Below are 230,686 nucleotides of genomic sequence, written 5' to 3' on the forward strand. Positions count from 1 at the left end.
ATCTGAATTTAGGGATTAATGCAGGCCACGACCTTTCATTGGAGAACATTGCGTTTTTTAAACAAAACATCCCAAATCTTTTGGAGGTGAGCATTGGGCACGCACTTATTTGTGAGGCGCTTTATGATGGGTTGGAAAAGGTGATTTCAGAATATTTAAGAAAACTTAGCTGATGATTTTATACTCCCAAATACTCGGCTCCGGCAAACCCTTCGTAATCCTCCACGGTTTCCTTGGAATGAGCGATAATTGGAAAACACTGGGCACCCGGTGGTCTGAAGTTGGTTATGAAGTACATCTTTTAGATCTGCGCAACCACGGACGAAGCTTCCACAGCGACGATTTTTCTTATAAAATAATGGCTGAGGATTTAAAAAATTATTGCGAAGAACATGATTTAACAGAAATAATATTACTCGGCCATTCCATGGGCGGCAAGGTTGCAATGCAGTTTGCTGTAAACTACCCCCAAATGGTTTCAAAACTTATTGTTGCAGATATTGGCCCTAAAGCCTACCCAATGCATCATCAAGATATTTTGAAAGCACTTTCACAATTGGATTTTTCAAAAATAAAATCACGTGGGGAGGCAGAGGACGTTCTTTCGGAATATATAAAGGATAAAGGTACACGATTGTTTCTTTTGAAAAATCTTTACCGAAAAACTAAAACCGAATTAGGCCTTCGAATAAACTTGCCCGTTCTTTCAGAAAAAATTGAGGAAGTGGGCGTGGCGCTTCCAGATAACACTGTTTTTAAAGGTGATACGCTTTTTTTGGGGGGTGAAGAAAGTGGTTATATTGAACCGATGGACGAACTTTTGATCAAAAAACATTTCCCAAAAGCCAAGATTGGAACGATTTCAAAAGCGGGACATTGGCTGCACGCTGAAAATCCTGACGAATTTTATGATAATGTTATGAATTTTTTATAATATTGTAAGAATGTTTATTATGCGCGCATAATAAATTTTTAAAACCAATTCCTTACATATTTAACCCAAGAAATTAACTCTAAAGAAATAAACTATTATGAAGAAAGTATTAGTACTTGCCGTTTTTGCACTTGCGAGCGCGGTTACTTATGCGGGCGGTTACCGCGTAAGTTTACAGGGCAATAAAGCTCTGGCGATGGGCCACACGGGAGTTGCTGTGGTAAACAGTAGCGAATCGGTGTTCTTCAATCCAGCCGGATTGGTCTTTTTAGAAGATAAAATTAACATCTCTGCTGGTGTTCATGGTGTGTTTTCAAGCATTGCTTACCAAGATACGAGTTCAGGCGCAAACGCCCGTACGGACAGCCCAGTGGGCACGCCACTCTATTTATATGCTTCCTATAAAGCCACAGATTGGTTGGCTTTGGGCCTTGGTGTTTACACGCCCTACGGAAGTACAGTTGAGTATGAAGACGATTGGGCGGGTTCTCATCTAGTAAACAATATTGACCTAGCTGCAATCTATATTCAGCCAACCGTTTCATTTAAAATTAACGACAAACTGAGTTTTGGTGGCGGTCCTATCTATGTTACTGGTTCTGTAAACTTTAACAGAAATCTAAACCGTACGCTTACTGATCTTGAAGGAAATCGATCTAACGTAACAATTGATGCTTCAGGTGTAAGCAGTTGGGGTTGGGTTGCCAGTACAATGGTAAATCTTACTGAAAATCTTCATATAGGTGCAACCTATCGTTCTGAAATTATCCTTGATGCTGAGGACGGTACCGCGGAATTTGAAAATATTCCAAACTCTCCTTTAACACCCTTCGAAAATACATCAATAAAGGCCTCATTGCCCTTGCCTGCTGAAATGACCGTAGGTATGTCTTACGATTTCTGTGAAAAATGGGTTTTCGCTTTTGACTTCAACCGTACCTTTTGGGATGTTTACGAATCGTTGGATATAGATTTTGCCAACCCAGAAATTCCCGATTCAAAAAATGCGCGTAACTATAAAAATGCTTCTGTATATCGTTTCGGTATGCAGTATGAGGCTACTAAAATGTTTACTTTAAGAGCTGGTTATTATTTTGATGAATCTCCGGTTCGTGATGGTTATTTTGCACCAGAAACTCCGCGTAACGACAGTAACAATTTTACAGCTGGTCTTACCGTAAATCTAGGAGAGCGCTTGCAAATAGATGCCTCGTTCCTTTACTCACACTTTAAAGAAGTAGATGCTTCTTATAACTATTACTTCGAAAACGGTGTGTCAGTTCCATTCAGCGGAACCTATAAAACGAATGCCTTCGTTCCAGGATTGGGGCTTACTTATAAATTATAATCGAAAAAAATCTCAAAGATGAAAAATATATTAAAATATACATTCGTGATTTTGGCTGTTGGCTTCGTAAGCTGCGAACCAGAATTTGACACCCCTGTAACCGACGAAGGTTTTTATAGCAGCGGAACGGCAGACCTTTCAAAATATGTTTCCTTAGGTAACTCTTTAACTGCTGGTTATGCTGATGGCGCACTTTACATTACAGGCCAAGAAAACAGCTACCCAAATATTATGGCAGAGCAATTTGCTTTTGCGGGTGGTGGTGAATTCACACAACCTTTAATGAATGATAATATTGGCGGCTTATTGCTGAATGGAGCGCAAATTACTGAAAACAGATTTGTATTGGCAGTTGGCCCTAATGGAAATCCTGGTCCCATTCGCTTGGTTGGAACTCCAACAACCGATATTACAAACAGATTAAGTGGCCCTTTCAATAATATGGGTGTTCCCGGAGCAAAAAGTTTCCATCTAGTAGCTCCTGGCTATGGAAATGTAGCTGGAGTGCTAGCTGGTGCGGCAAACCCTTATTTTGCCCGTTTCGCAAGTAGTGAAACGGCAACTGTAATTGGTGACGCTGCGGCGCAAAGCCCAACTTTTTTCAGCCTTTGGATAGGAAACAACGATATCTTAAGCTATGCAACTTCAGGCGGACTGGGAGTTGATCAAGCAGGAAATTTTGATCCGTCAACTTACGGCGGAAATGATATTACAGATCCAAATGTATTTGCATCAGTCTACAGCCAGCAAGTAGAAGCATTAACTGCCAGTGGCGCAAAAGGTGTTTTAGTAAACATACCAGAAGTAACTTCAATTCCTTATTTTACTACTGTTCCAACAAAGGCGATTCCATTGGATGCCGCTACTGCCGGAGCATTGAACGCGCAATTTGCCGCTTACAACACTCAGGTGCTTCCTGGTTTGGTTGGAATAGGTTTTATAACTCCTGAGGAAGCTGCATTGCGTATGATTAATTTTTCCGCAGGACAGAATTTCCCCATTATGACAGATGATGACCTAACGGATTTAACGGCTATATTGCAAGGCCCTCCATTTAGTTTACCGGCTTCTTTGGCAACATTATTGGGCCAATTGAGACAAGTGAAATCTGATGATCTTATTGTTCTTCCGGCCTCATCTGTATTGGGAACAACTCCAGATCCAAGCAATCCACAAGGGGTGATTGGAGTTTCAATTCCATTAAGTGATCAGTTTGTTTTAGCAGTGTCTGAACAAGCTCGCGTAACTACTGCGAGTGCAGCCTACAATGCAACTATCCAAGCGCTTGCTGGTGCCAAAGGATTGGCTTTTGTTGATGCTAAGTCTGCTTTGGCGAGAGTTGCCAATGGCGGCATCGTTTACGATGGTGGCGTGCTTACCTCGCAATTTGTAACAGGTGGTGCATTTTCTTTGGACGGCGTTCACCCAACACCAAGAGGATACGCATACACAGCTAACCTTATAATTAAAGCAATAAACGATACCTATAACGCAACCATCCCGATGGTGCACATAGGTAACTATGCAACTATTACACTTGCAAATAATTAATATTTGGAAATTAAGTTTGGTAAAGACCGCTCTCAACATGAGGGCGGTTTTTTTATTATATTTACTCAAAGTTCATCAAACATCTCAAGTCTCACTTCTAAAATCTAATCTCTCTCAAAATGAAACTTATAATAAAATTACTTCTCACTGCACTGGCAGTCGTTATTTTAGCTAGAATTCTTCCTGGCGTAGCTGTTGAAGGATATGGTTCAGCAATTATTGTGGCAATTGTTATCGCCCTATTAAGACTTATAGTTAAACCTATTTTGGTACTATTGACCTTGCCAATAACAATCATAACGTTCGGTCTCTTCATACTTATCATCAATGCAATCATAATTTTACTGGCCGATTATTTCGTGGGGAGTTTTGCGGTTTCATCAATCTGGTGGGCGCTACTTTTCAGTCTATTGCTTTCGCTTTTTCAAGCTGTGTTGTTTTCGCTTTTGAAAGAAGACTAGAAAGTTGCTTAACAACAACTTGTAAATGTTTGTTGAGTTCTGCAAAAAACCGTACTTTTGCATCCCGAAATTCAGAAGAGAAAAAATGAACATTACAAAAAAAGACATCGATAAATTGAACGCTGTTCTTACAGTGGAAATTTCAAAAGAGGACTATTCAGCCAAGGTTGAAAAAGTGTTGAATAATTACAGAAAAACCGCCAATATTCCAGGTTTCAGAAAAGGCCATATCCCAATGGGAATGGTAAAAAAACAATACGGAAAAGCTGTTTTAGTTGAAGAAGTAAATAAAATTTTACAAGATGCACTTCAAAAATTTCTTACTGAAGAAAAACTTGATGTTCTTGGAAACCCACTTCCTAAGAATGAAGCTGAAATAAACTGGGATACCGATGATTATACCTTTGAATTTGAATTGGGCCTTGCACCAAAGTTTACCGTTGATTTGAAAGGTAAGGAAGTGGTTCAATATAAAATTGTTGCAGATGATGAAATGCTGAACAATCAAGTAAAAACCATCCGTAAACAATACGGAAAACTGATTTCAAAAAAAGAAGTTGAAAAAGGTGATGAAATCACTGGAACTTTTACTTCAACTGAAAAAGAAATCGAAAAGAAAACCACACTTTCTACTGAAGAAATTGCAGGTAAAAAGCAATTGGGAAGCCTGATTGGCGCAAAAGTTGGCGAAACAGTTACCTTGAAAACAAAAGGAATGTTCGCCGATGACCACGACAACCAAAAATATTTGGGCGTTGCGCATGACGAAGCACACGCTTTAGACATCGAGGTTACTTTCAAAGTAGAAGAAGTAAACAAACGCGAAATGGCGGAGCTTAACCAAGAATTGTTTGACAAATTGTTTGGTGAAGCTGTAGTTACTTCAGAAGAAGAATTGAAAGCTAAGATTAAAGAAGACGCCGAAGGACAATTTGCACAACAAAGCGATCAAAAATTATTAAACGACGTTGTTGAGTCATTAATTGATAATACAAAATTCGATCTTCCAAAAGAATTTTTGCAACGTTGGATCGCAATGACCGGCGAAAAAAGACTTTCTGAAGAAGATGCAAAAGCTGAATTTGAAAGAAGCGAAAAAGGACTTCGGTATCAATTGATTGAAGGAAAAATTCGTACAGAAAATAAGCTGCAAGTTACTTTTGAAGAATTGAAAGATCATTCAAAAAATATGATTAAAGCGCAAATGGCGCAGTTTGGACAAACGGATCCTTCTGATGAGGAACTGGAATCTATTGCTGCCCGCATACTTTCAAACAAGGAAGAAGTGGAGCGTTTAAGCGAGCAATTGAACACAGCCAAATTGCTTAATTTCTTTAAGGAAAACGCAAAATTGAAGACCAAAGAGATTACTTACGATAAATTCATTAAGGAAGCTTACGCATAATTCAGCGAAGAAATAGTTATCTTTAGGCGTTGAATTATTTTTAATTTAGCGCCTTTTAATTTCTATGAAAATAGGAACCTCGTGAGGCTTTAAAATTAATTTCGTAACTAAAAAAACGAACACACATTTATGAACTACAGTAACGAATTCAGAAAATTTGCTATAAAAGATCAAGGGATCAATAATATGTATTATGACCAAATCATAAGCAGTATGTATCCAACCAACTTGACGCCAAATATTATTGAAGAACGCCAGATGAACGTCGTTGCGATGGACGTCTTTTCGCGTTTGATGATGGACCGGATTATTTTCCTCGGTACAGGAATCAACGATCAAGTGGCGAATATTGTACAGGCACAACTTTTGTTCCTGGCAAGCACAGATGCTGCACGCGATATTCAGATTTATATTAATTCTCCAGGTGGAAGCGTGTATGCGGGACTGGGGATTTATGATACTATGCAATTTATAAAACCAGACGTTGCAACTATTTGTACGGGAATGGCAGCTTCAATGGCAGCAGTTCTGCTTTGTGCAGGTGAAAAAGGAAAGCGCAGCGGTTTAACGCACTCGCGCGTTATGATTCACCAACCTTTGGGCGGTGCGCAGGGGCAGGCGAGCGATATTGAAATAACTGCTCGTGAAATAATCACTTTAAAAGAAGAACTTTATAAAATTATCGCAAAGCATTCCGGCCAAACCTACGAAAAGGTTTACGAAGATAGCGATCGCGATTATTGGATGAAAGCCGACAGAGCCATGGAATACGGAATGATTGATGAAATATTAACGCGAAGCTAAATTTAGATTTTTTGAAAAAAGATGATATGTCGAAAGAAGATTTAGAATGTTCCTTTTGCGGCCGTAAAAAGTCGGAAACCAATTTGCTTATTGCAGGATTGGACGCCCACATTTGTGATCGTTGCATTGAGCAGGCCCACGGAATAGTAGTTGAGGAAGCTTTACATTCAGGAAATCCTGAACTTTCCAAAGATTTAATGCTGAAAAAGCCAAAACTCATTAAAGCATTTTTGGATGAATATGTAATTGGGCAGGAATTCACAAAAAAAGTAATGTCAGTTGCCGTTTACAATCACTACAAACGTTTGCTGCAACCAAAGACCGATGACGATATTGAAATACAGAAAAGTAACATAATAATCGTTGGTCAAACGGGAACCGGAAAAACTTTGATTGCAAAAACAATCGCAAGAATGTTGAATGTTCCTTTGGCAATTGTTGACGCTACGGTTTTAACCGAAGCGGGTTACGTGGGTGAAGACGTTGAAAGTATTTTAACGCGTTTACTTCAAGCTGCAGATTACAACCTCGAAAAAGCCGAAAATGGAATTGTTTTTATTGACGAAATAGATAAAATAGCTCGTAAAAGCGATAACCCATCAATTACCCGAGATGTTAGTGGAGAGGGCGTTCAGCAAGCTTTGTTGAAACTTTTGGAGGGAACAACAGTAAATGTTCCGCCAAAAGGAGGTAGAAAACATCCCGATCAAAAATTTATTGAAGTAAATACTGAAAATATTCTCTTTATTGCCGGTGGAGCTTTCGATGGCATTGAGCGCCATATTTCAAAAAGATTGAATATGCAGGCTGTTGGCTTTACTGCCTCAGTGAAGGAAAACCAAATGGAGAAAGACAATATTCTCCGTTATATTATTCCGAAAGATTTGAAGGATTTTGGTTTGATACCCGAAATTATCGGTCGTCTTCCGGTTTTAACTTATATGAATCCGTTGGATAAAGAAACGCTCCGTGCCATACTTACAGAGCCTAAAAACGCCATTATAAAGCAGTATAAGAAATTGTTTGAAATGGATGGGATTGAATTTGTGATTACTGAAGAAGCGCTGGATTTTATTGTGGAACAGGCTATTGATTATAAGCTTGGAGCCCGTGGCCTCCGCTCTTTATGCGAAGCTGTTTTAACAGATGCAATGTATGAAATGCCAGGAACCGATGAAAAATCTGTTCTTGTTACGAAGGAGTATGCCGAAGAAAAATTGAACAAATCAACCCTTAAAAAGTTGAAAGCGGTTTCATAAATTGAAAAACCTATAAAAACAAAAACCTCGGAAAGTTCCGAGGTTTTTTTATGGGTATAAATTCGTTTTAAGGAGTTGCGAGCAAAGATTTATTTTTACTGTGAAGAATCTTATTGTGCATTTGCTCTTTTTTGCTTCTCAAGTTATAACCGGCTAGCTCTCCATCTTTTTTAACGGGAGCTGTCGACGCACAAGACGAAAACAAAACGGTGAAAACTAAAAGGCAAATTATATATAAAAACTTTTTCATTTTTGAAGTATCGCTTATTTTGATACGGCAAAAGTACTGTGGAAGTCGAGCGCTCACAAAAGTTTTAGCTGAACTCCATCTAAAGTCGTTGAAATACATCTTTTGAAAAAAGCAGCCGATAAAGCGTTTATAATACCCGATTTACAACACATTAGGAAATGCGGAAATTGAAAAAAATAAAGTTAAATGGAACGATTCAGTTGTAAAAGTTCCTCCAAATAATCACGAGTATTTGAAAGCCGTGGAACTTTATGTTGTCCGCCAAGTTTGTTTTTTTCCTTTAACCAATCATAGAAAAGGCGTTCTCGGGCATTATGTATTTTCGGTGAATTAAGTGTAGTATTGTTAAAACGTTTAGCCTCATAATCGCTGTTCACTTCCTGTAAAGCAGAATCAAGAAGTTGGGTGAAAGAATTTAAATCTTCCGGGGGTTTTTTAAATTCAATAATCCATTCGTGGGCACCCTTTTCTCTTCCGTTCATAAAAATAGGAGCGGCCGTGTAATCCACAATTTCAGCATTGGTGAGTTGTGAAGCTTTCCGAAGCGCTACTTCCGCATTTTCAATAATTAATTCTTCTCCAAAAACGTTTATGTGGTGCTTGGTTCTTCCGGTAACCTTTATTCTGTAAGGATCTGTGGAAGTAAACCGAATTGTATCGCCAATTTTATAGCGCCAAAGCCCAGCATTTGTTGTAATAATAATGGCATAATTTTTTCCTTCCTCCACTTCGCTCAGCGGAATTACTTTTTCTTCAGAAGTATCGTAGCTGTCCATGGAAATAAATTCATAAAAAATTCCGTAGTCAAGCATTAATAGCAGTTCTTTATTTTCATTTTGGTCCTGAATGGCGAAGAAACCTTCCGAAGCATTGTAGATTTCATAATATCTGAAATCACTTTTCGGTAATAATTTGTCGTACTGATCAATATATGGATCAAAATTTACACCGCCGTGAAAATAGACTTCCACGTTTGGCCAAACTTCAAAAAGATTGCCCTTGCCAGTTGTCTCCATTACATTATTAAGTAAAACCAACATCCACGAAGGTACGCCAGCTAAACTTGTTACATTTTCTTTGATAGTTTCATTTACTATTGCCTGCATTTTGGTTTCCCAATCGCCCATCAGCGAAACTTCGTTACTGGGTGTACTGCTGAATTCTGCCCAAAATGGCATATTGTCAATCAAAATTGCTGAAAGATCCCCAAAAACGGTTCCGTTTTCCTCGTATAATTGTTTGCTTCCGCCAAGCCGCAAGCTTTTCCCCAAAAATAACTGCGCACTAGGGTTGTTGTTGAGGTACATACAGAGCAAATCTTTGCTTGCAGCATAGTGGCAGTTCTCCAAAGAATCATTGGTGACGGGTATAAATTTACTTTTGGCATTTGTGGTGCCACTGGATTTTGCGAACCATTTTATGGGTGTGGGCCAAAAAATATTACTTTCCCCTTTTCGGGCACGTTCAATTAGTGGCTCATTGTCCTCGTAAGTTGTAACGGGTACTCTTTCGGAAAATTCGCGGTAGGTTTTTATAGATGCAAAATCATAGGTCTTGCCGATTTCAGTATATTTCGCTTTTTGAAGTAAATTGAAAAGTAGTTCTTCCTGAACTTCAATTGGGTATTTCAAAAAAAGGTCTATTTGGTGAAACCGTTTTTTCAAAAACCAAGAAGCTATGGAATTTACAATGGGGATCGGCATATTTTTCTGCTATCTTTATGCGATAAAAATAACAATTTTATAATTACGATTTCCCCTTTTTTTGAAGCGATGTTCTTTAGTATTTCTTCGGAAAAGTTTTCGGCATAAATTTTTTTGAATAAAATGAATTACGAAGGAGTACTTAAAAAGATGCAAACTGAAAATGGTTCACCTATTCAGTATTACCTGGTTTTTGAAAACGATTTTTTGAACGTAAACCAATTGTTGGATAAAAAAGTAGCTATCAATTTTCTGCGTTATCAATGTTTAAACTGCGGACTTCAAAAGAAAATTTATCGTCAAGGGTTTTGTTACGATTGTTTTTTTAAAATTCCCCAAGCGGCAGATTGGGTTATAAGTCCCGAAAAGAGTAAAGCACATCTTGATATAGAAGAACGCGATTTGGAATTTGAAAAGCGCGTACAACTGGAGCCGCATGTGGTTTATTTGGCAAATAGCAGTAGCGTAAAAGTAGGAGTGACGCGCAAAAGCCAAATCCCCACACGTTGGATTGACCAAGGTGCGCACGAAGCTATTGAAATTGTTGAGGTTCCCAATCGCTACCTTGCCGGAATAACGGAGGTTGCGCTAAAAGATCACGTGAGCGATAAAACCAATTGGCGCACTATGCTAAAAAACGATATAAAAGATGAAAACTTGGTGGAGTGGCGCACCAAACTAAGGCAGTATATTCCAAAAGAGGCAGCTGAATATTATTTGGAGAACAATTCTGAAACCAATCTACAATTCCCAGTGCTGAAATATCCGGAAAAGCCAAAATCGCTCAATCTTGAAAAAACCCCTTTTTACGAAGGAGTTTTAAAAGGAATAAAAGCACAGTACCTTATTTTTGAAGATAACACAGTTTTCAACATACGCGGTAACGAAGGCTACGTAGTTTCAATTACAGTGAATTAATCTAATTACCGGATTTTATTTTTGTGGTATCCGTTTTCTTCTTTCCGCCTAATAATCCACCCAAAATGTCTTTTATAATTTTGGTGTTTTGTTGCTGTGTGGTTTGCTGCTTGGTAGAATCCGTTTTAATTGTACTAGAATCTTTTTTAGTGCCACCACTTAAAATATCTCCCAAAAGACCAGTACCTTGATTTATTAATTTATCTTTTTGTTTTGCTAAAAGTTGTTTGGTTAGTGTATTAATGGCGGTTTCAGCGTTCAGAGAAACTTGTGGATTCGTAAATGTACCTTTCAAACCAATAGGTAGTGCAACACTCATTGCAGCAGCATCTTGCGGACTCAGGTTTTGAAGCAGTTTTGTAACATCGCTGCCCAAATATTTGGCGGGAACATCCATTGTTACATTATAATCCATGGATTTGTCCAAGCCGTGCGTACCGGCAACGGAAACATTGATTCCCTTTACATCAAAATTGAAAGGTTTTACCTCTATTTTACCATTATTAAAAGTGAAATTAGTGCTCACATCACGGAGACTTAATTTATCTAGATTTAAGAATGAAACCTTATCTCCCAACGCGGAAAGCAGTGGCGCTTGTTGTGGATCAACTTCGGCAGTAATAATTTGTGCCAAAGCGGTGCCGGCAAGTGTGGAGAGTTTTGGAGAAAGATCGTTTGTAAGCTGCCCGTTCAATTCAAATTTAGTGTTTAAACTTCCGTGCAAGGCTTTCGCAATCGGCACCAAAAACTGAAACATTTCAAGTTTTTCAAAAGATTGGTCAATATCAATCTTGCTCAAGTCTAAGATCATTGCGAAGGTCGGCGTTTCGGTTTTTGTTGAAACATTGCCTGAAAGCGCAATATTTCCGCCAAAAATGTCTGAGGTAAAATTGCTGATTGTTATTGTTTCGTTCGCAATTGCGGCAGTTCCTTTGGCATTCTTCAATTCCAAATTATCGTAAATAACCTTGTTCGCGTTAAAATCTAAAGTAGCATCCAAAAAATCTGGAATTTTAACCGCCTTTGCAGAAGCCGTTTTTTGTGAAGTGTTTTCTTTTTCTTCAGAATTGTTTTCAGAAGAAGTAGTTTCCGAAGCCATAAAATCATTCACATTAAAAGTATTTGATTGCACGGTAAAGCGACCCTTTAAATCCTGTTTGCTAACCAAAAACGGAATGAGGTTTTGAATGTTTCCCGAAGCTTTAATGTCGGTTTGTCCGGTTGTTGCGTTTAGTTCCTTCAAAGTAAAAACGCCGGGCTGTAGCGCCAAACTAGCATTAGCAACTTTCAATTCATTTTTAAAACCTGCATCGTAATTAAAGTTCGTTAAACTCGCCGTTCCCCGTGCATCAATTTTATCGTAACGCTCTTTTTCTACAGACTCCATATCGAAATTTGCAATAATGTCAGCTTTGAAAATCCCAGTTAGTTTTTGTTCCATTTCAACAGGCAAGACCTTCTCAATATTAGCTAAATTAAGTGTTCCCTGCATTTCTAAGTTTACCAAAGCATTTTCGGTCATGTTCTTAATACTCCCATTCATTCTGAAAGGTTCACCATCAATTTTAAAAGTGAGTTTCGGAATGTTTAGGTAAGTGTCTTTCAGCAGTCCGGTTTCGTTTATTAATTGAGCATCGATAGTTATGTTCTCTACTTTTTTTGGTAAATCTGGATATTTAAATGAAGCGTTATCGCTGGCTATTTTTATATCCATCATCGGGATGTGGGTGCTGTCCACAATACCTTTCAGCATTCCATTTACGGTGAAACTGCCTGTGGTTTTCACATCGTTTATTTGCTTCACATAAGTTTCGGGAATTACGGCGAGGAAATTTTTAAAATCGGACGACGGCGTTTTAAAAGTAATATCGACTTCATTATTGGTTTCGTTCACTTGCACAAAGCCATTAAAAGTCAAGGGCAATTCATTGATTTTAGCTTCGTTTTCGAGGAAAGTATATTTTTGGTTTTTTAAATCTAGTTTAAAAATCGCATCGAGCGAAATCCGATTATTGGTCAAATATTCAATACTATCCATTTGGAAAGAAGCAAAAGCTTCGGTTTTTGTAACCAAATTGCTCATTTCCTGCGAAAGATCGCCATAGCCCTGATGCTGCACTTCGGTGAGCATCAAATAAGTTTTAGTCGCTTCGTCTGAATAATTAATGCGCGAATTTGTGACTTCATATTTTTTTAAATCAAAAGTAAAACCACCGTTTATTTGTTCTTCGGTCGTAGTAATGGGAGCGTCATTTTTTAAGGCTATATCATAATTGGTATTCCCGAGCGAATCTATTTTTATGTTTACAAAAGTTTCGTCAAGCTTTACAGCATCTACTTTTATAGCTTCGTTGCTTTTTTTGAAAAGCTGCATAATGCCCATATCCAGCGAGAGTGTCTTTCCAGTCGCGAGCGTATCACCCTCAAAAGGAGCTTTGTTGATCACACTGAAATTGTTCAATTGAAGCGAAGCATCTGGAAAGCTGCTAAAAAGACTCAAGTCAAGATCTTCCCAAGATACCGTGGCGTTTAGGTTTTCATTGATAGTGCGTTTTAGCATTTTTTCAAGACTTCCCTTGAAAATAAAAGGTGCCGCAATGAGCAACAAAATTAAAACTCCGAGAATGCTTCCAATTATTTTGAGCGCTTTCTTCATAAAAAATTTGAAAATTTATTTGTGATAATTCCTTTGAAAACAACTTCTTAAAAAACAGTTTTCAGCTAAAATTTATATCTGCTCACAAATTTACTTGGTAGTCTTTTTCTTTTCCTTAATTTCGTCTTAAATGTTAAAATTTGGATTCACCTCAGTCTTCGCATAACGTCTATCTTTCCCTTGGCAGCAATATGGGCAACCGTTTTGAGTTTCTTCAGAATGCGGTTAATTTATTGTTTGAAGAAGTGGGAAGTATTGTAAAAATTTCTTCGGTTTATGAAACTCCTGCTATGGGTTTTGAGGGCGAACCATTCTTTAATTGCGCTGTTTGGATGCAAACAGATTTGAAGCCTTCAAAAATCCTGAAAACAGTTTTGGAGATTGAAAAAACATTGGGTAGGAAGCGGAATACTTCAAAAACCTACAGCTCCAGACCCATCGATATAGACATTTTGTTTATTGACGATTTAGTAATAGAATCTGAAAAACTCACCGTTCCGCATCCTGAAATGGCGAATCGGAAATTTGTTTTGCAACCTTTGGCAGAACTCAACTCGCAGTTAATCCATCCAGTTTCTAAAAAAAATAGTATAAAAATTTTATCTGAAACCGAAGATGAAAGCGTGCTTCAAAAACAATCCAAATGGCTTAGCAACCCGATGAAGGATTATACTATTTCGAAATACAATTATATTGCTATTGAAGGAAACATTGGCGCGGGAAAAACAAGTTTATCTACTAAAATAGCAGCCGATTTTAATGCGAAGTTAATTTTAGAACGTTTCAAAGACAATCCTTTTTTGCCCAAATTTTATGAAGATGCAGCGCGGTATGCGTTCCCTTTGGAAATGTCTTTTCTTGCAGACCGCTATCAGCAGTTGGTGGATGATATTACACAGTTCGATCTTTTTAAGGAATCTGTAATTGCAGATTACGATGTAAATAAGTCACTGATTTTTGCAAGCATTACGTTGCCGGAAGAAGAGTTTTCGCTGTACAAAAAACTCTTCCAATTGATGCACAAAGAACTTCCCAAGCCGGATGTTTACATTTATTTATACCAAAACACCGATCGTCTTTTAGAGAATATAAAAAAGCGCGGACGTAAATATGAGCAAAGTATTCAGGCTGATTACTTGCAAAAATTGAACGCTGGTTATTTGGAATTCATCAAAAACCAACATTCCGAAAATATAAAAATCATCGATATTTCCGAAATGGATTTTCTGAAGAACCGAGCAGATTATTTGAAGATTTTGAAGGAAATAATTACTTGAAAAAAGTAGCAGTAGCCAGTTGCATTTAGCAGTCTTTATACTGCGCACTGAAAACTGCAACTGCCTACTAATTTTGATTACCTTTGCAAAAAATACTAAATGAGCACACAAGACAATTACGATAAAGGAAGAGGCCCCCACAAGCCCGGAAAAAATGCACGAAAGAAAACCGTGGCTCGTAAAAATGCTTCGCTAAAATCTGATTCTTTCAAGAAAACTGAAGATCAACCACAAGATCCAACAAAACCAAAGTTGAAGTTTGACAAAACCGGAAAGGAAATAGGACGTCGTGAAAAACCCGTAAAAGAAGTTAAAAAGAGCAATCCCGAAGACGGCATTCGCTTGAATAAATATATTGCAAACAGTGGTGTTTGTTCACGCCGTGAAGCAGATACCTACATTGCTACCGGCTTGGTTACGGTAAATGGAAAAATCATCAATGAAATGGGGCATAAAGTTCAATTGAATGATGACGTTCGTTTTGACGGTCGCCGACTAAACCCTGAGCCAAACACCTACGTTTTATTGAACAAACCCAAAGGTTTTGCAACCACAGACAGCAATGCCAAAGGGATGACAGTGATGGATTTGGTTGCCAACGCCACCACCGCTAAAATAAAACCTTTCGGCCGTTTGGGAAGAAACGCCACCGGACTGCTTCTTTTTACCAATGATGATGAGTTTGTGCAAAAATTCACCAAAAAAGGAATTGCACGATTATTTCATATTGAACTGGATAAAAACTTAAAAGCCGAACACCTTAAAAAAATAAAGGAAGGCGTCACCATAGAAGGCAAGGAAATAACCGTAGAAGAAATAAGTTACGTAGATAATTCACCAAAAAGTGAAATAGGACTAAAGATAAAGCACACCGGAAACAGTGTTATCAGAACTCTTTTTGATCACTTGGGTTATGACGTGGTTCGTGTAGATTGTGTAACTCTTGGCCCCTTGACAAAAAAGGATTTACCTCGTGGTCGCTGGCGAACCCTTACCGAAAAGGAACTGAGCATGTTCAGCATGATTTAAGGAAAAACGAAATTTATCCACGTTTCATTAATTATTGAAATTTTTTCGGCACATTTGTACTGTAAAATATTTAAAGGATATTATATTTAAAATGGTTGGTTTTTAAAAAACATCAGGAGCAAAGATTCTAAATGAACAACGCATTTTTACTTCCAGTCGCTGCATTGCAGCAAGTTGCAGGCAAAAGTTCCACTATAAACGCCTTGCCTATTCGCATGTAAACTTCAAGTTAATTTTTTGTTATACTTCCGGGTTTTTGGGAGATACGCAACAAGAATTTTTATTTTACACCATTCAACGAAAACAAAAGAATGAATACCAAATACATAGATTTAATAAACCAAACGTATTATTTTCCGCAGGAAGAATTCCGCTTAGGTGATAATGGACTTGAATTTCACGGCGTAGATTTAATGGAGTTGGTAGAGAAATATGGCGCTCCACTTAAGTTTACATATCTTCCGAAAATTTCAGAAAACATACATTTGGCAAAAAAGTGGTTTGCAGAGGCCATTGAAAAAAATAATTACAACGGTACATATAATTATTGCTACTGCACAAAAAGCTCGCACTTTAAGCACGTATTAAATGAAGCCTTAAAGAATGATATTCATATTGAAACCTCTTCGGCTTTTGATATTGATATAGTTGAAAGTCTAAAGAAAACAGGAAAAGTAACAGATAAAACGTATGTGATTTGCAACGGCTTCAAGCGTGAGCGCTATATTGATAACATAGCCCGTTTAATAAATAACGGTCATGAAAATTGCATTCCCATTATTGATAATTACGAAGAAATTGAGCTGCTTTCAGACAATATTGAAGGTCACTTCAATGTAGGAATTCGTATCGCTTCCGAAGAGGAACCAAAGTTTGAGTTCTATACATCGCGATTGGGTATTGGCTATAAAAACATCATTCCTTTTTACGAAGAGCAAATAAAAAATAACGAGAGAGTAGATCTCAAAATGCTACACTTCTTCATTAATACTGGTATCCGGGATACCGCCTATTACTGGAACGAATTGGTAAAGTGTTTAAAAGTGTATGTTCGCCTCAAAAAAATATGTCCTTCGCTTGATAGTTTGAATATTGGAGGCGGTTTCCCTATTAAAAATTCGTTGGCGTTTGAATATGATTATCAATACATGATCAACGAAATTTTAAATCAAATAAACATTACGTGTGCAGAGGCAGAAGTGCCCGTACCGAATATTTTTACAGAATTCGGAAGTTTCACGGTGGGCGAAAGCGGCGGTGCTATCTATGAAATCTTGTACCAAAAGCAACAGAACGATCGCGAAAAATGGAATATGATCAATTCCTCTTTCATCACAACCTTGCCAGACACTTGGGCCATCAGTAAACGTTTTATTATGCTTGCCGTAAACCGGTGGAATGAAGAATACGAAAGGGTTCTTTTGGGCGGTTTAACTTGTGATAGTGACGATTACTATAATAGTGAACAAAATATGGCAGCCATTTATCTTCCAAAGTTCCGTAAAGAAAAACCTTTGTATATTGGCTTCTTTAACACGGGAGCGTATCAAGAAACCATTGGTGGTTTTGGAGGCTTGCAGCACTGCTTGATTCCTTCGCCAAAACATATTTTGATTGACAGAGACAAAGACAATAATATAACAACCAAACTTTTTTCAGAACAACAAACAAGCGAGCAATTGCTAAACATTTTAGGTTATGAGCACTAAGACGTACGCCGGAATCCCGCAAAAATATGCGGCCCTTGAAACATCAAAAATTGTATTGATTCCAGTTCCGTATGACGGAACCAGCACCTGGCAAAAAGGTGCCGACAAAGGCCCCGAAGCATTTTTGAATGCTTCAGAAAACATGGAACTGTATGACATTGAAACCCGAACAGAGGTTTACAAGCAAGGGGTTTTCCTTGCAGATGCCATTACAGAAAATTCGTCACCCGAGGCAATGGTTTCAGAAGTACACAAAGCCACAAAAGATTATATTAAGCGAAACAAGTTTGTAACCATTTTTGGGGGTGAACACAGCATTTCTATAGGCACTATACGTGCCTTCAATGAATGTTTCGACAACCTAACCGTGCTTCACATAGATGCACACGCCGATTTGCGCAAAGATTTCCACGGAAGTGCCTGCAACCATGCCTGCGCTGTTTACGAAGCAAGCCAGACCACAAACCTTGTTCAAGTTGGAATCCGCAGTATGGATGTTGCTGAAACCCGCGTTATGGACGAGGAAAAAGTATTCTTTGCACATGATATGGCAAAAGACGAATACTGGATGGACAAAGTAATTGAGGCTTTGGGCGAAAACGTTTTTATCACTTTCGATCTTGATGCATTCGACCCTTCAATCCTTCCATCAACCGGAACCCCGGAACCAGGCGGACTTTTTTGGTATGAAACATTGGATTTCCTAAAACAAGTTTTTGATGAAAGAAACGTAGTAGGTTTTGACATTGTGGAATTATGTCCAAATGAAGAAGAAAGAGCTTCAGATTTTGTGGCGGCAAAACTTTACTACAAAATGTTGACCTATAAATTTGCAGGAACTGAAGAAGGTGACGAATACGATAACCATTTTAACGAAACCAAAAAAGGCGTTTCAAAATTTAATACTGAAGAAGATGAGTACTAGCAAGGGATCCATTTCCCAATTTATTGAAAAATATTATTTACACTTTAATGCCGCCGCCCTTGTGGATGCCGCAAAAGGTTACGAAGCTCAACTTGCAAAAGGTTCTAAAATGCTCGTGTCTCTTGCTGGTGCTATGAGTACTGCAGAATTGGGAAAGATTTTTGCTGAAATGATCCGTCAGGATAAAGTTCAGATTATCTCCTGTACAGGCGCAAACCTTGAGGAAGATATCATGAACCTCGTGGCACACAGCCATTATGAGCGCGTACCAAATTATCGCGATTTAACTCCGCAGGATGAGTGGGATTTGCTAGAAAGAGGAATGAACCGCGTAACCGATACATGTATTCCTGAGGAAGAAGCTTTCAGAAGAATCCAAAAACACATCGTAAAATTATGGAAAGATGCTGAAGCTAAAGGCGAACGCTATCTTCCGCATGAATATATGTACAAACTTCTTTTAAGTGGCGTAATGGAAGAACATTACGAAATAGATTTAAAAGACTCGTGGATGTATGCAGCCGCGGAAAAGAACCTACCAATAATTTGCCCAGGTTGGGAAGATAGTACTATGGGGAACATCTTCGCGAGCTACGTTTTAAAAGGCGAATTGAAAGCTTCTACAATGAAAAGCGGTATTGAGTACATGACTTTCTTAGCTGATTGGTACACGGAAAATTCCAAAAAAGGAATTGGTTTCTTTCAGATTGGTGGTGGAATAGCGGGAGATTTTCCAATTTGCGTAGTGCCGATGCTTTATCAAGATATGGAGCGACCTGAAACTCCATTTTGGAGTTACTTCTGTCAGATAAGTGATTCTACTACCAGTTTTGGAAGTTATTCGGGAGCCGTTCCAAATGAAAAGATTACTTGGGGCAAATTAGATATCGATACTCCAAAGTTCATTATTGAGAGTGATGCCACCATTGTAGCGCCTCTCATTTTTGCATATCTACTTGATATGTAAAAAATTGAGTTAAAATGTTTTTTAACCTAGACAAATGTCGTAAATTTGAAGACAAATGTATTTGTTATGAGTTACGATGAACAAAATATTACAATTAATGAAGTAAATGAGTCTCTAAGCCTTTATATAAAAAGTATTGATGATATGTCTGGAAAGCTTTCTTTCGCAGAATTTTTTCTAGACAAAATGCTCATCGTTCAAGCCATTAGAAAGGGACTTCCCTATAAAATTTTCAATCAAATAAAATCACTTACTCCGTTTAGCGACGCTGATTGGGCAGAATATTTGGATCTTTCTCTAAAAAGCTTGCAGCGGTATCGGGATGATAAGGATTTTTATTTCAAGCCTATCCATACTGAGAAAATATTTGAACTTGCCGAGGTTACTAATTTTGGAATGGAAGTTTTCGGTTCTTCCGAAAAATTCTATGGGTGGCTAAACGCCCATTCCTATGCACTAAATGGTTATAAACCTGGTGAACTATTAAAAGATTCTTACGGTAAGGAAATGGTAATGGCTGAACTTAACCGCATTGAACATGGTATTTTCGCCTAATGCGGGTATTTAGGCTGTCTCGAGAGAAGTATGAAAGGGATTTAAGCGGTAAAGGTGCAGCTCTTTACGGAAATCGTTGGAATTCCAAAGGTATTGAAATGCTATATACTGCTGAAAGCAGGGCACTTGCAATGGCCGAAGTAATCGTACATTTAAGCCTTGCTAGCTTGCCCGATGATTACAAAATGATTGAAATTGAAGTTCCAGACAGCATTGAAATCAAAATCCCAAAACGAAAGTATTTGGACAATAGCTGGAACACCTATCCTCCAAAATTGAATACTCAAACTATAGGAAATGCCTTCATTTATTCAAATAAATACTGTGTACTCAAAGTACCTTCTGCAGTAGTGAAAGGCGATTTCAATTATCTGTTGAACCCTAATCATCATGATTTTAAAAAGGTGAAAATTATTGAAATAGTCGATTTCCCGTTTGACAAAAGAATATTTAATCAGTAACTGAATATCAAAATTATATGGAACCACAAAAAATTGAAAATATAGAACTGAAGTTTTTGACTCTCAAAGACTACGAAGCGCTAAAATCGGCGACCATACAGTCTTATGGTGGTATGCCTAACAGCTATTGGAAGATAGATGAAATTGGAAATTTGATAGAAATCTTCCCTGAAGGACAAGTGGTTATTATGGCAGATGGCGAGATAGCCGGTTGCGCTCTCTCCATCATTGTTGATTTCGATGAATTAGGTGAAAAACACACATACAGAGATATTACAGACGATCCCACCTTCACAATTCACGACACTGAAGGTGATGTGCTTTACGGAATAGACGTATTTATCCGTCCAGACTTTCGAGGTCTCCGTTTGGGAAGAAGATTATACGATTATAGAAAAGAACTTTGTGAAAACTTAAATTTAAAAAGTATCGTCTTTGGCGGAAGAATGCCAAACTATCATTTACACTCCGATAAACTTTCTCCAAAACAATACATTGAAAAAGTAAAGCGCAAACAAATTGATGACCCAGTTTTAAACTTTCAAATTTCAAACGATTTTCACCCGGTGCGTGTTCTAAAAGGTTATCTGGAAGGAGACAAAGCTTCCGGGGAATTCGCGGTTTTGATGGAATGGGACAATATATATTACACCAAACCCGAGAAAAAACCAAAGCCTTCAGCAATAAAGAGTATTGTGCGCCTTGGCCTTATTCAATGGCAAATGCGAAGCTATTCGGGAATGGAAGAGTTGATGCACCAAGCCGAGTATTTTATAGATTGCGTTGCAGGTTACCGTTGCGATTTCGCCATGTTTCCAGAATTTTTCAACGCGCCGCTGATGGCAAAGTATAACCATTTGAGCGAGCCAGACGCTATTAGAGAATTAGCAAAGTACACCAAAGAAATTACCGAAAGACTATCCCAACTTTCAATTTCATACAATATCAATATCATAACAGGCAGCATGCCTGAAATGGTTCGTGGCAAACTTTACAACGTGGGCTATTTATGCCGTCGCGACGGAAGTGTTGAACGTTATGAAAAAATCCATGTTACTCCAGATGAAGAACGTGTTTGGGGAATGTCGAACGGAAATTCTCTAAAAACTTTTGATACCGATTGCGGAAAAATCGGTGTCTTGATATGTTACGATTCCGAGTTTCCCGAACTTTCGAGATTACTTTCGGATGAAGGAATGGACATTCTTTTTGTCCCATTCTTAACGGACACCCAAAACGGTTATTCCCGCGTAAGATTGTGCGCCCAAGCTAGAGCCATAGAAAACGAATGTTACGTAGCCATTGCAGGAAGTGTGGGCAATCTACCAAAAGTGCATAACATGGATATACAGTACGCCCAAAGCGCTGTCTTCACCCCGTGCGACTTCTCATTCCCCAACAATGGAATAAAAGCGGAAGCAACCACAAATACCGAGATGATTTTAGTGGCAGATGTAGATTTAGATTTACTACGCGAATTGCACACTTTTGGTGCGGTCAGAAATTTAAAGGATAGAAGAAAAGATTTTTATAGGTTGGAAAGGGTAAAAAAATAAAAGTTCATAAATAACGCTCCTTCCCCTTTTTCAGGGGAAGGTGGCCCCCAACTTTGGTCGGGGTCGGAAGGGGTAAATCTCCCAAACCGCAACCCCAATTACCACAAAATATTCCAAAGCCACCAACCAAAGCTTCTCATCAAAACCAACTTTTCCGTAGGCTGAATAACTCAACATGACCATAAAACTCCAAATAATCGGGAATTTATATTTTGTAAAAACGGATAGTAAAAGGGGAGTGGCAATATACCAAGGGTGAACAGTTGTTGAAAGTAAAAAGTAAAACGAAACAACAAAAAGCATAGCAATAACTAATTGCTGCGGAGTTTTATTTTTTCTGAAAAAAGCAATTCCCAAAACAAAAAGCAACACTAAAAACGGAAGAATTTTCCCAACGGTTTCAATTAAATTCCACCCCACAATCTGAAATCCAATCCAACGAATTACATAATAAACACTAGCATTAAACTCAAAATTCTGAAACCAAAGAGCGGTAGTTGCTGAAAAATTCTGAATAAATTCTGGAGAAAGAAAGGGTAAAAAAGTAAGTATTACAGTCGTTCCGATTATAAAATAGAATACCAATAATCTTTTCACAGAGATTCTAAAGATTTTTAGAACTTTTGGGGTCTTATTTTCAACTTCGAAATATTTCAAAAACAAAGGTAAAAACAAAAGCGGAATCAACTTCACCGAAACAGAAACCCCAATCAAAACCGCCGCCCAAAACCATTTTCCCTTAAATAGTAAATACAAAGCCCAAACAAAAAAGAAAAGCATCACGCCTTCAAAATGGAGGTTTCCGGTAAGTTCAATTATTATAAAAGGGCTTAAAAAATACCAAAAAATATTTTTGATTGGAAGATTTAATTTTTCCAATATTTTTTTTCCGAAGTAAAGTATTCCAACATCTGCAAAAATAATAAGCACTCGAAGAACTACCACGGAACCCAAAATACTTTTTCCTCCAAACAGTGTAGCAATAGCAAAAAATAATTGATTGATAGGCGGATAATTACTGAAATGGCTGGCATTAAGCCCCCCCATCCCATCGATTAATTGTTGGGATTGTTCAACTGTCACCTCGAGCCCTTCGACTCCGCTCAGGACAGGCTCCGTTGAAAAGTTGGGAGTAAATAAATATGGACTTACGCCCTGTAACAGCAATCTTCCATCCCACAAAAACCGATAAAAATCCTGCGAAAGATTTGGGACTGCAGCAATAAAAATAAATCGAAAAGCAATTCCGAATGCAGCTAAAAGCCAAAAGTTTAGCTTTAATTTTTCAATAAAAAGATAGGCCGTGAAAAAAAGTGCAGTGTAAAGAGATATGAGTTTTACAAAATCACTGCGCTCCAAATTATAAGCGAAACTTACATAAAAAGCGATGGAGGTTATCGCGAAGAGAAGCGGTATTTTATATAGCTTAATGAAATTCAAAAACCGTTTTATTTTAATCGTTAATAGAAATTCAAAAATCTAAAATCTAAAATCGGCAATCTAAAATCGTAAATCTCGTCAGTCTTGCCACTCAGCAATAAAAAGATTGGTATCACGGCCGCCACCATTATTTCTGTTACTTGAAAACGCCAACTTTTTACCGTCATTTGAAAAAACGGGGAAAGCATCAAAAGTTTCTCCATGTGTCACACGCTCCAGATTTTTACCATCAAGATCAATCAAATACAGATTGAATGGAAACCCTCTTTCTGCCTCAAAATTGCTGGAAAACAAAATCTTTTTTCCTGAAGGATGAAAGAAAGGCGCCCAATTTGCATTGCCCAAATGAGTAAGCTGTTTGAGTTCGCTGCCATCGTCATTGCAAATAAATAGCTCCATTTCGGTGGGCTGCACCAAACCTTGGGCGAGCAAATCTTTGTATTCTTTTATTTCTTCTTCGGTCTTTGGGCGGGAAGCTCGAAAAATCAATTTGCTTCCATCCGGTGAAAAGAACGCGCCACCGTCATAACCCAATTCGTTAGTGATTTGTTTTACATTTTTCCCATCAAGATCCATCGTGTAAAGCTCCAAATCGCCACTTCGCATAGAGGTGAAAACAATCTTATCTCCTTTTGGTGAAACGGTCGCTTCGGCATCGTAGCCAGGTTCTTTAGTAAGTTGAGCAGTAATATTGCCTTTCAAATCCGCTACAAAAATGTCGAAACTGTCATAAACGGGCCACACGTATTTTCCTTCCTTTTTCAGCGGAACTTCGGGACAATTTTCGTCTTTTAAATGTGTGCTTCCGTAAACAATATGTTCCCCGTCCGGCAGAAAATAGCTGCAGGTAGTTCGGCCTTGTCCGGTACTAATCATCGGCGGTTGTTTCTCTTGAAAATTTTCATCAGCGTTCATCAAGAACATTTGGTCGCAGTTTACGCCCCAGTTTTTATAGTTACTTTGGAAGATGAGTTTGCTATCGTCAAAACTCCAATAGGCTTCAGCGTTATCGCCCCCAAATGTAACTTGCCGAATATTTTTGAAGTGCTTTTCTTCGGGATAAATTAGGGTGTCATTTGTTTGTGGATCAAGAACGGCCATTCCCGTTTTTTCAATTTCGTTGTTTGATTCTTTTGATGTTTCTTTTACTCCATTTTTACAACTTGCGAAAAGAGATATAATAATGATTGCGTAAACTATTTTCATTTGTGTGTATTATGTATTTTTGAACAAAAGTAACAATATGCGTACAATTTTAGTGATATTTCTGGCAATGCTTATTTTTTCCTGCAAGGAAACAAAAGTGAAATCAGTAAGTATGAAAGAAGACGTCTCCGTTTTAGCTAACGATAGTCTTAACGGGAGAAAAACGGGTTCTGAAGGTGAAAAAAAGGCTGCTGAATATATTGCGACAAGGTTTGCAGATTTAGGATTGCAGCCGAAAGGAACCGACGGCTATTTTCAGAAATTTACTTTTAAGGCAAGCAAAAATCCGCATCAGGAAGCAGAATTTACTTCAGAAAAAAATGATCCTTCGACTGGGCTCAGGGTTGAAACAGGTGAAAACGTAGTTGCATATTTGGACAACAAGGCAGAAAACACTGTTGTGATTGGCGCGCATTACGACCATTTGGGAATGGGCGGCGAAGGTTCACTGTACCGCGAAGGCGAAGCAATCCACAACGGCGCTGATGATAATGCGAGCGGCGTGGCAATGATGCTTCATCTGGCAGATTCGCTCCGCTTCGACTCCGCTCAGCGACCGAAAAATAATAATTTCTTATTCATCGCTTTTTCTGGGGAAGAGGAAGGATTATTGGGTTCAAATTATTTTGTAAAAAATCCAACAATCGATACAAAAAAAGTAACCTATATGCTGAATATGGATATGGTGGGAAGGCTGAATTCTGGTAATACTTTGGCGGTTTACGGCTTGGGAACTTCGCCTATTTTGAAGCAAACAGTAAAGGCAAACGCCGGCGATTTAAACATTGTAGAAAACGAAAGCGGTGTTGGGCCCAGCGACCATACTTCCTTTTATTTGGCAGATATTCCAGTTCTGCACTTTTTCACCGGACAGCACGAGGATTATCACAAACCGAGTGATGACACCGAAAAGGTAAATTTTGCGGGAATGGAAATTGTTTCAAATTATATTTTCAGCATCATTAAAGATTTGGATTCGCAAAAGAAACTTCCTTTCAGAAAAACAAAAAACGAAAGCGAAGTGGTTCCAGATTTTAAAGTGACTTTAGGTGTTGTGCCCGATTATCTTTTCAGCGGAAAAGGAATGCGGATCGATGGGGTAAGTGAAGAAAAACCAGCCCAAAAAGCAGGACTTCAAAAAGGTGATGTTGTAGTGAAAATGGGCGAGTTTGAAGTGACCGATATGATGAGCTATATGAAAAGCCTTTCAAAATTTGAAAAGGGACAAACTGAAAGTGTTACTATTAATCGAGACGGCGAGCTGAAAGAGTTTGAGGTTACATTTTAATCAAAAAAAACCTCAAAAGTCTCAGAGACTTTTGAGGTTTAGTATAATTATACTGTGTACTGAATACTCAATACTGCAAAACTGAATTTACATCATTCCGGGCATTCCACCGCCCATACCGCCTGGCATTCCGCCACCGGCATTGTCTTCTTTGATGTCCACCAAAGCACATTCGGTAGTAAGAATCATTCCAGCAACCGAAGCAGCGTTTTCAAGCGCTATACGGGTTACTTTTTTAGGATCGATAATACCGGCTTTTAGCATATCAACATATTTTTCAGTCTTGGCGTCGTAACCGAAGTTTTTCTTTCCTTCCAAAACTTTATTGATTACTACAGAACCTTCACCACCACCATTTTCAACAATGGTGCGAAGTGGTGCTTCAATGGCGCGAGCCACAATTTGCACTCCGGTTGTTTCGTCTAAAGTTTCAGTTGTAAGTTTTTTCAAAACCTCGATAGCGCGAACCAAAGCTACACCACCACCTGCAACAATACCTTCTTCCACAGCCGCACGGGTTGCATTAAGTGCATCATCCACACGGTCTTTTTTCTCTTTCATTTCAACCTCTGAAGCTGCCCCTACGTAAAGAACGGCAACACCGCCAGCCAATTTAGCCAAACGCTCCTGCAATTTTTCTTTATCGTAATCGCTGGTTGTAGATTCTATTTGAGATTTTATTTGGTTCACACGGCCTTTAATGTCTTTTTTGTCCCCAGCACCATTTACAATTGTAGTATTGTCTTTGTCAATTGTAATAGTTTCCGCAGAACCCAACATATCAATAGTAGTATTTTCCAAAGTGAAGCCGCGCTCTTCAGCAATAACGGTTCCTCCAGTCAAAACTGCTATGTCTTCAAGCATTGCTTTTCTTCTATCACCAAAACCTGGAGCCTTTACAGCTGCAATTTTTAACGAACCGCGAAGTTTGTTTACTACCAAAGTAGCCAAAGCTTCTCCGTCAACGTCTTCTGCAATAATTAGAAGAGATTTTCCTTGTTGTGCCACTGGCTCAAGTATAGGAAGCAAATCTTTCATTGACGAAATTTTCTTATCATAAAGCAAAACCATTGGGTTTTCCAATTCAGTTTGCATTTTTTCGGTATCGGTTACGAAATAGGGAGAAAGGTAACCACGGTCAAACTGCATTCCTTCAACAACGTCAACGTAAGTTTCAGTTCCTTTTGCTTCTTCAACAGTGATAACACCTTCTTTTCCAACTTTTCCGAATGCTTTTGCGATCAAATCACCAATAACGTCGTCGTTATTTGCTGAAATGGAAGCAACCTGCTTTATCATTTCTGAAGAATTGCCAACTTTAGTGGATTGGCTTTCCAAATTTTTAACGATGGCTTCAACAGCCTTGTCAATACCGCGTTTCAAATCCATTGGATTTGCGCCAGCAGCAACGTTTCTTAGACCTTCTTTTACAATTGCTTGTGCAAGAACGGTAGCGGTTGTAGTTCCATCACCAGCAAGATCGTTGGTTTTTGAAGCTACTTCTTTCACCATTTGCGCGCCCATATTTTCAAGTGGATCTTGCAATTCAATTTCTTTTGCAACGGTAACGCCATCTTTTGTAACCTGTGGCGCGCCAAAGGATTTACTGATAATTACGTTACGCCCCTTTGGGCCCAATGTTACTTTTACTGCGTTTGCTAATGCGTCAACGCCGCGCTTTATAGCGTCGCGGGCATCTACGTCAAATTTTATATCTTTTGCCATTTTTTTAAAATGCTTTATGCTTTTGGCTTTATGCCTTAAGCTTTGGTTAAACTAATTTTTTGAATTTATTTATGAAATGTTAGATGATAGCTAAAATATCTTCTTCGCGCATAATAAGATAATCCTTACCGTCAAACTTTAGTTCGCTGCCCGAGTACTTTCCGTAAAGAACGGTGTCGCCAACCTTAACGGTCATTTTGTGGTCTTCTTTGCCTTTGCCTACGGCCATTACTTTCCCTTTTTGTGGTTTTTCTTTTGCAGAATCAGGAATGTATAAACCTGACGCAGTCTTAGTTTCTGCTTCTTGTGGTTCTACCAGAACGCGATCTGCAAGTGGTTGAATTTTTAATGCCATAGTAAAATTTTAATTTTATTATTCCAGTCCTTCGACTATCGCTCAGGATAAATTACGACGGGAATTTCTTGGTTAAACTTATGTTCTAATCTTGTGATTGCTAATTGGCAGAAATTGTGCCACTGCCTATAAACTGACATTTTATAAAACAAAAAATGCCAGCTTGTCATAAGCTGGCATTTTTAAAATATCTTAAAAACTAAATACTAATTTGTAGTATCTGTTGCAGCAGGTGCTGGAGTTTGTGTTGTTGGTACAGCAGGAATCGCGTTTTCATCAAAAGTTTTTGACTGAATAGTGTTGCTTCCCATTATAAAAATATTGGAACCTAAAATCAACACGAGCATAATGGTTGCAAGGGTCCAAGTACTTTTATCCAAAAAGTCACTGGTTTTCTGTACGCCACCAATTTGTGCGCCACCGCCACCGCCAAACGACGATGAAAGTCCGCCACCTTTTGGGTTTTGAACCATTATTACTATGACCAATAAAAAGGCCACTATCATTATCAAAATTAAAAATATTGTAAAAGTACTCATGATTGTTCTGAATTAATCAATTTATCTATCGCCCGAATTTGGTCTGCAAAGAAACCACTTTTTTCGGGATTTTTCAAAATTAAAATTTTATATGCTTGAATTGCTTTTTTATAGTTCTTTTGTTGCAAATAAACTTTTGCCAAAGTCTCCGTCATCAGTGAATCTGAAGGCTGTGTATAAGGCGTTGCCAGATTTTTTTGTTCTTCCTTTTTATTGCTGTTTGTCGTGTTTTCTGAAGGGATTATTTTAGGGCGTTCCTGTATAAACTTGTCAATTAGCTCAGATTTTCGCTCTTTTTCCTCCTGCGCCAAGGCTTCGGAGGACACATCCTCTTTTTCTGAAATTTCCTTGGAACGTTCAATGGGTTTTGCCTTTGTCAGTTTTAACCATTCCGAAAAGGAATGTGTGTCACTTTTTGTAAATTCCAAAGGTTTGTCCGGTTGCAATGCTTCTTCGGTTGCATTAATGCTGTCACTGGTTTGGTCGTCTTTCTTTTTAACCAAATTGCTTACAGATTCCACCTTTCTTTGGAAAAGCTCTGGGTTCAGAATATTTTCAGCCTTTTGCATTTCGGCTTTAATTTGCTTATCTATTTCGAAGCTTATCTGTTCTGAAATATTTTCGGAAACCACTTTAATTTCTTCTACCGAAGCATCGTGTTGCAGAATGGTTTGCGAAATTTCATTCTGAATAAATTTTTCCGAAGTAATGTATTCAAATAAAATGTCGCGATCTGTGGTGTGTGCGGCAGTTAGTTTCAAGGCGTCATTATAGAGAAAACTGTCCTGGTTTTTTAAGCCTTTAAGCTGTAACGCCCGAGCACTTTGAAAATAAGGATATTTCTTTATAATTAAATCCAACGCAGCCAAATCTTCAGAAGTTATTTTCTGTGGATTGGAGAGTAGATATGTAAAATTTGAAGTGTTCAAAATGCTACCAATTTGCAAGCGATTTGTTAAAAATATCCTGCGTTATACGTTCAAAAATAATATCAACTGCAGTATCAAGTTTTGAGCCTGTTAGTTGCGTTGTTCCCGGATAATCGTAATAAAAACTGAACGGTTGTTCAAAATCTTTTAGCGGATCTTTTGTATTATAAAACCTTACGCTTACTGCAATGGTTAATCTGTTTTGGGCTGCTGTGCTGTTTGAAGTTGCCGTGATTGGCGCAATATAATACTGTGTTATTTCACCTTCGTACACCAAATCGCCATTGCTGTTCACCAAGTCTAAACTGGTTTGGTTTAAAAGTAAATCCTGCAACTTCTGTGTAAAATCGCGTGCAATTCCTGGTTCTACAATAGGTGCGTTATTCTGAAAATAATTAACCTGTACCGTTTTAGTAGTGTTGTAATTTATATCTGCTCCAGTAAAAGAGTAAGGTCCACAACCACTTAAAGAAAAAGCTAAGATTAAAAAAAATAAAATTGAAACTATTTTTGACATTTGCTACTTTTTTTTAACTGAACACTGGCGTGCACGCGATAAATCGCGAGCCTACAAATCGTATTGTTTAATCTTTCTGTACAATGTTCTTTCAGAAATTCCCAATTCATCCGCGGCATCCTTTCGTTTACCCTGGTATTTTTCGAGCGATTTTTTAATGAGTTCCAACTCCTTTTGCTGAAGCGAAAGATTTTCTTCCTCTTCAATATCTTCTGCATATTCGTATTTATCCTTTCGTTGATCCGAGGTGTGTTCCGGAATATTTAAAACCTCTACATCGTTTTGCGTTCCGTTGTTTTCATCTTCTATAATCGAAGCCAGTTCCTCTTCGGCATCGTTATCATCGGCATAAATTTTATTGATAAGTGAAGATTGTTCTTCTTTAACCTTGGCGGCATTGCCAGTTTTCATCAATTCCAAAGTAAGCTTTTTAAGATCATTCACATCGCGTTTCATATCGAAAAGTACTTTGTAAAGTATTTCGCGTTCACTGCTGAAATCACTTTCAGATTTCTTCGTATTCACAACTGCAGGAAGATTGCTGCCCATATCTGGCAGATAATGTTTTAGAGTTTCATAGGTAATTTCGCGGCTCTGTTCCAAAACCGAAATCTGTTCAGCCACGTTTCGCAACTGCCGGATGTTTCCGCTCCAGCGATATTTTAAAAGTAAATCTGTGGCTCGATCGTTTAGACGAATGGTTGGCATTTTGTATTTCTGCGCAAAATCTGCTGCAAATTTTCTAAAAAGCAAATGAATATCCTCCTCGCGTTCGCGTAATGGCGGTAAGTTTATCTCTACCGTGCTCAATCTGTAATAAAGATCTTCGCGGAATTTTCCCTTTTCGATGGCTTCAACCATTTTTACGTTTGTTGCGGCTACAATGCGCACATCGGTTTTTAGCGCTGCGGAAGAACCTACTTTTAAAAATTCGCCATTTTCCAAAACTCTAAGTAAGCGTACTTGTGTAGGAAGTGGTAATTCGCCCACTTCGTCAAGAAAAATTGTTCCTCCATCGGCTACTTCAAAATAACCGCTTCTGGTTGCCGTAGCTCCCGTAAAAGATCCCTTTTCGTGACCGAAAAGTTCACTGTCAATTGTTCCTTCGGGAATGGCGCCGCAGTTAACGGCTATGTATTTTCCGTGCTTTCTGTGCGAGAGGGAATGTATTATTTTTGGAATACTTTCCTTTCCAACCCCACTCTCGCCCGTTACCAATACCGAAATATCTGTTGGTGCTACTTGTATTGCTTTTTCTACGGCTCGGTTTAATTTCTGGTCGTTGCCTATTATTCCGAATCGTTGTTTTGTTGCTTGTATGCTTTCCACCTTTTTTAGTTAAAAGTTAAAAGTTAAAAGTTAAAAGTTGATTCTGTGGATTCTTCTGATACGAATGTTGTTAATTGAACATTGAACATTGAACATTGAACATTGAACGCCACATTAATTATTTTCATTATATCCTACTGCTTCACCAATGAGCGTTGCCGTAGTACAATCTGTTATTTTCACGTTTACAAAGTCTCCTGCTTTATAATTTTCCTTCGGAAAAACCGCAACATTATTATGCTCCGTTCTTCCGCTCCATTCGTCTTTGTTTTTTTTGGATTCTTTTTCAATTAAAACGCTTACCACTTTTCCTAAAAATCCTGCTGTGCGTATGGCGCTGTGTTTTTGTTGATGGTCTACAATTTCAGTTAATCTTCGGCTTTTTGTTTCTTCTGAAACATCGTCTTTTAGCTTTCTGCCCGCCATAGTTCCGGGCCTTTCAGAATATTTGTACATATAGCCAAAACTATATTTTACATATTCCATAAGGCTCATGGTTTCTTGATGATCTTCCTCAGTTTCCGTAGGAAAACCAATAATCATATCCTGAGAAATGGAACAACCGGGAATGATCTCCCAAATCCTGTCAACTAACTTCATATATTCCTCTCGGGTGTGCTGACGGTTCATTTCATTTAAAATCCGTGTGCTTCCACTTTGAACCGGAAGATGAATATGATTGCAAATATTATCGTGTTTTGCCACAATGTGCAATACCTCTTCGTGCATATCTTGCGGATTGCTTGTTGAAAAACGAACTCGCATTTTTGGATGTGCTGTAGCAACCATATCAAGCAATTGTGCAAAATCGGTAGCCGTTGCTTGTTGCATTTCTGTAGCAGTTTTGAAATCTTTTTTCAGTCCGCCGCCGTACCATAAATAACTATCCACATTTTGGCCGAGCAAGGTTATTTCTTTGTAACCTTTTTCGGCTAAATCATTTACTTCCCCTAGAATACTCTGTGGGTCGCGGCTACGTTCGCGTCCGCGGGTAAAAGGAACCACGCAAAAGGTACACATATTGTCGCAACCGCGAGTGATGCTTACATAAGCTGTAATGCCATTTCCACCCAAACGCACGGGAGAAATATCGCCATAGGTTTCTTCTTTGGAAAGAATAACGTTCACGGCATCACGTCCTTCTTCAACTTCTTTCAGCAAATTTGGAATGTCTTTATAAGCATCTGGCCCAACCACCAAATCCACAATTTTTTCCTCTTCAAGAAATTTTTCCTTTAAACGCTCCGCCATACAGCCAAGCACGCCGACTTTCATTTTTGGATTGATTCGTTTTACAGCGTTGTATTTTTCAAGACGTTTGCGTACTGTTTGCTCGGCTTTATCACGGATGGAGCAAGTATTTACCAAAACTAAATCTGCCTCTTCCAGTAAATTTGTAGTGTTGTAACCTTGGTCTGCAAGAATAGAAGCCACAATCTCGCTGTCGCTAAAATTCATAGCGCAGCCGTAACTTTCAATATATAATTTTCGGGAATTGCTCTCACGTGCTTCCAAAGTGAGCGTATTTCCTTGCGTTTTTTCATCAATAATCTTTTCCATAAAAATCTTTGTTCATTGCAAATTCAAAGCTCTTTCATTGAACTTGCAAAGATACTATTAATTTGTTGCGCTGTCAAAGTGGCAGATTTGTTTTTGTAATTAATTTATTTCAAAATAAAAATCAACGCGAATACCTCAATAAAATGTACCAAAATTAGAATATTCGCTTTTAAAATGAACCTCACCTGAACATAAAATTATTCGTGTATTTGTGGCCAAATTTTACAAACACATTTTCGATTTTTACAACCTTAATCATTGGTATTAAAAATTTCATATACTTTTGCAAACATAATAATATAGGATATGGCAAAGAATTTAGTGATAGTTGAGTCCCCAGCAAAAGCAAAAACCATTGAAAAATTTCTTGGAAAAGATTTTAAGGTTTCCTCCAGTTTTGGACACATTGCAGATCTTCCGTCCAAAGAATTGGGCGTGGATGTAGCGGGAGATTTCACACCTAAATATATAGTGAGCAGCGATAAGAAAAAGCTGGTGGCAGAGCTGAAGGCACTTTCCAAAAAAGCTGAAATGGTTTGGCTGGCGAGTGATGAGGACCGAGAAGGAGAAGCAATAGCGTGGCATTTAGCAGAAGAATTGAAACTAGACAAAAGCAAAACCAAGCGTATTGTTTTTCACGAGATTACGAAATCTGCCATTCTGAAAGCTATTGAAAACCCGCGACAAATTGATTATAATCTAGTGAACGCGCAGCAAGCCCGTCGCGTTCTGGACCGTTTGGTGGGTTATGAACTTTCTCCGGTTCTTTGGAAAAAAGTGAAGGGCGGTCTTTCCGCAGGCCGTGTACAATCTGTTGCGGTGCGATTGATTGTGGAACGCGAGCGCGAAATAGAAGGTTTTACAGCAGTAGGATCCTATAGAATTGATGCAGAGTTCACGACTGTTGACGGTAGCAAATTTAAAGCGAAACTTCCAAAGAATTTTGAAACTGAAGAAGAAGCTCGCGAGTTTCTTCGAAAGAATTTGGGTGCTTCCTATAAAATTTCAGATTTAACTAAAAAGCCTGCTAGTAAATCGCCAGCAGCGCCTTTTACCACTTCAACAATACAACAGGAGGCAGCGCGAAAACTGTATTTTTCGGTTGGAAAAACAATGACAATCGCACAACGTCTTTACGAAGCTGGACTTATAACTTATATGCGTACAGATAGCGTTAACCTTAGCAACGATGCTAAAAATGCGGCGCAAAAAGAGATTAATCGTTCGTACGGAAAGGAATACAGCAAACCTCGCGATTACAAAGGAAAAAGTAAGGGCGCACAGGAAGCTCACGAGGCCATCCGCCCAACAGATATGAGTCAGCACACAATTACTGGCGATCATGACCAAGCGCGTTTGTATGATTTGATTTGGAAACGTACCCTAGCTTCACAAATGAGTGATGCACAATTGGAGCGCACCAACGTTAAGATAGATGTGCTTTCCAAAGAGAAAGTTTCAGAAAATTTCGCCGCAAATGGCGAAATGATAAAGTTTGACGGCTTCCTAAAAGTATATTTGGAAGGAACCGATTTTGAGGAAGAAGAACAAGACGGAATGTTGCCAAATATGAAAAATGGCGACTCTCTTGAAAACAATTATGTTACCGCAACCGAACGATTTACGCGTCCGCCGTACCGTTATACGGAAGCTTCACTTGTAAAACAATTGGAAGAGCTTGGCATTGGCCGACCTTCAACCTATGCACCAACCATTTCAACAATCATAAGTAGAAATTATGTTGAAAAGGGAACTGTGGAAGGTGTGGAGCGAAAATATCTTCAGTTAACACTTCAAAAAGAAAACATAAAAGATAAAACTTTGACTGAAACCGTTGGTTCGGACAAGGGGAAACTGGTTCCCACAGATATCGGGATGATTGTGAACGACTTTTTGGTTGAGCATTTTGAAAATATCCTTGACTATAATTTCACTGCAAAAGTAGAGCAGGATTTTGATGACATAGCTGAAGGCAAGGAGGAGTGGACAAAAATGATGAAAGACTTTTATGCCGAATTCCACCCCCGCGTAGAACATGTAGAAGAGAACGCCGACCGCGAAAGTGGCGAGCGCTTTCTTGGCGAAGACCCAGAAACGGGAAGAACCGTTTTGGTTCGTCTTGGTAAATACGGCCCAATAGCACAGATTGGCGCACCAGACGATGAGGAGAAAAAATTTGCCAGCCTTCGCCCAGACCAGCAGTTACATTTGGTTACATTTGAAGAAGTGATGGATCTTTTCAAGCTTCCAAAGACTTTAGGTGTTTTTGAAAAGGAAGAAGTTGAGGTAAATAACGGTCGTTTTGGTCCTTATGTTCGTTTCGGAAAAGTCTTTATTTCGCTTCCAAAGGGAATGGACCCGTTAGATGTGGATATGGCCTTCGCAAAAGAGCTTATTGAAGAAAAGAAAAAGGCCGATGCTCCTATATATATGTATGAGGATCTGCCAGTTCAAAAAGGGGTTGGGCGTTTTGGACCTTTCTTAAAATGGAACAATATGTTCATTAACGTGAACAAAAAATATGATTTTGACAATCTTTCAAATGTAGATATTGAACAGCTTATAGATGATAAAAAACAAAAGGAAATTGATAAGCTGATCAACGAATGGCCAGAGGAAAAAATACGTATTGAAAAAGCCCGTTGGGGACGTTTCAATCTTATAAAAGGGAAAACAAAAGTGGAACTTCCCAAAGGCACTGAGGCTGATAAAATAACTTTGGAAGAAGCGAAGGACTTACTGGAAAAGAAAAGTCCGAAGAAGAAAGCCGCTGCCAAAAAGAAAACTACAACTAAGAAAAAAGCTACAGCCAAGAAAAAATAATGATAGAATTTTTAGCTCCAGTTTCAAAAAAAGTAATGGCGCATCGGGAAATTCTGCCGCCCGGAACATTGGGAAAACAAATTGAGACCCACAGTAAAACTGCCGAATTGCCTAATTTAAAAGGGGTGAAGTTTGCAATTCTTGGAGTCAACGAGAATCGTGCAGATGTGAATTTTATAGGAGCAGAAATATCTTTTGACCCCTATCGAAAAGCACTGTACTCGCTTTATCCAGGCAACTGGAACTACAAAATTATTGACCTTGGCAATATTGAAAAAGGTGAAACGGCCGAGGATACACGCTTTGCAACAAAAGAAGTTATAGCCGCTCTTTTAAGAAAAAAAATTGTTCCGCTTATACTCGGTGGAAGCCAGGATTTGGCATATTCACAATACCGAGGTTATGATGGTATGGGAGAGATGGTGAATGTTGTAAACATTGATAATCGCTTCGATCTCGGAAATGCCGAGTTGCCAATTTCAAATAAATCTTATGTTGGGAAAATGGTTGTCGATCAGCCTTATAACCTTTTCAATTATAGTGTTTTGGGGTATCAATCTTTCTTCAACGCTCCCCAAGAAATCGCATTAATGGATAAGCTTTTTTTTGATGCCTATCGTCTAGGCGAAATTACTGCCGATATAACTTCGGTAGAACCAATTATGCGGGACGCAGATATGGTGACTTTGGATGTTACTGCAATAAAAAGCGCAGAATTAAGTTATAAAAACAACGACAGTCCCAACGGATTTGATGGCCGTGAAATTTGCGCCATTTCCCGATACGCCGGTATCAGCAATAAAGTGAAATCTTTTGGCGTTTACGAATTAAGCAACTCCATTGAAAGTAGGAGTGGTGCAATGCTTGTGGCACAAATACTTTGGTATTTTATAGAAGGCTATAATTTTAGGGCTGAAGATGATGACTTTAACAATGAAAATCTCTTCACTACTTATAAAGTACCTGTAGAAGAAGAAGTTTTGGAATTCAAAAAAAGCAATAAGACCGAAAGATGGTGGATTGTTTTGCCTTTTATTTCAACCGTAAATAATAAATTAAAAAGGCGTACGTTATTACCTTGCACTTATGGCGAATATTTGGGTGCATGCAATCAGGAAATTCCTGAACGGTGGCTAAAGGCCCGCCACAAAAATGAAGTATAATCAAACAACACGAGTAAAAACTGGGATCACTGGATTTTCAAAAATAAAATTGTTTTTTTGGATTTTTATAGATAGGTTTACGCCCTTGAATCTCGAAATTTAACCTAAATACCTATGAAGAAGTTTATTGCATTAACTGCGATCGTTGCCTTTTTGTTCAGTTGTAACTCTGGAGACCGAGGAGAACTGGTTGGGGCAAAAGGCAAGAAATGGTATCCTCAAAAACCTTACGGAATGACGCTTATCCCAGGTGGATCCTTCATCATGGGTAAAAGTGATGACGATTTTGTTGCCGTAAATGATGCGCCAACCAAAACCGTTACCGTGCGTTCGTTCTATATGGACGAAACCGAAATAACCAATGCCGAGTACCGTCAATTTGTTAACTGGGTGCGGGATTCTACAGTAAGATTGCGTCTTGCTATTATGGCCGATGAAGTTGGGGCAACTCCGGGTGACGGTGGTGTGGGCGAATTTGCATTTGTAGACCAAGAAAGCGAAGAAATGACTCCCTATCAACAGTATATGTATGATAATTACTTCGGTATGGGAGAAGACTACTACGCCGGAAGAAAGTTGAATGACAAGGTAGATTTAATTTGGGATACTTCTGAATATCCAGATGAATACTATTCTGAAGTTATGGATACTATGTATATTCCAACGGAAGAAGCATATAATGGGCAGCGCACCGTTGATGTTAATAAATTGAATTTTCAATATACTTATATGGATATAGAATCTGCGGCTAGGGACAAAACCAAGAGGCGTAAGGATTTTATTAAAAAAGAAGAATTAAACATCTATCCTGATACTACAGTTTGGATTAAAGATTTCAACTATTCATATAATGAGCCAATGCACAATGATTACTTTTGGCATGAAGCTTATGGAGACTATCCAGTCGTAGGAGTTACTTGGAAACAAGCCAAAGCATTTTGTGCTTGGAGAACCTTATACAAAAACTCCTACCAAAAATCAAAAAGCAAGAATTTTATAAACTCGTTCCGTCTTCCTGGAGAAGCAGAGTGGGAATACGCCGCACGTGGCGGTCTGGAATCCGCAACCTATCCTTGGGGTGGGCCATATGCTAAAAATGACCGTGGTTGTTTTATGGCCAACTTTAAGCCACTTCGTGGAGATTATGCTGCAGACCAAGCACTGTACACCGTAGAGGCTGATGCTTACGAACCGAACGATTTCAACCTTTACAATATGTCTGGAAACGTTTCGGAATGGGTAGCTTCGTCTTATGACCCTGCCTCTTACGATTATACTTCCACAATGAACCCTAATGTGAACGATCCAGACAATATGCGAAAAGTTGTTCGTGGCGGTTCTTGGAAAGATGTTGCTTATTTCTTGCAGGTAAGTACCCGTGATTATGAATATGCAGATTCAGCCAGAAGTTACATTGGCTTTAGAACTGTGCAGGATTACATGGGAACTGACGTTGTTTTAAATCAAAACTTTGGCGATGCTCGCTAATATTCCCCCTATTTTCTAAATTGAATTAACCTAAATTAAAACTCTCAACTAAAAAACTAAAGTATTATGGCACAATCAAGATCATCAAAAAAATTATTTAATATGGCTTATGGCCTTGGGGCTTCGATAGTAATTATTGGAGCGCTTTTTAAAATTCTTCACTGGGAATTAGGACCTCTTGATGGGAATATTCTATTGGCAGTAGGACTTATTACAGAGGCAATTATTTTTGCTATTTCTGCTTTTGAACCAGTAGATGACGATCTAGATTGGTCACTGGTTTATCCAGAGCTAGCTGGTGGTGCTGGAGGTATGAGAAAAGTAGCTGCAAAGGAAACAGAAGATGCACAAGGACTTTTGTCTAAAAAACTTGACGAAATGCTTAAGGATGCACGCATAGATTCTGAATTAATGGACAGCCTTACAACTAGCATCCGTTCTTTTGAAGGTGCTACAAAAAGTATGGCACCTACCGCAGATGCAATGAACTCTACTAAAAAATACAGTGAGGAAATGGCACTTGCTGCAGCACAAATGGATTCATTGAACAGTTTGTATAAAGTACAGATAGAATCTACAAGTCGTCAAGCTGAAGCCAATGAAAGGGTTGCCGAAAATGCGGAACAACTAAAACAACAAATGCAGCACTTGGCTACCAACCTTTCTTCATTGAACGGTGTTTATGGAGGTATGCTTTCTGCAATGACTAATAGAAACTAAGATAGGTTTTCACCTTAATTATTAATCTTTAAAAAAGAATTAAAATGGCAGGAGGAAAACTATCCCCAAGGCAGAAGATGATTAACCTAATGTATCTGGTTTTCATCGCGATGCTTGCACTGAACATGTCCAAAGAAGTATTGTCTGCTTTTGGACTTCTTAATCAAAAAATATCTGATGCTAATGTGGCCACTTCACAGCGAAACACTTCTTTTATGGAAGGATTGGCTGTTAAGGCCAATGACGAACCTTCGCAATATGCGGCAGTAAAAGCTAAAGCGGATGAAATTTCAAGGATCTCAGACGATTTTGATACATATATCTCGAATATAAAATCTGCTTCTATAGAAAATATTGAGGATCCTTCAGATTATGAAGTAATGGACAAGCCCGATCACTTTAACAATCTGTTTTTTACTGGTGGTAAATATAAAGAAGGAGGACAAGAATTTTTGAATAAAATGGATAAGTACAGAACCGAGATGATGGCTGTATTATCTGATACTGCTTTAGCTAAAGTTGCCGGTATTGAGGATATTAAAAAATCTATCGAATCTAATTTTTCTACCGCGGAAGTAACTAACCGTGACGGTAAAAATGTAGCTTGGTTAAACTATAACTATGAAGGATTTCCTTTAGTAGCTTCTTTAACAAAATTGACACAGATTCAAGCAGATATTAAAACAACAAAAAGCGAAGTATTGCAGAGAATGTTGGCTGGTCAACAAGCGGCGGCATTGTCTTTTAGTAATTATTCAACCTTACTGGAAACTTCAAAGTCTGCATATTATTCAGGTGAGAAATTTGACGGTTCAATTGTTTTAGGCCGTACCGATGAGAGTACAAAACCTAGTAAGGCTGAACTTACTTTGGATGGAAGAAAACTTGTAGAGGGTACGGATTACACATTTGAGGGGGGTAGAGTAAAAATGAATGTAAGTGCTGGGTCACCTGGCGACCACAAAATAGAGGGAACTTTGTTTTATGGCGAGGGTGGAGAATTAACTCCAGTAGAGGTAAACCGTTCGTTCGCTACAATCTCATTGCCTAATTCAGCAGTTATCGCTGCAGATAAAATGAACGTAGTATATCGTGGAGTTGATAACCCAATGACGGTTTCTATTCCTGGTATTCCTGATAATAAAGTGAACGCATCCGCTGCAGGTCTTTCAAAAATTTCCGGAAGCAAATACGTTATGCGTCCAGGAGCTGGTAGAACAGTTATTATCTCGGCTAATGGAACATTACCTGATGGCAAACCAGTAGGTTCAAAATCTGAATTCCGTATTAAAGATATTCCTGCACCAGTAGGTGCAATCCGTGGTGAAACTGGAATTGTTAGAATGGAACGTGGAGGTCTTGAAATTTCTTCAATTTCCGCAGTATTGCCAGATTTCGATTTTGATGTAAATCTTAACGTTACAGGCTTCAGTTTTAAAGTATCTGGACAGCCAACCGTTCGTGTTAATGGAACCAAGTTAGATGGTGCCGCCAAAGGTGCTTTAAGAAGAGCAGGAAGAGGTGAAACGGTCCAAATTTTTGATATTAATGCAAATGTTTCTGGAAGCGGTGTAATGCTTAAGAAGACATCTCCTGTAATTATTGAATTGACAAACTAATTTATAGTATAAAACCCCTATAGGTATGAATTTGAAAAATGTTGTTTTATGTGTTTTTGGTCTTGGAATGGCTACTAGTGCTTCGGCGCAAGTAAATATTCTAAATGCCAAAACCCCTGAGGATATAGGCAAAAAGACCGAAGCGCAAATTGCTTATGATAACGATAAGCCGTTGCCTTATGGCTATACGGACGAGCGCGATGTGCTGTGGTCTAAAACCACTTGGGAAATTATTGATCTTGATGAAAGAGTAAACTTCCCATTGTATTACCCTATAGACACAAATAACATAGGTTCAAATAGACGTTCTTTATACGATGTTTTGGTGAAAAACATCAAAAACGGAAAAATACAAGATGTTTATGCGGATTCTTATTTCACTGAAAAACGTACCTTACAGGATATCGAAGCGTCCCTAGTCTATAGTGATACTACAGATTTAGGTATCGAGCAATATAACGCTGAAGGAACTGTAGATCCACAATATGTACGTCGTTTTTCATTGGATGCAGGCGATATTGAGGAGTGGCACATTCGCGGCTATTGGTATCTTGACAAACGTCAAGGTGAGCTCAAATACCGATTATTAGGTATTTGCCCAGTAGCAAATGAAGCTCGTTCTAAAGCATTTCCAGAAGACGGTTTGGAGTCTAAGGTTCAATTATTTTGGGTGTGGTTTCCAGGAGCCCGTGAGGTTTTGCACGAGGCACAGGCATTTAATAGAAAGAATACCTCGCAGCCAATTTCATACGATCACTTGCTGAATTCAAGACGCTTTAACGCTGTAATCTATAAAGAAGATAACGTACAGGGCGATAGAGATGTAAAAGAATACATCAATGATAATGCGCTTATGCAGTTATTGGAATCTGAAAGAATCAAAGAACAAATACGTAATATCGAAATAGATTTGTGGAATTATTAATCCTTTAATACTCCATTATTTGAAGAAAGCCCTTCAAGTTCCATTTTGGAAACTGAAGGGTTTTTTAATTCCCACAAAATCAGATGTAAAAGGATTAAGAGTGAAATATTCTTGGGGACTTAAATTTTTAAAATGAAGAAAGCAGATTATATAGTAGTTGGCCTAGGCATTGCCGGCATTAGTATGTGCGAGCAACTTCAAAAACAAGACAGAAGCTTTGTGGTGGTAGATAACGGCACCGAAGGCGCTACCGCAAAATCTGGCGGGGTTTTTAATCCCACCGTTCTAAAACGCTTTACAGCCGCTTGGAATGCTTCCGCTTTTTTTCCTTTTGCAGTTCATTTCTACAAGCAGCTTTCGGAAAAACTAAAGGAAGATTTTTTCGTTGAAACTCCGGTTTTAAGAATTTTCAAAACTGCCGAAGAACAAAATAATTGGACGGTTGCGAGTGATAAAAAGGATTTGCAGCCATTTCTGTCTTCCGAATTTTTAAAGAATAAAAATCCAGCAATTAAAGCTCCATTGGGATTTGGAGCGGTTTTGGGAACTGCTCAAATTTCTGCCCAAAGACTGTTGGTCAGTTATAGGAGTCATTTAAAAAACTGTGACGCTTTACTTTCTGAAGATTTTAATTATGAATTGCTTCAACAGAATGAGGAAGGCGTGCGTTACGGAAATATTTCAGCAAAAAAAATCATTTTCGCCGAAGGTGCCAAAGCAATAGAAAATCCCTTTTTCCCAAAACATGCCATTATAGGCAATAAAGGAGAATATGTACTTATTAAAGCACCTAGTTTGAAATTGGACGCCCTTTTAAAAGGCTCCTTGTACGTCATTCCCGCAGGAAAGGATCAATATAGAGTGGGAGCAACCTATAGCCGCGACGATTACACTGTTACCACTACCGAAGCGGCGAAGGAAGAGATAATTTCAAAGTTGAAAACCTTTATAAATTGTCCTTTTAAAATAATTGGGCAAACCGCTGGAGTGCGACCAACAACCAAAGACCACAGGCCACTATTGGGTAGCTTGGAGGAAAATTCAAACTTGGTCTTTTTTAATGGTTTAGGATCTCGTGGGTTTTTAATGGCTCCCTTGCTTGCCGAAATACTTTTTGACGCCTTGGAAAATGAAAGACCACTTCCAAAAGAAATGCACATTCAAAGGATGTTATAATTTTCTTATTTTAAGACTTTGCTTTATTTTTATCGTAGTCCACAAAAAAGTTGATCCATATATTACGTGAAATTCTTACTATGAGTGGAAATAAAATGGCTAATGTTAAGATAATTGCTAGAAAAGAGTAATTTCTATCAAGCCCAATAAATAGAAATGAAATAATAAACGCCGCCACGGCTACTGCAACACCAACACCGTAACTTACATACATTGCCCCAAAAAAGAACGATGGTTCTATTTTGAACTTTTTCCCGCAATGGCTACAACGGTCGTACATTTTCATGAGTTGCGAAATTTTGTAAGGATTGTTTTCCAAATACATATCGCCCTCGTGACAAACAGGACAAGTGCTAGTAAAAACACTGTAGAGTTTAGAGCCTTTAAGTAATTGCATTATCGGTTTTTTTAGCACCGCAAAAATAAGCATCTTTGCAGAAATTTTGGCGGTAATTCATACTTCCTAATTTATAAATAACCAATGGTCAATATCCACAATCTTTCGGTTTCCTTTCAAGGTGACTATTTGTTCGAGAAAATAACCTTTCAACTAAAACCCGGAGATCGGGTTGGTTTGGTTGGTAAAAATGGAGCGGGCAAGTCAACTCTTCTGAAAATTATCGCGGGAGAGCAGGAGTACGATACTGGCCAGATAGCGACAGATAAGGAAATTTCAATCGGTTTCTTAAAACAGGATATAGATTTTCAAAAAGGAAGATCGGTCTTGGAAGAATCTTATGAAGCGTTCACCGAAATCAAAAAACTTGAAAAAAATCTCGAAGAAATAAACACCCAACTCGCCGAGCGCACAGACTACGAAAGCGATAGCTATCATCAATTAATGGTAGATTTAAACGATGTTCAGCATCAATATGAAATACACGGCGGGTACAATTACCAGGGCGAAACCGAACGTATTTTGCAAGGTTTGGGTTTCCAAAGAGAAGATTTTACGAAACTTACCGAAACCTTTTCCGGAGGTTGGCGAATGCGAATTGAGCTTGCAAAGCTATTGCTTCAAAATAATGACATTTTGCTGCTGGATGAGCCTACAAACCACTTGGACATTGAATCCATTCTTTGGTTGGAAGAATTTTTGAAAGGCTATACAGGCGCCGTTGTTATCGTTTCGCACGATAAAATGTTTTTGGATAACGTAACCAATCGCACGATTGAAATTTCCCTTGGGAAGATTTACGATTTCAACAAACCTTACACGCAGTATTTGGTACTTCGGAATGAATTGCGCGAACAGCAATTGGCTTCGCAAAAAAACCAACAAAAGCAGATAGAGCAGACTGAAAAGCTGATTGATAAATTCCGTGCAAAAGCTAGTAAAGCTACAATGGCGCAGTCATTAATTAAAAAGCTGGATAAAATTGATAGGATTGAGGTTGATGAGGATGACAACAGTGTGATGACGTTGCGTTTCCCTGTTTCAATCACGCCTGGAAAAGTAGTGATTGACGCGGAGAACATTTCAAAAAGTTACGGAGATAAAAAAGTTTTGACCGGAGTGGATTTAAGGGTCGATCGGGATACCAAGCTTGCGTTTGTGGGCCAAAACGGACAGGGAAAATCTACCTTGGCGAAAATCATTGTCGAGGAAATAGAGTACGGCGGCAAACTCACATTGGGCCACAATGTGCAAATTGGCTACTTTGCGCAAAACCAAGCTGATTATTTGGATGGCAGTAAAACCGTCCTCGACACAATGATTGATGCCGCAAATGAAAAAAACCGAAGCCGCGTGCGTGATATTTTGGGTTCTTTCCTTTTCCGTGGTGACGAAGTTGAAAAATACGTGCGCGTTCTAAGCGGTGGCGAAAGAAACCGTTTGGCGCTTGCAAAACTTCTGTTGCAACCCTTCAATGTTTTGGTGATGGATGAGCCTACAAACCACCTTGACATTAAGTCTAAAAACGTTTTGAAAGAAGCATTGAAAAGTTTTGAGGGAACCCTACTTTTGGTTTCCCACGACCGTGATTTTCTACAAGGTTTGACCAATAAAGTTTATGAATTCAAGGACCATCACATTAAAGAATATTTGGGTGATATTAATTATTTTCTTGAACAGCGAAATCTTCAAAATCTACGCGAAGCTGAAAAAAGAACGGTTGTTTCCGCAGTAAAGGAAAAAAGAAGCGCAGGCGAAGAATACGAAATTCAGAAAAAGCTAAAATCAGTAAAAAATAAGTTGAGCAATGTGGAATCGTCTATTGCTTCTTTGGAAAAAGAGATTGCAACTATCGACACAGAATTGCTAATCAATTACGAAGAAACCATAGCCAAACCTCACTTTTTCGACAAGTACCAAGAAAAGAAAAAGAAGCTAAAAAAGCTGATGGAAGAATGGGAGTTGCTTCAAGAAACGGTGGAATCCCTATCGTAAATTATCAGACTTTTGATATGCTTAAAAAAGAATTGGGTGAAAATATCCTTCAAAATAGCGCCAATTATTTTATTTTGAAAGCCTAAAGCCTAAGTTATGCACGAACATTTTTTTCAATGCCCGCACTGTTGGGAAGAAATATCAATGTTGCTGGATTCTTCTATACGGCAACAAAAATATATAGAAGACTGCGAGATTTGCTGTAACCCAATTGAACTTGACGTTTCCTTTCAAGATGGCGAACTTATTGGTTTTTCAGCGAACAATATTGGACAGTAAATTTAATTTTTATAAATTTATTGCGATAAACAAAGCAAAATCCCCTATGCTCTCCTCTTTCAGCCTTTCTGATAATATTATTGGATTTATAATTGACGGTCCATACAACGAAATTTCAATTGAAAAAATACAGACTCAAGTTTACGAAAAACTAGAGGTTTATGATAAAGTAAGCCTATATATTGAGGATACTGTTAATGCGGATATTTCGTTAAAAGCTGTTGTGAAAAGTTTTCCTTTTAAAATTAAAACAGCAAATCGTTTTGAAAGAGTTGCAGTAGTTACGGACCGAAAGTGGTTGCAACTATTAAGTACACTTGAAAAGCTTTTTTTTAATGCGGATCTTCGCGTTTTTACTACAGAGCAAAGGCTTCAAGCTATTCAATGGATAAGCCATTAATATTCTAAATCATTATTTTTGTTAGGGCAGCTTTTACGCTAATCCACAGAAAATTAAATATTGATTTGGTTTTATCTCTTGTTGCTTCGGCGGTTCCCTCTTTAAAGTTATCTTCTTTATTTTTGCTGTTTTTCGAAATAAAAATATTTGTGATAGCGGAAAGAAATTTATCTTCACCTTTTCCGTCTTTTCTTAGCAAAGTAACATCGAAGTTCGAGTAATTTATTTTCATATCTGTGGTAGCATTTTCGTTGTTTCCATCAATGGTGAAATAAGTTTTATTGGTTCGGCCTTCAAGTTTAACCTTCAAATTTGGTTCTGTGAAACTATTCATCTTGTCAGCAACGAGTGCTCCTACGTTTGCTTTGAAGAGAAAAGCGTCATTCTTGTTGTTAACGTCAAAGCTCCAGAACGCTGTAAATGGAGTATTATCCATAAAATCTGCCGTTATTTTTAAATTGGTTGTTTCGGGTTTCTCGTAAGTATTGCTCACATTTGAAATAGTTGCGTTAAGCTCAACAAAATTGATGGAACCGCCCATGTTTTCAGATTTTACACGCTCTTCATATTTTATCTTTCCATTAGTAATCTTTAAAGAATCCACCGTTAATTCAAAGGGTAAGTCACGAAGCATCCTGCCGTAAAGCGGTTTTATTTTAGGATCGTCCGCCACTAACTTATCACGGTAAACTTCAAGTATAGGAGCCACCAAAGAAACCATATCGCTCTTGGCGAAAAAGCGATTGCTTTCAAATCCAAAATCAATATTATCAATAGATAGGGATTGCAGTGTAAGGTCGTAATGGTCGCGCTCCTTTGTAATTAATCTTGAAAGTTCTTTTTTGGAATATTTTGTTTTTAGCGTAAGTTTCTCAAAGCGCGCATTTCGGTTTGCAATAGAAAAATCTCTTACCGTAAGATTTTCATAGGGTCCCACTTTCACAAAAACGGTATCGCTTTTTGCTTTATAAGTATCGTATTCAATTGGAATTTTCCGGATAATAGTGTTGTTGTCTATTCTTATTCCATCCAATTCTACTGAAAGTCCTTTGGTGTAAAGATTTGTAGAGTCTTTGCTTTTTTCATAAATGGCAAGCTTTGTATTGTTGATTTTTATACGGTCTATAACAATGGGTTTGTATATTGAAATAATCCCATTGCTAGGGGTATCTTTATTCTTTTCCACCCTGTCTTTGTAGTATGCTATTGTTGGGTTCTCCAGCGTAATGTTTTCGATATGTATTTCGTCATTGAATAAATAATCCCAGTAACTTATATCGGAAATTTTAAGTTTTTCAACATTTATGAAAGTGTGCTCTATATTATTATTTTTGTTTTTGATTATTAGGGAAGCGTTTGTAACCGATAATGAACCTCCGAAAGTTTCTACAGTAATATCTTCAAAAGCGCGGATCATATTATCAGGTAGCCGCTCTTGTATAAAGTTTTCAAGCTTGTTTTTCAGCACTATGTTTATCGAAATGGTTCCGATAATAAATAACGCGCCTATAGCAAGAATGGCATAAACCGAATTTTTGAAACCTTTTTCCATAACCTAAATATAAGTAAAGAATGGTTGAAAAAACAGGATGAAGTTTATTTTTGAAAAAATCAGTAAATATTTCTTTCAAACTCTAAAAACTTTGTATCTTTGCCGTCCATATCGCGGGATAGAGCAGTAGGTAGCTCGTCGGGCTCATAACCCGAAGGTCACTGGTTCGAGTCCAGTTCCCGCTACTAGAAAAAAAAGATAAGGCTTCACAGAAATGTGGAGCTTTTTTTATTTCACAAAATACAGAATAAGTAGGGGACTTTACCTTTCGCGTTCGGTTAGTTTGACCTGTTGCGACTCTAGTTTAGATTATGTCAATAGCCATATAGATTTTTTGATATTCTTGTTCAGCTTATTAAATTCTCACCGTTTTTAGGAATATATTCTTTCTTTTAATACTTACTATTAAGCCTCTTAAAGAAAAACAATAAGTTAAAAACAGAGTAAATACTATTATATTTCATAATTTCGTAGATAATGAAAAAAGTATTCCATAAAGCAATTTCTTTTTTAATGGCATTCGTAGTCCTATTTTCTACGATGTCATTTACTATAAGTTCGCATTATTGTGGAGACAGCTTGGTGGACAGTTCAATTTTTCTAAAAGCGAAAACCTGTGGAATGGAATCTGAATATCAATCCGACAACACATTAAAGAGTTCAGATTGTTCTATTACCAAAAAGAATTGCTGTAGCGAGGAAACCGAGTTTATAAAAGGGCAGGACGAGCTAAAAATAAATTTCGATAAAATTTCCTTTGACCAACAAACTTTTGTTGCTGTCTTTTTTCATACCTACATCAATCTATTTCCTTCTGTAAAAGAAGCTAGACCATCTTTAAAAGCAAATCCAGCACCACTTATAGTCAGGCAGCTCTACAAACTTGACGAGACTTATTTAATTTGATTTTTTTTTAGCGTAATTATTTTCATCTTTTTTTAAAAGGTTGAAAAGGCAGTTGTTATATGCTATATTTAAGGAACTAAAAATCTTTAATATAAAGCATCCAGCATCCAGCATCCAGCATCCAGCTTCTAACTTCAAACGTCTATAAAAAATGCTAAATAAAAGCATCAAATTTCTCATAGAAAACAAACTCGTCGCCGTTTTAATGCTCATCGTTTTTGTGGGTTTTGGAACTGTTTACGCACCTTTTAATTGGAACACGGGAATTTTGCCAAGTGACCCCGTAGCGGTCGATGCTATTCCGGATATTGGCGAAAACCAACAAATCGTATTTACGAAATGGGACGGTCGGTCACCACAGGATATTGAAGACCAAATTACTTATCCATTAACTACAAGCTTGTTGGGTATTCCTGGTGTGAAAACGATTCGTAGCTCTTCTATGTTCGGGTTTTCGAGTATCTATATCATTTTTGAAGAGGATATAGAGTTTTACTGGAGCCGAAGCCGCATCCTCGAAAAACTCAATTCCTTACCAAGTGGATTATTGCCCGAAGGCGTAAATCCTGCTTTAGGCCCAGATGCAACCGGTTTGGGACAAATATTCTGGTACACGCTTGAAGGTCGTGATAAAGATGGCAACGTTACGGGTGGTTGGGATTTACAAGAACTACGTAGCATTCAAGATTATTACGTGAAATATGCTTTGGCATCCGCAAGTGGCGTTTCGGAAGTGGCATCCATTGGTGGTTATGTAAAGGAATATCAAATTGATGTTAACCCTGAATTGATGCGGCAGTACAACATTAGCTTGGGCGCAGTGGTAAAAGCCGTAAAGGAAAGCAATAAAGACATTGGCGCACAGACGTTGGAAATCAACCAGGCAGAATATTTAGTGCGTGGCTTGGGCTATGTAAAATCTGTTGCGGATATTGAAAATGCTGTCGTAACATCTGAAAACTACACATCCATTACCATAAAAGACATCGCGAATGTTTCTTTAGGTCCTGCAGCTAGACGTGGCATTTTGGACAAAGAAGGAGCCGAAGTGGTTGGAGCTGTCGTGGTAGCAAGATATGGCGCGAATCCGATGGAGGTCATCAATAATGTGAAGGAAAAAATAAAGGAATTGAGCACAGGTTTGCCTTCCAAAATTTTGAGCGATGGTAGAACCTCACAGCTTACCATAGTTCCCTTTTACGACCGCACAGAACTCATTCAAGAAACCTTGGGTACGCTAAATGAGGCATTGACACTGGAAATACTGATTACCATTCTTGTAATTATTGTGATGGTATTCAACCTTAAAGCATCTATTCTTATATCGGGACTGTTACCCGTGGCAGTGTTGATGGTTTTTATCGCAATGAAGTTTTTTGGTGTTGATGCTAATATCGTTGCACTATCGGGAATTGCTATTGCAATTGGGACGATGGTGGACGTAGGAATTATCCTTTCGGAGAACATTATTCGGCATATTGATGAAGAAAATGAAAAGCTCGAAACTCGAAACTCGAAGCTGGAAGCTGGAAGCCAGAAGCTGGAGGTTCGAAGCCAGAAGCTGGAAGAGAGCGAATCCAGCCTCCAACTTCCAACTTCTAACTTCCAACGTCTTCCAATAAACAAAATCGTTTACAATGCCTCTGCCGAAGTTTCAGGAGCTATCGTTACGGCGGTGGCGACAACAATCATAAGTTTCATTCCGGTATTTACGATGATTGGTGCAGAAGGAAAACTTTTCCGTCCCCTGGCATTTACCAAAACATTCGCACTTACAGCATCCATTATTATAGCCTTGTTTTTGATTCCACCCTTTGCGGCGTTTTTGTTCAAAAGTAGAAATATAAGAAAAAGCACAAATTATGGGATTGGCGGTTTATTGTTGGTTGCTGGCTTTGTTGCTGTAATATTCGGGCATTGGATAGGTCTTATTTTGATCGGCTTTAGTTTTTTGGCCTTTGCGAAACTTCGTGGAAAGTGGTCTAAAGAACGCTCAAGCAAATACAGCATCTATCTTTCAGTGGCGGCTATTGTATTTCTGTTAGCGGAGTACTGGCGGCCATTGGGAGTTGATAAGAATGTTTTCTGGAATCTTATTTTCGTGAGCATTATCTGTTTTGGGCTGCTGGCAAGTTTTTCACTTTTCAAAAATTATTATTCCCGAATCCTTAAATGGGCGTTGGCAAACAGACTGTTATTTTTAACCATTCCCACAACACTTTTAATCCTTGGTTTTATCATTTATAAAAATACAGGGAAAGAATTTATGCCATCCCTCAATGAAGGCTCATTTTTGTTGATGCCCACTTCGATGCCCCACGCAGGCGTTGAAGAAAACAAACGTGTATTGCAACAATTGGATATGGCAGTGGCGAGCATTCCCGAAATTGAAACCGTAGTTGGAAAATCAGGAAGGACCGAATCCGCGCTCGACCCTGCCCCCTTATCGATGTATGAAAATATGATTCAGTATAAATCTGAATATATGTTGAATGATAAAGGCGAACGGCAACGCTATAAAGTAAACGATGACGGATTTTTTATTCGAAAAGACAGTAGTCTGGTGGCCAATCCTAATACAGATGTCAGTTCGAGCGCAGTCGAGAACTATCGAAAAAACGGCCAAAAAGTTTCAATTACCGTTAATGAATCACCTAATAAACTGATTGCCGATGATGATGGCGAGTTCTTCAGAAATTGGCGTCCGGAAATCAATTCCCCGGACGATATTTGGAATGAAATCATAAGAGTGACCAAACTTCCAGGCGTGACATCTGCCCCAAAATTGCAACCCATAGAAACCCGTTTGGTTATGTTGCAAACCGGAATGCGTGCGCCAATGGGTATAAAAGTTAAAGGGCAGGATTTAAAACAGATTGAAGCTTTTGGTCTCGAGCTTGAAAATATTTTGAAACAGGCCGAAGGCGTAAAACAGGAAGCCGTTTTCGCAGACCGCATCGTTGGAAAACCCTACCTTCTTATTGACATTAACAGGGAAAACCTGGCGCGTTACGGAGTTACCGTTGAAGAAGTTCAAAATGTACTTCAAGTTGCTGTAGGTGGAATGTCATTGACCCAGACCGTGGAAGGCAGGGAGCGTTACGGTGTTCGCATTCGTTACCCTAGGGAACTTCGTGCAGACCCTTCCGATTTGAAAAAGATTTACGTTCCTGTTGAAAAGGGCAGTCCTGTTCCGTTGAGCGAATTGGCAAGCATTCGTTACGAGCAAGGTCCGCAAGTCATCAAAAGCGAAGATACTTTTTTGGTAGGCTATGTTTTATTCGACAAATTAGATGGCTTTGCGGAAGTAAACGTGGTTGAAACCGCCCAAGCGCTTATTCAGCAAAAAATTGATAATGGCGAATTAACAGTTCCCAAAGGCATCAGCTATAAATTCACGGGAACTTATGAAAATCAATTACGTGCCGAAAAAACGCTATCGGTTATTGTTCCTTTAGCCTTGTTGGTTATCTTCTTGATTCTCTATTTCCAGTTCCGTTCGGTTTCCACAACCTTTATGGTTTTTACAGGAATTGCAGTGGCCTTTGCAGGTGGTTTCGTGATGATTTGGTTTTATGGACAAGATTGGTTTTTGAATTTCAGTTTCTTTGGCGAAAACCTGCGAGATCTTTTCAATATAAAAACCATCAATTTGAGTGTGGCAGTCTGGGTAGGTTTTATTGCCCTTTTCGGGATTGCAACGGACGATGGTGTGGTAATGGCCACCTATCTGAAACAAACATTCGATAAAAATGATCCTACAGATATACAAGAAATTCGAAAATCTACTTTGGAAGCTGCTTCAAAACGAATCCGTCCTTGTTTGATGACCACGGTCACAACCATTTTGGCGCTCTTACCAGTTTTGACTTCCACCGGAAAAGGAAGTGATATTATGATACCGATGTCCATTCCCATTTTCGGAGGAATGCTTTTGGACACAACCTCTTATTTTCTTGTACCAGTATTATATAGTTGGAAGAAGGAGCGCGCTGCGAAGAAAAAGATGAAGCTAGAAGCTGGAAACTAGAGGCTAGAGGTTAGAAGCTGGAAGCTAGAAATTAGATGCTGAATTTTGAAAAAGGAATATAAATTAAAACTCAATATTATGATTAAGACATTTACGGATTTAGATATTTATAATGATTCATATCAATTGGCAATGGAAGTTTTTTGGCTATCAAGAAAATTCCCAAAAGAGGAGGTTTATTCATTGACTTCACAAATGGTAAGGTCATCCCGGTCGGTAGCAGCGAATATTTCCGAAGGTTGGTCTAAAAGAAATTACGAGCAAATATTTAAACAGCAATTAATTACATCTTTAGGTTCAAATGGGGAAACGGAGACTTGGTTGGATTTTGCGAAGGATTGTAATTATTTGGATGAAAAAACGCATTTGGATTTAATCAATAAGAATTCTGAAATCGGCAAAAAGATTAATCGTTTGCATCAGACCTGGAAAACTTTTTAGTGATGCTGGAGGCTGGAAGCCAGAAGTTAGATACTGGAGGCTGGAAGTTAGATGCTAGATGCTAGAGGCTTGAAATTGGATAAAAAAAATATTATTATTATGACAACTCAAAGAATATTTAGAAGTTTATGTTATCTATTAAAGAATGTAGATTTTAATTTTATTACGGCTTTTCAGAGATATAGACTTGCTATTGATTTTTCGAAATACAAAACTACAGACTCTAACTTCATTGAAAGAGATAATCAATCCAGTTTCCAGCTTCTAGCATCTGGCTTCCAATTTACAAAATCTTCCAACTTCCAGCTTCCAGCTTCCAGCTTCAATTGTTCTAACTTCCAACTTCTAGCTTCTAGCCTCATCCTATTCCTAATATTCAGTATTTCAGCCCAATCTCAAAACTTACAAACCTACATAGACGAAGCCATTTCCAACAGTCCGGAAATTCAAAAATTTCAGTTGCGATATGATATTTCTTCTGAAAAGGTCAACGAAGCCAATTGGATTCCCAATACCGAAGTGAGCGCAGGGTATTTTGTGAGTGAACCTGAAACACGTGTGGGAGCGCAACGCGCCCGGTTTTCTGTAAAACAAATGTTGCCTTGGTTTGGCACTATCACTGCAAGGGAAAATTATGCATCTTCAATGGCTGATGCCGATTACGTGGAAGTTACGATTGCAAAACGCAAGCTTGCACTTTCAGTATCCCAATTCTACTATCAACTTTATGAAATAAGGGCAAAACAGCTTGTACTTGACCAAAACATTGAGCTGCTTCAAACTTATGAACGCCTTGCGCTCACTTCCGTGGAAGTGGGTAAGGCATCTGCGGTGGACGTATTGCGATTACAGATTAGACAAAATGAACTGCAACAGGAAAAAGAAGTGCTAACCCAACAGTCAAAGGGCATTCAGGCGGCTATGAACAGTTTATTGAACCGCAATTATGATAAGGATATTACGGTAGTTGACAGTTTAGATATGCCGATGGAAGATATGCAACTATCATTTGATTCACTTTCGCTAAATCCAGAATTGCTGAAATATGACAAGCTTTATGAATCTGTAACACAATCTGAATTGCTCAATCTGCGTGAAGCCCAGCCTATGTTTGGTTTCGGGTTGGATTACATTCCCGTTTCTGAACGAACGGATATGAATATGATAGATAACGGTAAAGACATTGTAATGCCGATGTTTTCAATCACAATTCCCATTTTCAATAATCGCTATAAATCCATTACAAAACAGAATGATTTACGCCAACAGGAGATCCAATCCCAAAAAGATGAACGGTTAAATATGTTGGAGTCAGATTTGGCCAGAACCATATCACAGCGTAACCAAGCACGGATAAAATTCAACACCCAACAGAAAAATCTTGAACAGGCCGAGCAAGCCGAAGAAATATTAATCAAAAATTATGAAACGGGGACTATTGATTTCAATGATGTGTTGGACATTCAGGAATTGCAATTGAAATTTCAACTTCAGCAAATCGAAGCCTTGAAAAATTATTATGTGCAGTCCGCTGTCATCAATTATTTAACCAACTCATAGGTTGATTTAAAAAAATTATCAAAAATGAAAAAGATAAAATACATATCACTGCTTATTATAATGGGATGCCAAACCATTTTTGGTCAAAACATTTATGAGCAGTCCCAGGAAGGAAACAATGAAAATCTACCAGTTCACGAATACACATTGACCATCAAGGAAGAAATGGTAAATAAAGCTGGAAAGGAAGTAAAAGGAATGACCGTAAACGGCACTATTCCAGGTCCGATCTTGGAATTTACGGAAGGAGAATATGCGGTTATTTATGTAAAAAATGAAATGAGCGTAGAAACATCTGTCCATTGGCACGGAATTTTGCTGCCCAATTTTCAGGATGGTGTTCCCTATTTAACCACGCCCCCCATTCGCCCCGGAGAAACCTTTAAATATGAATTTCCAATAAAACAGGCAGGCACCTATTGGTATCATTCACATACAATGTTGCAGGAACAAAGTGGTGTTTTTGGTTCTCTTGTTATAAACCCCAAAGAAAAAAACTTGGATTATGACAAAGATTTGGTGTTGATGCTTTCAGACTGGACAAATGAAAAACCAATGAATGTATTACGAAACCTGAAACGTGGCAACGAGTGGTACGGAATGAAAAAAGGAACGTCCACACCTTTAAACCAAGTAATTGCCCGTGGCGCATTTGATGCACAGCTCGACTTTTGGAGACAACGAATGGAAGGTGCTGACATAGCAGATATTTATTACCCAGCCTTTTTGGTAAATGGACAACAACAGCCAGAATATCGCAGTTTTAAAGCAGGAGAAAAAGTGAGGTTGCGAATCATAAATGGTTCGGCATCTACCCAATTCTGGATGACTTTTGGTGGAGAAATGCCCACATTGGTTTCTGCCGATGGACTCAATGTTGAACCTGTACAAAAGAACAAAACGTTTATTGCTGTTGCGGAAACCTATGATTTTATAGTTACTATTCCACAAAATGGTAAGATTGAGTTCAGGGCAATGGCACAGGACGGTTCTGGTACTGCCACTGCATTTATTGGAAACGGCAAAGTGCTTCCCGCGGAAGTAGTTGCCAAACCCGATAAAATAAAAATGATGCAGCAAATGGCAAAAATGAAGATGAAGATGGGTGCACACGCCTTAAAATTCCAACCAAAAAAAGATGAACGTTTTGAAATGAAAGAGGAATACGGAATGAATATGGGCGAAATGAAAATGAATCACGAAGAGAATAAAATGGATATGCCAAAAGATTCAACGATGAATGAAAAGATGGACCATTCAAAAATGGATCATTCAAAGATGAATATGGATATGCCCAAAGATTCAAAAATGAAGATGGATGATATGAAAATGGAACATTCTGAAATGAAAGGTATGCAGATGGACAGTATGGAAGGAATGGATATGTTTTCAGAATATAATTACGATTACTTGAAGTCGCCTGAAAAAACAACCTATGACAAAACTATTCCGGTTAAGGAAATCTTACTGAACCTCACTGGTAATATGAATCGCTATATCTGGAGTATGAACGGAGTGCCACTTTCGGAAACCGACCAGATTAAAATAAACCATAAAGAGGTCACGCGAATAACGTTGAACAATCTCACGATGATGCACCACCCAATGCACTTGCACGGACACTTTTTTAGGGTTATTAACAAGAACGGCGAATATTCGCCATTGAAACATACCGTTAATGTGCCACCGATGCAGGAAGTTACGATTGAATTTTATGGGAACGAGTATGGCGATTGGTTCTTTCATTGCCACGTTCTGTACCATATGATGAGCGGTATGGCAAGGGTTTTCAGTTATGACACACCGCGGGACGACCGTTTAAAAGGTTACCCCATAAGCGGTTTGATTACCGAAGCTGATAAATATTATACCTGGGCTATGGTAGATGTTGCATCGCATATGGCCGAGCTGAATTTTACAACTTCCAACATTCGTAATCAGTTCAATGTAATGGCAGAATACGGATGGAACAAAAACCTTGAAGCCGAAGTAACCTACGAACGCTATCTGCACGATTATTTGAGGGTCTTTGGTGGTGTTAACATTGAAAACGAACTGGAAGATAGTTTGGATGAGCTTTCAACCACGGCAATTGCAGGAGTTCGATTTTTAACACCATACCTCTTTAATCTTGATGTACGCATAGATAGCAAATTGCGGCCGCAAATCAGTTTAAGTCGCGAAATCTTGATTTTCCCACGAACAGCCATTTTCGGAAGTTATGAATATCAAGCAGATTTCGGATGGGTGAATGACCTTCCTGCGGGAGATAATTTCGCAAACGAAGTCACCTGGAATGCAGGTGTCGAATATTTTTTATCACGAAACTTTTCATTGATGGCAAGCTACGATAACCGTTTTGGTGCTGGTGGCGGACTATCAATAAGATTCTAATAAATAAACAATAAGTATTAATTTAAATTTAAATCAAAATGAAAAACATGAAAACAATAGTAAAAACTCTAATGGTTATTGCTTTAGTCGGTACAGTGGTTAGCTGTAAGTCGACCTTCAATGCTGCCAAAGCAATGGAAACTCAGGAAAATCGTAATGCGCTATATCAAGAAATTATTACGAGCCCAAGCCAATTCAGTGAATTTATAAACCTAGCACAACAAGATGAAGGGGCAAGAACGTTAATGATGCAGAACCATATGCAAATGATGGAATCTGGAAATATGAAAATGATGATGGAAAAAAATCCCGAAATGAAAGAAAAAATGCAATCCCATATGCAGATGATGATGGAAAAAAATCCGGAAATGATGCAAAATATGCAATCCAAAATGCAGATGATGATGGAAAAAAACCCTGAAATGATGCAAAAGATGCAATCAAAAATGCTCGATAAAATGATGGGGAGTGAAATGGGTCGTAAAATGCTAATGGATACAATCCACAACAACAAAATGATGAAAAATGAGATGAAAGAAAAAATGATGCAAATGATGGATGAAAATCCTGAAATGATGGAAGAAATGATGCAGAAAATAATGGAAAAAAACCCTGAAATGATGCAGAAAATGAAAATGAAAAGGAAAATTTAACGACGTTTCCAATGAAATAACTTCAATTTTGGAAAATGTAATTGAAAAATTATAAGGCTTTTTAAAAATGGATAAACAACAAATTATAATCACAAACTTAAATCAAAACAAAATGAAAAAAGTAAGAGTAACAACAGCAATTCTGGCAATGGCTTTTTTAAGCCTAACAGTAATGTCTTGTAGAGACACTAAAAAGGAAGAAGTGAACGACTCTATGAATTCCGAAATGCAGGAAGAGGGTCATCAGGATGATTCAATGATGGATAACGATAATTCAATGATGGACCACAATGATTCAATAATGGATCACGATAGTTCTATGATGAACCACTACAATATGGATAATAATAGGATGGGTTCCAATATGCAGAACGCTGATGCCAAACAAGTAGTAGCAGATTATATGACGCTTAAAGATGCCTTGGTAGCGACCAATAAAGAGGATGCTGCAAAAGCTGGGAAAAAATTGGTAAGCACTTTGAACGGTTTTAATGTTAGCAGCTATACATCAGAACAACAAAAAGAATTGAAGGACATTATCGCAGATGCAAAGGAACACGCAGAACATATTGGCAAAAGTGAAATGGACCACCAACGCGAACATTTCAAGACCTTGAGTAAAGATATTATGGATTTGGTTGCCATAACCGGCACGGAAACTACTTTATACCAACAGTTTTGCCCAATGTACGATGGTGGCAGTGCGTGGTTAAGTATGAACAAAGAAGTTAAAAACCCATATTACGGCAGTAAAATGCTGAACTGCGGAAAAGTGCAAAAGGAGATAAATTAGAGGCTGAAATCTGGAAGCTGGAAGCTAGATGCTGGATGCTGGATGCTTGAAGTTGGATAACCTGCAAGGCGCGTCGTGCTGAGCCTGCCGAAGTATGTTGCCGAGGCACGAGGCAACCTTGTAGGTTTAGACTAATTATTAATAAATGAATAGGATTCTGAAAATATTGTTGTTGGTTTTATTGGTAGCATTCATCGCTATCCAATTCTTTCCAACGCAAAGGAATGAAAGCGATATTGTAGCAAGAACCGATTTTTTGATAGTAAACAAATCACCAAAAGACATTAGTACAATATTGCGAGAATCCTGCTATGATTGCCACAGTAATAACACAGACTATCCTTGGTACAACAAAATCCAACCTGTCGCTTGGTTTTTGGAAGACCATGTTAAACATGGTAAAGGTGAATTGAATTTTAATACTTGGGATGAGCTATCGGATAGAAGGAAAAAGAGCAAATTAAAATCAATAACCAATCAAGTGAAAGATGATGAAATGCCATTATACTCTTACACATTGATTCATAGGGATGCAATTTTAAGTGATTCAGATAAGAATACGATAGAAAATTACATGAATAGTTTAATGGATATTTTAGAATAATCAACAGTAAATAAAATACATATGGAAACTTATGACACCCTTTCAGAAGCCATCAACAGTTTGCAAAAACGTGGTTATACCTATGATTTTAATTTGAAGCACGAGCATATTGAATGTAATGCATTAAAATTAAAACTACATCCAGAAGATTTTCAAGTCGATGAGGTTTATCGGTTTGAAGGCATGAGCAGTACCGACGACAATAGCGTTCTTTACGCCATACATTCAAAAAAAGGAGTAAAAGGTGCTTTGGTTGACGCCTATGGCGTTTATGCTGAAAATATTTCAGAAGCGATGCGAAAAAAATTAAAATAACATGACACAAATTCTTCACATCAAGAACATGGTTTGCGACCGTTGCAAGTCGACTGTATTAAGCGAACTCAAAAAATTGGGTTATACGATTGATTCGCTCGAATTAGGTCAGGTAGTTCTAAATGAAAATATACCTAACGATAATTCTATAATGGAAGAAATCCTTAAAAAACACGGCTTTGAAATCATAAAAGTAGAAACGGAAGTATTGATTGAAGATATAAAGATTGCACTTATCAAGAAAATTGAAAATCACGACAATGAAAATATTTCTTCTTTTTTGGCTAAAACCTTCAATAAATCCTATTCGGCTTTGAGCAAGCTGTTCAGTAAAACCGAAGGGATGACCCTTGAAAAATATGAAATCAACTTAAAGATTGAGAAGGTAAAAGAACTGATACAGTTTGGACAATTGAATTTTTCAGAAATAGCATACAGTTTAGATTACAATAGCAGTGGCCATTTGGCGAAACAGTTCAAAAATGTAACGGGAATGTCTATGACAGAATTTAAAAATCTGCAAAAATGGGACAGAAAATCCATAGACCGAATTGTGTAAGGAATATCCTAGGTTGTACTAATAAAGCTGGGTTGGGAAAACTAACTTTGTGTTATAATCATTTAAAAACTAAAATTAATGACACACACGTATAATGTAAAAGGAATGAGTTGCGGAGGCTGTAAAGCATCTGTGGAAAAGTTCTTGGGTAACGTGGAAAATGTTACCAATGTTTCTGTAAACCTTGAAAAAGCGGAAGCCGAAGTTACAATGAGCAGCCACGTTGCTACAGAAACCTTAAAAAGAGCCTTGCCGGAAAAATTTATCCTATCGGAAAAGGTACAGGAGAAATCAAAAAGTCAACAGTAAAACATAATCAAGGCAACAAAACAGCATATTAGTAACCTTAAAATTAAACAGTATGAAAACATTAGTAATTTTTTTATCAATAGTAGGCTTGATGGCATTTAATAGTTGCAAGCAAGAACCAAACGTTCAAGCAATGCTTGAAAATACAGAAACAAGAAATGAGATTATGCAAACAATTACCAATAATCCCGATTTTATGACCGAATTTATGGAGCATATGCAAAACAATAATAATGCAATGCAAATGATGCAGGGTAACAAAAAAATGATGGGCTCCATGATGCAAGGAGAAGGAATGCAAATGATGATGACGGATAGTACAATGATGCACTCAATGATGAATGGAATGATGAACGATGGCAAAACCATGGAAACAATGATGAAAATGATGCACGAAAAAGGTATGATGACCGAAGATTGTATGCAATCCTGTATGCAAATGATGGATGGAATAGAAGTGGAAGTGAAGAACGGGAGCGATTCAAAAATGATGGAGGGGAATAAAGATCACCATTAAAATTATGAAACTAAACATCAAAAAGTTAGGATTTGCCATAGGCATTACTGGAGCATTGCTTTATTTGGGATGTATTGTGATAATGCTTACAGTTGGACACGAAGGTTCGGTAAAATTCTTCAACAGTTTATTGCACGGACTCGATGTTTCAACCATAATGAGAATGGATATCCCACTTTGGGAAGCTGGTTTGGGTATTATTCAAACGTTCATTCTGGGTTGGTTGGTAGGTGCTTGCATCGCATCACTGTATAATTGGCAAATTAAAAAATAATTAAAATGAAGAATATATTAGTACCCACAGACTTTTCAGATAATTGCAACAAAGCAGCAAAGTTGGCTATTGAATTGGCAGCACTTTTTAATTCAGAGATCCATTTTTTGCATCAACTCAATACACCTGTAAATTGGGTAAAACTCGATAAAACGGAGGAACATAATTATCCTAAAACCGTTGCAGAAATAGGCGTTGCCAAAAGCAAATTGAGGGCTTTGGACATAGAGGCGGAACACAAAGGATTGAAATCCAGAACTTTTTTGGAATTTGTGTCAGATGATGAAGCAATTACTGCACATTCCCAAAATTTTCATCACGATTTTATTATTACGGGAAGCAAAGGCGTACGAAAGGGATTTTTAGATCAATTGTTGGGAAGCAATGCCCAAAAAATCATTCGGAATGCACGAGTGCCTATTTTGGTAGTAAAGGAAGATACAGTAACATTTCCATTCAAAAATATCGTGTTCGTGTCCGATTTTAAGGAAGACATTTCTACTGCTTTCGAAGGGATTGTGAATATAGCTGAAAAATGCAATGCAAAAATCCATTTGCTGAACATCAACACAGCATCAGATTTTAATAGTGTTGAAAATGGGTTGCAATCAATCAAGGATTTTTCAAAGCACTTCCCAAAACTGGAAAACTATGAAATGCACGTTTATAACGAACCTAACGTACTAAGTGGCATTGAAAAATTTGAAGATTCCAATGATGCGGATTTAATAGTAATGTACACCCACAGCAGAAAGGGACTGTCAAGTATATTTTCAAAAAGTATTGCTGAAAATGTAACAAACCATTCAAAAAAACCTGTGATGACCGTTCACCTTTAAAATGGAAAAAACAGTCAATATCATAAAGTATTCTGGCGAAGTTGAAGCCTTCGATATAGAAAAGTTAAAACACTCTTTGAGACAATCAAAAGCGAGTGAGAAACTTGTTGCTGAAATCGCCCAAGAAATCCAAACACGGTTGACTGAAGGGATGACAACCAAGCATATTTACGAAATGGCTTATAAGATATTGAAGCGCAAATCAAAATCAGGCTCTGCCCGATACAAACTTAAAAAAGCTATTATGGAGTTGGGTCCTACTGGCTTTCCTTTTGAAAAATTCATCGGAAAAATACTTGAATATGAAGGTTTCAAAACGGAAGTAGGTGTTGTAATGCAAGGCCATTGCGTAACCCACGAGGTAGATGTATCGGCTTTGAAAGCGAATGACCATTATTTAGTGGAGTGTAAATTCCATATTGACCAAGGTAGTATTTGCAATGTGAGAATTCCGCTTTACATACAGTCACGGTATAAGGATTTGGAAACACAATGGTTAAAACAAAAGGATCATTCCGGCAAATTTCATAAAGGTTGGATATATACAAACACAAGGTTTTCATCCGATGCTATAAAGTTCGGCGAATGTGCAGGACTTGGATTGGTAAGTTGGGATTATCCCGAACAAAACAGCCTTAAAAATAAAATTGACTCGTCAAGATTATACCCACTTACAGCCTTATCATCATTGAGCAAAAAAGGAAAAATAAAGATTTTAAATAAAGGCATTGTGTTATGCAGGGAAATATGTGATACCCCAACCTTATTGGATGATTTAGGTATTACGGCATCTAAAAAGAAAAGCATTTTAGAAGAAGCGAATGAATTATGTAACCATTAAAATAAAATGAAGAATAGCGAAACCGCACAAACCAATTGGTATGTCATAACGGGTGGCCCGAGTACTGGTAAAACTACCACTATTAATATGCTGAACGATCGAGGCTTTAAAACCACCATAGAACACGCAAGGCATTACATAGACACAATGCGTGTTGAGGGACAAACCGTTGAGGAATTGCGAAGTAATAAGCGGGAATTCCAACTTGGTGTGCTAAAAATGCAAATTGAACAGGAAGCATCCCTAAATTCAGACGACGTTGTATTTCTGGACAGGGCAATCCCAGATGCATTGGCATATTATCGATTTTTAGGTTTGGAAGTTGACGAAATTTTAAAAAAGGCAATGAGCAATGTGAATTACAAAAAGATTTTCATTTTGGACAAATTGCCTTTGGTTAATGATTATGCTCGACTGGAAAGCAAAAATGACCAAAAACAAATACATAATTTTATTACCGAAGTTTATGAATCCTTATCTTTTCCAGTAATTCACGTGCCAGTATTACCACCATTGGAACGTGTGGATTTTATATTGAAAAGTATTAAAGACAATTAAAATGGAAAATTACGACACTCTTTCAACAACTATGGAGCAATTGCAAAAGCAAGGCTACACCTATGATTTTAATTTATGTTCAGGGCATATAGAATGTAATGCACTAAAACTAAAAATACACCCAGAAGATTTCGAAGTTGATGAGATCCATCGTTTCGAAGGAATGAGCAGCACAGACGATAATAGTGTGCTGTATGCCATTCATTCTAAAAAAGGGATTAAAGGTTTGTTGGTAGATGCCTATGGCGTATATGCCGAAAATATTTCGGAAGCAATGAGAAAAAAATTAAGATAATTATGAAACACACCTATCACATACACGGAATGACCTGCAACGGATGCAGAAGCCACGTAGAAAAAACACTTTCTGAAGTAGAAGGTGTTACAAATGCAGCTGTCGATTTGGAAAAAGAGGAAGCTACTATCGAAATGGACAAACATATTCCTCTCGAAAAATTTCAAGAAGCTTTAAAAAATGATGGCGATCGCTATAGTATTCATAATCTTGGCGAACATACTCATTCTTCTGAAAAGACAGAAACAAAATCAAATTCTTCCAACCTCCAACCTCCAACTTCCAGCCTTGGTACAGGCACTTTCTATTGCCCAATGCACTGCGAAGGCGACAAAACCTACGACAAACCAGGCGATTGCCCAGTTTGTGGAATGGATTTGGTAGAAGAGCAAAACCTATCGGCAACCACTTCAGAACAATGGACTTGCCCAATGCATCCAGAAATTGTAGAGGACGAACCTGGAGCTTGCCCTATTTGCGGAATGGATTTGGTGCCTATGGAACCCGACCAGTCTGCAGAGGAGAAAACATATAAAAAACTATTGAAGAAATTCTGGATAGCGGTTGCATTTACCGTTCCGATTTTTCTGATAGCAATGAGCGAAATGATTCCTAATAATCCGTTATATAGTGTTTTGGAACAAAAAGGATGGAACTGGATTCAGTTTGGTTTATCGATTCCCGTGGTGTTTTATGCCACGTGGATGTTCTTTGAACGTGCCTATCGCAGTATAAAAACGTGGAATCTTAATATGTTCACATTAATAGGAATCGGAGCTGGCGTCGCTTGGCTGTTCGGTGTTTTTGGGATGTTGTTTCCAGATTTCTTTCCCGTACAGTTTAAAACCGAATCTGGCGCAGTCCACGTTTATTTTGAAGCGGCAACCGTAATTCTCACTTTGGTATTAATGGGACAAGTTTTGGAAGCGCGCGCCCATAGTAAAACCAATTCAGCAGTAAAAGAATTACTAAAACTCGCACCGAATAAAGCCGTGCGAGTTGTTGATGGCAACGAAGAAGAAGTTAGTATTGACAAAATTCAAAAAGGAGATATTCTGCGGGTAAAACCAGGCGATAAAATTCCTGTGGATGGCGTTATTACCGAAGGACATACCACGGTTGATGAATCGATGATTTCAGGAGAACCTATTCCGGTTGATAAAATTGAAGATGACAAAGTAAGTAGCGGAACCATCAACGGCAATCAATCTTTTTTAATGAAAGCCGAAAAAGTAGGTAGCGATACGCTACTTTCCCAAATAATAAAAATGGTAAACGATGCCAGCCGCAGTCGTGCACCTATTCAGAAATTAGCAGATACGGTTTCAGGTTATTTCGTTCCAGTTGTGGTAATAATATCTTTGATCACATTTGCCGTTTGGGCAATTTGGGGCCCAGAACCTGCGTATGTATTTGCGTTGGTCAATGCCATTGCGGTTTTAATTATTGCCTGTCCGTGTGCTTTGGGATTGGCAACACCAATGTCCATAATGGTTGGCGTTGGAAAAGGAGCCCAAAATGGCGTCCTTATCAAAAATGCTGAAGCCCTTGAGAAATTGGATAAAGTAGATACACTCATCATAGATAAAACAGGAACCATTACTGAAGGGAAACCAACGGTTGAAAAAATAGGCGTTTTCGGTGCAAATTTTTCTGAGAGCGAAATACTGAAATTCATCGCATCCCTAAACAGTTCCAGCGAACATCCGCTTGCAGAAGCCACTGTAAAATATGGCAAAGAACAGAAAACCCAAATCTCAAAAACCGAAAACTTCAGCGCAGTAACCGGTAAAGGGGTAGAAGGTACAGTTGATGGTAAAAAACTCGATTTAGGAAATGCCAAAATGATGGAATATGCAAAAGCTACTATTTCTTCAGAAATGGAAACCGAAGCACGATCCTTTCAAAAACAAGGCAAAACAGTTTCCTATTTATCAATAGATAGCGAAGTTTCAGGCTACGTCGTTATCGGAGATAAAATAAAAGAAACAAGTGCCAAAGCCATTAAAGAACTTCAAGATAAAGGAATTGCCGTAATTATGCTTACGGGCGATAATCACGACACCGCTCAAGCCGTAGCCAGCGAACTGAACCTTGCCGACTTTAAAGCGGGAATGTTACCGGAAGACAAACTGAAGGAAGTAACAAAATTACAGCAACAAGGCAAAGTGGTAGCAATGGCTGGCGATGGCATTAACGATGCACCAGCACTTGCCAAGAGTGATGTAGGTATCGCAATGGGAACAGGAACCGATGTCGCTATTGAGAGTGCAATGATCACCTTAGTAAAAGGCGATTTACACGGAATTGTAAAAGCAAAAAACTTGAGTCACGCCGTAATGAGAAATATCAAGCAAAATCTATTTTTTGCATTGATCTACAATACACTTGGCATTCCAATCGCTGCAGGGGTTTTATTTCCATTTTTCGGAATACTCTTATCGCCTATGATTGCAGCATTGGCAATGAGTTTTAGCTCTGTATCGGTAATTGCAAACGCATTGAGATTAAAATCAAAAGCAATCAACTAATAACTAACAAAAATCAAGAAAAAATGGAAGACAGGGACAAAATGAATCACGATTCAAAAAAGACAAACCAGTACACAAAATTTGTTGGAATGCTCGCAGCTTCCTTCGTGGCAATGTACATCACAATGTATCTAAACACCTATGCTTGGGATCACGTATATTTCAGCTTGACCCGTTTTTATATGAGTTGTTTGGGAATTTCTGCAATGGCGATTATTATGTATGTAGCGATGCGCGGTATGTATAAAAATAAAAAGAAAAATATCGCGATAGTTTTAGGAAGCATCGCTCTCTTTGTAAGTGCATTAGGCTTAGTGCGCGCACAAGCACCCATAGTTGGCGATGTGTTGTGGATGAAAGCAATGATTCCGCACCATTCGATTGCGATTTTAACCAGCGAAAGAGCAGCTATTTCCGATCCGGAAGTAAAACAATTGGCAGAGGATATCATTGAAGCACAAAGAAAGGAAATCGGCGAAATGAAAGCGATGATAAAACGATTGGAAGCTGAATAACGAGTGTCAAACAAACCTAACAGGCATTACGAGGCACGAAGTAATCTAACCTGTTAGGTTTAAAAACAGTATAAATATGAAAAAATACATCATTTACATCGCAATACTAATTGTAGGTCTCGTCTTGGGCTATGTGTTCTTTGGGACTTCCTCGGAAGGTTCATCAAACAACAAAAACGTTTCGGATATGTCCGATAACGCTGAAGTAGATAACCAAATGTGGACCTGCTCCATGCACCCACAGATTATGCAACCCGAACCCGGTGACTGCCCAATCTGTGGAATGGACTTAATTCCTGCGGAAACTGGTGCAGACGGACTTGCAATGAACGAAATAAAAATGAGCGACAACGCAATGGCATTGGCAAACATCCAAACTACCATTGTTGGAAATGTTTCAGGAAATGATGAGAATAAAATGTCGCTTTCGGGCAAAATAATGGCGAATGAAGAAGCCAATGCGGTACAGGCCAGTTATTTTGAAGGCCGAATCGAAAAACTGAATGTCAATTTTACGGGCGAAGAAGTTCGCAAAGGACAATTATTGGCCACTATTTATGCGCCCACGCTCGTCGCTGCGCAACAAGAATTGTTAACGGCAGCTTCTATGAAAGCATCGCAACCAGCGCTTTATAATGCAGTTCGCAACAAATTAAAACTTTGGAAACTTTCGGAAAGCCAAATCAATCAGATTGAAACATCGGGGAAAGTGCGGGAAAACTTCCCCATTTACGCAACGGTTTCAGGTACGGTTTCCCAAAAAATGGCAGAGGAAGGCGATTACGTAAAACAAGGGCAACCTATTGTTAAAGTAAGTGATCTCGGTACGGTTTGGGCAATGTTTGATGCTTATGAAAACCAAATCTCACAATTAAAGGAAGGACAAAAAATTACGGTAACTACAAACGCATACGCCAATAAAGAATTTGAAGCAACAGTATCTTTTATTGACCCAACATTAAACACCAAATCCAGAACGGTTTCAGTTCGGGCTACCTTAAATAATGAAGAAGATATATTGAAACCTGGAATGTTCGTTACGGCAAAAGTACAGATGTCCAAAGACAATGCAATCCAAACGCAAATCACTGTACCCGCAACCGCAGTCCTTTGGACAGGAAGCAGGTCTTTAGTATATGTAAAAACAAATCCCAACGAACCCGTTTTTGAAATGCGCGAAGTAACCTTGGGTACTAAAAATGGCGATGTTTACACCATTGTAGAAGGTCTAAATAATGGAGAAGAAGTAGTAACCAATGGTACGTTTACGGTGGATGCCGCAGCACAGTTACAAGGCAAAAAAAGTATGATGAATACCAAAGGAGGCAAAACAACGACGGGTCACGAAGGACATTCAGGAATGGAAAGCACAACCAATACAGAAACCACAGACCACATAGCGCAGACCAAAAGATTAAAAGTTTCCTCAAAATTCCAAACACAACTTAATGCTGTTTTTGACGATTATATTGCCATAGAAAATGCCTTGGTAAAAGATAATCCTGAATCTGCAAAGAAAGGCGCAAGTCAGTTGCTTAATACTATTTCAGCGGTGGATATGAAACTCTTAAAAGAAAATACTGCACATAATCATTGGATGCAGTTGGAAAAAGAATTGAAATCATCCGCTTCGTCAATATCCCAAACTACAGATATTAAAAAGCAACGGGAACATTTTATTCACTTATCAGCACATTTAATTAATGCCGTAAAAACCTTTGGCATCAACCAAAAAGTGTACGTGGATTTTTGCCCAATGGCAAATAACAATGTAGGTGCATATTGGTTAAGTGGTGAAAAGGAAATCCGAAATCCGTATTTTGGAAATGAAATGCTGGATTGTGGAAGTGTTATTGAGGAAGTAAACTAAACTTCTATTTACCTGGAAATTTTTCAGAATTCCTATTTCACAGCCACTTTAAATGAGGTTTTTTCAAATTTTTCAGAATATGCAACTACTGTTTGTGCGTCGGTATAAAGTTGAATTATACGTTCTCCACGCCGACTTCAAATTTTACTCATTAACATCATTTTCACATTGCATTTAGTACATTAGCCGTTTATTTTAAAATTTAAAACTAATGAAATATTTCACTAGCAGTCTACTTATAACGCTGCTTCTCTCCACATTTTCTTTTACGCTAATTGCACAGGAAGAAAAACCGGACAATCAAAATCTTTTCGATAACTTTTCGTACAGACAAGGCAACGTTTATAGAACTGCCTCTGGAAAACCGGGGCCAGAATATTGGCAGAATTCCGCAGATTATAACTTGGAAGCCACTTTGGACGATAAAAGTCACACTATTTCGGGAAATGTGACCATTCACTACACGAACAACAGCCCCGAGACCTTAGATTTTATTTGGATCTATTTGGAGCAGGACCGTTTCACCGAAAATTCCCGTGGAACTTTAACAACACCAGTTCAAGGAAATCGTTACAGCGGCGATGTGGAAGGTGGTTTTGAATTGAATAATGTTTCAGCAAAGACAAAAACAGGAACTTCTTCAAAATACCTTATTACAGATACACGTATGCAGCTTTGGCTGGATAAACCTTTGGCTGCAAAAGGTGGCGAAGTTGATATAAAAATGAATTTCAAATTTAAAGTTCCAGTAGAAGGAATGGACCGCATGGGCCGTTTGGAAGTAAAGGATGGAACCATCTACACCATTGCACAATGGTACCCGCGTGTTGCCGTTTTTGACGATGTTGTAGGCTGGAATACAGATCCATATTTGGGCGCTGGCGAATTTTATTGCGAGTACGGAGATTATGATGTAAAAATCACGGCTCCAGCAAATCAAACAGTAATCTGTTCCGGCGTTTTGCAAAACCCAAAAGAAGTGCTCACAAAAATGCAACAACAGCGTTGGGCGCAAGCTGAAAAAAGCGATAAAACCGTTTACATTATAACGCCAGAAGAAGTTGGAAAACCAATTGCAAATTCTAAAACTAGCGGAATGCTTACTTGGCATTTTAAAATGGAAAACACTCGCGATGTGGCTTGGGCTTCTTCTAAAGCATTTATTTGGGATGCCGCCCGTATGAATCTTGGCGAAGGAAAAACGGGATTGGCCCAATCGGTCTATCCAAAAGAAAGTGATGGTGAAAATGCTTGGGCACGATCTACCGAATTTACAAAAGCTTCTGTAGAGTTTTATTCAAAAACATATTTTACTTATCCGTATCATAATGCAATTAACGTTGCTGCCAGCGTTGGTGGAATGGAATATCCCGGTGTTAGTTTTTGTCATTATCAAAGCAGAGATGCTGACCTTTGGGATGTTACCGACCACGAATTTGGCCATAACTGGTTCCCGATGATAGTGGGAAGTAACGAGCGTCGCTATCCGTGGATGGACGAAGGTTTCAATACTTTTATAAATCATTACAGTACCACGGCTTTCAACAATGGTGAATTTCCTACTAGTACTGATAATCCGAGGAGTTTAGTACGTTACTTAACCCTTGAAAACCGTGAAGGCATTGATACATACCCAGATATGGCCAATGCTATGAATTTGGCGTACACCGCATATTACAAACCAGCAGTTGGACTTTATCTGCTTCGCGAGTACATTCTTGGGGCCGATCGTTTTGATAACGCTTTTAAGAGTTACATTCACACGTGGGCGTACAAACATCCGCAGCCCAATGACTTTTTCAACCATATGGAAAACGTGGCGGGCGAAGATCTTTCCTGGTTTTGGAAAGGTTGGTTTTATGGAAATGGCAATATTGACTTGGGAATTTCTGATGTAAAACCTTATAAAGGCAATTATTTAATTACCGTTGAAAATGATGGGCAAATCCCGATGCCGGTTCAGCTTCAAATTATTTATTCTGACAATACAACCGAAAACATTAGCCTTCCGGTTGAAATTTGGCAGCGCGGTAATAGCTGGGAACATCTTTTAAAAACCACCAAGCAAGTGCAACGCGTGGTTTTGGACCCCAACAAAATGTTGCCGGATGTCAATCTTTTGAACGATACGTGGAATAAGTAATATTTCCGAAATAATAAAAATGCTTCCAAAACTTTAAACTTTGGAAGCATTTTTCTTGAAATTATTGTCAACTTAACAGCCACCTAATTGTACAATTGGATATTTGCTAACATCTATAGTAACATCGTTCGTGCTCTTTTTCACAAGTTCAATTGCTTCTTCGGACGTGTATTTATCCGGACCAATATAGAATATCGCTCCTCTTTTTGCCAATTCCTTTACGTATTCTAACTTATTTGCATTAGGCGCTGATGGTGCCTCGGCTGCCATATACAAATTTCCGTTAGCTGCTGAAGATGCTTTTGTAGTTTCAGAAATTGGTGTTTCAGATAAGGTAACAGTTCCATTTCCATTTTCAGTTTTGGTTATGTAAATTCTTAGTTTGTCATTTTTCTTGAGTAAATCGTTTGCTTTTTCTGGAGCAATTACCATATCGTTATAATAATAAACAGCTTTATCTAGGGGTTTATTTTGATCAATATTCGTTTTTACGGGCGAAGATGATTTTGGTGGAGTTGGAGGTATTGGCGGCGGCGGAATATCGCTTTTCTCACCTTTCATAACTTTTGGAGCTGGGGGTGGTGGTGGAATATTTTTCGGAAATGGCTCAGCATTTACTTTTTGATCATCGGTCATTTTATTGTAGATAATTTCCAATCGTTCCAAATCATTCTTTTTGATGATTCGCTTTTCAATATTAACAATGTTGTATTTTTTTGCCAGTTTGTTGTATTCGTCTATTTCGGCATTTGTAGCTTTTTGTTGGACAATCTTTGATTGAACTTCCTTTTTCGTAAGTTCTCTTTCAACAACTTCTTTCGTGCTAAATCCATAAATTAACAGTGATAGCAATGGTAATAATAAAAGACTTCGAAACCAAATGGCTCTTTTTGAGGTGTGTGTTTTCATAACTGTAAAACGTTTTTTGATGGATGAATAATTGAGTGAATGTGCCAACGTAGGCGTAATAACATTTGATGAGAATGCAAGTAATATTTTTTGATAATCTGAAGTTTCGGCACCTGCGTTCAGAACGGCGCGATCTGCCAAAAATTCGTGATTCAATTTTATGCTTCTTTTTAAAAAATAAAACAGTGGGTTGAACCAAAAAACAATCTGTAAAACTTCAACTAAAACAATGTCCAAACTGTGTTTTTGACGCGCATGCGTTTCTTCATGAAGCATTACTTCCGCAGGAATTTCATGGTTTTCATATTGCTTTTTATTCAGGAATATATAGCTGAAAAAAGTATGCGGGATGACGTTTTCATTTAAGAGGATATTGATAAAACTACTGTTTCGGTATTTAGGATTCTCCCTAATTTTTTGAATTAAACTGAAAAGATTCTTGAAAAATTTCAAGCTGAAAAACAAAACACCCAAACCGTAAACCGTCCATAAAACAAACGGCCAGTAATTTACTGATGCTTTGGTTTCAATAAAAATCTGCTGTTGTGCGGCTGCGGTATAAGTTGCAATAAATGGCGAAGCTTCGGCATACGTTTTAAAAGTTATCAGCGGAATTAAAAAGGACGCCAATAAACTTCCAAATAAATAAAAACGCTTAAAATTATGAATGGAAGTATTTTCCAAAAACAGTTTGTAAAAAGCGAAGAATAGGGCGAGACAAGCGGCGGATTTTAAAATGTATAGTTCCATAATCAATTAATCAATCGTTAATATTATTTTTTTAATGGTTTGATTGAACATCCAAAAATGTTTAGTTTTAAAATCATCATTATTTTTATGGATGTTTCTTTTTAATTTCTGAATCGATTAACATTTTGAGATCTTCCAACTCTTTTTTGGAAAGATTGGTTTCTTCAGTAAAAAAAGACGCAAACTGCGAAGGGCTGTTGTTGAAAAAGTTTTTGATCAATCCATTAACATGTTTCGAAAAATAATCTTTCTTTTTTACCAAAGGGAAGTACTCGCGTGAACGCCCAAGTTGAATATAATCCACAAATTTTTTATCCTGCATTCGTTTTAAAAGCGTGGCAATGGTTGTTATTGCAGGCTTTGGGTCTGGGTATGCATCTATTAAATCTTTCATTAATGCACGTTCTTGTTTCCACAAAATCTGCATCAATTGTTCTTCGGAATTAGACAAAGCCATTATTGGAGTTTTAATTATTGCTCTACAAACGTAGAATAAATATTTTAATTCTACAAGTATAGAGGGTGAAAATTTCAAAAAGATTAAATCCGAAATTCCAAATGACCCTTTTAATTGAATCGGTTACCTTTGCATCCTCAATCTCCAAAGCCTTGGCGACGGAGTAAAAAATTTAAAAAATGAATTCAGAAAAAGAACTACAAGAACGTAGCGGTAATAAATGTGAACTTTGCAGTTCGGAGGAAAACCTAAGTATTTTTGAAGTGCCCAATTCCCCAACAGATGTGGCAGAAACAAGCATTTGGGTTTGTAAAATATGTAAAGAACAAATTGAAGACCCGGAAAAAGTAGACACTAATCATTGGCGCTGCTTGAACGACAGTATGTGGAGCACAGTGCCCGCAGTGCAGGTTATGGCTTGGCGTATGCTTAACAGATTAAAAGCCGAAGGCTGGCCGCAGGATCTGCTAGATATGATGTATCTGGAAGATGAAACAAAAGAATGGGCAAAAGCTGGTGTTGCAGAAGAAAAAGGCGATGTTGTTATTCACCGAGACAGCAACGGCGTTATTTTGGAAGCAGGCGATTCCGTAGTTCTTATAAAAGATTTAAAAGTGAAAGGGAGCAGTATGGTTGCAAAACAGGGAACAGCCGTGCGCAGAATTTCTCTAGATCACGAAAACGAAAAATATATTGAAGGTAAAGTTGACGGCCAGCAGATTGTTATTATTACTGACTTTGTGAAGAAAATATAATGTCAGTTCGAGCGCAGTCGAGAATTAAAGTCTCGTGTCTGCGCTCGATACGACATTTACTTGCTCATCTCCGTAAAAAAGTGATAAAACTGCGGAATGGTTTCAATTCCTTTTAAATAATTCCAAACGCCAAAATGCTCGTTGGGCGAGTGGATGGCATCACTATCCAAACCGAAGCCCATTAAAATAGTTTTACTTTTCAATTCTTTTTCAAACAAAGAAACAATTGGGATACTTCCGCCACTTCGTTGTGGAATCGGCGTTTTTCCAAAAGTTGCTTCATACGCTTTTTCAGCGGCTTTGTAACCCAAACTGTCAATTGGGGTAACGTAAGCTTGCCCGCCGTGATGCGGTTTTACTTTAACCCGAACGCCTTTTGGAGCAATGCTTTCAAAATGGTTTTTAAAAAGTTCCGTAATCTTTTTCCAATCCTGATTTGGAACCAAACGCATACTTATTTTTGCAGATGCTTTGCTGGCAATCACAGTTTTTGCGCCTTCGCCAATGTAACCACCCCAAATTCCATTTACGTCCAAGGTTGGACGAATGGAATTGCGCTCATTGGTTGAATATCCTTTTTCGCCGTAAACTGAATTAATACCTATTGATTCCTCATAATTTTCAAGGTTGAAAGGTGCCTCGGCCATTTTCATACGTTCTTCATTTGAAAGATTTTCAACGTCATCATAAAATCCAGGAATGGTTATATGATTGTTTTCATCATGAAGTGAAGCTATCATTTTTGTTAGAATATTTATGGGGTTTGCCACCGCCCCACCGTAAAGTCCGCTGTGTAGATCGCGGTTTGGACCAGTTACTTCCACTTCCACATAACTTAAGCCACGAAGACCCGTAGTTATTGACGGTACGTCTTTCGCAATCATTCCTGTATCGCTGATTAAAATAACATCGTTTGCAAGTTTCTCTCGGTTTTTGGATACAAACCATTCCAGACTGCTGCTTCCTACCTCTTCTTCGCCCTCAATCATAAACTTGACGTTGCAGGGCAGTTGGTCGGTTTCGGTCATATATTCCAAAGCCTTCACGTGCATATACATTTGGCCTTTATCATCACAGCTACCTCGGGCAAAAATAGCGCCTTCGGGATGCAGCTTTGTTTTTTTTATAACTGGCTCAAATGGCGGACTCTCCCATAAATCCAACGGATCTGGCGGTTGTACGTCGTAATGGCCATAAACCAGAATAGTTGGTAGTTTTTTGTCGATTAATTTTTCGCCATAAACAATTGGGTAGCCAGGCGTTTCGCAGATTTCCACTGTATCGCAACCTGCTTTTTTAAGTTGTTTTTTTACGGCTTCTGCAGTTTTCAGTACGTCTTTTTTATAAGTTGAATCGGCGCTGATGGAAGGTATTTTCAGCAACTCCACCAATTCGTCCACAAAGCGTTCTTTGTTTTTTTCAATGTAAGGTTTTGCACTTTTCATTTTATGATTTTTGAATTACTGCTAAAGTACAAAACCTGTTGAAAACAATAGGGCTTGGAGCCTATTTGCTGATGCGCTTTAACGCACTTTTAGCAAACAGGAATATTTCTATAAAATTTTAGTTTGTAAATTGTAATACTTGTTTATATTTGCACCCTCTTACGCACTTTGTGCTACAGATGGCAAGCTCCTATAGATTTTAGGTAACTTGTGAAATTGAAATTATGCAGGCGTGGTGGAATTGGTAGACACGCTAGACTTAGGATCTAGTGCCGTGAGGTGTGAGAGTTCGAGTCTCTCCGCCTGTACAAAGTAAAAAGCTTCAGTGAAAACTGGAGCTTTTTTTGTTTTACAAAAGTGAGTCTCGGAGTTTACCCTGAGCGCAGCCGAAGGGCCTTTGCTTTTTATTTTTTATCCTTTCCATCCTTAATCAACTCCTCAACCTCCTCTTCATCATCCCCGTTCAGTTTAGGGTTTTTTGGGGTTTGGACCTTTTTTTTGTGATGAATTTCATAATACATCGCAAAATGGTCACTGCCAAAATTCTTGGAACGAATCATTTTTTTTACATATAAATCGGGTGTGTGGAAGAGATGGTCCAACGGAAACCGAAGAAAAAAGTAATTGGCACTATAAGTTGAAAAGAAGCCACGGCCTATACGCGGGTCGATCATTCCCGTCATTTTTTTGAAAAGTCTAGTAGTACGGCTCCACACCACATCATTCATATCTCCACAAACCACAGTGGGTTTATCTGATTCTCTTATATGTTTTCCTGTAATCATTAACTCTGCATCGCGCTCTTTTGAGGTTTCATTTTCCGTTGGGCTGGGCGGTGCAGGATGCAGACAGCAGAAAAAGATGGGAGAATATCCATCAATAAGGAAATCGAAAAAAATAGCAGGCTTATCATCTTCAATTTGATACTTAACTTCTACATTTTGTAATTCTCTTTTTGAATATAGATGCATTCCGTAAAAATTTTCCAAAGGAACTTTTACGGTAAAAGGATAATCTTTTTCAATCTCTGAAAGACAATCTTCCCAGTCTTTGTTAGATTCCATGGTGAGAACCAAATCTGGATCAAAACGTTTTATTTCATTTAAAAAATTTGGATAACACGAATTGGTCTGCAACACATTTCCCGCTAAAATTGAAACTTTGCCGTCACTGGTAGCGTGCGATCTTCTTCTGGGGAAAAGTGAGCTGTAGGGGGCAACTTTAAAGAGTTGATATATTATGGAAACAGCCAAACCTGAAAGTAATACCCAACTAAAAATAGTGTAGCTTTCTTCAAAATACAGAAACAATCCCAATAAAATAAACTGGATAAACAAGGACTGCAACCTTACAAAATCTGCAGTTCTGAAAAACCAATGCGGGTTTCGGGTCGCCGGAAGAAAGGGGCTGACAATAAAAAATATTATCAATATATATAAAATCATCTTTCAAAGTTACTTCTTTTAGAAAAATGTAAAACAACTAAAATAGCTTTTTTGCCTAACCTCATATTCCTACTTTTACGGCTTCAAAAAAAACAAACCATGAAAAAAATTATTTTTAGTACTTTATTTACTCTTTTAACTTGCGCTTTTGTCCTTGCGCAGGATTATACAACCCCAAACACGGGCGTAACTTGGACGCTGGACGACATTGCGGCGGCAAGCCCTACCACCGTCACAATTTCCGGAAGTAATTATACGCTTTTGGGAAATTTAACTATTGCAGCGAACGATGCGGTTATTATCGATTCAGACTTAACGCTTTTAATTGCGGCCGACAAACTGATAACCGTTTTCGGAGCATTTACGATAGATTCCAATTCAGTCACCATTACTGCCTTGGATGAAAACGCTCCTTATGAAGGATTTCGTTTCGAAGAATTTTCGGAAATAGATATTAATAATGCAACCATTCAATACGGCGGCGGACTTCGCGTTTTGACCGAAACTTTTTCGATTGATAATTGCACAATTATTAACAATGTTTCGGGAGCGACTACAAGTGCAGCAATCCAACTTTCGCGTGGAATGCCGCAAATAACAAACAATACAATTTCTTTTAACGATAATCCCGCTATTGGTTCTGCCGCAAATTCAGCGGTATCGGCTTTTATCTTCAACAATACAATTGAAGGTAATAATAAAGCCAACAGCAACCGCCCGCAAATTAATCTGGGTACTACCTTAGCAAACGAACCCTTACAAATTATCCAAAACACCATCATCGGCGATTCTGCCTTAGACCAAGCTGGAGGTATTGCCGTTGCCAATTTTGTGGGCGGCAATCTAAATGTGATTATTGCAACTAACACCATCCGCGGCAACCGTTACGGAATTACTATTCTTGGTATAAACGATTCGGTGGAAATAACAAATAACATTATTGAAGACAATAATATTCAAGGTGACCCAAACCTTGGCGGAAGCGGTATTAACCTAAACAGTTCAACGGTAAGTGCGGCTGTAGTTGTCTCTGGAAATGAAATACGCAGGAATCTTTGGGGAATAACCCTTCAAGGCTCGGCTTCCATAAATCTTGGGGACGATGCAACCAATCCTGGCAACAATATTTTTGCAGAAAACGAAAACGGTGGCGAAACTTATGCACTTTATAATAATACAGCGAACACCATTTCAGCCAAAAACAACTGTTGGATAGAAGGTCAGCAAAGTACAGAGCAGCAAGTGGAAGACGTTATTTTTCACAGTGTGGACGACCCAACTTTGGGTGAAGTTATTTTTAATCCTTTCCTTTGTGGCGTTTTGGGAATTGCTGATAATACGGTTGAAAACTTCAGTTTTTACCCAAATCCTGCAAAAAACGAAATCAATTTCAATAATATAGTTTCTTTCGAAAAAGTTGAAATCTTTGGAATTCAAGGCAATTTAATTATTGCTAAAAGTATTTCCGAAGGGCAGAACACTTTGCCGATAAATCTTCCCTCGGGATTGTATTTTGTGAATTTCAGCAATGATGCGCAAACTGTTACAAAGAAAATGATTGTTCAATAATAAATATGTCAGTCTGAGCGCAGTCGAAGACCATTTCTCAAACTGAATAATAAAGTTTTACTGCAATTGACCAAATAATTTATTCAATGCCTTGGCTTTTCGTCAAGGCATTTTTTATTGGTTTAAAGCCTGAATTCCTTTGTTAAAACCGTAATTTTGCACTTTCAAAATAATAAAAAACAAACACGTGAATATTCAGAATAAAGCAACATTGGAGTTGAGCCAGGAGGATATGAAAACCTATGGCTATGAAGTAGTTGATGCCATTGTTGAACACTTTGCAACACAGAACGAAAAGTTACCCGTGGTTTCGGGTTCTAGGGAAGAAATGGAGCTATTGTTTCTTGAAGATGCGCCAGAAAAACCAAGCGACCCGCGCGAAGTTTTAAACTTTGTTTTGGAAGAAGTGATGACTAAAAGCAACATTGTTTCGCACCCAAAATCATATTCATTCGTGCCGGGGCCCAGCAACTACATTAGTGCAATGGCAGATAGCTTAACGGCTGGCTTCAACATATTTTCTGGGGGTTGGCAAGCTTCTCCAGCTGCTGCCGAAATGGAAATAGTAACCATGAACTGGCTCTTAAAAATGTTCGGCTTTCCGCAGAAAAAAGGTGGTGGAATTTTTACAAGCGGTGGTTCTATGGCAAATTTAACGGCTTTGGTTACAGCGCGCTCAGTAAAATGTGGCGATGATTTTAGCAAAGCCATTATCTATCTTTCAGACCAAGCGCACTCTTCAAACATAAAAGCAATCCGCGTACTTGGTTTTAGAAAAGAGCAAATCCGAATTATTCCAACCGATGGCGAATTCAAATTTTCACTAAATAAATTAAAGAATGCCATTGCAAAAGACCGTTTGGAAGGTTTACAGCCTTTCTGCTTGATTGCAACTGCAGGAACTACAAACACAGGAACGGTTGATCCACTTTCAGACATAGCGAAAATCTGTAAAAAAGAAGACATTTGGTTCCATATTGACGGTGCTTACGGCGGTTTTGCAATTCTTGCCGATGATGGAAAACAACTTTTAAAAGGAATTGAAAAAGCTGATTCACTTACAATTGACCCGCACAAATGGTTTTTTCAGCCTTATGAAATAGGATGTCTTTTGATAAAAAACCACAAATGGCTGAAAGGAACTTTCACTGAGAAACCTGAATACCTCCGCGATATTGAAGGCAACACTTCTGAAATAAACTTTTACGATCACGGGATTGAATTAACGCGTCGTTTCCGAGCTTTGAAATTTTATATGTCAGTGAAAACATTTGGCATGGGTGAATTCAGAAAGGCAATTACCTATAACGTAAAATTAGCGGAAGCCACCGAAAGTTTTCTTCGGAAAAGTTCCAATTGGGAAATCATTTCGCCAGCTACTTTGGCGGTAATCAATTTTAGATACAACCCGATTGGCAACAAACTTTCAGAGAAAAAACTTGATGCGCTGAACCAACGCATATCTAAAAATGTAGTAGATTCTCAACAAGCGTTGTTGGTAACTACGGTGCTCAACAAACAAGTTGTATTGCGTATGTGCTTGATAAACCCGCGCACCACGCTTGACGATGTAAAAGAAACCATCGCGCTCTGCGAATCTTTTGCAGAAGAAAAAGTACCCGCTTGAAACAGGCCGATGTTATAATAATTGGCGGCGGCGCAGCGGGTTTTTTCACAGCAATTAATGCTGCGGAAATAAATCCCAATCATAAAATTATAATTCTCGAAAGGGGAAAAGAAGTGCTTACCAAAGTAAAAATTTCTGGCGGCGGACGCTGTAATGTGACTCACGCAGAATTTATTCCGAACCAATTAATCCAAAACTATCCCCGAGGCGAAAAAGAACTTTTAGGTCCATTCCATACCTTTATGACGGGCGATACCATTGATTGGTTTGAAAAAAGAGGAGTAGAACTGAAAATTGAAGAAGACGGCAGAATGTTTCCGGTTTCAAATTCTTCACAAACTATTATTGATTGTTTTCTTTCTGAAACGAAACGTTTTGGAATTGATGTTCTTCTGAATCAATCTGTAAAAACAATTCAAAAAGAGGTGGATCATTTCATAATAAATACAACCACGGATACTTTTTCCGCAGAAAAGATTGTAGTTGCCACAGGAAGTAACCCAAAGATTTGGCAATTACTTGAAGCTTTGGGACATACCGTTGTTCCTGCCGTTCCATCGCTTTTTACATTTAATATTAAAGATGGGCGGATTGTAGATTTGCCCGGATTGAGTACTGATGCATCCGTGAAAGTGCTGGATGGGAAGGGGAAAACGATTTTGGAAAGTAGCGGCCCGCTGTTAATTACCCATTGGGGACTGAGCGGACCAGCAATTCTGAAACTTTCGGCTTGGGGCGCGCGGGTGTTGGAGCCTTTAAAATATCATTTCAATATTGAAGTGAATTGGTTGAATAATCTTTCCGAAGAAGATGTCTTGGACGCTTTGAAGGAATTGAAGAATGAGCAGGGAAAGCAGACTATTTTTAAATACGCCCAGTTCAATTTGCCAAAACGCCTTTGGCAAAGTATTATTAAAGCTGCCGGAATTGACGAACGCCTAACTTGGGCAGAAGCTACCCGCGAAAATCTTCAGAATATTGCAAACCAACTGATTTCTTCAATTTTTGAAGTTACAGGAAAAAGTACTTTCAAAGAAGAATTCGTAACGGCCGGCGGTGTAGATTTAAAGGAAGTAAACTTCAAAACTTTCGAAAGTAAAATCTGTAAAAATCTCTACTTTGCTGGCGAAGTGCTAAATATAGATGCCATTACGGGCGGCTTCAATTTTCAAAATGCGTGGACTAGTGGCTTTATTGTTGCGAAAAATTTGTAGTTCCCCCTTTGGGGTTTAGGGGGCTATGTTATATATTTGATATATATAATCTATATACAATGGGAAAGACAAAAAAATTGATCGAGCTGGATGATAAGGCTATAGCTATTCTTGAAGAACAGGCAAAACTCCAAAAACGTTCCTTAAAAAATTATCTTGAATTTATGATTGAGGATAGGGCGCTAAACTTTAGGGAACCTTCGGAAGAATATAAGGCTATGATGGATGATATGCTGGAAAGACAAAAAAATGGCACCTTAGAAACTATTCCTTATTCGGAAATCCGAAAGAAATATGGATTTTGATTTAGAATTTTCTCGGGAGGCTGATATTGAATTTAATACGATTGATTGTTTTTTTGGTGCAATAGGTATAGGTGAGAGATTTCATAAAGATTTTCACTTGCAGATGATTCGGATACAATCTAATCCATTTCAGTTTCAAGTGCGTTATGCAAATATCAGGATTGTTCATTTAAAGCATTTCAAATACTCTATCCATTACAACATCGTTGATAATACAATAACTGTGCTTAGAATTTTAAGCCAACAACAATCCTATTAATATGAAAACCTATGTCGCCCTTCTCCGTGGCATTAACATTGGCGGACATAAAAAACTGAAAATGGCCGACCTTAAACTTCTTTTTGAAGTTTTGAGATTTGATAATGTGGTTACATATATACAGAGTGGAAATGTGTTTTTTTCTGCGAAGAAAGAAAAGGGTTTTTCTTAAAAATCTCAGAGGAAATAACGAAGAAGTTTGGTTGTGAAGTTCCAGTGCTTGTGAAAACGGCAGATGCGATTGCTAAAATTTTAGCGGTTTTTCCTTTTGAGCGAGCGAAGAAGGAAGAAAGTTATTGTATGCTGCTTGCCACACCGCCCAAAAGGGAATTTATAGAGGCGATTAGGCTACAAAAAAGGCTATAATCTTTTGCAAGTATAGCCTTTAACATATATTTTATCCAATTATTTAAGATTGGGTTTGTGTCACTTCATCATATTTTAATTCAACTTTTTTGTTCCTTTTACCGTATTCAACTATTACGGAATTATCTTTTAGTCCTATGATTTTCCCGTCCACGATTTTTCCATTCTTTGTGAAAACAACCGCATCCCCAATTGCCAATTCTGAGATTTGGGTTTATATTAATTGCTAAACAAGGTTTTTTTCTTTTCTGCAAACAAAAAGTGATGACATTTCATACCCTCGCTCGATGTGTGGTTATAATCCTTTAAAAACCATAAATCATGAAAAAAATTATTTTCTTTTCCGTGCTATCAATTTCCTTGTTTGCCCAAAATATTTGGGCGCAAGATTTTCAGAATAATTTTAGAAGCGTTGCTTCCCATGCATATGTGCAAAATTCATTTGGGGAATACGGAACTGTTCCACTTGCCGGACCTTATTATCCACCAGACAATGTAATCTCCACAAATACATTTACCATGCTTGGTGGCGATTTTAATGATGAAGATGTTTTGTACGTTATTGTATATATTGATCCCGATTATTTATTGGGAATTGTTGAATTAAATACAGGGACAGTAAATTATGCGGCAACGCTTTCTGGGGTAGTTGCTCCACAATTTTTATCTCAGCTATCCTACAATTTTACCAATGATACCTATTATGTGCTTAGTCATGACCCAAATAACAACACGGGCACGCAGTTTTATTCCCTAAATATCAATACGGGTGTTTTAACTCCTATAGGCTCGGGGACAGGCTTGGCTAATGGTGTGGCGATGGAAATTGATAACAACGGTATTGTTTACGCCGCAGATGCCAACACGGGCAATCTCTATACAATTGATATTAACACAGGTTTGGGGACAGTACTTGGCAATATGAGCCCTAATGGATTCTACCCTGTACAGAGTGGTTTATCAGTAGATCGTAGTACCAATGTAATGTATGCTTCTCTGCCTTATAGAAATGGTGTGATATGGAATCAATATTATACAGTAGATCTCGCCACTGGTACACTTACTCATCTGGGTCAAGGCTTATCGCGAAGAAATAACCTTTTTGCCATTGCAAGTGATAATTTGGGGATTAATGATACTTCTTTAAATAGGTTAAGTGTGTATCCAAATCCGGCATCTAGTGTTATACATATTTATAATCCCAATGGAATTGTTCTCAAAACCGCAAAATTATACGACGTTTTGGGAAGGGATACAGGAGCTACACTTGAAAATAGCGAAATGAATATTGAAAATCTTACCAAAGGAATGTACATGCTTCAGCTGGAAACTGAAAATGGTGCTACTACAAGAAAGATAGTGAAGGAATAGTTTTAAGTTTTTGAATGTGAGGGGAAAGAGCTTTCGGGATGTTGTGAAACCGGAGGCTTTTTTTATTGAAGAATATTTGCCCAACCAACCTGTTAATGCCCTGTTAAACAAATTATGTACCGCTTCAACACGGTATTTATTGCGTAATTTTAATTGTCATAAAATATTCAGCCATGCAACAAGACATCTACAGCCTCAAAAAGACCCTAAAAACCACAACAGAAGAACTTACATACTACAGCCTTCCAGAACTTGAAAAACAGGGGCACAGTATAAAAAAGATGCCTTTCTCAATTCGAATTCTTCTTGAAAACGCGCTTCGTAATTACGACGATTTTTCGGTGACAAAAGATCATTTGGAATCAATATTAAATTGGAAGCCTGAAAAAAGCGAAAAGGATGTGGCCTTCAAACCTGCGCGTGTTCTGATGCAAGATTTTACAGGTGTTCCGGCGGTTGTTGATATTGCATCTCTACGTTCGGAAATGGCGCGAAAGGGCGGTGATGCTTCAAAAATAAATCCATTGATTCCTGTGGATTTGGTGATAGACCATAGTGTTCAGGTAGATTATTTTGCGGCGCAATACGCCTATCAGCAAAATATGGAAGAAGAATACAAGCGCAATAAAGAGCGCTATACTTTTTTGAAATGGGCACAGAAATCCTTTGATAATTTCAGCGTGGTGCCCCCCGGAATGGGCATTTGCCATCAAGTGAATTTGGAATATTTTTCCAAAGGAGCTATTGCCCGAGACGGTATGGTTTTTCCCGATACGCTTGTGGGAACTGACAGCCACACCCCGATGGTAAACGGAATTGGCGTAGTAGCCTGGGGCGTCGGCGGAATAGAAGCCGAAGCCGCAATCCTCGGCCAGCCCATTTATTTTATCAGCCCCGAAGTAATTGGTTTAAAACTCACCGGAAAACTTCCGGTTGGAACAACGGCAACCGATTTGGTGCTTACTATTGCCAACTTGCTTCGTAAATACGGTGTGGTAGGGAAATTTGTGGAAGTCTTCGGTCCAGGAGTAGGCCACCTTTCCGTGCCGGATAGAGCGACCATTGGAAACATGTCGCCAGAATTTGGTTGTACCGTTACCTATTTCCCAATAGATGATAAAACGCTGGAATATATGCGAAGCAGCAACCGAAGCGAAGAACAAATTCAGTTGGTTGAAGATTATTGCAAGGCCAATATGCTATGGCGAAAAGATGAAGACGAAATAAATTATACTGATGTTTTGGAACTGGATGTTTCAACAATTGAACCAAGCGTTGCAGGACCAAAAAGACCGCAGGATAAAATAGTTTTAAAGGACTTTAGGGATAAATTTGTGGAACTGCTGGATAGTGGTTTTGACAGAAAATACATAAAACCTTCCGAGCGCGAAGAAGCCATAACCCGTTGGAGGGAGGAGGGCGGAAGCCAGCCTGTAGACCCTCCGAAAGAACCCAGCCCAGATGTTGAAATAGAGACAAAAACCAAGAACGGCCTAAAAACGGTTTGGATTTCCAATGGCAATCAAAAATATATGCTCTCTGATGGTTCCGTAGCCATTGCGGCCATTACTTCCTGTACAAATACCTCAAACCCATTTGTAATGATTGGCGCCGGTTTGGTTGCCAAAAAAGCACGCGAAAAAGGAATAGATGTGAAACCTTGGGTAAAAACATCGTTGGCGCCAGGATCCAAAGTAGTGACAGATTATCTTGAAAAAGCAGACCTTTTGAAAGATTTGGAAGCCTTAAAGTTCCACTTGGTTGGCTACGGCTGTACTTCCTGTATTGGGAATTCAGGACCGTTGCCTCCGCAAATTTCTAAAGCTGTTGAAGAGCAGCAACTTGTTGTAGCCTCGGTACTTTCGGGAAACCGGAATTTTGAAGCGCGAATCCATCCACAAGTAAAAATGAACTTTTTGATGTCGCCAATGCTGGTCGTTGCTTTCGCAATTGCAGGCCGGGTTGATATAGATTTGACCACGGAACCACTGACTTGCGATCACAACGGAAAAGCTATTTTTCTAAAAGATATTTGGCCTACTGATGATGAAATTCACGAAGTGATGAAGAAAGTGCTTTCCCCAAAAGATTTTGAAAAAAATTATGGTGAAATATTCGAAGGCAACGAAATATGGCGAAATCTGGATGTTCCGGATGATAAAATTTACAAATGGGATGATGATTCAACATATATTAAAGAAGTTCCATTTTTCCGAGATCTTTCCGATGAACCTAAAGATTTGAAGAATATTGAAGGCGCTCGAGCCCTTTTGGTTTTGGGCAATAGCATTACCACCGACCATATTTCCCCAGCGGGAGCGTTTTCCGAAGATTCCGCCGCAGGACAATATTTGATATCGAGAGGGGTGGAAAAGAAAAACTTCAATAGCTACGGTTCTCGCCGCGGAAATGATGAGGTTATGGTTCGAGGAACTTTTGCAAATGTTCGCATCAATAATCAGTTATCAGATAAAGAAGGCGGCTACACCACCCATCTTCCATCGGGCGAGGGAATGACGGTTTATGAAGCAGCCCAAAAATATATAAAAGATAAAACCCCACTCATAGTTTTGGCCGGAAAAGAATATGGAAGCGGCTCCTCCCGCGATTGGGCTGCCAAAGGCACCTTTCTTTTGGGCATAAAAGCCGTTTTGGCAGAAAGCTATGAACGCATCCACCGAAGCAATCTTATAATGATGGGCGTTTTGCCGTTGGAATATTTGGAAGGCGAAAGCGCAAAATCGCACGGTTTGAGCGGAAAGGAATATTTCAGCATTACAGGCATTGAAAAGGATTTAACCCCTTCAAAAAAAGTGACCGTAACTGCCAAAAACAGCGATGGTAAGGAAATTGAATTCAAGGCAATTGCAAGGCTGGATTCTCCAATTGAAGTTGCCTATTACCAAAATGAAGGGATTTTACAATATGTATTGCGACAGTTTTTGAAAAAATAAATTTCATTATTCATTATTCATTATTCATTATTTTGATCCTACTCGTCCGCCCAAAACTACTCCGAAAAAACTTCAACGGAATGACCCTTTGGCCTTTTGTAGTAGTAAAGCATCATTTGATGAAAGAGGACATGGTTTTCTTAAACCACGAAAAAATTCATCTTCGCCAGCAAGTAGAATTGTTGATTGTTTTTTTCTATTTGTGGTACGGACTTGAGTTTTTATATAGGTTCATTCAGTACAGGAATCGTTATAAAGCTTACAGAAACATTTCGTTTGAAAGGGAAGCATATCATCACGAAAGCGACCAGTTCTATTTAAAAAAGCGTAAACCCTACGGGTTTTTCAAATTTTTATAATTTTTCAACTATCAACTATCAACTATCAACTATCAACTATCAACTATCAACTATCAACTATCAACTATCAACTATCAACTATCAACTATCAACTATCAACTATCAACTATCAACTATCAACTATCAACTATCAACTAAATGAGCATTCTTTTTTCCCCCCTAAAAATAAAAAATACAACCTTCAAAAACCGAATGGTCGTTTCGCCAATGTGTATGTACAGCAGCGTTGACGGTTTCGCGAACGATTTTCATCTCGTCCATTTGGGAAGCCGTGCCGTTGGTGGTTCGGCATTGATAATCCAGGAAGCAACTGCCGTTTCGCCCGAAGGAAGAATTACTCACGCCGATATGGGCATTTGGAAAGATGAACATATTGAAAAGGCGAAACAGATTGTCAACTTTGTTCATTCACAAAATGCTTTGATTGGAATTCAATTGGCGCACGCCGGACGAAAAGCCAGCTACCAATTGCCAAAAGATGGAGCCAGAAAAATAGCTCCCGAGCAAGAGAATGGGTGGCAAACAGTTTCCGCTTCGGCTTTGCCATTTCGGGAAGGTGAACCAGCTCCCGTTGCATTGGATGCCGCTGGAATTGAAAAAGTAAAAAACGATTACGTTGCCGCCACCCATAGAGCCGAAAAAGCAGGCTATGATGTTGTTGAAATACACGCTGCCCACGGTTATCTGTTCCATCAGTTCTATTCGCCTTTGGCCAATGAACGCACGGATGAATACGGCGGCAGTTTTGAAAATAGAATCCGTTTTTTATTGGAAGTTACAGAAGTAGTCCGAAAAGAATGGCCCAATGAAAAACCACTTTTCGTTAGAATTTCAGCCACAGATTGGACCGAAGGCGGATGGACTATTGAAGATTCGGTAAAACTTTCAATTAAACTGAAAGAGTTGGGTGTGGATTTAATCGATACTTCTTCCGGCGGAAATGTTCCAAAAGCAACCATTCCCAGCGAGCCGGGCTATCAAGTTCCTTTTGCGGCACAGATTAAAAAAGAAGCAAATATTTTAACCGGAGCTGTTGGACAAATAACAACTGCCGAACAATCCGAAGAAATTTTAAAAGAAGGAAAAGCGGACTTGATTCTTTATGCCCGCGAAAGTCTGCGACAACCGTATTTCGCTTTACACGCCGCAAAAGAATTAAATGTAGATGTGGAATGGCCACTACAGTATGAAAGGGCCAAAATATGAGCAAAATGAATAAAGAAGAAAATTTAAAAAATATCCCTTTTTCTGTTTTGGATTTGGTTCCCGTAATTCAAGGAAGCACCCATAAAACCGCAATGGAAAATAGTCTTGCTTTGGCACAGCACGCTGAAGAACTCGGCTACAAACGCTTTTGGATTTCCGAACACCATAATGCCGAAAGCCTTGTAAGTAGCGCCACCCCGTTGCTTATCGGTTACATAGCCCAAGGCACAAAAACCATTCGTGTAGGTTCGGGAGGAGTAATGCTCCCAAACCACGCACCTTTGGTAGTTGCTGAACAATTTGGAACGCTTGCCACTCTTTATCCGAATAGAATAGATTTAGGGCTCGGTCGAGCGCCGGGAACGGATCAGCAAACTGCTCGTGCTTTACGGCGCGAACGTGCTGAAACCGTAAATGATTTTCCAGAAGATGTACAGGAACTTGAAAAATATTTTTCAAAAAATAACACTCACAGTCCCGTTAGAGCTATTCCCGGGGAAGGATTAGAAGTGCCTTTGTATCTTTTGGGCTCAAGTACTTATAGTGCGCAATTGGCAGGCGCGCTAGGTTTGCCTTATGCTTTCGCCAGCCACTTTGCACCAACCCACCTCCACGACGCCTTGAGTTTATACCATAGCAATTTTGAAGCTTCCAAACAACTCACAAAACCGTATTCCATGGCTTGCGTAAATGTAGTGGTTGCCAATACCGATGAAGAAGCTGAATGTTTGGCAACGAGCATGAAACTTTTTATGTTGAATATAATCCGAAATACTAGAAAACCTTTACAGCCACCGATAGAAAATATTCAAGAAATTTGGAGCGCTATGGAAGAAGCGCATATTTCGCAAATGATGCAATATTCCTTCGTTGGAAGCAAAGAAACGGTGCGTGAAAAACTAACTAATTTTGTAGCCGAAACACGAGTAAATGAAATTATTGCAGTAGCCCATATTTATGACCAAACAGCACGCTTACGCTCTTTTGAACTTCTTTCGCAATTAAATAAAGATATTTAAGAATTTGGAAATCAATATTGAAAAATCCAACAATCCAACAATCCAAAAATCCAACAATCCAATAATCTATATTACCTTCGCAAAAAAAAGAAAAATGCTAAAAGCCGTACTTTTTGATATGGATGGCGTCATTGTAGACACCGAACCGTTGCACAGGAAAGCCTATTTCAAAATGTTTGAGGAAGTAAATATTGACGTGAGTGAAGCACTTTATGATTCTTTCACGGGGCAGGCAACCTTGCCTATTTGCAGAACACTTTGTCAGCATTTCAGTATTTCCGAAACCCCTGAAAATCTTGTTTCAATAAAACGGAAACACTTTAAATATCTTTTTGAAAACGATAACGAACTAGCGCTTTTGGATGGCGTTCATGAACTTATAAAAGATTACCACGCCAATGGACTTACCCTGATCTTGGCGTCTTCGGCCTCTATGCCAAACATCAACCGGATTTTTGAACGCTTTGATCTCGACAAATATTTCAATGCGAAAATAAGCGGCGCCGATTTAAAAGCATCAAAACCTCATCCCGAAATTTTTATAAAAGCTGCCGAACTTGCCAATGAGCACGGAGATAATTGTATGGTAATTGAAGACTCTACAAACGGTATTGCCGCTGCAAAAGCTGCAAACATTTACTGCGTAGGTTTCAAAAGCCCCCATTCTGTTAATCAGAATTATAGTAAAGCAGATAGGGTAATTATGAGTTTTGATGAGATCTTGTTTTCCAAGCTGACAGATTCTTTTCCAATCTAAAGGGTCTCACCCCAATGCGCAAAAACATCCTCTTTACTATCAGTTAAAGCACTCTTTTTCATCGTATTAATTCTATGGTTCGCAAGCTGAAGAGGCTTTTCAAAATAAACCAAATTCCGTTCCCCATTCTTTTTAAGATGACTTCTAATAATAGCATGGGTGTGATAACTAGCTTGCTGCAATTTCATAAAAGGTTCGTAATCTTCAATAGTACAAATAGAATCGCTACGGTCAAAAAAGCCGAAACCTCTATATTGTCCATCAACAACTAGTGCAAAAGCAATTTCGCCTTCGGTTCGCCCTTTTCCCTGTATTGCAAAACTCAGATTATTCTCTTTTAAAGATTGAATTGCGGCTTGCACCTTTAGGTTGTATTCTTCAACAGTTTCGGTTTCTTCACAAATGCCTTCACAGTTTTTTATGCGGTAATGTGAGCATTTTTCAGAACTGCTCTGCAAAGCACAAAAGCGCGGACAAAGCTTAAATATTTCGCAAATTTCCTCTAGTTTCTCAGTAGCTTCAGTTCTATTGTAAAATGTGCTTACAGAATCGTGGAGCACTTTCGTTTTTCCCAAAGCCAGTTGAATTACCCCGCGCTGGTTTTCATAGCTTATAATCTGGTAGGTAGTGGCCGGCCATTTCTGCGCCCGATTGTATTTTGGGTAATGCTTTCTAATGTGTTCAGATTCTACCAACAGAGCCAGCAGTTCATTTCCTGTAAGTTCATAATCTATAAAGTGTGTTTCCTGACCAAGATGGTATTCCTTCGTTTTTTTATCGTAGAAATGAGAAAGCACACGCTTTTTTATATTCTTCGCCTTTCCCGCATAAATTACTTTATGTTTTTGGTTTTTGAAAAGATAGATCCCGGCTTCCTCCGGCAGTTCCTCTATCTGCTCTGCAGGTAAATGGGGTGGGAGGGTGGCCTGTTTGGAAAGTGGGTTTAAAAATGTATTGATTACACTCAAATCTTCATCAAGCGAAAGCAATCTTTGAAAAAGAATTACAGTAGCATCTACATCGCCCTCGGCGCGGTGCTGATTTAAGTGTGGAATATTTATGGAAGAGCATAGTCTTCCTAAGCTATACGACAGCAAGCCCGGAATCAATTTACGCGAAAGCCGGACGGTGCAAAGTTTTTTACGGTTGTAATGCTGCCCCAAAAGACGAAACTCGCCGCGGATTACGTTATAATCAAAGCTAACGTTATGCGCCACAAAAATGGTGTCTTTTGTAAAACTCTCTATTCTTTCAGCAACTTCAATAAACCGGGGAGCATCCGCGACCATTTCATTGTCAATCCCTGTAAGCGCAGTAATATGCTGTGGAATATCCCGCTCTGGATTTACAAGAGTGGTATATTTATCAACCACTTCGCCATTCTTCAACAGGGCAATACAAATTTCTGTAATGCGATTACCGGCAATGCCACCGCCGGTGGTTTCTACGTCAATAATTGCGAAAAGTTGTGAATGCATCTATGGTTTTTGCTGGGAATACAAATGTAGAAAAACATATTTAATTTCGTTGGAATATTTCCTGCTAAATGGAAATAATCCAAATATTTATGATGAAAATACAGCACTCAGAATTCCACTCATCGTTCTTTTTTAAATTTTATCGTAAGATTGCGATTACAATATCTATATTTTTTAAAATTTAAAACCTTAAAAAACAATTGTTTGATCGATTGATGATGAAGTTGAAAAAATTTATACGTACTACTACGTACAGAACTTTTAACATAATATTATATTTTAGCCGCTTTTTAACTTAAACCCCAAATCGATGAAAAAAATTCTACACACACTTGTTGTGTTGATTCTTGCAATGGTTGTTCTTCCTTTGCAAGCACAAACTTACACTTTTACAAATGCCGGAGCATCCGGCAGCAACGGCCCCACACAAGGACAGGTAAATGCAGCTTATACAGCCACAACCTTGGATGGTCAAGTTACTATAAATACGCAGGGTATTCAAGAATGGACGGTTCCCTCTAGTGGAGAGTATCGTATTCAAGTAATAGGATCAACAGGTGGAAACCAAAATGAAACTACAGTTTCAGTTGGACATCCTGCCGATATTAGCGGCGATTTCACTTTAACAGCAGGTGAAACTCTCAAAATTTTAGTAGGTCAACATGGCCATTTGGGAAGCACGCGTCCGGGTTGGGGCGGTGGAGGTGGTTCATATATCACTCAAGCAGACAATACCCCTTTGGCAGTAGCTGGAGGCTGTGGATCTGGCCATACTTCTCTTACAAATCAAGGTCTTACTGAACAAAATGCAAACACGGGTACTAGTGGAAAAAACGGATCAGCAGGTACAGGTACTTGGCCAGATGGCTTTGGAGCTACGGGAGGTCAAGGTGGAGATGGTGCAGGATTGTTAGGTAATGGAACTGTTGGTAATAATCAAGTTTCAACACCTCCTCCTGGAATAACTGTTCACACTGTTCCACAGGCTTTTATAAATAATGGAGCGGGCGATGAAGTTGGCGGCGGCTTTGGCGGCGGCGGCGGTGTTACAAATACGTATGGCGGCGGCGGCGGCGGTTATAGCGGCGGTCAAGGTGCTGTAAGTTTTCCTTTTTTTGGCGGCGGTGGAGCATCTTATAATAATGGTGTTAATCAGATAAATATTTTAAGTTCTAATGATGAATTTACTATGTCCCATGGACAAGTAATAATAACCTTATTAAATGCTCCTCCAGTAATTACCTGCCCTGGAGATATTACAGTTTCTAACGACCCAGGTATCTGTGGTGCAGTAGTAAATTATACAGTAACAGCAACTGATGCTGAAGATGGTGTATTAACCCCAACGCAAACAGCAGGTCTTCCTTCTGGCTCAGAATTTCCGGTGGGTACTACAACCAATACTTTTGAAGCTACCGACAGCGATGGCAATACAGTAACTTGTAGTTTTGATGTAACAGTAAATGATACAGAAGCACCGGTAATCACTTGCCCTGGTGATATTACACAGGATAATGACCCTGGTATTTGCGGCGCAGAGGTAACTTATACTATTCCTACTGCTACTGATAATTGTGGTTCAACGTCATCAAATATCTTATTTGTTTCAGACAACGGAGATGCAAGTGAAATTGAAACGGCTCTTACCTCTGAGGGATATACTGTTACTGCAGTGTACAATGATTTTTCAGGAGGAGATAATGCCACATTACAAGGGTCATTGTCATCGTATGAACTTATCTATTGGCACGCCTCAGGTGCAAATGGTTCTGGAGAAACACATAATTCATCAACTTTTACAAACTTAGATGCTTTCGTAGCTAATGGTGGAAATGTCTTTGTCACCGGATATGACGTAATTGTTAGTCCAGTAGATATTAACCTAATCACCTTTTTGGGAGGTACCTCATCAAATGACGTTGGTCCGTCGAATGGAACATTAATTGGTCCTAATAGCATTACAGCTGGATTTGCTGATACTACAGGAATGAGCTTAATTGCTCCAAACGGAGATCAAGATAACTTAAACGGATTGGCTCCCACAGTAACTGTTGTGCTCCCAGGGAGTGCCCCAGGTGGTGCTGAGTGGGGAATTAATGATGTGCCAGGTGGAGAGATTGCCTGGGTGTCATCTGGACAATTTGCAGGATCGCCTTTTCCAGCATGGACCACTTTAGGTTCTGGATACCACGAGGCGCTATTAAATTTTGCATTTAATTCCTCTTCACCAACCATTAATGTAGTTCAAACTGCCGGTTTGGCCTCGGGAGAAACATTCCCAATCGGCACTACGACCAATACCTTTGAAGCAACAGACGCAAGTGGAAACACAACCACCTGCAGTTTTGATGTTACAATAAATGATAACGAAGCTCCTGTTTTTGCAGATATTTATGGAGATGGAACTTTATCTAATCCTTTTACTTCCATACTTCCAGAGATAGTTGGAAGTGTACCAACTGGAACTTATTACTTTAGTTATAATGGTAATACTTTCCAAGGAGCATTGGACAACGATACTGATGGTGGTGGATGGTTAATGATCCTTAACTATGTGCATCAAGCAGGAGATAACTCAAACCTTCAGGTAAGAAATACAGATCTTCCGCTATTAGGCGCATCCATATTGGGAACTAGCGAAGCAGCTTCACCTTCTTGGGGTCACTTTGGAAATGCATTGGCTGCCGACATCGATTTTGCAGAAGTGCGTTTCTATGGACAAACCTCAAGAGATCCAAATAATATAATTGATTTCACTACAGACTATTCCGCAGTTTTGGACTATGTGAAAACTGGTAATGGTAGTTTTTCTGGAATAAATAATCCTTCAAACTATACGCTGGGAGCAAGTCATAATGCTTCAATTCCACAAAATGCTCCGGACTTCTTTTCAAATGAAGGAGATTTTGCTTTGACCAATTTTCCTTTTTGGAGAGCCGGACAGGCACACTGGGGAATTAGAGGTTTAGGAAATCGTTGGGAAGTCGATGATTTTGAAAATAATAATTTTAGTACCATTCATCGTGTTTGGGTAAAAGGTGATCTTTCTCCTTCTGCCAGTATTGAAAGTACTTCAATCACAGTACAGCTTGACGCATCAGGAAACGTAACCATATCGGCTGCCGATTTTGGATTAACGCCTACCGATAATTGTGGTGTTGTAACTCAAACATTAAGTATGACTGATTTCGACTGTTCAAATGTTGGAAGCAATACCATTCAATTAACGGGAACAGATGCAGTTGGAAATGAAACAATAATTGATGTTATCGTTAATGTTGAAGACAATGTTCCACCAGTAGCAAATTGCGCCGCACCGTTCACCATCCAACTGGATGCCAACGGAGATGCAAGCATCACGGTTGCTGATATTGAAAATGGCAGCACCGATGCCTGTGGTATTGCGAGCACCACGATAGATATTACCGACTTTACCTGTGCCGATGTAGGACCAAATACAGTGACTTTAACGGTAACAGATGTAAACGGAAACACTTCAACCTGTACCGCTGTGGTAACTGTTGAGGACAATGTGGCCCCAGTAGCCAATTGCGCCGTGCCATTCACGGTTCAACTTGATGCCAACGGAGATGCAAGCATTACGGTTGCTGATATTGAAAATGGCAGCACCGATGCCTGCGGAATAGCGAGCACCTCGATAGATATTGACACCTTTGACTGCAGCAATGTAGGCGCAAACACAGTGACACTAACGGTAACCGATGTAAACGGAAACACTTCAACCTGTACCACAACAGTAACGGTAGAGGACGGTATCGCTCCAACAGTAATATGCCCAGCGGACATTACCGCCAATACAGATGCGGGCAACTGTTTTGCAACGGTAAGTTTCTCTATGCCTATAGCATTGGATAATTGCGGTGTGGATACTGTGGTGCAGACAGCAGGACTTCCAAGCGGAAGCCAGTTCCCAGTAGGAGTGAATACTATTGAGTTCACCGCCACCGATGTAAACGGAAACACAAGCACTTGTAGCTTCACCATTACGGTAGTTGACAACGAGGCGCCATTGGCCGTATGCCAGAACATCACCATCCAGTTGGATGCCAATGGAAACGCAAGTATTGTTGCGGGCGATGTTGACGGCGGAAGCACAGACCAATGTGGTGTGGCAAGTATCGCGATTGATGTGAACACTTTCGATTGTTCCAATGTTGGCGACAACAATGTTGTATTGACGGTAACAGATGTAAATGGAAACACAAGCACCTGTACGGCAATCGTAACGGTAGAAGATATAACCGCACCTGTAGTTGCTTGCCAGGATATCACGGTAGAACTAGACCCAGTAACAGGAACAGTTACAATCGCGGGAACAGATATTGACAACGGCAGTACAGATGCCTGTGGCATCGCCAGCTATGATCTTGACATCGATACCTTCGACTGCTCTAACATCGGCGATAACATGGTAGTACTAACGGTAACCGATGTAAACGGAAATACCGAAACCTGTACAGCAATCGTAACGGTAGAGGACAATACAAGTCCAGTACTTGTTTGCCAGGACTTCACAATTGAAATTGGAGCGGACGGAACTGCTACCCTTGATCCAAGTGATGTGATAGCAAGTAACGATGATGCCTGTGGTATCTTTACGGTAGCAGTGGACATTACGGAGTTCAGTTGTGCGGATATCGGTACGCCGGTAACAGTACAGATTTTCAGCCAGGACAACAATGGGAACCTTGCTACCTGTACCGCAGTGGTAACGGTTGTTGACAATCTTGCACCAGTGGTTAGCTGTCCAGCAGATCAAACAGTTGATCCTGGAGCTGGCAACCTGTTTTATATTGTTCCGGACTATTTTGCAACGGGCCAAGCAACGGCAGTCGATAACTGTACCGATCCCGTAACAATTACAAGCCAAGACCCAGCAGTTGGAACAGCTCTGCCTGATGGCACCTATACAATTACCCTTACTGCCACGGACGAATATGGCAACACCGGTAGCTGTAGCTTTGAGTTAACGGTAGATACGATACTGGGAGCTGGTGATAACAACCAAAATCTTGGAAGCATCGCAATGTATCCTAACCCAGCAAAGGGTTATGTAAACATCGGCAACCCACAAAGCCTTGAGCTTGAGAGTGCAGATATTTACGACCTAACGGGAAGATTGGTACAATCATTCAATTTAAAGGGAATGGCAACTGCCAAGACCTTAAATGTAGATAACCTTGCTGCCGCTACCTATGTAGTGATTATCAAAGGCAAAAATGGTCAGATAACCAAACGCCTGTTAAAGGAATAGTTTTCTTTTTAAATAATTATAAAAACCCCTTGTGCTATTTGCACAAGGGGTTTTGTTTTTTTATAATTTCATAATTCCCCCTCAATACCTAACCTTATATACTAGAAAGCTATGGTTAAAGTATCGTGAAATTAGCTGCGTTTTTCATACTTTAATTCTAATTTTAAAAGAAAAAGTAAACAATGAGATCAATATGGAATGGCTCGATAAGTTTTGGCCTAGTATCAATCCCCATAAAAATGTACAGTGCTTCCGAAGATAGGAGGCTGGATTTGGATATGCTGGACGTGCACGACAATGCCCGCATTCGCTATAAACGCGTAAACGAAGACACTGGCAAAGAAGTGGAGTGGAAAGATATTGTAAAAGGTTTTAAGAAAGATGATGCTTACGTAATTCTTGAAAAAGAGGATTTTGAAATGGCGAATATGAAAAAGAGTAAAACCATCGACATTGAAGAGTTTGTGGAAGAAGCCGAAGTAAACGATCTACTCTTTAAGAGCCCGTATTTTTTGGAACCGCAAAAGGAAGGTGGAAAAAGTTATAATCTGCTGCGCGATGCCCTAAAAAAAACAGGCAAATTGGGCGTAGCAACTTTCGTGATGCGACAGAAAGAACAACTGAGCCTCATCGGTGTCTATAAAAATGCTTTGGTACTTCATGTTATTCGCTTTGCGGAAGAAATTCGCGACCCAGCCGATTTAAAATTGCCGTCCACCAAAGTTTCAAAAAAAGAGGTGGATATGGCTCTTTCTTTAATCGAGAACTATACTACCGGTTTTAAACTCGATAAATATAAAGACGTATACAACAAACAGTTGATGAAGATCATTAACAATAAAGTATCGGGCAAGAAAACGCGCTCGAAAAAAGTGGACACCACTCCAACGCAAGCAGACGATTTGATGGCAAAACTGAAAGCCAGCCTTGAGCGCAAAAAGAAATCTAAAGCTTCTTAACCGTGGCGCTAGACGAGTACATAAAAAAGCGCAAGTTCAATGAAACAACGGAGCCAAAGGGTGATCTGGATAAAAACGACGCACACCGTTTTGTAATCCAACGCCACCAAGCGCGAAGATTGCACTACGATCTACGGCTGGAAATGGAAGGGGTGCTCAAAAGTTGGGCAGTGCCAAAAGGACCATCAATGAACCCGCGAGATAAAAGACTGGCAATAATGACCGAAGACCATCCAGTAAAATATCTCACCTTCCACGGTAGCATTCCCAAAGGTAACTACGGCGCGGGCGTTATGGATATTTGGGACGATGGCATCTTTCGGATTATGGAAAGCGAGGAAGGTAATGATCCCCTAAAACAACTTAAAAAAGGCGATCTCAAAATTGAGTTCTTCGGAAAAAAAATAAAAGGCGCTTTCGCTTTGGTACATACCAAACGGGGAGAGAAACAAAACCAATGGCTGCTCATCAAAAAAAAAGACAATTATGCCACCGATCTGGAATACGATGCTGAGGTTTTTTTATCGGACACTCAAGGAACCAAACCCGGAAAGATAAAACCTCTCAACCCAACTGAATTAATAAAACCGATGCTCGCCAGCCCAGCGAAAAAGATATTCAGCGACCCAGACTGGGTGTTTGAACTTAAATGGGACGGCTATCGCGTTTTGGCAAACATAAACGATGGTGAAGTAGCCATATATTCACGTAACGGAATTTCATATAACAGTAAATTCGCATCCATAAAAAATGAATTGCAAGCCATTCCGTACGATTGTATTTTGGATGGGGAAGTGGTAATTGTAGACAAAAGCGGTACGCCAGATTTCCAAAAACTTCAAAAATACGATGCTGAAAAAACCAAGGGCCAACTTCGGTATTATGTTTTTGACCTACTTCACTTGAACGGCCACGATACAATTTCCCTTCCGCTTTTGGAACGAAAAAGCCTGCTTCCCGAAATTTTGGATGGTTTGGAAAACGTTCTTTTCTGCGATCATATTGAAGCTATGGGCCCTACGCTCTACAAACGGGCAGTTGAGGCGGGAATGGAAGGTGTAATTGCCAAAAAAGCCAATTCCCTCTACACACCCGGTTATCGAAGCGAAAATTGGTTAAAAATAAAACACAGTAATACGGAAGAAACCATAATCTGTGGCTACACAGATTCCCAAACGGGCGGTTCTATTTTTGGATCCCTAATTTTGGGAATGTACAAAGAAGAAAAACTCACCTACGTTGGTAATTGTGGGACAGGCTTTTCAGCTTCGGAACAAAAAGAGCTTTTGCAAAAACTGCAAACGCTGGAAACAGAAACGAATCCCTTTGGTAAAAAAATTTCGCTTAAAGGAAGAACGCCACATTGGGTAGCGCCAAAACTGATCTGTGAGATAAAATTTTCAGAATGGACTAAAAGCGGGCTTATGCGCCATCCCAGTTACAAGGGACTTCGAAATGATAAGAATTTGGAAGAAGTGGTGCCGCAGCAATCAAAAAAGACTAATGCAAAAGGTGCCAAAAATAGTTCATCACATTTGCAGGTGGGAGATATTTCTGTGCCATTATCAAATCTTGAAAAAGTATATTGGCCCGATGCAGGATATACTAAATACGATTTGATTGACTATTACCTCAATATTTCTGAAATAATTTTACCTTATCTAAAAGACCGTCCACAAAACCTACACCGTCATCCCAATGGCATCAATAAACCCTCTTTCTATCAAAAAGATAACGATACCCTGCCAGATTGGGTAGAAACTGTGCAAATTTATTCCAAATCCTCCAAAAAGGAAATTGAATATCTGCTCTGCCAAAATGAGGCCTCACTTTTATACATGGCAAATTTGGGATGCATAGAAATCAACCCGTGGAACTCTCCCATAAACCAACTTGAGAACCCGACATATACGGTAATAGACATAGATCCTTCAGATAAAAATAGTTTTAAGGAGGTAATAGAAGTGGCGTTGGCAGCAAAGGAAATCCTAGATTTGGCAAAGATAAAAGGCTATTGCAAAACCTCCGGCTCCAGCGGAATACATATTTACATTCCACTGGACGGAAAATACGGTTACGATGAGGCGCGTGATTTCACCAAATTGCTCTGCTATTACATTCGCGAAAAACTGCCAAAACTAACCAGTATGGAACGAGCAGTAAAGAACCGCAAAGACAAAATCTATTTGGATTATCTCCAAAATCGACGTGGCCAAACCCTCGCGGCTCCCTATTGCGCAAGACCAAAACCTGGTGCCCCCGTGTCCGCCCCCCTTTCGTGGAAAGAGGTGAGGCCGGGTTTACAAATTTTGGATTTCACTATAAAAAATATGCCAGAGAGAATCCAACAAACAGGCGATTGGTTTAAACCCGTTTTGGGTAAGGGAATTGATATGGAAGCCGCAATTGACGAGCTCTCCCGATAGAAACTGCAAAACAGCCGCAGTCTTTAAAATATGGGAAAACATAAAAAGCGCTATTACCCCCATTTCTCGTACCAGACTTCGTTGTTGATCTATCCTAACAGGTTCGCACTTCGTTTTTTGTAGGTCGTCATTTTCTAACTCACCACATTTTTTCCTCTGAGCTAATCTCTCTTCGCCCATCCCTTTTCGCCAAAAGTCATAAGAATTATCCTATATTTATGCCCTGATCCTACTTATGAAAAAAACAATTCTTATTGCCCTATTCTTTTGCCTTTTTATGGCTTCCCATTCACAAACTCCCGAGATAGAAAAACTCAACCAACAGATAGAAAACAATTTTCGCACAAACCCCGATTCTACAAAAATCTATTTGATTCGTTTGCTGCGTTATTCTTCAAAATTGCACGATACGGTAGTAGGCAAAACATATAGCAATATAGGCATACAGTATAACAAATTGGCAGTTCCAGATTCCGCGGAATTCTATATGAAAAAAGCGCTGGAATACACTGAAGAATACCCTTTGTCGCACGCCAGAATGTATATAAACCTTGCCATCAATTATCGAATCGGTTCGCGTTATGACGAATCATTGGAAGCAGCAGAAAATGCCATCATTTGGTATAAAAAGGCAGATAACAAAGAAGGTGTGGGCATAGCTTATGGCGAAATGGCTTCCAACTATAATTATATGATGGATAGCTCCAAAGCACTTAAATATCTCAAAAAAGCTATTGCTATTCTTACAGAAGTAGGCAATAAAAGAGATTTGTATATAGTGAAACAAAAATTGGCAAACCTATATTATAACAACGCGGACTACGCTTTTGCTAGAGATTTATACGAAGAAATTCTACCGGTATTTGCAAAAAATAAGGGCACCAATTATTATGTTACTCTTTTAAGTTATGCAGATTGTTTGATTAAACTGGAAGAAAATTATAAGGCCGCCGAGGAAGCATTAAAAGAAGTAGAAAGCGGTTTTCGGGCAATGAACCATAAAGAATATATGTGGATAGGCGTGGGCAATCTCGCGCAAGTTTATAGGGCTACCGGTAAAACACAAAAAGCACAAGAAGCATTTCAGAACGCCTATGAAGGATTATATCAGCTAGACTCCCCTCGCTTTATGGAGCTAAGCGTAAAATACTTAGACTTTTTAAACAGCCAAAAACAATACGCTAATGCCCTAAATGTAATAGACAGGGTAAAAGCCACGGCAAAATCGTCTAGGCTTAAAATGAATGCCGATAACGAAATAGCCTTCTTAAAACAGGCTGTTTCTACCTATAGCCAAGAAGGAATGGTAGAAAATTCTTTGCAATCTTTTGAGCGTATGGATTTCTTGAACGATTCACTCAACACCGTTATCAATCAAGAGAAGTCAATGGAACTTCAGGAAGCTTATCAAAACGATCTGCAGCGCGAGAAAAATCTTGTATTGACAAAAAACAACGAACTTTTGGTTGAAAATAACAGTACAAAAGATAAAATGCTAATGCTCAGCATAGCTAGTTTTATGCTTATACTTATTATTGGGTTTTTTCTTTTCAGGTCGAATAGAAACAAGCTAAATCTGCAACGTGAATTGGTAGCAAGTTTAGAAAACTCCCAAAAGGTTTTGAAAGAGAAGAACACTTTGGAAAGTGAACTGCATCTGGAACAGGAAAGAACTTTGGCCAATAAGGAAAAGGAACTGGTACAAGTATCTTTAGAGATGTCTGATGTACAAAACAGAATATTAGATCTTATAGAAAATCGTGAAAATCCCGAAAGCTCAGAATTATTTGTCACAAAATTGACGGAGCTTCTGGGTCAAAATAATTATTGGAAATACTTTAAGGGCAAATTTGTAGAAGTACATCCTATTTTCGCCTCACAGCTTTCCCAAATGTTTCCCACTCTTTCAGATAGTGAAGTGGCTTTTTGCTGCATGTTAAAACTTCAACTTTCCACCCAGGAAATCGCTTCCCTAATGGGTATAAGTCCGGACCAGGTAGAATCGAAGAAAACAAATCTCCGAAGAAAAATAGGAATGGAAGATAACATTTTAGCCTTTGAAAAACTAATAGACCACCTGGAGTAAAAATTCTAAATCCCAAATCCCAAATTCCAAAACCCGAATTCCAACCAACAACCATCAACCAACAACCATCAACCATTTTTAATTTTCTAATCGTAACTTTGTATATTAAGTGCCTAGAAACAATCGCGCGCATGAAAAAATCATATAAAACAATCGCCAACATAGGCTTCATCTCCAAAGGCATAATCTATTTGGTGATTGGCGTTCTGTCACTTTTGGCAGCTCTTAATATGGGAGGTGAGAGTTCTGGTACTAGCCAAGCGCTCAACTTTTTGGAAAAGCAGCCCTTTGGGCAGTTATTGTTGCTGCTCTTGGGTGCCGGCCTGTTGTGTTACTCCTTTTGGATGTTCTTTCAGAGCATTGCGGATCCGGAAAATATTGGTACGGACGGCAAGGCATTAATGCGCCGCTTCGGCCTCTTCATCACAGGTTTTGTGTACACCTTCATAGCCATACTTACATTTTACCATTTGTTTACGTTAATGGGTAGTGGAGATTCAGCTATTTCATATATAGATTTTCTTGGCCCCTCCTTAATCTCCATTCTCTTTATTATTATAGGCGTGATTTTAGGAATACAAGCCGCGGTTTTAATTGTCGGGGTCTTTAAGGGCGGTCTGCTAGATCAGTTTAATCTGGAAGGTGCAAAGTATTCACGGTATGTTAGGCGTCTAGGTATGTTTGGCTTTTATGCTCGTGCTTTTGTGGTGGCAATCATTGCCTATTTCTTTTTACGCGCAGGAATTTACAGTGGCAGTAACAACATAAAAGGCATACAAGAGGCCTTTGCCTTCTTAGACCAATCTACGTTCGGTAGAATCTTAATGGCCATTACCGCTATAGGTTTTGTATCTTACGGAACCTTTTATGTTTTTCTTTCACACTATCGCAGTTTCGAGAAAAAATAATTTCCCACCCAAAAATCCAAAAATCCAAAAATCCAACCATCCAAAAATCCAACCATCCAACCATCCAACCATCCAACCAACTAAAAATCCCGCACAAATGATAAAGAAAAAAATGAACCTTCGGGATATTAACAACCATTCAGAACAACATTCACAAGGTGATGGCCATTCACACGGCAATGAAAAGGCTAATTTTAAAGCATACCTCCCTGCCATCTTCAGTTTTATATTACTGATAGTTGGTATAGCGATGGATTACTTTGGTGTCGCATTTTTCAAAGACTGGGTTCGTATCCTTTGGTATTCGGTAGCATATCTTCCCGTAGGTTTTCCCGTGATTAAGGAAGGATGGAAAAGCATCAAAAAAGGCGATTTCTTTACGGAATTTCTATTGATGTCCATCGCCACAATCGGTGCGTTTGCTATAGGCGAATATCCCGAAGGTGTTGCAGTAATGCTATTCTATGCCGTAGGCGAATTATTCCAAAATGCAGCGGTAAATCGCGCCAAAAGCAATATAAAAGCTTTGCTCGATGTAAGGCCGAACGAAGCCTTAGTATATCGAAACAACGACTATATTTCAGTAAATCCAGAAACGGTTGCCATTGGCGAAAAAGTGCAAGTACGTGTGGGCGAAAAAATACCTTTGGACGGCATCCTGCTTTCTGAAAAAGGCTCCTTCAATACAGCAGCCTTAACAGGCGAAAGCAAACCCAGCACCATTGCAAAAGGCGAAAAAGTATTCGCAGGTAGTATCAATTTGGATGGCGTAATCGAAATTGAAACCACCAAAGAATTCAAGGATAGTTCCATCGCCCGTATTCTTGAAATGGTTCAAAACGCCACGGCACGGAAATCCAAGACTGAATTATTCATTCGGAAATTTGCAAGGGTTTACACCCCCATCGTGGTATTTCTCGCAATTGGACTTACCTTTTTACCTTACTTCTTTGTAGCAGATTATGTATTTCAGGATTGGTTGTACAGAGCCCTTATTTTCTTGGTTATTTCCTGCCCCTGTGCTTTAGTAATCTCAATCCCCTTGGGATATTTTGGTGGCTTGGGCGCGGCTTCAAAAAATGGTATTCTATTTAAGGGCGCCTCATTTTTAGATGAAATGACCAAAGTGACTACCGTAGTAATGGATAAAACCGGCACCGTGACCAAAGGTGTTTTCAAAATAAAGGAAATAAAATCCATTGGCACGGAGAAAGCCGAAATGCCTGTATCCAGCGAAGCCGAAATGCCTGTATTGAGCGAAGCCGAAATGCCTGTATTGAGCGAAGCCGAAATGATGAAATACCTAATGGCAATGGAAGCGCAAAGCACACATCCCATCGCCAAGGCCATTATGGAATATAAAGCCGATGGTGATAATTTTAAGGCATCCAATGTTTCTGAAATTGCCGGCAAAGGATTAAAAGGAACCGTAAATGGTAAAACCGTTTTGGTTGGAAACAAAGCGTTGCTCGCTTCAAATAACATAGAAGTTCCATTAGAAACGGACACTATTGTGGAATCCATCGTTATGATTGCCATTGAAAATAAATTCGCTGGCTACGTAATCATTGCAGATGAATTAAAGGACGATGCCCACGAAGCCATTAAACAAATTCGCGATGCAGGCATTACAAAAATAATAATGCTTTCTGGCGACAAAGATTCCATAACCCAACAAGTTGCAACAGAATTAGGTGTGGATTGGGCCAAAGGAGGTCTGCTTCCGGAAGATAAATTGGCCGAAGTTGAAAAACTGATGTCCGAAAATAACAATAAAGTGGCATTTATTGGCGACGGAATAAACGATGCCCCAGTCTTGGCAGCGAGCGATATTGGTATTGCAATGGGCGGTTTAGGTAGCGATGTAGCCATTGAAACGGCAGACGTTATCATCCAAACAGACCAACCCAGCAAGATTGCAAAAGCAATAAAAATAGGCCGTTCCACACGTCGCATCGTTTGGCAAAATATTGGCTTGGCCTTCGGGGTAAAAGCAGTGGTTTTAATCCTGGGCGCTGGCGGATTGGCCACTATGTGGGAAGCGGTATTTGCTGATGTGGGTGTTGCTTTATTGGCAATTTTGAATGCTGTGCGATTGCAGAAAATGGATTGGAAATGAGGGGGATAGGTGAGTAGGTGAATAATTGAATATGTGAGTATGCCAAACTTGCATCCCAAGTCAGTTTGAATGTTTTAATTTAGCGGAAAAGCTCAATATAAAATACGCTTTAGTAATCTTATGGAAGTGGTTAACTAATGATTACAATTTCCGAATCCTTCTATGGTTGTCAGGTTGAGCGCAGTTGAAAACCTCTTTGGTGCGTAGCTCACCTGTCACAATTCAAACCCTAAACAAACATCACATAAGCTTCGTTACTATTTTCTAGTACATAGCACCAAAATGCCATTAGTAAAATTCATAATATAAAACGGAATATAAATTACAGGGGATGGTGCTTTGCGCTTCATATCTTTTAGCAAAGAAGTGGCTCCCGACCTTTTCGGAGGGAGACGGAAGGTGGTGTTGATTGTGCTTTGGGGCAGGGCCAGGAGGTTTGTGCCAAAGGGGAACAACTTATCTGTTTGGTTCAGTTGTAAATTGTTTTCAGAAATGCGAAGCATTCACGAGTATCTTAATTTAAAATATAATCCCAGGAGTAATTGTATTTTATATCACTATTCATTTTAAAATAAAACATCAAAATTAAAGAACGAATCCCGCATCCTGCAACTTTGATAAATGACGTTGAATATTTTGAATGTGAAAATCGTTGAGCTTTGTGAAACCATATGCGAAATTAGACACGTATTCCAATTCTCTAGGGGAAAGAACCTTTGCTTTGGTGTCCCAAAGAACCATTTTTATGAGTAGATTAATATTAACAATCTCTATTGAGTTTTCTTTGGACTTCAATATCCCTTTGTCCAAAGAAATTTCATCAAAAAAATGAGGAGAATCCTTTAAAATTATATCCAATATCTTCATCGCGTCTTTTCGTTGATTATCAGATAGGATCTTTTTTAATTTAAGAGTGGATAAAATATTAATTGCTCTATCCTTTTGATGCTGTGTCATTTCTTCTATATCAGAACCTATCTTACTAATCTCACTCCATTTTTCTATCGGAATAGATTGAATTAATGCTTCTTCACTCGCAATAATCCTATCATCCACATCTCTTTCGGTAAGCTGTTTTCTTTTATTTAAATGAACGGGATTGATAAGTAGGGATTTTAAACTGGATAGGTCAATATTTAGTGAGTTATCTTTAATCTTGGACCAACATTCTTCTTTTTTTGCCCATTCTCCATATAGAGAACCTGGGGCATTTGATTTAATAAACTGTTCAACTTTGATCATAATCTCTTCAAGTTTAGATTTAAGAACTTCATCTAAACTCTGTTCTTTCCATATTTTGTATAAATCGAGTTTATAATCTAGCTTGTAGTTGAGCCAAGATAATGAATATGGAACTGTTATATACCGCATATCACCAATTGCATTTGGTTTCACTCCATAAACTTTTTCAGCTTGAGAGAATAGAATTGCTTTTGATATAGCATCTTCAAACCAAATATTGTCTGGTTTTTGACTGAAGTTATAATTTAGAAATTGGGCATAGTTTTTCTGACTTCCTCTTACTACAATATGTGGCCCAACCACAAGTTTTTTTGAATTATAGACTTCTTCATAAGTATTAATATACTTTGCCAATGACTCCTTGGTAAACACTTGACTTCGCGGATTCTGTTTGTCAAATTGTTTTTTCTTGGAGGTAGTTAATCCATGGCGTCCCCTTTCATTTCTATATTGACCTCTTGAGCGTTCGAAAAACCAGCGTGTTTGGAAAGATTGTCCTTCTATTGGGGGAGCCCATATAGTTCTTGAAAGTTTCTCAATTAAAACGTGATTTTCACGATTCGAGCTTAAATCAGAAGCTGACACTCTGTTTTGAGTATTAGCATACTCCGCGATTCGTCCCACTATCTCAGAGAAGTTTTCTCTGTCTTTAACAATCGTAAGTTTTACGGGAACAAAAACTTTCGAGATATCTACTTTGTCCTTTTTCCAAGTGTGATATATGGAAGCGGTTGTCTGCCCTCCATTTACTATTTGAAAATCTTTGACTTGTGCAATTGCTTTTCCTTGGTTGTTGTCCAAATTTGTAACAATCACTTCTTCGGCTGTTGCAGCGATACCATTGTTAAAAGCCATAAACATATGCTGGTCTTTAAGAATTGTATTCCTAATACCTTTGTTTATCTTTCCGGTAAATTGAAGAAAGGAACGAACATTTTGCTCTAAAAGTCGTGCTCCATATTGTTCATAAATATCTACTAAAGCAGGTCCAGGAATGATAGCTAACCAAGATTGATAATCTTTATTTTCCGTTTCGTTGGCAATACACGGAATTTTATATCCTAATTGCTCAAAATTGATTTCAATAGGGATTCTGGATTTGTCAGAGAGGTTGTACAAATAATTAATATCTATTATTCTATAGAAAATTTGATATCCCGCGACAGTATCTGACGTTTTTAAATCTGCTTTTACTTCTCCGTTTGTGATTAAAAAGATATTTACGCGAGTTAAAAATTCTTTTACTTCAGGAACGTTTGCTAGAGTTTGGGCTAAATCGAAAATTTCAGAACTCTCCTCAATCGAATTTATGTAGTCTTTATATATGGAATTCCGAAAGAAATTTTCGACTTTGGAGATAGCCCAATCTAAATCCGTCTTTTTTGTTGATTGAATCTTGGACTCAGAATGATACCATGTAACAAATAAATCCAACGTCTCGTAATTTTCATATAAAGAGTATCCATTTATTTTATGTTCTACTCCACGATTACTCAATTTTTCATCGAAACAAACACGAAAGTTCTCCGTTTCACCGGCATCTGACAGAAATGACAATACCAGTTCAGTGAAAATTTGTTCAGGGTTAGTACCTTCCTCTTCAGAAATTAAACTTGCTTTTACTTCTTCTTGAATGTTTGTATAAAATTTTTGCAGTTCTCTGTTTTCCATTATAAATCCTAATTTATTTCATTGAAAAGTGTGTACTTGTCTATTCTCCATTCTTCAGATTCAGATAAAACAATTGAGTATCTTACATCTCCAACCCCTGTAGGAATCTGACTTTCGGTTATTCTTGGGAAATTTCCAGAAACACGATAGATGTTTTCTTGCCTAATAGTGTAACCTCGTTCTTCATATAAAGAGTAATGAGTATCATAATATCCTGATTCAAGAAGTTTAAGCTTAAATAAATTCAAGGCTAATGTGTGGTCATTCAATAACTCCTTGACTTGTTTAATAATGTGGTTTAAGGACTCTCCATTCCCTTCCCGAACATCTAGAGATAGATGATATAGAAAAATACTATCAATTATAGAATCATCTAGTTGTCTTTCGCTGGTAATATGGATTTTTTGGTGGTTATTTCCGTGGGTGGTTTTTACTTCAACCGCCCAATTTGTATATTGGAAGTCTTGAATTGACTTTTCTGGACCAAGCCAAGACTTTAAACAATAGTTTTTATCTGTTGAATTATTCAAGAACTCACGCAGAAAATAGCCTTCTCCATAAAGCCCTCTTTGGGCTTCGTCTGATAACCCTTGCTTTCCGACTTTTTCAAACAAGGATTGCCATTTTGCCAATCGTTCAAGTAATTTTTCAACCAAGGTTTGTTCGGTAGTTACATCTGATACTCCGAATATCAAGTCTTCACATAAAGTTGAGAAAATATCTTTGTGTTGCTTATTAAGCAACAAAATGAGTAGAAATTTTTTTGATCTATCTCTTTCGTCAGGAAGTGTTTCAATCTTGATGTCTTTGAGTTTATTCCATTGGTTTTCGTCAAAAGAGAATGCATGACTTATTCTAAATGCAATACATCTTAATTTTTCTGGAGCTTTTAAACCAACAAAAATATCAGGCATTACTTCTGCAGAATACCGCTTATAAAGCAAACCAGAGTGATTGGAATTATCACTTTCTAAACCTATCCAAATATTTTCAATCTTCGTCATCTCCATAATCTTCAAAATCTTCTTCAACAACATCAAACCTATCGAGCAACTCTTCATTTACTGCATAAGATACTGGTGCGTTGTAATTACTTTTCGGGAAGCTTATTGCATATCCAACAAATGGATTAGTTCCCGTGGGAAGAGGATATTTTTCAAGACTCTCTTCGGGGTCAAGCAAATAGAATATCAATAATGGTTTTCTTGGGTCTCTTAATTCATTTCTTACTATTTGTCCGTTAGGATACATAGGTTCGCCTTCTTTTTTTCTGTGAAGATTCGTCAATTCCATTGCTCTTGACTTTTCAGCTTCAGTAAAATCGATAAATTCGTCCGAAGGACTTATAATATGTGATTTTCTTAAATAGTAAAGTTGTTCACTTGAATTCTTATCATCCTCAGTTCTTTTCCATTGACCAATTTGAACATTATTACGATTAATGTCAAACTGTGAATGATTTTTAGCATTTGGTTTTGACATTAAAGCAATTCTCCAATCAGTTAATTCTCCATTTTTCAATTGAGCATTAATGAATTGAATTAACTTTCTGGGTTCTGCTTTTTTAAGGTTCTCTACAGATTGAATTCCTTCAAAAAAATTAATGACCTGTTCCGCTGGGATGTCATACCAAACAAAAGCACTTGGCTTAGAAACGAAATTATCAGGTAAAACTGATATGAATTTTTTAATGTTACTAAGGTTATTATCTATAATCGAAATGTCTTTTTTAAACTCGTAAGATTCAACTAATCTTCCTGCCCAAGAAATCTGAACAGTAATTGCCGAACGCATTTTATTTGTTGCAGAAATTTGAAGAACTCCAGGATGTGTTCTAACTTTTAAAGCATATTGCTCTGGAGTCGAACCAGCAACATCCGTCATATAATCAAATTCTTCTCTTACTTCTTCAGATGCATGTGTAATATGGCAGAACCATTCATTCAGTTCTCTACTTGTGAAAAGACGACATAAATCAACATAACCACCTCGATAACCAAACCAACGACCCATTTGCATCAGAGTATCATACATTCTTGATGCTCGTAAATAATAACTTACGGAAAGACCTTCTAAGGTTAACCCTCTGGATAATTTATTTCCACCGACAGCAATTACGGAAAGCCCGTTTTTTCGATCAAAATAGTCTAATGCTTCCCCTGATCCACCGTGAATTGATTTCACTACAATTGGTGCAGCTGCATCGTTCAAATGCTTTAATACTTCAGACCATTGATGGACTTGTATTTGAGAATCTAGACTTTTAAGTTCCGATTCCAAAATCTGTTTTGAAACGGAAACATAAGATTTGTATCCATTTTCATCTTTTTCAAAAGTTCTCTTAAACTCATTTATAATTTCTGAATCATTTTGGTCAATCCCTCTTCTGTAATACAGAAATTGATTATCAACTAATTCGGAAATATGATCCTGCCAAAAAACGAATCTTGAAACGTGAATAAGCATAGAGTTATGAACTGTAGTTTGTCCTCTCAATCTTCTTATGGCACATGTAATTATAAAACAGCGAATTGCTGTTTTTAAGGATTCAGGAAGAGTAGAAGGTTTTTGGTCACTCATTTTATGTCTATCCGGTACAAAATCTCCATAATCATTAATTCTGTTGACAATAGGAAGTACGGTATTGGATTTTTCGTCTTCTTTAAGAGGGCTGAAACCAAAAACTTTTTCAGGACCAATGTAATTTGTAGGCGCTGGTATATTCTTAATAAAATTTCTCGGAAATAGATTTTTGTCATCCAAAGGAATAAAAATATTGGCGAATGGAGTTGCGGTATAACCGACATAAGCATTCTTTCCGAAGAGATTTAATATTTTGGTAATCCAACTATTTATAGTGCTTTGACGTTCAGGGTCATTTGAAATGTTGATTGAAGCATTATCAGCTTCATCATCTATAAGTAATAGTGATTTATTTCGAATTACCCGACCAAGATCATCATCCTCATTAGCTTGTGCTGCTAACCATTGATGAATTCTTCTAAGGACGTGAGGGTTTTTTTTAATAACTGCAACGATCGGTTCAGATGTATTAAAGTTTAGACCTAAAGCATTTGCAGCACCTTGTGTGAAATCTCCTTTATCAATGCTTGACGTTAGAGAATGAGCCACTATTGGAGAGCCAAAATAGGGATCGCCCACACCTATTTGAATACTTCGTTGATCAAAAGCTCTGGTGTGTTGAGTATCAAATCCTAAAAAACTTTCATCAATTCTTATTTGCGTTTGACTTCTAAGATTATTATGAATTCCTGCCAAAACTATAATTAGCCCAAACCCAGCATCAGCGGCCTTACAAATAAGACCAGTATAATTTGCGGTTTTACCTGATTGTACTTGACCAACTACCAAGCCCTTCTTATTGACGGTAGCCTTTAGTGTTGGGTCAAAAAAATTGTCAAGAATGCTATCTGTTATTCTGTCTAATTTATTTATAACATCAGGGGCGAAATTCTTTTCAATTTCCAAATACTCTCTATATCTCCCCCAGAAACCATTTTCAAAGTCAATATTTGCTCTTTTCTCATTTAACCAAGGATTATTTTCGTCTTCTTTTAGAATCGTTCCAAACTCATCTTGTCTAATGGTATAAAGTTCCTCAATCCTTCTAATTAACATTTCACGATTCTCATTTATGAAATACTTCATTTTCAGAACTTCATCCACTGCATCTTCAATTTCCTCTCGAGTATATGAGGAACTATCAGATAAAAGTTGTCTAATATTTTTTATAGGGTCTTTTTTACTCATTTATTAAAAATTCAATGTACTCTGGATAAAAATTATAAGGTTCTGTGTTCAGTATTCGCGCTTTTGCTTTTTCGATTGACAATCCACTAAAAACAAATCCATTAAAAAGCTTTTGCATCGTTTCTTTTATAGCATTGTGGTCAATCCCTTCAAAAGGTTGGCCGTGTGGTTTTTCGTTCTCACTTTCTTGAAGTGTGATTAAGGGAACAGGGATTGTTTCCTCAATGAACTGAATTACCTTTTCAATATCCTTTTTTAGTTCTCCTGATTTTGAAAGCAAATCATCTAGAAGAGGGTGCTTTCGATTAATTTTATAAAATCTTTTTCCGTGCCTTGTCCGTTCCTCCCAAAATGGAAAATATTCATCCGAAGCTAGTTTTCTTTTTAAAACTTTTCCTTTGTGACGATAGACTTCTACTGCTTGATTTCGTACTTCTTTAGCTAATGCTAAAATTTGTTCTCGGAAACGAGAGGGAGGACGAGCGATAGATTTTTTTATATCAATCTGCCAATCATCATCAAAATTATTGGGTAGGTCAATTTGTATTCTGCATAAATCATAATGAACTTCTCTTTTAAAAAGGCCTAGCCAATCACCGGCAACTAATAGTCGTCGGTTACGATAAACATAAAATCCTTGATGGGAAGTCCAACTATCTTTAGGTCCTTTTCCGTATGAATATTGCTCCGGAGAAAGTTTGGAGCGGTGTGGCAGAATAAATCCTTTAATTTTAATTCTACCTTCTTCCAATCGAGTTTCTGGTTTTGTTTGAAGTCCATCAACTCCGATCATAAATGGATCCCAAGGAGTAATTAATCTATCTCGAAAATAAATTTTTAATCCTTCATTCATATATCTGTGAAAGACCATTGATAGATGAGACTTGACTGAGTCCATAATTCCGAGAAATTTGCTTTTTGCAATTTCATCTTCTTCTCTAACGTCTTGTGTCAACCTATCGAGATCCCACCAAATTACACAAGTTCCAGCGTTGCTTAGATCAACTTTATCGATCCAAGCCTTTTCATTGGGTACGAAACGAATCAACTTCCAGGCCTTCTCTTGGTTTACGTAATCCAAATCCCAACTCCAAAAAACTGGTTTGTAGTCAACGGCTTTGGAAACTACAGTAAATTTTCTAGTTTGCGAGAATGATGCTGTTTTTAGTCCTAATCCGAATCTTCCTAAGTCATCCTCATTTCTAGTGTCCAATGGATTTTTACTACCAGGACGCATAGCTTGAATAAGTTGCTCATTATTCATTCCTGTCCCATCATCTAGAATAGACAAAGTAGTTTTACCTCCTTTCCAATCATAATCTACCCAAATGTTTTTTGCGCCAGCAGTAATTGAATTATCGACTATGTCAGCAATGGCAGTTTCAATAGAGTAGCCAATAGCTCGAAATGTTTCAATCATTGAGCTGGCTTCGGGTTCAGCGGAGGTGGATTGTATGTTGGTGTAATCAATCACGACAGTAATGAATCAATTATTTCATCTGTTTCAAAATCAGGCGAACCTTGTCTTGAATAATAATATGAAAATCGAGAAACAATGTCTTTAGTAAAACCTCCGTTAATTGATGCAACTCTTGTAAAACTACTTTCAAAATCTTTAGCACGAAATGAATGTAGCTTTTGAAAATTAATTAATCCCCCTTCAATGTCTTTGTACTTAGGCAGAAAGTGATATTTATTTGAGTATGCATTATGAACAATTTTTTGCAAATCTAGTTTTGCTTCTGCTATTTTTTCAACTTCTACTTTCCCTTTTTTTATGATGCTAATTTTTTCTCCCGCTATTGTTTTGTTTATAGGTTCAATTGAGACCAATAAAATATCTTTTGCTTTCGATTGTGCTAAATCACAAGATGGTGTCAGAACTATGTAATTTGAACTGTCTTCGTTGCTTTGGACTATGTCTCCAGTAAAAACTCGAGGTTTTATAACTGGCGTAATGTATATTTCAGAAGGATGATAATTTTCAAATTCAGAATCTTCAGTTATTTCTAAGTATTCTTGTAAATGTAACAATGTATATCTAAGTAAAGACTTCTGTTTTTCCTCTGGATTTCTTTTTAAATCATTAGTCCATAAGTCAAGGGAGTTTGATAAATGATTCCAAAATATATCATTTATGTAATTTTCAATTATTCCTTTTCGATTTAAAATTTCTGTTATTCCAGTATTATAGATAGCCACAAGCTCCTCAATAAAATCAAAATCAGCATCTCTATCTCTTACCTTAAAAAATGACGTTTCTTCGCTAAGAGATTCCTCAAGATTATGTGATGTGCCTGATATTACGAAAACAGGAAACCTTAAATTATCTTTAACTTCTCTAATAACCTCATTACCAGAACTATCAGTCCCTCCCGATTGTTTTAAATCTAAATCAATAATTGCCCCATCAAAAATATTATCAGAATTTTTAAGTATTGCCAAGGCTCGGTCTTTGTCAGAAATTATGGTTTCAATAATTTTTATTTTCTTATTACCTTTATTGTAAGAGTCAATATCCCTTGTGTAAATTTCTATTACATTGGTGTCATCTTCTACAATAAGTAATTTTAGCTCTTTCATATTTTACTTATTTCTATTTGAAAATATGCACCATCGGAATAACTTCTAGCAGATAGGTCGCCATTTAATCTGTCAATTGCCTCGCCAGCTATGGCAAGTCCCAAACCTGTTCCGTTTATTTTTTTAGAATATCCTGGTTCAAATATCGCACCTGACTCAATCTCCAAACTTGATAATCCTGGACCAGAGTCCTTAAAGTCGATTAAAACTGAATTGACATTTTCTTGTACTGTAATTTCTATTTCCCTTTTGCCAGATTTTGACAATTCAAGCCAATATATGCTGTTTTCAATTAAATTGGTTAAAGCAATATACAAATCCTCAGACCAACCAAATATTGTAATGCCTTTACTTCCAGTAATTGTGACTTTTATTCTTTCGTCTTCCAAGTGAGATTTGAAAACGGCAAAACTGTCTTCAATTATTTGAATTACATTAAAATCAGATTTCTTATCTCTTTTTTGCTTGGCTAATGGTGAAATTCTTTTAAATAATTCTGAGATGAATTTACTATTTACCTTAAAACCATTTATGCTTTTAGTTAGTTCATCGAGGTTTCCCTCATCTTTTGTTGCTCGATAAAACTTTAAATATCGTTCCATTACTCTAGTTTCAGAATTAAAAAATTGTAATGGCTTTCTGCCTTCGTGTAGAATAAAATTCACAATCTTACCTAGAGTTGCTTGTCCTTGGTAAATCGCAATTGTTTTTTCGATTTCTTCTTTTAATTCTGCCTTTTTCTCTTCCTCCTTGGTTAAAATTATATTAATTTCATCAATAGCTTTTTTGTCTATTTGAAGTTCCGATAGCTTTTTACCAATAGTTGATTTAACTTCTGCTAAACTAAATAATGAGTTAATCGTATCTTGAACCTTAGAAGACTTTCCACGACTTTTCTCGCTTTTGATTCTATATGCCAATCTTCTTGTTTCAAGTTCTAATAGAGCCTTTTGGACAAGTTCTTTTAAGCCAAAATAATGCTCATTTTCTTTAAGACCATCCCTCGCACTTTTTTCTTCTAATCCAGAATTCTCTTCGGATTGAATTGTTACAAAACCAACAATTTGATTGTTACTGATTTTTAATGTAAAGTTTTGTATTCTATCTTTATCTAAATCCAGCCAGTCAATCCCAGCATTTCCATATGGTCTAATTCGAAATGAATTTTTATAAACATTGACACCATATACTTCATCAAGCAATTTTTTAGCTTGTCTTTTCCCCATTAGATTTTTTGAAACAGGGTTGATTAAACCTTTATTTATTAAATTATCTATTGCTTCAGGTTCTCTATCAAAAACTCTAAAATCGATTTTTAGCACTCCACAGTATTTACTGTTTCCAGTTAACTCAAAATCTGTCGAAATTTTTTCTTGTTGTACAACTTCAGGATTAACATTGTTTTCAAATAAAAGATTTGCTTTTCCATTCTCTGATATAATTCCCGAAATACGATAATCATAGAATTGAACAATTGGATAAGTATCAATTTTTATGTTTTCATCAATATCTTTAAATGGTGAATTTTCAAAATATAAATTAATTTTAAATTCATCATCTGTAGACTCCTCAAAAGGTGAAATGAGTTTTCGCAATTCGTTTATTAACTGCTCTAATGTATCTTTGTTCCAATAGGATAATTTAGCATCAATTTTCTCAACAATTTCTTCATCTCCATTGTCGTATAACACCGTTTCAGTATACTTTTCATCCTTTGCTATTATAAGTAATTCTGTCCCAGATGATTCTTTGGTTTGCTTTTTTTCGACAAGTAACTCTATGTTTTCAAGCAATTCATCTGTCTTAAAAATTCTCCAATCAATAACTGCTTCTGATTTTTCACCTGTTTCATCAACGGTCGAAAGTGTCATTTCTTGCCCTAAAATTGATGCAGCAAAACGACCGATTCCTTTTCTTCCTTGTAAGACTCTTGAACCCTTTTTACTTATTTTTCTTTTCAGCTTATCATCAGTCGCAGGCACTAACCATTTATTTATTACCGTTTCGAAATCCATCCCGTGACCATTATCTTTAATGGAAATAAGCAAAGCATTTTCATTTTCGATCTTAGTATATTTAAATACTATGTCAACATTAGCTGCATCTGCGTCATAAGAATTTTTAACTAACTCAACTAGTGCAGCATAAGAATCACCAATTAGATCACTTCCAATTGTGTGAATTAATCTTGCTGCTGGTCTGATTCTGTATGTCAAATTATCACTCATAATATCTCCTTAATATTTTCAGCTATAACCTTAGCCATCAATGGTGGAACAGCATTTCCAATTTGTTTGAATGCCGCAGTTCTATTAGCACCTTCTCTTTCTCCTTCGAAATAATAATCGTCTGGAAAGGATTGTAATCGTGCGGCTTCTCGCACACTAATAGAACGATTTTGTTTAATATCTGGATGGATATAATAATGGCCATCTTTTGAAATGTGTGCAACAATTGTCTGTGAATAAGATAAGTCAGCAGCCACAACTTTGAATCGATCGATAAATGAAGTGCGATTATGATGAGTCTTTAGCCTCTCGGGTAAATCATTATAATTTAGGCGTTCTTGATTCTTTTGCCACTTTTTTACAGCAATTTCATAGATCTCTTTATCTTGAGTATTATTTGGTCTTGCAACGTGTTGTGTTAAAATATCAATGCCATTCCTTAAGGAATGAGTTTTAAGATAATCCGTAGTGGAAGTGTGATAATTTAAAAATTTATCCTTTCCTTCCCCAGCTTTAATAGATGGTAAATCTTTCAATAGATCCTCTACTTCAAAGTTATTTTCGATAACTATTTCTTCTAAATTGGGTATGTTCAACTGCTTATCTTTTTGCCAGCCGATTATAATTACTCTTTTTCTATTTTGAAGAACTCCAAAGTTTCGGGCTTCCAATGTGAATAATTTTATTTGATAGCCTTTCTCATTAAAGAGTTTTTCCATTTCAGCTAGATAGTGACCTTTCCGTGCGGATTTTAGACCTAGAACGTTTTCAAATACAAACATTTTTGGTTGATATTTTTCCAAATAGTTAGCATACTGAATAAATAGATAATTTCGGGAATCTCCTGCCATTCCTGTTTTAGACCGTGCCCTACCGACAAGCGAGTAGGCCTGACAGGGCGGACCTCCAATTATTAAGTCAACTTTTCTTTTCCCCAAGAGTTTATCTATCTGTGTGAAAATAGTTTTGTTGTGATCAGTGCCTATTGGAAGATTGATGACTGAATCTAAAAGGCTCGTTGGTGTTTGATCATAAAGATTCTCACGGGAAATTTCATCTTTAAGATATGAAAGATAGATTTCCTTTTTTTTTGAAAGGTTTAAATAATGATATGCAGTTCTAGTTTTTAAAGTGTTGCAAGCGGATTTTTCTATTTCCACATGTGCAACCGGTTCAAAACCAGCTTGGATAAAGCCTTCAGAAAGTCCCCCTGCTCCTGCAAATAAGTCAATGAAATTGTAAGACATGTTCAATTTTATGTTATGTCAAATCTATTAATTTTTTACTGAAAAGTCTTAAATAAGCTGTTCATTATATATCCGGGGCTCTTAATATGAATAATATAACAGATGATTGGTAAAGCTAATAATCATTTTTCGATTTAAATTGAGGGAAACCGTAATGTCATCAAATATTTTTTTCATTGCTAATAATCACATTTTTTAGGTGTCTCACAAAAAAAGTTTTAAAAAAGACAGTAAATAAATCAGCAATATCTTATTTTAATTTTAATCTCTCAATAAATCTCAAATTCTATACACAAACAAATCACGTGCACGGACAGGTCGCGACCTGTCCCTTCCTGATTCTCCTGCTCTCTTCTAAAATACCCCCAAAACCCGCATCCCCCCAGTATCCTTAATCTCCAACAACTCCCCATTCACATTCCTAAAAAACACAACCCCAACTACACTCACTACCGCCACTTCCTCAGGTATGGCAGTAGCCTCGGTTAATTTTAAGTTTAGGCTAATGGGTGCAATAGTCTTTTGTTTCAAAGCAATCGGCTCACTTTCCACAAAGACAGCTGGCGTTTTAAATTTAGGCTCCAAAGGCAAATATTTTTCGTGCTCTAGGCTATATTCATAATTACTCAAGGTAGCGGCACCCAATATAAATTTAAAGTGAGTGGCTTCCTTGGGCGCCGTTATTTGCTCCTTTCGGTTTAGGGTAGGCGAGGTCCAATACACCTCGTTCCGCTCGGGGTTCAAAGTGGGTTTTTCTTTTATTCCGCCAATGCTATACACCAATGGCCGCGCATTTATAAATTCAAACCCTTCCAGCATTCCTCCGTTTTTTCGCAGATCCAGTTTCCGTTGTCCGCGTAAACCTTCGCCTTTGCCAACTACCAAGCGCATCGCTCCGTTCAGCCTGCCAGAAAAGTAACGGTCGCTTATGCCTTCCTTCTGCTGCAAAAAAGCCAATCGCAATACTTTGGCAGCTTTGCTCGCTCCGCCCATCTCCATCATACCGTCACGCGTACCTTTACTTCTTGGATTTTTCAGTATTCGCTGCTTACTTACCGTAGCTTTCAGTTTTACAATAGTGCCCTTTTCATCCTGGCTAAAGCTCATCCCACCCATACTGCCGGTCAGTTTCAAAAGATCATTCTTTAGTCGTGCCATATCTAGCGTTTTTAATTATTGTCCAGAGTTGCAAATAAACAACGCAAGCCAATAATTGGTTAAACAAGAAATTTTAAAAGATAGCAAAAACACCTAAAGCGCTAATGCCTATCAACTGGGGAGAATAAAAGTAGCGTTTCAAGCAGGCAGAAGCCCACAGTATAAAACACTTTGAAAATCTAAACTAAATTAATTTTTACAACTAAGCAAATTCCAATTCCAAAACTCGTTTAAATGCACCCAGCCAAAATAAAGAACTAAGGGTGTTAACACTTAAATTTTAAAGAGAAATTACAAACCAAATTTTCCAAAACAAAAACAAATAAAAGCAGTTTTAGTAAACAAAACTGTAGTAGTACAAATCAAAGAATCGACCATTATAATTAAACCTTAAAGAAGCTTTCTTTAATACTTAAGGAATACAAAGTCCAGCTGAGGTCTAGATCAAGTCCAGCTAAACTCAAGAAATGGAGAAGGTTTAAATAGTCGTAAAGCTAAATGCTAAATCATATCAAAAAAGAGTAAACAAATCCCAAATCAACGAATCCCGAATTAACAAATCCCGAATTAACAAATCCCAAATCCCGAATTAACGAATCCCAAATCCCCGAATCAACAAATCCCAAATCAACAAATCCCGAATTAACAAATCCCAAATCTCGAATCAACGAATCCCAAATCCCAAATCAACGAATCCCAAATCCCGAATTAACGAATCCCAAATCCCAAATCCCCGAATCAACAAATCCCAAATCAACAAATCCCAAATCCCGAATTAACAAATCCCGAATTAACAAATCCCAAATCAACGAATCCCAAATCCCAAATTAACGAATCCCAAATCCCAAATCCCCAATTACTAATATACAATCAAAATGACCGAAAATCACAAATCAAAAAAAAATAAGTAAAGAAGTCAGCGCACAAAAGGCTTAAGGCAATAAATTTTAATCAACAACTAACAGATTTCCGCAACAAAAACCCACAAACCCACAAACCCACAAACTCACAAACTAACATATTCACGCACTAACATATTCACATACTCACATATTCACATACTCACAAACTCACGTAAAAAAAACAATACCTTTGCACCCACAAAATAATTCACAGAAAAGACAATGAAAAAGACATTCGACGTACTAATAGAAATCCCAAAAGGAAGCCGCAACAAATACGAATACGATTTTGAACTAAAGAAAATCCGCTTTGACCGTATGCTTTTCAGCAGTATGATGTATCCTGCCGATTATGGTTTTATTCCAGAAACCTTCGCACTGGACGGCGACCCATTGGATGTTTTGGTTTTAGGAGGCGAACCAACGTTCCCAATGTGCGTGATGCAAGTAAAGCCCATAGGCGTTTTCCACATGGCCGATGAAAAGGGCCCGGATGAAAAGGTAATCTGCGTCCCAGTTTCCGACCCTATTTGGAGCAGCCTGAACAACCTTTCTGATATAAACCCACATCTAGTGCGCGAAATAGAACACTTCTTCCAAGTTTACAAAGATCTTGAAAAGAAAAAAGTAGATGTAGGCGGTTGGGGAGATGCAAGTGAAGCAATAGATATTTATAATCTATGTGTAAAACGCTATAAAGACACGCCAGAAGTTCAAGGGCATTTCAGTATTTAAGAAAATTACTTTATTGAAAGAAAAATGACTAAATATTAAAGGGCATAAGATATATTACAATTCTCAATTCTCAATTCTCAATTCTCACGTCTCACGTCTCACGTCTTGATTCTTGATTCTTGATTCTTGATTCTTGATTCTTGATTCTTGATTCTTGATTCTTGAGTCATATATATTAAGTCTTATCCTCCTATGTCATTTTCTTGTTTCGTATCCCAACCTATTTCCCTATTTTTGCAATCGCAAATTTGAAAACCAACCTTAATTAAAAATTTATGGAATCAATGATGATTTATGCGCCTATAGCAATGGCGGTATTAGGCTTAATCTTTATGGCCGTTAAACGCTCTTGGGTAATGAAACAAAACCCGGGCGATGGTAAAATGAAAGAAATAAGCGACCACATTTATGAAGGTGCCTTAGCCTTCCTTAACGCTGAATACAGATTACTTGCTATTTTCGTAGTTATTGTAAGTATTGCCTTAGCAGTTGTTTCATACGTTGTTCCAACAACACATATATTAATAGTAGTTGCATTTATATTCGGTGCTATATTCTCAGCCCTTGCAGGTAATATGGGAATGAAAATAGCAACCAAAACAAACGTTCGTACCACACAAGCTGCCCGTACAAGTTTACCAAACGCGCTTAAAATATCTTTTGGCGGTGGTACCGTAATGGGTCTTGGTGTTGCAGGTCTTGCAGTATTAGGTCTAACAGCATTCTTTATCTTTTTCTTTCACTTCTTTATGGGCGGTGTTTGGACAAATACAATGGATATGACTATCGTTCTTGAAACATTAGCAGGTTTCTCTCTTGGAGCAGAGTCTATTGCATTGTTCGCAAGAGTAGGTGGTGGTATTTACACAAAAGCTGCCGATGTAGGTGCAGATTTAGTAGGTAAAGTTGAAGCTGGAATTCCAGAAGACGATCCACGTAACCCAGCTACAATCGCTGATAACGTTGGTGATAACGTAGGTGACGTTGCCGGTATGGGTGCCGATTTATTTGGTAGTTATGTAGCAACAGTGCTAGCAGCAATGGTTTTAGGAAACTATGTTATAAAAGATATGGGCGGCGCCATTACAGACGCTTTTGGCGGTATTGGTCCTATTTTATTGCCAATGGCAATTGCTGGTACAGGTATCATCATTTCAATTATTGGTACTATGCTAGTGAAGATAAAAAGTAACGATGCGAAAGAATCGCAAGTTATGGGTGCTTTGAATGTTGGTAACTGGGTTTCTATAGTTTTAGTGGCTGTTTCGTGTTTTGCTCTTGTAAAATGGATGCTTCCAGAAACTATGAATATGAGTTTCTTCGGCGAAGGGATTAAAGAAATTTCTTCAATGCGTGTGTTTTATGCTACATTGGTTGGTTTGGTTGTAGGTGCTGTAATTTCATCTGTAACCGAATACTACACTGGTTTGGGTAAAAAACCAATTCTTAAAATAGTACAACAATCATCAACTGGTGCTGGAACAAACATTATAGCAGGTTTGGCTACGGGAATGATTTCTACTTTCCCTTCAGTATTACTTTTTGCTGGTGCTATTTGGGCATCGTATGCTTTTGCTGGCTTTTATGGGGTTGCACTAGCAGCTTCTGCAATGATGGCAACAACTGCTATGCAACTTGCAATTGACGCTTTCGGTCCAATTTGCGATAACGCAGGTGGTATTGCCGAAATGAGCGAACAAGAACCAATTGTTCGTGAACGTACCGATATTCTTGACGCTGTTGGTAATACAACTGCTGCTACAGGAAAAGGTTTTGCGATTGCTTCTGCTGCGTTAACCTCTTTAGCACTTTTTGCTGCTTATGTAACTTTTACAGGAATTGATGGAATTAACATCTTTAAAGCTCCAGTTTTAGCGATGCTTTTTGTGGGAGGTATGATTCCGGTTGTGTTTTCTGCCTTGGCAATGAATGCGGTTGGTAAAGCTGCAATGCAAATGGTGAATGAAGTAAGAAGACAGTTCCGTGAAATTCCAGGAATTATGGAAGGAACCGGCAAACCAGAATACGCTAAATGTGTTGATATTTCTACCAAAGCAGCTTTAAGAGAAATGTTGTTGCCTGGTGTTTTAACCATTGGTTTTCCATTACTTATTGCTTTCGGTCCGATGCTTTTCGGAATGAACAATATGGCAATCGCCGAAATGCTTGGTGGTTATATGGCCGGTGTTACCGTAAGTGGTGTGCTTTGGGCTATTTTCCAAAACAACGCTGGTGGTGCTTGGGATAACGCTAAAAAATCTTTTGAAGCTGGAGTACTGATTGACGGTGAAATGACCTACAAAGGAAGTGATGCCCACAAAGCAGCCGTAACTGGCGATACCGTTGGTGATCCTTTCAAGGATACTTCAGGACCATCTATGAATATTTTGATTAAACTTACGTGTTTAATTGGACTTGTAATAGCGCCAATTCTTGGAGGCCACACTAATGAAACAATGGCTACTGAAACTTCTTCCCAAGAAGTTTACTTTATTGATGCCGAAGGAAATAAAACCATTTTGACCGAAAAGCAAGTTCAATATATTGAAACCGGAAGTACTATCTCAGAAGGTGAAGACCTAAAGGATAAAACTGAAACAATGGTTGAAATGTTAAAGAACGACAATAACGACCAAGTAACTGCAAATGTTACAATCTCAAAAACCGTGGATGGCGTTGAAACTACAGAAACCAAAACTTTCACCGGCACCGAAGAAGAAGTTCGTGCGCAACTAAAGGACGTTGACGGAATGAAAATCAAAATAAAGGATAAAGAATAAAGGGAAAATCTCAAATAACAAATTCCAAATCACAACCTGTCAAGTTTTAAAAACCTGACAGGTTTTTTAATGTCAATAACCCAATAACCCAATAACTCGTAACTGATAATTTAAAATTTTCCTATCTTAGCCTTGCTATGGATTACGAAGACTTAATAACACTCGCAATCGCCTTTGGTTTGGGAATGCTTGTGGGTCTCCAACGGCAGAAAAGCAAACACGAAATGGCGGGTGTGCGCACTTTTACCCTTATCTCAATTATGGGGGTTATTGCAGCTTTTTTGGCTCGGGACTACAACAACCCATTTATTCTTCCCTTGTTGGGAATATGTTTAACCGCCTTATTGGTAACCGCCAATATTATAAAACTTAAAAAACTAAACGACATTGATGTGGGCCAGACTACAGAAGTTGCCGCCCTGCTTATGTTTGCGGTCGGAGCTTACTTGGTTATGGGCGATCGCGTGGTCGCTGTTATTGTGGGAGGCTCCCTGGCCATTCTACTTTATTTGAAGGAACACCTTCACAATTTTATTGAAAACCTCAAGGAAAAGGATCTTGCAGCTATTATGACTTTTGCAGGTATATCTCTTGTAATCCTACCCCTGCTGCCTAATAAAACTTATGGCCCCCTGGATGTATTGAATCCGCAGAATATTTGGTTTATGGTAACCCTTATTGTCGGTATAAGTGTTGTTGGATATTTCATCTATAAATTTGTTGGCAAAAAAGTCGGTATTATTTCCAATGGAATTCTGGGCGGTCTCATTAGTAGTACAGCCACCACCGTAAGCTATGCCCGAAAAACAAAGGATACTGAATCTATAAGCAAAATGGCAGCATTTGTAATTACAGTGGCTTCGGCTGTTGCATTGGTTCGGGTCATGGTTGAAGTAGGAGTGGTTATTCCCGAAAAGCTGCCCAAACTGGTGTTGCCACTAATAACAGTTTTTGTTCTAATGGTCTTGATATGTATAGGGTTGTTCTATTTCACCAATAAAAATGGTGGGGATGAAAAAATGCCCGAGCCCAAAAATCCCGCACAATTTAAAAGTGCTTTGATTTTCGGGCTTTTGTACGGAGCTATTTTATTGGCAGTAGCCTTTACCAAACAGGAATTTGGAAATGACGCCCTTTACATAGTCGCCATCATCAGCGGACTAACCGATGTTGACGCAATAACACTTTCACTATCACAACTTATGAAAGGCGGTGGTTTAAACACTTCCACAGGCTGGCGGCTTATTCTTTTGGCCTCTCTGTCCAATCTACTTTTTAAGGGAATTATGGCGGCCGTTCTCGGGACGCGACAGTTGGCCAAGTGGATAGGAGTTTCCTTTGGAATCACAATCGTCTTTGGGTTGTTGCTAATGTGGCTTTGGCCCGAGGCTTGGCACTTATAATTGCGTATGTTCAAAAAAGACCCAATCCAGATCATCACTTTCCGAAGCTACGGAACACCAAACCATTTGTATGTAAAGGGCCGCGCTCTGGAAGATGAAAATATAGACCTTTCAAAAAAAGGGTTTTTCAATCTTCTTTGGAATACCTACAAACGCTTCAAAACCGATTTGGTAAAAAACGAACCGCTAGTTTTAAAACTTCCCGACGGAAGAAAAATTGAAACCAAAACCGACGAGCAGGGTTATTTTTTAATTGATGAAACCATCGAAAATATGCTGCCTTTAATTGATGAAAACGGCTGGTTGAAGTATGAAATTTCTTTTGCTGAAAAGTTTCCCAAAAGAATAATTCAGGAGAATAATATTTTTTTTGGTGAAGTAATGATTCCGTCCGAAACTGCTAAATTCGGTTTAATCAGTGACATTGACGATACCATTATGCACACAGGCCTTACTTCCCGATTTAAATGGCAAGTTGCGAAGAATACTGTTTTTAAACGCGCCGAAAAAAGAATTCCGCTGGAAGGTGCAGCAGATTTTTATGAAAAGTTGAAAAATGGAAAATCGGGCAATGACCACAATCCAATTTTCTACGTAAGCCACGGCCCGTGGAATCTTTACAGATATTTGGAAGTATTCCTCGAGAAAAACAATTTTCCGAAAGGCCCAATTCTTCTACGTGATTTCGTGAATCCTTTCGCCAAAAAATACAAACCCGAAAAACCGCAAAAACAAAAGGAGATTATCAATATTCTGGAAACCTATCCCGAGCTGCGTTTCATTTTAATTGGCGATAGCGGCGAACACGACCCAGATATTTATACCGAAATTGCCGAAGCACATCCTGAACGTATTCTCGCAATCTATTTGCGAAACGTAAACCACAAAAAGAGGATGCTACGTGTAAAAGGCCTTTTTGAAAATTATGAAACCGTGCCTGTATTATTAGTTGAAAATAGCAAAGCTGCAATTGAACACGCAAAGCAGATGAAATTTATTTAAGCTGAAAAATTTTCGTTTTCGAGAAAGAGTCGAGAATGCGTCATTTTTTTGCTACGACTAAAAAAAGTTGAAAAATGGGTGAAAACTAGAGTCTATAGATGCTTTTGTTTTCAAGTCGTGGTTCCAAAAGTCCTTTTTATTGCATCCGCTCAAAGTATTCATAAGTAGCAAGCTGCGACTGAACCTTCTTTTCTGAATTTCTCACATATTCGTTTTTCTGCTCTGCATCAATAATGCGGGCTTTTACGTTGTCTTCCAATTCTATGTTTATAAGGTCTAGAATAGTTCTTTTGTGATCTTCATCCAAAATAGGTGCAACCACTTCTATGCGGTGCGTTAAATTGCGTGTCATCCAGTCTGCAGAGCCAATATAAATTTGTGCGTCGCCGTCATTTCCAAAAATATACAACCGCCCGTGCTCCAGAAACCTGTCCACTATGCTAGTAACGTAAATATTTTCACTTTGCTCTTCAATCCCGGGAACTAGGGAACACATTCCTCTAATTAGCAATCGCACTTCTACTCCCGCATTGCTGGCTTTGTAAAGTTCCTTTATCATTCCTTCGTCCTGCAGGCTGTTCATTTTTAAAATAATCAAACCTTTTTTACCTTCATTCGCTAGTTCTATTTCCTTTTCTACTAAAGCGGTGAACCGCTCACGGGTAGAAAAAGGAGAAACTAACAGTTTTTTGGTTTTGGGCACAATCATATCGCGCTCCAAAACCATAAACACTTTCTTTAAATCTTTGGTGATTTTTTTATGGGCAGTCATCAGGCCGAAATCTGTATAAAGGGTCGCCGTATTTTCGTTGAAGTTTCCTGTGGCAATATATGCGTAGCGCTTGGGTTTGCCTTCAACTTCCCTTTCAATATAAAGTATTTTTGAGTGTACTTTAATGTCTGGATAACTGTAAATAACGCGTGCTCCATTTTTTCTGAAAATAGCACCCCATTTTAAATTGTTGTGTTCGTCAAAACGTGCTTTCACCTCAATAAAAATAGTTACATCTTTTCCGTTTTTTGCAGCTAGGGCAATGGCATCGTTTAGGGCAGATTCATCCGCGGCACGATAAATAGTCATCTTTATGGTGGTCACCAAAGGATCGTTTGCCGCCTCCTGCATCAATTTTATAACTGGTTCAAAACTTTGATAGGGGTAATGCAGCAGTTGGTCTTTTTTATTTATTACTTCAAAAATAGACTCGCAATTTGCCAGAATGGGGTGGGGAAGCGGTGGCAGTTTTTTATATGAAAGCTTTTTCTGCGTTGGGTTTGGAAACTGCATAAAATCCTTGAAATTATGGTAGCGTCCTCCCATAACCACATCAGTATGGTTTACATCCAGCGCCTTTTTCAGAATTTCGCGGAAGTGATCTGGCATTTCGGGGTCTATCAAAACCCGCGTAGCCTGTCCGGTGTCGCGTTTGGGAAGTGCTTCTTTTATTTTTTCCATCAAATTGCCGGAGAATTCGTCTTCAATATAAAGTTCCGCATCACGGGAAGTTTTTAGTGAATGGAATGCCGTTTCCCTTTTTTCCGAAAACTCCTTTTGCAGATTGAATTTCAGAATATCATCAATAAAAGTGATGTGGAATGATTTTTCACTTTCTGAAGGAAACACGAAGAACCGTGGTTCTGTTTCGGGTATTTCCACCATCAAAAATTCATCTTCCGCAGTCTGTGCCGCCAAATAGAGTCTTTCATTTTTTACAAAGACAGAATGATCTTCCGTACAGGGATTACAACTAATTTCGGTGATTTGTTTTAAGCTCTCTTCGTAGTATGTAGTGGCAATTTCCTTTTGTTCCTCCGAAAAATCTTCGTGGCGAATCAAGTGAATTCCCTCTGACGCCAACTGCGGAATTATTTCTTCATTAAAGATTTTTCCGAAATCATTTTGCTGAATATCAACCTGTTCTTTAATCTCTTTTAAAACCTTATTGGGTTTGGATATTAGTTTTTTCCGAAGCGGTTTTTCAATATTCTTTATTTGCCGAATGTCTGAAACACGAACACGGAAAAATTCATCAAGATTTGAGGAAAAGATTGCTAAAAACTTGATGCGCTCGTAAAGCGGATTTCTTTGGTCTGCCGCTTCCTGGAGCACGCGATGGTTAAAGCGCAACCAAGAAAGGTCGCGATGATAGAATTTTGTGTTGTAGAGTGATGCCATAAGCCCCTTTCATCCCCAAAGGGGAAATAAATAGTTAGCTCACAAATTAGTAGTAATTGTTTTAAAACGAAATGTTTTAATTAAATCTTATGATTAATCTGAATTCTGTAATTCCCCCTTTGGGGGTTAGGGGGCTAAAACAATCCATGAAGCTCTGCGTCTATCTTGTTGATTACCTGACCCAAATGCTCCGGATCGTCCACAAAATTTAGATTATCTACATCCAGAATTATAAGGTTGCCTTTGTCGTAACCGTGGACCCAAGCTTCGTAACGCTCGTTCAGACGGCTTAGGTATTCAATGCTTATAGAGTTTTCATAATCGCGGCCGCGTTTGTGAATTTGATTTACCAAATTCGGGATGCTACTTCGCAAATATATCAACAAATCCGGACCTTCGGTAACGCTTTCCATTAGCTCAAATAGCGAACGGTAGTTCTCAAAATCGCGGTTAGTCATTAGGCCCATGGCATGTAGATTTGGCGCAAAGATGTAGGCATCTTCGTAAATGGTCCTGTCTTGAATTACACTTTTTTCCTTTTCCCGAATTTCAAGGATCTGGCGGAAACGGCTGTTCAAAAAGTAAATCTGAAGGTTAAAGGACCAACGCTCCATTTGGTTGTAAAAATCGTCCAAATAAGGGTTGTCATCTACTTCTTCATAATGGGCTTGCCATTTGTAGTGTTTTGCCAATAAACGGGTAAGGGTGGTTTTTCCGGAACCTATATTTCCTGCAATTGCAACGTGCATAGTTATTCTTTAATTGGTGGGGTTAATTTAAAAGTGTGCAAAATTTCGCCGTCATAAATATACAGGAAATCATTGGTAAGCTGCAAATCTTTAATTGTTATTTCGGGGAATGACAGCTTCACGGTTTCGCGGGAAATGGCATCATTACGCTTCGCGAAATCGGGAATGTAGTATAGTGAATTTTCTTTCAAAGCGACCAAATTTTCATTCTGTTGAATGATTTTTTCATAGCCTTCCGAAGGTACTTCGTTCAAAATACTTCCGTAAATATTAAAAGCGCGAAGTTTCTTTTCTGTCAATGTGAAACAATAATTGAAATTACTTGCCTGTGAAAGCAGTTTCCCCGGGAAGGGTTGCGAAACCACAGTCTGCAATTTCGAACCGTAATTGTACATTTCTAATTGCTGGGTGTCCACATTAAAAAGCCACAAGCTATTGTTGCCCGCATTTGTAGCAGTGCTCACGTTCAAAAACAGTGGGAGGTTGTTAAAATTGATGCGCTCAATCTCGTTCAACTTGTTATCCAGCATCACAACAGTATTGGTGTCCTGAAAAAACGCAACCACTTTCAGCGGATTTATAATATCTACGGAAGTAATCCGCCCCAATTGCAGATCATTGAAAATAAAATTGCCGTCCGGACCCTGTTTATTGATTACCCTATTTTTTACGAAATAACTGTTTTTGTAATTGTCGAAACCTATAAACCTATCTGCAATAAGCGGAACCTTGCTCAAGGGAGCGAGACTTTGCGCAATGCTTAATTGGCAAATAAGCAATAAAAGAAGGAAGAGCTGTTTCATAGATTCCGCAAGTTACAAAATGAAGGTTTTATTTAAACGAAAAAGAATGTAACAGATTATAACTTGGTTCGTCTTAGTGATAACAACTATTTTTGTTCAAACAAGTTAAACTATTTTTAAACGTTTTGGTCAAAGTATCTTAACTTTGACTTTAACAATCAATAAATTCCTATGACAAGATATATCTTTATTTTTCTACTACTGTTTTCTTTCGGAATAAAAGCCCAAAACATTAGCGGCCAAGCCTATTATGAATCCAAAACCACCGTAGATCTCGACGCATTTGGAGGTGGTAATGGTGAAATGTCTGAAGAAATGAAAAAGGCAGTGGGCCAAATGATGAAAAGCGCACTGGAGAAAACCTATATTCTCACTTTCAATCAATACGAATCTATCTATAAAGAACAGGAAACGCTGGATGCAGGTCCAGTAAATCCCGGTTTTAAAATGATGATGAGCAGTTATACGCCGGGTGCCCAGTATAAAAACCTGAAAACTAACCAAATTGTTGAGGAAAATGAATTCTTCGGAAAACAATTTTTGGTGACAGACTCCATCCAAACCTTGGATTGGCAAACAACGAATGAGTCAAAACAAATTGGACAATACATCGCTTTTAAAGCTACTGCAATGAAAAAGGTTGATCCGAATGATTACAGCATGGCGCGTCCAAAAAAGAAAGAATCATCTGCCGCTAAAGCTAAAGATGACGAAGGAAAGGAAAATGCTGAAGTAAAAAAGGATTCCGTCCAACCGCAAGACCCAATGGATATGATTGAAATTCCAAAGGAAATTGAAGTTACAGCTTGGTTTACACCACAAATCCCAGTAAGCAACGGCCCGGGCGAATTTGCGGGACTTCCCGGACTTATTTTGGAGTTGAACGTTTACAGAACAACCCTTTTGTGCTCCAAAATAGTGATGAACCCAAAAGATGCCGAAAAAATTGAACCCCCCAAAAAAGGAAAGGAAGTAACGCGTGCCGAATACGTAAAAATAGTAAAGGAAAAAACAGACGAGCTGCGCGAGAATTTTAGAAATAGTGGTGGCAATGGCCGCCGCGGCGGCGGATTTGGCGGATAAATAATTTTTTCAAAATTCTATTATTCCTGCTTTTTTAATAATAAATTTTAAATAATAAATGTAAAAGTTAAAAGTATTGGTTAAAATTATCTTTGAATTTTACACTTTGAGTTTTTATCCATTTTTCACGTTTCACTTTATCCTTTTACATTTTGCGGTTCAATCCTGATCACTTTCATCTATTACCTCCTATATTTTGAAAATCCAAATAAAAATTATGTGCAAAATCCTTTGTTTAGTTCTCTTTTTTTTGGGATTTTCCCTTTCCGCACAAAGCATTAAGGTCAAGGGTACCATTAAAGACAGCATCGGCAATCCGCTGGAATTTGCAAATGTTATTGCCAGTATAAAAGCTACGGGTAAAACTGAATCTTACGGCATTACCAATTACCAAGGGCGCTATCAATTAGATCTTCCCAAGGGAAATAACTATATTTTAAGAGCTAGTTTTTTAGGTTATGAAACTAAGGAACAAACAGTAGATGTTCCCGCCGACGCCGAAAATATCGATTTGGATTTCATCTTAAATCCGCAAGAAAACCGATTGGATGATGTGGAAATTGTTTATGAAATGCCAGTTACGGTAAAAGGCGACACCATTGTTTATAACGCAGATAGCTTCACAAATGGCGATGAACGAAAACTGGGCGACGTGATGAAAAAACTTCCCGGAGTTGAAGTAAACGAAGATGGTGAAATACAGGTTGAAGGTAAAACCGTTACCAAAGTAATGGTTGAGGGAAAAGATTTCTTTGACGGCGATAGCAAACTTGCGACCAAAAACATTCCCGCAGATGCAGTGGACAAAGTGGAAGTGCTCCGCAACTACAACGAAGTGGATCAAATGCGTGGTCTTGGAAACGACCGCGATAACGTTGCGATAAACATCAAATTAAAAGAAGGAAAGAAGAATTTCTGGTTCGGGGAGGTTACAGCCGGAGCGGGATTGGCAGATGAATACGGTGAAGAAAATGGCCGCTATTTAGTGCATCCAAAACTTTTCTATTACAGCCCGAAATACAGCATAAATGTAATTACTGATTTCAACAATATTGGGGAAGTGCCGTTTACGTTTAGGGATTATTTCAACTTTACTGGTGGATTTAAAAATTTCAACAAAGGCGGTGGAACCAATTTTAGAATTAGCGATAGTGACCTCGGATTTGCGGTTTCACAGAACGATCGTGCAAAAAGTATTGACGCGAAATTTGTCGCCGGAAATTTCAGTTATGCGGTAAATGAAAAACTGGATATAAGCGGCTTTGGAATTTTGAGCGACAACAAAACGAACATTGTTAACAATAGCATTCGTCAATATATTTTGACTGGAATTACTGAAAACACAAATACCAGCAATGATCAGCGCAACCAATTGGCAATGCTGAAACTGAGCAGCACTTACAAGCCAAATACAAACTTTCAGCTGGATTATGATGCGCTGATCAAAACTTCGAAGCAAACCGAGGATGATGCCACAATTTCTATTGTTGGCGGAAACCAAAACGACATTTCCGAAGTGAAGGAGAACAAGCCATTTTCAATAAATCAAACGGCGAATGCTTATTTTACTTTAAACGATAAGAACATTTTCGCAGCAGAAGTGCAGCATTTGTATCAAAACGAAGATCCGTTTTACCAAGCGGTGCAGGATTCCATTCCGTTTCGTGGTGTTTTTACAGTTATAAATCCGCTGGATCCTTTCAATAGTGATTCGGATACATTTGATCCATTGGAACAATCTGACCGATACAGTGTCAATCAAAACAAAACCGTAAAAAGTAATAAGCTGGATGCAAAGGTTGATTATTATTATGTTTTGAACAATGTTAGTAATCTTAATTTTACGATTGGAACTACCTATAGTAACCAAAAATTCAACTCTAGTATTTTTCAGATTTTGGATAATGGTAACCGAAATGATTTCACTGAAAATGATTTCAACAACGACGTAACCTATACTTTTACGGATGCTTTTTTCGGACTTCATTATAAATTGAAAAGCGGGAAATTCATTTTCACTCCGGGCGTTACGCTCCACAATTACAATTTAAAAAACGAGCAATTGGGAACGACTGCAACTCAGAACGATTGGATGGTTTTGCCAGATATGAATGTGGTTTTGGAATTGAAGAAAAGCGAAAATTTGCGATTCAACTATGCTATCACTTCAGAGTACAGCGATGTAAACAATTATGCCCAAGCCTATGTTTTCAATAACTACAATCGTCTTTTCCGAGGAAATAGGGAGCTGGAAAACTCGCTTTCACACAGTTATAATTTAACGTATTTCAGTTTTAATCTTTTCAATTATACAAACATTGGCGGGAATTTAAGCTACACCCGCCGAATTGATGCCATTAAAGCAAATACTGAATTGGTAGGCATCAATCAAGTGAGTAGCCCTTTGAATTTTGATAGCAACTTCCCAGACGAAACATTTTCAGCAGTGGGGAGATTCAGCAAAACCATAAAAAAAGTTCAGTTTAAGCTGGATGCCGCTGTGTTTTTAACCAAAACAAACAATACTATAAATAATGAAATACAGGAAAGCCAAAGTCTTACGCAGAACTATAACGCCAGTGTACAAAGTAATTTCAAAAGCTTTCCAAATTTTGAAGTGGGCTACCGTTTTATCAGTAATGATTACGACAATGGTGGCTCGACCCAAACATTTTTTACAAATCGTCCGTATGCAAATGTGAATATTCGGTTTTTGAAAGATTTCAATTTCTTTGCGGAGTGGGATTATTATAAATACACTAACGACGCCAAAACTATTGAAAACAGTTATTCCTTTTTCAATGCAAATTTATATTATCAGCACGGCGAGAGTTCTTGGGAATTTTCAGTGCGTGCGACCAATATTTTGGATACCAAATCCATAAACAATGACAGTTTTAATGATCAATTCAATACTACTTCGCAGTATTTTGTGTTGCCACGTATTGTAATGTTCGTTATAAAATATGATTTGTAAACGTCATTGCAAGCGAAGAATCTTTACTTTTGACACATAATTACGTAGCCCTAAAAGTCTAATATCTCAAATCTAATAGCGCAGCGGTCTCATATCTACTTTATGCGAAACATCCTCCTAGGAATTGTAATTGCCTTTGTAATCGTTTTTGGTTTGCGTTATTGTGAAAACCAGAAGGATACCCGTGAAACTTTGGAAGCAAATACGGCCCTCATTCAAAAAGAACTTAAAAACGTGGGCAAACTAATTGTTACCGAAGGAAGTTATGCGCAGGTTTTCAGTTATAATGACAGCAAAGATTTAATGTACGGCCTGTTCGATGCCCGAAAAAAAGCATTGATTGTTGTAAATGCGAAAGCAACGATTGCGTATGATTTAAGCCAAGTGAATACCGAAGTTGATGAAGCCACCAAAACCGTAACTATCACAAATATTCCCGAACCCGAGCTTTCCATAAACCCAAATATTCAGTATTACGATGTTACCCAAGATTATTTGAATCAGTTCACGGCTTCAGATTACAACAAAATAAAACAACGCGTTGAAAAATCGCTTCGAAAAAAAATAGAGGCTTCGGAACTTCGCACGAATGCTGAAAACCGTTTGATTTCAGAACTTCAGAAAATTTATATTTTAACCAATTCTATGGGTTGGACTTTAAAGTATAATGGAAACCCAATTGAAAAAGAACAAGACTTTAAGAAGTTGAAATTATAACATATATTCCGTGGCGTATCCATTATCTACCAACCAAATATTTACATCTAGATCTCCAAGCATAATGTTTGCAAGATAACGGCCGTACTTTCCCTGTTTATCTTTATAAGAGCGAATTTGCACTTCTTTATCCAGTATCATTTCCCTTAAAATATCTCGGGCTATAATACCCTGCTCTTTTTCTTCTCCTCGAATTTCTGGAGTGTTTATGCCATAAAGACGAAGTTTCATTTCCTGAGTGTGAAGGAACCCTAGGTCTACTAGAGCCGTAACTGTATCGCCATCGTAAACGGCGATAATTTTTGCTTTGTAATGATACATAATTTCAGATTTTTTGGTTGGTTGTATAAAGCTACAAAAAACTGAAATTCAATCGATTGAATATTTTAAATATTTATTCCCCTCCCTTTGGGAGGGGTTAGGGGTGGGACTAAAGTTTCTGGCTCAAACTGAACCAACCACCACCATTCATCGCTTCTACACCGCTGCTTTTTAAAATGGTCGCGGCGCTTGCACTGCGCATTCCGCTAGCGCAACAGGTAATTACGGGTTTGTCCCATTTTTTTATTTCGCCCATTTTTGAAGATATCTTTTGAAGCGGAATGTTTTTGGAACCCGGAATTGCTCCACTTTCATATTCGCCTTTGCTGCGCACATCAACGATGATGGCACCGCGGCTTTTAAAATCCTCAATCTTCTTTGTTTTGTTTCCGAATAAAAAATCAAATAGTCCCATGTTTACTGCCCGAGAAGTCGGGCAACTTTTTAATTAATCTTTATTTTGGACACTGAGCGAAGCCGAAGTTTCAATAAGCCCCAACCCACCATCAATCAAATGTGCCACTTTTGGTTTTTGTTGCTTCAAATGTAAAAGATGTTTCAAGATTTCTTCGGAAAAATCTGATTCAGTTTGTGCAACCAATTCATAAATTTCCAACGGAAGCAACCAATCTGTTGAATGGTTTTCTTTTACAGTTTTAAAAATTACTTCTAATCTGTCCCCCTCCTTCGAAGGAGGGGTTAGGGGAGGATGTTCTTCCCGAATCTCCCGAACTTCTTTATAAAGTGAATTCAACTCTCTTTCTTTTTCCGAAAGCTGCACACGAATAGTCTCGCTTGAGGAAACGTGGTTCACCGAATCAAAAGAATTATAATCCGCTGCACCCGCAAATGCTGAAGCAATTTCCTTGCCCACGGCCATATCAAAATCGCCCATTTCTGGGGAAAACAATACTTCGTTTTTATATTTTACGGTGCATTCTGTAAATTGAATTAACATCAATTCTCCTCTTAAATTTCGCATTCCGGTTACGTTCAAACCTGCTACGGTTATTCCGCTTTCAAACTCAAAAGCAATAGGTTTTCCGTCATAAAAATTATACGCCTGCAAATCGCGCGGCCCCATATTTTCAATAGATAAATTAATGCCTTTCAATTTCCCCAAAGGCGAACGGAATCCTTTTCTATGCCGAAGTATTCCGTGGCCAATCACTTCTTTTTCGCGATAGCTAAGTGCGGTTTCTCCCTCAGTTTCAAAATAAACCACTTCATTGTCCTCGTTTTTGATCATTCGAGAAAAATGACCGCTTATTTGAAGTCCGGTACTAATTTCAATAGTGCCAAGTTGTTTTGATTTTATAAGTTTTTTCAATCCGCGCCATCCACCTTTTCGAACAGCCATTGTATTTGCAAATTCTTCCAAAACTTCCTGTAAATAAGCAAAATCTGGCGTTACATAAAGTTGCGGTTGTGGTTTTGTAATATCGAAATCTTGATAGGCCGCTTCAATGGAATAGGGAATTTTCTTCACTTCATCTTTCATACACCAAACGCTTTCGCCAATGGAAGAAAGCAGCCCTGCGCCATAAATCTTCGGATTTTCAACCGTGCCGACCATTCCGTATTCCACAGTCCACCAATGCAAATTTCGAATCAAAGAAATCTCGGAAGGTTTCACTTTTTTGTTTTGAAGTTCTTCAACGCGGTTCTCGGCTATTTCAATTTTTAGAAGATGGCTATTTAGCGCCATATTTTCATCTCCCCCCTCGGGGGAGGCCGGGTGGGGGCTTTCTTTCAAAATAGAAAGTTCACGAACGGCTTCATACATATCAATATCGTGCGCACTGGAAATAGCTTTTGCGCCCACTTCCCCGAAACGTCGCAAATACTCAGCATAATCCGGACTGGCGATAATAGGTGCGTGTCCGGCACCTTCATGAATAATATCTGGCGCAGGCGTGTATTCTATGTTTTCAAGTTGGCGGATATCGCTGGCAATCACGAGCACTTTATACGCTTGAAATTCCATAAAAGCGTTGGGCGGAATAAATCCGTCAACCGCAACTGCTGCCCAACCAATTTCCTTCAAAATACGGTTCATTCCGTACATGGATGGAATTTCGTCTATGGAAATACCGGTTTTTTTAAGACCTCCCAAATAACTTTCATGGGCAACCTTTGCCAGATAATCCACGTTTTTTCGCATTACATAACGCCAAACGGCTTGGTTTATGGGCGTATATTGCTCATAATTCTGTGGCTTTATGTACTGTTTTAAATGCGGTGGTAACCGGTCTAACAATTCGTTGGTTTCAATCTTGCTTTCCATAATTATCAAAAGTACTGAGTTTTGTTTTGAAAACGTACAGCTCCTTCCCCTTTTTCACTTGCATCCGACGAGGGAGGCACGACCGAGAGGAATGCACGGTGGCTTTTTTGCTTTTCCGCAAAAAAGTCGGAAGGGGTATTTCCTCTTTTTCACTTGCATCCGACGATGGAGGCACGACCTAGAGGAATGCAAAGTGGATTTAAAATCTTTTTAGATTTTAAAAGACGGAAGGGGTAATTGGGTCTTGTTTTGTAAATTGCATCAACAATGAAAGCAATTTCCAGAAAAGAAGAAATAATAACAACCGCAGCTCGCCTCTTTAACGAAAAAGGTTATAAAGCAGTTTCTATGCGCGACATCGCCACGGCAATGGATATTAAGGCTGCGAGTCTTTACAATCACATTAACGGAAAGCAGGAAATACTTTCGGAAATTATTTTAAAAGTTGCTGAGGAATTTACAAAGGGAATGACAAACGTGGTTGCTGAAAACAGTTCGGCGATTAAAAAAGTTGAAAAAGTAATCGAGCTTCACATAGATATAACGGTAAACCATTCCGATGCACTTGCCGCTTTGAATAACGATTGGATGCATTTGGAGGAAACAGATTTAAAGGCGTTTGTAAAAATGCGGGAAGATTACGAAGAAAATTTCCGAAGGATCATAAAACAAGGAATTGAAGCGGGTGAAATAAAACCATATCATCCCGAAGTAATACTGTTTTCAATACTTTCTACACTGCGAACCCTTTATTTGTGGTATCAAAAACGCGGAAAATTGGATGTGAATATTCTGAAAAAAGATATGGTTTCGGTATTGATAAAGGGTATTGTGTGAGGGGCAATTTATCACAAAGTTAATAATTTGCAATTCTAACTAACAAGCGTTAGTTTTGTTAACCTAATTCGACAAAAACACGTGGCGAAATTTCATAAAATAAAAGTAAAGAACGTTTACAAAGAGACCGACGATTGTTCGGTAATCACATTTGACGTTCCTGAAGAATTGGCCGAAGAATTCCACTTCCGCCAAGGTCAACACTTAACTTTGAAAGCTGATATAAATGGCGAAGATACCCGCCGTTCCTATAGTTTGTGTTCCAGTCCGGTAGATGATGAATGGAAGGTTGCCGTAAAAGTGATTCCCGGTGGTACTTTTTCAACCTTTGTAAATTCAGAATTAAAAACGGGAGACACGCTTGAAATCATGGAACCCAGTGGAATGTTTGGGGTTGAAATTGAACCAGACAAGGAAAAAAACTATCTGTTTTTTGCGGCCGGAAGCGGAATTACACCAGTACTTTCAATGATTAAAACACATTTGGCATTGGAGCCAAATGCAACTTGCAAGCTGTTTTATGTGAATAGAACGGCGAAATCCATTATCTTTAAAGAAGCTTTGGAACAGTTGCGCAACGAATATTTTGGAAGGCTGGAAATCTATTATTTTTTAACTAAAGAGCGCCGCGATATTGAACTTCTGAATGGTCGTTTTGATGATGAAAAGATGGAGGTTTTAACCAAAACCTTTATCGATATACCTGATACCAGCGAAGTGTTTTTGTGCGGTCCCGAGGAAATGGTGAGTTACGTGAGCAACTATTTAATTGAAGCTGGCTTGCCAAAAGAATTGATTCATTTTGAATTGTTCGTAACAGGATTAACCGAAGAAGATAAAAAACGCGCCGAACGTTTGGCGCAGCAAAATGTTGAAGGTGTTGAAATAACTATTGTGGATGGTGGAAAAGAGTTCCAGTTTACAATGACAAAAGATTTTGACAATATTCTCGATGCCGCCTTAGCCGCTGGTGCAGATTTGCCATTCGCCTGTAAAGGCGGCGTCTGCAGCACTTGCAAATGTCAAATTTTAGAAGGCAGTGTAGAAATGAAAGTAAATTACGCTTTGGAAGAAAAGGAAGTGGCACAAAACTTTGTGTTGAGTTGCCAAAGTGTTCCAACTTCCAAAAAAGTAAAAGTAGATTTTGATGTATGATGAATCTTCCTGTAAGGTTTCAAAAACCTTGTAGGTCTATATAAAATAATATTATGAGCGAAAAAGGAGCATTAAATAGAATAACAATCAACCCAAAGATTTGCCACGGCAAGCCTGTGGTAAGAAATTTGCGTTGGCCTGTAGAGGTTATTTTAGATATGTTGAGTTCGGGGATGAGTAAGGAAGAAATCGTCTCGGATCATTCCGAACTTGAATTAGAAGATATTCACGCTTGTTTGCAATATGCCAAACTATCTGTATCGGGAAAATCAATTCTTGAAGCGAGTTAGATGAAATTTTTATGTGATGTTCATATTTCTATAAAAATAGCAAAATCAATTGAAGATTCAGGCTATAAATGTGAACACATAAAGTAGAATACTAAGAAAGTGGAATACAACCGACGATGAAATAATACGTTATGTAGATAAAAATAATCTCATTTTAATAACCAAGGATCAGGATTTTAGAAATTCATTTTTATTGAATTCGAAACCGAAGAAATTGATAAAGATTGATTTGGGAAATATCTCAAACGAAAATCTTTTGAAGATTATGAAAGAGATTCTGCCAATGATTGATAGCGTAAATAGAGGAAATATTAAATTTATGATTGAAGTTTCTGAAAACACTTCATCTGTAATAATAAAAGAATAGGTTATGAGCGAAAAAGAAGTAAAGAATCTCGAAGAAGTTTTCGAAGCCCGCATTGCGCGCGACGAAAAAATAGAGCCGAAAGATTGGATGCCAGAGAAATACCGTCAAACACATATTCGGCAAATGAGCCAGCACGCCCATTCTGAAATTGTAGGGATGCTTCCCGAAGGAAACTGGATTACCCGAGCGCCTTCATTGCGAAGAAAAGCGGCATTGCTTGCAAAAGTTCAGGATGAAGCCGGGCACGGATTATATCTGTATTCTGCTTGTGAAACTTTGGGAATTTCCAGAGATGAACTTTACGAACAATTGCATTCCGGAAAGGCAAAATATTCCTCAATATTCAATTATCCAACAGTAACTTGGGCCGATATGGGGGCAGTGGGCTGGTTGGTTGATGGCGCTGCGATTATTAATCAAGTGCCGCTTTGTAACACTTCCTTTGGGCCTTATGCTAGAGCGATGGTTCGCGTTTGTAAAGAAGAAAGTTTTCACCAACGCCAAGGATTCGAAATTATGTTAACCCTTTGCCGTGGCAGCGAAGAGCAAAAAGCAATGGCGCAAGATGCGCTAAATCGTTGGTGGTGGCCAAGTTTGATGATGTTGGGACCAACCGATGCGGAATCAGTTCACACAGAGCAATCGATGAAATGGAAATTGAAGCGAAAAAGTAATGACGAATTACGTCAACAGTTTATAGATCAAACAGTGCCACAAGCAGACCTTTTGGGAATTACTGTTCCCGATCCAGATTTAAAATGGAACGAGGAAACCGGACATTACGATTTCGGCGAAATTGATTGGGACGAATTCTGGCAAGTTGTAAAAGGTCACGGTCCGTGCAACAAAGAGCGAATGAATGCCCGTGTAAATGCATGGAATAATGGCGAATGGGTCCGTGATGCCGCAATGGCTCACGCTGAAAAAAATGCAAACAAAAAAGTAGCTAAAGCAAGTTAAGTAAGTATTGAGTATTGAGAAATTAGTAATTAGAACTTTACGATTATGAATGTATTGAATGATTTAAAAGTTTGGAATAAAGCAATGGACATTGCGGTTGAAACGTATAAATTATCTTCAAAATTTCCAAAAGAAGAAAAATACGGATTGACAAGTCAAATACGGCGAAGTGCCGTTTCTGTTCCGTCAAATATCACAGAAGGTGCAGGGAGAATTACAAAAGGTGAATTTAAAAACTTTATTAGCATTGCAAATGGTTCAGCCTATGAGCTTTTTACTCAGTTAATACTTTCACACAAACTTAATTTAGTATCTGAAAATCTGGTAGAACCTATTCTTAAAGAAGTAATAGAAGTAAAAAAAATGAATTACGCATTAATTAAATCTTTAGAGAAATAATGAATAACTCAGTACAAAATACTAACTACTCAATACTTTGTTTATGAAAAAAAACTGGCCCCTTTGGGAAATATTTGTACGCAGTAAAAACGGATTAGAGCACCGTCACTTCGGAAGCCTTCACGCTGCTGATGCCGAAATGGCAATGGAAAATGCCCGCGATGTTTACACTCGCAGAAACGAAGGCGTGAGCATTTGGGTGGTGGAAAGCAAAAATATTACTGCTTCAAATCCTGCAGATAATGGTGAAATGTTTGAACCTGCCCAAGATAAAGTATATCGTCATCCCACTTTTTATGATTTGCCTGACGAGGTGAAACACATGTAAATGAAATCGAAACTGAAATCGAAATCGAAATCAAAAAAAATGATTTGATGAAAAATTATAATTTAGATAGTCGTTTTGAAGATTTTGCTGCTTCAGTTGTTATTCTTTTCAAAACACAACCGAACTCATTTGCCGCAGATTATTTAGCAAAGCAACTTATAAGATCAGCCTGTTCATCTGCACTAAACTTCGGCGAATTTGAAGGAGCCGGTTCTGACAAAGATCGAGCCAACAAACTTAGAATTTCATTGAAAGAATTACGTGAGTCACTTAGAAATTTAAACATTCAAATCAATGCAGGACTTATTGATATCAATGCAGTTACTTCAGTAAAAAATGAAAATGACGAACTTATTATAATCGTCGTTACACTTATTAAAAAATATAACTAATAAATTCGATTTCGATTTCAGTTTCGATTTCAAACTTTTAAAATGAGCAATCTATACAACTACATCCTAACAATCGCCGACAACTCCCTAATCCTAGCGCAGCGTTTGGGTGAACTTTGCGGTCACGGCCCCAGTTTGGAAACCGATATTGCGCTAACCAATATCTCTTTGGATTTGCTCGGTCAAACACGAAGTTATTATCAATATGCCGCCAAGTTAAAAGGTGAAGACAAGACCGAAGACGACATCGCTTTCCTAAGAATTGAAAGGGAATACAAGAATTGTTTGCTTGTTGAACAACCAAACACACATTTTGGATATACAATTGGGCGACAATTTTTATTTGATGTCTATCATTTAATGTTGATGGAAAAATTGCAAAACAGTCCGGATGAAACACTTTCAGCAATCGCAAAAAAAGGAATAAAGGAAGTAAGCTACCACAAACGATTTTCAAGCGATTGGGTAAAACGTTTGGGCGACGGAACTGAGGAAAGTAACCAAAAAATGCAAGAAGCAATAAATGATCTCTGGCGTTTTACGGATGAACTTTTCTTTATGACGGAAGCTGAAAAGGCTATGGCAAAAGAAGGAATAGGCATTGATGTTTCAACCTTCAAAGAAAAATATTACAAAGAAGTTTCTGAAGTTTTAAAAGAAGCCACGCTCACTGTTCCCGAAAATAAATATTTCACTAAAGGTGGAAAAGAAGGAGTTCACAGCGAACATATGGGCTATATTTTGGCCGATTTGCAATATATGCAGCGTACTTATCCCAATATGCAGTGGTAGGCAATGCTCAATGTTCAACTAACAATTTTCAATGTTCAATTAAAAAATGAATTATGGAAAAGAAATTTGATTTAGAAGATAGACTTATTGGCTTTGCAATCTTGTGCATTAAAATTTTTACTAAAGTGGAATATAATTATGCGATAGACCATTTGTCTAAACAGCTTATCCGTTCAGCAACAGGAGCTGCACTAAATTATGGAGAAGTGCAAGGAGCAGAATCTGCAAAGGATTTTACCCATAAAATGGGAATAGTTTTAAAAGAATTGAAAGAATCGAGAGTAAATCTTAAAATCTAAATTGGAGCAGAACTTATAAAGGAAATCGAAAAAGCTGAAAAATGCTTAAAAGAGTGCGAAGAATTGACTGCAATTTTCGCGAAAAGCATTCAAACCGCAAAAGCTAAGAAAAATTGAAAATTGAGTATTGCTAATTGAAAATTGAAAATTTAAATATCGATAGTTCTTTGGTCGAAACATTATCATCCGTTTCAGACCCGGAAATTCCCGTGCTTACTGTTTTGGATTTGGGCGTAATTCGCGAAGCAATTGAAAAAGATGGAATAATTTATATAAAATTAACGCCAACCTATTCAGGTTGCCCAGCAATGGACGTTATCGGCGACGATTTAAAAAAGGCTTTTTCAGAAATAGGGAAGCAAGCAAAAGTCGAATTGGTACTTTCGCCAGCGTGGAGCAGTGATTGGATTTCCGAAGAAGGTCTGCAAAAAATGGAAGAATACGGCATTGCGCGTCCGCTTTCAGAATCAAACGATATTGATGTTTTATTAAATAGTAAAAAACTCGTAAAATGTCCACAATGCCAAAGCACAAACACGCATTTGGTAAGTCAATTTGGTTCCACGGCCTGTAAAGCACTTTTTAAATGCGACGATTGCCTAGAACCTTTTGATTATTTTAAATGTCTTAAATAGACGTTAGATTTTAGATATGAGATATGAGAAAGCTTAAAATTAACTTTAAACTCCCAATGTTCCTTCCCCTTTTTCAGGGGAAGTTGGCCCCGACTTTTTCGTTGGGTACGGAAGGGGTAAAGCTAAATAAATACATATGACTATAACCACCCATATAGAAAACAAAATAGCAACCTTAACCTTGAACCGGCCCGAGGTTTTTAATAGTTTCAATCGCGAAATGGCATTGTTGCTTCAAAAAGAACTTGATGCCTGTGAAAAAAACCCTGAAGTTCGGGCAATAGTAATCACTGGCAGTGGAAAAGCTTTTTGCGCCGGACAGGATTTAAAAGAGGTTACTTCCCCAGATTTGAATCCGGGTTTTAAAAAAATCCTTGAAGAACATTACAATCCAATCATTTCTCGAATCCGAAGTATTGAAAAACCTGTAATTGGCGCCATTAATGGCGTAGCCGCCGGAGCGGGAGCAAATATTGCTTTAGCTTGTGATGTTGTAATTGCATCGGAAAACGCAAGTTTTATTCAAGCCTTCAGTAAAATAGGATTGATTCCTGACAGTGCTGGAACGTTCTTTTTGCCGCGACTTATTGGTTTTCAAAAAGCTTCGGCTTTGATGATGCTGGGCGATAAAGTTTCTGCCGAAGAAGCCGAAAAACTGGGAATGGTTTACAAAGTAGTTTCTTCAGAAAATTTTTCTGAAGAAGTAAATATCATTGCAAACACATTGGCAAATATGCCCACAAAGGCATTGGGTTTGACAAAACGATTATTGAATAATTCGATGAACAATTCTTTGGAAGAACAATTAAATTTGGAAAGCAAACTTCAAATAGAATCTGCCCAAAGCGAAGATTATGCAGAAGGTGTTGATGCATTTGTGAACAAAAGAAAACCGAATTTTAAAGGAAAGTAAAAAAACCGAAAAATGTAAAACCGAAAAATGTAAAATGTAAAAGTGTTTGTCAACAATACTTTTAACTTTTACATTTATCATTTAAAATTTATGATTAAAAACGTTGGAATTATAGGAAGCGGAACAATGGGTGCTGGTATTGCACAAGTGGCTGCCACGGCCGGTTGCTCTGTGAAATTATACGATACAAAAACGGAAGCTTTGGAAAAAGCCAAAGCTGATTTGGAAAAAATAATGGACCGTTTGGTTGAAAAGGGTAAAATCGATTCCGAAGAAAAAAAACGTATCCAAAACAATATAAAATACGTCAGTTCCCTAAAAGAATTGAAGGATTCTGATTTAACTATTGAAGCGATTGTTGAAAATTTGGAAGTAAAAAAGAACGTGTTTTCAACGTTGGAAAAGTTTGTGAGTGATGATTGTATTATTGCGTCAAATACTTCATCATTATCCATTGCGTCCATAGCTTCATCTCTTGAAAAACCTGAACGCTGCATCGGGATTCACTTTTTTAATCCCGCACCGTTGATGAAATTGGTTGAGGTTATTCCTGCAATCCAAACTTCCGAAGAGATTTTAAAGATTTCCGTTGAAACTATTAAAAACTGGGGGAAAACGGTTGCCGTGGCAAAAGACACTCCTGGATTTATAGTGAACAGAGTTGCCCGCCCATTTTACGGTGAAGCACTTCGTATTTATGAAGAAGGAATTGCTTCATTTGAAGAAATTGATTCAGCTATGAAGGAAATTGGAAATTTCAGAATGGGCCCGTTTGAGCTGATGGATTTTATTGGTAACGATGTAAATTACATAGTAACCGAAACCGTTTTTGAAGCATTCTATTACGATCCGCGTTATAAACCTTCTTTCACCCAAAAACGTTTTTCCGAAGCTGGCTATTTGGGAAGAAAAAGCGGAAAGGGGTATTATGATTATTCGGAAGAAGGAAAAATGTCAATTCGAGCGGTTCCACTGAGCGAAGCCGAAGTGCAGTCGAGAACGAATTCTGGAGAGAAAATTTCAGATGAAATTATTTTTGAAAGAATTCTCGTAATGCTCATCAATGAAGCCGCCGACGCCTTATTTTGGAACATTGCTTCCGCAGAAGATATAGACAATGCGATGACAAAAGGCGTAAATTATCCAAAAGGTTTATTGGCGTGGGCAAATGAAAAAGGAATTGATTGGTGCGTTAAAAAAATTGACGAGCTTTATAATGAATATCACGAAGATCGCTACCGTTGTTCACCGTTGTTGCGGAAAATGAAAAAAGAGGGCTTAAGGTTTGAGCTGTGAGCTCTGAGCTCTGAGCCGTGAGCTATGAGCTATGAGTATAGAGAAATAATAAATTCTTGAAAATATGTTTAAGAGTGAATATCAGTTTAGTTTTGAGAATCTATTGATATATCAAAAAGCAATGGTTTTCGGAGAAACTATTGATAAAATGGTTGAGTCTTTTCCGAAAAAAGAAATGTATCGATTGTCCACCCAATTCTGTCGCGCCGCAGATTCTATTGCAGCAAATATTTCAGAAGGTTCGGGCAGTACTGACCCTAATTTTAATAGATATTTAAAAATGGCCTGGGATTCCAGCCACGAATGTGTCACTTGGAATTCAAAAGCTTATTTTAGAAAATATATAACTCACGAAGAATTTGAAAAAAACAGAAAAGAACTAACCGAATTGGGCAAAATGATTTCAGCGCTGCGGCGTAAATTAGTAACAAAGTAAATTTATGGTTAAAGACTCAAAGCTCACGGCTCACGGCTCACGGCTCAAAGCTGAATTAATTCCCAAAAAAATGCTCAGCCAAGACGCTTTCAGCCAATGGCTCGGTATTGAAATTTTAGAGGTGAAAAAAGGAACTTGTAAGGTTGCAATGACTGTTCGGAAAGATATGTTGAACAGTATGCAAAAAGCCCACGGCGGCATCAGTTATAGTTTAGCCGATACCGCGTTCGGCTTTGCCGCAAACACGCATGGAAAATATGCTGTTTCCATTGAAACATCCATAAACCATATTGAAGCATTAAACGAAGGTGATTACTTAACGGCGGAATCCGTGATCGAAAAAGTAAATAACAAACTCGGTTTTAATATCGTTGAAGTAAAGCGTGGTGATGAATTGGTTGCGCTTTTTAAAGGCGTTGTTTACAGAACATCAAAAGATTGGGAAGAAGACTAACCTGCAAGGTGTTGTTTTCTTTTTGCGATAGCGGAAAAGAAAACCTCCTTGTAGGTTTGATGCTTGATTTTAAATTAAACTAACAACTATAAACAAATAAATTATGAAATGGCAAGGCAGAAGACAAAGCGGGAACGTGGATGACCGACGTGGAATGAGTAAAGGCAAGTTGGCAGCAGGTGGCGGTATAGTGGTTACATTGATTGTACTAGCTCTAAATTTTTTTGGTGGTGAAACCGGGCAACAACTCGCTCCTATTGTGGAGCAATTGGGAGGTAGCCAATCAACGCAACAAACGGAGCAAAGAGACCTTACTGCTCAGGAAAAAGAAATGGGAAATTTTATGGCTACCGTTTTGGCAGATACGGAAGATGTTTGGAGTCAAATTTTCAAAGACAACAACTTGGGCGACTATGAATATCCTAAGATGGTTTTGTTTACCGATGCCGTGAGCACAGCCTGCGGAAATGCAAGTTCTGCTTCCGGTCCATTTTATTGTCCAGCAGACCAAGACTTGTATATGGATTTGGCTTTTTTTGATGAATTGAAAACACGTTTTGGTGCGCAGGGAGGCGATTTTGCCATTGCTTATGTAACTGCACACGAAATAGGCCATCACGTGCAAACCTTGTTGGGTACTTCGCAAAAAGTGAGACAATTGCAACAGCAAAACAGAAACGAAGCTAATCAACTTTCGGTGGCAATGGAACTTCAAGCTGATTTTTATGCAGGGGTTTGGGCGCATTACAATAAAGAATATTTGGAAGAAGGCGATATTGAAGAGGCTATGAGTGCGGCAAACGCAGTGGGCGACGACGCCATTCAAAAAAAAACCCAAGGCAGCGTGAGGCCAGATAGCTTTACCCACGGAAGCTCTGAACAGCGTATGAAATGGTTTATGAAAGGCTATAAAACTGGCGATATAAAGCAGGGTGATACCTTTTCGGAAATTTTAAATTAAAAAATTTAAAACCGAAAAATGTAAAACTAAAAATGTAAAAGTCAGTTTGAGTAATACTTTTAACTTTTGCATTTAACATTTAAAATTTTGCCTTTAAAATCGAAAAATGTAAAACCGAAAAATGTAAAATGATAAAGTGAAAAGTTAAAATAAATATGATTTACAGGAGCGATTGGTGAAATTTTCAGCAATGGTAGTTAAGAATACATCATTAATAGAAAATAATTATGCTTCCCAACACTTAATCAAACAATTGATTAGGTCTTCCACGGCTGCAGCTTTAAATTATGGTGAAGCTCAATCTGGGGAATCTAGGAAAGATTTTATTCATAAGATGAAAATATGTCTAAAAGAACTAAGGGAATCCCAGGTTAATTTACAAATCATTTCGGAAGCTGAATTGGTAAGAGATGAGGAAAAATATAAAAATATTATAAAAGAATGTAATGAACTCGTTGCTATTTTTACAGCAAGTGGTTATTAAGGCAAAATCAAATATGTGATTAATAAAGCACTAAATAATTAAAAATATAAAACAGTAAAATATAAAAGTCTATTTCTATAATACTTTTAACTTTTGCATTTAACATTTAAAATTTTGACTTTGAAACAAGCATATATTATAGACGGAATACGAACCCCAATCGGTAGTTACCAAGGAACACTTAGCGCTGTAAGAACAGACGATTTAGCGGCTTTGGTAATAGCTGAAATAGTAAAAAGAAATCCGAATATCCCAAAAGAAGCCTACGATGATGTAATTCTCGGCTGTGCAAACCAAGCCGGGGAAGACAACCGAAACGTAGCGAGAATGGCAGCCTTGTTGGCTGGCTTGCCCGTAACGGTTCCGGGGGAAACGGTAAACAGATTGTGCAGCAGTGGTCTTTCAGCAATCATTCACGCCAACCGAGCTATAAAAGCGGGTGATGGCGATCTGTTTATTTCCGGCGGAGTTGAAAATATGACGCGTGGTCCGTATGTAATTGCAAAGCCTTCTTCCGCTTTCGGAACCGATGCAAAAATGTACGATTCCAGTTTTGGATGGCGTTTTGTGAACCCCAAAATGGCCGAAATGTACGGTACAGACGGAATGGGAAACACCGCTGAAAACTTAGTTGAAAAACACAATATTAACCGCGAAGATCAAGATGCTTTTGCTTATCACAGTCAGATGAAAGCCGCAAAAGCACAAGAAAGTGGAAGGCTGGCAAAAGAAATTGTTCCTGTGGAAATTCCGCAGCGAAAAAAAGATCCGATTATTTTTAAGGATGATGAATTCATAAAACCCGAAACAACCAAAGAAGTTTTAGCGAAATTACGTCCCGCTTTTAAAAAAGATGGAAGTGTAACCGCAGGAAATTCTTCGGGTTTGAATGACGGCGCTGCTGCGACTATCATTGCTTCGGAAGATGCCGTTAAAAAATATAATCTAAAACCAATCGCTAGAATTGTAAGTTCTGCAGTTGTTGGAGTTGAACCTCGCATAATGGGTATCGGCCCCGTTGAAGCTTCAAACAAAGCTTTAAAAAAAGCGGGTTTAAAAATGGAAGATATGGACGTGATTGAGCTCAATGAAGCATTTGCTTCACAAGCTTTGGCGTGCATCCGCGAATGGGGACTTAAAGATGACGACCCACGTATTAACCCAAACGGTGGTTCCATCGCCATCGGGCATCCGCTTGGGGTTACGGGAGCGCGGCTTGCTTATTCTGCAGCTTTGGAACTTCAGCTACAAAACAAACGTTACGCATTGATTACGATGTGCGTGGGTGTGGGACAGGGATATGCTGCCGTAATAGAAAAAGTTTAAACCGAAAAATGTAAAATTCTAAAGTCTAAAGTTTATTGCCTTTTACATTTAAAATTTATTTGATGAAAACACAACATTACATATTAGGAAATTGGGCGGAAGGCAAGGGTGAAGGTACGCCAATTCTCGATTCGGTAACCGGCGATCATTTTACGAACGTCACCACCGAAGGGCTGGATATTCCTGAAATTCTTCAGTACGGTCGCAACAAAGGCGAGAAGCTTCGGAAAATGACCTTTCAGGAACGTGGCTTAATGCTGAAAAAATTGGCAATGTACCTAACTAAAAAGAAAGACCAATTTTACGAAATAAGTTATAGAACCGGAGCTACAAAAATTGACAGTTGGATAGATATAGAAGGCGGTTTCGGAAATCTGTTTGCCAATGCTTCGCTTCGGAAATTATTTCCAAACCAACCTTTTGACGTGGAAGGCGACCCGATCGATCTTTCGCGCGGTGGACGTTTTATGGCGCACCACATAATGGTGCCTCGAGAAGGTGTTGCGATACATATAAACGCTTTCAACTTTCCTGTTTGGGGAATGCTTGAAAAATGTGCTGTAAACTGGATGGCAGGAATGCCAGCTGTAGTTCTGCCAGCACCGCAAACAGCTTATTTAACCGAGGCAGTCGTTAAAGAAATCATCGCTTCAAAAATTCTTCCTGAAGGTTCGTTGCAACTCATCAGTGGTACTGCCAAAAATATTTTAGATACTGTTGAATCTCAGGATGTGGTTACGTTCACAGGTTCTGCAAGCACTGGAAAAATTTTGAAAAAACATCCGCGATTGATTGAAGAATCGGTTCCTTTTACGATGGAAGCCGATAGTTTAAACGCCGCTATTTTAGGTGCAGATGCAATTCCCGGAACCCCTGAATTCGATCTTTTCATAAAAGAAGTGCGAAACGAAATGACCGTAAAATGCGGACAAAAATGTACGGCAATCCGAAGAATCATCGTTCCCGAAAATTTGATTGAGGAGGTACAAATCGCAATAGGAAAACAACTCGAAAAAGTAACAATAGGCGATCCAAGACTTAAAGAAGTTCGAATGGGATCGTTGGTAAACGATGCACAACGCAATTCAGTAAAAGAACAGATTTCAAAAATTACAAAAACCGCAAAAATAGTTTACGGAGATTTTGATGATTTTAAAGTAACAGGGGCTGATTCAAAAAAAGGATCTTTTATGAAACCTATTTTGCTTCGCGAAGACAATCCGTTACAGAATGAAGCTGCACATATAACCGAAGCTTTCGGTCCCGTGAGCACACTAATGCCCTATAAAAACTTGGAAGAAGCCATCAAACTTTCAAAAATGGGGAAAGGATCTTTGGTAAGTTCCATCTTTACCAACGACGATAAAATTGCTAAGGAATACACTATTTCTGCAGCTACCCATCACGGCAGGATTTTAATTTTGAATAGGGAAAGTGCCAAAGAAAGTACAGGTCACGGTTCGCCGTTACCAAACCTTATTCACGGTGGGCCCGGACGTGCCGGTGGCGGAGAAGAAATGGGTGGCATTCGTGGAGTAAAGCACTATTTGCAGCGTTGTGCAATTCAAGGTTCTCCAACAACTTTAACAGAAGTGACAGGCATTTACCAGCCTAATGCAAAATATAAAGAAGCCGAACAACATCCGTTCAAATACCATTGGGAAGACATTGAGCCGGGAATGTCCCTTAAAACCCATAACCGAACTATTACCGATACGGATATTATTAATTTCGGAAATGTTACGTGGGATCATTTTTACGCCCATACCGATATCACTTCCTTGGAAGGAAGCATTTTTGAAAAACGAACTGCGCACGGTTATTTTATTTTGGCCGCTGCAGCAGGACTTTTCGTGTATCCCAATAAAGGTCCGGTAGCTGCAAATTATGGTTTGGAGGAATGTAGATTTCTTCGCCCCATCTATCACAATGACACGGTTTATGTGCGGTTGACCTGCAAACAAAAAGTAGATCGCGAGCAAAAAGGAACCGAATTGCCTTCTGGAATTGTAAAATGGTACGTTGAGGTTTTTGATGCGAATATCAATGTCAGTTCGAGCGCAGTCGAGAACGCTTCCGAAGAAAACCCCTTGCTTGCCGTAGCTACCATTTTAACAATGGTCCAAAAAAAGCAAACTGTTTTTGCCGAAATGACTTCGGAATCAATTCAAAAATATTTGAATAAACTTTCAGAAGAAACGAAGCCGAAATGGGGAACAATGACACCGCAGCATATGCTCGAGCATTTGGAATATACATACAGGATTGCTTCTGGGGAAATTCAGGATTTTGAAATTGCAACGCCAGAAAAATATTTAGAAGAAACACATTCAACATTATACAATTACCGAAAAATGCCAAGGGAATATGATTTTCCATTGGCAGAACTATCAAAAATAAAAGAGACCAATCATCCAGATTTGGAAACGGCAAAAACCAAAATGCAGGAAGCTCGGGGAGATTATTTGAAATATTTCAAACAAAATCCAGACGCAAAAACCAAAAATGTAGTGTTTGGCGAGTTGAATAAATTTGAGTGGTATTTGTTGGAACGAAAACATTTGAACCATCATTTTGAGCAGTTTAATCTTTTAGATTAAATTGTCAATGCGGACTTGTTCCGCATTCGCTTAAATGCGATCCTAATTGTTAATTAAAATGCCCAAAGTCCATAAATATTACACCTACATCCTAACCCACGAAAGGAACCATATATTTTAAGTAGGCGTAACAAACAACATTGAAAGACGGATTTTTGAACATAAAAAAGCAACACACAAAACGCACGCAGGCTATTATAATATCAAAAAATTGGTTTATTTTGAAGAACACCAATGGATTCAAGAAGCAATACGAAGAGAGAAAACAATAAAGAAGTGGAAAAGGGAATGGAAGATAAATATTATAACGGAAAACAACCCTGAATGGAAAGATTTGAGTGATGGGTGGGATCTTTCTAAGTTTGAAACGAACAAGGAATAAAGCGAATGCGGAATAAATCCGCATTGACATTATAAGAAAAATTTTAACTGAAAGAATGGATAAACCACACGTAAACATAAAAACAGAAAACGGAATCGCAACCATCGAATTCTTCCACCCAGCACACAACAGTCTGCCGGGAGATTTGTTGGCAAAACTGGCAAATACAATCACCGAAGCTGGAAAGGACGATGCTGTAAAAGTAATTATTCTGAAAAGTGGCGGTGACAGAACATTCTGTGCGGGCGCCAGTTTTAATGAACTCATAAGCATCAACGATGCCGAAACCGGAAAAATTTTTTTCAGCGGTTTTGCCAATGTTATCAACGCAATGCGCAAATGCCCAAAATTCATTATTGGAAGAATTCAAGGAAAAACCGTTGGTGGCGGCGTTGGGGTTGCTTCGGCGACAGATTATTGTATGGCAACGAAGTTTGCAGCCATTAAACTAAGTGAATTAAACATTGGAATTGGCCCGTTTGTGGTGGGTCCTGTTGTAGAACGAAAACTCGGTTTGAGCGGGATGAGCCAAATTGCGATTGATGCTAATTCCTTTTACGAAGCCGAATGGGCACGACAAAAAGGATTGTATAATCAGGTTTATGATTCTGTAGAAGAATTGGACGATGCCGTTCAGAAATTCGCAGAAAATCTGTGCAATTATAATCCGGAGGCAATGAAAGAGATGAAAAAAGTATTTTGGAGCGGCACGGAAGATTGGGATGAATTACTTGCTGAAAGAGCTGTGATTTCAGGTAGATTGGTTTTGAGTGATTTTACAAAAGAAACATTAAAAAAGTTTGAATAATAAACCGCAAAATGTAAAAGTTTAAAGTCTTTTAAATTCACTTTTTACTTTATCATTTTACATTGAAAATTTATGATATATAGCTTCAAAGGCCATATTCCCGTAGTTCACGAAAGTAGTTTTGTTCATCCCTTGGCAGCAGTAACAGGTAACGTAATTATCGGCAAAAACTGTTATATCGGTCCCGGAGCTGCCATTCGTGGCGATTGGGGCGAAATTATTTTGGAAGATGGTGTGAACGTACAGGAAAACTGCACTATCCATATGTTTCCCGGTAAAAGCATAGTGCTAAAAGAAAGTGCTCATGTGGGCCACGGCGCAATAATTCACGGAGCGAATTTGGGCAGAAATTGCTTGATTGGGATGAATAGCGTAATAATGGACGATGCCGAAATTGGCGATGAATGCATAGTTGGCGCAATGAGTTTTGTGAAGGCAGAGGAGAAATTTTCGAAGCGAAAACTGATTGTTGGTAATCCTGCAAAAGCAATTAAAGATATTTCTGATGAAATGATTTCGTGGAAAACAGCCGGTACACGATTATATCAACAATTGCCAAACGATTGCCACGAAAGTTTAAGAGAAGTAGAGCCGTTGCGTGAAATTCCCAAGAATAGACCGGTGCAGGAAGATTTTTACAAAACTATTTCTGAATACAGACAAGAGAAAGAAAATTGATGCCTCCCCGAGCGCAGTCGAGGGGTCATTTGGAAGTTAAATATTGACTGGAACAATAAAGCACTTCGACTGCGCTCAGTGTGACATTGAAATATAAAATGAATAAAACAGAATTCAAAATGCCCAAAATGGGCGAATCAATTGCCGAAGGAACCATCATCAATTGGATGATAAATGAAGGCGATTCTTTTGAGGAAGGCGATATTTTGCTGGAAGTTGCGACAGATAAAGTGGACAACGAAGTTCCCGCGCCCGCTTCTGGAAAAATGCTGGAACATAAATTTAAAGCAAAAGATATTGTTCCGATTGGCGAAGTGATTGCCGTTTTGGAAATTTCAGAAAATAAAAATTTTGAAAAACCGATTTCAAAATCTTCAGAAAAAAAGGAAAAGGCGAAAACTTCAGTTTCAACTCCAAATTCAATTTCATCTGTAGTTCCCCCTTCGGGGGCTAGGGGGCTTTCAAAGTCATTCAAAGTAAATGAAAACGTTTTCATTTCACCTTTGGTTGACAATATTGCCCGTAAAAACCACATCAGTTACGAAGAATTGGCTCGAATTTCTGGTACTGGAAAAGACGGACGTTTGAGAAAAAGTGATGTTTCATATTATTTGGAAAACGGTCGTCCGTTTCAGTTTGCACAGGCTGTTCCCGAAGTTTCTGGATTTCAAATTCCCGATTTAAAATTCGACAAAGGAAAAGGTAAAATTGTTGAGATGGACCGCATGCGCCAAATGATTGCGGACCATATGGTTTTCAGCGCCAGCACTGCGCCACACGTGACCGCGTATGTGGAAGCAGATTTAACCGATATGGTAAATTGGCGTAACAAAAACAAAGCTGCTTTTCAAAAAAAATACAACGAAAAACTTACGTTCACACCTTTGTTTATTGAATGCGTTGCAAAGGCAATCACAGATTTTCCAATGATAAACTCAACTTTGGATGGTACAAATATCATTGTAAAAGATGAAATTAATATTGGAATGGCAACTGCGCTTCCTTCGGGAAATTTAATTGTTCCAGTAGTGAAAAACGCAGATAAGATGAATCTAAAAGAACTGGCTGAATCAACAAATGAATTGGTCGGAAAAGCCCGAGACAACAAACTAAAAGCCGACGATACCAAAGGAAGCACATTCACTATAAGCAATGTGGGAACCTTTGGGAGTTTGATGGGAACACCAATTATAAACCAACCCGAAGCCGCAATTTTGGCGACTGGAATCATAAAAAAACGTGCTGAAGTGATGGAGCGCAAAGACGGCGACACTATTGAAATTAGACAGATGATGTATCTTTCACTTTCCTTCGACCATAGAATTGTTGACGGGTATTTAGCGGGCTCTTTTTTAAGAAGGATAGCTGATTATATGGAACAGTTTGATATGGAAAGGACGTTTTGAACCACAGCCTGTCCCGAAAATTCTTCGGGAACCGTTCGCTGATGCTCACTGCACGAATCACGAAAGTCTTGTGTCGAAAAGTCGTGTTTCAAACAGTCGTGGTTCGTGGTTCAAAATAAAAAAGTCGTGTCTCAAACCGTCGTGTTTCGTGATTCAAAAAATGAAAAAATGAATAAAGACATACTTAAAAAAGCCTTCAAAAATCTCGTCACAGCAAAGGCGATGACCGAGATTTATGAAGAAAATTTCAAACTCGTTTCAAAATACGTGCACGCCACTTCTCGTGGACACGAGGTAATTCAAACAGCTGTGGGAATGCAGCTTTTGCCGCAGGATTATGCCTTTCCTTATTATCGCGACGACTCGATGTTGCTGGCAATCGGTATGAAACCGTATGAATTGATGCTTCAGGTTTTGGCGAAAAAAGACGATCCATTTTCTGGCGGAAGGACTTATTATTGTCATCCAAGTTTACGGGATGACGATAAACCAAAAATCCCGCACCAAAGTTCCGCTACGGGAATGCAGGCCATTCCTGCAACAGGTGTTGCGATGGGGTTTTGGTATAAAGAATCTTTTAATTCAGAATTCAGAATTCAGAATTCAGAATTACCCATTGTAGTTTGCTCTTTGGGCGATGCTTCAGTGACCGAAGGTGAAATTGCAGAAGCTTTCCAAATGGCAGCTTTAAAGCAATTGCCCATTCTCTATGTGGTGCAGGACAATGGCTGGGATATTTCAGCAAATGCAGCAGAAACTCGCGCGCAGGATGCTTTTGAATATGCCAAAGGCTTTCATGGTTTGGAAGCTGTTTCAATTGATGGAACCGATTTTGAGGAAAGCTATAATACCATTCAAGATGTAATTTCAAAGATTAGGAAAGAGAGAAGACCATTTTTGGTTCATGCTAAAGTTCCGCTTTTAAATCACCATACTTCCGGAGTTCGCATGGAATTTTATCGTGATGATTTGGATGAAGCTCGAAGTCGCGATCCGTATCCGAAGTTGAAAAAGTTGTTGATTGAAAATGGTTTTAAGGAGAAGGAGCTAGCTGAGGTTGAGACCTCGGCCTACGCCGAGGTGACAAAAGCGTTGAAAAACGCAATGAAAGCCGAAGACCCAAAACCCGAAGATTTATTTACGCACGATTTTGCACCTACTGAAATTACTGAAGAAGAAGGTGAAAGAAGTCCGAAAGGCGGTGAAAAAGTGGTAATGGTAGATTGCGCCCTTTTCGCCATTGAGGAATTGATGGCAAAGCACAAAGAATGTTTGCTTTACGGCCAAGATGTGGGCGGACGTTTAGGCGGTGTATTTCGTGAAGCCGCGACTTTAGCACAAAAATTTGGAGACAATCGCGTTTTCAATACACCAATTCAAGAAGCATTTATAGTTGGAAGTACAGTGGGAATGAGCGCTGTGGGCTTAAAACCAATTGTTGAAGTTCAGTTTGCGGATTATATATGGCCCGGACTCAATCAGCTTTTTACTGAAGTAAGCCGAAGCTGCTACCTTTCAAACGGAAAATGGCCAGTTTCAATGATTTTACGAGTGCCTATTGGAGCTTACGGAAGCGGTGGCCCGTATCATTCTTCTTCCGTGGAAAGTGTTGTTACGAACATTCGTGGATTGAAAATTGCGTATCCAAGTAATGGTGCCGATTTAAAAGGACTACTGAAAGCTGCTTATTACGATCCAAATCCCGTGGTAATCTTTGAACACAAAGGTTTGTATTGGAGTAAAGTGAAGGGAACAAAAGGGGCGACTTCTGTAATGCCCGATGAAGACTATATTTTGCCTTTCGGAAAAGCTTGGGTTTTACAGGAAATCTGGAAACAGGAAGAAGAGGAAACGCTTTCAATCATCACCTACGGAATGGGCGTGCATTGGGCGATGAACGCTTCCGAGGAGCTTGGAATGCAAGACAAAATTGAAGTGGTTGATTTACGAACACTTCACCCTTTAGATTATGACACGGTTTTTAATTCTGTCAAAAAATGTGGAAAATGTCTAGTTGTCACCGAAGAACCTTCAGAAAATGGATTTAGCCGAGGTTTGCAGGGAAGAATTCAAGAGGAATGTTTTCAGCAATTGGATGCACCGGTGATGCTGATTGGTTCAGAAAATATGCCTGCGATTCCGCTTAATTCCACTTTGGAAGAAACGATGATCCCTTCCACCGAAAAAGTGAAGAAGAAAATACTTGAAGTACTTAACTATTAATTGCTTCTAGCTAATTTCAAAAGGCGACAGTTAAGTTAAGAAATTGATATTTTGATTGATGAATATAAAAATAACTTAAAAAATATTCTTTATGAAGTCGATATTTACTCTATTCGCAATTTTCGCGGTAACATTAGTACAAGCCCAATGGACAAATGATACCGATGTAAACACACTTGTAGGTGAGTCTGGAGAGCTAGACGTACAGTCACGTGGCACATCTGACGGACAAACTTATGTTGTATATTGGAAAAATGTATCAGCACCGGTTAATATTGAATTGCGAATACAAGTTATGGATGCTGATGGCAACCAAACACTTGGTAGCGATGGTATTCTGGTAAGTGATTTATTACCAATGAGTACTTTTACTGTAATAATGACTACTACCGTAGATAATAACGACAATCTTTATATAGGTGCTAATGGAGTTCAGGTTGGGAGCGGAAATATTGTAACAGTTTTACCGCTTTCTTCAGGTGGAGCCATTGTTAGTTGGCTTACTGGAAGTGGTGCAGTTATGCAAAAACTTGATGCCAATGGTAGCCCAGTCTGGCCAGCCACCCAACCACTTACAACTGGTGCTGGACTTGCAGCACCAGGAAATTTCTTTGAAGTTTCTGGTGGAGAATACGTTGCTGTTTTCCATAAAGTTCTAAGTGGTATAAGCTCATTTTTATATGCTCAGAGGTTCGATGTAGATGGAAACCCAGTATGGGCAAATGCAGTGCAAATTGCAGACAGAGCAATTGCATTTAACCGCTCATATACAGGTTTACAAGACGGTGATGTAGTTTATATGGGTTATTCGGCTTCCGCTGGAACACGTTTTGACTCTTATTTACAACGTATAAACCCAGATGGATCATTGCCTTGGGGTGTTAATGGTGCCGATTTTGACACCAATGAAACTGATTACGAAATGGATACCAAAATTGCATTCCAAACTGGTTCACAAAACATTTGGGCCGTTGCAACTTATTCAAATACAAGCCAAGGGGAACACGGAGAATATGTTCAAAAGTTTGATAAAGATACTGGAGCACGCGCATTTACCAATAATGCAAAAGAACTATTTCCAATCGGTTCTGAAAAAATTCATGCTGGAAGTCTTCAACTAAGAAACAATAGTCCTTTGTTTATTATTAAGGATGGTTTAGATAATGGTGTTTCACCCGTAACGCTACATTCAGTTTATCTTGATGAAAACGGTGATTTTTCTTGGCCGGAAGAAACACGGCCTGTTGCTACATTTTCAGCCTCAAAAAGTAGAATTGGATTTACTAAGCAAGCTGCCACGCAAAGTGTAGCCGTTTTTTCTGAAGACAAGGGTGATGGCCAAAAAATCTACGCGCAAAATGTGATTGATGAAACGGCAGGAGTTGAGAATTTCTCAAATGTAACTATATTCTTAACCAACCCTGTAAAAGAAGAAATGTTTATTAGTAGCGATTCCCCGATTGAAGAAGTTTCAATTTTCAATGTTTTAGGACAGCAAATATTCGCCTCCAAATACAATGACGAAAGTTCAATTAACATAAATACCCAACATTGGAATAAAGGGATTTATTTTATGAATGTCTCTACTAATACAGGAATTAAAACTGGCATAAAACTAGTTAAACACTAAGTCTGCAATATTTTTATTTGCAAGTAAGTTCTTATTATTTCTTAGTCCCCGGCGGATATTCTGCAAGAATTTTCATCACTATTTCACGGATGCGTTCTTCTTTTCGTTCCCTATTTTGTGTAACTAAATGTGCACATCCATTACCTTGCCATACACGATTATTTGTGCTTCAAATAAATTATAAATAATCCAAGTATTTATTCTCATTTACAAAACCAACAAGCCTGGCTGTATTATTTACATTTAGTTTTGAGTAGAGATTTTTTCTATGGCTATCAACCGTATCAATACTTATAAAAAGCTTTTCAGCTATGTGACTATTTGTTAATCCTTCAACAATCAAAACTAGTATTTCTTTTTCCCGCTTCGTAATTTTCGGTAATTTTTTCTGCAGATTTAGCTCATAATTCAGTGCTTCTTGCGCTTCTGGGGATATATATTTTTGTCCAGAATGCACAACTTCTATGGCTTTCAAAATTTCAAATTTAGATGCATTTTTAAGCAAGTAACCTTTTGCACCGCTTTCAATCATTTTCCGAACGTAAGTGCCTTGTGTAAATGTGCTTAGGGCAATAATGTTTAGTGTGGGATATTTTTTTAACAGTAAAGCGGTGAGGTCAATGCCACTTAAATCGGGCAAGTTTATATCCATAAAAACAATATCGGCAGTTTGTGTAATGAAAAATTGTTCGCAAAGTTTGGCATTTGTTGCGGTGCCAACAATTTTAACTGTAGTTTGGTCTTCCAGTAAAGATTGTATTCCTTCAATAATCATTTGATGGTCATCAACTATTAAAAGTTTTATTGGATTACACATGTAGTTCAATGTTTACTGAAGTTCCATTGTTTAGTGATGTTTCGGTATCTATAATACCGTTAAGATAATGAACGCGATATGCAATGTTGTCTAAACCACTTCCTTCTTTGTTTTCAAGAGTGCTTTTATCATAGCCAATACCATTGTCTTCAACCGTTATGGAAGTTTTGCTTTCTGATAAAGCCAACTGTACAATTATTTCTGAAGCTTTTGAGTGCTTTACAGCATTGTTTGTTAGTTCTTGAATAATTCGATATACAAATACTTCAGCGGTATTTTTTAGTTTTCTGTTAACGCCTATTTTCTGATAGTTAACAGTGATCTTAGATGAAGACTGTATGCCATTACAATAATCGCGAAGGGCTTCATTGAGGCCAAATTTCACAAGTGCTTCTGGCATAAGGTTTTGTGCTACTTTTCGTAAATCTACGATAGTATTGTCTAGCATATTCAATGATTTATCAAACTGAACAGCATTTTCTGGGGTAAGTATTAGGTTTTCTTTCATGTTTATAAAGGATAGTTTTGTGCCAGAGAGCAAACCGCCCAAGCCATCGTGAAGATCTTTTGCAATGCGGCCTCGTTCTTCTTCTTGGCCTTTTAGCATGGCATCTACGGTAAGAAGTTGTTTGTCTTTTTCGAGCTCAGCTATTTTCAGGCTTTGTACTTTCCGTTTGTTTTTAAAATTCCAATAGATTAAAAAGGCGATGAGCAATAAAGCTATCGATGAACCAATAAGGATTTTATTAAGATTTGCTTTTTTTTCGTTTTCTGTTTTTAGCTCGAATACTTCTTTTTCAGACATTAATTTAGCGATCTCGTTTTTGTTTTCTTGTGAAAATACCGAGTCGTTCATTTTTGTTGCTATTACTAAATTTTCATAGGCATTTTTATGATCCCCTTTTAATCCTTGCAGTTTAGATAGGTAAAGTGTAATATCGCCAACCGCTTGGATGTTATTGCTTTTTTTTGAAATATTTAAAGCTCTTAAATAAAATGATTCGGCATCATTAAATAATCCAATTTTAGTTTTAGGAACTATCGGGTTTTTAATGTTTTTTAAAAGCGAATCATTTGTTGCCACGATTACATATAAATCACCCAAATACGATAAACAATAGGCAGTTGTTGTTCTTTCCGGTGCTACTTCATCTAAAAGAGCTTTAGCTTCAAGTTTAAGATCAATACTTTTTAATGGATCTGATTCATAATATATATCTGATTGTTCATTTAAAGTACCCGCTAAATAGAATTTCTCGTCTAATTTTTTAAACGAGGTTGCTGCTTTACTTAAATAAGTATCAGCTTTTTTAAAGTCTTTTAAAAACCTATAAATAACTCCAGTCATCATTGAATTGTGTGCAGTAAGTACTTCTGGAGTACTTTTAGTTGTATACTTTTCTGCCAATAAATTATATTTCAGTCCATTTTGATAATTACCCTGGGCAACAGCTACCATGGACAATCCAGAATATGCTTTTGCTGTGGTTACTGAATCATTTTCCTTTGTTATTTCAACCGCCTTTAAATAGTGTTTTGTGGCTTCTACATGACTGGATTTTCTAGAATAATACCTGCCTAAACTGATATAATTTTTCGCAAGTTCTAATGTATTATTTAGCCTATTATTTATTTTTAAGGCTTCAGTTAACGTGGCTATAGCATGGTCTTGATCTACATATTTGCTTTCAACATCCGCTTTTGCTAAAAGTGCACCTGCCAGAATCTGGTCGTCCTTAAAGGAATGGGCAATCTTCATCATTTCTTCAACCAGAACGAGTACAGAATCTTTATTGCTTGTTTGAATTTTGCTTATTTCATCACGCATTTCTTGAAATTGCGCTTCAGTCATTTTGGGTTTCGTTTGCTGCGAAAAGCCAATGAAAATCCCAAAAGAATAAACAATGCAGAGTGTTAGTAGTTGTCTCATATTCTAAAGTTTTACTGAAATAAATGTAGGCAAAGATTTGCGATTATTTTTCAATTATTCTATCAGTAATCTAAAAATCACCCTTTTACGTGAGATAAAAATGTAGCGATAAACTGACCTTTGGAATGTATTAACCATAAAAAATTTAATTATGAAAAAAGCATCCTTTTTAGTAGTTATTGCAATACTAGCAATAAGCATGACACAGGCGCAGAGTTTGAGTCAAGTAGTAATAGCAAGTTCTGGAGCAACCATTAGTGGAGCGTCCAACACATTAAGCTTTACCGCTGGAGAAGCCGCTATTGGAAAAATCTCCAACGGCCCAACCTTGGGCCAAGGCTTTTGGCTGGGCGCCATTGAAGCAGTGGTATTGAGCAATGAAGACTTCACCCTTGAAGCACAAATGACGGTATATCCAAATCCGGTTACAGATCACCTTAATATCAAATTTAAAGATATGGCTGGAGAAGTTTTTGGTATATCGGTTTATGACGTTACTGGTAAGCAGGTTTATAAAAAAGAATTTACAAATAGCGCTTCCAATGAAACCATAGAATTTAGTGGGTTTAGTAGTGGCTTGTATATTTTGAATATATCGCAAAACGCTACCAAAAAATCAAAATCATTTAAAATAATCAAGCACTAAAAATTTCAACTTATAAATTTTACAATTATGAAAACAATAAAAACAAGTATCGCTATTGCAATATCCGTACTAACATTTTCAGGAATGGTTGCGCAAAATAAAAATGAAGAAGGAGTAGCAACTACAGTTACTGCAAACAGGTCTGCCGCTGCTGAGCTTATAAACTATCAAGCAGTTGCAAGAAATGCTGGGGGAGCCCTTATGACGAATGCCGCCATAACTATAGATTTTGAAATAAGAAATGGTGCAGGAGGATCAGCCGTTTTCAATGAAACCCAAAGCCTTACTACAGATGCCAACGGCGTGTTTTCAGCACAAATTGGTGCGGTCACCTCACTTGAAGGAGTAAACTGGGCAGGTTTAGACCCATGGTTACAGGTTAAACTTAACGGAACCAATGTAGGTGAAACCCAAATGGCGAGTGTGCCCGGTGCTTTGTACAGTAAAAACAGTGGTTCTGTAATGATTTATGGATCAGGATCATCAAACGCCAATAAAATGATAATTCAGCATTCTCCTGCACTTCCTAACTGGGGCATTGAGTATGACGATGTTCAAGATAAAATAGGATTTTTAAATAATGGATTTAGGCAACTAAGCATCAATTTAAATGACGGAACTTTGCAAACTTATGGACACTTAGGTGTGTTTCAGACCACAACTACACCAGCATTAAACAGAATTTATGGAAATTCTGTGCCTGTTGCCTTTGGGAAAATAGCTACGGGTGGATCTATTGTATCCGGTTATGGAATAACTTCAGTAACTAGAACAGGAACAGGTATTTATTTAGTGACTTTAGATATTTCAGCAGCTACAAGTGATGCTTTAATTCCTTTAATAACTCCCAATACAGCTTCTGGAGCTGGAGAAATAACTGGTTTCAATCAAGTTTCTGCAAATAGTTTTGAAGCGAAAATATTTAATGAGAATGGAGCAGCAAAGGACTCTGCCTTTAGTGTCGTAATTTTTGCTAATCAGTAATATATCCAAGTCCTACATCCAAACATATTCAGCCTTTGAGGAGGGGTTTTATATAGAGATATAGTTTTTTTCAGCGTATGCCGTAAGGTGTGCAGAAAAGGTTTCGGGAATTTATTTTTCTGAAATTTTTTTTTTGTGATACTTCTTTTTAATTGTTTAGGACTTCTATTTTGGTTCTTATTTTTTCATAGTCGCAAACGATTAAAGACAAAAGGCTTTTACAGATCTACCATAAAAGCCTTTTTAAAAAATTATTTCTTGTTCACGCCTGGCGGATATTCCGCTAAAATTTTCATCACTATTTCACGGATGCGTTCTTCCTTTTTCTCCATACTACTAGTCACCAAGTCTGCGCTACCCATACCTTGCCAAACAAGATTGTTGGTTTTTGCGTCAATTAAATCTATGTAAAGCGTGCCTTCAGTGGAACGAGAAATATTGCTACCGCCATAATAGCCGCCGTAATACCAAGGATTCCAGCCCCAGCCCATTCCAAAATTATTGTTGTAAACATCAAGGCGCTCACGTTCTTTGGTGAAAATGCTAACAAGCAAATCTGGGGTCTCTGATTTTGCCATTCCTTTAATGGAAAGATTTTCCTCAATTGCGCGGAGAATACGTTTTTTGTCAAGGTCGCTGATTTCAGCTTTGTCTATTCCCGGCTTGAAAAATGCGAATGATTTGTACTGATTAAAATTTACTTCTTTATCGAAATCTGTCGCCACACGAACAGTGGAGCAGGATGCGAATACAAAAAGCAATAATAGTGGTAAAAATTTAAGTGCTTTCATAATTTTGTTTTTTTACCACGAATACACGTATATTTTTTAAGTTCTCAAACCTTTAGTAGGTTTCTCACAATAGCCATCGAGAGCATTCTTCCTTAAATTTTATTCGTGTATTCGTGGTTGTTTCTTTTCTTTTAAGTGAATAATTTATCATCAACGAAATTAGGAAGCGTAACCTTTAAACTCGGATTGTTTTCCATCGCACGTTTTATTGCGAAAACAGCTTCTTCATTCCGTGCCCAACTGCGCCGTGCAATTCCATTATTTACATCCCAGAAAAGCATATTTTCCAAGCGTCGTTGCGCATCATCACTTCCATCAAGAACCATTCCGAAACCGCCATTTATCACTTCTCCCCAACCAACGCCACCGCCGTTGTGAATGCTAACCCAAGTAGCGCCGCGAAAGCTATCGCCAATTACGTTTTGTATGGCCATATCTGCGGTAAATCTGCTGCCGTCATAAATATTTGAGGTTTCGCGATAAGGTGAATCGGTACCCGAAACATCGTGATGGTCGCGCCCCAAAATTATAGTGCTAATTTTCCCTTCGGAAATGGCTTTGTTGAAAGCTGAAGCAATCTGCACACGCCCGTCTGCATCAGCATAAAGTATGCGCGCTTGCGAACCAACCACCAACTTATTTTCCTGAGCACCTTTTATCCACGTTATATTATCCTGCATTTGTTGCCGGATTTCCACAGGTGATTTTTTCATTAATTCTTCCAAAACTTCAGAAGCTATTTCATCCGTTTTTTGAAGATCTTCCGGTTTGCCTGAAGCACAAACCCAGCGGAAAGGCCCGAAACCGTAATCAAAACACATTGGGCCCATTATATCTTGTACGTATGAAGGATATCTGAATTCTTTGTTTTTATCTTCTGAAAGTACATCCGCACCGGCACGCGAAGCTTCCAATAGGAAAGCATTGCCGTAATCGAAAAAGTATGTGCCTTTTGCGGTGTGTTTGTTGATTGCTTCTACTTGGCGACGCAAACTTTTCTGAACTTCTTTTTTAAACTGTTCTGGGTTATTGGCCATCATTTCATTGGCTTCTTCATAAGTCAAGCCAACGGGATAGTAACCGCCAGCCCACGGATTGTGTAAGGAAGTTTGATCGCTACCCAAATCAATGTGAATATTATCTTCAGCAAATTTTTCCCAAACTTCAACTATATTTCCATCGTATGCGATAGAAACGGTTTCTTTATTTGCCGTTGCTTCTTTCACACGTTTTGAAAGGGCGTTCAAATCTGAAATCACTTCATCAACCCAACCTTGGCTATGTCTAGTTTCAGTAGCTTTTTTGTTCACTTCGGCGCAAACTGTTACACATCCAGCAATGTTTCCAGCTTTTGGTTGTGCACCGCTCATTCCGCCGAGACCGGAGGTTAGGAACAAACCGCCTTTTGTCTCTTTTTTAATTTTTCTGAAACCATTCAAAACAGTAATCGTAGTTCCATGAACAATTCCCTGCGGACCAATGTACATATAGCTTCCCGCTGTCATTTGACCGTATTGGGTTACGCCAAGTGCGTTGAATTTTTCCCAATCATCTGGTTTTGAATAATTCGGAATCATCATTCCATTGGTGACCACAACTCGTGGAGCATCTTTATGTGAAGGAAATAAACCCATAGGATGCCCAGAATACACTGCGAGAGTCTGCTCGTCAGTCATTTCCGAAAGATATTTCATCGTTAAAAGATACTGCGCCCAATTTTGAAAAACCGCGCCGTTGCCTCCATAAGTTATCAATTCGTGAGGATGTTGTGCTACGGCATAATCCAAGTTGTTTTGGATCATTAACATTATTGCTTTTGCCTGCTGAGATTTCCCTGGGTATTCATCAACGGGACGGGCATATATTTTATAATCGGGACGGAAGCGATACATATAAATCCGACCATATTTTTCAAGTTCTTCGCGAAACTCGGGTAGAAGTGTGGCGTGGTGTTTTGGCTCAAAATAGCGAAGCGCATTGCGAAGTGCCAATTCCTTTTCTTCTTTAGTAAGAATATCTTTGCGTTTTGGCGCGTGATTTATGGATGTATCGTAAGGCTTCTTTTCAGGTAAAAGGGAAGGAATGCCTTGTTGTATTGCTTCTTTAAAAGTCATTTTTTAAAAGTATTTTTATTCATGCTTTCCAGTTTTCTTATCAAATCCATACGGACAGTGCCTGCAACCACTTTCGCAACAATAGCCACGCTTTAAATGGTATTGCTCTGTGAAGCATTTATAACCTTCGGGCGTTATGTAATAATCGCCTTCTTCAATGATTGTATTTTTCTTTGGAAATAGCATTATACAAAAGTAAGGATTTCAATGCTGAAAGTTTTAAAATTGAACCAAATCCAATGTTTTAAGATTTAAGCTTTAAATTTGCAAAACCAATTCTAAGGAAATGACAAAACACAAAGCCGGATTCGTAAATATTATAGGAAACCCAAACGTAGGTAAAAGTACGTTGATGAACGCGTTTGTGGGCGAGCGACTTTCCATAATCACTTCCAAAGCACAGACCACGCGCCACCGTATTTTGGGGATTGTGAATGGTGATGATTTTCAAGTACTTTTAAGCGATACGCCAGGAATCATAAAACCTGCGTATCAGTTGCAGGAAAGTATGATGAATTTTGTAAAATCTGCTTTTGAAGATGCCGATATTCTATTGTATTTGGTTGAATTGGGTGAAAAGGAATTGAAGGATGAAGCGTTTTTCAACAAAATAACCAATTCCAAAATTCCAGTCTTACTTCTTATAAATAAAATTGACACAGGCAATGAAGGGCTGCTTTCTGAAGCACTACAACTGTGGCAGGAAAAAGTTCCGAATGCTGAAATTTTTGCAATTTCCGCACTTAAAAATTTTGGTGTGCCCGAAGTTTTCAATCGAATTATAGAATTGCTTCCCGAGTCGCCAGCTTTTTATCCAAAAGACCAACTGACCGACAAACCCGAACGGTTTTTTGTGAACGAAGCCATTCGTGAAAAAATCTTGATCCACTACAAAAAGGAAATTCCCTATTCCGTTGAAATAGATACCGAGGAATTTTTTGAAGATGAAACCATTATCCGCATTCGCAGTGTAATTATGGTGGAGCGCGAAACGCAAAAAGGAATTATTATCGGCCACAAAGGTTCGGCACTAAAAAGGGTGGGGACTGAGGCTCGAAAGGATTTGGAAAAATTCTTTGGAAAACAAATTCATTTAGAACTTTACGTAAAGGTCAATAAAAACTGGCGTAGCGACGAAAGACAGCTACGTAGGTTTGGATATAACAACAAATAAAATGATTTATTTTATATTATTTGTACTGCTTGTAGCCTTCGCTGTATATGCTTACATTCAAAATAAAAAACGTCCAGTAGAAAATTTCCCAGAAGCATGGAAAAGTATTTTATCTGAAAAAGTATATTATTATCAAGAGCTTTCTGAAACTGAAAAAGACAGATTTCGTAAACGGATGATGGTTTTTTTGAGCGAGGTTTACATTGATACGGTTAATACGAAGTTGGAAACATTAGACAAGATTCTTATTGCGGCAAGTGCAGTTATTCCAGTTTTTGGTTTTCCAGAGTGGCATTATAATAATCTTAGTGGGATTATTCTATATCCAAATGATTTTAACGACGATTTAGAATTTGATCAAAGTGGTGATGCCAAAATAATCAGTGGTTTGGTAGGTTCTGGTAGATTTGAAAAACAAATGATTCTTTCTCGTAAGGCATTATATTACGGTTTTGAAAACGATACCGATAAAGCAAATACAGGAGTCCATGAATTTGTGCATTTAATAGATAAAATGGACGGTGTGACAGACGGAGTGCCTGAAAGATTATTGCAACGGCAATACATAGCACCTTGGCTAAAGTTGATTCACCAGGAGATGGAAGCTATAAATAATAATAAGTCTGACATTCGAAAATACGGCGGAACCAATCAAGTAGAATTTTTGGCTGTTGCTTCAGAATATTTCTTTGAACGCCCAGATTTATTTGAAAAAAAACATCCAGACTTATACCAAATGCTTTCTAAATGCTTTCAGCAAAATTCTGTTGATAGTAAGACTAAAAATGCTGATGTGTAATTTATTGTTTGTGAAACTTGAAATTTTTCAGCCTAAAGTTTCTAGCATAAAATCATAAAGCTCCCGCATTCCAGGCTTGCCTTTTTTCTTTCCTATCCTTCCTGCTACATAAAGTAAAACCCAAGCTATTATTAAGAATACAGCTAATCCTATTTGTAAATCTATTGGGTTTCCCAAGTTATAATTGGAGTACAACCAAGTTAAATCTACCATAAAAAGAATTCCCACGGCAACGTGAAGAAATATAAATAGCGTCCAAACGGTTGGGTTCGGCCCAAAAAAACCGTGAAGCGAACAATGATTTTCTGAAGTTTCAGAAATTTCCAAATGCAACTGTGGCGACCAAAAATGCTGCTGGTTATTCGGAAGCTTTATAAAAACGTGGTCGTCCACGCAGGAAACAACAAATTTGTCTTGTGATTTTTTTGCTTCTGAAAATTTCATAATCAGTTGTGAACAAGGCTGTTCAAGTTCCATTTGGAAACGTGGGCGCAATACTATTTCATTTGAAAGCATTTTTTACCTTTTATTTTTAAAGCGGTTAAAATAATATTTTTTCTGCCAACTAAAAGCTATTTTTGCACCCTAAAATTAAGATTATGAGTATTGTTGCCGTTGTAGGAAGACCAAACGTAGGGAAATCTACTTTTTTCAATAGATTAATTCAGCGTAGAGAAGCTATTGTGGATGCCACTAGCGGCGTTACTCGTGACCGTCATTACGGAAAAAGCGATTGGAATGGAAAAGAATTTTCGTTAATAGATACCGGCGGATATATAAAAGGAAGCGACGATATTTTTGAAGCTGAAATTGATAAACAAGTAGAGCTAGCAATAGACGAAGCTGATGCTATAATCTTTATGGTTGACGTGGAAAGTGGCGTTACCGGAATGGATCAAGAAGTTGCAAAACTGCTTCGTCGTTCAAAGAAACCGATTTTTTTGGCAATCAACAAAGTTGATGCAGCCTCGCGTGTAAACGCTGCTTTGGAGTTTTATTCACTAGGTTTTGAGCATCAATATAACCTATCAAGTATTAATGGCAGTGGCACCGGTGAATTGCTTGACGATTTAGTGAAAGCATTACCAGACCGCGAAGAAGAAGATAATAGTGAGCTTCCACGTTTTGCGGTGGTTGGTCGTCCAAATGCCGGAAAATCTTCTTTCATAAACGCCTTAATAGGCAAGGATAGATATATTGTTACTGACATTGCGGGAACGACCCGAGATAGTATAGATACTAAGTACGACCGTTTTGGTTTTGAGTTTAACTTGGTTGATACGGCCGGGATTCGTAAAAAAAGTAAAGTAAAAGAAGACTTGGAGTTTTACTCTGTAATGCGAAGCGTTCGCGCCATTGAGCATTGCGATGTAATCATCCTTATTTTTGATGCTACACGTGGTTTTGACGGGCAGGTTGAAAACATTTTCTGGTTGGCACAGCGCAACAATAAAGGGATTGTGATTCTAGCCAACAAATGGGATTTGGTGGAAGACAAAGAAAGTAGCAGCGTGAAGGATTATGAAAAATACATCCGCCAGCAGTGCGAACCTTTTGTAGATGTGCCTATTGTTTTTGTTTCTGTACTTACAAAACAACGTATTTATAAAGCTATTGAAACTGCGGTTGAAGTTTACCAAAACAGAAGTAAAAAAGTTAAGACAAGTGAATTGAACGAAGTTATGCTTCCTATAATTCAAGCTTATCCGCCGCCAGCTTATAAGGCAAAATATGTGAAAATAAAATTCTGTACACAGCTGCCAACGCCCTATCCAAGTTTTGCATTTTTCTGTAATCTTCCGCAGTATGTAAAAGATCCGTACAAACGTTTTATTGAGAATAAACTTCGGGAAAACTTCGATTTTTCGGGGGTTCCGATTACGGTTTATTTTAGGAAGAAGTAGGTTTGAGTTAGATTAATTTTTTAGGATATTTTTCTTAAACTTTTTGATGCCATTCTAGTTGCTTTGATTTATGGGGTATTGCTATTATCCCATATTTTTATTATTGCGTTAACGCCCATATCTATTCCTTCATAATATTTATCTTCTTTAAATTTTGGGATCATAACACTGTCAATTATTTGCTTACAGATGGAATCGGTTAAAACTTTTTCTGTTCCGTAGCCCGTGCTTATGGCAACTTTTCTCAGTGGTTTTGAAAAAACAATTAAAAGACCATTATCAATATCTTTTTGCCCAACGCCCCAATAATTTCCTAAATCACTAGCATATTTTTGAATGTCATTATAAGGAGAAATAGAGTCTACAGTTACCACTGCTATCTGTCGCGTTGTTTTATCTCCGTATTGAACTAGTTTGGTGGCAAGGTCTATATTTTCTGAGATTGAAAATATATTAGAGTTATCTACTATCGCTAAAGAATTTGGGTTGTCTTGAAAAATTGTTAAGTATTCTTTACCCTGACTTTTACAGGAAAAAATTGATGCAAAAATTACAAAGGATAATAATGATAGTTTCATAATTAACATATACATTAAAATTTACCACCCTCCAGAAGCACCACCACCACCAAAGCCTCCACCTCCGAAACCACCACCAAAGCCGCCACCGCCTCCACCGCCGAAACTTCCGCCACCACCACCGAAACCTCCACTTCGGCCAAGACTACTTAGCACAATAATATCTAGCAAGCCTCCACGTCCGCCTCCACGGCCTCCGCGGCCGCCTTTACTAATAAGCGCTATAACAATAATGATAAAAATAAAGATGATAAAAAACGGAATTTTACCGCCTGTCTTCTTCCCAAAATCGCGATCTTCCTTGAATTCGCCTTTTAATGCTGCAAAAATTGCGTCACTTCCTTGATCTAGGCCGTTATAATAATTCCCTTCCTTAAATTGTGGAATCATTATTCGATTTATAATGCGTTCAGACATTAAATCAGTGATTCTATATTCAATTCCGTAACCTGTGTTTATGTCAACTTTGCGGTCGTCTTTGGCGAGGGTGATTACAATCCCGTTGTCTTCGCCATCTTGGCCAATTCCCCATTTCTGGCCCCATTCTGCACCAAGAATAGAAATATCTTCCCCGTTTGAGGAACCAATAATAATGCAAACAATTTGTGTGGAAGTAGAATCTGCGTACCGTACCAATTTGCTCTCCAATGCAGTTTTCTGTTCTGGTGTTAACAGATTAATATAATCGTACACCGAAGTCTGTTTTTCAGGCTTCGGCGGAATTTCATATTGCGCCGAAACATTTTGAGAACAAAATGTAATAGCGATTAAAACAAATAGGAATTTATATTTCTGAAGAAAGTTTTTCATTGAATTTGTTTACTGCCAACTTTTTTGGTTGCTGAGCGGAGCCGAAGCACTGAATACTTTAAAATCAACCTACCGAAATATCGTTCGGCAATTCATTTTTATCGTCTTTTTTAAAAGGGAAATGCTTTTTAAGCTGTTCGCCTGCTTTTAAAATACCTTCTACCAAGCCTTGTTTCATCTCTCCATTTTTAAAATGGTTTATAATAATATCTTTGGTACTTTCCCAAAAATTTTGGCCAACAATATCATTAATGCCTTTATCACCCATAATTACTAGTGTACGGTCAGTTACGGCTACATATATTAGCACGCCGTTGCGTTCTGCTGTGTTTTCCATATTAAGCATATCAAACACTTCCGCTGCACGGTCAAAGGCGTCAATGTGTTCGTTTGGTTCTTCGGCGGAAATGGAACGTGGTTCTATATGCACTCGTATTTCACCAGAGGTGTTTTTTTCGGATATGCGTATGGCTTCAATTATTGCGGCTTCTTCTTCCGAAGTAAGAAAATCTTCAACTTTAGACATCTATTATTTCTTTAAATTCCAAAATACTTTCAGCTGTATAAACTGACTACTGCGACTGAGCACTGAACACTGACACCTATTCTTTTCCGAAGTCGAAATCTACTTTTGGAGCATTTTCACTACCGGCATCTGCTTCAAAATAAGCTTTTTCGTGGAAGCCTAAAAGTCCAGCAAACATTTTTGTAGGGAATTGATTGATTTCAGTATTGAACATACGCGCCTCTTCGTTGAATCTGTTTCGTTCTACATTGATGCGGTTTTCGGTGCGTTCCAGTTCGTTTATCAATTCCTTGAAATTTTCGTTCGCTTTTAAATCTGGGTATCTTTCAAAAACAGCCAATAAGCGCGAAAGGGCAGAAGTAACACCAGCCTGTGCTTGTTGAAATTGCGCCAACTGTTCAGGGGTAATGTTTGAAGGATCAATGTTTATGGATGTAGCTTTGCTTCGTGCTTCGGTAACGGCTATCAAGGTTTCCTGCTCAAATTCGGCATAGCCTTTTGCTGTGCTTACAATATTTGGAATCAGGTCTGCCCGGCGTTGGTAGGAGCTTTCCACATTAGCCCACTGTGCCGCGGCTTTCTCGTCCAAAACTACCAATTTGTTGTTGACACTCGCCAAATAGCCTCCAATAATTAAAATTAGGCCGAGAATAATAATAATGGGTAACCATTTTTTCATGATGCGATTGGATTTTAGAGTTGTTCTTTAATTTTTAAAAGTTCTGCTTTTACCGATTCCAATTTTCTGATAATCTCAAATTGGTCCAGTGTTTTTTGTTTGTTTTCCCTTAAATGAATTTTAGCGCCTTCCAGCGTAAACCCGCGTTCTTTCACCAAGTGATAGATAAGCTCAAGATTTGTGATGTCCTGTGGTGTAAACTTGCGGTTGCCTTTGGCATTTTTTTTCGGTTTCAATGCATCAAATTCCTTTTCCCAAAAACGAATCAACGAAGTATTAACGCTGAAAGCTTCGGCTACTTCGCCAATGCCGTAATATAATTTTTCTGGAAGGTCTATGTGCATTTTTTTCTAATTATGAATTTTGAATTCAGAATTCTGAATTAATCAAGGGATTGATTTTCTTCTTGCGATTTTCTCAGTATCTCTGAAAATTCTTCTGAAGTTAAACTTCCATAGTAAAAGTTTATAGGGTTAATGCGTTCGCCGTCTTTAAAAACTTCATAATGGCAGTGGGGTGCTTCACTTCTTCCGGTACTTCCCACGAAACCTATAATGTCTCCGCGCTGCACTTTTTGTCCTGCGCGAACATTGTATTTGTACAAATGTCCATACAAACTTTCATAGCCATAGCCGTGGTCTATTACAACGTGGTTTCCGTAACCTGTGGCGGTATTGTCGGCACGTGTAATCTTCCCGTCACCCGTTGCATAAACAGGCGTTCCTCGTGGAGCAGTAAAATCCATCCCGTAATGAAACTTTCGCGCTTTGGTAAAAGGATCTGTTCTGTACCCAAAACCTGAAGCCATTCGTGTAAGATCTTCGTTTTTTACCGGCTGTATTGCAGGAATTGCAGCCAAGAGTTTTTCTTTTTCTTCTGCAAGCTTTGCTATTTCGTCTAACGATTTTGATTGCACCACAATCTGCTTCGTCAAAATATCCAGATTACGGCTTGTGTTCACAATCAATTTTGAATTGTTAAAACCTTCCAAGTCCTTATAACGGTTTATACCTCCAAAACCTGCTTTTCTTTGTTCTTCAGGAATGGGATTGGTTTCAAAGTACACGCGGTACAAGTTATTATCGCGATCTTCTACTTCAGCAAGCACGGCTTGTGCTTGATTCATTTTTTTATTCAAAAGTTCAAACTGCAGTTCCATATTATTTAGCTCGCGCTGCAGCGCCAACTCCTTCGGTGTCTGCACTGAGGGAAGATTTATGTACACCAAAAGCAGCAAAAAACCACTCAGAAACATACCCAGAAGGCTAAGGGCGAAAATCTTTAGTTTTCTTCCTTTTCTCTTTTCTATTTTTCTGTACGAAAGCGTTTCGCTATCGTAGTAATATTTAACCTTAGACATGCGTTAAAAAATTGCTATTTTTGCGCCTTGCTTGTCAGCGCGAAGTAAAGGTAACGTTTTTACAAATATAGAAATTGTTTGCCAGTGCGCCCAACCATTAATTTAGTATAATTTTATAACAAATGAACTCGAAGGAAACCCGTTCCCAATTTTTAGAATTTTTCAAATCGAAACAACACCTTATTGTTTCATCAGCGCCGATGGTTGTTAAGAACGACCCAACGCTAATGTTTACCAATAGTGGAATGGCTCCGTTTAAGGAATATTTCTTAGGAAATGGAAAGCCCAAAAGCAACCGAATTGCCGATACCCAAAAATGTCTTCGCGTTAGCGGAAAACACAACGATCTTGAAGAAGTGGGGATGGATACGTATCATCACACAATGTTCGAAATGCTCGGAAACTGGAGTTTTGGAGATTATTTCAAAAAAGAAGCTATTGAGTGGGCTTGGGAACTTTTGACTGAAGTTTATAAAATTGACAAAGAGATTCTGTACGTAACCATTTTTGAAGGTGACGAAAGTGAGGGTTTGGAACGCGATACCGAAGCATACAATCTTTGGAAACAATTTGTTCCCGAAAACCGAATTTTAAACGGAAACAAAAAGGATAACTTTTGGGAAATGGGTGATCAAGGTCCCTGCGGACCGTGTAGTGAAATTCACGTTGATATTCGTTCGGCGGAAGAAAAAGCGAAAACTCCAGGGAAAGATTTGGTGAACAACGACCATCCGCAAGTGGTTGAAATCTGGAATCTGGTTTTTATGCAATTCAACCGAAAAGCCAGTGGCAGCCTCGAAAAGTTACCTGCCCAACACGTTGATACGGGAATGGGTTTTGAGCGTTTGTGCATGGTTTTGCAAAACAAACAAAGCAATTACGACACCGATGTTTTCACTCCTTTGATTCGCGAAATCGGCGCAATTACAAATACGAATTACGGAAAAGACGAGAGAAAAGACATCGCAATCCGGGTGATTGCAGACCACGTTCGTGCCGTTGCATTCTCTATTGCAGATGGCCAACTTCCAAGTAATACCGGTGCGGGATATGTGATACGAAGAATTTTAAGAAGAGCAATCCGCTATGGGTTTACGTTTTTGGACAAAAAGGAACCTTTCATTTATAAATTGATTGAAACGCTAAGCGCACAAATGGGCGATGCTTTTCCAGAACTTATTACTGAAAAGAATTTAATAACAAACGTTATTCGCGAAGAAGAAAATTCTTTTTTACGCACGCTGGACCAAGGTTTGGTTTTACTTGAAAATGTGATTGAAACTGCAGATTCTAAAGAAATTTCTGGAAAAAAAGCGTTTGAACTTTACGACACTTTCGGTTTCCCGATAGATTTGACTGCTCTGATTTTGCGCGAACGTGGTTATTCTTTAAACGAAAAAGAATTCGATACCGAACTGCAGCAACAAAAAGACCGTTCCCGCGCCGCAACAAAAGTAGAAACTGGCGACTGGGTTGTTTTGGAAAAAGACGATGTGGAAGAATTTGTGGGTTACGATACACTGGAAACCCAAGTAAAAATTACCCGTTACCGAAAAGTAGAAAGCAAAAAAGATGGTGAAATGTACCAATTGGTTTTCAATCTCACACCTTTTTACCCCGAAGGCGGCGGACAGGTTGGCGATAAAGGCTATTTGGAAGCTGTGGATGGTGGTGTAACCTATATTGTTGATACCAAAAAGGAGAACAATTTAATTATCCACTTTACAAAAACGCTTCCTCGAAATCCCGAAACTACGTTCAAAGCTGTAGTTGATGAAAAACAACGAAGCCGAACTTCTTCAAATCATACAGCTACGCATTTGCTACACCAAGGTTTGCGAAATATTCTGGGCGAACACGTTGCGCAAAAAGGAAGTATGGTTCATAGCCGCAATTTGCGATTTGATTTTTCCCACTTCGCTAAAGTCAGCGATGAGGAATTGAAACAAGTTGAAGATTTTGTAAACGCAAGAATCCGTGAAGGCATTGCTTTGGAAGAAAGAAGAAATATTCCATACCAACAAGCTCTTGACGAAGGTGCAATTGCACTTTTCGGTGAAAAATATGGCGATGCCGTTCGTGCGATTAAATTTGGGAAATCGATGGAACTATGCGGCGGAACGCACGTGCCAAATACGAATGATATTTGGCATTTTATCATTACTTCTGAAGGTGCGGTTGCTTCGGGAATTAGAAGAATTGAAGCTATAACGGGCGATTCTGCAAAGCAATATTTTATTGACAGAAGTAACTCTTTTGCATCACTTCAAAAAACATTGAACAACGCGCAGGATCCTGTAAAAGCTGTTGAAAGTTTACAGGAAGAAAATAATATGTTGCAGAAACAAATTCAGCAATTATTGAAAGATAAAGCCAAGAATTTAAAAGGTGAATTGAAAGCTGAAATAGAAGAAATAAACGGTGTAAATTTCTTAGCAAAAAAGATAGATCTTGACGCCGGCGGAATGAAAGATTTAGCCTTTGAACTTGGCGGCGAAACTGAAAATCTATTTTTGGTTTTTGGAGCTGAGCACGATGGCAAAGCTTTGCTGGCCTGCTATATTTCAAAAGAATTAGCAACCGACAGAAACCTAGATGCCGGAAAAATTATTCGTGAACTTGGAAAATACATTCAAGGCGGCGGCGGCGGACAAGCATTCTTTGCAACTGCGGGAGGGAAGAATCCTGCTGGAATAGATGAGGCTCTATCTATGGCAAAGCAATACGTTAAATAGGCTCGCAAAGGCGCAAAGACGCTAAGAAAAAACTTTGCGACTTCGCGTCTTTGCGAGAGAAAAAACTGTATTTTAAAAATCATGGAGCAAAATAATAATTTAACAGAGAATCAAATTGCTTCAATAATTGTTGATTGCTGTTATCATATTCATGTTGAATTGGGACCCGGATTATTGGAGTCCATTAATAAAAAATGGAATTAAAAGAATTGTAAATAACCTGTAAAACTTAGCGTCTTTGCGCCTTTGCGAGATAAAACAATGAAACTAATTACCGAAATACCCCTTAATCAAGAAGAAAATCAAATTGATTATTCTTCAAGAATACTTTTGTTGGGAAGTTGTTTCTCGGAAAATATTGGGGGGAAGTTTGATTATTATAAGTTTCAGAATTTGCAGAATCCATTTGGGATTATTTTTAATCCTGTTTCCATTGAAAAGCTGGTTGCTCGTGCAATTGAAAATCTGCCTTTTTCCGAAGAAGACATCTTTCAGCATAACGAAATCTGGAAATGTTTTGAAGTACATTCTGAGCTCTCTTCGTTGGATAAAATTGAATTTTTACGAAATCTTAATTCAGCGCTTCAAAATTTACGGGAAGCTTTATTTTCGGCAACACATATTATTTTTACGTTCGGTACCTCGTGGGTATACAGAAATATTGAAAGCGGTGAAATTGTTGCCAACTGCCATAAACTTCCGCAGAAAGATTTCACAAAAGAATTGCTGTCCATTGCTGTAATTTCAGAAATTATTCAAAATACATTTCAAAGAATTTCAGAAATAAACCCGGAAGCAACGATAATAAATACCGTTTCCCCCGTTCGGCATATTAAAGATGGGTTTGCGGAAAATTCGCTTAGCAAAGCGCACTTACTTTCAGCAATCCATCAACACTTCGACAGGCTCTGTGCGTCGTCATCAACCATCAACCATCAACCATTTTACTTTCCTTCCTATGAAATAATGATGGACGAGCTGCGCGATTACCGGTTTTATGCCGAAGACATGCTTCATCCCAACAAAACCGCCATCGAAATTATTTGGCAGAAATTCTCAAACGTGTGGATTGCTTCGGAAACAGAATCAATTCAAAAAGAAATTGCCTCCATTCAAAGTGCTTTGCTTCATAAGGCATTCAACTCTGAAAGCGACGAACATCTTCGGTTTTCAGAAAAACTTCAACTAAAAATTTCTTCACTTCAGCAACAATTTCCGCATATCCAGTTTTAGAAATCGTAATTCTAAAATGATACTTCGTAAATCATTATACGTCAATTGCCCTATTGTGAAAACTTCTCATTTGGGCCAATTTTGCTTCAACAATAATCACGTACTCGTTACGGCGGGGAACTAAAACCAAATATTATGAAAATATTCAACAAAACAATTTTAGTATTGATGGCAGTTATTGCCGTGAGTTTAACCTCTTGTAGTAAGGACGATGATGGTGGTGATGACCCAAGTGGTGGTACAGGTACTTTTTCTGCAAAAGTAGATGGGGCCAACTTTACATCATTAGACGGAACTGTTGCCGGTCAATTAACAGATGCAGGACCAACAAAAGTTCTTGCAATTTCAGCAGGTACTAGCCGATCTCAAAATTTACAAATGATCGTTACTACCTTTGATGGAGTGGGCACATACGATCTAAATTTCACAAATATTGGTACGTACAGTTATTTGCCAGATCCTAGCAATCCTGATCCAAGTTCCGTTGTAATCTTCACTACTGGGAACGGACAACCTTCAAACGGTCAACTTAAGGTTTCAAGTTTTGAAGGAAACGTAGCAAAAGGAACTTTTAGTTTTACGGCCTACAACCTAAATGATCTTTCCCAATCTATTTCGGTAACGGAAGGTGCTTTTAATATTGAATTGACTGTAAAATAAATAGAGTTTTCAACTGATAATAATTCTAATTAGGGATTTTTAACCGTGGATAAATCGAAAGGTTTATTCTCGGTTTTTTTTAAAAAAGTCGCTGGGTGTGACATCCACATGCCTTTTCAGTTTTTGAAACTCAAAGCCTAAAACTTCAACAATACGTCAAATGCCCTATTGATTTCACCTTTTTAAAGAAACATCTTTGAACTATCAACTTATAAAACCCACGATTATGAAAACTTCAATATTTTTTTACACTTTAATCTGCTTCGCATTTATAACGCAAAACCCAATGTTTGCACAAAAGGCAGAACAACCAGACTTTCGGTATGATACGGGAGCCAAAATAAACGAAATGAGTTTAACCCAAGGAGGAACAATGGTGGTTGCTACAAATGATGGCCTAGTGGGGATTAAGCCAGGTAGCAACCAACTGTTGTTTAATTTTACGGAATACGGTAGGGTAAAACCAGAAGAACTCACATTTATTCCAAACGCACCTTATGTAATCATTTACCAAGGTGGCTTTGCCAATTTGAGTTCTAAAAAAACGGTCATTGACTATATTTCCGGAAAAACACTTTTTAGTACTGAAAGTAATGGATGGAAAGATGTTATAACATTGAACGTTATGATGCCTCAAAACAAATTGGTGGTAAGCGGAAATAGGACCTCAAAAGAAAAATATGCACAACAAGTTGCTGTTTATGACCTTAACACTGGAAAAGAAGATTATAGGTTCGATATTGGCGAACCAGGACGAGTAGGTATTGCAAAGACGTATATGGTAACCGGAATACCACTTTTGTTAAAAAATAGTCTGGTAGTGCCAACTTCGCAAGGGGTTTTTAATATGAAAGCTCAAACTGGAGAACTTATTTGGCAAAACGATATGAAGAATATGAATGCGCTTGTTGCCGATGTTACAGAAACTGAGATTTACGCTTTTGAACAAGTAAACCAAGGAAAAAACACCCGCATCCACAAATTAAGTGTAAATGGCGCAGAACTTTGGAAAGATGATCATAAAGTAAAAGGGCAGGTGGTTAACTTCCAAATATTGCCTAAGGGTATCGCTGTGGTAAGCAACCAAAGCGATGGCGGGAGCAACAGTGTTTTTGCACCCAGCAATGAATCCAACATTTCATTTTTAAGTGCTACCAATGGGGAAGACCTTTGGGACAAAGCTCCTAAAACCAAAGGCTACGTACAGCATTTCTATGTAATGGAAGACGGAATTCTCTTCGGAATTTACCAAGGCGGGATCAATAAAATTTCTTTTGAAGGGGAGACACTTTTCAAAAAACCCTTAAAGACAGGAGAAAATATTCTTACAATGGCACATACACCACAGGGATTGATTTATATAACTACCGAAGATGCAAATATTGTAGACCTAGAAACTGGCGAGCAAGTGTGGAATAAACCACTTAAATATAAAAGGGCAGATGCCGTAAGTTCTACTTTAGATAAAAAGAACAATCGGTATTTAATAAGTGTAGATGATGAATTGTTTGCTGTAGATGCCACTTCTGGTGAGGTTAGTACACTTGCAGAATCAAAATTTGATGGGAAGGAAGCACCGACCCATGTTGAGATTCGTGACGGTGGAATTTTACTTACCAGCGATCAAAATATGTTATTAATGGATTGGAAAGGCGCTAACCAATGGCAGGAATATTACAGAGCGCCCGGTAAAAGTGCAATGGGAGCAATCATTGCAGGAGTAGCGGCAGTAGCTTCTATGGCTGCTGCAACAGCCGCCGCAAACTCCTCTATGCAAAACAAACTAGCAGGATATGACAGTCAGTCTGAGCGCGATGCAGACTTGGCCGGTGGTATGGCAGTAGCAGCTGGCGCATCGATTTCAGAAATGCTAAAACGTTTTAAGGCAACGGCTGCAACTCAAAACGACCAATTCATTCTTACAAAACTTGAAGACGGTGTAGGACTTGTAAAAGTAAATAAGGATACCGGTAAAAAGGAAAAGGAAATTGTTCTAAAAGACAAGCAGCCGGAATATTTAGTGGACGAAATAGGAGGGATTCTTTATTACAAAGCAGATAACAATTCCATATTTGCTTACGATTTAACAAAATAATCTACTAACCAGATTATATTTCAAACTGAAAGTGATGTGAGGAGCACTTGAGGTTTTAAAACCCCATAGTAAAATATGGGGTTTACTATTTAAAAATTTTATATGCTAAAAAAAGTATTTTTTCCAAATAGCACCAATTATTATGTGTGGATTAATAGTCTTTTGATGCTATTGTTGTTGGCCGTCAATTTAGCGGAACCCATAACAATCGTTTTTGCATACTTTTTTGAAACTATAATTATAGGTATTTTTCATATTTTGAAACTTTGGTTGGTTATTACCAAAGGCAGTTCGAACAAACAAAACGGCAAAAGGTCGAAAAGTTTTGGACTAATTCCTTTTTTTATTTTCCACTACGGAATGTTTGTGCTCGTGCAATCTATTTTTGTGTTTAGCTTTTTTGAATCCTCTGTTCCCGGCATCAGTAATGGTTTTAATATTATTCACAACTTTGGAATTTTGCTCAATGAAAAGGGGATGGGCGTAATATTGACCTCTATCTTTTTTACAAACTTGGCTTATTTCTACAATAATTTTTTAGCTAATGAAAAATTTCGCGAATATGCTGCGGATGAAATTTTCTTTAGACCCTACGTGCGAATCTTTATTCAGCAATTTGTTGTTGTATTTGCAGGATTTTTCTTTGTGGTTTTTTCGGCAGCTTATGCCGCGGCGGTATTACTTATTTTCCTTCGTTTGCCAGTAGATTTAATTATAGTTTCAATTGAAAAAAAGTCGCCAGCTTTTGATGCAACTATGAAGAAATATTCAAAAAGTCACGATCACTTCTTACAGATGAAGAGAAAATATCAAGAGTTTTCAGAATAGCATTTAATAAATAAGGCAGATGCCCTATGTCCAAAATCGTAAAAGAGATTTATCTTTAAGATTGAATTATGTGTAGTCAAATGTTTTTTCAAATATTAATTATCATCATATGCCTTTCCGCAGGAATAGGTATTTTCATTTATTTTCATCTCAAAAATTCTTCGATGAACAAAATGCATCTTAAAAAAATTGCTAGCCTAAAGCGTAATTTTTTATTGAATTCTGAACAGATAAGGTATAGGAATACTGAAATTGGCCGTTACAATTTTTTAGAATACAACTTAAATGATGCGCTTGTTATACAGCCAAAAATTATCTTACATTAGCATCAGAAAATCAAATAGATGGCCCAAAAATCTTTTTTTATTCTTTATATCTTTTGTTTGCTTTTTTTTGTAAGCACTTCACAAAATCCTGTTCAGATAATAGACAGTTTAAAAATTCAACTAAATAAAGCGACAAAAGATATTGATCGGGCAAAGATAATAGCAGATTTAACTTGGTATTATAGCATGGTAAATACCGATTCAGCTTATGTCTATGGAAAAAAATCTATATATAGTGCCAAAAAGATTGGGGATTCAACCCTAATTGCACAAGCCTTAAGTGATTTTGCTGTGGTAAATTATAGTAAAGGAGATTTGAAAACAGCTCTTGATTATTATAAAAAATCTCTATTAATTAGGGAAAAACAGCGAGATTCTATCGGCATTGCTTCGCTTCATTATAAAATGGGTACTGCTTATCACAAAAAAACCCAGCTTGACAGTGCGATGATCTATTATCTAAAAGCGTTGAAGTTTTATGAAGATACTGGCAATGAAGTTTTGGCAAATTCTGCAGAGAGTAATATTGGTGCATTACATTTCAACCAGAAAAACTATAATGAAGCCCTTCGCTTTTTCAACAAGAATATTATTTTTTTTAGAAAGACCGACCAAAGCAAACTTCTGGGAAATGCGTTGGTCAATAAGGCGAGCATTCAGCTAGTGATGAAAGACACTTTAGAAGCTGTAAAAACACTAAAGGAAAGCATTAAAATTTCGGAAGCCATAAATAATGTTGAAACCCTAGGTGCATCTTACAATAATCTCGGGGAAGTTTTCATGGCGCAGAATAAAATTGAACAGGCAAAGGATGCATTGTCAAAATCAATTCAATACCGCAGTAATTCAAATATGGATGCTGATTTAACAAGTTCCAAGCTAACTTTGGCAGGAATCCATAATACATTGGGAGAATACAAAAAGGCACGATTGCTACTTGATGAAATTAGACCTTTTTATAAAAGGGAAGGAATCAAAGAAAAGCTATCAACTCTTTACTTGCAATATATTACGGTTTTTGCCAGTGAAAAAAGACCTGATAGCGCAAGATATTACAGTGCAAAATATGCCGAACTTCAAGAAGAGATAGTTGGCGAAAAAGCGTTAAATATCACCAATGAACTAGGCGCAAAATACGAATCCGAAAAAAAGCAAAATGAAATCCTAAAACAGCGCGCCCAACTGGCAGAAAAAGATTTGGAGGTTCGCCGCAAGAACACTTTTATCTTTGGCAGTTTAGGCTTCGCAATGTTACTGGGCCTTTTGGGTTATTTACTTTACAATCAGCAGAAATTAAAAAACCGTCAGCTACAGAAAGAGGGCGAATTAAAAACTGCTTTAGCGCAAATAGAAACCCAAAACAAATTGCAGGAACAACGCTTAAGAATCTCTCGCGATCTTCACGATAACATTGGCGCGCAACTAACCTTCATTATTTCTAGCATCGATAACTTGAAATATGGATTTACGGACATCAGTGAAAAATTAGGCGATAAATTAACCAGCATCAGCAATTTTACTTCCCAGACCATTTATGAATTGCGCGACACTATTTGGGCAATGAACAAAGAAAACATAACCTTTGAAGATTTGCAGGCGCGCATTGCTAATTTCATAGAGCAGGCTAAAAATGCTTCGGAAAGAACAGAATTTTCTTTCACAATTGATGAAACTGTAAATGAAACACACGTGTTTTCGTCGGTAGAAGGAATGAATATCTATAGGATTATTCAAGAAGCTGTAAACAATGCCCTGAAATACGCTTCCGCAGACGAAATTGAAGTGAATATACTAAAGGAGGAAGGTGAGTACTTCATTGAGATTGCAGATAACGGTGTAGGGTTTGATCAAGCTTCAATAGAAATGGGTAATGGTCTAAATAATATGAAAAAACGCGCAAGAGAGATTGGGGGGAAACTTCAAATAAAGTCTTCAAACCACGGAACTCGTATACTGCTGAGAGTGCCGAAATAATTTCTAACAATAAATAATACGGCAATTGCCCTATTTTATAGTTACTCCTTAAAACGTATTTTTAGTATCTTTAAACCACTAACCAACCGAGGATGCTTAAGATTGCAATTGTTGACGATAACTCTTTCCTTATACACGCCGTCAAGGAGAAGCTCTCCTTTTTTGATGACGTGGAGGTAAAACACACTTCTTTGAATGGTAGTGAGCTACTAACAAAACTACAGGAAAGCCATAAACTCGACTTGATTTTAATGGATATTGAAATGCCGGTTCTAAACGGTATTGAAACAACACAAATAGTAAAGCAGAAATATCCGCACATCAAAATAATCATGCTCACAGCTTTTGATAACGATGAACATATTTTCAACGCCATAAAAGCAGGCGCAGACGGTTATCTGCTAAAAGAAATAAATCCAAAAGATTTATACGACGGAATCTGTGAAACTTTAAATGGCGGTGCGGCGATGAATCCTTCCATCGCAATGAAAACCTTAAAACTGCTCAGAAACCCAATCGATATTCAAAATCCGCGGGACCAAGAAGAAATCTCACTTTCAACCCGCGAAGTTGAGGTTTTGGAACAATTAAGTAAAGGTTTGAGCTACACCGTGATTGCTGATCATCTCTTCCTTTCACCCAGCACGGTAAGAAAACACATTGAAAATATCTACAAAAAGCTGCAAGTGCACAGCAAAATGGAAGCGGTTCAAAAGGCGAAAAATCATAATATTATTTAGGAAGGGTTACTGTTGCTGCTATAGATACTGTGGCCACTATTTTTCTCTGTGTTCTCTGTGCCTCTGTGACTAATTATTGCGTTTATTTCAGGTGCATTCATAAAGTTTTCAGTAGTCTAAAATATATTGTAGTTTTAGGTTTTACTTCTGAAAAAATCCCTTGAAATTTAAACTCCTCATTATGAAAAAATTATTCCTAGTTATCTTTCTCTTATCAGTAACCTTTTCAGCTTTCGCCCAAGAAAAAAATCCGGTAATTGAAAACATTCAAAAAGAAGCTTACAACAATTCCCAACTCGAAATTCTCGGACACGAATTACTTGACGATATCGGCCCACGATTGGTTGGAACGCCACAAATGCAGCAAGCACACGATTGGGCAGTAGCAAAATATAAAACGTGGGGAATTTCCGCAGAGAATCAACAATGGGGCGAGTGGAAAGGCTGGGAGCGCGGTATCACCCATGTTGATATGGTTTATCCAAGAGTGCAAACTTTGGACGGAACGCAATTAGCTTGGAACCCTGGCACTTCTTCAAAGGGCGTTACTGCGGAATTGATTGTGCTTCCCGAAATAAAAGATTCTTTATCATTTCAGAAATGGTTGCCGAATGTGAAAGGAAAATTCGTGATGATTGCTATGAAACAATCCACCGGAAGACCAGACGATAACTGGAAAGAGTGGGCCACACCTGAATCTTTAGAAAAGATGAAGAATGAAAGAGAAGAAACTACGAAAGCTTGGAATGAAAACGTAAAACGAAGCGGCTATGACCGAAGAAGTATTATTCCCGCTTTGGAAGAAGCTGGCGCAGCTGGAATTGTAGATTCTTATTGGTCCAAAGGATTTGGTGTAAACAAAATTTTCGGTGCAAGAACTAAAAAAATTCCTTCCGTAGATATGGAATTGGAAGACTACACTATGCTTTACAGAATGGTGGAACACGGTGACAAACCGAAAATTCACGTAGTTGCGGAATCGAGAGATTTGGGAGTTGTTCCAACTTTCAACACAATTGCCGAAATAAAAGGAACTGAAAAACCCGAGGAATATGTAATTCTATCAGCGCATTTTGATTCTTGGGACGGCGGAACAGGCGCAACCGACAATGGAACGGGAACTTTGGTAATGATGGAAGCGCTGCGAATTCTGAAAAAAGTATATCCCAACCCAAAGCGAACTATTTTGGTTGGCCATTGGGGAAGTGAAGAGCAAGGTTTGAACGGTTCGTCTTCTTTCGTTGCGGACCATCCCGAAATTGTTAGTAATATTCAGGCAGTTTTTAATCAAGACAATGGAACCGGAAGGGTAACAAAAATTAACGGTGCAGGTTTTTTACAATCGTATGATTATATTTCGCGTTGGTTAAAAGCTGTACCCGATACCATAAGTAAGCATATTGAAACTACTTTTCCGGGAGGACCTGCGCGCGGAGGTTCAGACAATGCTTCTTTCGTGGCTGCCGGCGCTCCGGCTTTTAGTTTAAGTTCGTTGAGCTGGGATTATTGGAATTACACTTGGCACACCAACCGCGATACGTATGACAAAATTGTTTTTGACGACGTGCAGAGCAATGTAATTTTAACTGCAATTCTTGCTTATATGGCTTCGGAAGATGATGCCAAAACCTCTCGTGAGCAAGTTATTTTGCCAATGAATGAAAAAACCGGAGAGCCACAAACATGGCCAACGCCAAGAGTTCCTGAGAGGAAAGGGGGAATATAAATATTCTTAAAATTCCAAAATAACAAATCCCAAATCCCAATTGTATTTTTGGAATTTGGGATTTTGAGATTTATTTGGAATTTGGTGCTTGTATTTTGGAATTTAAATTCCAAATGCATCCTTCACTTTATCAACATAATCCAACTTCTCCCAAGTAAAAAGCTCAACTTCTTTTTCTATTCTTCCGTTGTAAGGGCTTTCAAAAACTTTTGAAACCATTTCAGGAACACGACCCATATGGCCATAAGCAGCGGTTTCAGAATAGATAGGGTTTCTCAATTTCAATCTTTTTTCAATAGCCGCTGGGCGCATATTGAAAATTTCTGAAACTTTTTTGGCAATCTCTCCATCGGAAATTTTCACGTTTGAAGAATTGTAAGTATTTACAAAAATGGAAGTCGGTTCTACAACACCAATTGCATAGCTAACTTGAATCAAAACTTCATCCGCAACGCCGGCAGCCACAAGATTTTTAGCAATATGCCGCGCAGCATACGCTGCACTTCTATCTACTTTACTCGGGTCTTTTCCGCTGAATGCTCCACCACCGTGAGCGCCTTTTCCGCCGTAAGTGTCAACGATAATTTTTCTTCCTGTAAGTCCGGTGTCGCCGTGGGGTCCGCCAATTACGAATTTCCCGGTTGGATTTATATGATAAGTAATATCATCGTTAAATAATTCCTGAACGTATTCTGGCAATTGTTTTTTCACTCGCGGAATCAAAATTTCAACAATATCTTTTTTGATTTTTTTCAGCATCGGCTCGTCTGCATCAAATTCGTCGTGTTGGGTTGAAACCACAATCGCAACTATTTTCTGCGGAACATTATCATCGCTGTATTCAATGGTTACTTGACTTTTTGAATCGGGACGCAAATATTTTATTTCAGAATCTTCACGTCGAAGCGCAGCCAATTCAATCAAAATTTTATGCGAAATATCCAACGCCAAAGGCATATAGTTTTCGGTTTCCTTTGTGGCGTAACCAAACATCATTCCTTGGTCGCCAGCGCCTTGTTCTTCTTTATTTTCACGATCCACACCTTGATTAATATCTTGGGATTGTTCGTGAATTAAGGAAATTACACCACAGGAATCACCGCTGAATTTATAAGCTCCTTTCGTATAACCAATTTTGTTGATCACTTCCCGGGCAATATGCTGTACATCCAGGTACGTGTTGCTTTTCACCTCGCCCGCCAAAACAACTTGTCCTGTAGTAACAAGTGTTTCACAAGCAACTTTACTTTCGGGATCAAAAGCTAAAAAATTATCTAAAAGCGCATCGCTAATTTGATCCGCAACTTTATCTGGGTGTCCTTCAGAAACACTTTCCGAAGTAAATAAATAGGCCATAAAATGTTTTTTAAATTTTAAAAAATTGAAAACGACGCAGGATAAAAAGACGTAAGACGTAAGACTAAAATTATTTCTTAATATGGATTAAATATATAATAGTCTTATGTCATTATTACAGAAGATTTGACGAAAGTGCCGAAGGGTAGTTTTCACTGCCTTTAGCATTTTTTAATGAGGTTGCAATCAGTCAAATCTGTCCTCTTAATTTGTCTTGGGCAAAAGTAAAAAAATTAAATGAATAGCAATTTTATTTGAAGTTTTTTGGCGAAATAATTAGTAGTGGTGCAATACCAACAAGTATGCATCTATGTTATTACTAAAAACCTTATAATCGAATTACCCCCTATTTAGGTAAAAGCTGTTCAATCTTTGCTATCAAATCGGCCATATCAAAGGGTTTGGAGATAAAATCTGAAGCTCCTGCCTTCATGCAGTTTTCTCGTGCGTTGCTAAGTGCAGACATCATTAGTACAGGGGTTTTGGAGGTAGCGGCTGTTTTTCTGATTTTGGCACAAACGTCCGTGCCGTCCACCCCGTAGATAAGTTTGTCCAGCAACACAAGTTTTATGTCATGTTCAATTATATCTTCATTGGTGTGCAGGGGTTTTCTAGACAGCATAACATCGTAGCCGCTAAACCCAAGCATTTCTTCGATCATGATTCCCAAATTGTGATCATCTTCTACTATTAGTATCTTGTTCATTGGGTAGGTTGTTTAGTATTGTTTTATTTTTAGTCGGTTTGGTTGAAGACCTTTTCAATCTTGTTAAAAAAGTCATTCATATCAAACGGTTTTGTTATGAAATCATGGGCTCCAGCCTGTATGCATTCTGCTTTTGCCTCCTCCAGCGCAGACATCATAATAACGGGAACGTGTGCCGTGGAGTTGTTGGTTTTTATTTTGTTGCATATTAGCAAACCGTCCAAACCGCCCAGAAACTTATCCAAGAGCACCAAGTCTATCCTATTTTCCTGGATATTATTATCTATTTCGCCCGGGTGTTGTTGCACCCAAACTTTATATCCCTTAGAAGTAAACATATATTTTAACATTTCCCCAATTATGCGGTCATCTTCAACTATTAAAATGTTCTTCATACATCCTTTATTTTATCGCTTCCAGAAATAATGGGAAGGGTAAAAATAAATTCAGATCCTTTTCCTTTTTTGCTCTTTAGGTCAACGCGCCCATTATGACGCTCTATAATTTCTTTGGCCAAATAGAGGCCAATCCCAAACCCGGTAAAGTTGGTTTCGTCTTTTCCACTTACACGGTAAAACCTTTCAAAGAGGTGTTCGTGATCCTTTTTGTCGATCCCGATTCCTTTGTCTTTTACGCTTACGGCCCCATTTTCTTCATCTACTTTGTAAACACGAACAGTAATGTTTTTATCATCTGGGGAATACTTGATGGCATTAGTAATGAAGTTGATAAGGACTTGGTTGATCCTGTCCTTGTCGCCATATACACTGAATGTATCATCATGGGTTATCTTTATTTTGTATTCGGCGTTGGTATATTTTATGTCCTGAACATTGCTTTCCACGAATTGGTTTATGCCGAATGTTTCCTTTTGCAATTCCAGTTTGCTCTCCTCCACACGCGAAAGATCCAGCATTTCTGAAATTAGTCGGGTAAGTCGCGATACTTGGTTGTCTATGCGCTCCAGGCTAGGGATCATTGGAATGGCGCCCAAGGTTTCCTGCGTCCCACTTTCCAACATGCTCAACAACAATTGGGTATATCCTTTAATGGACGTAACCGGAGTCTTGAGCTCATGACTTACCATTTTAAGGAAATCCTCCTTATTTTTTTCCTCATCCTTTAATTTCTGTATTTGGGTACTGGCACCTACCCACATATTTATTTTTCCGGTTTCATCCTTCACGGGAACGGCGCGGTTAATATGCCATTTAAAATCGCCATTTTTGTCAAGAATTCTAAATTCCATATCAAAATCGTTCCCAGTTTTCACTGCTCTCATCCAGTTTTCTTCAATTGTGGGCAACTCCTCTGGGTGCATTAATTTCCCCCAGCCTTCTTTTTTTATTTTTTTTAGATTCCATCCCGAAAAATCGGTCCAGACTTTGTTGAAAAAAAATACTTCCCCATCTGCAGTTGCATTGATTATCATGTCTGGCACCAAGTCGGTCATTTGGTGGTAACGGGCTTCACTTTCCCTTATTTCTTTATTCAATTCTGCCTCTGCCGTGACCACGTTGAGGATTATCGCCACACCCACAATATTTCCTTGAACATCCCTTTGGGGCTGATACACAAAATTATAATAGGAGAGTTCCTTTTTTCCGTGCCGCACTAAGGTTACGGGCACTTCATGTGCGCTATAGGGTTTCCCGGTTTTATAGACATCACGTAAAAGGTCGCCAAATCCTTGTTCTTCCAGTTCTGGTACCGAATCTAGGTATGGTTTACCGATAATTCCCTTCCCTTTTCCCAGTTGATTTAACAGGGCATCGTTAGCCACCGTAAGTATAAAATTTTCACCCTCGAGGATACCAATAAGGGAGGGGGAAGAATTGATCATTTCTTTATACTTGTGCTCGCTTTCTTCTACTTTTTTACGGGCAATTACCTGGTCGGTTACTTCGTTGACGATCACCATGATCCCGGTAATAATGCTGTCTTGATCGTACATGAGTTGGCACATAAAATTATAATACCCCGGTTCGGACTTTTTGCCCCTGCCCATTTTCACTTCCATTTCGTTCGCGTAATAAGGTTCCCCGCTTTTTAGTGCTTTGTACAGAAGTTTATTAATGCCTTGTTCTTTAAGTTCTGGCAACGATTCAAAAATGGGCTTACCCACAAAGTTTTTCCCTTTTTCAACCAACTGCAAGAAAAGATCGTTGGCCAGTTCTACTTTATAATTTTTACCTTTTAAAAACATGATGGCCACGGGGGCCTGCATTACCAAGTTTTTAAATTTCTCTAAAAGTTCTTGTTTTCTTTTCCAATGAAGCTTTTGTACCGTAATATCCTTAATTGCCAAGAGGATCAAATTCTTAGATCGGTCCTCGCGTTTAATCTCCGTGGCATTTAAACACATGCTGCGTTCCCCAATGTGTTCAAAAGTATGGACTACCTCAAAATCTTCAAAGCTATTTTTTTTGGACAGAATGGTTTCAAGCTGCCTCCGTAATTCGGGGATGTCCCATTGCTTGTTGCCCAATTCATAAATCAACTTGCCTTCAGTTTCCTTCTCTTTAGTATGGAAGGTTTTATAATAAGAATTGTTAGCGGCGCTTACTTTGAGGTTCTTGTCCAAAACCAACAAGGGTTCATGGATGGTTTCCACAATGCTTTCGGCATAATTGCGCTCTTCGGTTACCAGCTCGTTTAAGTTGATGAGCTCGTGGTTTATTACTGTTATTTCTTCATTAGTGCTTTGCAGTTCCTCCTTACTGGTTTGCAGTTCCTCGTTCAGGCTTTGCAGTTCCTCGCCTCCGCTCAGCAGTTCTTCATTTGCACTTTGCAATTCTTCATTGGCGGCCTCTTGATCCTCGGTGATGCTGCGCATATCTTCAAGGGTCTGCTCAAGCTCATTTTCCAATTGCCTGATGCGCAGGTCCTTTTCATCTTTTTCGGAATCTTTTTTATTTAGGGTAAGATCTTCCTGGGCTGCTAACTGCTGGTGAAACAGTACCAAATAATGCGGTTCAACCACATTTGGAAGCGGCACGGCTTCCAAAGAAATCATCTGCCGGACGTCATTTTCAACAAAAGCGATATTTTCTTTTGTAACCGAAGTGCCCTCCTTCATTACTTTATGGATGATGTTTCGCAACTCAATCGCCAAAGTTCCTTTTGCCATTTTGAACAGGTTATGGCTGGGCTTGCCACTTTGCTGCCCTAAATAACTGTTGGTGTTTCCATTAAAAAGAATAATATCCATGTCCTCATTCACCACAACACTGGCAGGGGTAAAGCGGCTTAATAATAGCTCGTCTGCTATTTTTTTAAAATCGGTACGCTTTTTTTCGGTTTCGGGCTCAGATTCTTCATTAGTATGCAACCTTTTTTCGCTATATCTCGTGGAGGACTTTATAACGGAAGTCGCCGAGTTTTTCCGCATATATAGCTTGTCTTTCTTATTTGCTGGGCTAAATTGCTCAGACAAACTGCTGTTAGTTTCCGATTTTCCAAGCAACAGATATCCATTTTCATTTAAGGAGTAATGAAACGTGGCAAGCGCTTTTTTCTGCAAGTATGGCTGAAAATAGATGAGTACGTTTCTGCAGCTTATAATGTCCATATTGCCAAAAGGGGGATCGCTCAGGAAATTATGTAACGCAAATACGCACATTTCCCTGATTTCTTTGTTAAGCTGGTAGCCTGTTTTGGTTTTGGTAAAGAATTCCTTCAGCCGCTTAGGGCTTACATTTTCCACTTCACTGGTTGTGTAGAGCCCTTTTCTTGCCTTTGCTATGGCGGGTTCGCTGATGTCTGTGGCAAATAACTGTATTTTAATACCTGCCTTAGCTGATTTGTCGCCATTTAATGTCGGGTTCGCATTTAAGTATTCCTTCAAGCAAATAAGAAGGGAGTATGCTTCTTGGCCGGTACTGCATCCTGCTGACCAAAGGCGTAAGGATTCATTGCCTTTTTTTTGCTGTAGCATCGGTATTAAGCGTTCGCATAGTGTATCAAAAACATCCACATCCCTGAAAAATGATGTTACGGGAATCAGCAAATCTTGGTATAACAAATCCTGTTCATCCTTGTTTCCCCTTAAATAGGAAAGATAGGTTGCTGGCTTTTTAATTTTATTGAGGGCCATCCTGCGGAGTATCCTTCGGCGGATGGTGGTCTGTTTGTAATAGGTAAAGTCTGTATTCTTGCGTATGCGCAACAACGAATGGATTTTCCGGAAAACCTCTTCTTCCTGATGCGAAATATCCTCTTTCTCAAACCCATTTCTATCCAAGGTGCTAACCAGTTCCAAAATTTTGGCTGGTATTTCCTCAGGCTTGAGTATAAAATCAACCACGCCAGCATCTACAGCGCTCCGGGGCATCCCGTCCCACTCGGCAGATTGTTGGTCTTGTGCAAAGGTAATCCCGCCATTATCTTTAATGGCCATTAGCCCCGCGGTACCGTCAGACCCTGTGCCGGAAAGCACAACGCCCAAGGAATGATTTTGGTGCACTTCTGCCAGCGATCTGAAAAAGAGATCAATGGGCAGGTTTCGCACGCTCTTATTGGGGGTAGGCCGCGGGCTAAGTTCCAGAACCCCATCATTGGCCAGCAGCATTTTGTTGCTGGGGATAATGTATATGTGATCGGGTTCTACTTTAATATCGTCTGCGATTTCCAGCACCGGGATTTTTGTAACCTTTTGCAACAGCTCTGCCAACAGACTTTCGTGGTTGGGATCTAAATGTTGCACAAGTACGTAAGCCATACCCGAATCTTCCGGGATGGCTTCTACTAATTTTTTAAATGCGCCAAGGCCACCGGCGGAGGCGCCAATGCCTACTACTGGGAAATTGTTAGCAGATTTTGTAAGGTTCTTTAATGGTTTGCCCAAGATGTTGTTTTAAATGGTTCAATTACTTTGGTTAGTTCTCTTGGAAGAGGGGAAAAATGAACGTTGGAATATAATACTTTATAGTTTTATTTTTCCTAATATTATGATAATAAATCCTCGGTGCAATTAAATTTTTTGTGTTCTGGCAACCCATAGAATTTGGAGGATCGTTAGATTGGGGTTGGGAATTTCTATATTTATTTCAAAAAAATTTGGTTATTAAATTTTTCTGACGTTATATTTGCGCTCACAAAGTTCAAACCTTTATTGAAATGTTATCAAGAAAGGCCGAGGGATTAGACCCTATGACGCCTTAGCAACCCTTTCTCAGGAAAGAAGGTGCTACATTCTACAACGATTCTGGAATTTTTAGAATTGACGATAGATAACGACAAGACAATTTCTAATCTGAAATTGCTTTTCATTTATTCTTTTTAACATTTTTCTATTAAAGTACGTCGCAAGGCGCATTTTGGCTTTTGTTTTAATCTTTTTATTAACTCAAAAAAACTAGAAAAATGAGTACACAAAACAAATTCGCAACAAACTTGTTGCACGCAGGACACGATGTAACCGCTAACGGAGGAACCAGAGCGGTGCCAATTTATCAAACTTCAAGTTACGTTTTCAAAAACAGCGACCACGCTGCAAACCTTTTCAATCTTTCTGAACCCGGATTTATTTATTCGCGCTTAAACAATCCAACGTGCGATATTTTGGAAAAACGTTTGGCGGCTTTGGAAGGTGGCATTGGCGCAGTTACTACAGCTTCTGGCGCTTCTGCCATTTCAACCACATTTTTAACATTGCTTCGTGCTGGCGACCACATTGTAGCATCTAGCAGTTTGTATGGCGGCACTTTCAATTTGTTGAATGTTACTTTACCGCGTTTGGGAATTACAACCACTTTTGTGGATGCTACGGAGCCTGAAAATTTTGGAAAAGCAGTTAAAGAAAATACCCGTGCAATTTTTATTGAATCTCTTGGAAACCCAAAGTTGGATGTTTTAGATATTGAAGCGATTGCAACTGAAGCGAAAGCAAATAAAATTCCGCTTATTGTGGACAACACGGTTGCTTCTCCAGCTTTATTGAATCCCATTGCGCACGGTGCAAATATTGTAATCCATTCGCTAACCAAATACATTAACGGAAACGGGACAACCCTTGGCGGCGCAATTATCGATGCCGGTAATTTTGATTGGACCAACGGGAAATTTCCCGAATTCACGGAACCTTCCGCCGGATATCACGGTTTGGTTTATTCCGAAGTTTTAAAGGAAGCAGCTTTTATAGCGAAAGTACGTCTTGAAGGTCTTCGCGATTTCGGCGCTGCGTTGAGTCCGTTTAGTGCTTTTCAAATTATTCAAGGTTTGGAAACTTTGGAAATTCGAATTAAAAAACACAGCGAAAATGCACTAAGATTTGCAAAATGGCTTCAAAGTCGCAAAGAAGTGGCTTGGGTGAATTATCCCGGTTTAGAGGAAAATCCTTATTTCAACCTCGCACAAAAATACCTTCCCAAAGGGCAAAGTGGTTTAGTTACTTTCGGCGTAAAAGGTGGTTTTGAAACCGCTAAAAGAGTAGTTGATAATGTGAAATTATTTTCACTTTTGGCAAATATCGGCGATACAAAATCCTTGATAATTCATCCAGCAAGTACAACCCACCAACAATTAAGTTTGGCAGATCAAACTGCATCTGGCGTGAGTCAAGATCTGATAAGACTTTCTATTGGTTTGGAAAATATTGAAGATTTAACGGCAGATTTGGAGCAAGCTTTCGAAAGTGTTTTTAAAGAGGAATTGGTTTAATGTTTTAATCTCACGTCTAATATCTCACGTCTAATATCTCACACTTAATGTCTCAAATCTCAAGTCTAACCATAAAAGAATACACCACCAAAAGTGGATTTCACTTTAAAAACCTTCCATTAACCTATCAGGTTTTTGGAAAGAAATTGGGTACGGCGCCCATTGTTTTAGTGACGCACGCACTTACCGGAAACAGCAATGTTTGTGGTGAAAACGGTTGGTGGAAATCTTTGATTGGTACTGAAAAGTGCATTGATGTTAACAAATATTCCATTCTTGCTTTTAATATTCCCGGGAATGGATACGATGATTTTTTCATTGAAAATTATGAAGATTTTACCATTTATGATGTTGCCCAATTGTTTTTAATAGGATTAGCAAAACTACAAATACCGTCGGTTTTTGCAGGAATCGGCGGTTCTTTGGGTGGAAGTATTTTGTGGCAAATGGCAGTTTTGAAACCTGAATTGTTTCAGAATTTAATTCCCATTGCAACCGATTGGAAAGCTACAGATTGGTTGATTGCGCAATGCAGAGTTCAAAAACAGATTTTAAATAATTCTGATAATCCTGTGCACGATGCACGTATTCACGCAATGACTTTCTACAGAACGCCGCAATCTTTTAAGCAGAAATTCAAAAGAAGTTTGAGTGAAACGGCGCCCATTTATAATGTGGAAAGTTGGTTGCTCCATCACGGTGAAACTTTAGACAAACGTTTTCAGTTGCAAGCCTATAAATTGATGAATCACTTATTGATGACGGCGATTTGTGAAACAGAAGATGAATTCTTGGAATTAGCCTCAAAAATTGAAGGAAACATTTATTTGGTTGGAATAGACAGTGACGGACTTTATTTAAATGAAGAGATAAAAGAGACCTATTCTTTATTAAAACCTATAAAAAGCAACGTGCATTTTGCTGAAATAAACTCCATTCACGGGCACGATGCATTTTTAATAGAATACGAACAATTGGCGGGAATTCTGGACCCCATTTTTAATTCAGAAAAAATTACAAAAACAAAAAATCATGAGCACGCAAATATTAGATAATCCGGTTTTGGACCGAATTGACCTAAACAATATAAAAAAGAAAAAAATAAACATCGCCATTTTTGGCCACGGAAATGTGGGCAGCCATTTGGTGAATCAAATTATCTCCTCGAAGGAGGAGATCTCCCGAAGACGCGATTTGGAGCTGAATATTTTCGCTATTGCCAATTCAAAAACCGTTTTACTTCAGCAAAAAGATTTGAAGAAAAATTGGTTGGAAGAAAAAGGAAAGTCTGGAAAAGCGTATAATGTAGAAGATGTAATTTACTTCGCAAAAACCAACAATCTTCAAAACCTGATTTTGGTTGACAATACAGCAGATGCTGGCTTTGTCCATAATTATTCGGCTTTTGTTGAAAATGGTTTCCATTTGGTTTCCTCAAACAAAATCGCCAATACGTTGGACTTGAATTTTTATAAAGAACTTCGCCAAAAATTGACTTCCAAAAAACGTCAGTATTTATATGAAACGAATGTGGGCGCAGGACTTCCGTTGATTGATACAATCAAACTTTTACATCTTTCGGGAGAAAATATCACGCGAATTCGCGGGGTGTTTTCGGGTTCTTTAAGTTATATTTTTAATACATTTTCGGAAGAAGACAGATCGTTCAGCTCAGTTTTAAAATCTGCAATCGATAAAGGATTTACAGAACCAGACCCCCGCGAAGACCTTTGCGGGAATGACGTTGGAAGGAAATTGCTTATCTTGGCTCGTGAATTGGATTTGCATAACGAGTTCGCTGATATTTCAATACAAAATCTAATTCCAAAGGATTTGCGCAGCGTTTCAAAAGAAGAATTTTTAACGCGATTACAGGAATTGGACGTTCCGTTTCAAATAAAAAAGAAAAATCAATCGAAGGACTGTGTGTTTCGTTACGTTGCAGATTTGCACGGCGATCTTTCAAAAGAAACAGGCGCACTTTTGGATGTGAGTTTGGCTTCGGTTCCAAAAAATAGTATGTTGGGAGCACTTCGCGGCAGCGATTCAATTTTTGAAATTTATACCGAAAGCTACGGCGAAAATCCAATAGTTATCCAAGGCGCAGGAGCGGGAGCAGCAGTTACGGCACGAGGCGTTTTCGGGGATATTTTGCGGATTAGCGACAAAGAAAACTAAACTTCCTGCAAAGGTGTCCCCCGCTTTTTCCGCGGGGCTCCTTGTAGGTCTAAATACATAAATCATGAAAGTTTCACTGAACAGAATAAACAACAACTATCTTCTAGAGAATGCCTTTGCCACAATGGCATTATAGGATATGTCGCTTATGGCAGCATCCCACACTATTAAATGTCATCATTTACCCTGAAATCATTATCAATAAAAAAGACCGCACGAATTTGTGCGGTCTTTCAATTTAATTCAAGTAATGGGATAATTAGAATGTACTCTTTTCAGTTTTTTTCTTTTTATCTACATTCTTGTCGATATCAACTTTTGTTTCACGGACAGTGTCTTTTATAGTCTTATCTTTTTGTTTTACATCTTTGTTGAGAGAAATTTCCTCAACAACACGTGTTGATTTTCCAACTACAGCTTTTTCAGCAGTTTCAGTCATTGCTATCGTTTTATCTTGAAAAGCTTTATCGCCCGAAACTTTTTTATCCATTGGTTTTCTAGTCACATAAACTCTTTCTTTACGTAAACGGATATCTTCTTTTACAGGTTTTTCTATAATACGGCTTTTAATGCTGACACCGCCCGTTTTTTCTTCCCGCTTTCCTACGGATATATCTTCTTTCATCACTTTTATGCTCTCAGAAGAGTCATCGGTGTTAGCTTTGTAAGCTTTGTTTTCCCGAAGAGATTTATCGTATTCGTCAACGTCCACTGCACCGCAATTGTCCATAATTCTTGTGGCTTTTTCAGCCTCTTTTCTATCTTTTGCATAAACTGATAGTATATTGGTGCGGGCACCCACTCTGCTATGACGATCCCTGATTTCATCATTATCATCACCAAACAACCAATCCCAAAATCCAGAAGTTTCTTTCTCTTCTTCATAGTGGTAATCGTTGTCTTTATAATCTCCTTTTGTTTTAAAGTGAGATACATCTATCTGCGAATCGTTAAATCCGTCGTTGCACAGTTTTTTCGAAGCTGTAATGGCCTCATTTTTCTCATTGAACATTCCTACTATTGTGTAATTCATAACTATTTTTATTTAATTATTATTAATGGCTCAAACTTTTTGAGCTCTTGTTTAGTCTTCTTTATTTATTATTATTTTTTCTTTTCTAAGGGTTGTTTTTATAATCTTATTAGTTACTGTGCGTACCTTAATGATGTGTATTTCTTCTATTAGCATCAACTTTTTGGTTATAACAGCTACTTCCTTTACCACAGGTATAATTGTTATATTTCCTTTTTCACGAATTTTTGGGGTCTTTTTTACTTCTTTATTAAAGTCTATGTGTTTTATAATAAAGTTTTCAGTAGCTAAGGGGATTTTCTCCGAAAAGTTTTCGGTATCCACTTTTTTATGAATGTTTACTTTACCGGTTTCTACATCCTTTTTAGTGATATTTAATTCCTCTTCATGAACCTTGATGGTTTTATTATTTATTATCGCTTTCTTCTTGTTCTCTTGTGTCATGTTTTATTTTGTATATTAACTGAATACATTGAATCTTAAACAGAATTTTCCTAAATAAAAACAATCCTTTTTCGAATGAATTCTTGCAGTTAGAACCTCAAATGATACAGCTAAATTTCCTCTTCCAACTCATAAGACAGTTTCTCAACATTTGTCTACCTTCAAATAAGTGTTGGAAAACGTTTCAAATTCTTCTGTTTTGAATGTTCCTCAAATCATTAAATTTTTTTTAATTTTGGCAGCCATTTGTTAGATACAGTGGCTACAAAAAGTTGGTTGAAATTACTTTGTGCTTATGATCCAGTAATGATCAATGGTAGGAGAACTAAATCTGATTGGAGTATAAAAGAGATAATTTCTTTGATCAATATTATTTACATAAATATAATTGTTTTGATGGATAAAAAAAAGGAGATCTATAGCTTAACTATATAATTATGAATAGTTTAACTCTGAAGCCATTAATATCATAACAAACTCCCATTTTATCATAGAGTAATTATCATATATTTATAATTAATAGAGATTGACATGAGTGCTTGTGTACATTTTTTACGGTTAATTCCTTATGGGTTCGAGAAGTATATTTTGCGAATTAGCGATAAAGATTGAAAAAAGACGTAAGACCATCCCGAAGTCTTGGGACTATAAGAGGTAAGACAAAAATGAGTTCAAATTTTTTAGTCTTAAGTCCTACGTCCTATGCCATTTCTAATTAAATGATAACAAAAATTTAAAACAATGAAAGTTTCACTGAACAGAGTAAACAGCAACTACCTTTTTGAAGCAAAAGGCGCTTCCGGCGTTCTTGTTTTAATCGATAACAAAACCGATGAACCCTCAAAAGGCGCAAGCCCGATGGAACTTTTGTTGATGGGCGTTGGCGGCTGCAGTGCGATAGATGTGGTTTCAATTTTACAAAAACAAAGACAGGAAATCACTTCCTATAAAATGGAAGTGGTGGGCAAGCGAAAGGAAGTCCGCGATGCAAAACCTTTCGAGGCAATCCACGTAACGCTTTATTTGGAAGGCAAAATCGATGAGGCAAAAGCCATCCGCGCGGCGCAACTTAGTTTTGAAAAATACTGTTCGGTTTCCATCACGCTGGAGGCTTCGGTGAAAATTACTTACAGCATCATTTTAAACGGAGAGAAATTAAATTAGTTTGGCCACAGTTTCCCCTTTGGGGGTTAGGGGGCTTGTGTATTAATTTTTTATACTGTTACTTTGTACTAGTTCATATTCATATTGAAAAGTTATCAAGAAAGGCCGAGGGAATAGACCCTTTGACGCCTTAGCAACCTCCCGAACTTTCGGGGAAGGTGCTACATTCTATTCGTCTTTGGCGATATAGATAACAACAAACAGGTTTTTCCTTCACCTTTTCTTGATATAAATTTTTTTGAATTCCCATATTTTTTTAGGGAATGTCAAATTGTATACTATAATTCCGCTCCCTCCCTTTGAAGGGAGGGCTGGGGTGGGATGTTTTTAGTCGACTATGGATTTTCCTGCAAGGTGTTCCCCGCTTTTTCAGCGTGGCTCCTTGTAGGTATAAAAGAAAATAATAAAAGAAAAGACACCGGTTTTCACGGGCACTAATGATGAATAAAATACAACAAGCATTACAAAACCGAATATTGATCCTCGACGGCGCTATGGGCACAATGCTTCAGCGCTATAAATTTTCCGAGGAAGATTTCCGTGGCGAACGGTTTAAGGATTTTCATAAATCGGTTAAAGGAAATAATGATTTGCTTTCAATCACCCAACCGAAGGCAATCGCTGAAATCCATTCAAAATATTTTGCGGCAGGAGCAGATATTGTGGAAACAAACACATTTTCCAGCACCACAATCGCAATGGCAGATTATGATATGCAGGATTTGGTTTACGAATTAAATTACGAATCCGCCAAAATCGCAAAAAAAGTTGCGGAGGAATTCACTGCAAAAGAACCCAACAAACCCCGTTTTGTAGCTGGAGCCATCGGTCCGACCAACAAAACGGCAAGTATGAGTCCAGATGTGAACGACCCCGGTTTTCGCGCCATTTCATTTGAACAATTACGCGTTGCATACAGGCAACAAGCTGAAGCTTTGATAGACGGCGGCGTGGATTTACTTTTGGTAGAAACCATTTTCGATACGCTGAATGCCAAAGCGGCACTTTTTGCAATTGATGAAATAAAAGAAGAACGAAACCTGGACATTCCAATAATGATAAGCGGAACAATAACCGATGCTTCCGGACGAACACTTTCTGGTCAAACTGCTGAAGCATTTTTGATTTCAATTTCGCATATTCCACTTTTGAGTGTAGGTTTTAATTGTGCTTTGGGCGCCAAACAACTCACGCCCCATTTGGAAGTGATTGCAAACCGCACCAATCTTGCCGTGAGCGCCTATCCAAACGCCGGTTTGCCAAACGCCTTTGGCGAATATGATGAAAGTCCGTCGCAAATGGCTGAGCAAGTAAAGGAATATTTGGACAAACAATTGGTAAACATTATTGGTGGTTGCTGCGGAACAACTCCGGAACACATTAAAGCCATTGCCGAAATTGCTTCGCAATACTCACCGCGACCTGTTTTTTCATCTGAAAATATTGCTCTATGATTCCCACGAAACAAGAAGTTGAAGAAGCGTGTGAGCGTGTAAAACCGTATGTTCATAACACGCCAGTGCTGAAATCTTCGTATTTAAATGAACTTTCCTGCGCTGAAATTTTCTTCAAATGTGAGAATTTTCAGAAGATGGGAGCTTTCAAAATGCGCGGCGCAACCAATGCAATTTTACAACTTTCCGAAGCACAGAAAAAAGCGGGAGTTGTAACACATTCCTCGGGAAATTTTGCGCAGGCACTTTCTTTGGCGGCAAAAAATCTTGGCGTAAAAGCGTATATCGTTATGCCCGAAAATGCGCCACAAGTAAAGAAGGAAGCAGTTAAAGGCTACGGTGGAATTATAACAGAATCAGAATCAACGCCAATCGCTCGCGAAACCGAAGCCGAAAGAATTCAAAAGGAAACTGGCGCTACGTTTATTCATCCTTCAAACGACAGAAATGTGATTCTTGGAAATGCAACTTCCGCAGCAGAGTTATTGCAATCGTATCCCGATTTGGATTACGTTTTCGCGCCCGTTGGCGGTGGCGGATTGATTGCAGGCACTTCACTTTCTGTAAAATATTTCGGAAATAATTGTAAAACAATTGGTGGCGAACCTTTTGAAGTTGACGATGCTTTCCGAAGCCTAAAAACTGGAAAAATAGAATTCAACGAAACCACAAATACCATTGCCGACGGACTGAAAACTTTTCTAGGCGATGTCAATTTTCCAATCATACAGGAATTGGTTTCAGAAATAATAAGGGTTGAAGAAACTGAAATCATTTCAGCAATGAAACTTATTTGGGAACGAATGAAAATAATAATAGAACCGAGTTGCGCTGTACCATTTGCTGCTTTACTTCGCGAAAAAGAACGATTTAAAAATAAAAAAGTTGGAATCATCCTTTCCGGTGGAAATGTGGATTTGAAGAATTTACCGTTTTAGTTGATTGTTGTTGGTTGTTGGTTGATGGAAAAAAAATAAATATGGAATATAGAGATTTGGATGTTTGGAGATTTTCTCGAAAATTGGTCAATTCTGTTTACGAGTTGACGAAAGGTTTTCCGAAAGAAGAATTATATGGATTCACCAATCAAATAAGAAGGTGCGCAGTTTCCATTCCATCAAATATTGCAGAGGGCTGCGGAAGAAGAACTTCAAAAGACACAATTCAGTTTTTATATATTTCACGTGGATCTTTATATGAATTAGAAACGCAATTATTTCTGGCATTAGATCAAAACTTTATTAGCGAAGAGCAATTAAATGAAATCGTTTCTCAAATTGAAAGTTGCAAGAAATTGTTGAACGGATTTATAAATTATTACAAAAAATTATAATGAAAGTCCATCAACCATCAACTATCAACCAACAACCAAAATACCTGAAATTATCAGGCTTAGAACCGCTTATCGTTACCCCCGAAAGCAATTTCATAAACGTGGGTGAGCGTACCAATGTGGCAGGTTCAAAGAAATTTCTTCGACTTATAAAAGACCGAAACTTTGAAGAAGCACTTTCCGTAGCGCGCGAACAAGTTGAAAACGGCGCACAGATCATCGATATCAATATGGACGATGGTTTGATTGACGGGAAAGAGGCGATGGTGAAATTCCTAAATCTTGTGATTGCCGAACCCGATATTTCGAGAGTCCCAATAATGATCGATAGTTCTAAATGGGAAATTATTGAGGCCGGTTTGCAGGTTGTTCAAGGGAAATGTGTAGTAAATTCTATCAGCTTAAAAGAAGGCGAAGCAGAATTTATCCATCACGCAAAACTCATAAAACGCTACGGAGCCGCAGTAATCGTAATGGCTTTTGATGAAACAGGCCAAGCCGATAATTACGACCGAAGAATAGAAATCGCAAGTCGATCTTATGATATTTTGGTGAATCAAGTAAAATTCGCGCCGGAGGATATTATTTTCGATTTAAACATTTTCCCTGTCGCCACGGGAATGGACGAGCATAAAAAAAACGCAATCGATTTTATAGAAGCTACGCGCTGGGTTCGGGAAAATCTACCATACGTGAGTGTGAGTGGCGGTGTGAGTAATGTTTCGTTCAGTTTTCGTGGAAACGATCCCGTTAGGGAAGCAATGCATTCGGTGTTTTTGTACCACGCCATTCAGGCAGGTATGAACATTGGGATTGTAAATCCGGCGATGCTGGAAGTTTACGATGATATTCCAAAGGATCTTTTGGATCGAGTGGAAGATGTGATGTTCGACCGTCGTGAAGATGCCACGGAGCGATTATTGGATTTTGCCGAAACCGTAATAGGAACCGCCAAAGAAAGTAAAATTGATTTGTCTTGGCGAGAAGAACCCTTGCAAAAACGCATAACGAGAGCTTTGGTGAAGGGAATTGACGAATTTATTCTTGAAGATATTGAGGAAGCAAGGCAAGCGGCAGATAAACCGATTGAAGTAATCGAAGGGAATTTAATGACTGGAATGAATGTAGTTGGTGACCTTTTCGGAAGCGGAAAAATGTTTTTGCCGCAAGTAGTGAAATCGGCACGGGTTATGAAAAAGGCGGTGGGGTATTTACTTCCATATATAGAGGAAGAAAAGAAAGTTCAGGCAGCGAAGTCCCCCAAACCCCCAAAGGGGGCTTTAAAAAATTCCGAAACATCGGTTCCCCCTTCTGGGGCTAGGGGGAAAATCCTGATGGCAACCGTAAAAGGCGACGTTCACGACATTGGTAAAAATATTGTTGGCGTTGTTTTGGCGTGCAATAATTATGAAATAATTGACTTGGGAGTAATGGTTCCGCCGGAAAAGATAATAGCAACCGCAAAAGAAGAAAACGTGGATGCCATTGGTTTGAGCGGGCTGATTACACCTTCGTTGGACGAAATGGTTTTTTTGGCGAAGGAAATGCAACGGCAAAATTTCAAAGTTCCATTGCTCATTGGCGGTGCCACAACAAGCAAAGCACATACGGCAGTAAAAATAGATACAGAATACGAATGCGCGGTTGTTCATATAAATGACGCTTCGCGGGCGGTGACTGTTGTTGGCGATTTGCTTAAAAGAGAAACTTCGGCTTCCTATAAAGATAATTTGAAAACGGAATACAACACTTTTCGACAAGATTTTTTGAAACGTCAAAAAGTAAAAATCTATTTGCCAATTTCCGAAGCGCGAAAAAATAAATATCAAATTGATTGGAATACGTCTGAAATAACAAAGCCGAAACAATTGGGCGTTCAAGCTTTAAAGGATTTTGATTTAAGTCTTTTGGAAGAATTTATAGATTGGACTCCGTTTTTCAGAAGTTGGGAACTACACGGAAAATATCCAAACATTTTGACAGATAAAGTTGTAGGCGAGCAAGCTTCGGAATTATTTGAGGACGCAAAAAAAATGCTTCAAAAAATAATTTCAGAAAAACTATTGGAGGCAAGAGCGGTTTTTGGAATTTTTGAGGCGAATACGGTGAATGATGATGATATCGAATTAGTCCCCCTAGCCCCCAAAGGGGGAACTGCCCACTCACACGAATTTGTCCCCCCTTTGGGGGCTAGGGGGACGGGGGCTGGGGGGACTTTCCGAACCCTGCGCCAACAATCCAAAAAAGCAGCAGGCAAACCCAACATAGCTCTGGCAGATTTTATTGCGCCAAAAGAAAGCGGAACTCAGGACTACATTGGTTGTTTCTGTGTGAGCACCGGTTTTGGAACACAGGAATTGGCTTCAAAATATGAAAAGGAACACGACGATTACAATTCCATAATGGTAAAAGCGTTGGCAGACCGTTTGGCAGAAGCACTTGCGGAATATCTTCACAAAAAAGTGCGGACTCAATATTGGGGCTACGCTTCCGAAGAAAACCTTTCCAACGACGATTTGATTTCAGAAAAATATAAAGGTATTCGTCCAGCACCTGGCTATCCCGCTTGTCCCGACCATTTAGAAAAACTTACCATTTGGGAGCTTCTTAAAGTGAAAGAAAACATAGGCGTTGAACTTACCGAAAGTTTGGCTATGTGGCCAGCGGCTTCGGTTTCGGGATATTATTTTGCTAATCCCGAAGCGCGCTATTTCGGCCTTGGAAAAATCAAGGAAGATCAAATTGAAGATTTCGCAAAGCGGAAAAATATGAACTTAGATGAAGCCACAAAATGGCTGAAAACAAACTTAGCAGATTAGATGAAAGTAACCGAACACATAAAAAACGGCAACGGAAAAACACAGTTTTCGTTCGAAATTTTACCGCCTTTAAAGGGAGAAAATATACATTCCATTTTTGAAAATATAGATCCCTTACTAGAATTTAAACCACCGTACATAAACGTGACATATCATCGCGAGGAATATGTTTTTAAGGAATTGAAGGACGGTTTGATAGAGAAAAAAGTGGTTCGCAAACGTCCTGGAACGGTTGGGATTTGTGCGGCAATTCAAAATAGATATCAGGTTGATGCGGTGCCACATATTCTTTGCGGAGGTTTCACGAAGGAAGAAACCGAGAATTTTTTAATTGATCTTCAGTTTTTGGGGATTGATAATGTTATGGCTTTACGCGGCGATGCGGTGAAAAGTGAAACTTATTTTACTTCTGAAAAGAACGGCCATAAATACGCTTGCGATCTTGTTTCGCAAATAAATGCTTTGAATAAAGGCAAATATTTAGACGATGCTCTTCAGCATACTTTCCCAACAGATTTCTGTGTGGGCGTGGCTGGATATCCCGAAAAACATATGGAAGCTCCAAGCAGCGAGAGCGATATTCATTTCCTTAAAAAGAAAATAAAAAACGGCGCAGAATACATTGTTACCCAAATGTTTTTTGACAATGAAAAGTATTTCAAATTTGTTGAAAAATGTAGGGCAGGGGGCATTACTGTCCCAATTGTTCCTGGATTGAAGCCGATTGCGGTAAAATCACATCTCAACCTAATTCCGCATCGTTTTAAAGTTGATTTGCCAGATTCATTGGTGATGGAAGTGGTTAAAGCGAAAGATAATAAAGCTGTTCGAGAGATTGGCATTGATTGGTGCGTTCAGCAAAGTCAGGAGCTAGTAAAGGCTGGTGTTCCATTTTTGCATTACTATTCAATGGGGAAAAGCAGCAATATTAAAGAGATAGCTTCTCGAGTATTTTAAGGAAAAAAGAAAATATGTGTGAATGCCCATTTTTTAAAGATTAGTTTATCTTTACCGGCGTTGAAAAAAATATGAAGCACTTTCTTTCCCTATTGACAGCCTTAGTTTTAAGTTTCCCACTTTTTTCACAAGAAAAAGAATTGAAGCCTGTTTCTTTGGAAGCAGATTTTTTCTATGGAAGTATTCTAGAACATAATCCAGATATTGAGCATTTAATTACCGGGCACCCTACAGGTTTTATACTTTCGTTCAACAGAAAAACGTATGGTTTTAATGAGTGGGAGCGCCGCTATCACTATCCAGATTGGGGCGTTACGGTTGCCTATCAAGATATGCATAATGAATATTTAGGAAATGCAGTGGGTGTTTATGGTCACATGAATTGGTATTTTCTAAACAGGTATCTTATGTTGCGTGTAGGGCAGGGAATCGCTTATTCCGGAAGTCCGTACGACCAAGAAACCAATTTTAATAACAATGCTTACGGCACACATTTTTTAAGTACTACATTTTTAAAAGGAAATTTTGTTAGAGAAAATATTTGGAAAGGTCTTGGTTTTCACGCCGGGTTTACCATTATCCATTATAGCAATGCAAATCTTAAAGCTCCCAATAACAGTACAAATACCTTCGCCCTAAATGCAGGTGTTAGCTATCAATTGGGTTATAAAGAATTTCCCGAATACATTCACAAAGAAGATTCACTTAGTAAAACACATGCCGAAAGGATAAAATACAACTTCGCATTTAGAACTGGAATTAACGAAAGTGATGCAGTTGGTCTTGGGCAAGAGCCGTTTTATGTTGCTTCTGTTTTTGCGGACAAGCGTTTGAATTACAAAAGCACAGTACAGGCTGGAGTAGATGTTTTCTTTTCAACATTTTTGAAAGAATTAATTAATTATCGCTCCATCGCCTATCCCGAAGGGGGACTTTCTGGCGATGAAGATTACAAGCGTGTTGGTGTTTTTGTTGGGCACGAATGGCGTTTCAATAAAGTGGCATTTGTAAGCCAATTGGGGTATTATGTTTATTGGCCCTATGCCTTTGAAAATCGTGTTTACAATCGTTTGGGATTGAAGCGATATTTTTTCGATGATAAAATATTCGCCTCTGTAACCGTACACGCGCATTGGGCCAAAGCTGAAGCTGTTGAATTCGGAGTAGGCTATAGGTTATAACAATTCTGAAATTTTTCAGAAATACTGATTTAAATGAAAAGAATAATTTACATAGCATTGGTGCTTTTGTTTGCAGGCTGCAGTTCCGAAAAAGGTTGGGATTGTATCCAAACGGCTGGCGATATAGTGAAGAAGGAAGTGACCGTGCAGCCCTTCACTAAGATAATAGCTTGGGAACGTACCAGAATATTTATTCAGCAGGGCGATCAACAAAAAATAGTAATTGAAACCGGTGAAAACCTGATGAGCGATGTGGAAGTTATGGTTACTGACGGCAGGCTCGAAATTCACAATTACAACAGTTGCAATCTGGTTCGTGATTATGAGCTTACGAAAGTATATATAACTTCGCCCAATATTACTGAAATAAGAAGCAGCACAGGCTATGTAGTTGAAAGTATTGGGGTACTTAGATATCCTTCTTTGACCCTTTTATCTGAAGATCAAAAAAATGAAGATGAATTCCACATTGATGGCGATTTCAAACTGAATTTGGAAGTAGAAAACTTAAATATTGTGGCGAATGGTCTTTCTATTTTTTATTTAATGGGAAGTGCTAAAAACGCAAATTTTGGATTTTACGCAGGAGATTGCAGAATATTTTCCGAAAATTTAATTGTTCAGAATTTATACCTTTATCACCGAAGTACTGCTGAAATGGTTGTGAATCCACAACAATCAATTAAAGGGAAAATAGTGAGTTTGGGCAATGTAATCTCCAAAAACAGACCACCCGTTGTTGAGGTTGAAGAGCTGTATCGCGGCAAACTTATTTTTGAATAGTCAATTCAGAAAACAATTTTTCCAACGTCGTATTTTTTTGATGCAATTGAAGAATTTTTAATCCATTATCGTGCGCATAATCAAAGACTTTTCCGCGCATGTCCTGTTCAGTTTCAAAGTAAAGTTGATACACAAAACCGATTGAGTTTTCAACTTTTTGAATTTTTGGCAGCTTTTGCAATGCTACTTCTTCTACGCGGTAATCAAATTCTACTTCAATAATTTGCTGTTTGTTATTTTTTAAATCTTTCAGTTTTTTATCGAGTACAATTTCACCTTTGTTTATAATGATTACGCGGTCGCAAATAGCTTCTACTTCCTGCATAATGTGGGTGGAAAGCAAAACAGTTTTTTCTTTTCCCACGTTTTTAATCAATTGGCGAATTTCAATCAACTGATTGGGGTCTAAACCAGTTGTGGGTTCATCCAAAATCAAAACCTCGGGATTGTGCAAGAGTGCATTTGCAAGCCCAACACGTTGCCGATAACCTTTTGAAAGTTGCCCAATTTTTTTGTTGGCTTCAGGCATTAAGCCTGTCTTTTCAATGACCGATTCTACTTCACTTTTTGGAATATCATAAATTCCAGCATTAAAGAGAAGGTATTCGCGAACGTACATATCAAGATAAAGCGGATTGTGCTCAGGAAGATAGCCGATGCTCTTTTTCACCGAAATATCATCCTTAGATACTTCAAAACCATTTACAACTGCAATACCTTCCGAAGCGGGAAGATAAGTGGTTAAAATCTTCATCATTGTAGATTTTCCGGCACCGTTTGGGCCTAAAAACCCTACTATTTCTCCTTTTTCAATAGTGAAGGAAACACAGTTCAGCGCTTTTTGTTCGCCGTATGTTTTGGTGATATTTTCTACTTTTATTGACATATTTACAGAAGTTGAACAAAGTTAAGCAAATAAAAAAATGAAAAAAGCCTTTTTCGTTTTTAAGAATTAACTACATTAGCATTCTATTATAAGACAAATGAATACAATTTTTACTTTCAACAATTTTTGGTTTTTCTATTTTAACGATAGAACCGGGATTGTTGTATAGCTAATCGAACTATAAAACATTAAAAGTCCCGGAAAAAATTTCCGGGACTTTTTTTTTAACCTAAATTTTGAAACTATGAGCCTAAAAGTAGCCATTCAAGGAATCGAAAGTTCGTTCCACCACCAAGCCGTGCAGAAACTTTTTCCAAATCAGGAAATAACCCTTTTAACTTGCGATTCTTTTGAGAAAGTTACCAATGCAGTCAATAATTCAGCTGCAGATTATGGGGTGATTGCTATAGAAAACACTATCGTTGGCTCCATTTTACCCAATTACGGATTGATTGACACGGGCGATTTTGAAATTTTGGCGGAAACGGTTCTAAACATCCAAATGTACGTAATGGCTTTGGAGAGCGAATCCATCCACGATATAAAAGAAATACATTCACACCCCGTTGCATTGCTTCAATGTAGGGACTATTTAAATAAATTTCCACCGCAATTTAAAGTGATTGAAGGAAAAGATACTGCTTCCGAAGCAAAAAAAATAAAGGATCAAAATTTAACTGGTGTTGCTGCAATTGCTGGAAAACAGGTTGCTGATAAATTTGGTTTGAAAATTTTAGATAGTAATATTCAAGATATAAAGGAAAACCATACGCGCTTCGTACTTTTGGGCAAAAAAGAAAAGCAAACAGAGCGACACGCGGATAAAGCCTCTATTAAGTTTATATTAGAGCATAATGTGGGAAGTTTAGGTAATGTGCTCAATCTTTTAACGACATTCAATATAAACCTCACAAAAATACAATCGCTCCCGATAGTTGGGAAACCTTGGCATTATGCTTTTTTTGTAGATGTAGTTTTTGAGGATGAAAATTTCTTTTTTGAAGTAATGGAAATGCTTAAAAAAACAGTGAAAGAATTAAATATATTGGGCGTTTACAAACAGGATGAAACACATGCCCAAGCTCAATTTTCAAATGCAATTTTAAATGGAAAACAATAAAAATCTTCGCAACTGGCTCAATAAAATGGAACTGGCCCACCCAATTGTAATCGCCGGGCCTTGCAGTGCCGAAACGGAAGAACAAGTATTAAAAATAGCCCATCAATTAAAAGATACTGATGCCACGGTTATGCGCGCCGGAATCTGGAAACCAAGAACCCGTCCAGGAAATTTTGAGGGCGTTGGCGCTTTGGGATTGAAATGGCTTCAAAAGGCAAAACAGGAAACTGGATTAATGATCGCAACAGAAGTGGCCAATGCCAATCACGTAGATTTGGCTCTTAAGCACGACGTAGATATTCTTTGGATTGGCGCGCGCACAACGGTTTCGCCATTTATAGTGCAGGAAATTGCGGATGCATTAAAAGGAACGGATAAAATTGTTTTAATAAAGAATCCAGTAAATCCAGATTTAGCGCTATGGCTAGGCGCGGTGGAGCGTTTTTATGAAAGTGATGTGAAAAATCTTGGCGTAATTCACCGCGGATTTTCTACTTATGAAAAGATGCGTTACCGCAACAATCCCGAATGGCAGATACCGATTGATCTACAGACTAAATTTCCAGATTTACCTTTAATTTTGGATCCATCACACATTGCAGGCCGTAGAGATATTATTTTTGACCTTTGTCAAACCGCTCTAGATCTAAATTATGACGGTTTAATGGTAGAAACCCATTACGACCCAGACAACGCTTGGAGCGACGCGGCACAACAAATTACGCCAGCAAGCTTAGAGCAAATGACAATTGATTTGCGCATTCGGAAACAGGAAGGCGATGCAATTGAATTTCAAAACAAGCTGAACACAATGCGTACAAAGATTGATGTGCTGGATCATCAGCTTATAGAATCACTGGGAAAACGCATGAGGATTGCGGATGATATTGGCGGTTTAAAAAAGAAAAACAATGTGGCTATTCTTCAAACTAGACGATGGAATGAGGTTTTGGGAAAAATGATTCTGGAAGGTGAAGAAAATCAATTGAGCGAAGAATTTATTCTGAAAATTTTTAAGGCCATTCACCAAGAATCCATCAATCACCAGAAAAAAGTTATTAATAACTAAAAAGTTTTGCAACTTTGTGGCATGAAAGGCCTTGTCTATAAATCTACCGGAAGCTGGTACAGCGTAAAAGCCGAAAATGGAACTTTTTACGATTGTCGTATTAAAGGCAAATTCCGTTTGGGTGGAATTAAAAGCACAAACCCTGTAGCGGTGGGAGATCACGTTGATTTTGAAGTTGAAAAGAAGGGTGATGAAACTGTTGGGATAATTTCACATATTGACGAACGTGATAATTACATAATTCGTAAATCTGTAAACCTTTCCAAACAAACCCATATTATTGCAGCCAATATTGACGTGGCTTTTCTAGTAATCACGCTGAACAATCCACCAACTTTCACCACTTTCATTGACCGATTTTTGGTTACTGCGGAAGCATATCATATTAAAGCTGTGCTTCTTTTCAATAAAGTTGATACGTACAATGAAGACGAATTACTTGAGATAAAACTTCTTGCTGCACTTTATCGAAAAGTAGGGTATGAGTGCATCGGTATTTCAGCAATTACTGGAAAGAATATTGACAAGGTGAAAGCTTTAATGCAAGACAGAGTAACAATGTTTTCTGGTCACAGCGGGGTGGGAAAATCTACATTGGTAAATGCAATAGAGCCAGGTCTGCAGTTGAAAACCTCAAAAATTTCAGATCAGCATTTACAGGGCCAGCACACTACAACTTTTGCTGAAATGTTTGATCTTTCTTTCGGTGGACAAATAATAGACACGCCTGGAATTAAAGGTTTCGGGCTTGTTGAAATGGACAAAGAAGAGTTGGGAAATTATTTTCCTGAGTTTTTTGAGTTAAGGAAAAACTGTAAGTTTAACAATTGCCTGCATTTGGAAGAACCGCAATGTGCAATAAAAGAAGCTCTTGAAAACGAAGAAATAGCTTGGTCGCGTTACAAAAGTTATTTGCAGATTTTGGAAGGCGAGGAAGAGCACTTTCGAAAAGATATTTATGAGAAATAGTGTTCAAAGTCCAATGTTCAGAGATCCGAATTCAAGATTTGGTATTTTTAATATGAAGTAATTTCCTCAGAAACAATAAAATCCAAGAGTCCGAAAATCTAGCAATCCAACAATCTAAATGCGCGTATTAATCCAAAGAGTAAAAAAAGCTTCTGTAACCATAGATGAAAAGATTTTTTCCGAAATAAATCAGGGGCTTCTTATTTTTTTGGGTATTGAAGAAGATGATACTCAAGAAGACATAAACTGGTTGACCGGAAAAATTGCCCGCTTACGGATTTTTTCAGATAAAAACGATGCTATGAATCTTTCCGTTCAGGACATAGATGGCGATTGTTTGGTTGTAAGCCAATTCACACTTCACGCAAATACAAAAAATGGAAACCGCCCTTCTTTTATTAAAGCCGCAAAACCTGAAATTGCTATCCCTCTGTACGAAAAATTCGTGCTTCAGCTTGATAATGAAACAAGTAGAATAGTAGAGACGGGCACGTTTGGAGCTATGATGGATGTAGCTCTAATAAACGATGGTCCCGTTACAATCTGGATTGATTCAAAAAAAAGAGAATAATCTCTTTAACTTTTTTTTAACCTTTCGAATTTTTATATATTGCCGAGCAATACGATGAATTCATGATATGTCCTATCCCAATTTTGACACTTGTTGAAATGAATTATTTGGACATTCCATTTTCCTATTTATCGAATATATAATACGGATGAAAAAAATTTTCTGCTTTGTATTGCTATTGTGCTCGGCTCATATTTTCTCCCAAACGGATTATTCCATAGCCTCCATTTCCGAAGAATTGAGGGAATATTCCAATAGTGTAATTATAAATGAGTTGGTTGAAGTAGATGTAACCAATATCGATAAAATGAAACGGAAAACCCATCGTGTGATTGCCGTGCTAAACAAGATTGGCGATGGCGATGCACGGCTATATGAGTTCTACGACACAAACTCCCGCGTAAAAGATATAGAAGTAACAGTTTATAATGCCTCTGGAAAAGAAATTGAACATTTCAAGAAAAAGGATTTTATAGACGTGAGCCGCACGGGCATTAGTATATATAGCGATGATCGTGTGTTGGGCCTAAAATACACACCAACAACCTATCCTTATATTGTGGTCTTTGAAAGTGAAACAGAATCTGGTGACTCTGCTTTTATTAATCCTTGGTATCCTCTTCGCGGTTATGCTGAAAGTGTTAAAAATAGTGAGTTAAAAATAAAATTCGATCCTGCAAACAAACCAAAATACAAACCGCAAAATTTGGAGGGTTTTGATGTTTCTATTTCTGAAACACCCGAGGAGCTTATTTTTTCAGTACAAAACCTGAAAGCCATTCGGTTAGAAGAGCATAGTCCTTCAATCCACAAAATCTTACCAAATGTAACAATAGCGCTAAATTCATTTAAACTAAAAGGAAATTCGGGTTCTGGTAAGAATTGGCAAGAATTTGGAGATTGGATGAATAAAAGTCTTCTTTCAGATGTAAATGATCTTCCCGAAGGTACGCTGGCGCGTGTAAAAAGTCTTGTTGCGAATGAAACAACTAATGAAGGCAAGGCTAGAAAGATATATCAATTTGTTCAAGATAAGGTTCGCTACATCAGTATTCAAATAGGTATTGGTGGTTGGAAACCTATGCTCGCTTCAGATGTAGACAAACTGAGCTACGGCGACTGTAAAGCGCTTACCAACTATACCAAAGTATTGCTAGACGCTGTGGGTGTGCCTTCTTATTACACAGTTGTATATGGCGATACTACGCAGTGGGACATATTGGAAGATTTTTCATCTATACAAGGAAACCACATAATTTTAGGAATACCCAATAACGATAAAATAACTTGGCTGGAATGTACAAGCCAAGATACGCCTTATGGATATATAGGTGATTTTACAGACGATAGGGATGTGCTAATGATAACCCCAGAGGGCGGAAAAATTGCACATACCAAAATTTATGAAACTGAAGAAAACACCCAAGAAAACAATTCAAAAGTTAAGATAGATGTGGAGGGTAATATAACTGCAACTTTTAAAAGCGTTTCAAAAGGGCTTCAGTATGACGATAAGTATTTACTTCCCAAACAAAAACAAGACGATATAGACCAACATTACAAAAAGAAGTGGGGTTATATAAACGGTTTCTCCATTGAGAATATAAATTTCAACAATAATAAGGAAGAAGTGGTCTTTACGGAAAACTTATCACTCAATATTCCAAACTATGCGAATCCTGTGGGCAGTGATTATCTTTTCTGCGCTAATCTTTTCAACCAGAACCAATACATTCCACCCCGTATTGAAAACCGCAAGCAAAATTTGTATATAGGTCATGGCTTTGTGGATACAGACCTTGTTGAAGTGGAAATACCTGAAAATTTTACAATTGACGGGCTTCCGGAAGAAACCATTTTAGAGACAAAATTTGGAAAATACCAAATGGGCTTCAGTCAGTCTTCAGACAATAAAGTAATATATAGCCGAAATATAACCATCAACAAAGGCGAATATCCTCCTTCGGAATATGAAAACTACCGCGATTTTCTAAGAACCATTGCCCGTTTGGACAAAACAAAAATACTTTTAAAACAAAATGTACAATAAACACCTAAACCATATGAAACCAGGCTTACTCACTATTCTTGCTGTTTTATGCTTTCTGAACACATCAGTTGCCCAGAACTATAAATTTGGAAAAGTTTCAAAAGAAGAATTGCTTCAAAAGGAACACCCGGCTGACCCAACTGCGGATGCCGCCATTCTTTACCGCGAAACCAAAACTGACTTTCAATACACACAAGATTCTGGCTGGTATATGGTAACAGATTATTTTGTGCGCATTAAAATTTATAATAAAGAAGGATTTGATTGGGCCAATACAACAATAGATCTTTACAAAGGCGATGGAGAGGATAAGCTTTTGGGACTAAGGGGATACACCTATTATTTAGGCTCAGATGGCAAAGTTGAAGAGGTAAAACTGCGCAACGAAGGTATATTTGAAGAAGAGAGCACTAAATACCTTACACAAACAAAAATAACCATGCCAGATGTGCGCGAAGGGTGCGTTATTGAATATAAATACACCGTCAATTCCCCTTTCATATTCAGTATTGATGAGTTCAGATTTCAAGAAACAATTCCGGTTGATAAAGTAAAAGTGCTCTTCACAACGCCTGAATATTTCGTTTACAAAACACACCAAAGAGGTTGGGTGCCTTATAAGGTTAATTCAGAAACAAGGGAACGAACAATGACCTATAGAATGACCACGCAGGATTTAACTGCTTTACAAGGTATAGGCATTCCAGAAACTACAACCAGGGAAGTAAAATTTAAAGAAGATACCTATACCGTAGAGTTGGATAACGTTCCTGCCATTAAGGAAGAAGCTTATGTGGGAAACCTTAATAATTACACCACCGCACTTCAGTTTGAAATGAGTTTTATGGATTTTCCTGGAAGTCCGTTGAAAACATATTCCACTACTTGGGAAGATGTTTCTAAGAGTATCTATAGAATAGATACTTTTGGCAATGAGCTGGAACGCAATAATTATTTTGAAGATGATATTGAGAATCTTTTGAGCGGCATTAGCAAACCTGAAGAAAAAGCAGCCCGTATTTTTGCTTACGTCACAAACAAAATGAACTGGAATGGATACCCCGGCTTTTTTACAAATGAAGGCGTTAAATCTGCATATAAAAAAGGTTCGGGCAATGTAGCCGATATAAACTTAATGTTGGTAGCCATGTTGCGTTACGCAAATTTAGAGGCAAATCCCGTATTGGTTAGTACCAAGTCTCACGGTATTCCTTTGTTCCCAACCCGCAATGGGTTTAATTACGTAATTGCCGCTGTTGAATTTCCGCAAGGAGTTTTACTTCTGGATGCAACTAATAAAGATGCACAAATTGGAGTGCTAAAGTCAAGTGTCTTGAATTGGCAGGGTCGTGTTATTAAAAAAGATGGCACTTCTGGTTGGGTTTCTTTAAGTTCAATGATCCCGGCCGTAAAAAGTGCTATGGTAAATGCAGAAATAAAACCTGATCTTTCAGTTGTTGGGAAAGCACAAAACAGATTTACGGGCAATTATGCTTTCGAATACAGAACAGAATATAAAAGTTTAAATGAAGACGCGCAACGCAAAACATTTGAGAAAGAAGAAGCTAATCAAGCAGAACTATCAAACCTTCAATTCGAAAATTTGAACTCTTTGGAAAAACCTGTCTCCTTGGAATATGATTTTGAGTCACTGGATGCCGTAGAGGATGTTGCCGGCAAATTATATTTTTCACCCATGATTTTTATGGCAACTAAAGAAAACCCATTCACGCCAGATACGCGACTGTATCCAATTGACTACGGCTACCCGATGAAAGATAGATATATTATCAATATATCCATCCCTGAAGGATATAAAGTGGAGTCCCTGCCTGAGAACACAGTTTATAACTTAGGAGAAGATACTGGTAGTTTTCGCTATTTAATTTCCGAAGTAGGCAATAAGCTTCAGCTTTCTGTGGAGTTTGCGATCAATAAATCATTCATCGCGGCCGACCAATATGGAAATTTGAAAAAATTCTACGAACTTTTAATAGCGAAAGAAAACGAAAAAGTTGTACTTTCAAAAGCATAATGGATATTAAAAACGCACAACAAGCTGTAGATGATTGGATAAAGGAACACGGTGTCCGCTATTTTAATGAGCTTACAAATATGGCGCAGCTCAGTGAAGAAGTGGGCGAGGTGGCGCGTATAATAGCGCGTCGTTACGGAGAGCAGAGCGAAAAGGAAAGCGATAAAAATAAAGATTTGGGCGAAGAGCTTGCAGATGTTATTTTTGTAGTGCTTTGTCTTGCCAATCAAACTGGAATTGACCTTGAAAAAGCTTTTGAGAAAAAACTGGATCTAAAAACAAAACGAGATCACGACAGGCACCACAGCAATAAAAAATTGAAATAGCATGTTCAAAAAAGTTATAAATACAAAAGGTTTTTGGAAATCAGTACTTTCACTAGCAGTAGCTTTTGCATTGCTTTTTGCATTTATTAAATGGGCAATTGATGGTTTTGAAATGGCTTATTTTACGGAAAGAAACCCGCTAATCTTTATACTCACTTTACTTCTTGCAGGCTTTGTTTATGGCTTTTTTGTGACTTTCGGAAAATTTAGGGCAAAGCTTAAAGAAAAAGAAGCGGGACAATGAAAGCCAATCTTAAACACGGAAAATTTCCTTTAGAAAGTGTAAAAATCAACATTTGTGGTTCTAAAAGTGAATCAAACAGATTGTTGATTCTGCAGGCACAATTTCCAAATATCACTATTGACAATCTTTCAGAAAGCGATGACACTGCCGTACTTCAAAAAGGTTTAAAAGTAAATAACGGAATTGTAGATGTTCATCATGCCGGAACAGCAATGCGGTTTTTAACAGCCTATTATTCGGCTAAACCAAATGCTGAAATAACACTCACAGGAAGCCAGCGAATGCAGGAAAGACCTATCAGGATTTTAGTGGATGCGCTAAAAACTTTGGGCGCAGATATTCAATATCTGAAGAATGAAGGTTTTCCTCCATTAAAGATAAAAGGTAAAAAACTTCAGAAGAATGAAGTATCGATTAAAGCCGATGTAAGCAGTCAGTATATTTCTGCATTAATGCTCGTTGCTCCGATTCTTCCAAATGGATTGAAGATTTCATTAAAAGGAAAAACCACATCTGTGCCATATATTGAAATGACACTTTCCCTTTTGAAAAACATAGAAGTTGTTGGAGATTTTACAAATAATGAAATAGTTATTCCTTTAGCCGAACAGATTAAAAATACAGCAGTAACCGTAGAATCGGATTGGAGTTCGGCGTCTTATTTTTATAGCTTGGTTGCGCTTTCTGAAGATTGCAAAATTACTCTGGGCAGTTTTTTGGAAGAAAGTTTTCAGGGCGATTCTGCTTTGGTACAGATATACGATTCATTGGGCGTGCGGACGGTTTTTAGTACTTCTGAGAAAAGCATTTCGCTTTCAAAAAAGAATATTGAATTGCCAGATTCCTTAATGCTCGATCTTTCAAACACACCAGATTTGGCGCAAACCATTGCCGTAACTTGTTTTGGTTTGGGCTTAGGTTGTAGACTGACCGGTCTTCATACTTTAAAAATTAAGGAAACGGATAGACTTTCAGCTTTAAAAAATGAATTGGAAAAATTGGGCGCTACAATTCAAATAGACGAAAATTCACTTAGTCTCGAAATGGCTTCTGAAATAATTTCAAACAAAACAATTGAAACCTATCAAGATCATAGAATGGCAATGGCTTTTGCGCCATTAGCCGTAAAAACGGAACTGACTATACTCGATGCAGAAGTAGTTTCAAAATCATACCCCAATTTTTGGAAAGACATACAAAAAGTTGGTGTTGCGTGTGTTTTAGACGATTCCTCAAATTAGCAACTTTCTATCATTAAGCGTCCTTCATCACGCATCCAGCATCCATCACAAAACATTTTCAAATAATAAACAGCCATTTACTTGACAACGCCTGTTTTGAGGTTGTATATTTGCGCCCTCGTACACCGAAGCCTTTGCGAAGTGTATTTAAAATAAAAAGACAAGACGCATTATGGGAATGAAACTTTCAAATTTCAGCTTTAACCTTCCAGAGGAATTATTGGCCGAATATCCAGCTCCAAACCGTGACGAATCACGATTGATGGTGCTAGACCGAAAAACTAAAACAATTGAGCACAAAATGTTCAAAGATCTTATTGATTATTTTGATGAAGACGATGTTTTGGTTACCAATAATACCAAGGTTTTTCCCGCGCGTTTGTTCGGAAATAAAGAAAAAACAGGAGCGCGTATTGAAGTTTTCCTTTTAAGGGAATTAAATCCAGAAACCCGTCTTTGGGATGTTTTGGTAGATCCTGCCCGAAAAATTAGAATCGGAAACAAGCTATATTTTGGTGATGACGAAACCTTGGTAGCCGAAGTTATAGACAATACAACTTCACGCGGAAGAACCCTCCGTTTTCTTTTTGACGGTTCGTATGAAGAATTCCGTGGCAAGTTGACCGAATTGGGAGAAACGCCACTTCCGAAGTATATTAAAAGAGAAGTAGAGCCGGAAGATGCGGAGCGTTACCAAACTATATTCGCAAAAATTGAAGGAGCCGTTGCAGCGCCAACTGCCGGTCTGCATTTTTCAAAGCATCTTTTGAAACGTCTTGAAATTAAAGGCGTGAACATTGCCGAAGTTACACTTCACGTTGGCTTGGGAACTTTTAGCTCTGTTGAGGTAGAAGATCTTTCAAAACACAAAATGGATTCGGAAGAGATGGAAATTAAGGAAGATGCCGTTGGTGTTATCAATACTGGTATAAAAAAGAAAAAACGTGTTTGTGCCGTGGGAACCACTGCGATGCGTGCTTTGGAAAGTTCAGTTTCTTCAAACCATACGCTAAATGCTTACAAAGGATGGACCAATAAATTTATTTTCCCTCCGTACGATTTTAGTATTGCAAACGCAATGATTACTAATTTCCATACCCCAAAATCTACTTTGTTGATGATGGCTGCTGCCTTTGCTGGCCACGAATTTATGAAGGAAGCTTATGCTGAGGCAATTAAAGAAAAATACAGATTCTACACCTATGGTGACGCAATGTTGATCATCTAATAAATAATACATAAACTATGAAGAGTCCCGATATAAATCGGGATTTTTTATTTTATAGGCGTTTGGTTTTCAAATCTCAGAATAAAAATATACCTTAGTCTCCCTTATTGAATAATAACCAGCTATTTGAATGAAAAAAACAATACTTTCCTTCATTTTATTCTTTGCGATTTTCACCGCCTATCCACAAGGTGGGGGTGAGGATTTGCCTGAAAGCTGGGATCTAAACTTAGCGCAGTACCCCAACATTATTCGGCTACCCTCTTTGAATTTTGAAACAATCATGCACCAAGACAGTATAAACGACTTGGATAAAAGCATGCCTTGGCGTTACGGAATTGAAAGACCTGTGCCCATTAATATGGAGCACGGCGGTCTTTGGACGATTTTGCCAAACGGCGGAAAGATTTGGCAAGCCACCATCAAATCAGAAGGAGCGCTTAATCTTAGTGTTAATTTTGATGATTTCTTTTTACCGCCGGGCGCTCGTCTTCAGCTTTATAATCATGAACATACAGATGTTACCAGAACATATACTAATTCGCAAAACAGAATAAATGGTCAGTTGGGTACTTGGTTTGTAGAAGGTGATGTTATTTGGATAGAATATTATCAACCTCCAGGTTTTCAAGGAACGCCACGACTTCAAATAAATAGTGTTATTCACGGCTACCGAATGGGAAGGGTTAGCGCTCTTTTTAATGATAACCGTGGTTTGAATGATTCAGGGGAATGTAATTACGACGTTAACTGCTCCATTGGAAATGATTTTGACGCCACCAAGGATTTGGTAAAAAAAGCAGTGGCTTTGTTAAATTTAGGAAATGGACATTTATGCTCTGCAGCACTAACGAATAATGCCCGAAATGATAAAACCCCCTATTTGCTAACGGCAAATCATTGTTTGGAAAATAGCAATCCCGCACTTTGGTCAGTTCGGTTTAATTGGGTAAGTCCAACGCCAGCTTGTGGCAACGGAGATGAAAGTGGTGATATTCAAACAAACTTCACACTGAGCGGTGCAGAACTGAAAGCGCACAACAGCCTGAGTGATTTTGCCCTTGTAGAACTTTTTGATGCCATACCCAATTCTTGGGATGTAGTATTTGCCGGTTGGGATAATTCAGACACCAATCCCTTGTTTGGAGTGGGAATACATCACCCCAATGGAGATATTATGAAAATATGCCGTGATGATACTGGCGCACAGAAAATTGACGCAAACGGCACTCAAGTTTGGCTAATTGGAGGTGGAACCCACGGATCTGGTGATGGTTGGGAAATAGGAACCACCGAAAGCGGTTCTTCAGGATCGCCTTTGTTTAATGACCGTGGAAAGATAATTGGCCAATTGTATGCCGGGCAATCTGCCTGTAATGGTTTAGAGAACAATAAGGATTTCGATATTTATGGAAGGTTTGCTATTTCTTGGAATGCGGGAAACACTTCCCAGACTCGTTTAAGAGACTGGCTAGATCCAAACAATATTGGGCTTACCTCTATTGAAACATTACAGAATCTTCTGAATGTGCCCGATTTCGAATTTATTGGGGATCTTAAAATTTATCCAAATCCTGCAAGTACATCCATAACCGTTATGAACAATCGTTATCCACATTTATCTTATGTTTTTTCTAATATTATGGGGCAGCGCATACATTCGGGATCCTTGAGTAATACAATGAATACTATTGCGGTTGATAATCTTTCAGAAGGAGTTTATTTTCTTCACTTAACAGATGAGGACAGCAAAGATTCCATCACTAAAAAAATTATAGTTAAAAAGTAAATCATATTTCTATAAAGCCAAAAGCCTCTGTTCTGTTAAAGAAGGGGGCTTTTTTCTTTTAAATACAGTAGTTTTGCACGATGGTTTCACAAAAAAAAGATATACGGGCGCTTTCAAAAGAGAAACTGAGAAGTTTTTTTGAAAGCATTGGAGATAAAGCATTCCGAGGAACGCAGGTTTACGATTGGCTTTGGAGCAAAGGCATCCATAATTTTGAGGATATGACCAATCTTTCCAAAGAAACCCGAGCGCATTTAAATGAAAATTTCGTTATCAATCACATAAAGGTTGACCATCTTCAAAAAAGTAGCGACGGCACAATAAAGAATGCCGTAAAATTACACGATGATTTGGTGGTGGAATCAGTTTTGATTCCTACAAAAAAGAGAACTACTGCCTGCGTATCATCGCAAGTGGGTTGCAGTTTAGACTGTACGTTCTGTGCAACCGCAAAGTTGAAACGAATGCGAAATCTAAATCCAGATGAAATTTATGATCAAGTTGTAGCAATAGATAGGGAAAGTCGCTTATATCACGACAAACCGCTATCAAATATTGTTTTTATGGGAATGGGCGAACCGTTGATGAATTATAAAAATGTGCTGGAGTCCATTGAAAAAATTACTTCAGAAGAAGGTTTGGGAATGTCTCCTAAGCGAATCACGGTTTCTACTTCCGGGGTGCCAAAAATGATAAAGAAACTTGCCGATGACGAAGTAAAATTCCACCTCGCCGTATCATTGCATTCTGCTATTCAGGAAACCCGCGAGCAGATTATGCCTTTTGCGAAAAACTTTACATTGCCAGATTTGCGCGAATCCTTAGAATATTGGTACAGCAAAACAAACCGCAAAATTACTTACGAATATATAGTTTGGAAAGGTATCAACGATAAATGGGAAGATATTGAAGCGCTCGTTACTTTTTGTAAATACGTGCCCTGCAAAGTGAATATTATTGAGTACAACCCCATTGACGATGGCCATTTTCAGCAGGCTTCATCTTCAGTAGTTGAAGATTATATTCAAGCTTTAGAACACGATAGAATTCCTGTAACAGTACGCCGAAGCAGAGGGAAAGATATTGATGCTGCCTGCGGGCAATTGGCAAATAAGCAATAAAAAAGAGCGGCCAAAAGCCGCTCTTTTCAATTCAGTATAAAATGTAAATTAGTTTTTTACAATTCTGAAAGTTTTGCTTGCTCCTTCAATAGAAACAGTTGCGATGTAAACACCAGACTGAAGTCCAGAAATACTTACAGTTTCGTTGTTGCTAGCTAGTTTTTGTGAAACCACTTCTTGGCCTAACATATTGTAGATAGCTACGCGCTCCATAGCAGTGTTAGCAGAAAGATTTAATTGGTTGTTTGCTACAAAGTATTTGAAACCTTGGAAAACTTCATCATTAACGCCCAATACATCAGCAGTAACTTTAAAATCATCAACTTGGAAACCAAATTGGTCAGCAGCTATGTGGTTTATAGCGATGTAAACATCTTGTCCAGCAAATGCATCAAGATTAATTGTAAATTCTTCCCAGTCCATTGCTTGTGGTACCAAACCTGATTCAATTATAGAAAAGTTACTTGGGTCTGCGTCAACAGTAGAAACTGCAATATTGAAAGTTTCAGTGTTAAATAACGGATCTGTAGCTTTTGCCCAAAAAGTAAGCTCGTTTCCAGAAGTTCCAAGAGTAACTTGTGGAGAAATTAGCCAATCGTTATTAGCATTGGTTGTACCATCTGGAACAGATGCAATAGATGTCATTGCTTTTGCTCCACTATATGCAGTCCAATCTTGATTTGCATCCGGCTCTAATGCTGGAGTTGTAGCAGTTGAATTAAAAACGATAAACGGAATTGGTTCGTAGATATTTGGCCAATCATAAGCGGCATATCCGTATGTAGGTAAAAGGTCAAGATCTAATAATGTCCAATCTCCAACATTGTCAATTGCGAAATCATCATAAGACTCAAAATCATCTTCAAAAATTGTAATCTGTGCATTCATTGCAAAGCCAGCAAATAATGCGGCCAATAATGTAATTTTTTTCATTTTAAATATTAATTAGGGTTAAAATTATTTTCCAAAAATAAGGTTTGCTTCTTTGTCTTTGGGTGCTTCAGAAGATTTTAACGTCATTTTAGAAATTCTGACAACATGAAGCAAATTTTGAGTTTTCCCTATTTTTATTAACAGCCTTTTTAAACATTTATAAGCTTAAAAGTCTATTTAGTGATTTTTCTCATCTGTTGTTCAAAAAGCGTCTTGATAAACTTTTGTTAAACCAGTTTCTGTTTTTCTAAAATCATTGAGTTTTACTTGCACTATGGCTTAAAAACCATCATTCAATTTTTACTATCTTTGAAGCTTTATGAAGATAGTTTCGCGCATAAAACTTCCCATTGAAAAGGAGATGGAGCTTTTTGAAAAAAAGTTCTCCGCTTCCATGACTTCAAAAGTTTCACTCCTTAATAAAATAACGCATTACGTAGTAAACCGAAAGGGAAAACAGATGCGCCCCATGTTCGTTTTTTTAATTGCAAAAATGACCGGCAATGGAGATGTGAACGAACGCACCTATCGCGGCGCTTCTGTTATAGAACTTATACACACAGCAACTTTAGTGCACGACGATGTGGTGGACGACAGTGACCGCCGTCGTGGTTTCTTCTCCATAAATGCCCTTTGGAAAAACAAAATTGCCGTCCTCGTGGGCGATTATTTGTTATCAAAAGGCTTGCTGCTTTCCATAGATAATGACGATTTTGATCTGCTAAAAATAATTTCAGTCGCCGTCCGCGAGATGAGCGAAGGCGAATTGTTACAGATTGAAAAAGCCCGCAGACTTGATATCACTGAAGAAATCTACTTTGAAATAATCCGTCAAAAAACGGCAACCCTTATTGCCGCTTGTTGCGCGATGGGTGCCCGCTCCGTAATGGCGCCCGATGAAGAAGTTGAAAAAATGCGCAAATTCGGCGAGCTTATCGGTACTGCGTTTCAAATAAAGGATGATCTTTTCGATTATGGCAACGAACATATCGGCAAACCTACAGGCATAGACATTAAAGAGCAAAAAATGACGCTACCTTTAATATATGCGTTAAATAATTCTACTTCCGAAGAAAAAAAATGGCTTATCAATTCGGTTAAAAATCATAATAAGGACAAGCGGCGTGTTAATGAAGTTATAACCTTTGTAAAAGACAACGGCGGTCTTAATTATGCTGTTGAAAAAATGAAGGAATACCAGCAGCAAGCGCTTCAGCTTTTGGAAACTTATCCCGCTTCACCTTACAAAGAATCACTAGAGCTGATGGTGAATTACGTTATTGACAGGAAAAAGTAAAATCCTTCCAGCAGTCTAAAAATCCAACAATCCAATAATCTTTTTCTACCTTCAGGCAACCATTCTTCAAAAACTTGCGTCTATTAAAATAGAAGCATCTAACAGCGAAGCGTATTTTGAAAATTATATCCTTACATAAAAATTATTCAAGCCTGATTGCAAAAGCATCCAAGGGCGAACGCCGGGCGCAGCATCAATTGTTTGAAATGTTTTCGCCAAAAATGCTGGGCGTTTGCAGGCAGTATTTAAAAAACAACGATTTGGCAGAAGAAGTGATGCTTTCCGGGTTTTTGAAAATGTTCACCCACTTAAAAGATTTTAAAAACGAAGGCAGTTTTGAGGGTTGGATTCGCAGGATAATGGTGAACGAAAGTATTTCACAATTGCGAAAAGACAAAAAATTACAATTCATTTCTGAAACTGAAATAGAGAACACTGCCGAACATTCCACTTACATTGAAACCGAATTAGAAACAGCTGAAATACAAAAAATGATAGATAGTCTGCCCGACGGTTACAAAACAGTTTTCGTGCTTTATGCGGTGGAAGGTTACAAACACGGTGAAATTGCAGAGCTTTTGCAGATAAGTGAAAACACTTCAAAAACACAACTTTTTAAAGCGCGCAAAATGCTTCAAAACATGGTTAAACAACAAAACAACATTAGTTATGGCACCTTATAAACTGGAAGACAACATCCGCGAAAAGCTAGAGGCGAGAGAGGTAAAACCTTCCGCAGATGCTTGGAAAAAACTAGAGGCAAAGCTAGATGCAGCCCAGCCTAAAAAGAAACCTGTACTTTGGTATTACGTGGCCGCAAGTTTCGTGGGATTCTTGATATTAGCTTCGGTTTTCTTTAGCAGAAATAATGCTGAAGTGAGCAATCCAATAGTCATCGAAAATGTAGAGCAACCTGCCATTGAAAACGAAACTGAAATTATTCCCACCAATTCCGAAACCGAAAAGATTGCTTCTGAAGAAAATATTATAGAAGAAACTGAATCCACAACTTCAAAAAAGGAATCTGAAAAGAAACAAAAGCAGAATTCAGTTCAACTGAAACCACTTCCGCAGAAAAAGTCTGCAATCGATAAAAAGATAGAGAAGAATGAGGCCCTTGCAAAAATTTCAGAAACAGAAAAACAAAAGTCTGTAAAAAAAGAAAATCTAATTATTTCAGATGAGTCTTCTAAAACTTTAGCGAAGGTTGAAGAAGAAAGTCTGTTCAATAATAAAGTGGATGAGGTAGTTGCCTCAGTAAAAAAGCTTAATGAAAACAACCAGGCAGTAACCGTGGCAGAAGTAGAAAAATTACTCAATGACGCCCGCCGCGATATCCAAACGCAACGAATCTTAAATAACCCAAAAGTAGATGCAACCGCGCTATTGCAGGATGTAGAGTGGAAAGTGGAAAAAAGTTTCCGAGATAAAGTCTTTGATGCACTTGGGGAAGGCTTTAACAAGATAAGAACTGCGGTAACAGAGCGGAATGATTAATAATGAGTAATGAGCAATTAATAATAAAACTCCAGCCAGCACTAATAAATTCTTACTCATTCACAAACTCACTCATTCACAAATTCACCAATAAAAATTCATCATTAATCAAAAATCGAACAGTTATGAAATTAATTACATTCACCATCGCTCTTTCTTTATGGCTATCAGCAATGTACGCAGAAGCGCAGGAAATTGACCACGACACCCAGACAGCTGTAGAACAGTTAACGGAATTGAAAGAAAAAATAATTCAAGAAGAAAAAGATGCTCTTTTGGCTGATGTGGAAAACATCAACAAGCGGCTTGAAACTGGAAGCCTTAATAAAGCCGAAGCTGAAACTCTAAAACAAGAGGCCGCTGAAAATCATGCGCTAAACATCGAAAACCGTTTGGCAATTATTGATAATAAAGTAGCATTGCTAAAGAGAAACGGCAATATTGAAGACGAAGAAGGCGGAATGATTATCCGTATTAGTTCCACTGGTAAAAATAGTGAAAACGACAACGTGCTCTACATTGGCCCCAAAAACAAAAAACGTAAATACGACCGTCGCACATCTTCAGATTTTGTCTTCGCATTCGGACTTAACAACGTAATTACCGAAGGTGAATCACTACAAGATTCAGATTTCAAAGTTGCCGGAAGCCGTTTTGCCGAACTTGGCTGGACGTGGAAAACCCGCGTTTTCAAAAACACTAATTGGCTGCGCGTTAAGTATGGCGTGTCTTTTCAGTTCAATGGATTGAAGCCAACGGACAACCGTTTTTATGTAGATACTGGAGAACAGACTGAACTGCAAAACTACCCTTTGAACTTAGACAAGTCAAAATTTAGAATGGACAATCTCGTGGTGCCAATTCACTTTGAATTTGGTCCTTCAAAAAAGATAGAAAACGATGATTATTTTCGTTATTCTACTGAAAATCAAGTAAGAGTTGGTCTTGGTGGTTATGCCGGAATAAATCTAGGCTCCCGCCAAAAGCTTAAATTCGAAGAAGACGGTGAAGACCAAAAATTAAAACTGAAAGCAAATTATAACACGAACAGTTTCATCTACGGTCTTAGTGGTTACATAGGCTGGCAAGGTGTCGCGCTCTATGCAAAGTACGATCTAAATACTATTTTTAAAAGCAACCCTATAGATCAGCGCAACGTTTCACTCGGACTTCGTTTTGATGTAGATTAGCCAAAAATCGTTTCATTATTCGTTTGTTTATAAACCTGCAAGGTTTTCAAAACCTTGTAGGTTTCTTTTTTTTAATATCCCTATTTTTACACATCCGTAATCGATCAATCCAACAATCTAAAATTCGAAAAATCTGATCTCTAGAACCACCATAGACAACGTTTTTGAAGCCGCCCGTGTAGAGGAGGTAATCGGCGATTTTGTACAACTGAAAAAATCCGGAAGCAATTATAAGGGCCTAAGTCCTTTTACCGACGAGCGCTCGCCAAGCTTTATGGTTTCGCCAGTGAAACAAATTTGGAAAGATTTCAGCAGCGGAAAAGGAGGGAATGTAGTTTCATTTTTAATGGAACACGAACATTTCACCTACCCCGAAGCCATAAAATTTTTGGCGAAAAAGTATGGAATTGAAATAGAGGAAACCGAACAGACCCCAGAAGACAAAGAAAATGCCAATGAACGTGAGAGTCTTTATTTAGTAAGCGAGTTCGCCAAAGATTATTTCCACGGCACACTGCTAAAAACCGAAGAAGGAAAAGCAATTGGTCTTTCATACTTCAAAGAAAGAGGTTTTACAGATGAAACCATCAAAAAATTCGAACTCGGTTATTCGCCCGATTCTTGGGATGCTTTTACCGGGCACGCCATTAAAAAAGGTTACAAGCTAGAGTTTCTCGAAAAAACAGGTTTATCAATTGTAAAAGAAGAAAAACAATTTGACCGTTTTAAGGGAAGGGTAATGTTCCCAATTCTCAGTATGAGCGGCCGCACGCTTGGTTTTGGCGGGCGAATTTTAACTTCAGATAGAAAGGCGGCAAAATATCTTAACTCTCCCGAAAGCGATATTTACCATAAAAGCAAAGTGCTTTACGGAATTTTTCACGCAAAACAGAGCATCGCCAAAGAAGACAATTGCTATCTAGTTGAAGGGTATACTGATGTTATACAGTTTTACCAAACAGGTATTCATAACGTGGTTTCTTCATCGGGAACGGCGCTTACTTCAGAACAAATTAGGCTTGTAAATAGGCTCACAAAAAACATTACCGTTCTTTTTGATGGTGATGCGGCAGGGCTTCGAGCTTCGCTTCGCGGTATCGATTTAATTTTAGAGCAGGGAATGAACGTGAAAATCTGCACCTTCCCAGAAGGCGAAGATCCAGATAGTTTTTCACGCAAAAATTCTTTAGAAGAACTCACACTTTATTTAGAAGAAAACGCTAAAGATTTCATCACTTTCAAAGCATCGCTGCTCGCCAAAGAAGCAAAGAATGACCCGATAAAAAAATCGGAAACCATTCACGATATGGTAAACAGCATTGCCAAAATTCCCGACGTTATAAAGCGCGAAGTGTATATAAAGGAATGTTCGCGAATTATGGATATTTCAGAACAAGTGCTTTTTAACACCTTGGCGCAGATTTTTCAGAAAGAAAGAAAAGATAGTTCCAAAAAAGCGGAAATGCCCCAGCAGGCGTTTGAAGTTATTCCTTCAGAAAAAAAGATAGAAAAAGTAGATGTCCAGCTTCAGTTGGAACACAAAATAATTGAATTGCTTCTACTTTATGGAAATGTAGAAGAGGATTTTGAGGAATTAATTTTGGAAGCGGATGAAAAAGGTGAAATTACCCTAAGACCTGAAATTCACAAGTCGCGCGTTTTTGAAAAAATTTACTTGGATCTGCAGGATGATGAAATTGAATTTACAAACACAGCGTTTAAAGATTTGTATTTTGAAGTGGTAAACCGCTATAATCAAAACCCGGAGGCTAAAGCCGAAACTTTTATAAATGATCTGGAGCCTGAAATGGCTTCTGCCGTAACCCATATTTTAATGGAAGAGGAGCGCTATGTGTTACACGATTGGGAACGAAAGGAAATTTATGTGAAGGAAAAGAAGCAAACCATCGCGCAAGTGGTAAGTGAGACCATTCTAAACCTACGCCGCCATCTGGTTTCCCAAAAAATTAACGAACTGTCAGAAACCATGAAGCAGGAGGAGAATCTGGAAAAAGAATCCGGCCTACAGGAAATCGTAGATTATATCAGCCTTAAAAAAGTGCTTTCCAACAAACTAAATAGAGTGCTGTAAATCAATTAAACTGAAACATACGCGCTTGGTTTATCAATTCTGCAAGACTTGTAACGTTTAGTTTTTTCAATAATCGCGTTTTATAAGTACTCACGGTTTTTTCATTTATCTCTAAAAGTGACGCTATATCTTTATTTCGTTTGCCGTTTGAAAGAAGGTTGAGCACTTCTATCTCGCGTGCGGAAAGTTTTTTGTATCTGCCTACAATCGTATTATCATTAACTGAACGACTATTGAAAGCTGCTGCCAGCTCGTCATTCAAAAAGACACCGCCTAGCGCAATACGTTTAATAGCCTGAAGGAATACTTCGGAAGAAGATGTTTTTGGGATATAACCTGCAGCTCCAGATTTTATGGATCTCAGTGCATAAATCTCTTCAGGATGGGATGAAAAAATAGCAATTCGCATTTTTGGAAATTCGTCACGAATGCTTCGAAGTGCATGAAAACCGTTTATTTCCGGGATGTTCAATTCTAGGATTAAAATGTCTGGACGCTCTTTTTCAAGACATCTCAACAATTCCGATCCGCGAGACACTTTTCCGACGATGGAATATTCATTGGTGCTGTCCAGTAAAACGGATGCGCCTTCTCTTGTTACGGGGTGATGGTCTGCGATTACAATTTTTTTCATCTATGTATATTTTATATGTTCAGATTTATAAAACTCTCAGATTTGGGATTTGTTAATTTTTTAACAATGTAATATTAGTACTACATTCTGAATTTATAAAATCTTTAGATGAAGAATATCAAACCTTTCGTTTAATGGTTAAATTATTCGATAAATAGCACGATTACTTCAAATGTTTAGGAATTTCACAAACGGGAATTGGAGTCATTTTGTGCTGATTGGCTCTATTAAGTCTTTTGTAAATTTCAAAAACCAGTTTTTGTCTACCAGAAAAATCAGAACCGTTTTTGCCGGCTTCCATCGTTTTCATTGCCCATTCCAATTCGTCATAACTCGCGCCTAGCTGATCCTCATCTGATCGGCTATCGCCAAACAATCCATCCGTTGGCGCGGCTTTCAAAATTGAATCTGGAATGCTCAGAGCCTCGCCAAGTTTGTAAACCTCACTTTTCATTAAATCTGCAATGGGACTTAAATCTACGCCGCCATCGCCGTATTTTGTGTAAAAACCAACGCCGAAATCTTCCACCTTGTTGCCCGTTCCTGCAACTAAATAGCGATGCACGCCCGCAAAATAATAAAGGGTTGTCATCCGTAAACGCGCTCGTGTATTGGCGAGAGAAAGATCGAGAAAACTATCTTCTCCAGTTTGTGGTACTTCGTTTTTGAACTGTTCAAAAACGGAAGTCAAGTTCACTTCGGTGTTGCTCACATTCGCAAACTTTTCCTTTAATAGCTGAATATGCTCACGCCCGCGGCTTACTTGGTTTGGAGCTTGGTGAATGGGCATTTCTACACACAGGGTACGTATTCCTGTTTTTGCACAAAGCGCTGAGGTTACGGCAGAGTCAATCCC

At 38.3% G+C, this 230,686-nt stretch carries 197 protein-coding genes, 2 tRNA genes and 2 riboswitches (2 of these 201 running past the window's edge); of the genes, 144 read left to right on the top strand and 55 right to left on the bottom strand.

Translation table 11 applies throughout. From position 1 onward, the window contains the following. From ESV24_RS00925 to clpX, 8 genes are all read left to right on the top strand, one after another. On the top strand, positions 1-173 hold the final stretch of the coding sequence (locus ESV24_RS00925) for a pyridoxine 5'-phosphate synthase (protein ID WP_111813532.1). The gene continues 541 nt to the left of window position 1, outside the view; 173 of the gene's 714 nt are visible here — the last part of the coding sequence; its start codon lies off the left edge, out of view; it ends in the stop codon at positions 171-173. Beyond that, a complete protein-coding gene (locus ESV24_RS00930) occupies positions 173-934 on the top strand; it encodes an alpha/beta fold hydrolase (RefSeq protein ID WP_111813534.1) in 762 nt (253 codons plus the stop codon). Before ESV24_RS00925 ends, ESV24_RS00930 begins: the two co-directional genes overlap by 1 nt. Before the next feature lie 97 nt (positions 935-1,031). Further along, positions 1,032-2,282, top strand: coding sequence for an OmpP1/FadL family transporter (locus tag ESV24_RS00935; RefSeq protein WP_111813536.1), 1,251 nt, complete (start codon positions 1,032-1,034; stop codon positions 2,280-2,282). An 18-nt stretch (positions 2,283-2,300) separates the two neighbouring features. Then, a complete protein-coding gene (locus tag ESV24_RS00940) occupies positions 2,301-3,833 on the top strand; it encodes an SGNH/GDSL hydrolase family protein (RefSeq protein WP_111813537.1) in 1,533 nt (510 codons plus the stop codon). A 119-nt stretch (positions 3,834-3,952) separates the two neighbouring features. After that, on the top strand, positions 3,953-4,294 hold the full coding sequence (locus ESV24_RS00945) for a phage holin family protein (RefSeq protein ID WP_111813539.1): 342 nt from the start codon (positions 3,953-3,955) through the stop codon (positions 4,292-4,294). Positions 4,295-4,379: 85 nt separating this feature from the next. Beyond that, on the top strand, positions 4,380-5,699 hold the full coding sequence (gene tig / locus ESV24_RS00950) for a trigger factor (RefSeq protein ID WP_111813541.1): 1,320 nt from the start codon (positions 4,380-4,382) through the stop codon (positions 5,697-5,699). A 129-nt stretch (positions 5,700-5,828) separates the two neighbouring features. Further along, on the top strand, positions 5,829-6,503 hold the full coding sequence (clpP, locus tag ESV24_RS00955) for an ATP-dependent Clp endopeptidase proteolytic subunit ClpP (protein WP_111813543.1): 675 nt from the start codon (positions 5,829-5,831) through the stop codon (positions 6,501-6,503). A gap of 26 nt (positions 6,504-6,529) precedes the next feature. Then, complete coding sequence (clpX, locus tag ESV24_RS00960; RefSeq protein WP_111813545.1) at positions 6,530-7,762, top strand: ATP-dependent Clp protease ATP-binding subunit ClpX; 1,233 nt, start codon at positions 6,530-6,532, stop codon at positions 7,760-7,762. Between the two features lie 432 nt (positions 7,763-8,194). Here the strand turns inward: clpX and ESV24_RS00965 are convergent, their stop codons facing one another. After that, the gene (locus tag ESV24_RS00965) at positions 8,195-9,715 is read right to left on the bottom strand and encodes a GH3 auxin-responsive promoter family protein (protein ID WP_111813549.1); all 1,521 of its coding nucleotides are present in this window, start codon (positions 9,713-9,715) and stop codon (positions 8,195-8,197) included. Between the two features lie 123 nt (positions 9,716-9,838). Here ESV24_RS00965 and ESV24_RS00970 point away from each other — a divergent pair, with 123 nt between their 5' ends. Continuing rightward, a complete protein-coding gene (locus ESV24_RS00970; RefSeq protein WP_111813551.1) occupies positions 9,839-10,633 on the top strand; it encodes a DUF2797 domain-containing protein in 795 nt (264 codons plus the stop codon). 1 nt (position 10,634) lies between these two features. Here ESV24_RS00970 and ESV24_RS00975 read toward each other — a convergent pair whose 3' ends face one another. Further along, positions 10,635-13,289: an AsmA family protein gene (locus ESV24_RS00975; RefSeq protein WP_111813552.1), complete on the bottom strand. Its 2,655-nt coding sequence runs from the start codon at positions 13,287-13,289 to the stop codon at positions 10,635-10,637. A gap of 140 nt (positions 13,290-13,429) precedes the next feature. On the opposite strand from ESV24_RS00975, the gene folK reads away from it, so the two are divergent. From folK to ESV24_RS01015, 8 genes are all read left to right on the top strand, one after another. Further along, positions 13,430-14,566, top strand: coding sequence for a 2-amino-4-hydroxy-6-hydroxymethyldihydropteridine diphosphokinase (gene folK / locus ESV24_RS00980; protein ID WP_111813554.1), 1,137 nt, complete (start codon positions 13,430-13,432; stop codon positions 14,564-14,566). Between the two features lie 99 nt (positions 14,567-14,665). Then, positions 14,666-15,595 carry a pseudouridine synthase gene (locus ESV24_RS00985; RefSeq protein ID WP_111813556.1) on the top strand — a complete coding sequence of 310 codons (930 nt, stop codon included), beginning with the start codon at positions 14,666-14,668 and terminating at the stop codon, positions 15,593-15,595. Positions 15,596-15,906: 311 nt separating this feature from the next. Beyond that, positions 15,907-17,304 (top strand): arginine decarboxylase, encoded by a 1,398-nt coding sequence (locus ESV24_RS00990; protein ID WP_111813558.1) that lies wholly within the window; start codon positions 15,907-15,909, stop codon positions 17,302-17,304. Further along, positions 17,294-18,229 carry an agmatinase gene (gene speB / locus ESV24_RS00995; RefSeq protein WP_111813560.1) on the top strand — a complete coding sequence of 312 codons (936 nt, stop codon included), beginning with the start codon at positions 17,294-17,296 and terminating at the stop codon, positions 18,227-18,229. The genes ESV24_RS00990 and speB overlap by 11 nt, the downstream gene beginning before the upstream one ends. Further along, complete coding sequence (locus ESV24_RS01000; protein ID WP_111813562.1) at positions 18,219-19,196, top strand: deoxyhypusine synthase family protein; 978 nt, start codon at positions 18,219-18,221, stop codon at positions 19,194-19,196. The genes speB and ESV24_RS01000 overlap by 11 nt, the downstream gene beginning before the upstream one ends. A 66-nt stretch (positions 19,197-19,262) precedes the next feature. Then, a complete protein-coding gene (gene parS / locus ESV24_RS01005; RefSeq protein ID WP_111813564.1) occupies positions 19,263-19,751 on the top strand; it encodes a type II RES/Xre toxin-antitoxin system antitoxin in 489 nt (162 codons plus the stop codon). Further along, positions 19,751-20,212 carry an RES family NAD+ phosphorylase gene (locus tag ESV24_RS01010; RefSeq protein WP_111813566.1) on the top strand — a complete coding sequence of 154 codons (462 nt, stop codon included), beginning with the start codon at positions 19,751-19,753 and terminating at the stop codon, positions 20,210-20,212. Before parS ends, ESV24_RS01010 begins: the two co-directional genes overlap by 1 nt. A 17-nt stretch (positions 20,213-20,229) precedes the next feature. After that, positions 20,230-21,768 carry a bifunctional GNAT family N-acetyltransferase/carbon-nitrogen hydrolase family protein gene (locus ESV24_RS01015; protein WP_111813568.1) on the top strand — a complete coding sequence of 513 codons (1,539 nt, stop codon included), beginning with the start codon at positions 20,230-20,232 and terminating at the stop codon, positions 21,766-21,768. 30 nt (positions 21,769-21,798) lie between these two features. Here the strand turns inward: ESV24_RS01015 and ESV24_RS01020 are convergent, their stop codons facing one another. Together ESV24_RS01020 and ESV24_RS01025 are read right to left on the bottom strand one after the other, a co-directional pair. Then, a complete protein-coding gene (locus ESV24_RS01020; protein WP_111813570.1) occupies positions 21,799-23,208 on the bottom strand; it encodes an MptA/MptB family glycosyltransferase in 1,410 nt (469 codons plus the stop codon). A gap of 78 nt (positions 23,209-23,286) precedes the next feature. After that, entirely contained in the window at positions 23,287-24,414 is a 1,128-nt protein-coding gene (locus ESV24_RS01025) for a TolB family protein (RefSeq protein WP_111813572.1), read from the bottom strand. Between the two features lie 37 nt (positions 24,415-24,451). On the opposite strand from ESV24_RS01025, the gene ESV24_RS01030 reads away from it, so the two are divergent. Then, positions 24,452-25,702 carry a M28 family peptidase gene (locus ESV24_RS01030; RefSeq protein WP_111813574.1) on the top strand — a complete coding sequence of 417 codons (1,251 nt, stop codon included), beginning with the start codon at positions 24,452-24,454 and terminating at the stop codon, positions 25,700-25,702. An 87-nt stretch (positions 25,703-25,789) separates the two neighbouring features. On the opposite strand, the gene groL is transcribed toward ESV24_RS01030, so the two are convergent. From groL to miaB, 7 genes are all read right to left on the bottom strand, one after another. Beyond that, entirely contained in the window at positions 25,790-27,427 is a 1,638-nt protein-coding gene (gene groL / locus ESV24_RS01035) for a chaperonin GroEL (RefSeq protein WP_111813576.1), read from the bottom strand. Between the two features lie 79 nt (positions 27,428-27,506). Beyond that, a complete protein-coding gene (locus ESV24_RS01040; RefSeq protein WP_111813578.1) occupies positions 27,507-27,782 on the bottom strand; it encodes a co-chaperone GroES in 276 nt (91 codons plus the stop codon). A gap of 206 nt (positions 27,783-27,988) precedes the next feature. Continuing rightward, positions 27,989-28,321: a preprotein translocase subunit SecG gene (gene secG, locus ESV24_RS01045; protein ID WP_111813580.1), complete on the bottom strand. Its 333-nt coding sequence runs from the start codon at positions 28,319-28,321 to the stop codon at positions 27,989-27,991. Continuing rightward, the gene (locus ESV24_RS01050; protein ID WP_111814102.1) at positions 28,318-29,250 is read right to left on the bottom strand and encodes a hypothetical protein; all 933 of its coding nucleotides are present in this window, start codon (positions 29,248-29,250) and stop codon (positions 28,318-28,320) included. The genes secG and ESV24_RS01050 overlap by 4 nt, the downstream gene beginning before the upstream one ends. A gap of 4 nt (positions 29,251-29,254) precedes the next feature. After that, on the bottom strand, positions 29,255-29,767 hold the full coding sequence (gene lptE, locus ESV24_RS01055) for an LptE family protein (protein WP_111813582.1): 513 nt from the start codon (positions 29,765-29,767) through the stop codon (positions 29,255-29,257). A 51-nt stretch (positions 29,768-29,818) separates the two neighbouring features. Then, positions 29,819-31,096, bottom strand: coding sequence for a sigma-54 interaction domain-containing protein (locus tag ESV24_RS01060; RefSeq protein WP_111813584.1), 1,278 nt, complete (start codon positions 31,094-31,096; stop codon positions 29,819-29,821). A gap of 114 nt (positions 31,097-31,210) precedes the next feature. Continuing rightward, positions 31,211-32,656, bottom strand: coding sequence for a tRNA (N6-isopentenyl adenosine(37)-C2)-methylthiotransferase MiaB (gene miaB / locus ESV24_RS01065; RefSeq protein ID WP_111813586.1), 1,446 nt, complete (start codon positions 32,654-32,656; stop codon positions 31,211-31,213). A gap of 306 nt (positions 32,657-32,962) precedes the next feature. On the opposite strand from miaB, the gene topA reads away from it, so the two are divergent. The 7 genes from topA (at position 32,963) to ESV24_RS01100 (ending at position 42,570) form a co-directional block, all read left to right on the top strand. After that, positions 32,963-35,479, top strand: a complete 2,517-nt coding sequence (topA, locus tag ESV24_RS01070; protein ID WP_111813588.1) for a type I DNA topoisomerase — start codon at positions 32,963-32,965, stop codon at positions 35,477-35,479. Beyond that, entirely contained in the window at positions 35,479-36,642 is a 1,164-nt protein-coding gene (locus ESV24_RS01075; RefSeq protein ID WP_111813590.1) for a formimidoylglutamase, read from the top strand. Before topA ends, ESV24_RS01075 begins: the two co-directional genes overlap by 1 nt. A gap of 114 nt (positions 36,643-36,756) precedes the next feature. Then, entirely contained in the window at positions 36,757-38,130 is a 1,374-nt protein-coding gene (gene porK, locus ESV24_RS01080; protein ID WP_111813592.1) for a T9SS ring complex lipoprotein PorK/GldK, read from the top strand. Positions 38,131-38,196: 66 nt separating this feature from the next. Then, a complete protein-coding gene (gene porL, locus ESV24_RS01085; protein ID WP_111813594.1) occupies positions 38,197-38,850 on the top strand; it encodes a type IX secretion system motor protein PorL/GldL in 654 nt (217 codons plus the stop codon). 44 nt (positions 38,851-38,894) lie between these two features. Beyond that, positions 38,895-40,469, top strand: a complete 1,575-nt coding sequence (porM, locus tag ESV24_RS01090; protein WP_111813596.1) for a type IX secretion system motor protein PorM/GldM — start codon at positions 38,895-38,897, stop codon at positions 40,467-40,469. A gap of 25 nt (positions 40,470-40,494) precedes the next feature. Next, a complete protein-coding gene (porN, locus tag ESV24_RS01095) occupies positions 40,495-41,394 on the top strand; it encodes a type IX secretion system ring subunit PorN/GldN (RefSeq protein WP_111813598.1) in 900 nt (299 codons plus the stop codon). Between the two features lie 132 nt (positions 41,395-41,526). Beyond that, a complete protein-coding gene (locus ESV24_RS01100) occupies positions 41,527-42,570 on the top strand; it encodes an NAD(P)/FAD-dependent oxidoreductase (RefSeq protein ID WP_111813600.1) in 1,044 nt (347 codons plus the stop codon). 10 nt (positions 42,571-42,580) lie between these two features. Here the strand turns inward: ESV24_RS01100 and ESV24_RS01105 are convergent, their stop codons facing one another. Then, entirely contained in the window at positions 42,581-42,967 is a 387-nt protein-coding gene (locus ESV24_RS01105; RefSeq protein ID WP_111813602.1) for a DUF983 domain-containing protein, read from the bottom strand. 84 nt (positions 42,968-43,051) lie between these two features. Here ESV24_RS01105 and ESV24_RS01110 point away from each other — a divergent pair, with 84 nt between their 5' ends. From ESV24_RS01110 to ESV24_RS01120, 3 genes are all read left to right on the top strand, one after another. Continuing rightward, the gene (locus ESV24_RS01110) at positions 43,052-44,962 is read left to right on the top strand and encodes an ABC-F family ATP-binding cassette domain-containing protein (RefSeq protein ID WP_111813604.1); all 1,911 of its coding nucleotides are present in this window, start codon (positions 43,052-43,054) and stop codon (positions 44,960-44,962) included. Positions 44,963-45,058: 96 nt separating this feature from the next. Next, positions 45,059-45,241, top strand: coding sequence for a CPXCG motif-containing cysteine-rich protein (locus ESV24_RS01115; RefSeq protein ID WP_111813606.1), 183 nt, complete (start codon positions 45,059-45,061; stop codon positions 45,239-45,241). A 46-nt stretch (positions 45,242-45,287) separates the two neighbouring features. Continuing rightward, positions 45,288-45,641: a SpoIIAA family protein gene (locus ESV24_RS01120; RefSeq protein ID WP_160110575.1), complete on the top strand. Its 354-nt coding sequence runs from the start codon at positions 45,288-45,290 to the stop codon at positions 45,639-45,641. Between the two features lie 4 nt (positions 45,642-45,645). Here the strand turns inward: ESV24_RS01120 and ESV24_RS01125 are convergent, their stop codons facing one another. Next, positions 45,646-47,193 (bottom strand): AsmA family protein, encoded by a 1,548-nt coding sequence (locus tag ESV24_RS01125; protein ID WP_111813610.1) that lies wholly within the window; start codon positions 47,191-47,193, stop codon positions 45,646-45,648. A 112-nt stretch (positions 47,194-47,305) separates the two neighbouring features. Between ESV24_RS01125 and ESV24_RS01130 the strand changes: the two genes are divergently transcribed. From ESV24_RS01130 to ESV24_RS01235, 22 genes are all read left to right on the top strand, one after another. Further along, positions 47,306-47,378 (top strand) — tRNA-Met (locus tag ESV24_RS01130). Positions 47,379-47,670: 292 nt separating this feature from the next. Further along, on the top strand, positions 47,671-48,099 hold the full coding sequence (locus tag ESV24_RS01135; protein ID WP_111813612.1) for an HYC_CC_PP family protein: 429 nt from the start codon (positions 47,671-47,673) through the stop codon (positions 48,097-48,099). Positions 48,100-48,250: 151 nt separating this feature from the next. Beyond that, on the top strand, positions 48,251-52,129 hold the full coding sequence (locus ESV24_RS01140; protein ID WP_111813614.1) for an efflux RND transporter permease subunit: 3,879 nt from the start codon (positions 48,251-48,253) through the stop codon (positions 52,127-52,129). Between the two features lie 78 nt (positions 52,130-52,207). Next, positions 52,208-52,570 (top strand): four helix bundle protein, encoded by a 363-nt coding sequence (locus ESV24_RS01145; RefSeq protein WP_111813616.1) that lies wholly within the window; start codon positions 52,208-52,210, stop codon positions 52,568-52,570. Positions 52,571-52,669: 99 nt separating this feature from the next. After that, positions 52,670-54,130 (top strand): TolC family protein, encoded by a 1,461-nt coding sequence (locus ESV24_RS01150; RefSeq protein WP_235003958.1) that lies wholly within the window; start codon positions 52,670-52,672, stop codon positions 54,128-54,130. A gap of 24 nt (positions 54,131-54,154) precedes the next feature. After that, entirely contained in the window at positions 54,155-56,524 is a 2,370-nt protein-coding gene (locus ESV24_RS01155) for a multicopper oxidase domain-containing protein (protein WP_111813618.1), read from the top strand. A gap of 47 nt (positions 56,525-56,571) precedes the next feature. Further along, entirely contained in the window at positions 56,572-57,177 is a 606-nt protein-coding gene (locus ESV24_RS01160; protein ID WP_235003959.1) for a DUF4175 domain-containing protein, read from the top strand. A 112-nt stretch (positions 57,178-57,289) separates the two neighbouring features. After that, positions 57,290-57,970, top strand: coding sequence for a DUF3347 domain-containing protein (locus ESV24_RS01165; RefSeq protein WP_111814106.1), 681 nt, complete (start codon positions 57,290-57,292; stop codon positions 57,968-57,970). A gap of 145 nt (positions 57,971-58,115) precedes the next feature. Then, positions 58,116-58,574: a heme-binding domain-containing protein gene (locus ESV24_RS01170; protein WP_111813622.1), complete on the top strand. Its 459-nt coding sequence runs from the start codon at positions 58,116-58,118 to the stop codon at positions 58,572-58,574. A 21-nt stretch (positions 58,575-58,595) separates the two neighbouring features. Further along, a complete protein-coding gene (locus ESV24_RS01175) occupies positions 58,596-58,889 on the top strand; it encodes a phosphoribosylpyrophosphate synthetase (protein WP_111813624.1) in 294 nt (97 codons plus the stop codon). Between the two features lies 1 nt (position 58,890). Beyond that, positions 58,891-59,448 carry a helix-turn-helix domain-containing protein gene (locus ESV24_RS01180; protein WP_111813626.1) on the top strand — a complete coding sequence of 186 codons (558 nt, stop codon included), beginning with the start codon at positions 58,891-58,893 and terminating at the stop codon, positions 59,446-59,448. Between the two features lie 78 nt (positions 59,449-59,526). After that, complete coding sequence (locus ESV24_RS01185) at positions 59,527-59,757, top strand: heavy-metal-associated domain-containing protein (protein WP_111813627.1); 231 nt, start codon at positions 59,527-59,529, stop codon at positions 59,755-59,757. A 52-nt stretch (positions 59,758-59,809) separates the two neighbouring features. Next, entirely contained in the window at positions 59,810-60,274 is a 465-nt protein-coding gene (locus ESV24_RS01190) for a hypothetical protein (protein ID WP_111813628.1), read from the top strand. Positions 60,275-60,278: 4 nt separating this feature from the next. After that, positions 60,279-60,548 (top strand): DUF5676 family membrane protein, encoded by a 270-nt coding sequence (locus ESV24_RS01195; RefSeq protein ID WP_235003960.1) that lies wholly within the window; start codon positions 60,279-60,281, stop codon positions 60,546-60,548. 5 nt (positions 60,549-60,553) lie between these two features. Next, positions 60,554-61,387: a universal stress protein gene (locus ESV24_RS01200; protein WP_111813630.1), complete on the top strand. Its 834-nt coding sequence runs from the start codon at positions 60,554-60,556 to the stop codon at positions 61,385-61,387. Position 61,388: 1 nt separating this feature from the next. Continuing rightward, positions 61,389-62,228 (top strand): ATP cone domain-containing protein, encoded by an 840-nt coding sequence (locus tag ESV24_RS01205; protein WP_111813632.1) that lies wholly within the window; start codon positions 61,389-61,391, stop codon positions 62,226-62,228. Between the two features lie 6 nt (positions 62,229-62,234). Beyond that, the gene (locus ESV24_RS01210; RefSeq protein WP_111813633.1) at positions 62,235-62,786 is read left to right on the top strand and encodes an AAA family ATPase; all 552 of its coding nucleotides are present in this window, start codon (positions 62,235-62,237) and stop codon (positions 62,784-62,786) included. Between the two features lies 1 nt (position 62,787). After that, positions 62,788-63,081, top strand: a complete 294-nt coding sequence (locus tag ESV24_RS01215) for a phosphoribosylpyrophosphate synthetase (protein WP_111813635.1) — start codon at positions 62,788-62,790, stop codon at positions 63,079-63,081. A 2-nt stretch (positions 63,082-63,083) separates the two neighbouring features. Beyond that, positions 63,084-65,612, top strand: a complete 2,529-nt coding sequence (locus tag ESV24_RS01220; protein WP_111813637.1) for a heavy metal translocating P-type ATPase — start codon at positions 63,084-63,086, stop codon at positions 65,610-65,612. 23 nt (positions 65,613-65,635) lie between these two features. Then, on the top strand, positions 65,636-66,127 hold the full coding sequence (locus ESV24_RS01225) for a DUF305 domain-containing protein (protein ID WP_200829502.1): 492 nt from the start codon (positions 65,636-65,638) through the stop codon (positions 66,125-66,127). Positions 66,128-66,203: 76 nt separating this feature from the next. Beyond that, a complete protein-coding gene (locus tag ESV24_RS01230) occupies positions 66,204-67,997 on the top strand; it encodes an efflux RND transporter periplasmic adaptor subunit (protein ID WP_111813639.1) in 1,794 nt (597 codons plus the stop codon). Positions 67,998-68,208: 211 nt separating this feature from the next. Beyond that, positions 68,209-70,140 carry a M1 family metallopeptidase gene (locus ESV24_RS01235; protein WP_111813641.1) on the top strand — a complete coding sequence of 644 codons (1,932 nt, stop codon included), beginning with the start codon at positions 68,209-68,211 and terminating at the stop codon, positions 70,138-70,140. A 72-nt stretch (positions 70,141-70,212) separates the two neighbouring features. Here ESV24_RS01235 and ESV24_RS01240 read toward each other — a convergent pair whose 3' ends face one another. After that, a complete protein-coding gene (locus ESV24_RS01240; RefSeq protein ID WP_111813643.1) occupies positions 70,213-71,799 on the bottom strand; it encodes a M56 family metallopeptidase in 1,587 nt (528 codons plus the stop codon). An 85-nt stretch (positions 71,800-71,884) separates the two neighbouring features. Then, positions 71,885-72,256, bottom strand: a complete 372-nt coding sequence (locus ESV24_RS01245; RefSeq protein WP_111813645.1) for a BlaI/MecI/CopY family transcriptional regulator — start codon at positions 72,254-72,256, stop codon at positions 71,885-71,887. 179 nt (positions 72,257-72,435) lie between these two features. Here ESV24_RS01245 and ESV24_RS01250 point away from each other — a divergent pair, with 179 nt between their 5' ends. Further along, a complete protein-coding gene (locus tag ESV24_RS01250; RefSeq protein ID WP_111813646.1) occupies positions 72,436-73,011 on the top strand; it encodes a PhnA domain-containing protein in 576 nt (191 codons plus the stop codon). Between the two features lie 56 nt (positions 73,012-73,067). Here ESV24_RS01250 and ESV24_RS01255 read toward each other — a convergent pair whose 3' ends face one another. Continuing rightward, positions 73,068-74,456, bottom strand: coding sequence for a dipeptidase (locus tag ESV24_RS01255; protein ID WP_111813649.1), 1,389 nt, complete (start codon positions 74,454-74,456; stop codon positions 73,068-73,070). 226 nt (positions 74,457-74,682) lie between these two features. On the opposite strand from ESV24_RS01255, the gene ESV24_RS01260 reads away from it, so the two are divergent. After that, positions 74,683-74,764 (top strand) — tRNA-Leu (locus tag ESV24_RS01260). A gap of 96 nt (positions 74,765-74,860) precedes the next feature. Here ESV24_RS01260 and ESV24_RS01265 read toward each other — a convergent pair. Then, complete coding sequence (locus tag ESV24_RS01265) at positions 74,861-75,901, bottom strand: endonuclease/exonuclease/phosphatase family protein (RefSeq protein ID WP_111813651.1); 1,041 nt, start codon at positions 75,899-75,901, stop codon at positions 74,861-74,863. A gap of 99 nt (positions 75,902-76,000) precedes the next feature. Here ESV24_RS01265 and ESV24_RS01270 point away from each other — a divergent pair, with 99 nt between their 5' ends. From ESV24_RS01270 to ESV24_RS15565, 7 genes are all read left to right on the top strand, one after another. Continuing rightward, positions 76,001-77,470, top strand: a complete 1,470-nt coding sequence (locus tag ESV24_RS01270; RefSeq protein ID WP_111813653.1) for a T9SS type A sorting domain-containing protein — start codon at positions 76,001-76,003, stop codon at positions 77,468-77,470. A gap of 232 nt (positions 77,471-77,702) precedes the next feature. Further along, the gene (locus tag ESV24_RS01275; RefSeq protein ID WP_170227853.1) at positions 77,703-79,097 is read left to right on the top strand and encodes a pyridoxal phosphate-dependent decarboxylase family protein; all 1,395 of its coding nucleotides are present in this window, start codon (positions 77,703-77,705) and stop codon (positions 79,095-79,097) included. Then, on the top strand, positions 79,094-80,311 hold the full coding sequence (locus tag ESV24_RS01280) for a BaiN/RdsA family NAD(P)/FAD-dependent oxidoreductase (protein WP_111813657.1): 1,218 nt from the start codon (positions 79,094-79,096) through the stop codon (positions 80,309-80,311). The genes ESV24_RS01275 and ESV24_RS01280 overlap by 4 nt, the downstream gene beginning before the upstream one ends. Before the next feature lie 59 nt (positions 80,312-80,370). After that, entirely contained in the window at positions 80,371-80,616 is a 246-nt protein-coding gene (locus ESV24_RS01285; protein WP_111813659.1) for a hypothetical protein, read from the top strand. Continuing rightward, a complete protein-coding gene (locus ESV24_RS01290; RefSeq protein ID WP_111813661.1) occupies positions 80,606-80,875 on the top strand; it encodes a type II toxin-antitoxin system RelE/ParE family toxin in 270 nt (89 codons plus the stop codon). The genes ESV24_RS01285 and ESV24_RS01290 overlap by 11 nt, the downstream gene beginning before the upstream one ends. Before the next feature lies 1 nt (position 80,876). Beyond that, complete coding sequence (locus ESV24_RS15560) at positions 80,877-81,047, top strand: DUF1697 domain-containing protein (RefSeq protein ID WP_111813663.1); 171 nt, start codon at positions 80,877-80,879, stop codon at positions 81,045-81,047. Positions 81,048-81,097: 50 nt separating this feature from the next. Then, on the top strand, positions 81,098-81,241 hold the full coding sequence (locus tag ESV24_RS15565; protein ID WP_262510029.1) for a hypothetical protein: 144 nt from the start codon (positions 81,098-81,100) through the stop codon (positions 81,239-81,241). A gap of 43 nt (positions 81,242-81,284) precedes the next feature. On the opposite strand, the gene ESV24_RS15705 is transcribed toward ESV24_RS15565, so the two are convergent. Beyond that, positions 81,285-81,440 (bottom strand): hypothetical protein, encoded by a 156-nt coding sequence (locus ESV24_RS15705; RefSeq protein ID WP_487246608.1) that lies wholly within the window; start codon positions 81,438-81,440, stop codon positions 81,285-81,287. A gap of 122 nt (positions 81,441-81,562) precedes the next feature. On the opposite strand from ESV24_RS15705, the gene ESV24_RS01310 reads away from it, so the two are divergent. The 6 genes from ESV24_RS01310 to ESV24_RS01340 all read left to right on the top strand — a co-directional run bounded on the left by ESV24_RS01310 (position 81,563) and on the right by ESV24_RS01340 (position 88,907). Then, a complete protein-coding gene (locus ESV24_RS01310) occupies positions 81,563-82,612 on the top strand; it encodes a T9SS type A sorting domain-containing protein (protein ID WP_111813669.1) in 1,050 nt (349 codons plus the stop codon). Positions 82,613-82,785: 173 nt separating this feature from the next. Then, positions 82,786-85,566 carry an aconitate hydratase gene (acnA, locus tag ESV24_RS01315; RefSeq protein WP_111813671.1) on the top strand — a complete coding sequence of 927 codons (2,781 nt, stop codon included), beginning with the start codon at positions 82,786-82,788 and terminating at the stop codon, positions 85,564-85,566. An 80-nt stretch (positions 85,567-85,646) separates the two neighbouring features. After that, complete coding sequence (locus tag ESV24_RS01320) at positions 85,647-85,925, top strand: hypothetical protein (protein WP_415501059.1); 279 nt, start codon at positions 85,647-85,649, stop codon at positions 85,923-85,925. A gap of 138 nt (positions 85,926-86,063) precedes the next feature. Next, positions 86,064-87,131, top strand: a complete 1,068-nt coding sequence (locus ESV24_RS01330; protein WP_111813674.1) for an NADH:flavin oxidoreductase/NADH oxidase — start codon at positions 86,064-86,066, stop codon at positions 87,129-87,131. A gap of 5 nt (positions 87,132-87,136) precedes the next feature. Continuing rightward, a complete protein-coding gene (locus ESV24_RS01335; RefSeq protein WP_111814110.1) occupies positions 87,137-88,150 on the top strand; it encodes an LLM class flavin-dependent oxidoreductase in 1,014 nt (337 codons plus the stop codon). 94 nt (positions 88,151-88,244) lie between these two features. Beyond that, positions 88,245-88,907, top strand: coding sequence for an HAD family hydrolase (locus ESV24_RS01340; RefSeq protein ID WP_111814111.1), 663 nt, complete (start codon positions 88,245-88,247; stop codon positions 88,905-88,907). On the opposite strand, the gene ESV24_RS01345 is transcribed toward ESV24_RS01340, so the two are convergent. Continuing rightward, positions 88,904-90,385, bottom strand: a complete 1,482-nt coding sequence (locus ESV24_RS01345) for an exonuclease domain-containing protein (RefSeq protein WP_111813676.1) — start codon at positions 90,383-90,385, stop codon at positions 88,904-88,906. The genes ESV24_RS01340 and ESV24_RS01345 overlap by 4 nt on opposite strands. Positions 90,386-90,695: 310 nt before the next feature. Between ESV24_RS01345 and ESV24_RS01350 the strand changes: the two genes are divergently transcribed. The 6 genes from ESV24_RS01350 (at position 90,696) to ESV24_RS01375 (ending at position 104,158) form a co-directional block, all read left to right on the top strand. After that, a complete protein-coding gene (locus ESV24_RS01350) occupies positions 90,696-95,660 on the top strand; it encodes a T9SS type A sorting domain-containing protein (protein WP_111813678.1) in 4,965 nt (1,654 codons plus the stop codon). 182 nt (positions 95,661-95,842) lie between these two features. Beyond that, the gene (gene ku / locus ESV24_RS01355) at positions 95,843-96,619 is read left to right on the top strand and encodes a non-homologous end joining protein Ku (RefSeq protein WP_111813680.1); all 777 of its coding nucleotides are present in this window, start codon (positions 95,843-95,845) and stop codon (positions 96,617-96,619) included. A gap of 2 nt (positions 96,620-96,621) precedes the next feature. Further along, positions 96,622-99,045: a DNA ligase D gene (gene ligD / locus ESV24_RS01360; RefSeq protein ID WP_111813682.1), complete on the top strand. Its 2,424-nt coding sequence runs from the start codon at positions 96,622-96,624 to the stop codon at positions 99,043-99,045. A 235-nt stretch (positions 99,046-99,280) separates the two neighbouring features. After that, on the top strand, positions 99,281-101,131 hold the full coding sequence (locus ESV24_RS01365) for a tetratricopeptide repeat protein (RefSeq protein WP_111813684.1): 1,851 nt from the start codon (positions 99,281-99,283) through the stop codon (positions 101,129-101,131). A 131-nt stretch (positions 101,132-101,262) separates the two neighbouring features. Next, entirely contained in the window at positions 101,263-102,039 is a 777-nt protein-coding gene (locus ESV24_RS01370) for a DUF1206 domain-containing protein (RefSeq protein WP_111813686.1), read from the top strand. Between the two features lie 97 nt (positions 102,040-102,136). Beyond that, on the top strand, positions 102,137-104,158 hold the full coding sequence (locus ESV24_RS01375; protein ID WP_111813688.1) for a heavy metal translocating P-type ATPase: 2,022 nt from the start codon (positions 102,137-102,139) through the stop codon (positions 104,156-104,158). Positions 104,159-104,743: 585 nt separating this feature from the next. Here the strand turns inward: ESV24_RS01375 and ESV24_RS01380 are convergent. The 8 genes from ESV24_RS01380 to ESV24_RS01415 all read right to left on the bottom strand — a co-directional run bounded on the left by ESV24_RS01380 (position 104,744) and on the right by ESV24_RS01415 (position 118,058). Next, positions 104,744-107,071, bottom strand: a complete 2,328-nt coding sequence (locus ESV24_RS01380; RefSeq protein ID WP_111813693.1) for an AIPR family protein — start codon at positions 107,069-107,071, stop codon at positions 104,744-104,746. Positions 107,072-107,079: 8 nt separating this feature from the next. Beyond that, positions 107,080-108,075 (bottom strand): PD-(D/E)XK motif protein, encoded by a 996-nt coding sequence (locus ESV24_RS01385; protein ID WP_160110576.1) that lies wholly within the window; start codon positions 108,073-108,075, stop codon positions 107,080-107,082. Continuing rightward, a complete protein-coding gene (locus ESV24_RS01390) occupies positions 108,062-110,842 on the bottom strand; it encodes a Z1 domain-containing protein (RefSeq protein ID WP_111813697.1) in 2,781 nt (926 codons plus the stop codon). The genes ESV24_RS01385 and ESV24_RS01390 overlap by 14 nt, the downstream gene beginning before the upstream one ends. Beyond that, positions 110,835-112,262, bottom strand: coding sequence for an ATP-binding protein (locus ESV24_RS01395; RefSeq protein ID WP_200829503.1), 1,428 nt, complete (start codon positions 112,260-112,262; stop codon positions 110,835-110,837). Before ESV24_RS01395 ends, ESV24_RS01390 begins: the two co-directional genes overlap by 8 nt. A gap of 50 nt (positions 112,263-112,312) precedes the next feature. Then, positions 112,313-113,425, bottom strand: coding sequence for a hypothetical protein (locus ESV24_RS01400; RefSeq protein ID WP_111813701.1), 1,113 nt, complete (start codon positions 113,423-113,425; stop codon positions 112,313-112,315). Further along, a complete protein-coding gene (locus ESV24_RS01405) occupies positions 113,422-115,653 on the bottom strand; it encodes a sensor histidine kinase (protein WP_111813703.1) in 2,232 nt (743 codons plus the stop codon). Before ESV24_RS01405 ends, ESV24_RS01400 begins: the two co-directional genes overlap by 4 nt. After that, positions 115,650-116,900 (bottom strand): DNA cytosine methyltransferase, encoded by a 1,251-nt coding sequence (locus tag ESV24_RS01410; RefSeq protein WP_111813705.1) that lies wholly within the window; start codon positions 116,898-116,900, stop codon positions 115,650-115,652. Before ESV24_RS01410 ends, ESV24_RS01405 begins: the two co-directional genes overlap by 4 nt. Positions 116,901-117,254: 354 nt before the next feature. Beyond that, on the bottom strand, positions 117,255-118,058 hold the full coding sequence (locus ESV24_RS01415; protein WP_111813707.1) for a hypothetical protein: 804 nt from the start codon (positions 118,056-118,058) through the stop codon (positions 117,255-117,257). Positions 118,059-119,182: 1,124 nt separating this feature from the next. Between ESV24_RS01415 and ESV24_RS01420 the strand changes: the two genes are divergently transcribed. The 4 genes from ESV24_RS01420 (at position 119,183) to ESV24_RS01435 (ending at position 124,880) form a co-directional block, all read left to right on the top strand. Next, positions 119,183-119,695: an inorganic diphosphatase gene (locus ESV24_RS01420; RefSeq protein ID WP_111813709.1), complete on the top strand. Its 513-nt coding sequence runs from the start codon at positions 119,183-119,185 to the stop codon at positions 119,693-119,695. A 275-nt stretch (positions 119,696-119,970) separates the two neighbouring features. Next, positions 119,971-122,475, top strand: a complete 2,505-nt coding sequence (locus ESV24_RS01425; protein ID WP_111813711.1) for a sodium-translocating pyrophosphatase — start codon at positions 119,971-119,973, stop codon at positions 122,473-122,475. 137 nt (positions 122,476-122,612) lie between these two features. After that, entirely contained in the window at positions 122,613-123,878 is a 1,266-nt protein-coding gene (locus ESV24_RS01430; RefSeq protein ID WP_111813713.1) for an MgtC/SapB family protein, read from the top strand. Positions 123,879-123,884: 6 nt separating this feature from the next. After that, positions 123,885-124,880 carry an App1 family protein phosphatidate phosphatase gene (locus ESV24_RS01435; RefSeq protein WP_170227847.1) on the top strand — a complete coding sequence of 332 codons (996 nt, stop codon included), beginning with the start codon at positions 123,885-123,887 and terminating at the stop codon, positions 124,878-124,880. A 136-nt stretch (positions 124,881-125,016) separates the two neighbouring features. Here the strand turns inward: ESV24_RS01435 and ppk1 are convergent, their stop codons facing one another. The 3 genes from ppk1 to ESV24_RS01450 form a co-directional block, all read right to left on the bottom strand. Further along, positions 125,017-127,053 (bottom strand): polyphosphate kinase 1, encoded by a 2,037-nt coding sequence (gene ppk1 / locus ESV24_RS01440; protein ID WP_111813717.1) that lies wholly within the window; start codon positions 127,051-127,053, stop codon positions 125,017-125,019. Positions 127,054-127,187: 134 nt separating this feature from the next. Continuing rightward, on the bottom strand, positions 127,188-127,802 hold the full coding sequence (locus ESV24_RS01445) for a deoxynucleoside kinase (protein ID WP_111813719.1): 615 nt from the start codon (positions 127,800-127,802) through the stop codon (positions 127,188-127,190). Positions 127,803-127,804: 2 nt separating this feature from the next. Continuing rightward, positions 127,805-128,605: a hypothetical protein gene (locus ESV24_RS01450; protein WP_111813721.1), complete on the bottom strand. Its 801-nt coding sequence runs from the start codon at positions 128,603-128,605 to the stop codon at positions 127,805-127,807. Positions 128,606-128,776: 171 nt separating this feature from the next. Between ESV24_RS01450 and ESV24_RS01455 the strand changes: the two genes are divergently transcribed. The 3 genes from ESV24_RS01455 (at position 128,777) to ESV24_RS01465 (ending at position 133,382) form a co-directional block, all read left to right on the top strand. Next, the gene (locus ESV24_RS01455) at positions 128,777-129,688 is read left to right on the top strand and encodes a GLPGLI family protein (RefSeq protein ID WP_111813723.1); all 912 of its coding nucleotides are present in this window, start codon (positions 128,777-128,779) and stop codon (positions 129,686-129,688) included. Positions 129,689-129,905: 217 nt separating this feature from the next. Continuing rightward, positions 129,906-132,665: a TonB-dependent receptor gene (locus ESV24_RS01460; protein WP_111813725.1), complete on the top strand. Its 2,760-nt coding sequence runs from the start codon at positions 129,906-129,908 to the stop codon at positions 132,663-132,665. 102 nt (positions 132,666-132,767) lie between these two features. Then, complete coding sequence (locus ESV24_RS01465; RefSeq protein ID WP_111813727.1) at positions 132,768-133,382, top strand: DUF4230 domain-containing protein; 615 nt, start codon at positions 132,768-132,770, stop codon at positions 133,380-133,382. Here the strand turns inward: ESV24_RS01465 and ESV24_RS01470 are convergent. From ESV24_RS01470 to ESV24_RS01480, 3 genes are all read right to left on the bottom strand, one after another. Next, a complete protein-coding gene (locus tag ESV24_RS01470; protein ID WP_111813729.1) occupies positions 133,377-133,703 on the bottom strand; it encodes a thermonuclease family protein in 327 nt (108 codons plus the stop codon). The two genes, ESV24_RS01465 and ESV24_RS01470, sit on opposite strands and share 6 nt — an antisense overlap. Before the next feature lie 109 nt (positions 133,704-133,812). Further along, positions 133,813-134,118: a rhodanese-like domain-containing protein gene (locus tag ESV24_RS01475; RefSeq protein ID WP_111813731.1), complete on the bottom strand. Its 306-nt coding sequence runs from the start codon at positions 134,116-134,118 to the stop codon at positions 133,813-133,815. A gap of 33 nt (positions 134,119-134,151) precedes the next feature. After that, the gene (locus ESV24_RS01480; RefSeq protein WP_111813733.1) at positions 134,152-135,990 is read right to left on the bottom strand and encodes an aromatic amino acid hydroxylase; all 1,839 of its coding nucleotides are present in this window, start codon (positions 135,988-135,990) and stop codon (positions 134,152-134,154) included. 267 nt (positions 135,991-136,257) lie between these two features. On the opposite strand from ESV24_RS01480, the gene ESV24_RS01485 reads away from it, so the two are divergent. From ESV24_RS01485 to ESV24_RS01600, 25 genes are all read left to right on the top strand, one after another. Next, entirely contained in the window at positions 136,258-136,827 is a 570-nt protein-coding gene (locus ESV24_RS01485; RefSeq protein ID WP_200829504.1) for a TetR/AcrR family transcriptional regulator, read from the top strand. 81 nt (positions 136,828-136,908) lie between these two features. After that, entirely contained in the window at positions 136,909-137,982 is a 1,074-nt protein-coding gene (locus ESV24_RS01490) for a 2Fe-2S iron-sulfur cluster-binding protein (protein ID WP_111813735.1), read from the top strand. A gap of 53 nt (positions 137,983-138,035) precedes the next feature. Beyond that, positions 138,036-138,272 carry a DUF433 domain-containing protein gene (locus ESV24_RS01495; RefSeq protein ID WP_111813737.1) on the top strand — a complete coding sequence of 79 codons (237 nt, stop codon included), beginning with the start codon at positions 138,036-138,038 and terminating at the stop codon, positions 138,270-138,272. Between the two features lie 88 nt (positions 138,273-138,360). Beyond that, positions 138,361-138,639 (top strand): DUF5615 family PIN-like protein, encoded by a 279-nt coding sequence (locus ESV24_RS15570; RefSeq protein ID WP_160110580.1) that lies wholly within the window; start codon positions 138,361-138,363, stop codon positions 138,637-138,639. Positions 138,640-138,642: 3 nt separating this feature from the next. Next, entirely contained in the window at positions 138,643-139,599 is a 957-nt protein-coding gene (paaA, locus tag ESV24_RS01500) for a 1,2-phenylacetyl-CoA epoxidase subunit PaaA (RefSeq protein ID WP_111813739.1), read from the top strand. A 45-nt stretch (positions 139,600-139,644) separates the two neighbouring features. After that, positions 139,645-139,998 carry a four helix bundle protein gene (locus tag ESV24_RS01505; protein WP_111813741.1) on the top strand — a complete coding sequence of 118 codons (354 nt, stop codon included), beginning with the start codon at positions 139,645-139,647 and terminating at the stop codon, positions 139,996-139,998. 43 nt (positions 139,999-140,041) lie between these two features. Beyond that, positions 140,042-140,326 carry a 1,2-phenylacetyl-CoA epoxidase subunit PaaB gene (gene paaB, locus ESV24_RS01510; protein ID WP_111813744.1) on the top strand — a complete coding sequence of 95 codons (285 nt, stop codon included), beginning with the start codon at positions 140,042-140,044 and terminating at the stop codon, positions 140,324-140,326. Positions 140,327-140,373: 47 nt separating this feature from the next. After that, positions 140,374-140,718, top strand: coding sequence for a four helix bundle protein (locus tag ESV24_RS01515; protein WP_111813746.1), 345 nt, complete (start codon positions 140,374-140,376; stop codon positions 140,716-140,718). Between the two features lie 42 nt (positions 140,719-140,760). Continuing rightward, positions 140,761-141,510, top strand: a complete 750-nt coding sequence (paaC, locus tag ESV24_RS01520; RefSeq protein ID WP_111813748.1) for a 1,2-phenylacetyl-CoA epoxidase subunit PaaC — start codon at positions 140,761-140,763, stop codon at positions 141,508-141,510. 53 nt (positions 141,511-141,563) lie between these two features. Next, positions 141,564-141,809: a four helix bundle protein gene (locus tag ESV24_RS01525; protein WP_235003962.1), complete on the top strand. Its 246-nt coding sequence runs from the start codon at positions 141,564-141,566 to the stop codon at positions 141,807-141,809. A gap of 134 nt (positions 141,810-141,943) precedes the next feature. After that, a complete protein-coding gene (paaD, locus tag ESV24_RS01530; RefSeq protein ID WP_111813750.1) occupies positions 141,944-142,444 on the top strand; it encodes a 1,2-phenylacetyl-CoA epoxidase subunit PaaD in 501 nt (166 codons plus the stop codon). A gap of 136 nt (positions 142,445-142,580) precedes the next feature. Further along, the gene (locus tag ESV24_RS01535; protein ID WP_200829505.1) at positions 142,581-143,357 is read left to right on the top strand and encodes an enoyl-CoA hydratase-related protein; all 777 of its coding nucleotides are present in this window, start codon (positions 142,581-142,583) and stop codon (positions 143,355-143,357) included. 90 nt (positions 143,358-143,447) lie between these two features. Further along, complete coding sequence (locus ESV24_RS01540) at positions 143,448-144,653, top strand: 3-hydroxyacyl-CoA dehydrogenase NAD-binding domain-containing protein (RefSeq protein WP_111813754.1); 1,206 nt, start codon at positions 143,448-143,450, stop codon at positions 144,651-144,653. 64 nt (positions 144,654-144,717) lie between these two features. Further along, complete coding sequence (locus ESV24_RS01545; protein ID WP_111813756.1) at positions 144,718-145,089, top strand: four helix bundle protein; 372 nt, start codon at positions 144,718-144,720, stop codon at positions 145,087-145,089. A 4-nt stretch (positions 145,090-145,093) separates the two neighbouring features. Further along, on the top strand, positions 145,094-145,543 hold the full coding sequence (locus tag ESV24_RS01550; protein ID WP_111813758.1) for a PaaI family thioesterase: 450 nt from the start codon (positions 145,094-145,096) through the stop codon (positions 145,541-145,543). Between the two features lie 103 nt (positions 145,544-145,646). Then, entirely contained in the window at positions 145,647-146,504 is an 858-nt protein-coding gene (gene ypfJ, locus ESV24_RS01555) for a KPN_02809 family neutral zinc metallopeptidase (protein ID WP_111813760.1), read from the top strand. A 175-nt stretch (positions 146,505-146,679) separates the two neighbouring features. Next, positions 146,680-146,988 carry a four helix bundle protein gene (locus ESV24_RS01560; protein ID WP_235003963.1) on the top strand — a complete coding sequence of 103 codons (309 nt, stop codon included), beginning with the start codon at positions 146,680-146,682 and terminating at the stop codon, positions 146,986-146,988. A 120-nt stretch (positions 146,989-147,108) separates the two neighbouring features. Beyond that, positions 147,109-148,314: a 3-oxoadipyl-CoA thiolase gene (pcaF, locus tag ESV24_RS01565; protein ID WP_111814115.1), complete on the top strand. Its 1,206-nt coding sequence runs from the start codon at positions 147,109-147,111 to the stop codon at positions 148,312-148,314. Positions 148,315-148,373: 59 nt separating this feature from the next. Beyond that, a complete protein-coding gene (gene paaZ, locus ESV24_RS01570; RefSeq protein ID WP_111814117.1) occupies positions 148,374-150,914 on the top strand; it encodes a phenylacetic acid degradation bifunctional protein PaaZ in 2,541 nt (846 codons plus the stop codon). Positions 150,915-151,065: 151 nt separating this feature from the next. Then, positions 151,066-151,296, top strand: coding sequence for a GIY-YIG nuclease family protein (locus ESV24_RS01575; protein ID WP_235003969.1), 231 nt, complete (start codon positions 151,066-151,068; stop codon positions 151,294-151,296). A gap of 55 nt (positions 151,297-151,351) precedes the next feature. Further along, complete coding sequence (locus ESV24_RS01580; protein ID WP_111813765.1) at positions 151,352-152,104, top strand: enoyl-CoA hydratase/isomerase family protein; 753 nt, start codon at positions 151,352-151,354, stop codon at positions 152,102-152,104. Between the two features lie 72 nt (positions 152,105-152,176). Next, positions 152,177-152,782 (top strand): acyltransferase, encoded by a 606-nt coding sequence (locus ESV24_RS01585; RefSeq protein ID WP_111813767.1) that lies wholly within the window; start codon positions 152,177-152,179, stop codon positions 152,780-152,782. Between the two features lie 98 nt (positions 152,783-152,880). Beyond that, the gene (locus ESV24_RS01590; RefSeq protein WP_235003964.1) at positions 152,881-154,188 is read left to right on the top strand and encodes a dihydrolipoamide acetyltransferase family protein; all 1,308 of its coding nucleotides are present in this window, start codon (positions 152,881-152,883) and stop codon (positions 154,186-154,188) included. A 168-nt stretch (positions 154,189-154,356) separates the two neighbouring features. Continuing rightward, entirely contained in the window at positions 154,357-156,411 is a 2,055-nt protein-coding gene (locus tag ESV24_RS01595; protein ID WP_111814121.1) for an alpha-ketoacid dehydrogenase subunit alpha/beta, read from the top strand. 91 nt (positions 156,412-156,502) lie between these two features. Next, complete coding sequence (locus ESV24_RS01600) at positions 156,503-158,041, top strand: T9SS type A sorting domain-containing protein (protein ID WP_111813769.1); 1,539 nt, start codon at positions 156,503-156,505, stop codon at positions 158,039-158,041. Between the two features lie 178 nt (positions 158,042-158,219). Here ESV24_RS01600 and ESV24_RS01610 read toward each other — a convergent pair whose 3' ends face one another. Beyond that, complete coding sequence (locus ESV24_RS01610) at positions 158,220-158,858, bottom strand: response regulator (protein WP_111813771.1); 639 nt, start codon at positions 158,856-158,858, stop codon at positions 158,220-158,222. Beyond that, entirely contained in the window at positions 158,851-160,788 is a 1,938-nt protein-coding gene (locus ESV24_RS01615; protein ID WP_111813773.1) for a tetratricopeptide repeat-containing sensor histidine kinase, read from the bottom strand. The genes ESV24_RS01610 and ESV24_RS01615 overlap by 8 nt, the downstream gene beginning before the upstream one ends. A gap of 151 nt (positions 160,789-160,939) precedes the next feature. On the opposite strand from ESV24_RS01615, the gene ESV24_RS01620 reads away from it, so the two are divergent. Both ESV24_RS01620 and ESV24_RS01625 read left to right on the top strand, forming a co-directional pair. Continuing rightward, positions 160,940-161,434, top strand: coding sequence for a T9SS type A sorting domain-containing protein (locus ESV24_RS01620; protein WP_111813775.1), 495 nt, complete (start codon positions 160,940-160,942; stop codon positions 161,432-161,434). A gap of 27 nt (positions 161,435-161,461) precedes the next feature. Continuing rightward, a complete protein-coding gene (locus tag ESV24_RS01625; RefSeq protein WP_111813777.1) occupies positions 161,462-162,418 on the top strand; it encodes a hypothetical protein in 957 nt (318 codons plus the stop codon). 251 nt (positions 162,419-162,669) lie between these two features. On the opposite strand, the gene ESV24_RS01630 is transcribed toward ESV24_RS01625, so the two are convergent. From ESV24_RS01630 to ESV24_RS15245, 3 genes are all read right to left on the bottom strand, one after another. Then, the gene (locus tag ESV24_RS01630; RefSeq protein ID WP_111813779.1) at positions 162,670-163,209 is read right to left on the bottom strand and encodes a DUF4136 domain-containing protein; all 540 of its coding nucleotides are present in this window, start codon (positions 163,207-163,209) and stop codon (positions 162,670-162,672) included. Positions 163,210-163,340: 131 nt separating this feature from the next. Beyond that, the gene (hutU, locus tag ESV24_RS01635) at positions 163,341-165,323 is read right to left on the bottom strand and encodes a urocanate hydratase (protein ID WP_111813781.1); all 1,983 of its coding nucleotides are present in this window, start codon (positions 165,321-165,323) and stop codon (positions 163,341-163,343) included. A 15-nt stretch (positions 165,324-165,338) separates the two neighbouring features. Beyond that, positions 165,339-165,509 (bottom strand): C1orf53 family protein, encoded by a 171-nt coding sequence (locus tag ESV24_RS15245; RefSeq protein ID WP_160110577.1) that lies wholly within the window; start codon positions 165,507-165,509, stop codon positions 165,339-165,341. Positions 165,510-165,609: 100 nt separating this feature from the next. On the opposite strand from ESV24_RS15245, the gene era reads away from it, so the two are divergent. Continuing rightward, complete coding sequence (gene era, locus ESV24_RS01640) at positions 165,610-166,497, top strand: GTPase Era (protein ID WP_111813783.1); 888 nt, start codon at positions 165,610-165,612, stop codon at positions 166,495-166,497. 1 nt (position 166,498) lies between these two features. Next, on the top strand, positions 166,499-167,296 hold the full coding sequence (locus ESV24_RS01645; RefSeq protein WP_111813785.1) for a M90 family metallopeptidase: 798 nt from the start codon (positions 166,499-166,501) through the stop codon (positions 167,294-167,296). A gap of 27 nt (positions 167,297-167,323) precedes the next feature. Here ESV24_RS01645 and ESV24_RS01650 read toward each other — a convergent pair whose 3' ends face one another. Then, entirely contained in the window at positions 167,324-167,812 is a 489-nt protein-coding gene (locus ESV24_RS01650; RefSeq protein ID WP_111813787.1) for a GTP-binding protein, read from the bottom strand. Positions 167,813-167,892: 80 nt separating this feature from the next. Here ESV24_RS01650 and der point away from each other — a divergent pair, with 80 nt between their 5' ends. Further along, on the top strand, positions 167,893-169,200 hold the full coding sequence (der, locus tag ESV24_RS01655) for a ribosome biogenesis GTPase Der (RefSeq protein WP_111814123.1): 1,308 nt from the start codon (positions 167,893-167,895) through the stop codon (positions 169,198-169,200). Between the two features lie 68 nt (positions 169,201-169,268). On the opposite strand, the gene ESV24_RS01660 is transcribed toward der, so the two are convergent. The 6 genes from ESV24_RS01660 to ESV24_RS01685 all read right to left on the bottom strand — a co-directional run bounded on the left by ESV24_RS01660 (position 169,269) and on the right by ESV24_RS01685 (position 173,153). After that, a complete protein-coding gene (locus ESV24_RS01660) occupies positions 169,269-169,778 on the bottom strand; it encodes a TPM domain-containing protein (RefSeq protein WP_160110578.1) in 510 nt (169 codons plus the stop codon). Between the two features lie 21 nt (positions 169,779-169,799). After that, the gene (locus ESV24_RS01665) at positions 169,800-170,588 is read right to left on the bottom strand and encodes a TPM domain-containing protein (RefSeq protein WP_111813791.1); all 789 of its coding nucleotides are present in this window, start codon (positions 170,586-170,588) and stop codon (positions 169,800-169,802) included. A gap of 64 nt (positions 170,589-170,652) precedes the next feature. Beyond that, positions 170,653-171,114 carry a TPM domain-containing protein gene (locus ESV24_RS01670; protein ID WP_111813793.1) on the bottom strand — a complete coding sequence of 154 codons (462 nt, stop codon included), beginning with the start codon at positions 171,112-171,114 and terminating at the stop codon, positions 170,653-170,655. 76 nt (positions 171,115-171,190) lie between these two features. Next, positions 171,191-171,793, bottom strand: a complete 603-nt coding sequence (locus ESV24_RS01675; protein WP_111813795.1) for a LemA family protein — start codon at positions 171,791-171,793, stop codon at positions 171,191-171,193. Positions 171,794-171,807: 14 nt separating this feature from the next. Next, entirely contained in the window at positions 171,808-172,137 is a 330-nt protein-coding gene (locus ESV24_RS01680; RefSeq protein ID WP_111813797.1) for a MerR family transcriptional regulator, read from the bottom strand. Positions 172,138-172,175: 38 nt separating this feature from the next. Then, positions 172,176-173,153: a M23 family metallopeptidase gene (locus tag ESV24_RS01685; protein WP_111813799.1), complete on the bottom strand. Its 978-nt coding sequence runs from the start codon at positions 173,151-173,153 to the stop codon at positions 172,176-172,178. Positions 173,154-173,275: 122 nt separating this feature from the next. Here ESV24_RS01685 and alaS point away from each other — a divergent pair, with 122 nt between their 5' ends. The 8 genes from alaS (at position 173,276) to ESV24_RS01725 (ending at position 185,470) form a co-directional block, all read left to right on the top strand. Further along, the gene (gene alaS / locus ESV24_RS01690; protein WP_111813801.1) at positions 173,276-175,888 is read left to right on the top strand and encodes an alanine--tRNA ligase; all 2,613 of its coding nucleotides are present in this window, start codon (positions 173,276-173,278) and stop codon (positions 175,886-175,888) included. A 261-nt stretch (positions 175,889-176,149) separates the two neighbouring features. Further along, positions 176,150-177,121, top strand: a complete 972-nt coding sequence (locus ESV24_RS01695; RefSeq protein WP_111813803.1) for a GSCFA domain-containing protein — start codon at positions 176,150-176,152, stop codon at positions 177,119-177,121. A gap of 135 nt (positions 177,122-177,256) precedes the next feature. After that, complete coding sequence (locus tag ESV24_RS01700) at positions 177,257-177,781, top strand: Riean_0653 family protein (protein ID WP_146743120.1); 525 nt, start codon at positions 177,257-177,259, stop codon at positions 177,779-177,781. Positions 177,782-178,007: 226 nt separating this feature from the next. Next, entirely contained in the window at positions 178,008-179,876 is a 1,869-nt protein-coding gene (locus ESV24_RS01705; protein ID WP_111813807.1) for an outer membrane protein assembly factor BamB family protein, read from the top strand. A gap of 102 nt (positions 179,877-179,978) precedes the next feature. Next, positions 179,979-180,704 carry a DUF6498-containing protein gene (locus ESV24_RS01710; protein WP_111813809.1) on the top strand — a complete coding sequence of 242 codons (726 nt, stop codon included), beginning with the start codon at positions 179,979-179,981 and terminating at the stop codon, positions 180,702-180,704. A gap of 344 nt (positions 180,705-181,048) precedes the next feature. Continuing rightward, the gene (locus tag ESV24_RS01715; protein WP_111813811.1) at positions 181,049-183,004 is read left to right on the top strand and encodes a tetratricopeptide repeat-containing sensor histidine kinase; all 1,956 of its coding nucleotides are present in this window, start codon (positions 181,049-181,051) and stop codon (positions 183,002-183,004) included. Positions 183,005-183,096: 92 nt separating this feature from the next. Then, positions 183,097-183,744 carry a response regulator gene (locus ESV24_RS01720; protein ID WP_111813813.1) on the top strand — a complete coding sequence of 216 codons (648 nt, stop codon included), beginning with the start codon at positions 183,097-183,099 and terminating at the stop codon, positions 183,742-183,744. Positions 183,745-183,925: 181 nt separating this feature from the next. Continuing rightward, positions 183,926-185,470, top strand: coding sequence for a M20/M25/M40 family metallo-hydrolase (locus tag ESV24_RS01725; protein WP_111813815.1), 1,545 nt, complete (start codon positions 183,926-183,928; stop codon positions 185,468-185,470). Positions 185,471-185,572: 102 nt separating this feature from the next. Here ESV24_RS01725 and metK read toward each other — a convergent pair whose 3' ends face one another. From metK to ESV24_RS01745, 4 genes are all read right to left on the bottom strand, one after another. Further along, a complete protein-coding gene (metK, locus tag ESV24_RS01730; protein ID WP_014782562.1) occupies positions 185,573-186,826 on the bottom strand; it encodes a methionine adenosyltransferase in 1,254 nt (417 codons plus the stop codon). Between the two features lie 346 nt (positions 186,827-187,172). Then, positions 187,173-187,532, bottom strand: coding sequence for a response regulator (locus ESV24_RS01735; protein ID WP_111813817.1), 360 nt, complete (start codon positions 187,530-187,532; stop codon positions 187,173-187,175). Between the two features lie 29 nt (positions 187,533-187,561). Continuing rightward, complete coding sequence (locus ESV24_RS01740) at positions 187,562-187,927, bottom strand: response regulator (protein ID WP_111813819.1); 366 nt, start codon at positions 187,925-187,927, stop codon at positions 187,562-187,564. Continuing rightward, a complete protein-coding gene (locus ESV24_RS01745; protein WP_111813821.1) occupies positions 187,924-192,378 on the bottom strand; it encodes a chemotaxis protein CheB in 4,455 nt (1,484 codons plus the stop codon). Before ESV24_RS01745 ends, ESV24_RS01740 begins: the two co-directional genes overlap by 4 nt. A 272-nt stretch (positions 192,379-192,650) precedes the next feature. Continuing rightward, positions 192,651-192,770, top strand: a riboswitch (SAM riboswitch). 126 nt (positions 192,771-192,896) lie between these two features. Between ESV24_RS01745 and ESV24_RS01750 the strand changes: the two genes are divergently transcribed. Genes ESV24_RS01750 through ESV24_RS15610 form a run of 3 tightly spaced genes read left to right on the top strand, consistent with a single transcriptional unit; the run spans position 192,897 to position 196,370 of the window. Beyond that, the gene (locus ESV24_RS01750) at positions 192,897-194,192 is read left to right on the top strand and encodes an O-acetylhomoserine aminocarboxypropyltransferase/cysteine synthase family protein (protein WP_111813823.1); all 1,296 of its coding nucleotides are present in this window, start codon (positions 192,897-192,899) and stop codon (positions 194,190-194,192) included. A 47-nt stretch (positions 194,193-194,239) separates the two neighbouring features. Continuing rightward, positions 194,240-195,247, top strand: coding sequence for an alpha/beta fold hydrolase (locus tag ESV24_RS15605; protein WP_317046781.1), 1,008 nt, complete (start codon positions 194,240-194,242; stop codon positions 195,245-195,247). After that, positions 195,225-196,370 (top strand): homoserine dehydrogenase family protein, encoded by a 1,146-nt coding sequence (locus ESV24_RS15610; RefSeq protein WP_317046782.1) that lies wholly within the window; start codon positions 195,225-195,227, stop codon positions 196,368-196,370. Before ESV24_RS15605 ends, ESV24_RS15610 begins: the two co-directional genes overlap by 23 nt. A 259-nt stretch (positions 196,371-196,629) precedes the next feature. Here the strand turns inward: ESV24_RS15610 and ESV24_RS01760 are convergent, their stop codons facing one another. Together ESV24_RS01760 and ESV24_RS01765 are read right to left on the bottom strand one after the other, a co-directional pair. Further along, positions 196,630-197,403: a YsnF/AvaK domain-containing protein gene (locus ESV24_RS01760; RefSeq protein ID WP_111813825.1), complete on the bottom strand. Its 774-nt coding sequence runs from the start codon at positions 197,401-197,403 to the stop codon at positions 196,630-196,632. A gap of 51 nt (positions 197,404-197,454) precedes the next feature. Next, entirely contained in the window at positions 197,455-197,847 is a 393-nt protein-coding gene (locus ESV24_RS01765) for a YsnF/AvaK domain-containing protein (RefSeq protein WP_111813827.1), read from the bottom strand. A 741-nt stretch (positions 197,848-198,588) separates the two neighbouring features. Between ESV24_RS01765 and ESV24_RS01770 the strand changes: the two genes are divergently transcribed. The 8 genes from ESV24_RS01770 to ESV24_RS01805 all read left to right on the top strand — a co-directional run bounded on the left by ESV24_RS01770 (position 198,589) and on the right by ESV24_RS01805 (position 207,538). Further along, the gene (locus tag ESV24_RS01770) at positions 198,589-199,011 is read left to right on the top strand and encodes an OsmC family protein (protein ID WP_111813831.1); all 423 of its coding nucleotides are present in this window, start codon (positions 198,589-198,591) and stop codon (positions 199,009-199,011) included. An 89-nt stretch (positions 199,012-199,100) separates the two neighbouring features. After that, positions 199,101-199,208: riboswitch (SAM riboswitch) on the top strand. 243 nt (positions 199,209-199,451) lie between these two features. Further along, positions 199,452-200,465 (top strand): homocysteine S-methyltransferase family protein, encoded by a 1,014-nt coding sequence (locus ESV24_RS01775; RefSeq protein WP_111814125.1) that lies wholly within the window; start codon positions 199,452-199,454, stop codon positions 200,463-200,465. Further along, entirely contained in the window at positions 200,462-201,403 is a 942-nt protein-coding gene (locus ESV24_RS01780) for a threonine ammonia-lyase (RefSeq protein WP_111813833.1), read from the top strand. The genes ESV24_RS01775 and ESV24_RS01780 overlap by 4 nt, the downstream gene beginning before the upstream one ends. 41 nt (positions 201,404-201,444) lie before the next feature. Continuing rightward, entirely contained in the window at positions 201,445-201,798 is a 354-nt protein-coding gene (locus ESV24_RS01785) for a four helix bundle protein (RefSeq protein WP_111814126.1), read from the top strand. Continuing rightward, positions 201,798-204,617: a methionine synthase gene (gene metH / locus ESV24_RS01790; protein ID WP_111814128.1), complete on the top strand. Its 2,820-nt coding sequence runs from the start codon at positions 201,798-201,800 to the stop codon at positions 204,615-204,617. The genes ESV24_RS01785 and metH overlap by 1 nt, the downstream gene beginning before the upstream one ends. Next, entirely contained in the window at positions 204,618-205,574 is a 957-nt protein-coding gene (gene metF / locus ESV24_RS01795; protein ID WP_111813835.1) for a methylenetetrahydrofolate reductase [NAD(P)H], read from the top strand. Positions 205,575-205,645: 71 nt separating this feature from the next. Beyond that, on the top strand, positions 205,646-206,755 hold the full coding sequence (locus tag ESV24_RS01800; RefSeq protein WP_111813837.1) for an acyloxyacyl hydrolase: 1,110 nt from the start codon (positions 205,646-205,648) through the stop codon (positions 206,753-206,755). A gap of 33 nt (positions 206,756-206,788) precedes the next feature. Continuing rightward, positions 206,789-207,538 (top strand): head GIN domain-containing protein, encoded by a 750-nt coding sequence (locus ESV24_RS01805; protein WP_111813839.1) that lies wholly within the window; start codon positions 206,789-206,791, stop codon positions 207,536-207,538. Here ESV24_RS01805 and gldA read toward each other — a convergent pair. After that, entirely contained in the window at positions 207,525-208,424 is a 900-nt protein-coding gene (gldA, locus tag ESV24_RS01810) for a gliding motility-associated ABC transporter ATP-binding subunit GldA (protein WP_111813841.1), read from the bottom strand. The two genes, ESV24_RS01805 and gldA, sit on opposite strands and share 14 nt — an antisense overlap. A gap of 244 nt (positions 208,425-208,668) precedes the next feature. Between gldA and ESV24_RS01815 the strand changes: the two genes are divergently transcribed. The 12 genes from ESV24_RS01815 to rlmN all read left to right on the top strand — a co-directional run bounded on the left by ESV24_RS01815 (position 208,669) and on the right by rlmN (position 222,187). Continuing rightward, on the top strand, positions 208,669-209,544 hold the full coding sequence (locus ESV24_RS01815) for a prephenate dehydratase (protein WP_111813843.1): 876 nt from the start codon (positions 208,669-208,671) through the stop codon (positions 209,542-209,544). Then, entirely contained in the window at positions 209,531-210,613 is a 1,083-nt protein-coding gene (locus ESV24_RS01820; protein WP_111813845.1) for a bifunctional 3-deoxy-7-phosphoheptulonate synthase/chorismate mutase type II, read from the top strand. Before ESV24_RS01815 ends, ESV24_RS01820 begins: the two co-directional genes overlap by 14 nt. A gap of 21 nt (positions 210,614-210,634) precedes the next feature. Further along, positions 210,635-211,582 carry a ribosome small subunit-dependent GTPase A gene (gene rsgA, locus ESV24_RS01825; protein ID WP_111813847.1) on the top strand — a complete coding sequence of 316 codons (948 nt, stop codon included), beginning with the start codon at positions 210,635-210,637 and terminating at the stop codon, positions 211,580-211,582. A gap of 118 nt (positions 211,583-211,700) precedes the next feature. Next, a complete protein-coding gene (gene dtd / locus ESV24_RS01830; protein WP_111813849.1) occupies positions 211,701-212,153 on the top strand; it encodes a D-aminoacyl-tRNA deacylase in 453 nt (150 codons plus the stop codon). Positions 212,154-212,301: 148 nt separating this feature from the next. Next, on the top strand, positions 212,302-214,203 hold the full coding sequence (locus ESV24_RS01835; RefSeq protein ID WP_111813851.1) for a DUF3858 domain-containing protein: 1,902 nt from the start codon (positions 212,302-212,304) through the stop codon (positions 214,201-214,203). A gap of 13 nt (positions 214,204-214,216) precedes the next feature. Continuing rightward, the gene (locus ESV24_RS01840) at positions 214,217-216,238 is read left to right on the top strand and encodes a DUF3858 domain-containing protein (RefSeq protein WP_170227848.1); all 2,022 of its coding nucleotides are present in this window, start codon (positions 214,217-214,219) and stop codon (positions 216,236-216,238) included. Next, positions 216,238-216,564 carry a nucleotide pyrophosphohydrolase gene (locus tag ESV24_RS01845; RefSeq protein ID WP_111813855.1) on the top strand — a complete coding sequence of 109 codons (327 nt, stop codon included), beginning with the start codon at positions 216,238-216,240 and terminating at the stop codon, positions 216,562-216,564. Before ESV24_RS01840 ends, ESV24_RS01845 begins: the two co-directional genes overlap by 1 nt. A 1-nt stretch (position 216,565) precedes the next feature. Then, complete coding sequence (locus ESV24_RS01850) at positions 216,566-216,808, top strand: hypothetical protein (protein WP_111813857.1); 243 nt, start codon at positions 216,566-216,568, stop codon at positions 216,806-216,808. Beyond that, a complete protein-coding gene (locus ESV24_RS01855; protein ID WP_111813859.1) occupies positions 216,805-218,049 on the top strand; it encodes a 3-phosphoshikimate 1-carboxyvinyltransferase in 1,245 nt (414 codons plus the stop codon). Before ESV24_RS01850 ends, ESV24_RS01855 begins: the two co-directional genes overlap by 4 nt. 178 nt (positions 218,050-218,227) lie before the next feature. Next, complete coding sequence (gene queA, locus ESV24_RS01860) at positions 218,228-219,277, top strand: tRNA preQ1(34) S-adenosylmethionine ribosyltransferase-isomerase QueA (RefSeq protein WP_111814130.1); 1,050 nt, start codon at positions 218,228-218,230, stop codon at positions 219,275-219,277. 130 nt (positions 219,278-219,407) lie between these two features. After that, positions 219,408-221,066 carry a T9SS type A sorting domain-containing protein gene (locus ESV24_RS01865; protein ID WP_111813861.1) on the top strand — a complete coding sequence of 553 codons (1,659 nt, stop codon included), beginning with the start codon at positions 219,408-219,410 and terminating at the stop codon, positions 221,064-221,066. Between the two features lie 80 nt (positions 221,067-221,146). Beyond that, the gene (gene rlmN / locus ESV24_RS01870) at positions 221,147-222,187 is read left to right on the top strand and encodes a dual-specificity RNA methyltransferase RlmN (RefSeq protein WP_111813863.1); all 1,041 of its coding nucleotides are present in this window, start codon (positions 221,147-221,149) and stop codon (positions 222,185-222,187) included. Positions 222,188-222,235: 48 nt separating this feature from the next. On the opposite strand, the gene ESV24_RS01875 is transcribed toward rlmN, so the two are convergent. Further along, positions 222,236-223,120: a T9SS-dependent choice-of-anchor J family protein gene (locus ESV24_RS01875; RefSeq protein ID WP_111813865.1), complete on the bottom strand. Its 885-nt coding sequence runs from the start codon at positions 223,118-223,120 to the stop codon at positions 222,236-222,238. Positions 223,121-223,439: 319 nt separating this feature from the next. On the opposite strand from ESV24_RS01875, the gene ESV24_RS01880 reads away from it, so the two are divergent. The 5 genes from ESV24_RS01880 to dnaG all read left to right on the top strand — a co-directional run bounded on the left by ESV24_RS01880 (position 223,440) and on the right by dnaG (position 229,196). Then, positions 223,440-224,417, top strand: a complete 978-nt coding sequence (locus tag ESV24_RS01880; protein ID WP_111813866.1) for a polyprenyl synthetase family protein — start codon at positions 223,440-223,442, stop codon at positions 224,415-224,417. Positions 224,418-224,533: 116 nt separating this feature from the next. Further along, positions 224,534-225,100: an RNA polymerase sigma factor gene (locus ESV24_RS01885; RefSeq protein WP_111813868.1), complete on the top strand. Its 567-nt coding sequence runs from the start codon at positions 224,534-224,536 to the stop codon at positions 225,098-225,100. After that, a complete protein-coding gene (locus ESV24_RS01890; RefSeq protein WP_111813870.1) occupies positions 225,087-225,914 on the top strand; it encodes a hypothetical protein in 828 nt (275 codons plus the stop codon). Before ESV24_RS01885 ends, ESV24_RS01890 begins: the two co-directional genes overlap by 14 nt. 125 nt (positions 225,915-226,039) lie before the next feature. Next, positions 226,040-227,104: a hypothetical protein gene (locus tag ESV24_RS01895; RefSeq protein WP_111814132.1), complete on the top strand. Its 1,065-nt coding sequence runs from the start codon at positions 226,040-226,042 to the stop codon at positions 227,102-227,104. Positions 227,105-227,237: 133 nt separating this feature from the next. Then, positions 227,238-229,196 carry a DNA primase gene (gene dnaG, locus ESV24_RS01900; protein ID WP_111813872.1) on the top strand — a complete coding sequence of 653 codons (1,959 nt, stop codon included), beginning with the start codon at positions 227,238-227,240 and terminating at the stop codon, positions 229,194-229,196. Between the two features lies 1 nt (position 229,197). Here the strand turns inward: dnaG and ESV24_RS01905 are convergent, their stop codons facing one another. Both ESV24_RS01905 and nadE read right to left on the bottom strand, forming a co-directional pair. Further along, entirely contained in the window at positions 229,198-229,830 is a 633-nt protein-coding gene (locus ESV24_RS01905) for a response regulator (RefSeq protein WP_111813874.1), read from the bottom strand. Between the two features lie 163 nt (positions 229,831-229,993). Continuing rightward, positions 229,994-230,686, bottom strand: partial view of an NAD(+) synthase gene (gene nadE / locus ESV24_RS01910; RefSeq protein WP_111813876.1) — the 3' portion only. 96 nt of this gene lie beyond the right edge of the window; only the last 693 of its 789 coding nucleotides appear in the window; its start codon lies off the right edge, out of view; it ends in the stop codon at positions 229,994-229,996.

This window comes from Aequorivita lipolytica (genome assembly GCF_007997135.1).
Lineage (GTDB): Bacteria > Bacteroidota > Bacteroidia > Flavobacteriales > Flavobacteriaceae > Aequorivita > Aequorivita lipolytica.

What these genes read in the sequence shown, in the direction of transcription:
- ESV24_RS00930 (WP_111813534.1), top strand. Translation starts at nt 173, where the DNA reads ATGATTTTATACTCCCAAATACTCGGCTCCGGCAAACCCTTCGTAATC.
- ESV24_RS00935 (WP_111813536.1), top strand. Translation starts at nt 1,032, where the DNA reads ATGAAGAAAGTATTAGTACTTGCCGTTTTTGCACTTGCGAGCGCGGTT.
- ESV24_RS00940 (WP_111813537.1), top strand. Translation starts at nt 2,301, where the DNA reads ATGAAAAATATATTAAAATATACATTCGTGATTTTGGCTGTTGGCTTC.
- ESV24_RS00945 (WP_111813539.1), top strand. Translation starts at nt 3,953, where the DNA reads ATGAAACTTATAATAAAATTACTTCTCACTGCACTGGCAGTCGTTATT.
- tig (WP_111813541.1), top strand. Translation starts at nt 4,380, where the DNA reads ATGAACATTACAAAAAAAGACATCGATAAATTGAACGCTGTTCTTACA.
- clpP (WP_111813543.1), top strand. Translation starts at nt 5,829, where the DNA reads ATGAACTACAGTAACGAATTCAGAAAATTTGCTATAAAAGATCAAGGG.
- clpX (WP_111813545.1), top strand. Translation starts at nt 6,530, where the DNA reads ATGTCGAAAGAAGATTTAGAATGTTCCTTTTGCGGCCGTAAAAAGTCG.
- ESV24_RS00965 (WP_111813549.1), bottom strand. Translation starts at nt 9,715, where the DNA reads ATGCCGATCCCCATTGTAAATTCCATAGCTTCTTGGTTTTTGAAAAAA.
- ESV24_RS00970 (WP_111813551.1), top strand. Translation starts at nt 9,839, where the DNA reads ATGAATTACGAAGGAGTACTTAAAAAGATGCAAACTGAAAATGGTTCA.
- ESV24_RS00975 (WP_111813552.1), bottom strand. Translation starts at nt 13,289, where the DNA reads ATGAAGAAAGCGCTCAAAATAATTGGAAGCATTCTCGGAGTTTTAATT.
- ESV24_RS00985 (WP_111813556.1), top strand. Translation starts at nt 14,666, where the DNA reads ATGAGCACACAAGACAATTACGATAAAGGAAGAGGCCCCCACAAGCCC.
- ESV24_RS00990 (WP_111813558.1), top strand. Translation starts at nt 15,907, where the DNA reads ATGAATACCAAATACATAGATTTAATAAACCAAACGTATTATTTTCCG.
- speB (WP_111813560.1), top strand. Translation starts at nt 17,294, where the DNA reads ATGAGCACTAAGACGTACGCCGGAATCCCGCAAAAATATGCGGCCCTT.
- ESV24_RS01000 (WP_111813562.1), top strand. Translation starts at nt 18,219, where the DNA reads ATGAGTACTAGCAAGGGATCCATTTCCCAATTTATTGAAAAATATTAT.
- parS (WP_111813564.1), top strand. Translation starts at nt 19,263, where the DNA reads ATGAGTTACGATGAACAAAATATTACAATTAATGAAGTAAATGAGTCT.
- ESV24_RS01010 (WP_111813566.1), top strand. Translation starts at nt 19,751, where the DNA reads ATGCGGGTATTTAGGCTGTCTCGAGAGAAGTATGAAAGGGATTTAAGC.
- ESV24_RS01015 (WP_111813568.1), top strand. Translation starts at nt 20,230, where the DNA reads ATGGAACCACAAAAAATTGAAAATATAGAACTGAAGTTTTTGACTCTC.
- ESV24_RS01025 (WP_111813572.1), bottom strand. Translation starts at nt 24,414, where the DNA reads ATGAAAATAGTTTACGCAATCATTATTATATCTCTTTTCGCAAGTTGT.
- ESV24_RS01030 (WP_111813574.1), top strand. Translation starts at nt 24,452, where the DNA reads ATGCGTACAATTTTAGTGATATTTCTGGCAATGCTTATTTTTTCCTGC.
- groL (WP_111813576.1), bottom strand. Translation starts at nt 27,427, where the DNA reads ATGGCAAAAGATATAAAATTTGACGTAGATGCCCGCGACGCTATAAAG.
- ESV24_RS01040 (WP_111813578.1), bottom strand. Translation starts at nt 27,782, where the DNA reads ATGGCATTAAAAATTCAACCACTTGCAGATCGCGTTCTGGTAGAACCA.
- secG (WP_111813580.1), bottom strand. Translation starts at nt 28,321, where the DNA reads ATGAGTACTTTTACAATATTTTTAATTTTGATAATGATAGTGGCCTTT.
- lptE (WP_111813582.1), bottom strand. Translation starts at nt 29,767, where the DNA reads ATGTCAAAAATAGTTTCAATTTTATTTTTTTTAATCTTAGCTTTTTCT.
- miaB (WP_111813586.1), bottom strand. Translation starts at nt 32,656, where the DNA reads ATGGAAAAGATTATTGATGAAAAAACGCAAGGAAATACGCTCACTTTG.
- topA (WP_111813588.1), top strand. Translation starts at nt 32,963, where the DNA reads ATGGCAAAGAATTTAGTGATAGTTGAGTCCCCAGCAAAAGCAAAAACC.
- ESV24_RS01075 (WP_111813590.1), top strand. Translation starts at nt 35,479, where the DNA reads ATGATAGAATTTTTAGCTCCAGTTTCAAAAAAAGTAATGGCGCATCGG.
- porK (WP_111813592.1), top strand. Translation starts at nt 36,757, where the DNA reads ATGAAGAAGTTTATTGCATTAACTGCGATCGTTGCCTTTTTGTTCAGT.
- porL (WP_111813594.1), top strand. Translation starts at nt 38,197, where the DNA reads ATGGCACAATCAAGATCATCAAAAAAATTATTTAATATGGCTTATGGC.
- porM (WP_111813596.1), top strand. Translation starts at nt 38,895, where the DNA reads ATGGCAGGAGGAAAACTATCCCCAAGGCAGAAGATGATTAACCTAATG.
- porN (WP_111813598.1), top strand. Translation starts at nt 40,495, where the DNA reads ATGAATTTGAAAAATGTTGTTTTATGTGTTTTTGGTCTTGGAATGGCT.
- ESV24_RS01100 (WP_111813600.1), top strand. Translation starts at nt 41,527, where the DNA reads ATGAAGAAAGCAGATTATATAGTAGTTGGCCTAGGCATTGCCGGCATT.
- ESV24_RS01105 (WP_111813602.1), bottom strand. Translation starts at nt 42,967, where the DNA reads ATGCAATTACTTAAAGGCTCTAAACTCTACAGTGTTTTTACTAGCACT.
- ESV24_RS01110 (WP_111813604.1), top strand. Translation starts at nt 43,052, where the DNA reads ATGGTCAATATCCACAATCTTTCGGTTTCCTTTCAAGGTGACTATTTG.
- ESV24_RS01115 (WP_111813606.1), top strand. Translation starts at nt 45,059, where the DNA reads ATGCACGAACATTTTTTTCAATGCCCGCACTGTTGGGAAGAAATATCA.
- ESV24_RS01120 (WP_160110575.1), top strand. Translation starts at nt 45,288, where the DNA reads ATGCTCTCCTCTTTCAGCCTTTCTGATAATATTATTGGATTTATAATT.
- ESV24_RS01125 (WP_111813610.1), bottom strand. Translation starts at nt 47,193, where the DNA reads ATGGAAAAAGGTTTCAAAAATTCGGTTTATGCCATTCTTGCTATAGGC.
- ESV24_RS01135 (WP_111813612.1), top strand. Translation starts at nt 47,671, where the DNA reads ATGAAAAAAGTATTCCATAAAGCAATTTCTTTTTTAATGGCATTCGTA.
- ESV24_RS01140 (WP_111813614.1), top strand. Translation starts at nt 48,251, where the DNA reads ATGCTAAATAAAAGCATCAAATTTCTCATAGAAAACAAACTCGTCGCC.
- ESV24_RS01145 (WP_111813616.1), top strand. Translation starts at nt 52,208, where the DNA reads ATGATTAAGACATTTACGGATTTAGATATTTATAATGATTCATATCAA.
- ESV24_RS01150 (WP_235003958.1), top strand. Translation starts at nt 52,670, where the DNA reads ATGACAACTCAAAGAATATTTAGAAGTTTATGTTATCTATTAAAGAAT.
- ESV24_RS01155 (WP_111813618.1), top strand. Translation starts at nt 54,155, where the DNA reads ATGAAAAAGATAAAATACATATCACTGCTTATTATAATGGGATGCCAA.
- ESV24_RS01160 (WP_235003959.1), top strand. Translation starts at nt 56,572, where the DNA reads ATGAAAACAATAGTAAAAACTCTAATGGTTATTGCTTTAGTCGGTACA.
- ESV24_RS01165 (WP_111814106.1), top strand. Translation starts at nt 57,290, where the DNA reads ATGAAAAAAGTAAGAGTAACAACAGCAATTCTGGCAATGGCTTTTTTA.
- ESV24_RS01170 (WP_111813622.1), top strand. Translation starts at nt 58,116, where the DNA reads ATGAATAGGATTCTGAAAATATTGTTGTTGGTTTTATTGGTAGCATTC.
- ESV24_RS01175 (WP_111813624.1), top strand. Translation starts at nt 58,596, where the DNA reads ATGGAAACTTATGACACCCTTTCAGAAGCCATCAACAGTTTGCAAAAA.
- ESV24_RS01180 (WP_111813626.1), top strand. Translation starts at nt 58,891, where the DNA reads ATGACACAAATTCTTCACATCAAGAACATGGTTTGCGACCGTTGCAAG.
- ESV24_RS01185 (WP_111813627.1), top strand. Translation starts at nt 59,527, where the DNA reads ATGACACACACGTATAATGTAAAAGGAATGAGTTGCGGAGGCTGTAAA.
- ESV24_RS01190 (WP_111813628.1), top strand. Translation starts at nt 59,810, where the DNA reads ATGAAAACATTAGTAATTTTTTTATCAATAGTAGGCTTGATGGCATTT.
- ESV24_RS01195 (WP_235003960.1), top strand. Translation starts at nt 60,279, where the DNA reads ATGAAACTAAACATCAAAAAGTTAGGATTTGCCATAGGCATTACTGGA.
- ESV24_RS01200 (WP_111813630.1), top strand. Translation starts at nt 60,554, where the DNA reads ATGAAGAATATATTAGTACCCACAGACTTTTCAGATAATTGCAACAAA.
- ESV24_RS01205 (WP_111813632.1), top strand. Translation starts at nt 61,389, where the DNA reads ATGGAAAAAACAGTCAATATCATAAAGTATTCTGGCGAAGTTGAAGCC.
- ESV24_RS01210 (WP_111813633.1), top strand. Translation starts at nt 62,235, where the DNA reads ATGAAGAATAGCGAAACCGCACAAACCAATTGGTATGTCATAACGGGT.
- ESV24_RS01215 (WP_111813635.1), top strand. Translation starts at nt 62,788, where the DNA reads ATGGAAAATTACGACACTCTTTCAACAACTATGGAGCAATTGCAAAAG.
- ESV24_RS01220 (WP_111813637.1), top strand. Translation starts at nt 63,084, where the DNA reads ATGAAACACACCTATCACATACACGGAATGACCTGCAACGGATGCAGA.
- ESV24_RS01225 (WP_200829502.1), top strand. Translation starts at nt 65,636, where the DNA reads ATGGAAGACAGGGACAAAATGAATCACGATTCAAAAAAGACAAACCAG.
- ESV24_RS01230 (WP_111813639.1), top strand. Translation starts at nt 66,204, where the DNA reads ATGAAAAAATACATCATTTACATCGCAATACTAATTGTAGGTCTCGTC.
- ESV24_RS01235 (WP_111813641.1), top strand. Translation starts at nt 68,209, where the DNA reads ATGAAATATTTCACTAGCAGTCTACTTATAACGCTGCTTCTCTCCACA.
- ESV24_RS01240 (WP_111813643.1), bottom strand. Translation starts at nt 71,799, where the DNA reads ATGGAACTATACATTTTAAAATCCGCCGCTTGTCTCGCCCTATTCTTC.
- ESV24_RS01245 (WP_111813645.1), bottom strand. Translation starts at nt 72,256, where the DNA reads ATGGCTTTGTCTAATTCCGAAGAACAATTGATGCAGATTTTGTGGAAA.
- ESV24_RS01250 (WP_111813646.1), top strand. Translation starts at nt 72,436, where the DNA reads ATGAATTCAGAAAAAGAACTACAAGAACGTAGCGGTAATAAATGTGAA.
- ESV24_RS01255 (WP_111813649.1), bottom strand. Translation starts at nt 74,456, where the DNA reads ATGAAAAGTGCAAAACCTTACATTGAAAAAAACAAAGAACGCTTTGTG.
- ESV24_RS01265 (WP_111813651.1), bottom strand. Translation starts at nt 75,901, where the DNA reads ATGATTTTATATATATTGATAATATTTTTTATTGTCAGCCCCTTTCTT.
- ESV24_RS01270 (WP_111813653.1), top strand. Translation starts at nt 76,001, where the DNA reads ATGAAAAAAATTATTTTTAGTACTTTATTTACTCTTTTAACTTGCGCT.
- ESV24_RS01275 (WP_170227853.1), top strand. Translation starts at nt 77,703, where the DNA reads ATGAAAACCTATGGCTATGAAGTAGTTGATGCCATTGTTGAACACTTT.
- ESV24_RS01285 (WP_111813659.1), top strand. Translation starts at nt 80,371, where the DNA reads ATGGGAAAGACAAAAAAATTGATCGAGCTGGATGATAAGGCTATAGCT.
- ESV24_RS01290 (WP_111813661.1), top strand. Translation starts at nt 80,606, where the DNA reads ATGGATTTTGATTTAGAATTTTCTCGGGAGGCTGATATTGAATTTAAT.
- ESV24_RS15560 (WP_111813663.1), top strand. Translation starts at nt 80,877, where the DNA reads ATGAAAACCTATGTCGCCCTTCTCCGTGGCATTAACATTGGCGGACAT.
- ESV24_RS01310 (WP_111813669.1), top strand. Translation starts at nt 81,563, where the DNA reads ATGAAAAAAATTATTTTCTTTTCCGTGCTATCAATTTCCTTGTTTGCC.
- acnA (WP_111813671.1), top strand. Translation starts at nt 82,786, where the DNA reads ATGCAACAAGACATCTACAGCCTCAAAAAGACCCTAAAAACCACAACA.
- ESV24_RS01320 (WP_415501059.1), top strand. Translation starts at nt 85,647, where the DNA reads ATGACCCTTTGGCCTTTTGTAGTAGTAAAGCATCATTTGATGAAAGAG.
- ESV24_RS01330 (WP_111813674.1), top strand. Translation starts at nt 86,064, where the DNA reads ATGAGCATTCTTTTTTCCCCCCTAAAAATAAAAAATACAACCTTCAAA.
- ESV24_RS01335 (WP_111814110.1), top strand. Translation starts at nt 87,137, where the DNA reads ATGAATAAAGAAGAAAATTTAAAAAATATCCCTTTTTCTGTTTTGGAT.
- ESV24_RS01340 (WP_111814111.1), top strand. Translation starts at nt 88,245, where the DNA reads ATGCTAAAAGCCGTACTTTTTGATATGGATGGCGTCATTGTAGACACC.
- ESV24_RS01345 (WP_111813676.1), bottom strand. Translation starts at nt 90,385, where the DNA reads ATGCATTCACAACTTTTCGCAATTATTGACGTAGAAACCACCGGCGGT.
- ESV24_RS01350 (WP_111813678.1), top strand. Translation starts at nt 90,696, where the DNA reads ATGAAAAAAATTCTACACACACTTGTTGTGTTGATTCTTGCAATGGTT.
- ku (WP_111813680.1), top strand. Translation starts at nt 95,843, where the DNA reads ATGAGATCAATATGGAATGGCTCGATAAGTTTTGGCCTAGTATCAATC.
- ESV24_RS01365 (WP_111813684.1), top strand. Translation starts at nt 99,281, where the DNA reads ATGAAAAAAACAATTCTTATTGCCCTATTCTTTTGCCTTTTTATGGCT.
- ESV24_RS01370 (WP_111813686.1), top strand. Translation starts at nt 101,263, where the DNA reads ATGAAAAAATCATATAAAACAATCGCCAACATAGGCTTCATCTCCAAA.
- ESV24_RS01375 (WP_111813688.1), top strand. Translation starts at nt 102,137, where the DNA reads ATGATAAAGAAAAAAATGAACCTTCGGGATATTAACAACCATTCAGAA.
- ESV24_RS01380 (WP_111813693.1), bottom strand. Translation starts at nt 107,071, where the DNA reads ATGGAAAACAGAGAACTGCAAAAATTTTATACAAACATTCAAGAAGAA.
- ESV24_RS01385 (WP_160110576.1), bottom strand. Translation starts at nt 108,075, where the DNA reads ATGACGAAGATTGAAAATATTTGGATAGGTTTAGAAAGTGATAATTCC.
- ESV24_RS01390 (WP_111813697.1), bottom strand. Translation starts at nt 110,842, where the DNA reads ATGAGTAAAAAAGACCCTATAAAAAATATTAGACAACTTTTATCTGAT.
- ESV24_RS01395 (WP_200829503.1), bottom strand. Translation starts at nt 112,262, where the DNA reads ATGATTGAAACATTTCGAGCTATTGGCTACTCTATTGAAACTGCCATT.
- ESV24_RS01400 (WP_111813701.1), bottom strand. Translation starts at nt 113,425, where the DNA reads ATGAAAGAGCTAAAATTACTTATTGTAGAAGATGACACCAATGTAATA.
- ESV24_RS01405 (WP_111813703.1), bottom strand. Translation starts at nt 115,653, where the DNA reads ATGAGTGATAATTTGACATACAGAATCAGACCAGCAGCAAGATTAATT.
- ESV24_RS01410 (WP_111813705.1), bottom strand. Translation starts at nt 116,900, where the DNA reads ATGTCTTACAATTTCATTGACTTATTTGCAGGAGCAGGGGGACTTTCT.
- ESV24_RS01415 (WP_111813707.1), bottom strand. Translation starts at nt 118,058, where the DNA reads ATGGCACGACTAAAGAATGATCTTTTGAAACTGACCGGCAGTATGGGT.
- ESV24_RS01420 (WP_111813709.1), top strand. Translation starts at nt 119,183, where the DNA reads ATGAAAAAGACATTCGACGTACTAATAGAAATCCCAAAAGGAAGCCGC.
- ESV24_RS01425 (WP_111813711.1), top strand. Translation starts at nt 119,971, where the DNA reads ATGGAATCAATGATGATTTATGCGCCTATAGCAATGGCGGTATTAGGC.
- ESV24_RS01430 (WP_111813713.1), top strand. Translation starts at nt 122,613, where the DNA reads ATGGATTACGAAGACTTAATAACACTCGCAATCGCCTTTGGTTTGGGA.
- ESV24_RS01435 (WP_170227847.1), top strand. Translation starts at nt 123,885, where the DNA reads ATGTTCAAAAAAGACCCAATCCAGATCATCACTTTCCGAAGCTACGGA.
- ppk1 (WP_111813717.1), bottom strand. Translation starts at nt 127,053, where the DNA reads ATGGCATCACTCTACAACACAAAATTCTATCATCGCGACCTTTCTTGG.
- ESV24_RS01445 (WP_111813719.1), bottom strand. Translation starts at nt 127,802, where the DNA reads ATGCACGTTGCAATTGCAGGAAATATAGGTTCCGGAAAAACCACCCTT.
- ESV24_RS01450 (WP_111813721.1), bottom strand. Translation starts at nt 128,605, where the DNA reads ATGAAACAGCTCTTCCTTCTTTTATTGCTTATTTGCCAATTAAGCATT.
- ESV24_RS01455 (WP_111813723.1), top strand. Translation starts at nt 128,777, where the DNA reads ATGACAAGATATATCTTTATTTTTCTACTACTGTTTTCTTTCGGAATA.
- ESV24_RS01460 (WP_111813725.1), top strand. Translation starts at nt 129,906, where the DNA reads ATGTGCAAAATCCTTTGTTTAGTTCTCTTTTTTTTGGGATTTTCCCTT.
- ESV24_RS01465 (WP_111813727.1), top strand. Translation starts at nt 132,768, where the DNA reads ATGCGAAACATCCTCCTAGGAATTGTAATTGCCTTTGTAATCGTTTTT.
- ESV24_RS01470 (WP_111813729.1), bottom strand. Translation starts at nt 133,703, where the DNA reads ATGTATCATTACAAAGCAAAAATTATCGCCGTTTACGATGGCGATACA.
- ESV24_RS01475 (WP_111813731.1), bottom strand. Translation starts at nt 134,118, where the DNA reads ATGGGACTATTTGATTTTTTATTCGGAAACAAAACAAAGAAGATTGAG.
- ESV24_RS01480 (WP_111813733.1), bottom strand. Translation starts at nt 135,990, where the DNA reads ATGGAAAGCAAGATTGAAACCAACGAATTGTTAGACCGGTTACCACCG.
- ESV24_RS01485 (WP_200829504.1), top strand. Translation starts at nt 136,258, where the DNA reads ATGAAAGCAATTTCCAGAAAAGAAGAAATAATAACAACCGCAGCTCGC.
- ESV24_RS01495 (WP_111813737.1), top strand. Translation starts at nt 138,036, where the DNA reads ATGAGCGAAAAAGGAGCATTAAATAGAATAACAATCAACCCAAAGATT.
- paaA (WP_111813739.1), top strand. Translation starts at nt 138,643, where the DNA reads ATGAGCGAAAAAGAAGTAAAGAATCTCGAAGAAGTTTTCGAAGCCCGC.
- ESV24_RS01505 (WP_111813741.1), top strand. Translation starts at nt 139,645, where the DNA reads ATGAATGTATTGAATGATTTAAAAGTTTGGAATAAAGCAATGGACATT.
- paaB (WP_111813744.1), top strand. Translation starts at nt 140,042, where the DNA reads ATGAAAAAAAACTGGCCCCTTTGGGAAATATTTGTACGCAGTAAAAAC.
- ESV24_RS01515 (WP_111813746.1), top strand. Translation starts at nt 140,374, where the DNA reads ATGAAAAATTATAATTTAGATAGTCGTTTTGAAGATTTTGCTGCTTCA.
- paaC (WP_111813748.1), top strand. Translation starts at nt 140,761, where the DNA reads ATGAGCAATCTATACAACTACATCCTAACAATCGCCGACAACTCCCTA.
- ESV24_RS01525 (WP_235003962.1), top strand. Translation starts at nt 141,564, where the DNA reads ATGGAAAAGAAATTTGATTTAGAAGATAGACTTATTGGCTTTGCAATC.
- ESV24_RS01535 (WP_200829505.1), top strand. Translation starts at nt 142,581, where the DNA reads ATGACTATAACCACCCATATAGAAAACAAAATAGCAACCTTAACCTTG.
- ESV24_RS01540 (WP_111813754.1), top strand. Translation starts at nt 143,448, where the DNA reads ATGATTAAAAACGTTGGAATTATAGGAAGCGGAACAATGGGTGCTGGT.
- ESV24_RS01545 (WP_111813756.1), top strand. Translation starts at nt 144,718, where the DNA reads ATGTTTAAGAGTGAATATCAGTTTAGTTTTGAGAATCTATTGATATAT.
- ESV24_RS01550 (WP_111813758.1), top strand. Translation starts at nt 145,094, where the DNA reads ATGGTTAAAGACTCAAAGCTCACGGCTCACGGCTCACGGCTCAAAGCT.
- ypfJ (WP_111813760.1), top strand. Translation starts at nt 145,647, where the DNA reads ATGAAATGGCAAGGCAGAAGACAAAGCGGGAACGTGGATGACCGACGT.
- ESV24_RS01580 (WP_111813765.1), top strand. Translation starts at nt 151,352, where the DNA reads ATGGATAAACCACACGTAAACATAAAAACAGAAAACGGAATCGCAACC.
- ESV24_RS01585 (WP_111813767.1), top strand. Translation starts at nt 152,177, where the DNA reads ATGATATATAGCTTCAAAGGCCATATTCCCGTAGTTCACGAAAGTAGT.
- ESV24_RS01590 (WP_235003964.1), top strand. Translation starts at nt 152,881, where the DNA reads ATGAATAAAACAGAATTCAAAATGCCCAAAATGGGCGAATCAATTGCC.
- ESV24_RS01595 (WP_111814121.1), top strand. Translation starts at nt 154,357, where the DNA reads ATGAATAAAGACATACTTAAAAAAGCCTTCAAAAATCTCGTCACAGCA.
- ESV24_RS01600 (WP_111813769.1), top strand. Translation starts at nt 156,503, where the DNA reads ATGAAGTCGATATTTACTCTATTCGCAATTTTCGCGGTAACATTAGTA.
- ESV24_RS01610 (WP_111813771.1), bottom strand. Translation starts at nt 158,858, where the DNA reads ATGTGTAATCCAATAAAACTTTTAATAGTTGATGACCATCAAATGATT.
- ESV24_RS01615 (WP_111813773.1), bottom strand. Translation starts at nt 160,788, where the DNA reads ATGAGACAACTACTAACACTCTGCATTGTTTATTCTTTTGGGATTTTC.
- ESV24_RS01620 (WP_111813775.1), top strand. Translation starts at nt 160,940, where the DNA reads ATGAAAAAAGCATCCTTTTTAGTAGTTATTGCAATACTAGCAATAAGC.
- ESV24_RS01625 (WP_111813777.1), top strand. Translation starts at nt 161,462, where the DNA reads ATGAAAACAATAAAAACAAGTATCGCTATTGCAATATCCGTACTAACA.
- ESV24_RS01630 (WP_111813779.1), bottom strand. Translation starts at nt 163,209, where the DNA reads ATGAAAGCACTTAAATTTTTACCACTATTATTGCTTTTTGTATTCGCA.
- hutU (WP_111813781.1), bottom strand. Translation starts at nt 165,323, where the DNA reads ATGACTTTTAAAGAAGCAATACAACAAGGCATTCCTTCCCTTTTACCT.
- ESV24_RS15245 (WP_160110577.1), bottom strand. Translation starts at nt 165,509, where the DNA reads ATGCTATTTCCAAAGAAAAATACAATCATTGAAGAAGGCGATTATTAC.
- era (WP_111813783.1), top strand. Translation starts at nt 165,610, where the DNA reads ATGACAAAACACAAAGCCGGATTCGTAAATATTATAGGAAACCCAAAC.
- ESV24_RS01645 (WP_111813785.1), top strand. Translation starts at nt 166,499, where the DNA reads ATGATTTATTTTATATTATTTGTACTGCTTGTAGCCTTCGCTGTATAT.
- ESV24_RS01650 (WP_111813787.1), bottom strand. Translation starts at nt 167,812, where the DNA reads ATGCTTTCAAATGAAATAGTATTGCGCCCACGTTTCCAAATGGAACTT.
- ESV24_RS01660 (WP_160110578.1), bottom strand. Translation starts at nt 169,778, where the DNA reads ATGAAACTATCATTATTATCCTTTGTAATTTTTGCATCAATTTTTTCC.
- ESV24_RS01665 (WP_111813791.1), bottom strand. Translation starts at nt 170,588, where the DNA reads ATGAAAAACTTTCTTCAGAAATATAAATTCCTATTTGTTTTAATCGCT.
- ESV24_RS01670 (WP_111813793.1), bottom strand. Translation starts at nt 171,114, where the DNA reads ATGTCTAAAGTTGAAGATTTTCTTACTTCGGAAGAAGAAGCCGCAATA.
- ESV24_RS01675 (WP_111813795.1), bottom strand. Translation starts at nt 171,793, where the DNA reads ATGAAAAAATGGTTACCCATTATTATTATTCTCGGCCTAATTTTAATT.
- ESV24_RS01680 (WP_111813797.1), bottom strand. Translation starts at nt 172,137, where the DNA reads ATGCACATAGACCTTCCAGAAAAATTATATTACGGCATTGGCGAAGTA.
- ESV24_RS01685 (WP_111813799.1), bottom strand. Translation starts at nt 173,153, where the DNA reads ATGTCTAAGGTTAAATATTACTACGATAGCGAAACGCTTTCGTACAGA.
- alaS (WP_111813801.1), top strand. Translation starts at nt 173,276, where the DNA reads ATGAACTCGAAGGAAACCCGTTCCCAATTTTTAGAATTTTTCAAATCG.
- ESV24_RS01695 (WP_111813803.1), top strand. Translation starts at nt 176,150, where the DNA reads ATGAAACTAATTACCGAAATACCCCTTAATCAAGAAGAAAATCAAATT.
- ESV24_RS01700 (WP_146743120.1), top strand. Translation starts at nt 177,257, where the DNA reads ATGAAAATATTCAACAAAACAATTTTAGTATTGATGGCAGTTATTGCC.
- ESV24_RS01705 (WP_111813807.1), top strand. Translation starts at nt 178,008, where the DNA reads ATGAAAACTTCAATATTTTTTTACACTTTAATCTGCTTCGCATTTATA.
- ESV24_RS01710 (WP_111813809.1), top strand. Translation starts at nt 179,979, where the DNA reads ATGCTAAAAAAAGTATTTTTTCCAAATAGCACCAATTATTATGTGTGG.
- ESV24_RS01715 (WP_111813811.1), top strand. Translation starts at nt 181,049, where the DNA reads ATGGCCCAAAAATCTTTTTTTATTCTTTATATCTTTTGTTTGCTTTTT.
- ESV24_RS01720 (WP_111813813.1), top strand. Translation starts at nt 183,097, where the DNA reads ATGCTTAAGATTGCAATTGTTGACGATAACTCTTTCCTTATACACGCC.
- ESV24_RS01725 (WP_111813815.1), top strand. Translation starts at nt 183,926, where the DNA reads ATGAAAAAATTATTCCTAGTTATCTTTCTCTTATCAGTAACCTTTTCA.
- metK (WP_014782562.1), bottom strand. Translation starts at nt 186,826, where the DNA reads ATGGCCTATTTATTTACTTCGGAAAGTGTTTCTGAAGGACACCCAGAT.
- ESV24_RS01735 (WP_111813817.1), bottom strand. Translation starts at nt 187,532, where the DNA reads ATGAACAAGATACTAATAGTAGAAGATGATCACAATTTGGGAATCATG.
- ESV24_RS01740 (WP_111813819.1), bottom strand. Translation starts at nt 187,927, where the DNA reads ATGAAGAACATTTTAATAGTTGAAGATGACCGCATAATTGGGGAAATG.
- ESV24_RS01750 (WP_111813823.1), top strand. Translation starts at nt 192,897, where the DNA reads ATGAGTACACAAAACAAATTCGCAACAAACTTGTTGCACGCAGGACAC.
- ESV24_RS15605 (WP_317046781.1), top strand. Translation starts at nt 194,240, where the DNA reads ATGTCTCAAATCTCAAGTCTAACCATAAAAGAATACACCACCAAAAGT.
- ESV24_RS15610 (WP_317046782.1), top strand. Translation starts at nt 195,225, where the DNA reads ATGAGCACGCAAATATTAGATAATCCGGTTTTGGACCGAATTGACCTA.
- ESV24_RS01760 (WP_111813825.1), bottom strand. Translation starts at nt 197,403, where the DNA reads ATGAATTACACAATAGTAGGAATGTTCAATGAGAAAAATGAGGCCATT.
- ESV24_RS01765 (WP_111813827.1), bottom strand. Translation starts at nt 197,847, where the DNA reads ATGACACAAGAGAACAAGAAGAAAGCGATAATAAATAATAAAACCATC.
- ESV24_RS01770 (WP_111813831.1), top strand. Translation starts at nt 198,589, where the DNA reads ATGAAAGTTTCACTGAACAGAGTAAACAGCAACTACCTTTTTGAAGCA.
- ESV24_RS01775 (WP_111814125.1), top strand. Translation starts at nt 199,452, where the DNA reads ATGAATAAAATACAACAAGCATTACAAAACCGAATATTGATCCTCGAC.
- ESV24_RS01780 (WP_111813833.1), top strand. Translation starts at nt 200,462, where the DNA reads ATGATTCCCACGAAACAAGAAGTTGAAGAAGCGTGTGAGCGTGTAAAA.
- ESV24_RS01785 (WP_111814126.1), top strand. Translation starts at nt 201,445, where the DNA reads ATGGAATATAGAGATTTGGATGTTTGGAGATTTTCTCGAAAATTGGTC.
- metH (WP_111814128.1), top strand. Translation starts at nt 201,798, where the DNA reads ATGAAAGTCCATCAACCATCAACTATCAACCAACAACCAAAATACCTG.
- metF (WP_111813835.1), top strand. Translation starts at nt 204,618, where the DNA reads ATGAAAGTAACCGAACACATAAAAAACGGCAACGGAAAAACACAGTTT.
- ESV24_RS01800 (WP_111813837.1), top strand. Translation starts at nt 205,646, where the DNA reads ATGAAGCACTTTCTTTCCCTATTGACAGCCTTAGTTTTAAGTTTCCCA.
- ESV24_RS01805 (WP_111813839.1), top strand. Translation starts at nt 206,789, where the DNA reads ATGAAAAGAATAATTTACATAGCATTGGTGCTTTTGTTTGCAGGCTGC.
- gldA (WP_111813841.1), bottom strand. Translation starts at nt 208,424, where the DNA reads ATGTCAATAAAAGTAGAAAATATCACCAAAACATACGGCGAACAAAAA.
- ESV24_RS01815 (WP_111813843.1), top strand. Translation starts at nt 208,669, where the DNA reads ATGAGCCTAAAAGTAGCCATTCAAGGAATCGAAAGTTCGTTCCACCAC.
- ESV24_RS01820 (WP_111813845.1), top strand. Translation starts at nt 209,531, where the DNA reads ATGGAAAACAATAAAAATCTTCGCAACTGGCTCAATAAAATGGAACTG.
- rsgA (WP_111813847.1), top strand. Translation starts at nt 210,635, where the DNA reads ATGAAAGGCCTTGTCTATAAATCTACCGGAAGCTGGTACAGCGTAAAA.
- dtd (WP_111813849.1), top strand. Translation starts at nt 211,701, where the DNA reads ATGCGCGTATTAATCCAAAGAGTAAAAAAAGCTTCTGTAACCATAGAT.
- ESV24_RS01835 (WP_111813851.1), top strand. Translation starts at nt 212,302, where the DNA reads ATGAAAAAAATTTTCTGCTTTGTATTGCTATTGTGCTCGGCTCATATT.
- ESV24_RS01840 (WP_170227848.1), top strand. Translation starts at nt 214,217, where the DNA reads ATGAAACCAGGCTTACTCACTATTCTTGCTGTTTTATGCTTTCTGAAC.
- ESV24_RS01845 (WP_111813855.1), top strand. Translation starts at nt 216,238, where the DNA reads ATGGATATTAAAAACGCACAACAAGCTGTAGATGATTGGATAAAGGAA.
- ESV24_RS01850 (WP_111813857.1), top strand. Translation starts at nt 216,566, where the DNA reads ATGTTCAAAAAAGTTATAAATACAAAAGGTTTTTGGAAATCAGTACTT.
- ESV24_RS01855 (WP_111813859.1), top strand. Translation starts at nt 216,805, where the DNA reads ATGAAAGCCAATCTTAAACACGGAAAATTTCCTTTAGAAAGTGTAAAA.
- queA (WP_111814130.1), top strand. Translation starts at nt 218,228, where the DNA reads ATGAAACTTTCAAATTTCAGCTTTAACCTTCCAGAGGAATTATTGGCC.
- ESV24_RS01865 (WP_111813861.1), top strand. Translation starts at nt 219,408, where the DNA reads ATGAAAAAAACAATACTTTCCTTCATTTTATTCTTTGCGATTTTCACC.
- rlmN (WP_111813863.1), top strand. Translation starts at nt 221,147, where the DNA reads ATGGTTTCACAAAAAAAAGATATACGGGCGCTTTCAAAAGAGAAACTG.
- ESV24_RS01875 (WP_111813865.1), bottom strand. Translation starts at nt 223,120, where the DNA reads ATGAAAAAAATTACATTATTGGCCGCATTATTTGCTGGCTTTGCAATG.
- ESV24_RS01880 (WP_111813866.1), top strand. Translation starts at nt 223,440, where the DNA reads ATGAAGATAGTTTCGCGCATAAAACTTCCCATTGAAAAGGAGATGGAG.
- ESV24_RS01890 (WP_111813870.1), top strand. Translation starts at nt 225,087, where the DNA reads ATGGCACCTTATAAACTGGAAGACAACATCCGCGAAAAGCTAGAGGCG.
- ESV24_RS01895 (WP_111814132.1), top strand. Translation starts at nt 226,040, where the DNA reads ATGAAATTAATTACATTCACCATCGCTCTTTCTTTATGGCTATCAGCA.
- ESV24_RS01905 (WP_111813874.1), bottom strand. Translation starts at nt 229,830, where the DNA reads ATGAAAAAAATTGTAATCGCAGACCATCACCCCGTAACAAGAGAAGGC.